This window comes from Acinetobacter sp. CIP 101966, assembly GCF_000369725.1.
Taxonomy (GTDB): domain Bacteria; phylum Pseudomonadota; class Gammaproteobacteria; order Pseudomonadales; family Moraxellaceae; genus Acinetobacter; species Acinetobacter lwoffii_Q.
The window spans coordinates 235,643-466,328 of sequence record NZ_KB850160.1; the positions used below are offsets into that span (position 1 = coordinate 235,643).

The window sequence follows — 230,686 nt, forward strand, 5'->3', positions numbered from 1 at the left end:
TGTGACTCAAGAAATTGCATACGGTCTTCAGAAGCTTCTGCTGAAAATGCCTGTGCTGAAGCAATACCACATAATGTCGCTAAAACTAATTTTTTCATTTCTTAATCCCTAAAGAAATTTTTAATCCTGAATGAAAGGAGACCTTTCTATACTGACGTGTTGTAAATATTTGAAGTGAGGAAGGCAGCGATTTGACCTGCCTTCCGAAGTAGGGTTTATTCTGCTTTTTGCGGATCGTATAAACGGTCTTTAATAAACAGGGCAGGAATCAAACCGCATAGGAAATATGCTGCACCCATTACCAACAGACCTGTACCGATCGAACCATGCATCGCAAGATAACCAATCGTAATTGGCGCGAAGATTGCACCGATACGACCAATATTGAATGCACCGCCCACCGCTGTACCACGAACACCAGTCGGGAAACTTTCGGTTAGATAGGTTGCATTGATGGCATATGGAATACCGTACAGGAAGCCGAAGATTAGCATCAGTACGCCAATGTTATCGGCATTATGCATATACACCACGACAGGGATAAATAGCGCTGTTCCCATGGTGCCGAAAGCAAACACAATACGGCGACCAATTTTATCAGCAACATAACCTGCAATGATTTTGGCGAATATCATGGTCAAGAAAGTACCAATCATATAGATCGCCATTTCCTTGAATTTGATCCCTAATTCCGCTTCCAGATAACTTGGCAGCCAGTTGCTCACCCCAAAGTAACCGAATAAGAGAAAACCTGAGCTGAATGACCATAAGATAAACATTCTGCCGTGTGTTTTATCTTTTAAAATAGTGATATATGGATTGCCTTTTTTTGCATTATTATCGACGATCTGGCCAGTTCTTTTCATTTCCCGAACACGTTTCCACGATTCTGGTTCAGGCACCATAAAGTGCATGAGGATACCGAGTGCTAAAGGTGCAATGGTAATCCAGTACAGCATACGCCAGCCGAACTCAGGAATAATCCAGCCTGAAAGCATGGTAATCACCAGAGAACCCAGAGTAAAACCGGTCATCAATGTTGCCAGCACTGTGGTACGGTATTTGGTTGGCACATATTCAGACATCAAGGTATTACAGGCAATATATAAACAGCCTAAACCCAAGCAAGAAAGAGTACGTAAAATTGCAAATTCAGTATAAGACTGAGCAAAACCTGAGTAGGCTGACAAGATCGAGAAGGCGATGGTGGCCAGTACAATGACGCGGACACGTCCAAATTTGTCGCATGCCCATCCACCAATAAAACCTCCTATCCCCATTCCTAAAAGAGAATAACTTCCCAAGGCACCGGCCTGTACAGAAGTTAGTCCCCATTCAGCTTTCAGACTGGTCAGACTGAAAGCCAGAATCCCGATATCTGCACCGTCACAGAGCAAAATCAGAAAAGCAAAGACAAAAGCCGTCATCCATAGACGTTTTGGCGCCTGTTTAATGGTATCCGTGGAGGAGACATCGGTTTTATTGTCTCCTGTTACGATGGTATCGCTTGTCATTTTTATATCCTCTATATATTAAAAGTAGCATTTCCTCTGCTACCGCTAAATCCATTTTTCTTCCTCACGGAAACATTTTCCTGATCTAACAGACTTGCTCTGCATACAACAGCCGCTGCATTTATTATCAGGCTACATTCGATTTTTCACGCTTTACGCTAAATCAAAATCATCTCATTGCTGGAAAATTTGATTTCGTAAATTAATTTTAAGTTCTGCCTTATGGTGATTATTCATTTAAATGAATAATCAGATTACATTTAAAATACTTAATTCCGTATTGCGAAATCAATTAATCATAAAATAACCAGATGAACAAGAGTTTTTACTCTATTTTTAGTAAAAAATAACTTTTTTGAATTCTGGAGTTAAAAATCCTTGATTTATAGCTTGAGAAACCTTAGTTTTATATAAAATGAAATTTCGCTATACAAAATAAATGGAGTTTTTTAATGGAACAGGTCGTTCAAATAGAACAAATCTCAACTCATGTAGCGATGGTTAAAATTCATCGACCAGAAGCGAAAAATGCCCTGAATACAGAAGTTCGCCAGAAACTCGCGGCGGCTTTTTTGCAACTGAATGCCGATGAAAATATCCGTGTCATTATTCTTACCGGTGGTGAAACAGATTTCGCAGCAGGAGCTGATTTAAAAGAACTGGCCAATGCTGAAACCATTCAAATGATGCAACGTCGCACTGAACGTTACTGGCAGGCGATTGCACAGTGTTCAAAACCGGTGATTGCAGCTGTAAACGGTTATGCACTTGGCGGTGGCTGTGAACTGGCCATGCATGCAGACATTATTATTGCCGGGAAAAGTGCCCAGTTTGGTCAGCCTGAAGTGAAAGTGGGGGTTATGCCGGGTGCTGGTGGTACGCAACGTTTATTCCGTGCAGTGGGTAAATTCCATGCCATGCGCATGATCATGACCGGTTGTTTGGTACCTGCACCGGAAGCCTATCAAATTGGTCTGGTGTCCCAGGTGACTGAAGACAGTGCAACCCTTGCAACTGCCATCAAGATGGCAGAAGGGCTGGCAAAAATGCCACCAATTGCTTTGGAGCAAATCAAGGAAGTGGCTTTATTGGCCGAAGATGTGCCGCTCAATGCCGGACTTACCCTGGAGCGTAAATCTTTCCAGATGCTGTTTTCTTCAGAAGATCAAAAAGAAGGTATGCAGGCCTTTATCGAAAAACGTAAACCGAATTATCAGGGACGATAAGCATGAGTATTCAGATTCAGAAAATCGGCATTATTGGTGTAGGCACGATGGGTGCAGGTATTGCCCAGATCGCGATTCAGTCTGGTCATGATGTGATACTGTTTGATGCCAAAGAAGGGGCAGCTGAACAGGCACAGGACAAACTGGCCAAAACATTAAATACCTTGGCAGATAAAGGTAAATTCAGCCATGAAAAAGCCGCTGAAGATATTGCTCATCTGTCGACTGCGCAGCAGCTAGAAGACCTGAAAGATTGTGACTTGATTGTTGAAGCGATTATTGAAAATCTGGACATCAAGCAAAAACTGATGCAGCAGCTTGAAGGAATTATAAAACCAGAAGCGATTCTGGCATCCAATACCTCTTCATTGTCGATCAGTGCAATTGCTGCCAATTGCAGTCAGCCAGAGCGTGTTGCCGGTTATCACTTCTTTAATCCGGTCCCACTCATGAAAGTAGTCGAAGTGATTGAAGGCTTTAATACCCGCGCTGATATTATTGAAGCATTAACCCAGCTCTCTACAAAAATGGGTCATCGTCCGGTCAAAGCTAAAGATACTCCAGGATTTATCATTAACCATGCCGGCCGTGCCTTTGGTAGCGAAGCCTATGCAATTTTGAATGAAAATGTCACACCATTTTATGATATTGACAGGATCTACCGTGACGGAATCGGTTTCAAAATGGGGCCGTTTGAATTAGGTGATCTGACCGGTATGGATGTCTCGCACCCGGTGAGTGAATCGATTTATCATCAGTATTATGAAGAAGCACGTTACCGTCCAAGCGTGATTACCCGTCAGCGTTTTATTGCCAAGCAGTTAGGTCGTAAAACTGGTAAAGGTTTCTATGATTACACTTCAGGTAGCAAAGAAGGTGATGTTACTCCAGCATTGGTTGATAAGCTAAGTCAATATCCATCAGTCTGGCTAGGCACCGAATATGACGAAGACCGTCAGGCACTTGAGCAATATCTGCAACAGTTCAACATTCAGATTGAGCAAACTGAGATACCTTCAGCAGAGGCTTTAATCCTGATTGCCACTTATGGTGAGGATGCAACATCAGCTGCGATCCGTTATCAGCTGGCACCTCAGCAAGTGGTGTGTATCGATCTGCTATATGGTCTGCATAAACACCGTACCTTGATGCCAACTTTTGTCACCCAACCTGAGCTGGTAAAAGCAGCCCAATCGATTTTCAATCTGGATGGTGTGACCGCCAGCGTAATTCAGGAAAGCGTCGGCTTTGTGGCTCAACGTGCTTTGGCAATGATTGTGAATCTCGGCTGTGATATTGCCCAGCAAGGCGTTGCAACGGTAGAAGATATCAATATCGCGGTGAAATTAGGCCTTGGTTATCCGTATGGACCAATTGAATGGGGGGATGTGCTGGGAGCTGAAAAAATTCTAAAAATTCTGGATCGTATGACTGCGATTACCCGTGACCAGCGTTACCGTTCAAGTCCTTGGTTGCGTCGCCGTGTTCAGCTTGGTCTACCACTTGTTCATACAACACATTAATTAGAAAGTTAAAGGAATAACACTCATGTTAAATGCATATATTTATGATGGTTTACGTTCACCAATCGGTCGCCATGCAGGAAGTCTGGCAAGCGTACGTCCAGATGATCTGGCAGCTACAGTCATTAAAAACCTGCTGAAAAAAACCGGTATCCCGGCAGCAGATGTAGAAGATGTAATCTTTGGTAGCACCAATCAGGCCGGTGAAGACAGCCGTAATGTGGCACGTTTTGCAGCGTTGTTAGCGGGTATGCCGGTAACAGTTCCAGGTCAGACGGTAAACCGTTTATGTGCATCAGGTCTCGGTGCTGTGATTGATTCGGCACGTGCCATTACTGCAGGTGAAGGCGAGTTGTACATTGCCGGTGGCGTAGAAAGCATGACCCGCGCACCTTTTGTGATGGGCAAAGCAGAAAGCGCGTATTCACGTGATGCCAAAATTTATGACACCACAATTGGTACCCGTTTCCCGAACCGTAAATTTACGGATCAGTTTGGCGCGCACAGTATGCCTGAAACAGGTGATAATGTGGCTGAAGAGTTCGGTATTAGCCGTGAACAGGCTGACACCTTTGCCGCTGCATCACAGGCAAAATATCAGGCAGCGAAAGAGGCAGGTTTCTTTGAAGGTGAAATTACCCCGATTGAAGTTTCTCAAGGACGCAAATTACCACCTAAACAAATTACTGAGGATGAGCATCCACGTGCATCTTCAACATTTGAAGCTTTATCCAAGTTAAAACCGCTATTTGAAGGTGGTGTAGTAACAGCGGGTAATGCATCAGGAATCAATGACGGCGCTGCAGCACTGATTATCGGCAGTGAAAAAGTTCAGGAACAGTATGGCTTAAAACCTTTGGCTCGTATCCTGTCTTCTGCAGCCGCTGGCATTGAGCCACGCATCATGGGTGCAGGCCCAATTGAAGCGATTAAAAAGGCAGTACAACGTGCTGGTTTGACGCTAGACGATATGGATATCATCGAGATTAATGAAGCCTTTGCCAGTCAGGTATTATCTTGCCTGAAAGGTCTGGATGTCGCTTTGGATGATCCGCGTGTCAATCCAAATGGTGGTGCGATTGCCATTGGTCATCCACTGGGCTGTTCGGGTGCGCGTTTGGCTTTAACCGTTGCACGTCAGTTACAGCGTACCGGTAAAAAATATGCCGTGATTAGTCTGTGTATCGGTCTGGGTCAAGGCTTGGCGATGGTGATTGAAAACCCTGAAGCTGCATAACAGTTTAGTCATAGTCTTAATGCCATGTATCTATGATATGCATGGCATTCTTTATTGGGATTTTTCTTTCAAAATAAAAATCCCTGCACATGCAGGGATTGATTACATCACTGTAATGATTTACTTACGGGCAGTGACTAATAAAGTCGCTGAACCAAAAGCATAAACTTTACCTTCTTTATCGATAATTCGGCCTTCTGAGGTCAGTACATTACGCCCGATCCGGATGACTTCACCAATAGCTGTATAGGTTTCGCCGCTTTTCATCGCTTTCAGCATTTTTACATTCAGGTCAATGGTCGAGAAACTGACACCTGCATCTACTGTCGTATGCACGGCAGCGCCAGTGGCACTATCTAGAACCGTTGCACAAAAGCCGCCATGAATACCACCCTGTAAATTATAATGGCGCTGATCAGGACGCACCTCATATTCCACATAGTTTTCGCGCACCAAGGTCAGACGCATGGGAATAATTTCACTCATGGCTGAGCTGGGGATTTCCCCATTTTTAATTGCGGTAAGATATTCAAGTCCGTTTAATTGTGATGTGGGCATATCCACTCCTTGTAACGATTTATTTCGCTTTATGAAATAATATTCTGTTTTCCTGAAATTATGATATAACAGATAGTGATCAAAATGCTATATTTTTCCAGGATGGAACGATGACAATAAAAAATCTCGTCACAGATGCTGAATGGCAGGCACGTTGTGAACTCGCAGCGCTTTATCGCATTATCGCGCATTACCGGATGACGGACCTGATCGATACTCACATCAGTTTAAGAGTTCCCGATCAACCTGACTGTTTTCTGATTAATCAGTATGGTGTCGCTTTTGAAAAAATGTGTGCTTCAACGCTGGTGAAGATTAATCATGAAGGGCAGGTTGTAGAAAGCTATGAACAGGACAAGCCGGTGAATATGGCGGGCTTCGTCATCCACTCTGCAATTCATGAAGCACATGCTCATCTGAACTGTGTCATTCATACGCATACCGCAGATGGCATAGCAGTTTCTGCACAGAAACACGGACTTCTTCCTATTTCCCAGCATGCGTTGAAATTTTATCAGCAGGTGGCCTATCACGAATATGAGGGCGTTGCATTGTCAACAGATGAACAGGAACGCCTGATTCAGGACCTGGGCAGCCATCGCGCCATGATTTTGCGCAATCACGGACTTTTAACGGCTGGCGAAACGATTGCACGGGCCTTTCATGAAATCTATTTTCTGGAGCGTGCCTGTCAGGCACAGGTGAAGGCCTTAAGCGGTGGTGCTGAATTGCATTATCCAGCAGAAGAAGTCCGAATTAAAACTGCCAAGCAGTTCGCCAGTCCTTTAGTTGAACCGATTTTACAGCGTGCCTGGCAGGCTGCATTATCCCTGATTGAACATCAATATACGGAGTATGCATCATGATTGTGATTTCCAGTACTGTGCCGAATATTGAGGCGATTCTGGTCAAGTCTTTTCAGAAATATGCGCCTGCTGGCAGTTTCTGTACAGTGGACAGCCCGGAAGCTGAACAGGCGACCACAGCAGCTTCGTGGTTTCCAGATCTGGAAAAACTTCGGCAACTTCCAGAACTTGGTCTAATTCATTCGATTGCTGCAGGGGTCGAACATTTAAATTTAAACGAGATTAGAGCTGACCAGTCAGTCTGCCGGGTACTGGATCCACATCATCAAAAAGGCATGCTTGATTACCTGCTCTGGGGCGTGCTGTATTTCCAGCGTTATTTTGACTGCATGATCCAGCAGCAAAAGCAGCAGCTATGGAAACAGTATCGTCAAAGTTATAGCCATCATATCCAGATCGGAATTATGGGACTGGGGCATATGGGTGGATACGTATCAGAACGTTTCGCAGACATGGGCTATCAAGTCTCTGGTTGGTCGAATTCCCCAAAAGACATTAATCAAGTTAAAAGCTATGTAGGCCAAGAACAGCTTTCCGAATTCCTGGCTCAAAGTCAGATTCTGATTAACCTGCTGCCACTCACTGAAGAAAATACCGGCATTCTTTCTGCTGAATTATTTCAGCGGTTGCCTGAGCAGGCGGCATTAATTCATGTCGGGAGGGGTCAGCATTTAATTGAGCAAGATTTATTAAATGCATTAGATTCCAGCCAGTTACGTGGTGCAATTGTCGATGTATTTGAACAGGAGCCATTAGCTGCTGAACATCCATTCTGGCAGCATGAAAAGATCGTTGTTACACCACATGTTGCCTCACATGCACCCATGTCTGTGGTGGTGGAACAGATTCTAGAAAATGACCGACGTTTAAATCTCGGGCTGGATTTATGCCATCAGGTAGATGTTAATAAAGGCTATTAATTGTAGGGATACCGGCAAAAAAATAAGGAAATTAATGATGTGGGAAACGATTCAAACTCAGGTTCAGCAAGGCGTCGCAACCTTAAGCTTTAACCGCGCGGATTCACTCAACAGTTTTAACCAGCAAATGCATGAGGAAGTGCAACAGGTGCTGAAAAACTGGAATACAGATCCGAATATTCGGGTAATTGTGATTCGCGGTAATGGCCGGGCATTTTCAGCGGGACAGGATTTAAAAGAACGTGCTGGACAGCTCGGCAATGTGCCTTTGCCACCGCAAGGCTCGCTGGCCAAATACTATAATCCCTTGATTAATCTGATCCGCCAGAGTCCCAAACCGGTAATCGCAGCAGTGAATGGTGTGGCTGCTGGTGCAGGTGCCAATATCGCGCTGGCCTGTGATCTGGTCATTGCCAAGGAAAGTGCCCGATTTATTCAGGCCTTTTCTAAAATTGGCTTGATTCCTGATGCCGGTGGCACCTGGATGTTGCCACGTTTAATCGGTTATGCACGTGCCATGGCACTTACTTTTCTGGGGGAACCGGTGTATGCCAAAGAGGCCGCTGAAATGGGCATGATCTGGAAAATGCTTCCAGATACAGAATTTGATGCTTATATCGACGACATTGCACACCGATTATCTCAACAGCCGACTTATGCGCTGGCTTTAACCAAACAGGCCTTGCAACGCAGTGCTGAAAATAACATAGACCAGCAACTGGAGCTGGAACAAAACCTGCAATATCGGGCTCTGAGCAGTCAGGACTATAAAGAAGGTGTCCAGGCTTTTGTCGAAAAACGCCCTGCACAATTTACCGGATGCTAAGGAGAGCATTTATGAAAATTCAGACCCGTATTACCGAGCTTTTAGGCATTCGCTATCCAATTATTCAGGGCGGCATGATGTGGGTCGGTACCGCAGAAATGGCCAGTGCCGTATCTAATGCAGGTGGCTTGGGAACATTAACGGCATTGACTCAACCGACGCCTGAAGCCTTGGTCAAGGAAATTGCACGCTGCCGAGAAATGACCGATCAGCCTTTTGCGGTCAATCTGACTTTATTGCCCGCTGTGAATCCGCCGCCATATGCAGAATACCGACAGGCGATCATTGAAAGCGGTATCAAAATCGTAGAAACAGCAGGCAACAAGCCACATGAACATATTGAGGCGTTTAAGCAACACGGCATTATTGTCATTCATAAATGTACTTCCGTCCGTCATGCGCTTTCAGCACAAAGAATCGGTGCGGATATCATTTCGATTGATGGTTTTGAATGTGCGGGCCATCCGGGTGAAGACGATATTCCTGGCCTGATTTTAATTCCTGCCGCTGCGGATCAGCTTACTGTGCCGATTGTGGCCAGTGGCGGTTTTGCTGATGGCCGTGGTCTGGTCGCAGCTTTGGCTTTAGGTGCTGAAGGCATCAATATGGGTACACGCTTTTGTGCGACTCAGGAAGCGCCGATCCATTCAAACATCAAACAGTTCTATGTCGATAATGATGAAAGGGCGACACATCTGCTGTATCGACAGTTCAGGAATACTGCCCGTGTTGCCAAAAATGCGGTATCTGATCTTGTGGTGAAAATGAGTGAAGATCCAAACCTGCAATTTGAACAGATTCGTCCCTATGTCAGCGGTTTAAAAGGCAAGCTCGCTTTAGAAAATGGCGATATTGATGCTGGTGTACTGACTGCAGGTCAAGTGATGGGATTGATTCATGACATTCCGACTTGTCAGGCGCTGATCGAAAATATCATGCAGGAGGCAGAGCAGATTGTTCAGCAACGTTTAGCTCAATTTTTTCCACGTTAATCAACTTTAGTGAAGTCGCTGAATAGAAAAGCCATTCCACCATGAATGGCTTTTTTCATCCTGTATATTTTTTCTCTGTACACGACAAAAATAGATAACTCATTGAAATAATGTCATAATAATTGTTTTCTAACGACGAATACTATGACACATCTCAATGAGTTATATCTTATCTTAAACAAATATCTAAAATGGAACAAGTCACATTTAAAGTGCTTTGCGCTCATCATGCTTGTGATTATTTTAAAGCAAACATGTAATCTTTCTTCTGCATCTAAAGCCTTGCCCATCAAGTGCTTACCACAATCATTTTATCGACGTATGCAGCGCTTCTTTGCAGGTCAGTATTTTGATTATCGTCAAATTTCTCAGTTGATTTTCAATATGTTTTCATTCGACCAAGTGCAACTGACTTTAGATAGAACCAATTGGAAATGGGGAAAACGAAATATTAATATCCTGATGCTCGCAATCGTTTATCGTGGAATAGCGATACCTATCCTTTGGACATTGCTTAATAAACGTGGAAATTCAGATACGAAAGAGCGTATTGCTTTGATTCAACGCTTTATAGCCATTTTTGGTAAAGACCGTATTGTGAATGTGTTCGCAGACAGAGAGTTTATCGGTGAGCAGTGGTTTACATGGTTAATTGAACAAGACATCAACTTCTGCATTCGTGTTAAAAAAACTTCATTGTCACCAATCATTTAGGAAAGAATCATAAAATTAGTGATTTATTTCGCCATCTTAAAGTTGGTCAAATTGAATGTCGTAAACGACGGATTTTGGTTGGTCGGGTGAAACTATATATAAGTGCACTACAGTTAGAAAATGGAGAGCTTTTACTCGTCGTTTCTCCTCAGTTTAATGCCAATGCTATTCAGGATTATGCATTACGCTGGGAAATTGAAACCTTATTCAGTTGTCTCAAAGGACGCGGGTTTAATCTTGAAAATACGCGCTTGACAGACCCTAGACGAGTGAAAAAATTGATTGCGGTGTTAGCTATAAGCTTCTGTTGGTGTTACTTAACGGGTGAATGGCAACATGATCAAAAAAAAGCGATAAAAATAAAGAAGCATGGACGACTCTCAATGAGTTTATTTCGCTATGGTTTAGACTATGTTCAAATGGCGATTCAGCGTTTAATTGGTTTTGGGAAAAAAGAAGAGTTTAAGGAAATTTTGGCAATTTTAAGAAGGCAGAACCCTGATAGGATAAGGGTTCTGTGAAATTTGTCGTGTACAGAGATATTTTTTATTTTTAAATGGGAAATTTCATCGAATGACTAGATTTTATTCTTTAAATTATATTATAGTGGATTTAAAACATAATTTCGTATTATGAAATTAATTGTCATAAATATACAAATTAGAACTCATACAAGGGAATTACGATGAGAAATTATATTGCGCCATTAAAAGACATGAAGTTTGTCCTGAAAGACCTGTTAAACGTTGAACAGAAATATCAGGGCTATGCAAAATTCGCAGACAAGGTTTCTATGGATATTATGGAGCAATATCTGGAAGTCGCTGCGGACTTTTGCCAAAACGAACTTCTACCGATTAATGCGACAGGCGACCAGCAGGGTTGCCGTTTGCAGGATGGCGTCGTAACCACCCCGGATGGGTTTAAAGCAGCTTATGACAAATATGTAGAACTCGGCTTTACCTCATTAACTGGTGACGAAGCATATGGCGGTCAGGGCTTCCCGACCTTATACCGTATTGCCATTTCTGAAATTATTACCGCAACGAACTGGTCTTGGGGCATGTACCCAGGCCTGTCCCATGGTGCCATGCGTACTTTAGAGCACCACGGTAGCGATGAACAGAAACAGAAATTCCTGGTACCTTTAATTGCAGGCCGCTGGACTGGAACCATGTGCTTGACTGAATCTCATGCCGGCTCTGATCTTGGCCTGATTCGTACCAAAGCTGTGCCAAATGAAGACGGTAGCTATAGCATCAGCGGTGAGAAAATCTTTATCTCAGCCGGTGAACATGACCTGGCTGAAAATATCGTGCATATCGTACTGGCACGTTTGCCAGATGCACCTGCGGGAACCAAAGGTATTTCGCTGTTTATTGTGCCGAAATACAATCTGGATGAAGCAGGTAATGTGGCTTCCCGTAATGGTGTGGTGTGTAGCGCCATTGAACACAAGATGGGCATTCACGGCAATGCGACCTGTGTGCTGAATTTTGATAATGCCAAAGGTTTCCTGATTGGGCCTGAAAATCGCGGTCTGAACTGCATGTTTACCTTTATGAACTCGGCACGTATCGGTACAGCTATTCAAGGCTTGGCAGCAGCAGAATCTTCTTATCAGGGGGCATTGGCTTATGCCAAAGACCGTCTGGCGATGCGTTCTCTTGAAGGTGCAAAAGTGCCAGGCCAGCCTGCAGATCCGATTATCGTGCATCCGGCAGTACGTAACATGCTGCTGACTCAAAAGGTGTTTGCAGAAGGTTCACGTGCACTTGCATATTATCTGGCGACCTATGCCGATATCGCTGAAGCCACTGACAGCCCGGAAGAAAAGAAAGCAGCTGAAGACCGTCTAGCATTATTAACCCCTATTGCCAAAGCATTAATGACCGAAACCGGCATAGAAGCGGCTAAACATGGTATGCAGATTTTAGGTGGTCACGGTTATATTGCTGAACATGGCATGGAACAGATTGCCCGTGATGCACGTATTGCCAGCCTCTATGAAGGAACTACTGAAATTCAGTCCATTGACTTGCTGGCGCGTAAAGTGCTGGGCTCAAAATTGGGTTTGCTGACCGCATTAACCGATGAAATTCAGGGCTTTGTAAAAGAGCATCAGCAACATATCCAGTTCAGCCAGCAAGTTGCACAAGTCAGCCAGTTGACTGAACAATGGCTGAAATTAACCAGAACCATTCAGGAGCAGGCTCAACAGTCTGCCAATGAAATTGGGGCAGCATCAGTTGACTACCTATATTTCTCTGGTTATGTCGTGTCCGCTTATTTGTGGCTGAAGATGGCAATTACTGCGCAGCAGAAAATTGAAGAAGGCAATACTGATCCGTTCTATGCAGCCAAGATCAAAACTGCACAATTCTTCTTTGCGCGTATTTTGCCAAGAACTTCAACCCACTTTGCCAATATTCAGGCGGGCGGTGAAAGCCTGTTTTTACTTGAACCTGAAGAGTTCAAATTCGATTAAACCTTTTGACCCACGATACTCGTGTCGTGGGTCTTTTTTAATAATTTTTGCATCCTCACCCAATTCAAATATTGAGATTTATTCTCGGATATTGAATAAACCATAAAACAACAAGATCAGGAGTCTATATGGATTTAGACATGATTACTCGACAGTGTCCTTATGCTGATCTGCAGCTTAATTTTCATGAAGTCGGACAGCGTTCTGCATTTCCGACTATTATTTTGATTCATGGCACCGGTGGAAATACCGACAAGCATTTCAGCTATATTTTTCCGATGCTGGGTATTCATCAGCGGGTTTTATCCATTGATTTGCATACCCCCGATAAAGCCGATCTGGCGGTGACTGATTTTAGCCAACAGGTTGAAGCATTGATTCAGCATGCAGTTGCAAAAGATGAAATCATTACAGTGGTAGGCTATTCACTCGGTGCAGTGATTGCTGCACAAGTAGCAGCCAGTTTAAAACAGCGCGTAGCGCGTTTGATCCTGTTAGCCGGTTGGGCCAAAACTAGCTCGGTGCAACAACTGCGTACCGTTATCTGGCAACAGTTATTTACTGAACAATCTGCGGCCTTGCCTCATTTTGTCAATTATTGCCTGTATAGCGATGATTATCTGTCTGCACGAAGCGAACAGCAGGTGCTGGATCTGGCACGCTTTGTTAAACCATCCCAAGATGCAGCCAAACAGCGTGAACTGAATTATCGCATTGATATTACATCAGCTTTATCTGACATCTGTGCAGAGACTCTAGTCGTTGCCTGTCGTGAAGACCGCATGGTGCCTGTAGCGCAAGCTAAACTGCTGTTTGCTTCAATTTCGAACAGTCGCTATATCGAAATTTCTTCAGGACATGCGCTCTATGTCGAAGCGCCAGCCGAAGTGGTGCAACTGGTAAACCAGTTTAGCCAGCATCCAGAACAATATCCGGTGAATCAAAAAATCCAGCCTTATATGCCTTAAAGGAGATAAATAATGCAAGCTAAAGGACAGTGCAGCAAGATTCTAATTGTAGGCAGCGGTTTTGGTGGTTTGGGAATGGCAATCCGCCTTAAACAGCAGGGCATCCACGATTTTAAAATCATTGAACGTGCAGCAGAAGTGGGCGGTACTTGGCGTGACAATACCTATCCCGGAGTCGCCTGTGATGTACCTTCCCATTTATATTCTTTCTCGTTTATTAAAAATCCCAACTGGTCGCGTGTCTTTCCACAAAGGGTAGAAATTCAGCGCTATTTAATTCAATGCTGTGATCAGGAAAATATCCGGCCCCATATTAATTTTCATACCCAACTGGAAAAGGCCAGCTGGAATGCACGAGAACGCATCTGGGAAATTCACACCTCTATAGGTCTGTATCAGGCTGAGATTTTAATTACCGCAACCGGGCATCTGGCAGATGAGCATCTCCCGAAAATTCCGGGGCTGGAAGAATTTGAAGGCCAAGTGATGCATTCCGCGCGCTGGAACCACGAGCTGAATCTGGAAAATCAACATGTCGTTGTGGTGGGTTCTGGTGCTTCTGCCATCCAGCTTGTGCCGGAAATTTCCAAAACAGCCAAAAGCCTGACCGTCTTGCAACGTAGTGCGCCATATATTTTGCCCCGACCAGACCGAGCTTATTCTGAGTCAGAAAAACAGCTTTTCCGCAAAGATCCGGACAGTATGTCGGCCCTCAGACATTCCTTGTTCTGGGGCAATGAATACAATTTTGCCCAACGCCGTAATCTGAAAAGCCAGATTGAGCGGGTCAAGAAAAACTGCCTGCAATTCTTAAAACATCAGATTTCAGATCCTGAATTACAGCGCAAACTTACGCCGAATTATGAACCTGGTTGTAAGCGCTTATTGCTTTCTAATGATTATTATCCGACTTTTCTAAAACCAAATGTCACACTTGAAGACTCAGCATTGGCAGAAGTTATGAAAGACGGTGTATTAAGCCAGGCTGGAAATAAATTTTCTGCAGATATCAGCGTATTTGCGACAGGATTTGAAGCGGCACGTCCACCCTATGCCGCAAAGGTGGTGGGTAAACAGGGTTTAAGCCTGGAGCAGCAATGGTCCAGCGGTATGCAGGGTTATCAGTCAACGACCGTACACAACTTTCCAAACCTGTTCATCCTGAATGGGCCAAATACAGGCAGTGGACATAATTCAGCACTTTATTTTCTGGAAACCCAGTTTGATCTGGTGCTGGATGCCTTGCAGTTTTTTGAGCAGGAACAGATTCAGGTCTTTGAAGCAGATCAAGAAGCTGAAAATAGCTATATGCAGGAGCTACAGCAGCTTTCGCAAGGTAGTGTCTGGTTATCGGAAAGCTGTAAAAGCTGGTATCTGGACCCGGTCAGTCGCAAGCTGACTTTGGTCTGGCCGGATTATGCTCACTCATTTAGAGATAAAAATCAGCATTTTATTCGTAGCAGTTATCACTATCAGTATATTGAATCGAGACAGCAGAAAGTGGTTTAAAAATATTTAATTAAAATCAAAATCTTATGGTTTAAATAATACAAAATAAATGTAAATCCAGGACAGGAGTATAGTCATGAGCATTCAGCCATGGATGGAAGAATATAAAAAGTGGAACATTAATCCGGAGTTTACCCGGCCAGATCCTGAGAAAACCCTGAGCACGACAATTGCTGAGAATTTGGTAAAATTTCAGGATAAAACAGCATTTTTTTATCTGGATCGCAAATTCAGCTATCACGATATCGATGTGTATAGCCAGAAACTGGCTAGCTATTTACAGAGTCTTGGGCTGACTGCTGGCAGCCGTATTGCGGTGATGTTACCGAATATTATTCAATATCCAATCGCGACCTTTGCCATTATTCGGGCCGGTTATGTGCTGGTCAATGTCAACCCCATGTACACCCAGCGCGAGCTCTATCATCAGCTACAGGATTCAGGTGCAGAAGCCTTGATTATCCTTGGACAGACTTTGGAGCAATTAACAGCATTAGAGGAATGTCCTCAACTCAAATATGTTATTTCGACGCATTCGCCAGATTTTATTCAAGAGCAGCAAAGTGCTATTTATAGTCAGGCAACACAATATCCGGATAAACAGTTCTTTGACTTTAGGCAGGCAATAAATCAGGTAGAAATTATTGATTTCAAAACACCTGTACAGCATCAGGAAGATACGGTCATTCTGCAATACACGGGAGGTACCACAGGTGTTTCTAAAGGTGCAGAACTGAGCCATCGCAATATTTTATTTAATATCGCCCAGAACAGTACCGTATTTATCAGCCATTTTGGTGACCGCTATGCCACTGAAAATGAATATGTATTCTGTGCCTTGCCGCTGTATCACATTTATGGATTTACCATCTGCCTGTTCAGTTATGGTTTAAGCCGTGGTTTCGCCAATGTTCTGATTCCAAATCCGAGAGATCTGGATGCTTTGGTAGATCAATACCAGAAACATCCACCGACCGTTTTTCCGGGTGTGAATACCATGTTTAATGCCTTGGCGCATCATTCACATTTTCGTGAACTGGATCATTCAAGCCTGAAAACCACAACCGGCGGAGGAGCATCTATTCTGAAAAATACGGCAGAGTTATGGCATGAGGTTACAGGCTGCCAGATTTATGAAGGCTACGGACTTTCTGAAACCTCACCAACTGCAACTTTTAACCCTCCTTTAAGCCGGCGATTTAGTGGCACGATTGGCTTGCCATTGGCAGGGACTGAAATTCTGATTCTGAATGATGAAGGAGAACCTGTAGAGCTTAATCAGGCTGGAGAAATCGCCATACGTGGTCCACAGGTGATGAAAGGATACTGGCAGCAACCGGAAGCAACAGCACAGGTATTTACCAAAGATGGTTACTTCCTGACAGGTGATATCGGTTGTATGGACGAACAAGGCTATATCACCATTCTGGACCGCAAAAAAGACATGATTCTGGTGTCCGGATTTAATGTTTATCCCAATGAGCTGGAAGGCGTACTGTCCAAACATCCTAATATACTGGAATGTGCAGTGATTGGTATTGATGATGAAAAATCTGGACAGGTACCCAAGGCATTTATTGTGAAACAGGATGAAACTCTGACCCAAGATGAAGTCATGACTTATCTGAAGCAGCAACTGACCAGTTATAAACTGCCGAAATTCATTGAATTTGTGTCCGAACTACCAAAGTCTGCAGTAGGCAAAATTCTGCGTCGTGAACTGCCTCGTAATGTTCAGCCCAGCGCTAAGGCCTGTTAAGGAATGATCTAATCCATTATCTTTAAAGTAAAAAAGGAATCGAAAGATTCCTTTTTTACTGCTTGCAGGCTTATCGCTGCTGGATGATTTTTTTGCTTTTTAGTTCTTCTATTTCAGCAGAACTTAAATATTGACTCAAAATGGCATCGGTATCTTCACCCAGACAAGGTGGGGCCTTTTTATATTCTACCGGTGTCTTGGAAAGTTTAATCGGAGAACCGATTGAAGTGTAATCTTCACGTAAGGTATGCGGCATCTGAATCACCATATCACGTGCCAATACCTGTTCTTCTTGCAAAGTCTGTTTCAGGTCATTGATCATTCCTACCGGTACTTTAACCGCATGAATCAGATCCACCCAGGTTTTTGCCGGTCGAGTATAGAAATGAGCCTGTAGAACTGTGGTCAGTTCTTCACGATGTGTAACACGCCCAGAATTTTTCAAGAAGCGAGGATCTTCTGCCTCCTTAGTCAAACCAACGGCCTGACACAAAGCTTGAAATTGCAGATCGTTGCCACAGGCAATAATAAATTCACCTTCTTGGGCTTTAAACACCTGATAGGGCACAATATTGGCATGTGCATTTCCGAAGCGACCGGGGACTTTGCCTGAGGTGAGATAATTCATGGCCAGAACAGAGAGGGAAGCAACCTGGGTATCCAGCAGCGCCATATCAATATACTGACCTTCACCGGTTTTCTCACGGGACAACAAAGCCGCCTGAATGGCAATTGCGGCATATAAGCCGGTGGTCAAATCGGCAAAGGCCAGACCCGCTTTTTGTGGGCCACCACCGGGCAGGTCATCACGTTCGCCAGTGACACTCATCATGCCACCCATTCCCTGAACGATAAAATCATAGCCCGGCTCTTGCGCACGCGGACCGTTCTGGCCAAAACCGGTAATGGAACAATATACCAGTCGCGGATTTAGCTGGCTCAGACTTTCATAATCCAGCCCATATCGTTTCAACGAACCGGCTTTATAGTTTTCAATGACTACATCACTCTGTTCAGCAAGTTTTTTGATAATACTTTGACCTTCAGGTGTAGATAAATCGATTGCAACCGAATGCTTGCCACGGTTGGCTGACAGGTAATAAGCCGATTCATGGGTATCTTGCTGGTGATTGTTTTTAAGCCAAGGTGGTCCCCAGATACGGGTATCATCCCCATGATCCGGTTTTTCAATCTTGATCACTTCTGCACCCAGATCAGCCAGAATCTGGCTACACCAGGGCCCAGCCAAAATCCGGCTTAAATCCAGTACACGAAATCCTGTTAAGGCACCCATTATTACGCTCCCTGTTCGATCATATTCAAATGACATATCGTTCTTATCCCTCTTTTTAAAGCTATATGAAAATGAAAGAACAATCAACTTTATGATAATAAATTTCGTATAACAAAATAAAACATCTGAAATGATGAATATTCATCTTATTTTCTTTAGCCTGATGCAAATATAAGTATGAACGAAGAACAAGAGGTCACTGATAAAAAGGAAAAAGCGATCTCCCAGACAGGATTAAAAAAGGAGTCAATCAAGTGAATTAAAAACGGATTAGCCTTAAAGCATATTCATTAGCGGAATAGCTTTAAATATAAAAGATCATGAAAACCTAAGGATAGGAAAACAGAGATTTAAATATGACGGATTTAGCGAGAGAATTAGAAAAGATTAAACCTACGACCAAACGAACGCAGCAAATTGCTTTTATTTTCGCCTTTCTGGCTTTACTGGTAGATGGCGCGGACATGTTGCTGCTGTCTTTCAGTTTAAATAGCCTGAAAGCAGAGTTTGGTCTCAGTAATCTGCAGGCCGGTACACTAGGCAGTTTTACCTTAGCAGGTATGGCGATTGGTGGCTTTATGGGTGGCTGGGCCTGTGACCGTCTGGGCCGTGTACGTACCGTAGTCATTTCGATTCTGGTATTTTCCATATTGACCGCAGCCTTAGGCTTTGCACAGAACTTTGAACAATTTGCTGTTTTACGCTTTCTTTCTGCCTTTGGCATAGGCTCTTTATATATTGCAGCCAATACGCTCATGGCTGAATATGTTCCAACTGAATATCGCACCACGGTTTTAGGTACCTTACAGGCAGGATGGACCGTCGGTTATATTGTGGCCACTGTACTGGCAGGCTGGATCATTCCAGAATATGGCTGGCGAACCCTGTTTTTTTATTGCCATTATTCCCTCGGTTATGGCGATTTTTATCCAGAAACTGGTTCCTGAGCCAGAATCCTGGCAGCGTGCACGTTTGCAGCGTCTATATGCCCCAGCTGAAATCACAGCACAGCAACCCGCCAAAAAAAGCACAGTCAAAGAGATTTTCGCGGATCCTGCGAATCGTAGAATGTTTATTTTGTGGATCTTTACGGCCGGTTTTCTGCAATTTGGCTACTATGGCGTAAACAACTGGATGCCGGCATATCTGGAATCTGAATTGCACATGAATTTTAAATCCATGGCAGGCTATATGATTGGTACCTATGTAGCCATGATTTTCGGAAAAATTCTGGCGGGCTTTGCCGCAGACCGTCTGGGTAGACGCGCTGTCTTTTCGTTTGGAGCAATTGGAACGGCGATTTTCCTGCCCGTGATTGTGCTATTCAATACGCCAGATAACATTGCCTATCTGCTGATATTCTTTGGATTCCTATACGGCATTCCATATGCGATTAATGCCACTTATATGACAGAAAGCTTCGCCACCTCGATTCGTGGTACTGCGGTAGGCGGTGCTTATAATGCAGGTCGTATCGGCGCCATGTTTGCCCCTGCAATTATTGGCGCGGCAGCCAGCGGTGGTTCAATTGGCTTAGGCTTCCTGATTATGGGGGGTGCCTATTTCTTGTGTGGCGCAGTGTCCGGGATATTCATTAAAGACCGTCAATACGATCCACAAAAGGCATAATTTCAATTTATAAAAAAGAGCCTGAATTCAGGCTCTTTTTTATATTCTTCAATTAAAGCTATATTTCTATTTGTTTATTCCTGATCCGTTTCTTTATGCAGATGAATACTTTTTAAACCATCATTTACTTTATTGAGCAGATGAATTAGGGTAACCACATCATCAAAAGCCAGCTTATTTAAGGCCTGACCATAAAAATCAAAGAAATCAGCTTGCAAGTTGTCCCATGTGTCCAAGCTGGGATGTAGCCAAAGCAGTGGATCTAATTCATCAGCATCAGGTGAATTTCACCATGGCCTCGACCCCATTCCTGAATGACCTGTCCAATACCCTGGCGGAACAGCATGACAAGGTTGATTCACTAAAAATTTTCCTGTGTGCTGATGCACCCATTCCGGGGCCATTGGTACAAAAAGCCCGGGAAATTCTGGGCATTAAAGTCATATCCGCTTGGGGTATGACCGAATGTGGTGCAGTGACGCTGACCCGACCTGAAGATGAGGATGAACACTCTTTCAATACTGATGGCATCGCTTTGCCAGGTGTGGAAATCAAGATCGTGGATAAAAAAGGTCAGACCAAAGCCGTGAATGAATCCGGGCGTTTGATGATCCGCACCTGTTCAAATTTTGGCGGTTATTTAAAACGTCCACATTACGAGCAGGGCTATATCCGGATTTGTGGACGTAAAAAGGATGTAATTATCCGTGGCGGAGAAAATATTCCGGTCGCGGAAATTGAATCACTACTTTATAAGCATCCGAATATTGCAACAGTAGCTTTGGTCGCTTATGCAGATGAGCGAATGGGCGAGCGTGCTTGTGCAATCATCAAGCTGAAAGATCCGTCACAGCCGTTAAGTTTTAATGAACTGGTAGATTTTCTAAAAACTCATAATCTGGCCATGCAATATCTTCCGGAACGTTTGGAAATCTGGGAGGATATTCCGATGACGCCATCGGGAAAAATCCAGAAATTTAAACTCAGAGAATTACTGGCTCAGCATATTGCCTCAACGACAGTTGAAGCGAACTAAATCTGGGAATAAATAGATAAATTAAACCCTGAATAATATTGCCTTATTCAGGGTTTTTCTTTTTCAAAGAAAATGATCTAAAGGTTTAATGCAAACTTTAGAATCACGTCTATTTTAATAATTTTAATAAGACTTCAGCCGTTGCAGCAGAAGAGGCCGGGTTTTGTCCAGTAATGAGCAGACCATCTTGTTGCACGTATACCTGCCAGTCCTCAGCTTTGGAATATTTCCCACCTTTTTCTTTCAGCATGTCTTCAACTAAAAACGGAACGATGTCTGTCAAACCCACGCCGTCTTCTTCAGTGTTACTGAAACCGGTGACTGTTTTGCCTTCTACAATAGAACGGCCTTCGGAATCTTTCACATCACGCAGGACACCCGGAGCATGACAGACCAGCGCAACAGGTTTATCTGCCTGCAAGGTTTGCTCAATTAAAGAAATGGAATTCTGGTCTTTGGCCAGATCCCATAGCGGTCCATGACCACCCGGATAGAACACGGCATCAAAATCCTGATTTAAGACTTCACCCAACTTGTGTGTATTGGCAAGAGCCTGCATGGCCGATGCATCTGCTTCAAAGCGTTTGGTGGTTTCGGTTTGCGCATCCGGCTCATTACTTTTTGGATCTAGCGGTGGCTGACCACCTGCAGGAGAAGCCAAAACTACCTCTGCGCCTGCATCGACAAAGGTGTAATAAGGCGCAGCCAACTCTTCCAGCCAGAAGCCGGTTTTTTTGCCGGTATCGCCAAGCTGGTCATGTGAAGTCAGTACCATCAAGATTTTCATATTATTTTCCTGTAGCTCGTTAAACATCGTGAATGATCGACTGTTAATTTAACAAGTCACAGAGATCAGGAGTGTTGTGATACGTTCATTTGCTGTATCGATACGTTGTTGTTTCAGTTGATTTAACTAAGGTGTATAGGCTTGCAACGTGAACAGTTTATTCAAGATCTCTCATCTGCCCATTAACAGGTCTTGCTGAAGATCAGCCTGCTTGCGCAGGAAATCCCAGACCAGTTTTATTTTTGGTTCATGTTGCAGATCGACCAGCGTCAGCATCCAGAAAGTGTGGGTAAAACTGAGCTGCTGACCCAGCACCTCTTTCAGTTCACTTTTATCATTGACCAGAAATTTCGGCAAAATGGCCAGTCCAGCACCTGCACGAACCGCAATTTCCTGCGCCAGAATACTATTACTGCGAAAACAGGCACTGACCTGCAAGGGAAGACGCTCCAGCGAATACAGTGCAGTGCTATAGACGAGATCATCAATATAATCGACAAAACGGTGCTGCTGGAGGTCTTCCAGTTTTTTAATTTCCGGATTTTGCTGTAAATAATGCTGGCTGCCATACAGTTTCAGGCAGTAGTTAGACAAACGAGTAATGATATAGGGGCCAGATTTGGGCCGGTCAATCGCGATCACAATATCGGCTTCTCGATGTGAAAGTTTGATCGCTTTCGGTACCGGAATCAGGTCAATGGTCAGCAAAGGATAATGCTGGGAAAATTCTGCCAAAAGACGGGCTAAAAATGCCGTACCAAAACCTTCTGGCGCACCAATCCGGACCCGACCTTGCAAAGGGTCGTGGCGCTTGTCAATCTGGATAAAGGACTGCTCCATCTGTTCCACACGCGGTACCAGTGCCAGACCTTCCGAGGTCAGTTCATAACCGGTGGCTTCGCGCTTAAACAGTTGAGTACCGAGGGTATTTTCCAGGGCCTGAATCCGCCGTGCCACGGTACTGTGTTCAACCCCAATCAAGCGTGCTGCATTGGTAAGCGTTTTAGCACGTGCCAAAACTAAAAAGAAACGTAAATGATCCCAATCCACTTTCATCTTCTATTTAACATCCTGTTAAATCCCTGTGCAAATTTGCACAATCATCGTGCATCATTTTCTATTGGTGGTCAAAGTGTTCTTTGTTAGTCTGCTGAAACAGCGTAAAAATTATACGTTAAATAAAAGCCAGTAAAGGCAAATACAACGACAATAACAAACCAGCACGGAGCGACCATGAACGCCATTTCTCATCCACAGCAAAGTACCGGATTCACCACCGCAAAACTTCTCATTAATGGTGAATTTGTCGAATCAAAAACCAGCCATTGGCAAGATATTGTTAATCCTGCCACTCAGGAAGTCTTGGGGCAGGTGCCATTTGCTACTACAGAAGAAGTCAATGCTGCGATTGCGGCTGCGCAAAATGCCTTTACCAGCTGGCGCCAAACCCCGATCCAGGCACGCATGCGCATCATGCTGAAGCTGCAGGATCTGATTCGTACAAACCTAAAAAGTATTGCCCAGGTCTTAACAGCAGAACAGGGGAAAACTCTGGCCGATGCCGAAGGTGATATTCAGCGCGGTCTGGAAGTGGTGGAGCATGCCTGTTCGATCGGTTCACTACAAATGGGTGAGTATATTGAAGGTGTGGCACGCGGTGTCGATACCTATACCTTGCAGCAACCCTTGGGTGTCTGTGCAGGAATTACCCCGTTTAACTTTCCGGCGATGATTCCACTGTGGATGTTCCCGATGGCGATTGTCTGCGGCAATACCTTTGTATTAAAACCCTCAGAACAGGATCCGCTATCGACCATGATGCTGGTTGAGTTAGCGATTCAAGCCGGTGTACCGGCTGGCGTACTGAATGTAGTACATGGCGGCAAAGAAGTGGTCGATTTACTGTGTACCCATCGCGACATTAAAGCGATTTCTTTTGTTGGTTCAACCGCGGTCGGTACGCATGTCTATAACCTGGCAGGCCAGCACGGCAAGCGTGTGCAGTCTATGATGGGCGCTAAAAACCATGTCGTGGTAATGCCAGATGCGAATAAAGAACAGACCTTAAATGCGTTGGTCGGTGCAGCTTTTGGCGCAGCAGGTCAACGTTGTATGGCACTTTCCGTGGCGGTAATGGTCGGTGAGACCAAGCACTGGGTCGATGAACTGGTCAATAAAACCAAAACCTTAAAGGTAAATGCCGGGCATGAACCGAATACCGATGTTGGACCAGTGATTTCAACCCGTGCCAAATCGCGTGTCATCGATTTAATTAACAGTGGTGTTGAACAGGGTGCTGAACTGCTACTCGATGGCCGTGATGTGCAGGTTCCAGGCTATGAACAGGGTAATTTTGTCGGACCAACGATTTTTAATCAGGTCACGACCGATATGCGCATTTATAAAGAAGAAGTATTTGGTCCGGTACTGGCGATCATGCATGTCGATACTTTGGAACAGGCGATTGCACTGATTAATGCCAATCCGTTTGGTAATGGCGTTGGACTGTTTACCCAAAATGGCAATACGGCACGTACCTTCCAGAACCAGATTGATATCGGTCAGGTGGGCATTAACATTCCAATTCCCGTACCTGTGCCTTTCTTCAGTTTTACCGGTTCACGCGGTTCAAAACTGGGTGATCTCGGTCCTTATGGCAAACAGGCGGTGCAGTTCTATACCCAGACCAAAACCATTACCAGCCGCTGGTTTGAAGATGACCAGGAAACCACTGGTGTCAATACCACAATCAGTCTGCGTTAAGGAGCATCAGCATGAAGATTGCATTTATCGGTTTAGGCAACATGGGCGGCTCCATGGCGCAAAACTTGCTCAAGTCCGGTCATCAGGTTTTTGGTTATGACTTAAGTGCAGTGGCTTTACAGCATTTTGCACAAGCGGGCGGTATCGTCTGCGACAGTCCACAAGCTGCCGCGAAGCAGGCGGAGATCGTGGTCAGCATGTTGCCTGCAGCCAAGCATGTGCGTGAAGTCTATTTGGGTGAACACGGTATTCTGGAGGTGCTTCAAGCGGGCAGCTTATGTATCGACAGCAGTACCATTGACCCGCAAACCATTCAGGAGATTGCCGCAGCAGCGCAGGCCAAGCAGATTCGCGTCTGTGATGCACCGGTATCCGGCGGTACTTTAGGTGCCAAAGATGGCACTTTAACCTTTATGGTCGGCGCAGATGATGCCACCTTTGAGGCCGTTAAACCTGTTCTCGGCTGTATGGGTAAAAATCTGGTACATTGTGGTGCGGTGGGAACAGGACAGGTGGCAAAAATCTGTAATAACCTGATTCTGGGGATTTCCATGACTGCGGTTGCAGAAGGGATGGCACTCGGTGCCAAACTGGGCATTGATCCACAGGCCTTGGCTGGCGTGATTAACAGTTCCACCGGACGTTGCTGGAGTTCTGAAATTTATAATCCGTGGCCCGATATTTGTGTCAATGCGCCGTCATCGCGGGGTTATACCGACGGTTTTGCCGCACAACTGATGCTCAAAGATTTGGGGCTGGCTGTCGATGCCGCGCAACAGGTGGATCAGCCGGTGGTACTCGGCAGCATGGTACAGAAACTCTATCAACAACTGTGTCAGGAAGGTGATGCCCATCTGGACTTCTCCAGCATCATGCATCAATACACCACGCCACCTGCTTAAAACTTAAAAGATTAGATGGAGCAAGGATTCGCTTCAATAATTACACCTTGTCAGTAATAACGATAAATTCAGGCTGAGGTTTAACATGTTAGATTATCAAACAACGGTTCAAGACTTTGATTTAAACACGGTTGCAAGCCAGTATCTCTCCGGTTCAATGCAGGCAGTAAATGCCTGTTATGAATGCTGTGACCGTCATGCCAATTCCGATGCCATTGCCTTGTACTGGCATGGTAAAGATGGCCGTAAAGAACAGTATAGCTTTGCCGAACTCAAAAAATATTCCAGCCAGTTTGCCAACTTTTTAAAGTCTCAAGGCATTGGTAAAGGCGACCGCGTTTCCGGATTATTACCACGTACTCCCGAGTTGATCATTACTATTTTGGCAACCTGGCGGATTGGTGCTGTCTATCAACCCTTATTTACGGCCTTTGGTCCCAAAGCCATCGAGCATCGTATTCAGCTGGCGCAAAGCAAGCTGGTGGTGACTGATCTGGCGAATCGGGACAAATTATCCGAGATCAGCAACTGTCCACCGATTGTGACGGTACATGCCGAAACTGAGGCAGAGCGCTATCCGCACGACCTCAGCTTCTGGACGGTATTAAACCGTCAGGCTGAAGCTTGTGAGCTGGAGATCCTGAATGTTGATGATCCATTTTTATTGATGTTTACCTCGGGCACCACTGGACCAGCGAAACCGCTTAAAGTCCCTTTAAAAGCGCTGATTGCTTTTGCAAGCTATATGCAAAATGCCATTGGTCTGACTCCTGAAGATGCTTTCTGGAATATTGCCGATCCCGGCTGGGCCTACGGGTTGTATTACGCGATTACTGGCCCCTTAGTACTTGGACACTCGACCTTGTTTTATGAAGGTGGGTTTAATGCGGAAAGTGTCTGCGACATTGTTAAGGAATATGGCATTACCAATCTGGCTGGTGCACCGACCGCTTACCGCATGATGATGGCAGCCGATCCTACTCAAATGGCAAAACTGCGCGGTAAATTACGTGTCGTCAGCAGTGCGGGTGAACCGTTAAATCCGGAAGTGATCCGCTGGTTTAAAGAGGTGCTGGATGTACCGATTTATGACCATTATGGCCAGACTGAAGTCGGGATGGTGGTATGTAATCATCATGCCCTGGAACATCCGGTCCGTTCAGGTTCGGCAGGCTTTGCCAGCCCGGGTTACCGAATTGCCGTTGTCGATGAACAGGGTCATGAATTAGCGGCTGACGTCCCGGGAATCTTAGCGGTTGATATCAGCCAATCGCCGATGATGTGGTTCTCTGGCTATGAAGAAAGCCGTAAATCTCCATTTGTCGGACAGTATTACTTAACTGGGGATACCGCAGAAATTCATGCAGATGGCAGTATGAGTTTTGTGGGACGTAGTGATGATGTCATTACTACCTCGGGCTATCGGGTGGGGCCGTTTGATGTGGAAAGTGCCTTGCTGGAACACGATGCCGTGATTGAAGCGGCGGTGATTGGCGTACCGGATCCCGAGCGTACCGAAGTGATTAAAGCCTTTGTGATTCTGGCGAATAATTTTGCAGCTTCGACCCATCTGGAAGAAGAACTCGGTCAATTTGTGAAAAAGCGTTTGTCTGCGCATGCCTATCCACGCCTGATTGAATTCGTGACCGAATTGCCGAAAACCCCAAGCGGTAAAATTCAACGCTTTTTACTCCGGAATCAGGAAATCAACAAACAGCAATCCAAAACTGCATAAGCTCATAAAGCCAATAGATTAAATAAGAAGATTGAAGGAAGCATCGATGCAACTAACGGAAGAGCAAAAACTAATTCAGGATATGGCCAAAAGCTTTGCCCAGGAACAGATTAAACCCTTTGCCGGCGAGTGGGATCAAAAAGGCATCTTTCCCAAAGATGCCTTGGCCCAAATGGGAGAGCTGGGTTTTTTAGGCATGCTGATTCCGGAAGAATGGGGCGGCTCGGGCACAGGCACGCTGGCTTATGTCTTGGCCTTAGAAGAAGTCGCTGCGGCCGATGGCGCAACATCCGCGATTATGAGCGTACATAACTCCGTGGGTTGTGTGCCGATTTTGAAGTTCGGCACGGAACAGCAAAAGCAGCAATTTTTAAAGCCTTTGGCTCAAGGTGAAATGATTGGTGCCTTTGCCTTAACCGAACCGCATACCGGATCGGATGCTGCCGCGATTAAAACCCGGGCGGTCAAGGATGGCGATCATTACATTCTGAATGGCGCCAAACAGTTTATTACCTCAGGGCACAATGCCGGGATGATTATTGTGTTTGCCGTGACTGATCCAGCTGCGGGCAAAAAAGGCATGAGTGCATTTTTAGTGCCGCGAGACACACCTGGCTATGAAGTCATTCGGGTGGAAGAAAAACTCGGCCTGCATGCTTCGGATACCTGTCAGATTGCCTTAACCGATGTCCGCATCCATGAAAGTTTAAGACTCGGTGCAGAAGGTGAAGGCCTGAAAATTGCCTTGGCCAATCTGGAAGGCGGACGGATCGGCATTGCAGCACAGGCGGTGGGCTTGGCGCGTGCCGCTTTAGAAGAAGCAACGGCCTATGCGCATGATCGCGTGGCTTTTGGCAAACCGATTTTTGAACAGCAGGCGATTTCTTTCAGGTTGGCCAGTATGGCGACTGAAATTGAAGCAGCACGGCAACTGGTCCATTTTGCAGCACGCAAGAAAGAAGCCGGTGAAACCTGTTTAACTGAAGCCTCCATGGCCAAGCTATTTGCTTCGGAAATGGCGGAACGTGTCTGCTCCAAAGCGCTGCAGATTTTTGGCGGCTACGGTTATCTGAAAGATTTTCCGATTGAGCGGATTTATCGCGATGCGCGGATTTGTCAGATTTATGAAGGCACCAGCGATATTCAGCGCCTGGTGATTGCACGCAGCCTCTAATTTTAAAAGGATTTATCTCATGCGGTGGCAAACAATTTTATTAGAACAACGTAACGGGGTTGGGCTGATTACTTTAAATCGTCCGCAAGCGTTAAATGCACTGAATAACCAGCTGATTGTTGAAGTCAATCAGGCACTGGATCAGCTGGAAAAAGATCCGGCAATTGGCTGTATTGTGATTGCCGGTTCGGAAAAAGCCTTTGCCGCTGGTGCCGATATTAAAGAAATGGCAGATCTGAATTTTCCGCAAATTTATCTGGATGATTTTTTCAGTCTGGCCGATCGAATTGCGCAGCGTCGTAAACCTTTAATTGCCGCAGTGAGTGGTTATGCTTTGGGTGGTGGTTGCGAACTGGCTTTAATGTGCGACTTTATTTACTGCGCTGATAATGCAAAATTTGGTCTGCCTGAAGTGACCTTAGGCGTGTTGCCCGGCATTGGTGGTACCCAGCGTTTAACCTTGGCGATTGGTAAGGCCAAAGCCATGGAAATGTGCCTGACTGCACGGCAGATGGGGGCGCAGGAAGCGGAGCAAAGTGGTTTGGTGGCTCGGGTATTTGCCAAGGAAGAATTGCTGGAGCAAACCCTGCAAGCTGCCGAAAAAATTGCTGAAAAATCGCTTACTGCCGTGATGATGATTAAAGAATCAATTAATCGGGCCTTTGAAGTGAGCCTGGCTGAAGGCCTGCGCTTTGAACGCCGGGTATTCCATTCCATTTTTGCAGGTTCCGATCAAAAGGAAGGCATGCAGGCCTTTGTGGAAAAACGCCCAGCCAAATTTACCCATCAATAAGAAATTCATAATAGGAACAAAAAGAATGAGTGATGAAAATAATTTAGCGATTCGGGTCGCAGGGGGGCTGGGCATTATCAGCCTGGACCGCACCAGCCATTTAAATGCCTTAACCCTGGCGATGATTCAGGGCATTCAGGCGCAACTCGATCAGTGGCTGCATGAACCACAGGTACAAGCGGTTCTGATCAATTCCAACAGTCCCAAGGCGTTCTGTGCCGGAGGAGATATCCGCTATCTGTATGACAGCTATCAGGCCGGCAATACCCAATATCAGGATTTTTTTGCCACTGAATATAAGATGCTGAGCACCTTGCGTAATTTTCCAAAGGCCGTGATCGTGATGATGGATGGCTATGTACTGGGCGGAGGCTTTGGATTGGCTCAAGCCTGTCATATCAAAGTTACGAGTGAAAAATCACGTTTTGCCATGCCAGAAACTGCGATTGGTTTTTTCCCCGATGTCGGTGCTACCCATTTTCTGTCCCGACTGGATGAAGTCGGTGTCTATATGGCATTGACTGGTGAGCAAATCAGTAGCAGTGATGCGCTGTATCTGGATCTGGTGGATTATCATGTGCCGAGTGAGCGTTTTGCTGAACTGGAAGCAGCATTGATTGCAGCACCGGTATTAAACCCGATTGAGATTCAAAAGATCATTAGTTCCTATATTACGCATCCGGTAGAAAGCGAGCTGCAAAAACGTGCAGATCTGATTAATCAGCATTTTGGCTATCAACACCTGGAGGAGATTGAACAGAGCCTTGCTCATGCAAGTAGTGCAACTAATCAGGAATGGGCCAATAAAATGCTGACCATTTTGCAGCAGCGTCCGGTGATGGCAAAACAGACCAGCCTGAAGTTACAGCAAGCCGGACAGAATTTGTCGCTGGAAAAATGTATGCAGCTAGAACGGGACTTGCAGGATGTCTGGTTAGAGCAGGGCGATTTTATTGAAGGGGTTCGTGCGCTGATTATTGATAAGGACAAAAATCCACAATGGCGAACCGAAAATGCAAAATTTGAACAAACACTGGAAAAGCTCTGGCCAGCATGGACTCAGCAGCGTATCGAAAATATTACTTAAAGCTGATGGTAAAAGACCCTCTATAATTTAATTATAGAGGGTCTTTGTATCTGTCCCATACTTTCATCGACATGAATTCTATTTAGGGGGACGTTTTCTTTTTCTTGCCGCCACTTGTTTATTGACCGTCGACCAAGCGATACGTTCGGCTTCTTCTTCAGAATGCCCACGCGCTTTTTCGCTTTCTTCAATATGTTTGGCCTGCCGTTTCTGCTTCTCGGTATAAGCTGATTTGTCACCTCTAGGCATCTTAATATCCTCATCAGGTTTGGCTGAAATTACTATAACAAGAGCTTATTTTTACAAGGGTAAGTATTTGTTGGAATCATTTTATAAAAACCTAATTTTTTAAAATATGAAAATCTAAAGATTAAATAGATGAAGATAACGGTCAGCTAGAACCGCTATCTTCTGTGCCAGATTAGCCGTTAATAATACTGCCGCCATTCACATGAATCACCTGACCTGAAATATAGCTGGCTTCTTCACTGGCCAGAAATAAATACGCCGGTGCTACTTCACTTGGCTGGCCCATGCGGCCCATTGGGGTACTTTTACCAAAATCTTTAAGCTGTTCTTCATCAAAACTGCTCGGAATTAATGGTGTCCAGATTGGCCCTGGCGCGACTCCATTGACGCGAATGCCCGTTTTATTTTTTAATAAATTGGTGGAAAGGCTTCGGGTAAATGTCGTGATGGCACCTTTGGTACTGGCATAGTCAATCAGCTGATCATGTCCGTGATAACTGGTAATACTTGTCGTATTGATAATGCTGTCACCTTCTTGCATATGTGGAATCACCGCCTGAGTCAGGTGGAACATCGACAAAATATTCACATTAAATGTTTTAAGTAATTGCTCGGGCGAGATATCGGTAATACTTTCTTTCGGGTATTGAACCCCGGCATTATTGACCAGAATATTAATCGTTTTAAATTCCTGAAGGGTCTGCTCCACCATTTTCTTGATTTCATCTTGATCTTGTAAATCACATTGAATCAGCAGACAACGGCGGCCTTCATCTTCCACCATTTTTTTGGTGTCCCGTGCATCCTGATCTTCATCCAAATAGCAAATGGCAATATCGGCACCTTCGCGAGCAAATAAGACCGATACAGAACGGCCAATTCCGCTATCACCACCAGTAATCAAGGCAACTTTGCCTTTTAATTTTTCACTGCCTTTATAATGCGGTTTAATAATTTCCGGTGCAGGGTCCATTTTGGTTTGCACACCCGGTTGATGGTCTTGTGTTTCAGTTGAAGCTGGGGTTTCAGGATAATGATTCATATCTTTTCCAATTCCAATGATTGTGGCCATATAAGAAAAAATATATTAGAAGCTTTTAGGCAAAATGAGGCTGGACTCAACATTTCATAACAGAATGTATTCGAGATTTATCAATTATTCGTTGAAACGGATCAGGTTGAGCAACCACAACAGAAAAAGCTGATGGAACAGCTTCTGGCTACACTTTGATAGCGGAGGTGGTCTTGAAAGGTGAAATTTGATTAGGAAAGGTGAGGTATCAACGGAGATTTAAAATCTAGACATACATAGGCCTTTTTTACTGGGGTCTGTTGACACTTACTGTTCATAATTAACCCTATAACGGTAGCCATAAAAATATACAGGCTAAGGCAACAGAACTTTGATAATTTCTCTTGAGCTTGTCATATCGAGTAGCTATTCCTCTAAATTGCTTTAATCTACAAAACATATTTTCAACTAAATGCCTGATTTTATATAAATACCAGTCCATATGGTCATTGTTCGATTGGCTATTCGTTTTCTTTGGTATATTCGCTTTAGTCCCTGTTTTCCTGATCTGTTCACGCAGTGGTTCTGAATCATAGCCTTTATCTGCACATACCACTTTTGTCTCTTTTAAATCTAATGTTGATATTAAATCAGGTGCAACTTTAACATCATGTGTGGTTCCATCGGTAATCATGAAATCAATAGGATTGCCATGTGCATCAACAATCAAATGTATTTTTGAGGAGTTTCCTCCTACACTTTTAGAAATAGATTGATTCGCTATGCCGGCAGAATGTTGATGAGCACGTACATGAGAGCCATCAATAAAAATCCACTCCATATCGGGGCATGAGGCTAGTAATTTGAATAATCTAAGTAACTTACCGCTGCTTGACCAACGATTAAAACGTTTGAAAATAGAGTTTGAATGACCAAAACAAGAAGGAATATCTCGCCACGGACAGCCTGTTCTAATTCTATAGAGAATAGCTTCAATAAAATTGCGTAAATTTGAGTTGTGGTGAATGGATAAATTACGCAGAATAACTTTCAACTTTTGCCAGTGTTGATCTGTCAGCATGGTACGAGGCATAGCGAATAGTAAAATTGGGTTTGGTGATTTGATTTTACTACTTCGCTATTTTTTTAAGCTAAAAGTGTCAACACACCCTGGGCTTGTATATAAAATAAATGGAGAGTTTTTTAACTCTCCATTTATTTATTCATTCTGATGTGTTTAAAAAATTTCTATAGAAATAAATTAAAGATTATCACTTAAATTAATTCTGGCCTGTGCTGCCTTTTCCTTTTTGGCTGAGGCTTTACCCCAGTTAAACTTTTGTGCACAGATGCCTAAGCCCACAATAAATAATGCAAGCACACTGGTATAAACCACTTCTTTAAAATAGGTTCCTTCAATAATCATGGTAATTAAAGCGCCGACAATAAAGATAATGACCAGATAAGTGAGCCATGGGAATAACCACATCTTGAATGGAATATTTTGTCCTTCAGCTTCCAGTTTTTTACGTAACTTAAGCTGAGAAATGGCAATAGCAAGATAGACATATAAAGATACGGTACCAGTCGCTAACATCAAGACATCATAAATATTCATACTTTCGGTGGCAGTCAGATAAATCGCCACGAAAGAAAACAGGCTTGAAAAGATGACACCTACCCATGGGCTGTTATTGCGGTTGGTTAAACCGAAACTCTTTGGTGCATCTCCACGTTTCGAGAGGGAATAGACCATGCGTGAACAGGTATAAAGTGCGGAGTTAAAGCAGCTACATACCGAGGTGAGCACGACAAAATTAACAATATGGCGTGCTTCTGGAATACCGAGTGCAGTAAGCGCTACGCTATACGTACCCCAGGTCGGATCTTTCAATAAAGGATTATTGTGTGGAATCAGGCAAACCGTAATCAACATTGAACCGACATAGAATAAAATGATACGCCATACAATTGAATTAGCGGCCTTACGAATTTCCTTGGCTGGATCTTTGGTTTCAGCTGCTGCTACGGTGACAATCTCTGCTCCCATATAAGCAAACATTACACCCAATAAGGCCGTGATCACCGATGAAAACCCATTGGGCATAAAGCCTTGAGCGGTTAGATGAGTTGTACCACCGAGCATAGAGGCATCGCCCCAAGGCCACAGGTGCATCACGGCCAAACTACCAAACACCAGAAACAGTACAATGGCAATAACTTTGATCAGGGCAAACCAGAACTCGAATTCACCAAAGTTTTTTACGTCACGGAGATTAATCCAGACCAGTGCTACAGTGACCAGAAGCATATAGCCCCAGATCGGGATAAATGGAAACCAGCTATTTAGGATTTTCCCGGCAACAAAGGCTTCCCAGCCCATGAGCAACGTCCAGAAAGACCAGTATAACCAGCCGATAGAAAATCCAGCCCAGCGCCCGATTCCACGATCCGCATAGGTTGAAAATGAACCACTGTCGGGATTCAGTACCGCCATTTCTCCCAGCATACGCATGATGAGTAAAACTAATATTCCACCTAGAGTATAGGCAATGAGTGCAGCCGGTCCTGCAGAATAGATGACATTACCGGAGCCGACAAAGAGTGCTCCACCAATGACACCGGCAATTGAAATCATGGTGAGATGGCGTGATTTAAGTCCGTTTTTTAAGCCGTTTGATGATTCGGAATTGGAGAAATGTTGATGTTCTGCCATATAATTTCCCTTAATATCAATAGCGTAGCGGCAATAAAATTCCTTATTTGGCTTACGCTATCTTATCCTTTGAAACTGTAACCGAATTCATCAGTGCTTGACCAATATTAAGTTAATCTTAATAAAATGAATCCTTGTAGCCCTATAGACAGGATCACACTTTGATTAAAGTACGGTTACATGCTGTTCATGTATGCGGTTAATTTCTCTTTTTTGTTGTAAAGTGACGAGAGCCATTTTTGAGCAATTCAAAGGAGCCAATTGGCTTAAGAGATAAAAAATATAAGCAGGCCATATTTACAGAAAAATAAAGCTTACCTAAAATATCAGGCTAAAAGCAGGTTTACGTTCCCTTTAAAAATAAATTAAAAGCTTTTTGATTTTAAAAATATAATTGTATTGATCCTTAAGTTTTTACTAAGTTAAAGTGCGGATCCGATGCTCGCGCAAGCACTTTAACAATATCCCGAAAGCCACCAGAATTTCCTGTTCACTCACACAGGCAAAGCCCAGTAATAATCCTTTCTGCCGGGTGGAATAATGTTTGGTATAGTATTGCGATAAGGCTCTGACCTTGATTCCCAGTTCAAGCGCTTTGGATGCAATCAAGACATCATCACTGCTGCTCGGCAATTTTAAAATCAGATGCAAACCGGCGGCGGTATTGTATTCATGCAGAAAATCTTCACCTAAATGTCGGCGAATCAGGTCAATTAAAAAAGCGTGGCGTTTACCGTACAATAAACGCATCCGTCGGATATGCGCTTCATAATGTCCTTCACGGATAAATTCAGCCAGTGTTTGCTGATCGATTAAGTGACCACCACGATAAAGTTCCGAAGCTACAATTCGCAATGAAGAAAAGAGCTGTTTTGGTACCACTAAATAGCCAATACGCAGGGCCGGATAAATCGTCTTACTGAACGTCCCCATATAAATCACCGGAGAATCCGGCTCTAAACCTTGTAAAGAAGGATAGGGCTGGCCCGAGAACCTGAACTCGCTGTCATAATCATCTTCAACAATCCAGCTATTGTGCTGGCGTGCCAGTGCAATTAACTGTTTGCGCCGTTCTAAACTTAAATGTGAGCCCAAAGGATACTGATGCGACGGCGTCACAAAAATCAGTTTAGGTGGTTTCTTGGGATGCAGATCGGGAATAATCCCTTCCTGATCCACCGGTAAGGAACGTAGATTGACGCCATTAATTCGTAAAATATTACGCGCGCCCCAATAGGCTGGATCTTCGATCCAGACCTCATCGCCTATGTCGCTTAAAGTACGCGAGACCAAATCAATCGCCTGATGGGTGCCTTCGGTAATAATGATCTGATCAGCATCGCACTGCACTGACCGGGCAATTTTCAGATATTCTGCCAGCTCCTGACGCAGTTCTAGGGAGCCACCGGCATTGCTGTAAATCAGGTTGTTAACTTGAGGTTCACGGCTCAAACGCGTTTGGATTTTGCTGAAAATATGATGCGGAAATTCGGTTACATCGGGTGCGCCCGGTACAAAGGCTCCCCATTGATAAGGCGAAGCCGCGGAATAGCCGAGCAAGTAAGAACCGCGTTGCGACAGATTATAATTTTGCTGTGCTTTTTTTTCTGCAACGGCAGGAGAATTCTGTTCTGCCTTCACCAAAAAGGATTCGGGTAATTTCTCTACTACCCAGGTACCTTGGCCGGTACGGGCATCAACATAACCCTGTGCCTGTAATTGTTCATAGGCATTTAACACCGTATTACGCGATACCTGAATCTCTTTGGCCAGATCACGTGATGCAGGCAAGCGGGTTTTGGGAGCCAATACGCTATCAATAATCGCGTTACGCAAGCAGCGGAACAGGCGCATCTGTAATGTTCCTGTGACATCTTGCTGCAATCGCTGCAGTAAATAATCTCCAAGCAAGCTACGCAATTGGCTCTCTCCTACAAATTTGAAATGGCTCTCGTGAGAGCGGTATTGCTAGGTGCAAAATAGTCTGATCAGGCAGTCATTGTAAAGTGTCTTGTATGCGTTTTGATCATGTACCTGCGGCTTGAATGCGAGCATACAGGCGGGCAGGCAATATACACAGATACCGATTAAAACTAAAGCGGAAAATCTAGACACTGATTTTGTTTGGAGCTCGCTGAACTAAGACCTGAATCAAGCAATGATTGCCATAACAGCCGAATAGAGATGTGTTGCAGCCGCCAGGACATACGACTGCATATAACAAAAGGATCATAGAATGAACATGATGATGAAAGGATTGACCTATACCGAGCAAGGTACAACGGCCTGGAACAATTATCTTAAGCAACTGGATAAAGTAGCGCCTTATCTGGGTGAGCTGAGTGAACGACTGGACATGCTGCGACGCCCAAAGCGCAGTTTGATTGTCGATGTTCCGGTCATCATGGATGATGGTACGGTTCAGCATTTTGAAGGCTATCGTGTTCAGCACAATTTAACTCGCGGTCCAGGCAAAGGCGGCGTGCGTTTTCATCCAGATGTCAATTTAGATGAGGTGATGGCTCTGTCGGCCTGGATGACGATCAAATGTGCTGCTCTAAATTTACCTTTTGGCGGTGCCAAAGGCGGTGTGCGAGTTGATCCGAGCCAGCTTTCCAAGCGCGAACTGGAACGCTTGACCCGACGTTATACGGCAGAAATAAATTTAATTATTGGGCCGCAAAAAGATATTCCTGCGCCGGATGTTGGAACTAATCCACAAATCATGGCCTGGATGATGGACACGTTTTCTATGAATGCGGGTTCTACGATTACTGGTGTGGTTACCGGAAAACCGGTGCATCTGGGTGGCTCCTTGGGCCGCAGTAAAGCCACAGGTCGTGGTGTGTTTATTAGCGGGCGTGAAGTTGCCCAGCAAATCGGTCTGGATTTAAAAGCTGCCCGGGTCTGTGTGCAGGGCTTTGGTAATGTCGGCAGTGAAGCTGCGCTGCTTTTCCAGGAAAATGGCAGCAAAGTGATCTGTGTTCAGGACCATTCTGCCACCCTGTATCAGGAACAGGGAATTGATATTAAAAAGCTGCTTGAATACTCCAATACCCACCATAAAATTCAGGGATTTTCTGCCAGCGATGAAATTTCTGCATCAGATTTCTGGAGCATTCCTGCCGAAGTCTTTATTCCGGCAGCGTTGGAAGGTGTGATTAATACTCAGGTCGCGCAAAATATTCAGGCCAAAATGATTCTGGAAGGTGCCAATGGTCCCACTTTGACTGAAGCGGATGAAATTCTGAGTGAGCGTCATATTACGGTGGTGCCAGACGTGATCTGCAATGCGGGTGGCGTGACGGTCAGCTATTTTGAATGGGTTCAGGATTTGGCCAGCTACTTCTGGACTGAGGAAGAGATTAACCAGCGTATGGATGCCAGCATGAAAAATGCGGTACAGGATGTATGGCAAAAAGCAGTTCAGGCCGGATGTTCTTTGCGTACAGCCGCTTATATTCTGGCTTGTGAACGTATTTTAATGGCACGTCAGGAACGAGGGATCTATCCGGGTTAAGCGAAGTTTTTGCAACATGGATTAATTGATTAAACCGACTGGATTTAATCCATGATGACCTATCCTAAATTTTTGCAATGGATTTTTAAATTGGCTTCTTTATTTAAAAAGGAGCCAATTTTTATTAAAAATATAAATAACTGTTTATAAATAAAATAATTTTATATTTTGACTATTTTACTCGTTTTAAATAGACCAATTGGCTCCTTCCATCTGCTGCAAAGTGGCTCTCGTCTCATACGTATAAAAGCGCAAAATGAACCATATCAGCCAGTCTTTGGCAAATTTCTATCCCAAGATCCGGATAGCAAAATTTACAACGTATGAATCAAGAATGAGGATACAAAATGGACAGTAAACACTCAGCACTGAATGCACGTAAACAGCAGGCGACACCACGTGGTGTTGGGGTCATGTGTCAATGGTACGCAGAGAAAGCAGAAAACTCGACCATCTGGGATGCAGAAGGTAATCAATATATCGACTTTGCGGGCGGGATCGCCGTACTGAATACTGGCCATCGCCACCCTAAAATTATTGCTGCGGTCACTGAACAATTAACCAAATTTACCCATACAGCTTATCAGGTTGTACCATACGAGAGTTACATTGCTCTGGCAGAACGTATCAATGCACGCGCTCCCATCCAAGGTGCTGCAAAAACCTCATTCTTTTCGACTGGTGCTGAAGCTGTCGAAAATGCAGTTAAAATTGCCCGTGCCCATACTGGCCGTCATGGCATTGTGACTTTTGGTAATGGTTTTCATGGCCGTTCATTTATGACGATGGCCATGACCGGTAAAACTGCACCTTATAAACGCGACTTTGGGGTGATGCCTGGTGGTGTTTTCCATGCCCGTTACCCGGTGGAATCCAAAGGCATTAGCGTAGATGATGCAATGCAAAGCATCGAAGACATTTTCGCAGAAGATATTGCTGCGCATGACGTAGCAGCGATTGTGCTTGAGCCTGTACAAGGCGAAGGCGGATTTAATGTGGTGCCTGCAGAATTCCTGAAACGCTTGCGTGTACTATGCGATCAAAACGGCATTTTACTGATTGCTGATGAAGTACAGTCTGGCTTTGCGCGTACAGGTAAATTGTTTGCGATGGATTATTATGAGACCAAGCCAGATCTGATTACGATGGCAAAGAGTCTAGGCGGCGGTTTCCCGATCTCAGGCGTGGTAGGTCGTGCTGAAGTCATGGATGCACCAAATCCAGGTGGATTGGGAGGCACTTATGCAGGTAACCCGGTTGCTGTTGCGGCTGCCCATGCGGTACTGGATATCATTGAAGAAGAAGGTCTTTGTGAGAGAGCGAATGATCTAGGCGCAGAACTGGTTGATGTTTTACATGAACTGAAAATGTCTTCTAGCATGGTTAAAGAGATTCGTGCACTGGGCTCAATGGTGGCGGTTGAGCTGGAAACTGCGGAACAGGCAAAAGCTGTACAAAACCATGCCATGCAAAATGGTCTGTTAATCCTGACCTGCGGTCGTTATGGTAATGTAATCCGTTTCCTATACCCGCTCACGATTCCGGCAGAACAGTTCCGTGCGGGATTGGCTATCTTGAAACAAGGGTTTGCAATGTCTGTTGCAGCCTAATGAAAGAGTAATGATCATGCTTCAAGCGCAATATAGAGATTTATTACAGCATCCTGATATCAGCTTCGATCAGCCTGCCACGGATGAATATATTGAAGTCAAAGATGCAGCAACCCAAGCCACTTTGGCATGGGTAAAATCCCATGACCGGGCATCTGTAGAACAGCTGATTGCTCGTTCTCAGCAAGCACAGAAAGTCTGGAAAGCCAAGACAGCCCTCGAACGTGCGGATGTGCTTTGGGCCTGGTTCAATCTGATGCAGGAACATAAAGAGTCTTTGGCTCAGATTCTGACCGCTGAACAGGGCAAGCCACTGGCTGAGGCGCGTGGTGAAATCGGTTATGCCGCTTCCTTTATCCGCTGGTTTGCCGAGCAGGCGCGTCGTATTGATGGTGACGTGTTGACTCCAACGCTTTCCCATCAACGTTTATTGGTCATTAAACAGGCAATTGGGGTAACAGCTGCGATCACGCCATGGAATTTCCCGGCGGCGATGATTACCCGTAAAGCCGCGCCAGCTCTGGCTGCTGGCTGCTCAATGCTGGTTAAACCGGCTGAACAAACGCCTTTAACCGCCTATGCGCTTGAGGTTTTGGCCTTGCGCGCAGGTTTACCACAAGATGTATTGCTGCATGTTAGTGGTGATGCGGTTGAAGTGGGTCAGGTCTTATGTGAAAGCGAAACCGTGAAAAAGTTAAGCTTTACCGGTTCGACTCAAGTCGGCCGCATCCTGATGCAGCAATGTGCGCCGACCATCAAAAAACTGTCCTTAGAACTTGGTGGCAATGCACCGGTTCTGGTCTTTGATGACGCTAATCTTGAACAGGCGGTACAGGGCATCATGGCGAGTAAATTCCGGAACAGTGGACAGACCTGTGTGTGTGCGAACCGGATTTATGTACAAGATGGCATTTATGATGCGCTGGTAGAAAAACTGGTGGCTGCCGTTGCCAAGCTGAAAGTGGGTGATGGCCGTGATGAAGCCTCTACTCAGGGTCCATTAATTGATGAGGCTGCAATTGAAAAAGTGCAGTCACATATTGCCGATGCATTGAGCAAAGGTGCACAGGTGAAAACCGGTGGACAGCGCTCAAATCTGGGCGGTACATTCTTCGAACCTACGCTTTTGACTGAAGTTACCCAGCAGATGCGTATAGCAAAAGAAGAAACTTTTGGACCGTTGGCGCCGTTATTCCGCTTCAAGACTGAAGAAGAAGCGATTCAGATGGCAAACGATACGGAATTCGGTCTGGCCACGTATGTATTTACCCAAAGTACAGCACGTCAGTGGCGTGTAGGCGAAGCCTTAGAATACGGTATGGTGGGAATCAATACCGGAGCTATCTCTAATGAGGTTGCGCCATTTGGTGGAGTCAAGCAATCGGGATTAGGCCGTGAAGGATCTAAATTCGGTATGGATGAATATCTTGAAATGAAATATTTATGTGTTGATATTTCTTCATAATGACGTTTCGCAAGTAAACATATTCATTAAAAACTGATGAGACAATGTCAGCCTCCAGTGAATCTCGTGTTTAATTTAAACCGGGATTCCTGTAATGAAGCAAGGATTTAACAGACAGATTGGAGCAGGGCATATTTTCAGTTGTTAAGCCATTCTTCTTCTCTAAAATTCCCCTAAATATCAATTAAAGCATCAGATTTCTATCAGGATTTAACCCTAATTTCTAACTTTAAGCCAAAAGCATCCAGTAATTTTTGCATAGACTTGAGTGTTGGATTGCCTTCCGGTTGTTCCATTTTCTGTAGAGTCTGGGGAGCAATCTTGGTAATTTTAGCCATATCGTTGAGCGTGAGGTGCAACTCGGTACGAATGAAACGAGCAACCTGATGAAAAGGCCAGTCAGGATTATTACTGACGGTTTCAAGTACAGACAATCTCTTTTGCATCTGTTGAATCGGGGTCAGGGGCTTGAAACGTTTATCCATGATTCAGCTCCTCCAATTGTTGGCAAATATTATCAATTCGATACTGACTATTTTCCAGAATTTCAGGTGCCAATTGCAGATGCTGCATGTGCTCGAGTAATCCCTGATAAAGTGGTAATTGCTCGATTAACACCGCTTTGATTTCTTTTGGATCAATCATCGTGCTTTCGGCGATCTGTTCAATGACTGAATGCCAAATTGGCATACCACCATGATCATCTCGCTTCCAACGCGTAGTCCGGGCAATACCATCTGGATGGAGCCACATCGGCGCAAAGTCAAATAATGGGGTTAGTTGAATGATTCCTTTATTGAAACGTTGAATCGCTGTATTACGGGTATGATTATCCTTATTACCTAAAGCGACATTGGCAAGATCACGCTTCAAATATTCAAAGATTTCCTGTTTTGGTTCAGTACAGCATTGCATCAACAGGCTACAGATCTGGTTATGGTTCATTCTTACCCCAAAACCGGCTTTTCCTCCCAGAGAAGCAATACTTTCCTGGGCAATTCTTTCAACCTTCCCATCGCTGACTTTACGGTCAAATCGGGGAATAAATAAAGTCTTACCATGCAGCTCCAGTTCCTGATGAACACGAAGTCCCAGGTATTGGGCAATTTTCATATATAAGGCTTCGTGCATCAAAATTTTATCTAGATTCTGATCACTGCCACGACTGAATTTCACCAGCCAATGCTGTTTGACCTGATGATCTGTCAGCGTGTGATCCAGATAGAACAGGTCATCATGACCTTGAGTCAGCAGTAATTTTGGCCACTCGCCCTGAATACCAGAAGAGCCGGCAATAAAAAGTCCATAAGAGGCTAAGGATTCAATAAAGTTTTCTTGACGTTCTACGACTTGGTCTAGGCTAAAGCCATGATTCTGCTGAACAGGAAACTGCCCCTGTAGCCATTCATAAGCCTCTTTAATCCGTAAATTACCAATCGGATTACCTGCACCCGCTTTTAGAAGCGCCCAGTCTGCTTGTTCCTGAGTGTTTTCAGAAAAATTAAGCTGACGGAGTAATTCTTTACGGCCATAACCTTGAGGTAACAAATCCATCAGGAAGGCTGGCCAGGTAGATTGCAAGGTATTTTGCACATTTACTGGTAAATGATAGGCTAGCGCATGCCCATCGCTTAGGTCCATATAAGAAATAGCATATTCAAATAGATATGATGTGCGCGTGGCTGCTTGCCATCCAGTTTGTTGTTGACCGACAATCTCAACAATAGCGCAATCCAGCCATTCATCTTCCTGATAAATCTGCAGTGTGCAATATTGATCCATAATTTTATTAAAATAGTAAAGTAAAGTGATTTTATTTATTATATACCTATTTTAATAAAAAACTAATTTTATCTTCTTAAAGTTCTTTATCGTTCTAAAAGGCCTTATCTTCACCAGAATACAAGGCTTATGAGGATATATAACAAGATGTATCCTGTTAGAAATCACGATATAACCCAATTGATTTTTAAATATCAGAGCATCTCTAACCCTTACTACCTATAATCGCTTTTTCACTTGAATGAACTTTTAAGCAGCAAATAAAGGACTAAATCCCCGTTTGCGTAGTAATTTTCGGTACATACTCGAGCTTCGATCTGCCGGAAAATGCGCTTCTAAAGATAAGTCCAAAGGTAAATATTCAGGTTTCTGATTTTCTACAATTAAACGATCTTCCTCGAAAATTTTTAGATTAAATGCGTAGGCATCTTCAACCGGTAAATCTTTATCATAATTGCGGCAAATAGGCGCAAAAAGTCGTGTTGAACGCGCAGTCATGGGTGAAGCCGCATTCATGATGACCTGCTTGGCATGATTTGGAAAATGAATCGTAAGTGTTGCAGTAAAGGGTAGGCTCACTTCAAAATGACGTAACCATTTAAAATCTTCCTGGCCACGCTGCTCTGTTCCGATCGGATAACGTCCCACACTACTGATATAATCTGCATTAAAACCAACATCCGTTTCTGTCGTACTGTAATCAGGAACTTCTACATCCTCCGGATCACCAAAAGTATCGGGATGCACCCAGGCAAAATGTGCCACATCAATAAAACCTTCGAGCTGTCTTCCTGCAAAACATTGAATGTCTATCTGAGGGCAGACCAGTTGCTGATACTCAGCATCATCCCAAAAAGGCATGTTAGGAATATGAGGTTCTGCATCTTTTGTAGCGCTTAATGAACACCAGATCAGACCATACTTTTCTACCGCAGCATAAGTTTTCAAATGGAAACGTTCCGATATTTTATGCTGAGGATGTGCAGGAATACGGTTGCATTTACCTTCATTGCCAAAGCGTAAACCGTGATAACGACACACCACGCCTTGGCCGTCATTTTTTCCCAAGCTTAAAGGTACACCGCGATGCGGACATGCATCTTTCGCCACCACCAGTTCATCGTTCATTTTATAAATCACCAGCGGCATATCAAGCAGCATGCTACTTGTTGGCTGATCTGTAATATCACGCGCAAGTGCAATCGGATACCAGTACTGAGCCAAAAGATGCCAGTCATGTTCCTCGAATGTCATATGGACTGGTAAGTCGGGACTAAAAGCGGCGATATTTGTATTCATAATGGGTTCTGTGTCATGACCTTTAGCTGGACTATAAAACAGCAATGTGTTCTATGAAATTTCAATTAACAGGACATAGGATTGCGTAAATCAGAACACTGACCAGCGATTAAAAACAAAATAAGCATCTTTCCAGGTTTTTTATGTTCAACCACGCAAATATTGAGATGGGATATTTCTAAGCTTAAATCTCGCTGAAAATATTTTTTAAAAAGCGTGCTCTCAATTTCAATGCTCTAGTTTGGCGCATAAATTGCTTATCACGCGTATAGACCATTGATCATTTACTCAGAATCCACAAGGAATTGATGTGACGACTAGCTACTTACGCGGACAAGAACTTATCGAGAGCATTCGCAGTGCACCTTATTCGCGTGACCTGATTGGTTATCATGGCGAACTACCAAAAGTGCAATGGCCAAACGGCGCGCGTGTCGCGGTACAGTTTGTGCTGAATTATGAAGAAGGTGGTGAAAACCACATTGAACATGGTGATACAGGATCAGAACAGTTTTTATCTGAAATTATTGGTGCTGCCAGCTTTCCAGACAAACATATGTCGATGGATTCGATGTACGAATATGGTTCACGTGCTGGCTTCTGGCGGATTCATCAGGAGTTCCAGAAACGTGGTTTGCCGATGACTATCTTTGGGGTCGGCATGGCATTGGTACGTAATCCTTATGTGGTAGAGGCGATTAAAGCAGCCGATTATGATGTCGTTTCACATGGTCAGCGCTGGCTACATTATCAGGACATGCCGATTGAAATGGAACGCCAATATATGGATCAGGCGGTCAGCGTTCTGGAAAGCCTGTTTGGTGAAGCACCGATCGGCTGGTATACCGGTCGGGACAGTCCGAATACCCGTCAACTTCTGGCTGATTTTCCTCAAATCAAATATGACGCTGATTACTATGGGGATGACTTGCCATTTTGGAGCACCTTGACCAATCAGGCAGGGGAAACACGTTCGCATTTGATTATTCCTTATAGCCTGGATAGCAATGACATGAAATTCAGTTCACCTGGCGGTTTTAATAGCGGGGAACAGTTTTATCAATATATCAAGGATGCTTTTGATGTGCTCTATACCGAAGGTGAAACTGCGCCAAAAATGCTGTCGATTGGCATGCACTGCCGTATTTTAGGACGGCCGGGACGTTTTAAAGCACTACAAAAGTTCCTAGATTATATTCAGAATCATGACAAGGTCTGGATTTGCCGCCGTGGGGATATTGCCGAGCACTGGTATAACCATCATGCGCCATAATCATAAAATATATTGGAAAAGATCAGTTTAGATGCTCTTTTTTGAGTCATGTACTTTATAAAAATAACAAACACATCAGCTTTGGCACTGTTATTGCAAAACCAGTTTTAAATAACCAAGCAATATAAACAGGCGATTGAATAGTGCAACTTGTTGAATTTAATCAAGCATCAGCAGAAGATGCGATGATCTTTTTAAAGCACTGTGTGCAAATACCCAGCTGGTCGACCGAGCTTGCCGCAAAACGTCCTTATGCATCGCTTGAGGATGTTTTGAGTGCAGCGAACCAACAGGCGGCGACCTGGAGTTGGGATGAAATTAAAACTGCGCTGGATAATCATCCCCGTATAGGTGAAAAACAGGCACAGGCTGAATTAAGTGAAATAGAAAAAGACTTTTCCCATCGTGAGCAATCCGGCATTACAGCAGATGACGATACCCAGCTCGCGCTGCTTAAAGGCAATCTTGCCTATGAAAAAAAATATGGGTTTATCTTTCTGATCAAAGCTGCTGGATTGAGCAGTGAAGACGTCCTTCAAGCCCTGAACTATCGTTTGCTAAATGATCCAGAGATTGAGAAACGTATTGTCCATCATCAACTGGCAGAAATTGCCTTGTCACGACTGGCTCAGGAGCTTCATGCATGATTAGCACGCATATTTTAGATACACATCTGGGAAAACCTGCGACAGACGTGGTGGTACGACTTTTTGCTGAAGACGGTCGCTTGCTTGCTGAGACAAAAACCAATACAGACGGCCGCGTCAGTGATTTTGGCATAGTCGATTTAAAAACAGGTATCTATAGTCTTGAGTTTTTTACATCTGCTTATTTTGAAGGTTTGGGTTTAGAAACTTTTTTTCCTAAAGCAGTTATTCATTTTTATGTGAAAGATGCATTCCAGCATTTTCATATTCCTTTACTGATCAGCCCATTCGCGTACTCCACATATCGCGGAAGCTGATTTTATATTTAGACTTTGAGGGTGAGAAAAATGACAGAACAAAGTAAAACAATATCACCTGAACATGAATATTTAGGTGCGGGGAAAAGTGTAGCTTATGGTTTGCAACATGTACTGACCATGTATGGCGGAATTATCGCACCGCCTTTAATCGTGGGAACGGCAGCCGGCCTAGAAGCCTATCAAATTGGATTATTGATTGCAGCGGCGCTATTTGTGGGTGGTTTAGCCACAATTTTGCAAACCGTTGGGGTGAAATATATCGGTGCCAAATTACCTTTGGTACAAGGAGTTTCTTTCGCTGGCGTTGCGACGATGGTGGCGATTGTGACTACAGGCGGTGGTTTGCCAGCAGTCTACGGTGCAGTCATTGTCGCCTCATTAATCGGTTTTCTCCTCGCACCTTATTTTTCCAAAATTATCCGTTTCTTTCCACCTGTGGTGACCGGTTGCGTCATTACTATCATTGGTTTGTCTTTATTACCTGTAGCAGTCCGCTGGATGATGGGCGGCAATCCCAAGGCACCAGAATGGGGAAGTGTCGAGAATATTGGTCTGGCACTCATGACTTTAGCTTTAGTGATTTGCCTGAATTTAAGCCGACACGCTGCTATTCGTCGCTTGTCTATTTTACTGGCAATTGTTTTAGGTTCAGTACTGGCTTATTTATTTGGTTTTGGTGATTTCTCTAAAGTTGCGACTGGGACATGGATTCAGGTACCTAGCTTCTTCGCCTTTGGACTGCCCACGTTTGAGCTCACTGCCATCATTTCCATGCTCATCGTTACGCTAGTGATCATGACCGAAACCACAGCAGATATCATTGCAGTGGGTGAGATTGTAGGTACCAAAGTGGATGCGGATCGTATCTCGAATGGCTTGCGTGCCGATATGTTATCGAGTGCGATGGCACCGGTTTTTGGTTCATTTATGCAAAGTGCTTTTGCGCAAAATGTCGGCTTGGTGGCGATTACCGGAATTAAAAGCCGATTTGTGGTCGCTGCGGGTGGCATGATTTTAGTAGTGCTGGGTTTACTGCCCATTATGGGACGTTTGATTGCTGCCATTCCTGTACCGGTATTAGGTGGTGCAGGTCTGGTACTTTTTGGAACAGTCGCTGCAAGCGGGATTCGTACCTTGGCTAAAATTGATTATAACGAGCAAAAAAATCTCATCATTGTTGCGACCGCTATTGCTGCCGGTATGATTCCAATTATTGATCATTCCTTTTATGCCAATTTTCCAAAATGGGTACAAACCTTGTTTCATTCAGGCATCAGCTCAACCTGCTTAATGGCCATTTTACTCAACCTGTTGTTCAATCATCTGAACTTATTTAAAAATAAAAGTACAGCAACTACAGAAATTGTGGCAAAGCTTCCACATTAGAAAATTTAAACCAGAATGAAAACAGTCCAGGAAAATGGGCTGTTTTTTTTATCAAAAATTAAAAATGTTGGCTTTGTTTTTGCTTAATTCAGAATGTGATTTTTTCATTCCACTGGGGACCCTTATTTATGAAATTCACTCAACTTACTGCTGCAACATTACTTGTATTGGGTGCGGCATCCGCACAGGCAAAACCGATCTGGCAAGACTTCAGTGTCACCGGACTTTATGGAGAAAACTATGAGGTGGTCGATGAGAAACAGGCGACTGCGACCTTTGAATATACGGCAAAAATAAAATATGCAGATGTCTTCTTCTTCATTGACCGTATGCGCGGCGCAGATGACTTTAAATCCAGTTATTTTGAATTTTCACCACGTTTAAGCTTGGGAGAAGTATCAGGCCAGAAACTTGCCTTTGGCCCGGTTAAAGATGTACTGGTCTCAACGACCTGGGAAGGTGGAGAAGGTTTTGATAACTTCCTCTACGGCGTAGGTTTCGATCTGGAAATTCCCTATTTCCGCTATGCTAGCATTAATCTTTATCGCGTGAATAATGAGAATATTGATGATGATTACCAGTTGACACTGACCTACGGCGTGCCAATTAAACTGGGAACTGAAGAATTTCTGGTGGATGGCTTCTTAGACTGGTCTACAGAAGAAGATACTCATGACAGCGAGATGAACTGGACCACCCAATGGAAATGGAATGTCGGTAAACACATTTCTCCAGACACCAATTTATATCTGGGGATTGAACATTCTATCTGGAACAACAAATTCGGTATCCCAAATGCCGATGAAAATAATGTCAGTGCTTTAGTGAAATATCACTTCTAGGCAAAGTGATGAAGAAATAAGTTAAAAGCCCTGATAAAAGGTAATGCCAGTCAGTTAAGAAATTGACTGGCATTTTCTTGGGTATTTCTGCGGTTTTCCTTTCACAACTCGTGGGCAACTTCTAACCCTTCTCTCAGGCAAAACATACCTCCTCGATTTCTCCAGTAAACTTTCTAGATGTTTAGGTAAATTCCCTGCGGAGTCTAAAGAATCAAATCTTAATATATTCAGGATGCTGATAGAGGCAATATGAAAGCTGATTCTCAAAGGACTGACTTTTGCACGTTGAGCCATATGTTTCATTTGTCTTCTTAGAATATTATAGGCAATGAAGACCCCCCATAATTCTTGATAAATTAAATCAGGTTGCTTGCTCCTCAAATGCTTACCTTCCTGTAAATCACTTTTGATTTCTCGGTAACACATTTCTATTTCCCAGCGCTGGGCATAAAGCTTCGCCAAGCCTATCAGTGGATATGCCTTTGAATCCATTAATGAAGTGATATAACGTCTAATTTTCCCTGCCTGCTCAACTTCAATCAAACGCGCTTCCCAATATTCTCCTAATGATGGATTTAGCTTCCTGGCTCTAGCTGAAAGAGGCATTTTGATTTGAAAGTCATGCGGGGAATTACGTTTAATGATCTCATAGCGTAAATTATCTTTTGCTCTCATTAACCAATGACTGGCTTCTACTCGTGTTTGCCAGTCAATCAAGAAATCAGCAGAGAAATAGGCTCGATCAAACAAGGTAATACTATGCGATGGAGGACATAATCGATTTGCCAGTGTAAGTTCACCCTGATCCATGCTACCTATTTGGGCATCAATGATTTCATGGGTGCTGGTATTTACCAGGCAGGTTGCTCTCACTTGTGGATAAGGGGCTGCAGCGGTTTTACCCTTAGATGAGCCAAAGTGTTCAAAATTCTCGTCTGTATAAGGCATAGACCAAACCACCCCGTCAACAGCACATACACTAAGGCCATGAAAGTTTGAGTATTGCTGTTGGGATTCTTCAAACCAGGCTTGGCTGAGTAGAGAAAACAAGGTATTCAAGGGCTCTCGTCCTAAACGTTGTCGTGCTTGCACTGCTGCACTGGGGACACAATATTCTGTTGTACCAAACACAAGTTTTAGTTGCTCTACGACATACCCGATCGGTTGATCTCGAAATAGGGCAAGCCCAATTACCAGCCATACCACATGTTCGGCAGGTAATTTTCTTCTCCTGATAGAAGCCTTACCTGTTTGATGTAGGCTTTCTTTAATCCAGTTTAAATCAATGAGTTCACTGAAATGGCTGAGTGAAGGCAAAGAATGTTGAAGGGTGCAATCTAAATTTTCAGATAAAGTCATAAAAAAAATGAGCGTATTGGCATACACTCATTTTTACTACATTTTTCTAATGTCTGCTTAACTGACTGGCATTACTGATAAAAGGGCTTTTTTTAATGCGTTTAAAATACGGGTGGTGTTTCAAAAAGTATGCTAGTTAATTCTGTCAATAGAGAAATTGAAAATAAGTAAATTAAATTCACTATATTTTTAATACTTTATGAGATTTCAATTGTGGTTAAAATATAATCAGCATACTTTTTGAAACACCACCAAATACGATCTGGATGTTTTCAGGAAAAGGATGAACATCACAATTTGATCCGCTACCTATACGATCCACTACGACAAACTCGCTGGGTGCTTCAAGGGTCAATAATGGATGATGCCAGGTTCCGGCACGATAATTTATCCCTTGAGAACCATCACTGATAAATACCTGAATCTGACTAATATCGGGCTGTGTATAATCAAGTTCAGGCGCTACAACGATTAAAAATTGCTGGCCGTGCATCGGAATAAAAGCCTGTGATCCTAGAGGATGCCTTTCCAGCATTGAGATTTGAAAAGGAATTGCCGTAGCTTGCATATTTCTAAAAATACTCAGTCCGACCTTGGTGTCACTTTCTACTTCAGCCAGGGCATGATAACGCTCAGTCTGCTGCTCATTGATATGAAAATAATGATTACCCTGACAGGCAATGACTTCTCCAAAAGGCAGAAAACTTTCAGTGCTTAAAGGCTGTATTTTTATACTTTGCATAGACATATCATTGATCACTCAAGCCAATTTTCCCCAGAGACGAATCCGGCTGATGCCACCGTCCGGAATCATGTTGACACGAATATGGGAAATTTTTTCGTGTTGTAAAATTTCATTGATGTAATGATGAATATGATCCATTTGCATAGGTTGGGCTGCTAACAAAAAAGGCCAGAACATGCTTTGTGGAATGAGTTGCTCATCGGTTGCATCCTCAACATAGATGGCTTGAATAGAAACCTCTGCAGGGAAATTTCCCTTAAAATGGGCGGTATCAATTTCAATTTTCTCGATTCGGGCACTGGCGCCTAAAGCCAAAATGCACCAGTCAAATCCTGGAGCACGACGCCGTTTGGTTTCCCAGCCATCGCCCATGTTAATGCCACGTCCCGGATTAATCAGATTGCGTGGATGTCCAAAATGCGCATCGCTATAGGCAACGACACGGCCACCATGTTCTAGTGCCAAAACATCTAGCATTTGATCACTATCTTGCAGATTGATTTTTACCTGACCATAGACCTTAAAACGTGCAATCCCACCGTCAGGATAAATATTCAAACGGACATGGGTAAATATCTGCTTTGCTGAAATCTGAACAATATGATGCTGGCTGGGGCCCAAGACATTATTTTCTATAATGCTGATCCATTCTGCCTGATCAAGATTTCCATCTGGCGCATAACATGCTTGCACAGCAGCAGAGGCCGGATAATTACCGCTAAAAAAAGTCGTATCAATATCCAGTGCCTGTATTTGACCTGCAACAGCAAGTTTAATGATGGCCCAATCATAGCCCGTGTGGCGCTTGCGACGGGTTTCCCAGCCATCCATCCATTTGCCATGCTCATCAAACTTGTCTTCGATAAAGACCGGTGCCTCAAATTGCAACATGCGTTTTGCTTCAGCAAAAAACTCATCTGAACATTCAAGAATTTCTGCGCCAATTCGGGCATCTGCAAGGTTAGTTAACTGCTGTACTGGAGCAGGCAGATCAAAAATTGGAGCTAATAAGGTCGCCATCTTAAATTTCCATCATTGGTATACGTCACATGAATATGCACTTTTATAAATACAAATTTAGGTCTTCTGCCTTTATAAAAACAGGACATTGAAGGAATTTAAAAGCACAGCGTGTGCCAACTCTTGCTATTTTTTTAGTGCATTTTTTTCAGGATGGCACGTTTTTAGCATTTTAGCTGGCAATGAAGATGAAATAGCCAGGAGGAATAGATGGAGATTGCAATTATTGGGGCAGGCATGGGCGGATTAACCACAGGAATTGCACTAAAAAAGTTCGGACATCGGGTCACCATCTATGAGCAGGCAGAACAGATTTTACCTGTCGGTGCTGCAATTTCCTTGTGGTCAAACGGGGTGAAGTGTTTGAACTATCTGGGCTTAACTGAACAGGTAGCAAAGTTAGGTGGCCAGATGAATGACTTAGCCTATATCGATGGTTTGAATGGCGAGGTCATGACGCAGTTTAGTTTGGCGCCGTTAATTGAAGAAGTCGGTCAACGTCCATATCCGGTATCGCGTGCTGAATTACAAAATATGTTAATGGATGCGTTTGGCCGGCAGGATATTCAGCTCGGTAAAAGAATGGTGTCTATTGAGGATAAGGGGCAACACGTTGAAATCGGTTTTCAGGATGGCAGCACTGTTTCTGCAGCATTATTGATTGGCGCAGATGGTACCCATTCCATGACGCGTCAGTATGTATTGGGCAAACAGGTTGAACGCCGTTATGCTGGCTATGTGAACTGGAACGGACTGGTTGAGATCTCTGAAGATTTAGCGCCCGCACAGCAGTGGACCACTTTTGTCGGTGAAGGCAAACGCGCTTCACTGATGCCTGTGGCAGAGCATCGCTTTTATTTCTTCTTTGATGTGCCATTGTCCGCAGGTCTGGAAAATCAGCGTTCGGAATATAAGCCCCTATTAAAACAGTATTTCTCTGGCTGGTGCCCACAGGTTCAGCGCTTAATTGACAGTATTGATGAGCAGAAAACCAATCGTGTCGAGATCCATGATATTGAGCCTTTTACCCAGTTTTATAAGGGCCGTGTGGTAATTTTAGGGGATGCAGCACATAGCACTACACCCGATATCGGACAGGGAGGTTGCCAGGCAATGGAAGATGCGGTCTATCTGGCACGTGCCTTACAAATTAATACGCTAGGTCTGGAAGATGCCCTGAAACGCTATCAGAATAAACGCAATGAACGCGCCAATGAATTGCTGCTACGTGCACGTAAGCGTTGTGATGTCACGCATATGAAAGATGAGCAAATTACCAAAGACTGGTATGCAGACCTACGGAAAGAGCAAGGCCCACATATTATGAAAGGCATTATTAGCAATATTGTGGGTAATCCATTGGATTAAAAACAGTTAATTTCATCATTAATATTAAATAAAAGCCGCGATTTTAGTTATCGCGGTTTTTGTTATTTAGGTATGAAAATACTACAGTTGCTGCACCTTGCTTTTTAAGGCTTCCATTTGTTCAATCATATGTTTAATCATCAACTGGGAAACGCGTGAAATCTGGCGTTTAGGCGCCACACAGAGGGCAATGGTCAGCGGATGCAGCCCTTTTTCAGAGATAGGTTTAAAGACCACTTCATCTCGCTCGACATACGGTAAAACATCGAGATAACTAAAAATTCCAATCCCGGTATTTGCCTTAATGAGAGTATTCATCAGACGGATATCATTCGATTCCGTTTTACGTACAGGTATAAATTGATGATGTTTATACAATGCCTGTACATAATCATGAATAATCAGGGGTTCGGCCGGAATAAAATGGTTGTCATTCAAGGTATCTGAAAAATAAATCTTTTCTGCTTGAGCAAGAGGGTGTGATTTACCCATCACAAAACCTAAAGGTAGTTCCAGAAAATGGAGGACTTCAATATGTTGATGGGATTTCGGATTCAGGATCAGGCCAAAATCCAGATCTGCCTCAATCACTTTTTTGGCTACGATTTCACTGTCTGCGACCCGGATATTAAAATTAATCCAGGGATAATTTTCATACATATATTGCACGGACTGCATGACAAAACCATCATTTAAGGCAGAAATTAAACCAAATTCGATGGTCCCACGCGTAAGCCCCTGAATTTCATCAAAGCGAATCCGGGTTTGCTGGAATTCTTTTTGCCATTTTATAACATCGGCATAGAGTAATTCGCCCGCCAGTGTCAGTTTTAAACCATTGGGCAAGCGCTCAAATAACATAATTCCCAGTTCTTCTTCAGCCAGAGCAATTTGCCGATGTACTGCAGACACGGAAATGAATAATTGATCTGCGGCCTTGCGTAAACTTCCCGTTTTCGCCACCGCGATAAAATATTCTGAAAATCGGGAAAAAGGCGTATTCATCAATTTAGTCAAGCAAGTACCACCGTTTATTTATATCAATATTTGAGATAAACGTGTTTATGCGAGTTTTATGCCAAAGAAGGTAGCTTTAATCGGCAAGTACATTTGTACATGGTTGATGTGTTCTAATTTTAAGAATGAATAGTACGAATCATTCTAATAGACAGAATAACAATAAATTCAGTAATTTCAATTAGAAGCGAAGCCAAAATTGCACAGTTCTGCACTGTTCAAGGCCTGTAAAAAGAGACCATCCATAGTAAGAATATAGGTTTGATATGAACGCAATTCCAGTCATCAATTTATTCAACAAACCCTGCTATAGCCAGTTTGATGATCAGGACTGGGACATTCTGGCTCGTCACTGGTATCCGGTGGCACGGATTCAGGACGTTTCTACCCAACCGCAACAAGTGACCCTGCTTGATGTCAAACTGGCATTGTACAAAACAGAAAGTGGCGATATTCATCTGGTCCGTGATATTTGTCCACACCGGGGTGTACCCTTAACCAAAGGCTGGGTTTCGGGTGAAAACCTGGTCTGTCCTTATCATGGTCTACACTACAATGGCCAGGGTAAATGTATCAAAATTCCTGCACAACCCGAGCTGACCAACATTTCTGAGCGTTTTTCTCTGACTAAATTTCCAGTGGTGGAAAAATATGGCTTGATCTGGACCAGTATTTTTGGCCGTGACGAAGCAAAAGCCAATTTCCCTGTTTTAGATACCTGGGAGATGCCAGATCATCAGGCAATTTTACCGCCGTTTGTGGATATTGCCGGCTCAAGTGGCCGTCAACTGGAAGGCTTTATTGATGTTGCACATTTTGCCTGGGTTCATCAGGGTTCTTTCGCAGATCCTGAAAATCAGGTTGTACCCAAATACACGACAGCACGTACAGATTACGGCCTGCATACCGAATATGTTAGCAGTGTCAGCAACTATCCACATGGTATGCAAGATCTGGCACCGGAAGGCTTTTTGTGGAAACGTGTATTTGATGTCTATCCACCGTTTTCTGCGGTGCTAACCGTACATTTCCCAGAACAGGGACAATTAAAAATTCTCAATGCCTGTTGTCCGGTCTCGCACAATAAAACCCGTTTATTTGTACCACTGACACGCAACTTCGATACCACAGGAGATTTACAGGCGGTATATGACTTCAATGCACAAATTTTTGCCGAAGATCAGGACATGGTAGAAAGCCAAAAACCTGAAGAATTACCGCTCGATATTTCTATGGAAGCGCATTTTGAAGCAGATCGCTCTTCAACGACCTATCGTCGAATCTTAGCCGAGTGGGGATTAAGTAAACGTTATGTGGTCTAATATATTTTAAAATTAAAAAATATAGATTAAATTTTAAATAAAAACCCTATATTTTAATAAGTTGACAAAAATAACTAATGATGCGAAAAGGTTTTTTTAGTTAACAGATGTTCACACATGCCTAGAATTGTTTCTGTACCACTTAGTTTAGAACAGCGAGAACGACTCATTTTTCTGGTCAAGCATGCAAAACATTGGCGTGAAAGGCAACGTGCCCAAACTATTCTCTGGCTTTCCGAAGGTAAAAGTGTTGCGGAAGTTGCCACTCTACAAGAACGTATCCCAGAAACCATAAGGCTACAACGCCGACGTTGGGAATTGTATGAGTTTGAATCGATTAAAGAAGGTCATCGCTCAGGTCGACCCAATACATTGATCTCAGACTATCAGGCGAAAATCCTAGATTGGGTCAATACAAGTCCACTCAATGCAGAACAAATCCGAGTCAAACTACATGAAGAATACGAAGTGTCCGTGTCTGTTGAAACCATTCGTAAGTTTTTACGGGATTCAGGTATGGTCTTCAAGCGTACCCGTCATAGCTTGAAAAAAAAGAGATCCGATTGCATTTGAACAAGCAACACAGCAGATTGAAGAATTACGAGAGCAAGCGGCACGTGGTGAAATTATATTAGGTTATGTTGATGAAACAGGATTTTCATCTACACCTGATAACCGCTATGCGTGGACAAAGATAGGTGATGTTCATGCGGTTGATGCAATAAGATTAAAACGAGTTAATGTCATGGGGTGTTTGCTTTCAACGGGGAAACTGGTGACTAGTTGTTTACAAGAGTCAGTGACAAGCACTTGGTTTTATGCCTATTTAACTGGAATAGCTCAACAAGTAAAACAGACGTATAACCTTCCATTGGTTCTTATTGTTGATAATGCCTCGATTCATAGAAGTAAAAAGATGGCTGATTACAGAGAGCTACTTAAAACTAACTTTTCGACGAATCTGTATTTTATTCCAGCTTATAGCCCTGAGTTAAATCGAATCGAGATGGTATGGAAGCAGATGAAATATTATTGGCGAGATTTTCAAGTCATGACAGCTGACAAAATAGAGCAATGGGTGGAGAAAGTATCAAACCAATTCGGAAAAGAATACATGTTTACTTTTTAATGACAACTTATAGTAGTTTTTATTTATATTATTTTTAAATAATTAAAATATTATTTATACTCCCTTATTCTTTGATTAAAACTGATTAATATTGTTAAAATTTAGAAATTAAAATAAATCAATCTAGGCAAGCTGCGATTAGCGAGTTACAACTTCGTTCAATGAGGAGAGAAAAGAATAAGATCTGTAGAACATCACCCTTTTGGTATATTACAAGCTAAATCGAATTATCAAAAAAAATTAATTTTTTAATATTAATAACTTATATTAAAAAATTCTATTCCCTCAATAAACCTTAATACATGGTTCTATCATCTACATTTATCTTTGCTCATGAAAAATATGAAGCTCCAATTAAAAAAGGAATGCACAAATTTAAAGCGTTTTATTTTATTGCACTACTAATAAGCAATAATAAAAATAAATCATTTTATTAAATTAAATTTTATATCAACTACAAGCTTAGTATTTATTGCTTTAATACCATTACTTTTTAATTAAATCATAAAAACAAAAATATCTTATTTTAAAACCCTATTTCTATTATTTTTATAAAAACTGGAATGCTTATTGCTAATTATATCTTGAACAGACTGAGCACATTTGCGTGAAGTCATTTTAAAGCATGTGTTGCATGACACAGAACAACCAAGAGCAGAATAGAATGAAAGAAAAAAATAGCTTGAAAACCGGATTGAAAAAATTGGTAGGGGTATTAATGGCAAGTGGTGTAATGGGCATGGCCGCTGTCGCCAATGTTCAGGCCCAAGATAAAGCCGCATTTGTTTATATTGGCCCAACCAGCGACCATGGCTGGACCTATTCTCACGATCAGGGCCGGATTAAGGCTGAAAAAACCCTCGCAGGAAAATATAAAACCTCTTATATCGAAAATGTCCCTGAAACAGCAGATGCCGAACGTGTGATCCGTAACCTGGCACAACAAGGCAATAAAGTCATTTTTGCAACCTCGTTCGGTTATATGAATGCGATGGAAAAAGTATCCAAGCAATTTCCAAATACAGTATTTATGCATGCAACCGGTTATAAGCAGGGGAAAAATTTAGGAGTGTATGATGTCCGTACCTATGAAGGCGCTTATATGCTGGGTGTGGTCGCAGGGCAAAAAACCAAAAATAATGTTTTGGGTGTAGTTGCGTCTTTTCCGATTCCTGAAGTCATCCGTAATATCAATGCCTATACCCTCGGTGCACAAAGTGTAAATCCAAAAATTAAAACCAAAGTCATTTGGGTGAATTCATGGTTTAACCCGGGCAAAGAACGTGATGCAGCCTTGGCATTGATTGCTCAAGGTGCAGATGTGCTGATGCAAAATACCGATTCTCCGGCAGTGGTACAGGCGGCTGAACAAAAAGGTGTCTTTGCTTTTGGCTGGGACTCTGACATGAGCAAATTTGGCCCTAAAGCGCATCTTGCCGCATCGGTTTTACATTGGGAAAAAATCTACACTCCAGTAATGACGCAAGTCAGCAATAAAACCTGGAAACCCAGTGCAATGTGGTATGGCGTGAAACAAAAAGCAGTCGATATTGAAAGCTTTGGTCCTTCCGTGTCGGCAGCCTCTAAAGCAAAAGCGCTCAGCGTACGTGATGGCATTTTAAAAGGCACACTGCATCCATTTACCGGCCCGATTCATAAACAGGATGGTACATTGGTCTTGGCAAAAGGCAAGCGCCTAGATGATGCGGCACTAAGTAAAATGAATTACTACGTGAAGGGCGTAGAGGGTTCATTACCGAAATAAAGCTTTGCCATTTTGCAATTAAAAATCTTTAAACACTTTGATGTACTTTTCTGCATCCATTTGCATGCCTGACAACCATCGATGGATGCTGAATTGCTACGGCATGGAATAGGGCACTGATGATGACCTCTCAACACGATAGATCTGCTCATGCGCAAGAGTTGAATGCACGTTCTTCTTCAGGTGTACCGCGTTTACAGCTCATCAATATCTGTAAAAGTTACAATTCATTGAAAGCGAATGACCAGATACATTTAACCGTTCAACCCGGACAGATTCACGCCATCTTGGGTGAAAATGGCGCCGGAAAAAGTACCCTGATGAAAATCATTTATGGGGCAACCCAGGCCAATCAGGGACAAATGCTCTGGAACGGTAAAGAAGTCAAAATTGACAATCCGTCGATGGCGAGAAAACTGGGTATTGGCATGGTCTATCAGCATTTCTCTTTATTTGAAACCTTGACCGTGGTGGAAAATATTTTGCTGGGACTGGATGAAAAGATTCATTTAAAAGTCCTGAGCCAAAAAATTATTGAAGTTTCAGAACAATATGGTTTACCCATTGATCCACGCCGCGAAGTACATTCTTTATCGGTAGGTGAGCGGCAACGTGTCGAAATTATTCGCTGCCTTTTGCAAAATCCCGCTTTAATCATTTTAGATGAACCGACTTCAGTATTGACACCACAAGCGGTACGGCAACTGTTTAAAACTTTACGGTTATTGGCCTCCCAAGGCGTTTCAATTTTATATATCAGTCATAAATTACACGAGATCAAAGAACTCTGTGATGAAGCGACCATCTTACGCAATGGCCGTGTCACCGGAAATGTTAATCCCAAAGACAACAGTACCAGTGATTTAGCACGCTTAATGATTGGCCGTGATTTACCGACCTATGTACGCCCTGAATATACAGGTGAAAAACAGATATTATTCCAGGTTGAGAATCTCAATTACCAGTCCGACGACCCATTTGGTGTGTCGCTGAAAAATATCAATTTAAATATTTTTGCCGGTGAAATTGTAGGAATTGCCGGGATTTCTGGCAATGGGCAAGCAGAATTACTGTCTTTATTGTCGGGTGAAAATAGCCTGAAACATGGCCGGATGGTTCTGGATCAAATCGATATTTCCCGATTCAGTTCTGGACAACGGCGTGATTTGGGCCTGGGCTTTGTCCCTGAAGAACGTCTGGGCCGAGGAGCAGTCCCGAACATGACACTGTCCCAGAATGCCTTGCTGACCGCATTTCGGCAGAACCTGACGCAATGGGGATTAATCAAGTTTGCACAATGTAAGCTTTTTGCCGAGCACTGTATTGAAAAATTCGGGGTGAAAGCCAGTGGCCCAGAGGCAGAAGCACGTTCCTTGTCCGGTGGAAATCTACAAAAATTTATTGTCGGCCGGGAAATTTTGCAAAACCCGAAATTCCTGATTGTGGCTCAACCGACCTGGGGCGTTGATGTGGGCGCGTCCATGTTTATCCGGCAAACCCTGATCGATCTCTCTCGACAAGGTGTTGCCATTTTGGTGATTTCAGAAGAATTAGAAGAGCTGTTTGAAATCAGTGATCGTCTCTGTGTCTTGGCCAATGGTGAACTATCTCCAGCGATACCTACTCATGAAACCAATACTGAAAATGTTGGAATCTTGATGTCAGGCATTCCAGGCCATGACACTGCCATCATAGTAGAGGAGCAGCAAGCTCATGCTTAATATAACAAAAAAACAAATATACAGGTTGAGAGGAGAGCGACATGCATTTACTGGAACCGCGTGAACATCCCTCTCAAATCATGAAGTGGCTTTCACCGCTCATTGCGCTGCTAGCCATGCTGATTGTCGGTAGTATTCTGTTTTTAATGTTGGGGATTAATCCCGCGCAAGCCATGTACATCTTCTTTATTGAACCGCTGACATCGTCTTATGGTTGGAGTGAACTGGCAGTCAAAGCCGGACCTCTGATTCTGATTGCCTTGGGGCTGACGGTCGGATTTCGAGCCAAATTATTCAATATCGGTGCTGAAGGTCAGCTCACCATGGGCGCGATTTTTGGCGGTGGTATTGCGATTTTATTTCATGATCACATCGGCTGGTGGATTCTCCCGTTAATGATCGTTATGGGCGCACTTGGTGGGGCACTCTGGGGTGCAATTCCTGCCTTACTGAAAACCCATTTTAATGCTGAAGAAACCCTGACCACCCTGATGATGAATTATGTCGCAGTATGTGTGTTGCTATACCTGGTCAATGGTCCCTGGCGTGATCCGGAAGGGATGAACTTCCCTCAATCGGTGGTTTTTAGTGAGAGTGCGACGCTGCCATTTATTGTAGAAGGCACACGCATTAATACCTCTATTTTTGTCACTTTTTTTGCAGTCCTTCTGTTCTGGGTTTTTATGCGTAAAAGTCTGACGGCCTATAAACTGGAAGTCAGCGGTCAGGCACCTTTAGCTGCCAAATACGCAGGTTTTTCTTCCTCCAAAGCTATCTGGATGAGTCTGGTGATTTCCGGAATGATGGCAGGTATTGCCGGAATCTGTGAAGTGGCTGGACCTATTGGTCAGCTGAATCCGAACCTGTCCCCAGGTTATGGCTATGCAGCGATTATCGTGGCCTATCTAGGGCGTTTAAACCCAATCGGTATTGTGCTGTCAGGCTGTTTTATGGCGCTGATTTATCTGGGCGGTGAAATGGCACAAATGCAGCTACAGCTTCCGGTCGCGATTACCGGTATTTTCCAGGGGCTGCTGTTGTTTTTCCTGCTGGCTTCCGATGCATTAATTGAAAACCGTTACCGGTTTAGCAAAAAAATGGCGTCACCGGTCCCTCAGCCCACAGCAACTACCCTTTAACCCAATGTTGTCTACAGCAAAAGGAAGCATGATATGGCTTTAGAAATAACTGCAATTCTTGCAGGTACTGTTGCAGCAGCAACACCACTGATTTTCGCAGGTCTGGGGGAATTGGTCACACAGCGGACAGGTGTGATTAATCTTGGAGTAGAAGGGATGATGCTGGTCGGTGCAATTGCAGGTTTTGCTTTTGCTGCGCAATATGATGCCAGTGTATTAAGTGCCTTATTGATGGGTGGTCTGGCAGGCATGCTGATGGCCCTGATTTTTGCCTTTTTTACCTTGTCTTTAAGTACCAATCAATCCGCGTGCGGTTTGGCTTTAACCATTTTTGGACTCGGTATCTCTGCATTTTTGGGACAGAACTACGTCAGTATGGCTTTACCGGGTCTGGCTAATTTTAATATTCCACTATTAGCGGATATTCCAGTATTGGGTCCGATTTTGTTCCAGCAAAACTATGTGGTGTATTTGTCGATTTTGGCATTTTTTGCCGTTTGGCTGGTGCTGGCCAAAACCCGTTTGGGCTTATTGCTTAAAGCAGTTGGAGAATCACCGGAAAGTGCGCACGCCATGGGTTATCACGTGTTGGCGATTCGTTATGGCGCAGTACTATTTGGCGGTTTGATGGCAGGAGTTGGCGGAGCATTTCTATCAACCGTCTATACCCCGATGTGGATTGAAAATATGGTCGCAGGCCGCGGCTGGATTGCCATTGCACTGGTAGTATTTGCGGTGTGGAAACCAACACGTTTAATGCTCGGCGCTTACCTGTTTGGGGGCGTAACCATTTTGCAATTTCACGCCCAGGCGCTTGGAATCAAGGTTCCGAACGAGCTGCTTGCCGCATTGCCCTATATAGCCACCATTGTGGTACTGGTCATGATTTCACGGAATAAAAAAGTACTCAAAATGAATTTGCCATCTTCTTTAGGCAAAACCTTCGTGCCATAACCGCAGCCATTCATCATAAATAGAATAGATTTGAGTATAAATCATGAAAATTTTAACAGCTTCCTATGTCCTTACCATGAATGCGCAGAATGAATGTATTAAAAATGGCGCGATACTGATTGAGGGCGACCAAATAAAAGCAGTGGGTACATTGGCACAGTTAACTCAATGCTATCCAGAGGTGCTCATTGAAGATTACCCACAAAAGATCCTGATGCCGGGCTTGATCAATACCCATTGTCATTCCGGTTTATTGCATGGTACGGCTGAAGGATTACCGGTTTGGGATTGGTTACAGCAGTATATTGACCCGATGCACCGGGTGTTGACACCAGAGGATGCGAAAATCGCCTCCTATTTATGTTATGCCGAGGCACTATTGTCGGGAACGACCACCATCGTTGATATGTGGCGTTATATGGACGGAAGTGCTGAAGCTGCGCAAGCATTGGGAATTCGTGCCGTTCTCGTACCCTATGTCGCAGAGCATCCGGATCACAATTATTTTGAAACCTTAAAAAGTAATGAGGCTTTAATCAACCGTTGGCATCAGCAGGCGAATGGACGTATTCAGGTTTGGGTAGGTTTAGAGCACCTGTTTTATGCTGAAGCTTCAGCATTAAGCCGTATTGAGAAACTTTGTCAGGATTATCAAACCGGTTTTCATACTCATAGCAATGAAAGCCAATTTGATGTACAGGAAAACCTGCGCCGTTCAGGTATTCGCCCAATTGAGAGTCTGCAAAAACTGGGCTTGCTAGATCTGCCTAAAACTTTGTTGGCACATTGCGTCTGGACAGATGCAAATGAAATTCAGATTTTAAGGCGACATGCGGTAGGGGTTGCGCACAATCCTATTTCCAACATGAAGTTGGCTTCCGGTGCAGCGCCTGTCGTTGAAATGCTACGTCAAGGCGTTGCGGTGGGTTTGGGTACTGACGGAGAAAAAGAAAACAATAACCTGGATCTATTTGAAGAAATGAAAACGGCATCATTGCTGGCCAAATTTTCTTCGCTGGATGCGGCCGCCCTGGATGCCTGGTCAGTCTGTCAAATGGCTACGATTACAGGAGCTAAAGCCTTGGGTATGCAAGATGAAATTGGTTCATTGGAAGTCGGCAAACAGGCCGACCTGATTGCGGTGAAACTGGATACACCGCGGATGATGCCGTTGATTGATCATAGAAAATTATTTAATTTGCATACCAATTTAGTCCATGCAGTTCAAGGCCAAGATGTCGTGATGACGATGGTGGCGGGACAGACTGTGGTTAAAAATGGCCGTTTGATCAATGCCGATTTACACGCTCTAATTGATCAAGTGAATCAGGCGGCGCCACGCTTGTTTGAACGTCGTGATCAGTGGTTTGCAAAGCAGGGGCAAACGGTGAATGAATTACAGCGGGAAGAATTTTAAGATTTACGTGGGGGTTGAGGTTATTCATTGATAGTGGGGTGACCTCAGACGCCTTTCTAACGAATGATTTAAATGAAATTAAACAGAGTGAATAGACTGATATTTTCTAATCTTTAGATGAGTTTCATTCACTTCTAAATTGCATCTAATAAGCTATAAAACCATTCTTTGAATTTACCCCTTTGCATCTCTATATTGGGGTGATAGGAGCTGTAGCGGTCAGCCTGTTCTGTGTGTATAGCCTGTTTCAACAAAAACAAGATATTGGATCTACCACTGAACTGGCTTTTTTGATGACTTATATCATTGGCGCTATTTGTGTGTGGAATATCCCACTGGCTGCAGGGATGGCGGTTCTACTCACGATTATCCTGATGGGCAAACAGACATTGCATCAATTTGCCGGAAAAACGATCCAAAGCTATGAGTTAAGAGATGGCTTACTTTTATTGGCTTTGATATTGATTGCGTTGCCGGTCATGCCCAATAAGCCCTTGTGGGGCGCCGTACTGAATCCCTATATCATCCTTAAACTACTCATTTTAATCTTGATTGTGCAGTCCATGGCACATGTGGCAAAACGAATCCTATCCAATGATAAGGCTCTCATTTTATCTGCCTTAGCCTCGGGATTTGTCTCCAGTACGGCCACGATTGCCAGTTTGGGCATGCAAGTCCGATCCGGGCGGGCCAGTGCAAAATTAAATGCAGGCGCCGGATTGATCTCCTGTATTGCCACCTTATTACAGCTCTTGCTGATTGTTCTGGGAGTGAGCGTAGAGTGGTTCAAGTTCCTGCTGATTCCGAGTTTGGTGGGGGATCGGAATTTTATGTATTGCAGCCGGATTCTTGATTTATCGAACTCCCCAAGCGGACAACAGTACGACCATCAATGAAATACAAGAAATTGATAGCCGAATGTTCAGTATCAAAGAAGCGGTGATTATTGCGGTCAGTTTGACCTTAATCCAGGCTGGGATTTACGGCGCGAATCTTTTACTGGGAGATAGCGGCTTAATCTTAGGTACTTTTTTAGCCTCTTTATTTGAAGTGCATGCTGCTGTAGCAGGTGTAGTGATACAGGGAAATCCTCATAACCTGACTTTAATTTATGCTGTCATGATTGGACTTGCGGCACATGCGGTGTCTAAAAGTATCAATTCTTTTGTGACTGGGGGATGGAAGTTTTTTCTGTATTTTGCGCCTAGCCAAATTCTACATATGTTAGGACTTATCTTTATTCTTCTGAGTTTGAAATAAAAGGGAGCTGGTTTGCATATATTATAAAATGATCCAGTCATTTTAAGCCATTTTTAAGTTTCAGATTCTAGGCTAAAGCATCTTAAAGTCTTTGAGCCACGGATCATGCTGAAGCTGTTTTCCCATTCGTCTTTTTTTAGTCAGCGACCTAAAAAGTCGATTAGTCTTTCAGGCTTCAATATGTTGCTCGCTATTTGGCTAGGACTGATCTTAAACTTTGCTTTCTATCAGAAAATTCATGAATTTACGCCTTATGCCAATCTGAAAGCAGGTCTGTTACTGGCCGCCACGGCATTGATCATCATTGCCTTTTACAACTTGGTATTACAGTGGCTGAACTGGAAATGGAACGCCAAAATACTGGCCAGTGTCCTGATCATTCTGGGTGGTTTTAGTGCTTATTTTGTCAATAGTCTGGGGGTCGTTATTACGCCTGACCAGATCCAGAATATGCTGCAAACTGATGCCCGTGAAGTCCGTGATCTTTGGTCAATGCGACTGATCATCTGGACACTGGGATTTGTAATATTTCCACTCGGCATCGTCTGGATGCTTCAAATTCAGCCTACATCGACTGGGCATCAGCTGGTGCATAAAAGCCTGAGCAGTGTAGTCTCACTCGGACTGATTCTAGGTTTATTGTTCTGCTTCTATGTCGACTATGCAGCCATCTTCAGAGAGCACCGTGATCTGAAGGGAATGCTTTCTCCACAAAATAGCATCGCGTCCACCTTATCCTATTATAAAAAGAAAGCACCTAAAGCGAATTTACCTTTGGTGGCTTTTGGCGAAGATGCTCATCTGTTACAGCAGGCCCAAATGCAGGAGCATCCTAAATTAATGGTGCTAGTTGTTGGAGAAACTGCACGTGCCGAGAGTTTTGCTTTAAATGGCTATGCGCGCAATACCAATCCTGAACTGAGCAAGTTAGCGGTGATTAATTTTAGTCAAGTCAGTTCCTGTGGCACAGCAACTGCCGTTTCAGTCCCGTGTATGTTTTCGGGCATGTCACGTGAAACCTATGATGAACAGCTCGCCAGCCACCGAGAAGGTTTGCTGGATATTGCCCAGCGCGCCGGATATCAGGTGACCTGGATTGATAATAACTCAGGCTGTAAAGGTGCCTGTGACCGGGTACAAAAGTATCAGATTCCGGCACAACTGAAACAGAAGTGGTGTGATGCTGGTGGTGAATGTTTTGATGAAATTCTGGTAGATAGCCTGAAAGATTATCTGGCGCATCTGGATAAAAATAACCCGAAACCGCAGTTAATTGTACTGCATCAGATGGGCAGTCATGGGCCGGCATATTTCAAGCGTTCCAAAGCGCCGTATCAGCCATTTCAGCCGACCTGTAATAGCAATGCCATTCAGGGCTGTAGTACAGAAGAATTAAAAAATAGCTATGATAATTCGATTGTATATACAGACCATGTCCTTGCTCAAATCATTGAAACTTTAAAGCAGCAGACTCAATATCAGACCGGTTTCTGGTACCTGTCTGATCATGGAGAATCCACCGGAGAGCATGGTTTATACCTGCATGGTGCTCCTTATAGCATGGCGCCCACTCAGCAAACCCATGTCCCGATGCTGATGTGGTTCTCCGATGCCTGGAAGCAGCAGAATATCCAGCAGATCAGCTGTCTCAAAGGACAGACCAACCAAGCCCGTAGTCAGGATCATCTTTTCCCCAGCTTATTAAGCTTGCTGGATATAAAAACGCAAGTGATTGAAGCTAAAAATGATATGCTTGCACAATGCTCACCATTATTAAAGAACAGAGCTTGAAATGCATAAAATACTAATTATTGAAGACGACTTTATGATTGCCGAGTCGACTGAAACATTGCTCAAGCTGCATCAGTTTGATGTGCATTGGGTCAATAATGGGATTGAGGGTTTAAAACAGTTACAGCAGCAGGTCTACGATATTGTCCTGCTCGATTTAGGCTTGCCGATGATGGATGGCATGCTGGTGCTAAAAAATATCCGGCAGAAGTTTCCGAATTTACCGGTGCTGATTATCTCCGCCCGGGATCAGTTACAAAACCGGGTAGATGGGCTGAATCAGGGAGCAGATGACTATTTAATCAAGCCTTATGAATTTGACGAGTTGCTGGCCCGTATTCATGCCTTAATACGCCGTAGTGGTTTAAAAAATACCGGGATAGATACGAATAAGAAATTATCACACGGGAGTTTGGAACTAGATCTAGAGCAGCATATCGCTCTGTTTAATGGACAGGCTATAGAATTATCCAACCGGGAATGGTCCATCTTAATGGCCATGTTAAATCATCCGAATAAAATTTTTTCTAAAAATGATTTAGAAGACAAGCTTTATGACTTTGACAGTGATGTCAGCAGTAATACGGTGGAAGTCTATATCCATCATCTGCGGGCAAAATTAGGAAAAGACTTCATCCGTACCATACGTGGGCTAGGATATCGTTTAGGATGAGCGCCATGCAGAAACGTTATTCCTTGCAAAAACGTCTGGTTATTTATATTTCACTGTTTAGCGTGGTATTGGGCTGTGTGCTGATCTTTGCAGCATACCGAATTGCGCTCGAAGAAATTAATGAAGTACTGGATAAACAGATGCAAAGTCTGGCAGAGCGCATTGCAGAAAATCATCCACAACCTTTACAAAGCCAAATTGATCTAGCCAAACAATACAGTGAAGAAGATTTATTTGTAGATATCTGGTCCTATACAGATACAGCTACTTCTTTGCATCCGCAGGATGTTCTGGTGGCGCCGGTCAAGAAAGCAGGTTTCTACAAGCATCAAACGCCGTATGGAACCTGGTTAACTTATATTATTCCTGGTAAGCAATTACAGATTCAGGTGAGCCAGCAGCAAAATGTCCGGCAGGAACTGGCTCTGGAGCTGGCAGCCAATATGTTTCTTCCTTATGTGCTTTTTTTACCTTTTGCATTATTCGGTTTAGGCTGGATGATCCGGAAAAATTTTCAGCCCCTTAATGATTTTAAAACTGAATTGGCCAGCCGCAAGGCACAAGACTTAAAGCCAATTGCAATGAAAGATTATCCCTTAGAGCTGGAACCGACCATTCAGGAAATGAATTATTTGTTTGGTCGCATTTCTCTGGCCCAACAGGAACAACGTCAATTTGTAGCAGATTCTGCCCATGAATTACGCACGCCACTGACGGCTTTGAATTTACAGGTACAAATTTTGCTACAGCAGTTTCCGCAGAGCGAGTCTATCCATAATTTGAGCCAAGGCATTTTGCGTATGCAGCATCTGGTCAACCAGTTATTAAGTCTGGCCAAACAGGATGTGACCGAAGGTTTAAGCGAACCTGTTCAATTGCTATCACTGAATCAAATGACAGTCACCTGTATCGAAGAGCTGATTCAACTGGCGCTACAGAAAGACATTGATTTGGGCGTAGAACAGCAACAGGAACTGCAGATTCAGGGCCAGGCTTCAGCTTTGCACTCGATTATTTATAATTTAATTGATAATGCAATTAAATACAGTCCGAAGGATGGCGTGATTAATGTATCTATTTTCCAGCAAGGCCGGCAGGCGGTTTTACAAATTGAAGACAGTGGGGCAGGGATAGATCCTGCTCAATTCAATCAGATCCGGCAACGCTTCTACCGGATACATAACCATGCAGAAATTGGCAGCGGTTTGGGTTTATCCATTGTAGATAAAGCCACCGAGCGCTTGGGTGGAACACTAGAATTTTCTCGAAGTACCAATCTGAGTGGCCTTTGTGTACAGGTCAAGCTTCCTTTAATCGAAGCCTAAGCGAATAAGCTTCTGGTTTTTTTGGAGTTAAGGTTGCCTGATACTAGAGAGTATAGGAGTGGTCTTTTCTATGGGTAGTTTATGGCTAAACAGCGTATAGCCAATGACATTCATGCACCAGATAATCCAGCCAGTCCATAAATTATGACTCAGGAAATGTGCTCCGCGCATCATTTGTGCCCAGCCCATGGTCAACCCTAAAATTACTGCAGCGATCAGAAGAAAATAAGCACGCTTGCGGTTAGAAATGCGATAAACAAAATAACCAGCCATCAACGCAAAACCACTAGATGCATGCCCTCCAGGAAAACAGTGGCCCGCAGTAGCACTAAAATCCCACAAAATCCCGTTATGGGTAGGTATGGTCATATCCCAGGGACAGGCATGGGCCGACTGAGATTTTAAAATTCCGATCGAGGCCGTGGTCAGCACTACCATGCTAAAAAAATAGCCAAATTCCCAGCGCCGTATATGCCAGTTTTGCCATTTCAGTGATGCCAGCCAGCCCAGCAATAATGTGATATACACCAGAATCAGCAGGTCTTTCACATAGCGATGATTGAGTTCTGCCAGTGCCCATTGTTGTCGAAGGGGAAATTGACCCTGATCATCGATAAATGGATAGATGAGCTGTAAGTCCAGCACTCCTCCAATGTCAAAGAAGTTGAGAAGAATCAAAAAACTGAAGATTAAAAGTAAAGTTTGGGTCAGTAAAAACCGGGAACGGTCAGTGATCATTTTTAAGTTGTCCATTTCAGGCAGTAGCAAGAGCAGAGGTCAAATCAAATGACCAGCCAAAATGATGCCCCAGGTCAGAGCAATTAAACTGAGTGCTACAAACTGAGCCGCACTGCCCATATCCTTGGCATTTTTAGACAGTTCATGCCGTTCCATGGAAATACGGTCTACCACTGCCTCTATCGCTGAGTTAATCAGTTCAATGATCAACGCCAGTAGGCATACGGCGACCATCAGCGCTTGCTCAGCTGGACTAACCGGCATCCAAAAACTTAGAGGAATCAAAATAAGGTTGATCAGCAGAATTTGCCGGAAGGCAGCCTCATTTTGAAAGGCGGTTTTAAAACCAGCCAGGGAATAACGGGTCGCATTAAAAATACGCTGCGTTCCTGAGGTGCCTTTATAAGGTGAGCGGTAGGAAGACATAGAACAGTTTCAGTTAACAAGAGATAGGATTAACTTAAATTTTCAATCTTAAAATGTTCTTAAAAAACCGGCCGTTCTCTGGATTTTTTATACACACAGCTTTTACATTCTTTTGCACAAAATTAAGAATTTTTTAAGTTTGGACTTCTATCTTGAGTAGCAAGTTAATTTCGTGGTGTGAGCCAAATGATCAAGTTCAGTTTTGATCCTTATTTATCTAGTCAGATTCACTTTCTAAATACATATTTCAAGCAGCCTGAATATAAAAAACAAATCCATCACAATAAATTTTTAGTACAAGTACCTCCGGCGTATCCGGTAATTTCAGCACAGGATCAATCGCTACATTTGACGGTCAAAACTGTAGAACAAAGCGAGACACCTGAACGCCGTAGCCTGGAACATTTTATTCAGGAAAAATATCAGCAAGTCCATCAGGCCACTGTATCGAGCTTCTCTTCGACCCTGTTTGCCGGTTATCACGGTGCCGAGATGCAGGTGGTGAATGCAGCATTTAAATCAATTTAATGCCTTTCTGGAACAGTATCTCGATGAACCAATTGAAAATATTCTTGGCAAGCTCAGCCAGACCACGGTCAGCCGAGACAAAGTAGTAGAAATTGGCAATCTGGCAGCACTAGATATGGACAAAGCCAAACTGATGGTGGCCTTTCTGGTTTTTCATCTCTCGCAGCAACACATCGAATGGGCAGTATGTACCGGAACAACTGCAGTACGTTATGTGTTGCAACAGATGGGATTACGTTTTCATGTGCTTGAAAAGGCTGATCCGCAAGTCCTAGGAGATGCACAGCACCTGTGGGGCAGCTATTACCAGCAGAAACCTTATGTGCTGGCGATTGATGTGGCAGAGGCCTTACAAGTCGCTCGTCAACTTTATCAATTTAGTCATTAAAGCATTTTGCTTGATTACCGAGGCACAGAATTTAAATGATGACTGCTTTATTTGAACGTATCAGCCTACAAGCACACCAGTATCCGCAGCGAGAAGCTGTGGTTACCGCACAGGCAACACTGAGCTATGCGGAACTACAACGGCGGATAGAATTATTGAGTGCCAGTTTCATGCAGCTTAATCTGCGACGTCTGACCTTATGGGGCGTGAACAGCATCGACTGGATTGTGGTCGATCTTGCCGCACAAAAAGCCGGCATGACCGTGATTCCGGTGCCTCTGTTTTTTACTGCAGCGCAGGTACGGCATCTGCTTTCCGACAGCCGAACCGAGCTGCTCTGTATTCTGGATGAATCTTTCTCTGCACCAGAATGGCTGTTAAATCTAGCTAAAGACATGAGTAGAGATGAGATTTCCATTTAATTCAATTTTCTTCTAAAAATTTCAAAATTCACTTTTATGGACAAGGAAGATATGAACTTATGGTTAAGTGTATCTTATTTAACATAATATACATTATACGAAATGCATTTGTAACTCCAAAATAGAAATGTCCGGTTTCTCCAAAGTAAAAATGTCCGCTTTTAGAATATGCACTTTTGCAATTTCCTTAGCGGACGGTTTGATATGTTGGTGTCTATGTCGGATAAAGAACTTAAACGATTGTCGGTCTTGCAGGAAATCTGCGATCAACGCATAACTCAATCCCAGGCTGCTCAGCTACTTCATATTTCAGAACGTCAGATCAGACGCTTACTGCAGAAATACAAAGCCCAAGGTCCAGCTGCATTAGCCCATGCCGGTCGTGGCCAAATCAGCAATTCTAAACTTCCTGAAGAACTCAGACTCAAGTGCCTCAATATTGTTTCTGACCAACTCCATGGTTTCGGACCCACTTTAGCGCATGAAAAGCTCACCACTGTACATGGATTCGATCTTTCAGTAGAAACCCTGCGTTCTTGGATGATTGCAGCTGACTTATGGATGCCTCGATCCAAGCGCCTGAAACGCCCGTATCAGCCTCGTTACAACCGGGATTGCTTTGGTGAACTGATCCAAATTGATGGCTCACACCATGACTGGTTTGAAGGACGCGCTGCTAAATGCTGTCTGCTGATGTTTATCGATGATGCTACAGGAAAATTGCAGCATTTACGCTTCTGTGAGTCAGAATCAACCTTTGACTATATGATTTCAACACGCTTATATGTCGAACAGCACGGTAAGCCTTTAGCGTTTTACAGCGACAAACATTCAGTCTTTAGAGTGAATCAAAGCAGCAAGAAAGACACCAAGATTACCCAGTTTGGACGTGTACTCAGCACCCTGAATATCGATATCATCTTCGCTAATTCACCGCAGGCCAAAGGCCGTGTGGAACGGGCCAACAGAACTCTTCAGGACCGTCTGATCAAGGAGATGCGCCTGAAAGGCATCTGTTCGATTGAGCAAGCTAATGTCTGGCTACCCTGCTTCATTGAGCAGTTCAATCAGAAGTTCGCCAAGATGGCTTTTAATCCTAAGAATCTACATCGGCCTATCACTGAAACAGCCGAAGAGTTAGATGATATTTTTACTTGGCGTGAACCCCGCAGAGTCACGAATAGCCTGACGATTACTTATGATAAATGCGTATATCTCCTGGAAAACACCGAAGAAAATCAAAGGTTGATCGGTAAGTATCTTGAGTTCCTTGAATACCCGGATGGTACTGTAGCCATCATGCATAATAGCCGAAAGATCAATTACAGCCTCTTCGATAAATTAAGTCAGCTGAATCAGCGAGAGATTGTTGAGAATAAACGGTTGGGTGCTGTTCTGAATCATATCCAACAACAGCATGAAGAACTGGAACAGCAAAACAAACGTAATCGTTCTCAAAAGATGCCAAGCAGACGTGCACAGAAAACAGCAATTCAAGAACGAAATCTAAATCCTGTGCTTGACTTGGAAATGTCCATATAGGACATTTCTATTTGGTTATTAGGTAGGACATTTCTACTTTGGAATAACAGACTTTGTTAGAACCCATTTAAAGTGTCTATATTCTCACCAATAAAAATGTCTAGTTTATGATGGTTTTTATCACCATGGACTGGATATAAAATATAGATGCTGATCACTATGTCTGACAAAGAAATTCAACGTCTTGCAGTTCTGCAAGACGTTCGAGATCAAAGTATTACACAAGTCCGTGCTGCTGAAATTCTGAATCTTTCAATCCATCAAATACTCGGTTATTACATATCTGATGCATGCCAGATGTGGCCAAGCGGGTCATCGTCGCCATGACGATCTGTTAAAATCAGAATGCCTTGCCATTATTTCTGAACATCTGCTTAGCTTTGGCCCTACATTATCAGCTTAATTCAAAAAGGCTTTCATGTGCTGGATCACTTCTTCTGGTTTTTCACCATGTAGCCAATGTCCTGTATTTTCAATGCATTCAATTTTCGCCTGAGAAAATTGTTCATTGATTGCCGCAAAATGTTCAGGTTTTGAGATATAAAAAGAATTACCGCCACGAAGAAATAAAGCTGGCTGATTAATTTTTTCGACCTTTTCCCAAGCCATAATATCTGAATAATGATTAAATAAAGCCTGAACATTAAAGAGCCATTGCCCTTTATTAAAGGATTTTAATAGAAACTGAATTACCATTTCTTCATGAATGTATTCACGCATAATTTTTGCTGCCTCAAGTCGTGAAGCAACATTTGCTTGTTGCACCGCAAATAAAGCTTTAAAAATCTCATTATGATGACTCTCATGATATTGGATTGGTGTAATATCTAGCACGACCAACTTTTCAATTTGTACACGGGCTAATTCCGCTATTTTCATAGCAATTTTCCCACCCATGGAATGCCCTACTACTATGAACTTTTGAATATTTAAACTCGATAAAGTTTCTAGGACATCTTCAGCCATAAGTTTATAGCTTAGGTCTGAGCTATGACCAGAAAGCCCATGATTACGTACATCAATTTGAAGCACGGTTCTTTGCTCAGAAAAATATCGAGCTAGTATCCCTAAATTACTTAAACTACCGAATAAACCATGAATAAAAATCATTGGAGATAGTACTGACGTTTCGTGGTGTTGGAGTTGATAATTTAGGATCATTTGAGAATTCCGTGATTTCTTTCTTTATTTAAGTGTTTATAATGGATTTATATTGGGAATTAATCAATTGCGAAATTTTTAAATATAAATTTTACTTAGGCTATTTTATGGGGATATATTTTACTTAGGCTAAATAATTCATAATCGATTTGTAAGTATTTAAAATTACGATTTTAGATCTGGATGGATATCTGGCTATAAATATGAAAGAAGATGGTTGAGTTGTGGGGCAGACTAAATAAAATTAATGAAAACCTTAAAACTGGGATTTAATAACACATAAACCACTTTTAATTCGGAGTTTTTTCTTAAAACTAACTCGCTGTTATTATCCAAATAGACTGAGGTAATTTAAACAATCTTCCTTAATATTCACTGCTCATAATTTGTTAAAGATCGACCATTCATAAGTAGCTTATTAATCGACTTGATTCTGTTTAAAAATAATCTGTCTTAAGACCAAATGAGTTACAGGCAGTAAACATCAGTATTATCAATTCCCCCTTTTCCCTTTCTTGAGAAAGTTGTTAAACTTATGTTTTGCTTAGGCTATTTTAGTATTTTAATATGCTTAAATTAGTAGCTTATATAAGCGTGCAATCACGCTATCCTACTTAAATTGTTCTGTTCAAGAAATACACCGCATAAATAAGACATTTTTTAGAAATTACAAAACCACGATTATTCATTTATTCTTATCAATAGATTGAATACAGTGGATATATCCCCGAGGTATGAGATATGAGGTATTCACATTAAAATAAATTTAAATTAACTTAACAAACTCTTTATCAAATGATATTCGGGAGATGGTCTTTCAGGTTTTAATATCTATAAAATTTGATTGTGAAATAGACTTAGATACTTTATTTTTATTCCACTGCGAAAAACTTTCAAGATAAAAAAGTAGTTTATAACTTATTCTACTTCCCTATTTTTACAAAATACGCTCGCCGTCATTCCAGATTTAGTCAAACTTTGATCCTGCCGCTCAAGAAAATTTCTGGCAATCATAGACATCGTAGGTGCCATATTCAGACTGCTGTTTTCTTCGGACACCTTTTGAATATCCTGATAGGCTTTCAGTCGCTTGCAGAAAACCTGGCGTTGAGTTTGGGCATCTGCCTTTTGATCATCTTCATCTAAAATATGTTTGGTTTCATTCACGATTTTAGTCTGTGCTGAAATAAACTCATCATAGGCACTTTGTGAAAGCGGCTGTGCGAAGACTACGCTACTCAGTCCTAATAATAATCCAGCACAAATGAAAGATGATTTTTTTAGCATTTAAATTTCTTCTTTCCAGACATCTTCATAATCATCGGCATCGATCATGAAACGAAAACCTGTTTCCAGAGCCAGATACGGTAAAACTTCTGGTGCAATGTCCTGTAATTCACGTACTGTCATGGTTTCAAAAGTTTCTTCACTTGAAGGTTCTCCACCATAAATATACCAGCTAATATTTTCAGCCGTTTCAGGCTTTTTACGGATGCCGACAATCGGATCTTGTTTCAAGGTATGTACGGCCACCGCAACAACATCATCACCCGTGACTTCAACATAAGCCGAGCCTACTTCTTCACAAAGTAGTTTTTGCTCTGCGATCAGTTCTTGTAAAGGTGATAGGTTTTGCGTGTTTTTCGACATTCGGTCTTACTCATCAATTTTCATTAGCACGCTATTTTAACTTAATTTTAATGAAGCTGATTGGGATTTCATCGAGATCTAAAAAATATCTGCCCTTAAACCGTGTTAAGTGCAGATATGGATCTCAGCTTATTGGAAGACTTTAAAGCGCTCTTCATCTGCCAGATAATCTTTGGCACGTGGCTCGCCTTCTATCGAACCAAAGACCAACTGTGCACGCAACTTCCAGTTCGATGGAATGTCCCATTCCGCATGTACCTGTTCATCCACGATCGGATTGTAATGCTGCAATGATGCGCCCAGACCTTCTGTATGCAATGCTGTCCAGGTTGCAAATTGTGCGATCGCAGTCGAATGCTCTGCCCAGATTGGGAAGTTATCAGCATAAGATGGGAATTGTTCCTGTAAGCCTTCTACGACTGTGTGATCTTCAAAAAATAAAACGGTACCTAGCCCTGCCGCAAAACTTGCCATTTTTACTGTGGTTTTTGCAGCACTTTCTTCATCTTTAGCATAGCTTTTTAATTTTTCTGCTACAAAGCCCCAGAACTTTTCATGTTCTGAATTGAATAAAATGACGGCGCGTGAAGACTGAGAATTGAAAGAAGATGGGCTTTGCTTAATTGCAGTCTGAATCAAATCAGTTAAATGTTCAGGAGATTGTTCAACATTCTTGGCAATGGCATAAATAGTACGGCGTTTAGTAATTAAATCTAAAAACTGATTCGACATTTTTGAAAATCCTGGGATATATCTTCGGGAAAATTTGAACCTTCAGTTATTTTTGTGAAGGATAGCTAATCAATAAAGCTTTTGCTTTAACGTGAGATAAAGCCTATATACCTTAAAAAATAATAGACTGAATTACTAGGCTATTTAATTGATATTTTTATATATTTTTTGAACAATCGTTAAAACCACTGCCCTATGATAGAGCCTGACGCTAAACGATGGTTCAACATGTGCTATTATTGATCAAAATTTTAAGAATAAAGAAGTTCAATGACCACATTTAATATTGCTTAGGCTATTCTAAGCGATAGCGCATCATGAAATAAATCTCATAGTGCAGATAAAATTAATCCTCCAAAATTGGAGGATTAATTTTATAAATAAAAGCTAAAAAACCAGTTTAAAACTTCGCGTTCAACACCTGAGCAGATACTTTAGTCTTCCACAGCTCACGTAAAATCGGTAAATAGAATTTCTCACCGAGCTCAACCAGCTCTGCATCAATCAGAGCATGCATCTCATGCATAAACAAATAATCCAGTTCAACTGTGGTTAGTTTAGTCTGCTGTTTTTGATAGTCTTTGCGTTTCTGTTGGGCTTGTTTAACCAGACGATCCGCAAATGCTTTATGTTTAAACTGGGTAATTGCTTTTAAACGCAGTTCGATAATACCCCATCCTGTTAAAAACATCTGGAAGGTCTCAAAATCTTCGCTGGTCGATTCCCAAGACATTTCTTCCAGATTTTCATTATCCGGAAGCACAGGTAAAAGAAGTTCCATCACACTTGGGAAAATCTTTTTAAAATTCAGAATAAATTTAACAGGATGCTCACCTGGATAATCCTTGAATTGCACCTTTCTTTGAACATCTGTTAAATAAATATCAAGCATAAAACAATCATCAGTGGTTAATCTCATCTAGCACTATTGTACGCAACTCTGCCTGAGATAAAAACCACTGCTGACTATTCCATGATAAAACAGGCGTAAAGATTGAAAATAAAAGTGCTCCGGCCCTTATTTAGCATTCGGTGAGACCATCTGTTCAGGACGCACCACTTCATCAAACTGTTCAGCGGTGACTAAACCCAGTTCAACAGCCACCTGTTTTAAGGTTTTTCCTTCCTTATAAGCTGTTTTGGCAACCTTGGCTGCATTCTCATAACCAATGACCGGATTCAATGCCGTGACCAGCATTAAAGAATCATGCAGGAAATGTTCAATTTTCTCATGATTCGGCTCAATGCCTACGGCGCAATGATCATTAAAACTGTTACACGCATCGCCTAAAAGCTGGATGGATTGCAACAGATTATAGGCAATGACCGGCATAAATACATTCAGTTCAAAGTTACCTGATGCACCTGCCACGTTAATGGTGGTGTCATTTCCGAGAACTTGCGCGACCACCATCGTCATCGCTTCACTTTGCGTCGGGTTCACCTTACCCGGCATGATGCTAGAACCCGGTTCATTTTCAGGAATACGCAATTCACCAAAACCACAACGTGGCCCGCTGGCTAGCCAGCGAATATCATTGGCAATCTTATTCAGGCTAACCGCTAAAGTCTTTAATGCACCAGAAGCAAATACCGCAGCATCACGGCCTGCCAAAGCCTCAAACTTGTTTGGCGCAGTTACAAATGGCAAGCCAGTTAATTGTCCCAGGGTTTTAGCAGACTGAACGGCATAATCAGGATGGGCATTCAGACCGGTACCAACCGCTGTACCGCCTAATGGTAATTCATATAGTCCGACCAATGCCTGTTCTAGACGAAGAAGCCCATGATCTAGCTGAGAGACATAACCGCTGAATTCCTGCCCCAAAGTTAAAGGCGTAGCATCTTGTAGATGGGTCCGGCCAATTTTTACAATATCGGCAAAATCCTGAGATTTGGCATATAAGGTATCGCGTAAGCGTGTGACTGCCGGAATTAACAGTTCATTGATTTGCAAGCTCGCAGCCACATGAATCGCAGTTGGAAATGAATCATTGGTAGATTGGGCACGGTTGACATGATCATTTGGATGGACAGGTTTTTGTGCCCCTAAATGATTGCCCAGTTTCTGGTTGGCAATATTGGCAATCACCTCATTACAGTTCATATTGCTTTGTGTACCTGAACCGGTTTGCCAGACCACCAGTGGAAATTGACTGTCCCATTTCCCGCTGATGACTTCATCTGCAGCATCCACAATGTAGCGTGACAGTTCTTGAGGAATCTGGTTCAGCTCGGCATTGGTCAAGGCCGCAGCTTTTTTGACGAGCCCCATGGCACGAATCATGGGCCGTGGTAAACGCTCATTTCCTATCTTGAAATTTTGCAAGCTACGCTGAGTCTGAGCGCCCCATAAAGCCTCGCTCGGTACAGCTACTTCTCCCATCGTGTCATGTTCAATACGTGTTTGCATGTTCAACCTCAATTCTTCTTGCCTGTTACTGATCTTAAGAATTTCAATATCAATGATTTAATCTATTGATTTAAAGTAATCGATTACAGCAACCATGTAAATGATAATTATTATCAAATATAAACTAAATACTCTTAATTACTGCCCTCTGAGCATATTCTGATAAAACAACCATTCATCCTCAAGCATCTTTCTGAGTGATCGCTGAGGTTGCCAATGCAGGATATTTCGCGCTTTTTCGATGTTCGCCCCCAATTGATCCATTTCCGCATGTGGATATGGCAAAGCATCCATGGTTTTGATTGCAGACTGAGTCACTTCAGCCAGTTGATCTAGCAAATCCTGTATGGAAATCAATTCACCGGCAATATTAAAAGCTTCACATTTTAATTCCTGCTGTTGTGACAGCCATTGCAAAGACTTGATCACGGCATCACAACAGTCTGCGACATGCAGAAAACTGCGTTCTACTGTGCCATCCTCAGTATGGGCCTGACGGCGTAATTCTAGATATTCACGTTGCTGTGCAGCGACCTGCATCGCCAAAGGCAAAATATTTTTCGGTAAAGGTGGTACTGCTTCCCCCAGCACACCGTGTTCAAAGGCGCCGGCGATATTGGACAGACGCAGGATCGCAATCCGCCATTCATTGTCAGTTTTGGCAGTATCTCGGATAATTTCCTCAACCATCTGTTGCGATTTGATATAGGGATTCGGATAAGTGAAGTTAAAAGGCAGATCTTCGCTTAAATCTGTGCCAGATTGTCCATATACCGCCAGACTGGATAAATGTACCAGATGACGCACTCCGGTACGTTGCATGGCACGCATGAGACTCATAATACAGCTGACATTATCATTATAATATTCAAGTGGTTTTAATACTGATTCTTCCAGTGATTTAAAACTTGCGGTATGTACCACAGCCTGAATCGAATGCTGCTCAAAGACTTTGTTCAATGCTGGGGTATTGCGAATATCAATTTTGATAAAAGGTACATACATACCAGAAATCAATTCGAGGCGCTCCAGAGTCTGTAAGTTAGCATTGGCCAAATTATCGACCACAATGACCTCTAGTCCTTGTGCTAACAGACTTAAAGCAATATGTGAGCCTAAAAAGCCTAATCCACCCGTCACTAAAATCATTTATACTACCTACTTTCTGATGAAGCCAAGATCAATCTGTTGCTATTGATCAAGCCTGTAGTGAATTTCGATGAGCACCTTAATTCTTGTTACCTCCGCACCGACTTCCATTTATGCCTGGCATGCCCTGGGTTTGGCTCAGGCCTTGCAAGATAAACAGGAAGCATTCCGTGTATTCTTCTATCAGGACGGCGTATCGGTCGCAAATGCACTGCAATGGGTACCCGACGATCAACGTCATCTTACACATGCATGGCAAGCGCTACAGATTCGCCTCCCGGTCTGTGTAAGTGCAGCATTGGCACGTGGAATTACAGATCTGGACAATGCTCGACGTCACAATATTCAGCAGCATAATCTGGCAGATGCCTTTGAATTGGTCGGTTTAGGTGAACTTGCCGATGCTGTTCAGTCCTCACAACGTCTCATTCAATTCTAGATGTTTCATTTTTTAGAATGTGTTGCTTTTCCAAGGAATCTTGTGTGAAATCTGTACTTGTTATATTAACTCAAGCCAATCTGACCAGTCTGCAGGTGCATGAAAGCCTGTCGGCTACTATGGTCCTGGCAACCTTTGGCGCAGAAGTTAAAGTCCTGCTACAAGGTGCTGCCCTCAGTCTGCTGCGTTCAGAATTGCAATTTGACCAGGTGCATCATGCATTCAAACTGGCATCAAATATGGTCGACAGTTTCGAGTTTTATGATCTCACTCCGATTCTGATTGAGAAAAAAAACCAGCATTCCTCATTTGTGGCACAGAGCGAACAAGAAATCGAATTTATTGAGCTTAATTCTGAATTTATTCAAAGCTTTGATCATGTGATGTATTGGTAAGGAACAAGGATATAAAAATGTCAAATCACACACTTTATCTGATCCAATCCAGCTATTCGGCAACAGCGCAGATCCTAGAGCAATTGGCTCAAACTTATACAATGGGTGATCAGGTCGTGCTGATGGGTGAAGCGGTTTTGCTGCTAGAGCATTCATTTCTTCAAAGCTTGCAGAAAATTCACATGCTGGAAAATGATGCGGAGTTATTAGTACAGCCTTTGCCTGATCAGATAAAGCTTTTGAATTATGCGGATTTTGCAGATCTTTGCCTTGAGTTTAATCGCTGCATTTCAATGAAATAATGAATGAGTTAGATATGAATTTAGAATTGGATCAAGATGGCCATCTGGTTGACTATACCATCTGGAATGAAGACGTTGCTCAAGTGTTGGCCGATAGTCTGGAACTGAGCTTAACTCCTTGGCATTTTGAAATTCTGCAAGCGGTACGTCAGTTCTATCAACAATTTGGTCATTCACCAGCAACACGTCCACTGATTAAATTCTTAATGAAAACTGTCAGTGCCGATATCAATAATGCCATGCTTCAGGAAAAGTTTAATACTGGTCTGGTGGCCCGTCACTTAAGCCGTTTGGCTGGTGTACCCAAGCCTGCGAATTGTTTATAAAGATGCTTAGCTTTCTAAAGTATGTACTTAAAGGCCCAAATCATTTTTGGGCTTTTTTATGAGAGCAATTTTCAGACTGAGAATAACGAAAGATGCAGCTAGATCTAATTCATCAAATTCGGGTTTGTTCTAATACTCGCAATGCCCGATGCAATTCATGATCCATTTCAGGCAGAACCTTAATCAGAAAATCAATTTGTGCTTTCGCTTCGGCCTTGCTCACCAGTTGGGCCTCTACCAGTTTTTGCTGCTGAGTGATCAACAAACTGACTTGTTGAGGATTTGGTCGTTGTCCCTCACTTAAAGCGTTAATGATCTGAGTAAAGTCCAGATATAACTGTTCTTGTTGTTTTGATAATTCGCTTTGCTTTACAACCGTATCGTTCTGTTTCTTCTTCGTAGTTTGACTATTCTCAGGAGAGTTAACAGATATATAGCTTGCCGATTTTTCAACTGGCAGGACCGGATCAGAATGGGTCTGATCAGTAAAATTCGTCCGATAGATTTCTTGTCGTACCTGATAACCAATACCCACTAAAGTCCCAAACAAGAGCAATCCGATCATTACATAGAACAGAATTGTTTTATCATTCATTTTTATGTCCTCAGCTCAACAAAGACAACCTTTATCAAAAAGCTGTCTTTTTCGCTCATCGACGATTGACTACGGCGTTGACCAGTCTGCTGGTGCATAACCAATCCGAACGCGTTGTGGATGATTTCCTACCGGTACACTCAGCACTTTATTGCCTGTGGCAAAATCAATCACTGTGACTACATCTGTTTCACTTTCTGAAATTACACAGCTACGACCATCCGGGCTTCGCGTTGCCCAATAAGGTTTATCTGCAGAAATCAGTTTCCCGGCTGTCAGTGTTTTGCGATCTACAATCGTAGCGTAGTTATCCATGGTACCGGCGACACAGAGCTTTTCACCATCAGCACTGATTGATAGGCCATGATGACGCGAATCATTCACCCATTTTGTCCGGTCTTTCGGAATACTGTCACTGCCAGGCAGCTGTCCGATCCGGCTAATCTTGTTCTGATTCAGATCGTACTCAATCAGCCCATTAAAAAATGAAACCTGGGCATACAGTTTGGTTTCATCTTTACTAAATACCATTGGTCGTACTGAGTTGGACAAATCTTTTCGACCAAATGCATCCAATGCAGGCCTGAAATCGATTTTTCTTACCACCTGATGCGTATTGGCATCTGCGATAGTGATAAAACGCTTACCTTTAGTAAAGTCTTGCCACTGTGCATCCATCGAGGTTTCAACATTGCCGATGGCAGAGTTCAGGATCTTGTTGCCGCCATCGAAGTAAATGTTTTCATGCGGTTTATCGCCAGTGCTGAAACGGCCTAACTCTTTACCGGTATGGATATCCAATACATGCACCACATTTCCTGAAGATGCAGATACGGCGACTCGTTGCCCATCTGGTGATACCGCCATATGGTCAGCACGGAAGCCTTCTACAGGCGTCCGCCAGTTAATCTTGCCGGTTTTGATATCGATACCACATCAGCGAAACTTGGGCGCGATGCAACGACTGACTGACCGTCTGGTGTCGAGTACATATTATCCACCAGCTGGTCATTGCCTTCACCAGCTGTAGTCTGAATATAAGTATAAGCAATCAGTTTGATTGGATTCAGGTGAATTTCCTTAAGGCGCTCTTTACGGTCAGGAATCATGTTAATGACGCCTATTTTGCCAAAATCACCCGATGGACGAATCACGGTTACTGTGCCATCCCAGTTATTTCCGACAAAGAAAACCTGCTGTGAATTGGCAGGTGCAGCTGAAGACGAAGTAGCGGCCTGTACACTCGGCAACGCAGAAAGCATCGCCATTGCAGATAATGTCAGACAGAACCGTGGCCATTTTTTATTTTGAATTTTCATCCATTATGCTCCGCATCATAATTTATATTTTTGTTTTCATTCCTTGTTGTGTACACAGTCAGGCTGTGTTTTAACTTATCTAATATACAAACGTATAAAATGATTTACTGTTATTTCCGACCAAAAAATATGCAGCTATTTTAAATCTATTACTTCAGGTTCTATGAATTAGGTGATCACCTTACTTCGATCTTATGTATCCAGCACATCGACGAACTGTGCATTGAGCACTTTGGCAAGATCAGCCGGCTTTAATCCGATATCCAAACCTCTTTTACCGCCACTCACATAGATCTTATCCAACTGTTCTGCGCTGGCATCGATCACCGTTTTTAATCGTTTCTTTTGCCCAATGGGACTTATTCCGCCAACCAGATAACCGGTCAAGCGTTCTGCATGTTTAGGATCTGCCATCTGAAGTTTTTTGCATCCTACGGCCTGCGCTACTTTTTTCAGATTGAGTTGATGATGTACCGGCAATATGGCAACAAAATACTGTTTATCATCCGTAACCAATAAAGTTTTAAAGACTTCTTCCACCGAAAGCCCTAATTTTTCAGCAGCTTCTAGCCCGAAACTTTTGGCATTGGCATCATGTTCATATTCGTGAATGCTGTATTCGATTTTATTGGCTTTTAATAGTTTGCATGCAGGTGTCATAGAAGGTCTGGTTTGAGATGAATCGCATGATTATATAAAGATTAGCTCAAGAAGTTAATTTAGATGCGGTGAGTTTAGAGAAATTTTGCTTTAAGCCCGTATTCCGCTTCAATAAGGACCTATTGGGTTGAATCGTTACGCTCTTCAATACTTTTAAACTTTTCTGCAAAGATGATGATGCGCAAAATTGCATCAAATGTATGCGTTTTTGCCACTATCCAAGCGTTAAGCGCTTAATAGCTTCACTATGTAGAAGACTTGAAGATGAACACATTCGTCACTTCATGCGTCTATAAATACGAGGCATATAGTCCAAGGGTTTTATCTTAAACCTGCTGAGATTCAACCCTTATCTCAGGCAGAGAAAATACATTCTTATACAGTGTCTGTCATGAATACTTGAATTGAAAATGATGTAACTCATTCCAATCTATTAGAAGAATAGGCTCAGAAAAATCCAAGTAAAATAAGAAAAAATATCATTAACATATTGTCTTATCTTATATTTTTAAATTTTAATCACGTTTTAACAAACGGTCGATAACTTATATATAAAGAGGATAATCGGCACAACTCTAAAGGCAGAATATAAAGAGTTTTCTATGCTCTAGAAGTCGAACATTGTAGTAAAATCAGCCAGACAACTCTTGTTCAAAACTAAAAATATCACTAAAAGGAAGAATTTAGCGTTAACATGAAGATACAGTTACATAAAGGATATTAACTGTTTTTGCCAATTGGGTTTAGAATGAAAATAATCTGAATACCCAGCGAATTGTAATTTTTTAACATTGCTAAATCTCTGCAAAGTTTTCATTATAGCGCCACTGTTTGCTATATGCTTTCTACGTTAATTCAAAGAAATTATAAATAGTAATGTAGAAAATCATGCAATAATAAGCAGAGTTTGCAGACATCTTGCAAACAAACCCCGATACTTTTTAATTGGAGCATGCTGGATGAGTTCGACCATTTTGGTTATTCATGGACCGAATTTAAACTTGCTTGGGAAGCGCGAACCGGAAGTTTATGGTCACCTTAGTCTTGACGATATTAACCAGCAGCTGATTGCTCAGGCTCAACAAGCTACCTTACAACTCGATACTTTCCAGAGCAACTGGGAAGGTGCCATTGTTGACCGAATTCATCAAGCCCAGCAAGACGGCATTCAATATATCATTATTAATCCAGCAGCATTGACCCATACCTCTGTTGCTGTTCGCGATGCCCTCCTTGGCGTTGCCATTCCTTTCATTGAAGTCCATCTGTCTAATGTGCATGCACGTGAGGCATTCCGACATCATTCATACTTGTCCGATAAAGCCATCGGCGTGATCTGTGGTCTAGGTACAAAAGGCTATGCTGCTGCCCTCGACTATATCATTGAAAAAATACAACCTTCTACACAATCTTAATTAGGAATACTGTCTCATGGATATCCGTAAAATCAAGAAACTCATCGACTTGATGATTGAATCTGACTTACAGGCGATCGAAGTTAAAGAAGGCGATCAATCGATTGCATTAACTCGTCGTAATCCAGTGGTTGCAGCAGCTGTTCCTGCGATGCCTGCACCAGCAGCCGAAGCGCCAGCAGCAAAATCTCCTCGCGGTGCTGTTGAAACTTCACCAATGGTCGGCGTGTTCTATGCAGCACCAAGCCCAGGTGAGCCGACCTTTGTTAAAGTTGGCCAGACCGTTTCTGCAGGCGATACGCTCGGTATTATCGAAGCAATGAAAATCATGAACCCGATTGAAGCAACTCAAAGCGGTGTGATTGAAGAAATTCTGGTGAAAAATGGTGAAGTGATTCAATTCGGTCAACCACTTTTCCGCTACCGCGCTTAATCACCCCGGGGATTTATAATGTTGCAAAAAGTTTTAATTGCAAACCGTGGTGAAATTGCGTTACGCATCACCCGGGCTTGCAGAACTTTAGGGATCAAAACTGTAGGTGTCTATTCTGACGCAGATAAGGACCTGATGCATTTACGTTTCTGTGATGAAGCAGTGTGTATTGGCCCTGGTGCAAGCAGTGACAGCTACCTGAATATTCCTGCGATTATTACAGCTGCTGAAATTACCGGTGCAGATGCAATCCATCCTGGTTATGGATTCCTCGCTGAAAATGCAGAATTTGCCGAAATCGTAGAAAATTCTGGTTTTATCTTTATTGGTCCACGTCCGGAACATATTCGTTTAATGGGGAACAAGGTTTCTGCCATTATTGCCATGAAAAAAGCTGGTGTACCAACAGTACCAGGCTGCGACCATGCTGTAACGATTCACAATGCGATGGCTGAAGCGAAAGAGATCGGTTTTCCACTGATTGTAAAAGCTGCTTCTGGCGGTGGTGGTCGTGGTATGCGTATCGTAGAAAATGTCGATACCCTGCTGGAATCTGTTCAGGCTGCACAGCGTGATGCAGAAATGTGGTTCGGTGATGATACGGTCTATATGGAACGTTTCCTGCAAAAGCCACGTCACGTCGAAGTGCAAGTACTTGCTGATGGTAATGGTCATGCGATTCATCTGTATGATCGTGACTGTTCACTACAGCGTCGCCATCAAAAAGTACTGGAAGAAGCACCAGCACCGAACTTACCAGAGCAAGCACGTGCTGATATTCTAGAAGCCTGTGTCAATGCCTGTAAATTGATGCAATATCGTGGTGCAGGTACATTCGAATTCCTGTTTGAAGATGATGAGTTCTTCTTCATTGAAATGAATACGCGTGTTCAGGTTGAGCATCCGGTAACTGAAATGGTCACGGGTATCGATATTATCGAACAGCAATTGCGTATTGCTGGCGGCTTAGGTCTGGATATTCAGCAAGAAGATGTCAAGGTTTTAGGACATGCGATTGAATGCCGTATTAACGCAGAAGATCCATCAACCTTCTTGCCTTCACCCGGCAAGATTGAGAGCTTCTATGCACCAGGCGGCGCAGGTATCCGCTTAGACTCGCACATCTACCCAGGCTATAGCATTCCGCCGTATTATGACTCGATGATTGCCAAACTGATTTCGCATGGTAAGGATCGTGAGACGTCTATTTCTCGAATGAGAAATGCTTTGGAAGAAATGATTTTGACTGGCGTTAAAACCAATATTCCTTTGCATAAAGATTTAATCCTTCAGGATAAAAACTTCTGCAAACAGGCAATGGATATTCATTACCTAGAGAAGCATTTGTTAAAGCAGCTTGAAGGTGCTGAAGACAAAGCTTAAATCAAAGCTCATAAAAAAAACCGCTGTCATTCAGCGGTTTTTTTATTGTTTGCAATTTAAGGCAATACGCGTCTGAGCACAGCAAAACATTGTTCGGCTTTTTCATTGGCGCAGAAGTTAATGGTATAAGGGTTTTGCCATTTCACAAAATATTGCGAAATTTCACCAGACTGATCCACCTGATTGCCTGAACAGTCTTTTTCATTATTGTCATATTTTACTTGCAGAATCAGCGCTGGAATCTGCTGCGAAGGATCCTGTGCCGGCTGATAGTCATATAGCCCCGACGTCCACTCATCGCCACTTTTAATCACCACATTATTATTGCCTTTAAAATTATAATATTCGATACATTTTTTATTATTCGGGATTTCCATTCCCCACAATCCGACAATTTCCGGACGGGTTTTCACAGTAAATGTATTTGGGATTTCAGCAGCTTTAGCAGGAGCATTCGCTGGTTTTTTATTTTCTGTCGCCATTAGCCAAGGTGAGCTCATGAGTAAGATAAGGCTAAGACATATTTTTTTCATATTTACCGGCATCTTGTTAACAATTGATTCTAAATTATCATATTTTTTGGGATCGTGTCCCGCTCTAACGCAATTTCAATACAGAGTCAGAAATTATTTATCACATTGTTTAAAAACATGGATTTCCTTTCTGACTTTTTTTGTATATATTTCGTATATAAGAATCTTAATAGTTCGCATTAATAACAGATTAATCAAACAATAAAATTATATTTTGGGTCAAACTTAGTTGCTGAACAAAGTGATCATTCACACTTAAAAATTTGAATAGGATTTTAAATTTGCAATTAGCTCGAATAACAGAACAACAATTAAATCATGAAACCTATGCTTATTTTGTCATTGTTTTCGCTGTTTTAGTCTGTTGTTTTATTGGGATCGCAACCAGACCAATTGAGTATCTGGCCTTATTGTGGCCGGCCAATGCTGCCTTGTTAGCCCTGTTCTTACGCTTTCCACATTTAAATAATATGGGAGGTTGGCTTGGGTGCATTCAGCGCTTTTATGTTTGCAGATCTGATCACCGGGAACAGCCTATTACAAAGCCTGTTTCTTACCTTGTCTAATCTGATCAGCACTATTGTCTCGATATTTTTTATTCGATATTTCAAGATTAATTACAAATACTATAATACTGGTTATACATTCGTTCATTTATTTGGCATCTTCGCTTTTGCAGGCTGTCTGGCCAGTGCGGCTTTTGCAGTTCTCACCTTGCCAAATCTACCCAATTCATTCATGACCAAAGAGAATTTATGGATTGATTTTGGTCTGTGGTGGACCGGTGAAATGGTGAATTATATTGTGTTTCTCCCTTTAATCTTGGCATTCCCAAGAATAAAAGACATGCAGTATCTATTTAAAAACCGTCGTCAAAAACGTAATTACTTCAGCTATTTTTTACCTGCATCTTCAGTCGTGGCCTGTGTCATCATTACCAATATTTTTGCAGGCCCCGGCGCAATGCTCTACCCTCTGGCTGCACTGATCTGGGCTGCGTTGACCTATCGCCTGTTTAGCATGACACTGATTAATGCGTTTGTGACTATTTTAACCTATTACAGCCTGACGCGGTTTTATGCCACAACGCATGACACCTTGGCAGATTCTACGATTTATATTTCGCTCCGGATCGGGCTGTTTATGCTGGCCTTATCGCCGCTTATTCTTTGTATTATTAGTCAAAACCGCAATGAGCTGTTTAAACGGGTTCTCTATCTGGCCAATCATGACAGTCTGACCCGCACCATGAACCGTCATTTTTTCTTTCAGAAAGGTGAATATTTACTGCAATATGCCAACAGAATGGAATTTTCGGTCATCATGCTGGATATTGATCATTTCAAACGTCTGAACGATGATTTTGGCCATCATGTCGGTGACAAGGTGCTGCAACATTTTGCGGAAATCATTCGCTGCAATTTACGTGCTGAAGATCTGTTTGCACGAATTGGTGGGGAAGAATTTGTGCTGTTACTCTGGAATACCGAACCATCAGAAGCACGTCTTATTGCAGAACGGATTCGTGATCTGGTGGAAAAAACCCCGATTTATCAATCAGATGGCTCGCCCCTGTATATTACCGTGAGTGTGGGCATCACTCATCAAAATGAACCGCAGGCCCAAGACCTGCAAAACCTGATCAATATTGCAGATCAAGCCTTGTATCAGGCCAAACATCGTGGGCGAAATCAGGTGGTGCTTGCATCTTGAGCCTAAATGATCTACAACCTTGAAGCAGCAACACTAGGGAATGGCAATGAAATTTGAAGAATATCTGCAATATGACGGTTTAGGACTGGCTGATCTGGTTGCCAATAAACAAGTACATTCAAGTGAACTTTTATCTGCTGCACTAGAGCGTAGCTCAATTGCCAATCCCGAGCTAAATGCAATTATTATTCCGATGCATGAGCATGCATTGAAACGGAGCCAGCAAAATCTGTCCGGACCTTTTGCCGGTGTGCCTTTTCTGGTTAAAGACCTGTTTCAGGAATATGCCGGTTATCCAACTTCTTATGGTTGTCAGGGCTTAAAACGGATTGGTTATATCGCCGAGACCAATGCCGAGATTGTCAATCGCTGGGAAAAAGCCGGGATTGTGACTTTTGGACGTACCAATACTCCTGAATTTGGGATTAAAGGTATTACTGAACCAGATGCTTGGGGCAGCTGTAAAAATCCGTGGAATTTACAGCATAATAGCGGCGGCTCGTCCGGTGGTTCCGCTTCTGCCGTGGCTGCCGGAATTGTACCAATTGCGGGTGCTGGTGATGGTGGCGGCTCGATACGTATCCCCGCTTCCTATTGCGGCCTGTTTGGCCTGAAACCGAGTCGTGGCCGCACGCCTTGGGGACCACAAATGAGTGAAGCCATGCATGGCGCCGCGATTCAGCATGTACTGACCAAAACGGTACGGGATAGTGCTGCAATGCTGGATGCCACCCATGGTGAAGATCATAGTTCACTGTTTAAGATTCAGCGTCCACAGCATCATTATCTGGATGTGATTCAGCAACCGCCAAAAAAACTGAAAATTGCGTTTAGCACTTATTCTACGATTGGCACACCTGTTTCCCAGGATGCCATTAAAGCCATTGAAAAAACAGCCAAATTGCTAGAATCTTTGGGCCATGAGGTGGTCGAAGACCGCCCAGCCATTGATGGAATGCAACTGGCCAAGGATTTTATTACCACCTGGTTTAGCCAATTTTCATTTATGCTGGATGAAATCCAGAAAGGCTATCCGTCTAAAACAAATGATTTTGAATTGGACTCTTTAGCACTGGCGGCTTTTGGGGCCAAAACCAGCGCGATTGATTATATCCAGAACCTGAATAACTGGGGCCAGTATGTGACCCAGATGAATCATTTCTTTGATAATTATGACCTCTATCTAACGCCTGCAACGGCGACAGTGGCGCCGAAAAATGGTGAGGTCAAAACACCAAACTGGCAGAAACCGATTCTTAAAGGTTTATTGAAACTGAATAAAGCGCATTTAGTGGCGCAAGGGAAACTAGTAAACCAGATTGTGAAAGAAAATCTAAAATGGGTGCCTTTTACCCAGTTGGCCAATATTACCGGACTCCCAGCGATGTCTGTACCACTGTACTGGAATGAACAAAACCTGCCGCTCGGTTCACAGTTTATTGCGCCGTTTGCCCGTGAGGATCTGCTATTACAACTGGCAGCCCAATTGGAACAGGCACAACCGTGGTTTGGGCAATACGCCAAAATCCGTATTTAATACTGAGATGATATTTTCAAGCCTGTTTTTGCAGTTCGACTTTATTTGGCAATCCGAAAATCAGTAACAAGCCAAGCAAAGTCGATACTGCAGCAGCGATAAAAATAGATGTGCCGCCGACTTGATCCCAATAATGCCCAGCCAGAATACTGCCACTCGCCACGCCAACGCCCCACATCGTGCTATATAGCGCTTGTCCACGTCCTTGCTGCCCTGCAGAAAAATTCTGGAAAATCACTCGCATCGCAATCATATGAAATAAACCAAAACTTAAAGCGTGAATCGTTTGAGCAAAAAACTGTGCCATGAATGAAGCAGGAAAGACCCCGACGATGAACCATCTTAATCCGGTCATCAATAAGCATAACGTGACCAGATGGCGCCATGACCAGCGTGTCAGAAAGAACGTCGCATAGGCAAACATGATGATTTCCGCAATGACCCCGACTGACCAGAGCAGCCCAATCTGGCTGGTGCTAAATCCCGCCTGACTGAGATAATTGCTATAAAAACTATAAAACGGCGCGTGTGAAAATAGCAGAATCAATTCGATCAGGAAAAAACTATACACCACTGGGCGTTTGAATATTGGCCATAGGGGCTCGAGCTGTTTCTGGGCGGTAGGTGCCGTCGTGGGCTCTTTAATGGTAAATGACCAGAGAAAAGCCAGAAATGAAATACACAGCAACAAGACTGGCAACATGCCGATGCTAATAACTTCAAAGACGGCGCCCAAGCCGAATACACCGATAATAAAGCCGACAGATCCCCATTTTCGTACTTTGCCATACAGTTCTGCTCTTTTTTCTCCGAGCCAGAACAAAGTCACGCCTTCAAACTGTGCCAGAATGGCATTCTGAAAGAAACTGAAAATCAGCATCAGTAAAGCTACGGACTGAAAGCTATTGGGAATAATAAAAATCATGAACCAGATACAGGCTTCCATCCAGGTGGCAATACGCACCAGCAACATACGTTTACCGGATTTGTCTGCAATCCAACCCCAGATCAACGGCGCAAAGAATCGGGTAACAATCGCAATAGAAGATAAAATGCCGATTTCCTGATAATTGAAGCCTTGATCTTCAAGATACAGACTCCAAAAAGGCATGAATGCTCCAACAATCGCATAGTAAAAAAAGTAAAATCCACTGAGTCTATGCTGGATTGCTAGAACTGGCATTGATTTATATATCCTAATATTTTCAAAATGTTAAACTCAATAAATTTCTATAGCACTGTATTCGACGACTCTTGATTTTGCTACGAGCATCTTGCATTAGTCTAAAAATAAATTTTCATAAGTTTATGGATAAATTTTGCTAAAGTAAAAAACTCTGTGTGGAGTTAAATTAAAGTAAGAACATAAATCGGCTTCTATATTGAGCACACGATAAAGAGTGGAAACATTTTAGAAAGGAGTATGGAGGGACTTAAAATCTAGAGATCAATAATCATACAGACATTCTCATTATTTTATGGCTAAAGTATGTCCAAAGAATTTTCAGATCATAGGCTAAAAATTAAAACTAACTCTAGCTTTATAGCAAGGAGAAAATCAATGCCTAACTTTATAAGACCTCTATGCTCGGGTCTAGCCTTCATCCCTCTAATGGCAATAAGTATTTGTAATGCTACATATGCTAACGCCTCCCCTATAGCATCTAACTCTCCAAAAGATGATATTCATCCCAATATAGATCGTCATTTAAGTGAAAGTCTTTATCCTGATGAAGCAAACATAACTGAAAAAATCGCAGATATAATTGAGATATCTATTCGGAAAGAGTATTCCACAGGTATCGCGCTACGTGATGCCCATCCCAAAGCACACGGTTGCGTACGCGCAGAATTCAAAGTAGATGACGCTCTTCCCAAAAACTTGGCTCAAGGTGTTTTTCTTCCGGGAAAAACATATCAAGCCTGGATTCGTTTCTCTAATGGGTCTAAAAATGCCCAACAAGCAGATATTAAAAAAGATGCCCGTGGCATGGCGATAAAACTTTTGGGAGTACCGGGAGAAAAGCTTTTAGATGATGAAACCTCTACTCAAGATTTCATTATGATCAATCATCCTGTCTTTTTTGTGAATGATCCAGTCCGATATATGTCATTTATGCAAGATATAAATAGCGATAGATTTTTCAATAAGCTCCATATTCCTTTTGCATTAGGAGCTAAAGGAACCTGGATTGCCTTAAATACGAGAAATAAAATTTCTAATCCTTTGCAAACTAGATATTGGTCTATGGTGCCCTATCAATTAGGAATAGGCACTGATCGTCAAGCTATAAAGTATTCAGCTCAAGCATGTTCGACAGTGACAGATCCTCTTCCACATGCTCCGCATCATAATTTTCTAAGAGAAAAATTGCGCAAACATTTGCAAAAAAGTGAAGCATGTATGGAGTTTCTGATACAGCCTAGAACATCAAACACCATGTCAGTCGAAGATTCCATGACTGAATGGCAAGAAAGTGAGGCGCCTTTTTACAAGGTCGCAACTATCCGCATTCCTCAGCAAGTTTTTGATACACCTGAACAAAACAAGTTTTGTGAAAATCTCTCTTTTACACCATGGCATACACTACCGGAGCACAAACCTCTGGGAGTAATAAACCGAATGCGAAAAGTGATTTATGATCGTATTAGTGAGGTTAGACATGATATGAATTCTACTCACAGATCAGAACCACATTAAAATATAAGTGCTTATATGAAGTTATTAGCTAAACTAAAATAACCTGTTGTACTGCTCATTCGCCTTAACTTAAAAGCTTTAGTTTACAAACTCTGTGCAGAGTTAATTTAGAAACATAAATAAAGCTGCTACATTAAAAATGACATTATAAAAAGGAAAATGGTTTCAGCGATGAAAATTAAATCTCCTATTATTAAATTAATCATGAGCTGTTTATGTTCAGGTTCAACATATGCAATAGCCTCTCCTCCACTTCCCGATAACAGCAAAATCCAAGCATCTCATATTTCGGAAAAAATACCGGGTACAATATTATCTATACAAGAACAAAATACTGATCTGTTTACGAATGCCTCACAACGTTTCTTAATTAATTATCGCAGTCGTGGCACAAAATCCGAGCCTATCGTCACTTCAGGCTATATCTTGTTACCTAAAGGCAAATTCCCTAAAGATGGCTGGCCTGTTCTGGCTTGGGCGCATGGTACAACTGGCGTTGCTGATACATGTGCACCCTCTGGGGATTATGTGGGCGGGAGTCCATGTCTATCAGCAAATCGCTGCTAAAGCATTGAAGGCCTGGCTCGCTCGCGGCTATGCAGTCGTTGCACCTGATTATCAAGGTTTAGGCACTCCGGGCGGTCATCCTTATATGAATGCGCGAAGTCAGTTGCATACTGTCGTTGATGCTGTACGAGCGATCCACCATTTAAAGCCTTATAGCTTTAGTAAAAATTGGTATGTTATGGGTCATAGTCAAGGAGGTGCAGCATCTATTAAAGTTGCAGCATCCGGTCAAAAAGATGCGCCTGAATTTAATCTTCGTGGGGCAATTGCACTGGCACCAGGCAGTTATCAATATGAAGGAATCGCTGAATATGTTGCCAGCAATTCGCAAATCACGACTAATGTCGCCGCATTTTTTCCAATTGTGCTTTTAGGAGCAGAGGCTGCAGATCCGCTGCTTGCTCCAGCAAATTTAGTGAGCCCAGAAATGGGAGAAATTCTTAATCATGCACGCAGTCGCTGTTTGTCAGAATTACAATCTGACCTAAAACAAGCACCTAAGACTGTCTTTAATTCAAATGTAAATCTGGCACCTTTGACCAATTATTTAAAAGAACAGTCTATTGAGAATATGAAACCGACTGTGCCAGTTCTGCTGGTACAAGGTGAGAAAGATCAACTGGTCGATTATCGTGGTACTTATGCTTACTACCAGCAGGTATGTACAAAGCAAAAATCTATCGTATTCCATCTCGTCAAAAATGGAGATCATCGTGATTCCTTAAGACAGAGTGAATTTCTGATTGGAAACTTTATCAATTCAGTTGGACAAGGAAAAGCTTTGAGCACCTGCCCTACAAAATAACTTGGTGAGCTTTTGCATTTAATCATTAAAAACGCAAATATTTTAATCTTCATATTTATAGAATAGTCCTTTAAAGGAATACTATTCTATAAAGAGGATAAACTGATATTAATCCGTATTCTTACTTTCTGTTAAAACTATACTTACGATTTCGAATTGTTTTGAGCCCATCATTTTTATACTTTAATTCTTTAGCAAACAATAATTAGAATGAAAGAGGTTATTTATGTGCTCGAACTATGAATTCCCCTCAAAAAAACGTCTTTCCTTATTAGATATTCATGAAGATCAACTCGAACTGGAAATAAAAAGGCATGTTTATCCTTTAGCGCCTGCTCCAATCATTATGCGCGGTGCTGACGAGTTTGAGCTGGATATCGCACGTTTCGGACTGATTCCAGTCTGGGCGAAAGAACTAAAATATAGCCGGCATACCTATAATGCACGGACTGAAACAGTCGCATCCAAACCGAGTTTTCGACATGCCTGGAAAAACAACCAGTTTGCTTTAGTACCGGTCGATACCTTCTATGAACCTAAATATATAGACGGTAAACCGCACTGGTTTGGTATTTCACGTGAAGATGGCAATCCTTTTACCGTAGCGGCAATTTATGATGACGCACACATTGATGGTGAGAAAATCAGATCATTTTCGATGCTAACCATAAATTCAGATCAACACCCCTTTATGAAACAGTTTCATGACCCGAATGACGAAAAACGCTCAATCATTGTGATTCCGGAAGAATCACGACATGACTGGTTGCACTGCGATCATGAACAAGCCCATGAATTTTTCTTTGAAATGAAAGATGAATTTATTGCAAAGCCTAGAGATCAAGGTTTATCGGGAAATTAAAAAGCCCTAAACCAAGTTAGGGCTTCGTCCATATGAAAAGCTATTTTTGCTCTCTCAATGGATTTTCTGGTTCTGCATTGGGTTTTTTCTCTGGTTTGACATGCTTATAAGATGCCTGATTCCCTTTATCATCATTTGATTCTTTATGCGGATTTGATTCTTGCTCTGTGTTATTTGTCATATGCATCTCCTTCATACTTCATATCTGTATTAAGAAATAAATATGACATCTGCTGCTAAACATCAATGTTATTTATGTTGCACATTCAGTTTTTTTAAAAGACAAACTTTCCTTCAAGTGCTCTTTTACATTTCACAATTCCTGAAGTCCATCTGAGCAAATAAGCTGTTCAGCCTGATCGTAGATGGTACAGCAAAGAATATGAATTCGCGTGCGAGCCGATATCGAATACATGAAATTTTCTAACCTGATCCACTGCCGGAAAAGTCTTTTCATCTCAGCAAAACCTTTAGGATGATTGGCCTTAATTATTCCATACCAACCATCTAATGCTGTTTCAGCCTATGACCACTTTTGAATTGCTTCAAGAATTCGAGCATGGGTGATCACACGCATAAATTTTATGGTATTCCAGTTCTAAGCAGCTAAGAATTTATCAAAACGTAATCCTATTGAAATGATTCTTTTATAAAGTATTCCTTGTGAGAAATTATGTTTAGATCCAAAAATTTCATCAGTAAAGAAAAACCCCGCCAACTGATGATTGAACGGGGATTGATCTTCATTAAGATGTCTGATGATTTGGCACATTATTCAATATTTTTCAAGCAATCACGACACTGTTTGACCTCATCATGGTCACACGTGTAGTTAATTTCAGTCGCACCATGAAGACCAAATAAACAAAATATAAATTGCATCATGTTTTTCTCCTAAGTGTAAAAAGCTCAATCTAGGATCAAGCTCTATTGCTTTAAATATAGAATGATTCAATATAAAATGATTGGATCAGCGATCTAGAACAACTTCAGTACTCAGCTCTGTTTAGCCTTTAAGTAAAATTGAAGCTTTTGGGGCTAAGTTCGTACAGGCTCTTCAGCTTGAGTCGTCTGATCCTTTTTACAATGATCACTTTTACAATGCTTGCTGCTCATCATCTGACACATTTTCTCTTTGCAAGATTTAAAACAACAGCCGACCATCACGCCCATGCCAAATGCGCATATACATCTCATCATAGCTTTGTCCTGTCTTTTCGTGAAAAGAGATATATAAATAACATCTATTCATGTATCTCTCCTGAGGGAATTTTCAGGCTTTATGTTGTGTATGAAAACTTATGTGAAAGAGAATGAGCAAAAAATACAATCAGCAAAGAAAAAACCAGATTTAAGACGGAAAAGAAAAAGCCTGTTTAACTCTCCTAAATTAAACAGGCCTTATAATGTGCTGATTTTTAATTATTTTCATTAAGTTCTTAGAATGACGCCAAGATATCACTAGCCATGCAGCCAATCTGTGTAGGATATATAGATGCAATGTTTCAAAATATGAAAAAACCATTACTTTTGTTAATTAAATGACTGTAATTTATCCAAAAATCTTTTTAATGAACAAATAAGACGATTAAACAACCAAAACCTAAGAAGAATTGCTAAACCTATAAATGAGAATAGGTTAATTCAGATTTGTAGGAGAAAATTCCTTATTTCAGTCAATATCGGATGTTATGAATGTTCAATGTCTCATAAAGTTTATAGATCCCTGCTTTCTTTTTAGTCATTTCTCTCTATAATTTTTCATATGAGCAATAACAATATTTTGGCAGCATGAAAAATCGCATACTAATTACTTTATTGATGATTCTGGCAATAAGCGGCTGCCAAAAACAGCAAGCAGAGAATTCAGCCGAGGCTGCTGCAAATATTAAAGCGCAGTTTGAACAGTCAGATAATCAACTGAGTGCTTATCTGGACAAACTCGACTCTTCAACAATTAGTCTGGAAGAAAGAACACGCATCCTGTGTGAACAATATCCTAAAGAATATAAAAATAACTACATGCCTGCTCTGCTAAAACTTGCACCCAAGGAATATACAGAAAAAGAGTTGCTCACAGACCTAGACAATGCCTTGAATTTCTACAAGCTAAAAGCCAATATTCAGTGTTAATAAATACTTAGTCTAATCGTGCAATGAAATATAAAAAACCGCCTGATTCAGGCGGTTTTTTTATGAAGAGCGTAAGTCTTAAACAGAATTAACACTGCGGTTTTCACTGATCTTGTTGCTGTTGGTTACTGTTTTGCTGTGGCTGTTGTTGCTGTTGGCCTTGCTGGTTTTGTTGCTGATTGCGCTGCGGCTGCTGTTGTTGCTGCTGCTGGTTATTTTGTTGCTGATTTGGGTTTTGCTGGTTGTTTTGTTGACGCTGCTGATCTTGATTGCGTTGTTGATTTTGCTGTTGCTGTTGTTGCTGCTGTTTCTGTTGGTCTTGCTGTTGATTATTAGCCATGGTGGTATTCCTTACTATTTGCTTTAAATTAAAAGCCGATAGGTTTCGACTTAATATCCACTCTACGCATTTTTTAGATTTCGCCAACCTTTAACCTGTTACAGATTAATTCAATGTAAAAAATAGTAAGATAAGTACTTGAAGTGGAGATTAATGCGCAACATAAATTACCTGATATAATGCAACAGAAACATAATGAAAGATTATATAGGTCAAAAATTTATTATCCAATAAAAGGAATAACTTAAGTCCTATTTCATATATATGAAATTTTGGTGGTGTATCAAAAAGTATGCTAAAAAAAAGCAGGTTGAATTTTGATAAAATAGAGAAATGCAAATAACTCTAGAAATCAAATGTCCAACCTGCCTCAGTGACAGTATAAAGAAAAATGGCATCAAAGTAGATGGGAAACAAAACTACCAATGCAAAGACTGCAAACGTCAGTTTATTGGTGACCATGCTCTGAGCTATCTAGGATGTAATTCTGGCATTACTCGTAAAATATTACAGTTAATGGTCAGAGGCAGCGGTATACGAGATATCGCTGAAGTTGAGCGCATTAGTATCGGTAAAGTCTTACGGACTTTAACTGAATCGGCCTATCAAATTCAGCCTAAACAAAGTCATTATGAATCTCTCGAAGTAGATGAATTCTGGACTTTTGTTGGAAATAAAAATAATAAACAATGGCTTATTTACGCCTACCATCGAGAAACAGGTGAGATTGTTGCTTATGTTTGGGGTAAGAGAGATTTAGCTACAGTCCAAAGGTTGAAGACAAAGCTTAAACAATTAGGTATTCACTACACCCGAATTGCAAGTGATCATTGGGATAGTTTCATCACTGCTTTTAAAAACTGCAAGCAAAGTATTGGTAAGTTTTTTACTGTAGGAATTGAAGGTAATAATTGCAAAATAAGGCATCGAATAAGGCGTGGTTTTAGAAGAAGTTGTAATTTCTCCAAAAAGCTTGAAAACCATTTTAAAGCCTTCGACTTAACCTTCTTTTACATCAATAATGGCTTCATTTAATGTCAGCATACTTTTTAAAACACCACCGAAATTTTTAATAAAATTTAAAAATCGTTATCAAATAGAACCAATTAATACCTATATTATTGATATCTATTAATATATAAAAATCAATCTAAATCTTCTATATTTTTAAAAGATTAAACAAAATATTAAAAATCCAATTTTTTTGAATATTCTTAATTGTAAGGAAATACGATACTTAACATGACCTCACCAATAACACTTAAGCTGTTTCGAATTTATCTTGACTTTAAGTTAAATATTTTTAGCTATTAATCTGGTATTAACTTAGGTCAAATCATTGTTTGTAATTATATTTATTAATCTATTTATAATGAATAAGCCTCTTTAAAAGAGGCTTATTCTATTCAGTTTTTATTAGATATTGACTACTTTGACGATAATCGTTTGAGTATCTTCCTGCTCTTCGGCCAGATACAAACGTTTAAGCTCTTTGCTTTTCACTTTGAACTGCAAATTCTGATAAGAAATCGTGCTTGGTATCTGATCAAAATATTGACCATCAGCGTCAATTTCTTCCTGAAATAATGGTGTACCCAATTGATAGTCAAGACTTTTTAAGACTACATATTTTACTGTGGTTTTCATTCCAACACCCTACTTTCACTAAGCACTTTATTTTTATTTTTACCACTGTTCCGCCTGAGAAGAAACCTCTATTTTTGAAAATAGCCCAAACTTTAACCACTCAGATTTTGCGATCAGGTCAACATGAAATTACACTGATCTATGAAAAAAATTTTAACTTTCATAAAAATATAAATATAAATATAAATATACTTGGAGTTGATCGACAGAAAAAAATCTGTCTAGATTGATCTAAAATCACTCCCACAAAGAAAATATAGAGACTATGATAAAAACCTGTTGCGGCTTACTCGAAGAGAAAAACATAAAAATTGCCTTTATCGAAAGCGCAAGTTCTGGATATCTCAGTAGCCAGTTCTCCATTTGTAAAGGAGAAGGTGCCGAAATTCTGATTGGTGGTTTGATCTGCTACGATGTAAGTGTCAAGACTTCAGTATTGGGCATTTCCAAGAATCTGATCAATAGTCATACTGCGGAATCTATGCCGGTAACGGTTGCTCTGGCGGAAGCAGGTAAAAAAATGTTCCGTGATGCTGACTGGATTATTGCCTGTACAGGATTGCTTAAACCAGGTGGTAGCGCGACACCAGAGAAACCGGAAGGGACTTTTTTTGTGGCCATTAATGATGGCACGCAAATCCATCAGTTCCAGTATTATCTCAAAGGCTCGCCACTTGAACGCCTTAATAAACTGTCAGCTGTGGTTGCACATGACATGATCAATCTATTGAATAACAGCTAAGCTTTCAAAGTTACTATGTAGCCTGAATAAGCTTCATTATTTCTACCGTATTTTAAGATAGATTGGCATGATCAAATGCCAATCTATTTTTTGAGGGTGGAATGACCATGAATATTAAAACCGCACTGCTTCTGCTCCCTCTGAGCTTGCCCAGTCTGGCTTTCGCTACTGTAGGCGGCCCACAAAATATTGAAGTTCTAGGCTATGAAGTCAAAGAACAGAAGCTTTATATCATGCGTCATTATCTTGATGGTCGTGGACGCTTGCCTCAACTGTATTATTATAATTTTAAATCCCAAAAACCAAATCAACTGGTTCAGGTCAATTCCTTATATATCAATCCTAAAACCAAGCGCATCGATTATGATCAAGACAGTCGCAAGTTTGATCAGGACATTGCCAAAATCAAAAAACGTTTAGTTCCATTAAATCCAATTCAAAAATCAAAGCCACAGCTTAAGGTGTTAAAGACAACGAAAGGTAGCGCGCCTGCCTGGCATGATCCTCAGGAAAAAGTGCCAAAATGGACCTATCAATATCAAGTAAAATCCAGCTTACAAAAAAGTCCGGTTCAGCAAGCAGTCAGTTATCAGCAAGGCTTGAAAATTAGCCAGGCCTATAAAGTTCCGAAACAGAATAAAACCCTGGTAATAGTAAAGTATCTGGGTATTCCTTTTGAAACAGGTTATAGCATTGAAGATCCGGCACTGTTAAGTCGATAACAGAATTCACTAAAAAAAATAAGGTCTCAATTGAGACCTTATTTTTTATTTTTACTACAGAAACAGATTAAGCTGCGGTAGAACGTTCAGCGATTGGCACTACTTTACGCAGTTCAGGACCGGTATAGTCCGCGCTTGGACGGATAATACGGTTGTCTGCACGCTGTTCCATCACATGCGCTGCCCAGCCTGTCACACGCGACATGACAAAGATCGGGGTAAACAGCTTAGTTGGAATGCCCATGAAATGATAGGCAGATGCATGGAAGAAATCCGCATTACAGAATAATTTCTTCTCACGCCACATGACTTCTTCACAGCGTACAGAGACTGGATACAGTACCGTATCACCGACATCTTTGGCCAAACGCTCAGACCAGACTTTGATAATGCCATTACGCGGATCATTGTCCTTATAGATCGCATGACCGAAGCCCATGATTTTTTCTTTACGTTCCAGCATGCCCAGCATTTCACGCTCAGCTTCTTCTGGTGATTTCCAGTTTTCAATCATGTCCATCGCAGCTTCGTTAGCACCACCATGTAAAGGGCCACGCAAGGAACCGATTGCACCGGTAATACAGGAATGCATATCTGACAGCGTTGATGCACACACACGAGCGGTAAAAGTTGAAGCGTTAAATTCATGCTCTGCATACAGAATCAAGGAAACATTCATCACCTGTTCATGTAATTCGTTTGGCTTTTCACCATGTAGTAAATGCAGGAACTGTGCACCGATTGAATCATCGTCAGTATTTTCTTCAATACGCACGCCGTCATGGCTATAACGATACCAGTAACAAATGATTGTCGGCAAAGTTGCCAAAATACGGTCTGCGATATCCTGTTGATGTTCAAACGACAGCTCAGTTTCAAGATTGCCCAGCATAGAAACGCCTGTACGCATCACATCCATTGGATGCGAGTCGGCAGGAATACGCTCAAGGACCTCTTTTAATGCCTGAGGTAAAGTGCGCAAGGATTTCAGTTTGGCTTTATAGGCTGCCAATTGCTCTGATGTCGGCAATTCTCCGAAGAAAATCAGGTAAGCGACTTCTTCAAACTGGCAATGTTCAGCCAGATCCTGTACGTCATAACCGCGATAGGTCAGGCCTGCGCCACTTTTGCCTACTGTTGAAAGTGAGGTTTTACCTGCCACTTGTCCGCGCAATCCTGCGCCAGTGAGTACTTTTCCTTCAGCCATTTTTTTAATTCTCCTGTTTAAACAGTTTATCTAATGTGTCTTCGAAGCTGTGATAATCTAAAAATTCGTAGAGTTCTTTTCGTTGTTGCATGATATCCAGCACATTTACCTGAGTACCATGTTCGCGCACCGAACGCATCACTTCAAGTGCAGCTTTTTGCATTGCACGTGTCGCTGACAATGGATACAGCACCATGCCAATACCCTGCTCACCCAGTTCATCTACCGTATAATAGGGTGTATCACCAAATTCGGTAATATTTGCCAAGACTGGAACACCGACCGCATCACACACTGTACGGTACATGGTGATATCGGTCATCGCTTCAGCAAAGATCGCATCTGCGCCCGCTTCAACACAGGCAGAAGCACGGTCAATCACGGCTTGCAGGCCTTCTTTTTGCAGCGCATCGGTACGCGCCATTACCACAAAGTTTGAATCGGTTTTCGCATCTACAGCCGCTTTGATACGATCGACCATTTCCTGCTGCGATACGATTTCTTTATTTGGACGATGACCACAGCGCTTCTGTGCAACCTGATCTTCAATATGAACCGCAGCGGCTCCTGCAGCAGTCATCTGTTTGATCGTGCGGGCAATATTTAATGCACCGCCCCAACCGGTATCGATATCGACCAGTAAAGGTGTATCCACACGCTCAGTGATCCGGCGTACATCTTCAAGAACATTATCTAGGCTGGTCATGCCCAGATCAGGCAAACCATAAGAATAATTCGCGACACCCGCACCTGATAAATAAATGGCTTTATAACCGACCTGTTTGGCCATCATGGCAGCATAGGCATTTACCGTGCCCATAATTTGCAATGGTTTCTCGACTTCAAGCGCTTGTCTAAATCTTAAACCTGCAGACATTTGTTCTGTCATCTTCCTTTTCCACAGTCTTGGCTATAATTATTGAAATTCGAGTATACTCATTTGGCTTGCTCATTCCATAACCTGATAGAACAAATACTCTAAAACTTTAGTCAAATTTTTAAGTTTTGCTTTACCTAATTAGCAAATAGCGCACTTATCTGGCGCAATTATGAAATATGTGCATATATTTGCTATGATGGCGTTTCAATCTCTATTGACATGTTGATGTACTATCTCCTATGCAAGACCTCGCCCTAGAACCGCTCGCCAAAGATCTGCCACAGACCAAACGTGGTCATGAGCGTTGTATTGCGCTGCTGATCAGTGCAACCGAGCTATTTCTGGAACGGGGTTATGATGTTGTGTCTCTGGATGATATCGTCCAGCATGCCGGTGGCTCTAAAGCCTCTATTTATAAGTACTTTGGCAATAAAGAGGGCTTGTTTAAAGCCATCTGCGATTATCGTCGTATCAAGTTTTTTGAAGATATCAGTATTCCGATCGAACTGATGGCACTGGATTTTCGTAGTTATTTAGTACACACGTTGCTTAATTTTTATCACCAGATCATGCAACCTGAAAATTCGGCCTTTATGCGTCTGGTGCTGGAACAAAGTCAGCGCAATCCGGAACTTGCTCAACATATTCATGAGCGAGGCCCGGTGCATGTGCAAAGTGCCATTGCCACGGCTTTAGAACAGGCAGATGCGCAAGGTTTATTGCATTGCAAAAATCCACAATATTCGGCGCAGCTGTATTTTGGTATTTTGCGCAATCTGGAATGGCGTATTCTGATGGGAATTCCGGTACAGGAAGATGATCAGGAAATCGACAAATACATCAGTTATTGTGTGGATCGCTTTTTAGACGGTCATCAAAAAGTCTAGTTTTTTTGCATTTTTCATTGCTTATAGTATATTAGCCGATTCCGTATTTTTTCTTAAACTAACCAACAACTGATTGTTGATCGAGTTTTTCGGCAATTATTGTGGAGTAACGAATGGCTCTCCGTCACTTTCTCACCTTACGCGATTTATCAACTTTAGAACTTAACCAGATTTTGCAACGCGCAATTGAGCTTAAGCGCAAACAGCATAACAATGAAGTGTTCCAACCATTTGTTGGTAAAGTGATGGGCATGATTTTTGAGAAATCGAGTACCCGTACGCGTGTTTCGTTTGAAGCTGGCATGAGCCAATTTGGTGGTAGCGCGATTTTCCTGTCTTCACGCGATACCCAGTTAGGTCGTGGTGAACCGATTGAAGATTCTGCACGTGTGATTTCAAGCATGCTGGATATCGTGATGATCCGCACTTTCGGCCATGATATCGTGGAGCGTTTTGCATCTTATTCAAAAGTTCCAGTGATTAATGCTTTAACAGATGACCACCATCCTTGCCAGCTACTTGCTGACATGCAGACTTATGTAGAGCAACGTGGCTCAATTGAAGGTAAAACTGTTGCCTGGATTGGTGATGGCAACAATATGTGTAACTCTTATATTGAAGCTGCACATATGTGGGGCTTTAATCTGAAAATTGCAGCGCCAAAAGGCTATGAGCCACAAGAAAAATTCCTGTCTGAATTCGCGCATTGTGTGGAACTGGTTCCTTCTGCTGAAGATGCAGCGGTGAATGCTGACCTGATCGTGACTGATGTTTGGGCAAGCATGGGGCAGGAAGAAGAGCAGAAGATCCGTGAAAAAGCCTTTGCAGATTATCAGGTGAATGAACGCCTGATGGATCTTGCACATCCGGATTGCTTGTTTATGCACTGCTTGCCTGCGCATCGTGGCGAAGAGATTTCAGAAAATCTGCTTGACCATAAAAATGCTGTAGTTTGGGATGAAGCAGAAAATCGTTTGCACGCGCAAAAAGCCTTGGTTGAATTCCTGATTAATGAAAATCTGAAAAAAGACTAGGGTGTGTTGACACTTTTAGTTTAAAAAAATAGCGAAGTAGTAAAATCAAATCGCCAAACCCAATTTTACTATTCGCTATGCCTCGTACCATGCTGACAGATCAACACTGGCAAAAGTTGAAAGTTATTCTGCGTAATTTATCCATTCACCACAACTCAAATTTACGCAATTTTATTGAAGCTATTCTCTATAGAATTAGAACAGGCTGTCCGTGGCGAGATATTCCTTGTTGTTTTGGTCATTCAAACTCTATTTTCAAACGTTTTAATCGTTGGTCAAGCAGCGGTAAGTTACTTAGATTATTCAAATTACTAGCCTCATGCCCCGATATGGAGTGGATTTTTATTGATGGCTCTCATGTACGTGCTCATCAACATTCTGCCGGTATAGCGAATCAATCTATTTCTAAAAGTGTAGGAGCAAACTCCTCAAAAATACATTTGATTGTTGATGCAGATGGCAATCCTATTGATTTCATGATTACCGATGGAACCACACATGATGTTAAAGTTGCACCTGATTTAATATCAACATTAGATTTAAAAGAGACAAAAGTGGTATGTGCAGATAAAGGCTATGATTCAGAACCACTGCGTGAACAGATCAGGAAAACAGGGACTAAAGCGAATATACCAAAGAAAACAAATAGCCAATCGAACAATGACCATATGGACTGGTGTTTATATAAAATCAGGCATTTAGTTGAAAATATGTTTTGTAGATTAAAGCAATTTAGAGGAATAGCTACTCGATATGACAAGCTCAAAAGAAATTATCAAAGTTCTGTTGCTTTAGCCTGTATATTTTTATGGCTACCTTTATAGGGTTAATTATGAACAGTAAATGTCAACAGACCCTAATTTTTTAAGATGAATCTTCACAAATTAAGCACCAATCTCTGGTGCTTTTTTTGTCTCAGCTCTTATAATCGTTGTTGAAATGGAATAAAAAGTGATTTTATACAATGCAAAAAAAATATTGGATTTTGGCACTCTTGGCAGGTTTTAGCAGTGCTGTCTTACCGGTGCATGCTTCTGAATTTGACCAATATCTTCAAGAAAAAAATATTATTGACAGCAAATTTAAAATTCAGAAAAAAGCTGAACTGAATGAATTACTCGCAGTGCTCAGTGCAGAAGATTCCAGAACTTTACCGTTGCAGATTGATCAAAATACGATTATTGAACAATTACAGTTAAGTGCCAATAAAACCACACTGAAAGGCATGATCATCACGCCCGATTTTAGCCAGTTTGAAAAAGACCTAGGGCGCAAAGAAGTGATGAAAGTCATTCGCAATAATCTGCTCAATAATTGTGAAATTTTCTTTGAACATCGCTATCAAATTGCGAACCCATACAAGGTTGAACTCAGCCTGAACTCGCAGACACAAACCTATAAAACTGATATTTCCCAGAAAGATTGTAAATTAAAATAATCTAACTAAATAAGACATCAAGTTTGATTTGAAATTAAAAAATCCAAAAACAAAAAAAGGTAGCTGTGGCTGCCTTTTTTAATAAGGTTTACTGTTATATCTTGCTAACGCACCAAGCCTTGCGGCTGCAAAATAATAATCAACGCGCCCAGTATTACCACCATGCCACCAAGTAGATCCCAACGCGATAGAGTCACTTGATCAACGAAGCGCAACCACATTAGCGCTGAAAAAATATAGATACCACCATAAGCGGCATAGATCCGTCCTGAAGCAGCTGGATGCAAGGTTAACAGCCAGACAAAAGCCGCCAAAGCCAGAGCTGTCGGAATCCATAACCAGTGGCTTCTCCCCTGATTTAAAATCAGATAGGGAAAATAACAACCTAAAATTTCCATCAATGCCGTGACTAAAAACAGTAAAAATGTCGTGAACAGCTTGGTAACTTGAATATCCATAATTTATCTTTTAAATGATATGAATTTGATAATTTAAAATATGAGTGCATAAAAAAACCCGTGCAGGCACGGGTTTAATCTTTTTCGTTCATTAGGCCGGTTCAGCAGTCTGGTCTTCAAAAACTTCAAGTTTTAAGCCAACCGCTTTACCATTTTCTTTTTTCACCGATACTGCAACATTGCCGCCATTTTCAGCCAGTTCACCAAACAGGATCATCTCAGCCAGCGGTTTTTTCAGGTGTTCCTGAATCAAACGTTGCATTGGACGTGCGCCCATTAAACGGTCATAGCCATGTTCTGACATCCATTCACGTGCACTTTGATCCACTTCCAGCATGACTTTTTTGTCATCCAGTTGTGCTTGAAGTTCAGTCAGGAATTTATCCACGACATTTTCAATAATGCTGCTTGGCAATGCCTTGAACTGAATCACGCCGTCGAGGCGGTTACGGAATTCTGGTGAGAAGGCTTTCTTCATCGCTTCCTGATTATCGTTACTATTATCCTGTTCCATAAAACCAATGCTGACACGAGAAATACTTTCCGCACCAATATTGGTGGTGAGTACCAAGACCACGTTACGGAAATCAGATTTACGCCCGTTGTTATCAGTCAATGAACCATGATCCATAATCTGCAATAACAGGTTAAACACATCTGGATGCGCTTTTTCGATCTCATCGAGCAACAGTACACAATGCGGATTTTTATGAATCGCATCGGTCAATAACCCACCCTGATCAAAACCGACATAGCCCGGAGGTGCACCGATTAAACGAGACACCGCATGGCGTTCCATATATTCCGACATATCAAAGCGAACCAGTTCTACACCCATCTGTTTCGCCAGCTGCTTGGTCACTTCGGTTTTACCGACACCCGTTGGGCCTGCAAAGACAAAACTACCTACAGGCTTGTCTGGAGATTTCAAACCGGCACGTGACAGTTTAATCGCAGATGCCAAGGCCTCAATCGCTTCATCCTGACCAAAGACCACACGTTTCAGATCGCGCTCAAGATTTTCCAGCACGCTCTTATCATCTTTAGAAACAGTTTTTGGTGGAATACGCGCAATTTTAGAAACGATATCTTCAATATTTTCTACGGTGATCAAACTGTCGTCTTGTTCAGCTTTGAGACGGCGCTGAGCACCGGCCTCATCAATGACATCAATCGCCTTATCTGGCAAGAAACGGTCGTTGATAAATTTTGCAGAAAGTTCTACCGCAGACACCAAAGCTTGATCGTCATATTCCACATGATGAAAATCTTCAAACTTCGATTTCAGACCACGTAGGATATCAATAGTTTCAGAAATAGATGGCTCGTTCACATCAATTTTCTGGAAACGACGTGACAAAGCATGATCTTTCTCAAAGACCTGGCGGTATTCCTGGAAAGTGGTTGAGCCAATGCAACGTAAAGAACCATTTGCCAACGCCGGTTTGATCAGATTCGATGCATCCATGGTACTGCCCATACTCGAGCCTGCACCAATAATCATGTGAATTTCATCAATAAACAGCACTGCTTCAGGTTTCTTTTTCAGCGCATTTAAAAGCTGTTTCAAGCGTTTTTCAAAATCACCGCGGTATTTGGTTCCTGCTACCAAAGCACCAATGTCCAGACTGAAAATTTCAGCATTTTCCAGTGGTTTTGGCGCTTTACCATTGACGATTAACCAAGCAAGACCTTCAGCAATTGAGGTTTTACCAACTCCCGGATCACCGACAAGGAGTGGATTGTTTTTACGACGGCGGCAAAGGATTTGCGCGGCACGCTCGATTTCTTTTTCACGACCAATCAGTGGATCGGTCTTGCCTTTTTGTGCTTCAACATTCAGGTTAGTGGTATAAAGTTCAAGTGGACCTGAACTTGCTGAAGATGCTGATTCGCCATCTAGGTCTTCGATTTCTTCTTCAGACTGTACATCTTCTTTACGGGTACCATGAGACAGGTACTGAGTCAGGGTCAGACGGTTAATTTGATGACGTTTCAGCAGATAGACTGCAAATGAGTCACGCTCAGAATACATGGCAACCAGAATATCAGCACCTTCTACAGTACGATCGCCACCGCTTGATTGCACGTGAAAAATCGCGCGTTGCAAGATCCGGTCGAAGCTTTCTGTCGGGTGTGGTGCCTGATCACTATTTTCACCAAGTTTAGGGGTATGTTGTTCTACGTACTCTTCTAATTCCTTACGCAACACGATGATGTCGGCACCACATGCTTTCAGGGCATTCACGGCGGAATCGTTGTCAAGCAAGGCTAACAATAAATGTTCTACGGTCAGGAACTCATGTCTCTTTTGACGAGCCATGCTGACAGCCAAACGTAGTGATACTTCTAATTGACGACTGAGCATGTAACCCCCTTAATCTTTAGGCTCTATTTGGCAAAGTAACGGATGACCTTGTGATCGAGCATAATTATTGACTTGGTTCGCTTTGGTCTCCGCAATGTCTCGAGGATAGACCCCAGCTACACCCTTTCCTTCATAATGTACAGTTAGCATTACTTGTGTAGCTTGGTCAAGATTCATTGCAAAGTATTGTTGTAAAATTTCAATTACAAACTCCATCGGCGTATAGTCGTCATTTAATAAAACAACGGCATACAACGGTGGACGTTTCAGTTCTGGCGGTGCAGTCTGTACAGCTAGGTCAGAATGACCGTCTTCAGAGGGTTCATTTGCTAAACGTGGGCTGATATGCCAATCAACGATTCCAGACTCATTAAAAGAATTTTTAATATCACTTAAACACATTTGACGTTTATTGCTTGGCATAAGATTTATATTTCACACTTAATTTGCATTTGCTTCGGTTTTCGGAATTTCTGACAAGGTGGCAGACTGATTTTCGACTGCTTTGCCCTGTTCCCAACTAAAACGACGAATCACAGGCTTGACACCGGTGAGACGCACTTCAATAAATTCTGGTTTAAAGCCTTTCGGCATGGTCCAGCGGCCAGTGAGTCGCTCATAATTTTCAAAATTAAAGTTTTTATCTTCCAGTGGCACCACCAGAATTTCAGTCCCTTTAATCAGGCGCAATTCCACACTACCTGAGGCACGACTTTTGCCTGGACTGACCTGAACCAGATCAATCTGATATTCAAAGGCATTTTCCGGCAAAGGTTTAATCGACAGGTTTTGAACCGCCAATGCCAAACCACCACGCTGACGCAAGATCTCGCGATAAATGGTTCCCACACTTTCGGCCTGCACCTGTTCATCACGTGCCTTGGTCATGGCCAGATACAGATCATTGGCATTACTGACCGCCAGATCACGCTCCTGAACCGCAGTATTCAGCGTCTTGTTCAGTGTTTCCAGACTGGCTTTCTGAGTCTGTACCACATCGACCAGTTGCTCTGCATCCGCATCATAACCCGCCGCAGTCAAACCCTGACGATGTCCTACGGTATATCCGAGTACGCCACTGCTTAAGATCAATACAGCCGCACCAATGGCTAAGGGCGTATTGCCTTTCATGAATGGTTTCTTAGTACCGGGTTCCTGAGGAAGCGTCGTATTTGACTCGTTATTCGGCATTTTGATCTCTTGTTTGCTTTAATCAAGACACACATTTAAATGCAAATCTAAATGTGTGTGAAGTTCTAATACGTTTTTTATGGTAATAAACCAATATTATTTAAGCCAGCGTCTTCAGCAAAACCAAACATCAGGTTCATGTTTTGCACAGCCTGACCTGCTGCGCCTTTTACCAGATTGTCTTGTACAACCAGGATCACCAGTTTCGTTGGCTGTGGCTTATACAAGGCAATACGCAACTGATTCGCTCCACGCACTGAACGCGTTTCTGGTGAACTGCCTGCCGGCATGACATCGACAAATGCTTCATTGGCATAGAACTGCTCATATAGCGCTTGTAAATCTGCCGCTTGCCCTGCTTTAGTTAAATCGATATAGATGGTCGACAACATACCACGAATCATCGGCACCAAATGCGGTACAAATAAAATATGATCAAACACATTTTTTTGACCTGAAATATTTTCCAGTGCTTCGACAATTTCAGGGTGATGACGATGACCTGCTACACCATAGGCCTTAAAGTTATCGGCATTTTCAGCATAAATCATGCCCAGACTGGCTTTACGTCCTGCACCTGATACACCAGATTTGGCATCAATAATAATGCTTTCAGGTTTCACCAATGCTTCAACCGCTTTTAAAACTGGCGCCAAACCTAACTGAACTGTGGTTGGATAACACCCCGGATTCCCGATCACATTGGCTTTTTTAATCTCTTCACGATTCAATTCAGATAAACCGTATACAGAATCTTTTAACAGTTCTGGACATGCATGTTGCATGCTATACCATTTTTCAAACTGTTCAAGATCTTGTAAACGAAAATCAGCAGCTAGGTCGATCACTTTTGTATTTGCAGCAACCAGCTCTTCGGCATGTTTCATTGCGACACCATGCGGCGTTGCAAAGAACACCACATCGCATGATTTTAATAAATCCAGACTTAAATCGGAAAATTTAAGATCGGTATGCCCGCGCAAGCTCGGGAACATGTCATCTACACGACGGCCTGCTTCAGTACGTGATGTCAGTGCTGTTACATTTACATCTGGATGTCGTAGCAAAAGACGCAAAAGTTCAACGCCTGTATAACCCGTACCACCCACAATACCCACTGAAATCACGATGATTACCTCAAATAAATGTTTCCTTTATACAGCCTAGTATGACAGGAAGTTGAGGTTTTCTAAACCATTTCACTGGGGTTTGCTGGTTTTTTAATTGATCAGTAGGATAAGTCCGATTTTGATCATGAAACTTTTAATTTGCTTAGGCTATTTCAATAGAGTTATATGGACTTATTAATTATGGTTTTAGGCACCCCACCAATATGGCAACGGCGTATTTTTCAGCGTTATACGATGCTGCTGGAAATGCTGATCATGCTTAGCAACTTCTGCCCAAAAGCGTGGACTATGATCAAAATGCTTTGTGTGTACCAGTTCATGGACAGCGACATAATGCGTGACCTCTTCAGGAAATAATACTAGCGCACTATTCAGCATAATGTCATGTTTGGCCGAACAACTGCCCCACCGGGTTTTAGGTTGTCGAATACTGCAGTTTTTAAAAGGCAAATGACATTGCTGTGAGACAAGATTTAAATATGAAGGAAGCTGTTCTTTTGCGTAGGCAATCACGAAAGTTTTTAAATATTCTTCAGGATGTCGGTCACTGATGCAAAGCTGTAAATTTTTATGATCAAAAATGAAGTTGCTCTTCTGGCTTTGATAAGAAATTTGTACAGGTTCTTTTAGATTAAATAACCGCAGCTCAATCGGTAACGTCCGGTCAATATTTTCGATTTTTTCTTGCTGGGATTGCCAGGTTTTAATCAGCCAGCTTTCAGATTGTTCAATAAAATGCCGTATCTGTTTTTTGCTGCAAAAAACCGGGGCTGTGAGGCGAATCTGGGTCGCATCGACACGCAAACGTAACCGGGTTGAACGGACATTTCGGGTGATTTGGATTTCGGGTAGATCGGATAAGGTCATTATAGTTTTTTTAATCTCCCTAACCCCCTCTTTTTCAAAGAGGGGCTTTTAAAAGTCTCCCTTCTTGCACTTGTTTTAAAGCAGTGCTTCAAAACTTCGCTCAGGGAGATTTAGAGGGATTTTTTCTAGAAAGTTTAATTAAACCGCTGTACGCTCTTCAATTCCGTTATCAGTCGCGACAATGGCGATATCTGCTTTGTTGATCGCAAAGATACCGTTACATACCACGCCCGGAATATCGTTTAAGGTTTTTTCCAGTTCAAGTGCATTTAGAATATTCAGGTTGTACACATCTAAAATCACATTACCGTTGTCAGTGACCACACCTTCACGGTACGCAGGATCGCCACCTAAAGATACGATTTTACGCGCGACTGCAGAACGCGCCATTGGAATCACTTCTACAGGAAGCGGGAACTCACGCCCTAATTGTCCAACCCATTTAGAATCATCCACGATACACACAAATTTTTTCGCAATAGAGGCAACAATCTTTTCACGTGTCAGCGCTGCACCGCCACCTTTGATCATATGCATATGACGATCAATTTCATCTGCACCATCAACATAAGCATCCAGACCACTGACAGAGTTCATATCTACCACTTCAATGCCGAGTTTTTTCAAGCGTTGTGCAGTTGCTTCTGAACTGGCTACCGCAGCTTCCAATTGCAGCTCAGGCAATAAGTCAATTAAAAAGTTTACAGTACTGCCTGTACCTACGCCTAAAATGCCCCCTTTTGGCAAGTGTTTTAAAGCGGCTTTGGCTGCTGCTTGTTTTTTCTCATCTTGGGTTGCATATAGACTCATGGCTTCACTCAACTATTTTGGACTTTTGCAGCTTTTTTAAACCGCAAAGCCGTGTGGTTTGTTACAATAAGCCCCTATTTTAAACTGTTAGATGGAAAATTAACATGCTGTCTCGTTTGGTTCGACAAATTTTACAAGCAACGGTCTACGATGTTGCAATCGAAACTCCACTCGAAGCAGCGCCACGAATTAGCGAACGACTCAATAATAATATCCGCTTTAAACGTGAAGATTTACAACCGGTTTTTTCATTCAAGCTACGCGGTGCCTATAACCGTATTAGTCAATTACCGAAATCACAAATGGAACGTGGCGTTATTACTGCTTCAGCGGGTAACCATGCACAGGGCGTGGCACTCTCAGGGAAAAAGCTGGGTATTCGCGCGATTATTGTGATGCCTAAAACCACACCTGATATCAAGGTACAGGCGGTTAAGCGTCTTGGTGGCGAAGTGGTTTTGCATGGTGATTCATTTGATGTCGCCAACAAGTATGCGATTCAACGTGCCCAGGAAGATGGCATGACCTTCATTCCGCCTTATGATGATGAACTGGTGATTGCTGGCCAAGGTACGATTGCTAATGAAATCCTGCGTCAATGGCGCGATGTGGATTACGTGTTTGTCGCAGTTGGCGGTGGTGGCCTGATCGCAGGTGTTGCAGCGTATTTAGGTGATGTCGCACCCCACGTTAAAGTCATTCCAGTGGAATACGACGAATCTGCCTGTTTAAAAGCTGCTTTAGAAGCAAATGAACGTGTGATTCTCCCATCTGTGGGCTTGTTTGCTGATGGTACAGCGGTAGCCCAAATTGGTGAAAAACCATTTGATGTGATTCGTCTGCAAAAATCGGACAATTCTGGCCCAATCGTGGAACCGAATGTGGTGCTGGTGAATACGGATGAAGTCTGTGCAGCGATTAAAGACACTTATGACGAATGCCGTAGCATTGTAGAACCATCTGGTGCAATGGCTCTGGCAGGTATTAAAAAATACGTGGCTGAACATGGCATCGAAGGGAAGAACATGGTGTCGATTGTCTGCGGCGCCAACATGAACTTCGACCGTTTACGTTATATCGCTGAACGTACCGAACTGGGTGAACGCAAAGAAGCGATTTTTGCCGTGACCATTCCGGAACAGAAAGGTTCATTCCTGAGTTTCTGCCGTGCATTACAAGGCCGTAATATTACTGAATTTAACTACCGTGCCAGCGATGCTTCTGCTGCGCAAGTCTTTGTCGGCATCAGTCTGAAAAATGGCGAGAAAGAACGTCAGGAAATTTATGAAACCTTAAAGTTCCAGTATGACGTTGACGATCTGTCTGATGACGAAGTGGCCAAACTGCATATCCGTTACCTGATCGGTGGTCATGCCGATATTGAAAATGAGCGCCTGTTCCGCGTGGAATTCCCGGAGCGTCCTGGCGCTTTACTGATGTTCCTGGAACGTCTTGGCCCAACCCATAATATCACCCTGTTCCACTACCGGAACCACGGCGCTGCTGAAGGACGTGTTCTGGTGGGTCTTGAAGCAACCGATGCACAACAGAATCCGGATGGCTTGATCGAAACTCTCGAAACCATTACCTATCCATATCAGGAAATTACCAATAATCTGGGTTATCAACGTTTCTTGAAGTAATTCTTTCAAACATAAACCGCCTTTCGAGGCGGTTTTTTTATGTCCGGCTGAATGAAAATGTATGAAGTATTTATGTAAGGCCAGATAGCTGAAAACTATAAAAATCTTTAAGATACATACTTAGACATGAACTGATTTGAAATAAAAAGATTTAAGGAAATATGCATGGCATTATTTGCAGTCATTGGGCTGGGCAGCTTCGGTGCAACAGTGGCGACTCAACTGATCAGCCTGAAACATGATGTGATTGGAATCGATCTCGATAAAAAATATGTGGAAAATATTTCCGATCAGCTCACCCATGCGGTCATTGCCGATGCAACCGATGAGCATGTCCTGGATGAACTGGATATCCAGCGCTGTGAAGCGGTCGTAGTCGCAATTGGTGAAGATATTGAAGCCAGCATTCTGTGTGTACTGCATCTGAAAAATATGGGTGTAAAGAAAATTTGGGCCAAAGCCAAATCCAAAGCCCACCATATGATTTTGACCCATCTGAACGTCGAAAAAATTATTCACCCAGAAGAAGATATGGGCGTCCGTGTGGCACAATCACTCAGCTACCCGATGGTTAGCCGTTATATGTCACTTGAAGATGATCACTATATTGTCAAGATCGAGATTCATGCAGATCATCATGGTACACCGTTGAATCAGTTGATGAAGCATATACCTGAAATTACCACCTTATTACATAAACGCGGATCTACGCTGCAATACCACGTAGATGCCAATCAGATTCTTCAAGAAGGCGACATTTTACTGGTTGAAGGATTGCTGGAACCTTTGCGCCGTCTTGCTAAATATTTTAAACATTTATGAAAAGTTCTGATTTAAAGCAACACAGGACGATTAACCTCAGTCCTCCGAGCTTACTGGCTTTGGGTTTTCTCGGATTAATTCTGATCGGCTCACTGCTATTGATGCTGCCTATTGCACATCATGGAGAAATCAGCTGGCTGGAGGCGATTTTTACAGCAACTTCTGCTGTGACCATTACCGGGCTATCGGTGGTGAATGTCGGTGAAGCCTATACCGTATTTGGTCAAATCGTGATTATGTTTTTGTTGCAATGCGGCGGCTTGGGTTTTATGACCTTTGCCATTCTGGCAGTGATGAGTCTGGCACCGCAACTGGGGCTAAAACAACAAGTCATGGCACAGGAGTCCATTGGACAAACTAGTCTGAAAAAAGTCAGTTTTACCATTAAAGCCGTGTTTTTATATTCTCTATTCTTTGAAGCGATCGGCACGCTGATTCTGACCTTGTCCTGGCTTAAAGAATATCAATTCACTGATGCATTATTTTATGCAGCCTTTTATAGTGTCTCCGCTTTTAATAATGGTGGATTTTCACTATTTCCAAATAGCTTGATGAGTTTTTCAGGGCAATATCTGATTACCTTTACCATCAGTATGTTGTATATCATTGGCGGTATCGGTTTTCTGGTGCTGATGGACGTCAAAGAACATAAGCGCTGGCGTAAGTTGAGTACCAACAGCAAGCTAATCCTCTCAACGATTCTGGGTCTGAACCTAAGTGCTTTTATCGTACTTTGGCTACTAGAGGCTTCCAATCCACACACCTTGGGTCTCATGAGTTTGGGCGATCAGGCCGTGAATGCCTGGTTCCATGCCACCGTTCCCCGCTCTTCAGGTTTTAATAGCTTGCCAATGGAACAAATGAGCGATGCATCCAGTCTCGTTACCATGCTGCTCATGTTTATCGGGGGCGGCTCCTTAAGTACGGCGGGCGGCATTAAGGTCGGTACGTTTATTATTGTGGTCATCAGCGTAATCAGTTTTTTAAGACGCGAAGATGAGATCCGGCTGTTTAATCACTCTATTCCTGAAAAAACTACGTTTAAAGCATTGGCCGTCGTGTGTATTACTGCAGCATTGATCATGATGGGTTTTATGAGCTTATTAATCCTGGAACCTGAGCAGGATTTTCTGGATCTGTTGTTTGAAGCCGTGTCTGCGGCCTGTACCGTCGGTTTGTCCCGAGGGGTAACAGAGGAACTACAACCTGCCAGTTTGATTATTCTAATGCTGTTAATGTTCGCAGGGCGTCTAGGGCCACTGACGCTTGCTTATTTTATTGCGACTCCGAAAAAGAGTCGTCTCAAACATCCGCCTTCAGAAATCCAGATTGGCTAATCTATCTATAAAAAAACCATGCAGCGGCATGGTTTTTTATTTTCATTCCAAGATGTTTAAAGTTGGAATCCTAGAACCAGTTCATCAAGGAAACACCTAAACCGACATACGTGGCACGATGGTTATAATCAATCAGGCTTTCTCCGTAACCATCAAAAAGCTGGAATTGGCCACGCAAACGCCCACTGATCGGGAATGACCAGTCGAACTGTACCGCTCCACGGTTTTCATCTCCACCTTTTAAGGTATGTCGTAGCATCAATGAAAAATCATGCTCCTTATAACGATAAAATGCGGTCATGTCTCCACGGCCAATATAGTTCTTGATCTCTGGATTGTTATCGTCTTCTCGCTTCTCTTCAAAGCGATACCAAGGACGAACCATCAAGGCAAAATTGTCTTTTTCAAAACCAAGATTCAGCATCACCCGATTCCAGCTACGTGATAACGGATCAGAACGACCATTGGACTGATGATTGATGGTCAATCCCAACATACGCCAATTCAGACCCAAAAGATCATAATTGGTACGGAAAATCAAACTGGCTTCGGGTTCATAGTTGGTCTCACGAAACGGACGTGATTCTTCCGAGTTATACACCTGCCAACGCGAAGACTGAGTATAACCAAGCCAGAGATCGCCATTATCTCCCAAGATATTTTCAACCGCCTTGGTCTTTAAAGACAGTTGAAACTTAGCTTCAGTTGAGGTGAGATTCTGTTTCTCTGTCTCTATATTGTTGGGATTTTCACTCTCGGGTAATTCATTCTTGTTTGATGTCCAGAAACCTGGCATCAAATACACCGGCTGATAAGAACGAATGTTCCAGGTGCCTAATTTACTTTCCGGAGAGAGTTCCCAGCGGCTATCCAGCAAAGACAGATTCGGCGTCAGCTTTGATCCTTCAGAAGCGTAAATATTGGAAACAGTCTGACCAATTTTCGCTTTTAAATTGTCGGGTTCAGGCGCAATTTCTGCTGCTGCACGACGTTCAGAAACGATTGCAGGCTTATCAGTAACCGGAATTTTAAATAAAGTATCATAACAGGCCAGACGCTCTGCACTAATTTCCAGTGCAGCACAGGCTTCAGCCGTTGCCGGCGTGGGACTGTTGACTACTGTTTCTTCCGCATTCACTTGCGTCCCAACTGCACAGCCCAGCAACACGCTCAGCTGTAGAGTTGAGCGCTTAAACGAATTAAGCGCCATCCCTTATCCTCTTTTTTTTATTTATAGAACTTGTTGAATTACAAAACCAAGCTGCTCCAGCATTTCACGTTTTGCCACTGGTGCCACAACGGCTTTCGTCGCCTGCTGCTCGACCAGATAGGTCTGTGCAACACGCTGCAAATCATCCAGTGTGACATTCAATAAACGTTCACGTAATTTTTTACGGAACGCTGGCGTACGTTGATGCAAGTAGGAATAACATGCAGTAATGGCTTCGCCTGCCGGTGAGCCTGGTTTATCCATACTGGCAATCAGCCCCAGAATGGCTTCTTCCAGTTGATGCGGCTGTTGTGGTGCATTGAGTAACCACTGAATACTCGCATCAAAATCCTGGAAGGTTTCTGCCAGACGTGGGTCACGGTAGCTGTAGAAACGGAACGAACAGGCATTGCCGTCATAGCTCGCACCACCACCATAGGCACCGCCTTTTTCACGAATGGCGCTGTGCAGGAAGCCATTACGCAAATAACCCGCTAGTACCATCAAGGCAGCAGCATCAGGGTGTGAGACTTCAACTGCCGGATAAGCAGCCGCACAGAATTGGACATTGGCTTGAATCAACCAGGCTTCGTGCTGATCATGGGTTACTTTTTCGACTTGAGTCAATGCAACCGGTGCTGGATCAACAGCAAGTTTGTCCCAGACATTCTGAATTTCTTCGATCAGATGCTCAGACTGCGGCTCTTCACAGACTAACAGGAATTGCTTTGGTGCTTGCAACAAGACCCGATGAATCCGTTTTAATTCATCAATCAGCAGATCATATTCAGCCGGATCTTTTTCGATCTTAGACACCAGCTCGATCAGCCAGTTCAATGCACCCAAACCGGTATTGTGATAATCACGCAAAGCCAATGCACTATGCTGACGTGAAGCCGTTTGCATTGCATAGCTATGTCCAGAACCAGAAATACGTGACTGCCAGCGCGTTTTACGCTGTTGTAACAGTTCAACAATACGGTCTTTCTCATCAAAACGAAGCTGTTCAAAACCGATCTTTAACAGACGAATTGCATCCAGATGATTCACCAAAGATTTGGTGGTCAACGTCAACCAGGCAGTAATTTTGTTTTTGTCATCGACTTTAGAACGCAAAGATGCGCCCATGCCCAGACCGCCACTTACCGCTGTTTGCAGTTGCTGGAACTCAAGATAATCATACTCACCCGCACCAACTTCACCCATCAGGATCGACAGCAGGTTAAAGTAAGGCGACTGCACCACTTCATCCGGAATATTGACCAGAACCTGTTGATAATAAATCCCATTGGTGCCGGCATGATACAGGTTCAACGGCGTATCAACACGGTTACAGATAATCTCACGCAACTGGCCTTGAACAATTTGCAATTCCGCAGGGACATCTTCCAGACCGACTTTCGGCAATAAGTTCAAGTCATCCGGCGTGTCCTGACGAACATTCAATGCTTCAGTCTGGGCAATAATTTCAGCTTTTTGTTCTTCAGTCAGATTCTTTCCAATTTCGGCTAGACGCGCTTTTTCATCAGCCGCTTCTTTGGCAGATTTGGTCGCATCGGGAACCAGTGTCAGTTGGACACGATGTGGGTTATCCAGCAGATGCTCTTTGATCAGATTGGAAAGCCACATCGGATCTTGCAGCTCTTCCTTAACTGCGGCAATCGCAGAATCCACATCCCAAACTTCAACCGGATCACGGTGATGAATCGCGCTGCCCAGACCGCTCAGAATCAGGCTCAAACCATACGGCGTACCATCACCATTGATTTCACGCTGATGCAATTCAATTTGATGCAGGATCGCATCGACCATGTTCTGATCAACCGGTTTAGAGGCAACATCTTCTAGAACCTTAAACACACCATTTTTAAATTCTTCTGCATGTTCAGGATTTGAACCCTGCACCGCACAGTAGAAAGTCATTTCAAAATTAGAATCATCCACGCCCATGAATGGACCTGTTGCATCTGCATAACCACACGTTTCCAGATAATGACGCAGTGGTGATGCTGAATCTTCAAGCAGAATCCCTTCAACTAAACGCATGCCCAAACGCAGTTTAATGTCACTAGCTTCCGGCAATAACCATGACAGCACATGATAGGTCTTGTCCTGTAGATCTTCGGCATCGACCGCATAGCTGTCGGTAACCGTCAATGGTGCAGTCAAACGGGTTTCAGGTGTTGGATACAGCGTCTGACCTTTTTCAAATTTGGATAATGCCAGATGTTCAAACTGCTCTTGCAATTCAAATGCTGTTTTATTGCCAAAGGTCATGAAGACTGCATTACTTGGATGGTAATGTGACTTATAGAAATCTACTAACTCTTGGTAAGTCAGGTCAGGAATATCTTTAGGATCACCACCAGAATTATAATGATAGGTGGTATGCGGATATAAATGATGCGCCAGCGTGTGATACAGCTGGTCTGAAGGCGAACTCATCGCACCTTTCATTTCATTAAAAACTACGCCTTTATAGACAGGCTCGCCATTTTCCAGCTCAATGCGAATGCCTTCCTGGGCAAAATCCAATGGATTCAGGTTCGCAGCAAATGCTGCATCCATATACACTTCGAGCAGGTTCTGGAAATCTTTACTATTTTGGGTCGCAAATGGATACGCAGTCCAGTCAGCCGCAGTAAAGGCATTCATGAAAGTATTCAATGAACGGCGAATCATCAGGAAGAATGGATCACGCACCGGGAATTTTTCTGAACCACACAGCGCAGTATGTTCCAGAATATGGGCTTCGCCTTTAGAATCCATCGGCTGGGTACGAAACGCCACCAGAAAGACATTTTCGTCGTGATTGGTCGCCAGATGATAATGCGTGGCGCCAGTCACTTTATGTTTATATTCAGACACGAAAATGTCTAAAGCTTCAACATGTTGTTGACGTACCAACTGAAACGCAGGATGTACAGTTTGAGAAATGGTTTCAGTGACATCTACAGTCATGCGATCTCCTAATGCTTTAATTAAAATAACTAAGCGCATTATAGCTTTAGTTGTTTGAATTATTCACGTTGAAAACCGAGGATTTTGATCGAATTAAGTAAACTTGATCATTTGAAAATTAAATCATCAAATTTACTTCCTGCATCTAGATGAGTATTTACAAGCTTAAGAAATCAGATATTTAAAATAGTTATAGCTTGGATTATTTTCTACAAATACATAATTCTGCTTTTGATAAAAACTGGCGGCCAGTCGGGTATCTGTTTGTAAGCATAAAGCCGAATAATGCGGACGTGCCAATTGCTCTAGGTAAGCCAAAAGCTGTTTGCCTACGCCATGCTGACGATATTTCGGATGCACATAAAAACGGCGTACACGACCAATGCGGTCTTCAATGCCGTTATCTCCCCATTGCTGGTTTAAGCCACCACAGCCAACCAGTTTCTTGCCATCATGCGCCACCACCAAATATTCATTGGCGTGGCTAAAGCAGTTTTTCCCGGTGCGATATTCTTCTATTAACTTATCTACCAAATTATAGCCTTCTTTACGTGCCAGAGTTGCCAGTGTTTCGATCTGATCCGGGAGTTGTTCGGCTGTTACAATTTTAATATTCATATACGCACACTATTTGAAATTGTTGTGAAGAATCACTGTTGCCAAGCGACTTAAAGTATCATGCCAGGAGCGATATCTCTTTATAAATAAAATGTGATCCTTAAATCAATGCTGCAGCACACCAGTGCACAAAAATAAGTCAGTTTTTAGACCAAAGATAGCTGCTGAACAAAATACAGCATTTTTGAAAAATATTTGAAAATGATTCAGCAAACTACAGCAATCCCAAGCAATCGTGTAAACTTAGGACTTTCATTTTTAATGTGATATTTGAACATGGCAACTGTTGATCTTTTTGCGATTGGTAATGCGCTGATTGACCAAGAATTTAAAGTTTCTGATGACTTTTTAACTGCACATCACTTGCAAAAAGGCACCATGCAACTTGCAGATGGTGAGACTCAGGCCACTCTTTATCAAAATCTTCAAGCGACTCAAGTGTATAAGGGTCAGGCTTCAGGCGGTTCAGCAGCCAACACTACCGTGGCATTTTCTGCGCTCGGTGGTTCTGCATTTTATGGCTGTCGTGTCGGAAATGACGAACTGGGGCACATCTACCTGAAGGGTTTGAATGATGCAGGTATTAAGACCACCACCCAATCGATCAGTGAAGGCGTAACAGGGACATGTATGGTTCTGGTCAGCCCTGATTCTGAACGTACCATGCATACCTATCTGGGTATTACGGCCGAACTGACTGATCAACAAATTGATTTCAGCGCACTAAATAGCGCGAAATGGCTATATCTCGAAGGTTATTTATCAACTTCTGACACAGCACGTCATGCGGTACAACAAGCACGTGATATTGCCCGTGCCAATGGCGTTAAAATTGCCCTAACTTTATCTGATCCTGCCATGGTGCAATACGCGCGTGCCGGTTTGGATGAAATGATTGCAGATGGTGTAGACTTGCTGTTATGTAACCAGCAAGAAGCGCTGATGTATACAGAAACAGATAATCTTGAGGCAGCCCTGCTTAAATTAAAAACAATCAGTCAGCACGTTGTCATTACATTGTCAGCTGAAGGCGCACTGATTTCGGATTATCAAAATACATTTACTGTTCCTGGCCGTAAAGTGCCTGCAGTAGATGCCAACGGTGCCGGTGATGCTTTTGCCGGGGCTTTCCTGTACGGATTGAATGCTAATTTGGGTCTTCAAGCTGCGGCTGAACTGGCGATTCTCATTTCGAGCCAGGTGGTTTCACAATTTGGTCCACGCCTGGCAGTTGAAGACTATGCGGCATTATTACAAGACTTTCAAAAGGAATGTGCTTAATGTTTAAAATTTGCATGACCGAAGACGTTCCAGAACGCGAAGCACGCTCTTTTGAGCTTCCCGATGGAGATAATATCTTTATCACACAGCGTGACGGTGCCTTCTATGCCTATCAAAACCTGTGTCCGCATTTGCAGGTCGAACTGGAATTTCTGGAAAACCAGTTTCTGGATCGCGATCAGGAATTTATTGAATGCTCCACGCATGGCGCCTTGTTTCTGGTAGAAAGCGGTGAATGCATTTCTGGGCCTTGCCAAGGTCAAGCACTTGAAAAAGTAGAGATTACCGTGCATTCTGATGGTGGAATTTACCTCTCAGAATAAGACTAAAACGGACTTCACCATGCCTGCATTTTTTCTAGACTATAACCTGATGCCTTTTCATCTGAGTTTATTGGCGATTATTCTGTTCGGTGTGGTGAAAACCATTGGTTTCTATTTTGGACTCAGACCCAGCAAGTTTCTGCAAAAAATTTCACCTTATGACTTTCAGCAGATGGATCTACTAAACGTCAAATTCTCCAAAACCTTGATTGTGTTTTTCTTCCTGATGAATTTTAGTTTTGCCGGCTATGTTTTACAGTTCCTGATCTATTCTCAGGAATTTAAATTTCTGCCTGCTTATTACCTGATTATTCCGGCTTTAATCATTGCGACTTTTTTTACTATTTTTATGATTCACTGTCTGGATCAGGTCATTCCACCTAAATATAAAAAGAACAATGTCAATTTACTTGGCCGTTTGGCGACAATTTCCAGTGGCAATGCCCGACCCGGTTTTTCTGCTCAAGCGCGGGTGCGAGATGAGTATGGGCAACTGCATTATGTACAGGTAGAACCTGAGTTTGGTGAACTCGGTTTTCAGTCGCAGATTATCCTGATTCGCATGAGAAAATCTCATTATGTTGCCAAGAAAATTTGTAAATCTAATCAGCTGTTCAGCATGAATCTAGATTAAATTCTAAATCATTTGATAGTTATTAAAAAATCCCGACAGATATCGGGATTTTTTAATGTCTATATTTATTTTTTAAGAAGTCCTGAAACCATATTCAATACATTTTGAATATCATTATTGGCTTCCTGCTTGCTGGTTTGCTCACCTTGTGGAGTAAGCGAATCAATAATCTGCGGCAAGACCTGTGAAATCGCACTATACACATCCTGCTTCGGTGCATGGGTTTGTTGTGCAACTGCTTCAACTTCCTGATCATCAAACAGGTTTTGCACCTGCTGCGGATCGACATTGGCATTTTCACCGGGGCCGGTCGACACCCAATCATCGACCTGGCTATTGAGCCCCTGTCCTTTTAGCTTGTCTAATGCACCCTGTAAACCGCCCTGTTTTTGAATCCAGGCCAGCACTAAAGGCAGTACTGCAATCAATAAGGTTTTACCAGTAGAACCACCCAATCCTGAACGAGGCTGAGCAGTACCTTGAGTACCACTACCACCGAACTGACTTATTACTGAACCTAAAATTGCCCCCAGACCATTTTGTCGAGTCTGCTGGCCGGTTTGATTTTGCTGGTTTTGAGTATTTTGATTTTGCTGAGAATTTGACTGGTTTAAATGCCCTAGCACAGACCCCAGGATATCTGCCAAGCCACCTTGTTGTGAGGACTTTTGCTGCGACTGCCCACCACCCAATGCCTGCTTTGCTAATATTTCCACAATACTACTCAGGTTTGTCATGTCCTATATCCTATGTGCATCTTAATTACAGAATACGGCCTGCCCTCATATTGTCTAGGCAAGATTGTGTTAATATTTGCAATCTTGGTTAAGCAGGTTTTCGGTTTACCAGCGAAATTTATCCCAGTTTTCCGGATTAGCCCAAAATTTGGAGTTAAACCAGTCTGGCACGTGCTTATAGGTTAAAATATTAAACTGCCACAGCGCAAAATCGGCCTCATGTGTGGTCTTGTCAATCAGCTGGGTAAATCCTAAAGCTCTCAATAACTTTTCATTTTGCAGCCGGCTGATCACCACTAGCCGTTTGGCAAACAAATCACGTAATTTCACCAGAATTTGACTCATGATCTGTTCAGACAAATGTTCTGTTTCTGCAGTATCCAGCATCACCACAGCCAAGTCATAACGTTGCTGAAAAGGCAGATTTAAAAAGTCAGATACGCTAAAATAGGACCATTGAATAGCTGGCTGAAACTGGACTTGGCTCAAGTCCTGCCCAATACAAATAGCAGTATGAATTGGCTGTTCCTGTGCGAAATCGTCTAGCATTGAAGTAATGACATTCTGCTCAGCCATAACTGCATCCTTATGATTTAAGTGAGTAATTTTTATGGAACTTCAGGGCATTTGTCATAAAATGCACGTCGGCCTCAAGGACCTTAGTGTAACTGATCAACAGATACAGCGGGCAAATGTTGAATATAAATTAATTTTAGATCGTGCAGAAATTGATCTTCCGTTTAATTTAGGCCAAGAAATCGAGATTGAATGGACCGGTAATATTTACTGCGTGTCTTGTGGCAACAAAACTTCCAAATCATTTTCGCAAGGTCACTGTTTTAAATGTTTTAAAACCAATGCTTCATGTGATATGTGCATCATGAAGCCAGAGACGTGCCATTATCATTTGGGCACTTGCCGCGAAGATGAATTTGCACAGAATGTCTGCTTCCAACCACATATTGTCTATCTGGCCAATTCCAGTGCATTAAAGGTCGGCATTACCCGTACCAGCCAAATGCCGACTCGCTGGCTTGATCAGGGTGCCTCCCAAGCCCTGCCGATTATGAAAGTGGGCTCACGTCGTCTTTCCGGAAAGCTTGAGGTCATGTTTGGTACGCAGGTTGCTGATAAAACTGACTGGCGCAAGCTACTGAAAGGTGAAGCAGAACCATTGAACCTGATTGAAGTGCGTGAACAACTGCTGGAAGAATTTGCGCCTAAAATTCAAAGCATTCGCGAAGAATTTAATCAGAATCTAGAATTTAATGAAAATATTGAAGTATTGGAAGATGAATTCGCACGAGAGTTTATTTATCCGGTAGAACAATATCCGGAAAAGATTAAATCGCATAATCTGGATAAAACTCCTGTGATTCGTGGCAAATTACAAGGCATCAAGGGCCAGTATTTAATTCTGGATACTGGCGTGATTAATATGCGCAAATATACCGGTTATCAACTGATTATTCGTGCTTAAACCATTATTTGCCTAGAAAACAAAAAACCAGCCCGCAGGCTGGTTTTTTTATACAACAATTTTATTTGATTTTTGCCTGAGATTTCAGGTAACGCGTATAGTCATCAAATTCCTGCTGACCACGAAGTTGCTGATATAACTTCACCAACTCACTACGCTGTTCTGCACTTAATACATCCACCGGATTTTTCTTCACTTCTGATACCGCAACCACAACCAGTTCATTCGGCATTTTCGCTGTGGTCACTGACCAATGGCCTGCTTTTGGTGTCGGCAGACTAAAGGCCGCACGCTGTACATCACGTTTTAGTAAACCTTCAGCACGTGTGTAAACGCCAGCATCTTCAAAGATCAAATCACCTTTCGCCACTGCTGCAGCCGGTTTGGTTTTGAACTCATCCAAAGCTTTCTGAATTTTTGCTTTTGCCAAAGCAGCTGCCTTGTCTTCAATCAACTGAGCCTTAACACGGGGTTTTGCTTCTGCCAATGTTTGTTCGCCGGCTGCATGATAATTACGCACCTTTATCCAGGCTACATCACCATTGGCTAACTGAATGCTTGATGAAGCATTACGATCACCATTTTTAACATCGTCATTAAACAATTTGACTTTGAGGTTAGCATCGCTCAGCACAGGATCACGGGTCGAAAGTGTTACACCTTGGGCTTTCTGGACTTGTACACCTTTAACTTCCTGTGTAACGACATCCAGAGAATCACTTCCTACCACCATATCATTTAGCGTATTGACCGTATCAGAGAATGCATTGGATTTTTTAGCAGCCAAGGCTTCTTCAGACAAACGTGCTTTTTGTGATTCAAAAGAAGGAACTGCAACATCTGGCGTTTGCACAGAAATGATGTGGTAACCATAATCTGTTTTCACTGGTGCAGACACCTGACCCGATTTTAAAGAACTAACCGTCTGATCAAATGCAGTACCAAATACACCTTCTTCATAAACGGCAAGCGCGCCACCTTTAGACTTAGATTCAGGGTCTTCAGAATATTGTGCTGCTGCCTGAGCAAAAGTAGTACCGGCTTTAATTTTGGCTGCAATATCGGTCGCCAGTTTTTTTGCTTCAGCATCACTACGACTGTCCGCCGTAATTAAAATATGCTTCACATCTGGTTTAACTGTCTGTTTTTGTGTTGCAACAAAGGCGGTATAGGCTTCCTGAAGCTCAGCCTCTGTAACCGCTAAACTCTCCACCTGAATATCGCTTGGCTTTAACACCACATAGTCGACATCTACACTGGTCGGCTGTTTAAATAGCGTTTTGTGTTTTTCATAATAAGCAGCAATATCTGCATCCGTCACTTTGACATCTTTTTTATAGCTGTCCAGATTAATGCTGGAAATATGAATATGACGTTGTTCAGTTTGTAAATCGGCAATCTGCTGCATTTCGACTGGGCTTACCAGTGGATAATCCAGGAAAGTCGATGACAGCATCTTCAGCGCATGATCTTTACGTAAACTTTCAATCAAAGCGCGATTGGTCATGCCAATTGATTTTAGATAATTTTCATATAAAGCATTCGAGAACTTGCCATCTTGCTGGAAAGTAGGCTGCTGAGCAATCATCTGTTCAATTTGCTGGTCACTCAGACTGATCCCTAATTCTTCAGCCTGTTGCAGCAATAAAGTACGTGCAACCAGAGTATCCATGGCTTTCTGGTCAATGAAGCTTTGATTCAGTAAAGTTTCATCCCCATTGGCATAACTGAGATATTGTTCTTTAAATGATTTGGTCAGTGACTCTAATTCTTTTTGAGATATTTCAGTCCCGTTCACTGATTTTGCCGCATCAGAGTTTCCGCTGCTAAAATATCCTTCAATACCTACAAGTGCTAACGGGGTCAAAAACAGAACGAGCAAGACTTTGCCCAACCAACCCTTAATAACTTTACGAAAAGCTTCCATAAGTATTCCAATATTTTATTTGCAAAGGATTTTAACCGAAAATACCCATTGAATGAATGTGTTAATCATCACAATTAAATTTATCAATAAAAAACGCGCCAAAGAAGGCGCGTTTCGTCGCTGGGTAAGCTTAAGCTACAGCGTCTTTTAAGCCTTTACCTGCTTTGAAGCTAGGTACTTTGCTTGCTTTGATCTCAAGAGTAGCACCAGTTTGTGGGTTACGGCCAGTACGTGCAGCGCGTTCTTTCACACCGAAAGTACCAAAACCCACTAAAGTTACTGTATCACCCGATTTTAAAGCTTCAGTAACAGAAGCAATTGTAGCATCTAAAGCTTTACCTGCGTCAGCCTTAGATAATCCCCCTTTTTCTGCAATTGCATCAATTAATTCTGATTTATTCATGAAGATTACGTCCTCTTAATATCGTTTATTTAAGGTTCAAGAATTGGTTTAACATGCCATAACGCCTTTATAGCAATGCTTTAGGTATAAACGCAATACTTAAGAACCTCTTTTTTTTCAAAAAATATGCGAAAAAAACATTGAATAATAAATAAAGTCATTTTATTTAAGTTTTTTCGGCAATTCTTCTTTCATTTTTTCTTGTTCCGCAGTCAACTGATCAACCTTGGCATGCAACTGGAGAATTAAACGTTCCAAATACTGTACATCCTTCAGTGTGACTAATCCTATACGATTCAATGAGTGATGAACAGAGTTGTCGATTAATTTTTCCACTTTGTCTTTGGTGTCTGTGACCGACTCTTTGGCTTTTTCTGAAACCTTCTCTACAGTTTGATCGGCAATATCTGCAGTTTTAGATTCAAGTTCTTCCCCGACCTTGACCAGCGAGTCAAACAGTTTATTGCCTTCCTCTTCTGCACGTGAAAATGCCCCAAGTCCAGCCAACCAGATCTGTTTGGTGTATTTACGAAAATCAAGAACCGATTTGCGCTCCGAGGCAGATTTAGACTTGGGTTTCAGCATTTTCTCATTCGAAGCTTCAGCTGAGTCTTGTGCTGTTTTTGACTTGTCCATGTGCACGGCTCCTGTTTGTTTTCTGCGCAATTATTATAAATTATTCTACAAAACCACTGCATAATAGCAAATTTAGTACTTGATAGATTTGATAAACTGTTCTACAAAGCAATTTATTTCAAGTCTAATTTGATTTAACCCTGAAATCTCTTCACAAGCAGGAAGCTTTTTCACTTTATATTTCAGGTAAGGATTGGTTGTATATGAGCGAATCGCAACAAAGTCAAAATCAACCGCATTTGTTGCTTACGATGACGTTAATTGTTTTAGAGACAATATTTACTTTCATTCTCAAGCATGATCGTGTCGTTGCATTACAGGCCAAAAAGTTTGTAGATAAAAACATCTCGATTAAAATCAATAGCTATATTCCATATTTCGACTTTTATGTGCAATTCACCCCCAATGGACTATTATTTGACCACAAAGCACCGGGCCGCATTGTCGACCTGGATGTGCGCACTACACTTCCCGATCTGATTAAAATTTTCATTTTTGGCAATCGTCGTAGCATTCGCAGCATGCGCATTGATGGCAATCAGGTTTTAAAAGATGAGTTTCGTGATCTGTTAACCGTATTCAGCTTGCCAAAAGTACTAGCCGACTGGAAACACTGGCTGTCTGATGCGCCGACGGATGAAGCGGAAATTATTGCTTCTAAAAAGCGTATTGCACCGCTTTTAAAGAAAATTGAAGAACAGCGCTCCAAGATCAATACCCTGCAAGTGGAAGTCAAACAGTATAAAAACCGCCTGAAACGGATCGAACGCCGTCAAAAGCGTATTAATATCATTTTTGGCCTGAGCAGCGTACTTTTGATTATGTTATTAGTGTATAATTGGCTGAGCATGTAAATCTTTCATTCTCCAAAAATTAAATCCCACTAAGGTCTACTAAAAATAACTTGACTAATTTAGTCGGGATTCATAAAATCTACACATCTAGTCTAACCATGTGTATCGAATCATGCGCCTAACCACTCGCGGTCGCTACGCTGTGACTGCTCTACTTGATCTAGCTTTGCAGCCTTCTGAAAAAACGATAACGCTCGCTGAAATTGCAGCACGTCAAACTATTTCTGTTGCTTATCTTGAGCAGTTATTTGCGAAGCTCAAGCGTCATGGTTTAGTTTCTAGTGTTCGTGGCGCAAATGGTGGTTACCATTTAGCACGTAATGCAGATGAAATTACTGTGTTAGCAATTATTGAAGCTGTAAACGAAACAGTTGATGCGACTCGCTGTGACCATAAAGGCAATTGCCAGAATGGCGCGATGTGCTTGACTCATGATTTATGGCAGGAACTCTCCCATCACATCGCCGATTATTTAGAAAAAATCTCGCTTGCTGATCTGGTTGCACGTGACAACGTCCAGACTGTGTCATTACGCCAAAAATCAGCACCTTTAGATTCAGCCCTTTTATCGGTTACAGGTATTTGACATGAAACGTCCGATTTATCTTGATTATGCAGCTACAACTCCTGTAGATCCTCAGGTTGCTGAACGTATGATGGAATGCTTAACATTCGATGGTACCTTTGGTAATGCGGCATCTCGTTCACACGCGTATGGTTGGCAAGCAGAAGAAAAAGTTGAATATGCACGTGAACAAGTTGCGAATTTAATTAAAGCTGATCCACGTGAAATCGTATGGACTTCAGGTGCAACCGAGTCAGACAACCTTGCGCTTAAAGGTGTGGCTCATTTCTATGCATCTAAAGGTAAACATATCGTTACCTCTAAAATCGAACATAAGGCAGTTTTAGATACCTGTCGTGAGCTTGAGTCTGAAGGTTTTGAAATTACCTATATTGAGCCTCAACCTCAAACCGGTTTAATTACGCCTGAAATGGTACAGGCAGCGATCCGTCCAGACACAATTCTTGTTTCCCTGATGATGGTAAACAATGAAATCGGTACTGTGACTGATGTTGCAGCGATTGGTGAAATCACTCGCGCCAACAAGATTTTCTTCCATGTCGATGCAGCTCAGGCAGCGGGTAAAGTTGAAATTGATCTTTCAACTTTAAAAGTAGATTTGATGAGCTTCTCTGCGCATAAGATCTATGGCCCTAAAGGTATTGGCGCACTGTTTGTACGTCGTAGCCCGCGTGTACGCCTTAAAGCTGAAATGCATGGTGGCGGCCATGAACGTGGTATGCGTTCAGGTACCCTTGCGACTCACCAGATTGTAGGTATGGGTGAAGCGTTTGAACTTGCAGGCAAAAACTTGGAAGCTGAACAGACTCGTTTACGTGTACTTCGCGACAAGCTGTGGAATGGTTTACAAGGTCTTGAACAAGTGTTCCTGAACGGCCATCCAACACAAAACGTAGCGAACTACCTGAATATTAGCTTCAACTTCGTTGAAGGCGAATCATTGATGATGGCATTGAAAGATGCTGCGGTATCTTCAGGTTCGGCATGTACATCTGCAACACTTGAACCATCTTATGTACTTCGTGCATTGGGTCTTTCAGACGAACTTGCACACAGTTCGATCCGCTTCAGCTTCGGTAAATACACCACTGAAGAAGATATCGATCACGTATTGACTATCACTAAAGCTGCTGTTGAGAAGTTACGTGAACTTTCTCCGCTTTGGGATATGTATAAGGAAGGTATTGACCTTTCTAAAGTTGAGTGGGCTGAGCACTAATTTTCATTCTGAGATAGTGACAAATCCGTTGCTATCTCATTGAGAAAAGTTTTTTTACCCCCATATTTAATACTGAGGCTGACCCCGAGGTTTGGAGAAGCAACATGGCTTATAGCGAAAAAGTAATTGATCATTACGAAAACCCTCGTAATGTTGGCGTTTTAGATAAAAATGCTGAAAACGTTGGTACTGGTATGGTTGGTGCGCCAGCATGTGGTGACGTGATGCGTTTACAGATTCAGGTAAACGATGAAGGCGTGATTGAAGAAGCACGTTTCAAAACTTATGGTTGTGGTTCTGCCATTGCATCAAGTTCACTTGTGACCGAATGGCTCAAAGGTAAAACTTTGGATCAAGCTCAAGCGATCAAGAACATTGATATTGCAACTGAACTTGCACTTCCACCAGTAAAAGTACACTGCTCTGTTCTTGCTGAAGATGCAATCAAAGCAGCTGTAGAAGACTACCGTAGCAAGAAAGTTAAAGCTTAATTGTTCCACGTTTTGAAATTTTAACGGAGTTTTCATGATCCATTTAACTGAAAATGCTGCAACTCATATCAGCAATTATTTAAAAAATCGCGGTAAGGGTGAAGGCATTCGCGTTGGTGTGAAAACTTCAGGCTGTTCTGGTCTGGCCTATGTGCTCGAGTTCGTCGATGAAGTCGATACACATGACCAAGCCTTTGAGCAGTTTGGGGTTAAAGTATTCGTTGACCCGAAAAGCCTGGTTTATCTTGAAGGTATGGAGATGGACTATGTTAAAAACGGCTTGAACGAAGGCTTCGAATTTAACAACCCCAACAAAAAAGGCGAATGCGGTTGTGGTGAATCCTTCACTGTATAAACCCGGCAGTTATTCTCTTTTTGACATTAAAACAGTGTGTTTCACACTGTTTTAATTGCATTTATACAGTTACTTTTGCACATTAATCGCGGATCCCATCTCCCATGAATCATTTTGAGTTGTTCAACCTTCCTGTAGCACTCGATATTGATTTAGCGGCTTTAAAGACTGAATTTTTAAAGTTGCAGCAACAATATCACCCAGATAAAGCTGAAGACAAAGATCAGGCTCTGATTAAATCAAGTGATATCAATCAGGCATTTAAAACCTTGTCAGCGGTCGATAGCCGTGCAGCGTATTTACTGTCTCTCAAGAAACAGGATTATCACTTAGATCAGTCGATCAGTGATTTTGAATTCTTGCAGGACGCTCTGGAAATTCGTGAACAACTTGACGATGCAACTTCTGCTGAAGATTTAACTTCACTGAAAGTCGAAGTCCAGCAATGGATTGAGGGCTTGGTTCGCGAGTTCAAAATTGATTATGCGGATGAAGACTGGGCCGAAGCACGCGATACAGTGCGCAAACTACGCTTCTTCGTTAAAGTCATGGCCGATATCGACAAAGCGGAAGACCGCTTCCTGGACGATGACAGCTTTGATCTTGATGATGATTTCTAATTTTTAGTATTTAATATTTAACGTGCAAAGGATGTAACACTATGGCTCTCTTGCAAATTGCAGAACCAGGTCAATCAAGTGCACCACATGAACACCGCATTGCGATTGGTATCGATTTAGGCACCACCCACTCTTTGGTTGCCACGGTTCTTTCAGGTAAAGCCAAAGTACTTAATGACGAACAAGGTCGTGTGCTACTTCCTTCTATCGTGCATTATGCAGAACAACAGACTCAATACGGCAATGAAGCTGCGCCTTTCATTACTACTGACCCTAAAAACACCATCGTTTCTGTAAAACGTTTTATGGGTCGCTCGAAAGCTGACATCAAATTCCAGCATCCTTATGCGTTGGTTGGTGAAGCGAATGAAATGCCGGCTTTTGAAACCGCACAAGGCCGTAAGACGCCGGTTGAGATTTCTGCAGAAATTTTAAAGCAGTTGAAAGACCGCGCTGAAGCCAGTCTGCAAAATCCGGTCAATGGTGCCGTTATTACTGTTCCGGCCTACTTTGATGAAGCACAGCGTCAGGCAACCCGTGATGCTGCTCAACTTGCTGGCTTGAATGTTTTACGTTTGTTGAATGAGCCAACCGCTGCTGCTGTTGCTTATGGTCTCGATCAGGAAAGCAATCTAAGTACAGATCGCAACTATGTGATCTACGACTTGGGTGGTGGTACCTTTGACGTTTCGATTCTGCGTTTTAGTCAAGGTGTGTTTGAAGTTCTGGCAACCGGTGGCCACACTGCCCTCGGTGGTGATGACCTAGATCGTTTGATCCTGAAATGGGCCAAGAAACAACTGAATATTGACACCTTGAATGATGCAGAATATGCACATTTTGTGGTTGCAGCACGTAAAGCCAAAGAAGCTTTGTCTGATGCAGATTCAGTTCAACTCAAATTGCTTGATCAGGTATTGACGCTTGACCGTCCGACATTTGAAGAGATCATTAAAGTTGCTTTGGATAAGACCATCAGCGTATGTAAGCGTGTGATGCGTGATGCCAAGCTTGAACTGGATGACATTCAAAATGTCGTTTTGGTCGGTGGCTCAACCCGTTCTTATGCAGTACAAAAAGCCGTGCGTGAAGTATTCAATCAAGAACCACTATGCACTATTAATCCGGATGAAGTGGTTGCGATTGGCGCATCAATTACTGCGAACCAATTGATTGGCAACTCAACTGATGGCTCATTACTATTAGACGTGACGCCTCTGTCTCTTGGTCTTGAAACCATGGGCGGACTGGTTGAACGATTAATTTCGCGTAATACTGCGATTCCAGTCGCTCGTCGTCAGGAATTTACGACTTATCAAGATGGCCAGACTGCCATGTTGATTCATGTGGTTCAAGGTGAACGTGATCTGGTTGAGCATTGCCGTAGTTTAGGGCGTTTTGTCCTGCATGGCATTCCACCAATGACTGCCGGTCAGGCACGTATTGAAGTGACGTTCCAGGTCGATGCAGATGGCTTGCTGACTGTATCTGCCAAAGAAACCACCTCTGGCGTGACGGCTCAAATCGATATCAAACCATCTTATGGTTTATCGGGTGAAGATACTGAACGTCTGTTGCTAGACGGTTATAAGTTCGCTGAAGAAGATAAGAATCTTCGTCATTTGAATGAAACCAAAGTGGAAGCACAGCGTGAGCTGGAAGCACTGGTTCAGGCACTCCAAGCGGATGCCGGTCTGTTGACTGAAGATCAACTTGCAGCACTGCAAACTGCGCAAGCACAACTTGAAACTCAGCTTCAGGGTTCAGATATCAAAGCGATTGAATCTGCCGTTGAACAGCTTAAAATACATAGTGATGCTTTTGCAGCAGCACGTATGAATCAACATATTGATGCAGCTCTTAAGGGCACTAAACTCGACGACTGGTCAAACTCAAACTAATTTAAGGTAACGACTATGCCACGTATTAAAGTTCTTCCACATGCGCAGATTTGCCCCGAAGGTGCTGAGTTTGAAGTCGAACAAAATGCCAATCTTTGCGAAAGCCTGCTAAAAAATGGCATTAAAATCGAACATGCTTGCGATATGTCAGCAGCGTGTACCACCTGCCATGTAGTGGTACGCAAAGGTTTTGACAGCCTGGAAGAAATGGATGATGTTGAAGCTGACTTACTCGATCGTGCCTGGGGTTTAGAACCTGATTCACGTCTTTCTTGTCAGGTTAAACTGGACGATGAAGATCTGGAAATTGAAATTCCAAAATACACCATTAACCATGCGTCAGAAAATCACTAAGATTTTCGTTGCAGGCTAAAATAAAAAACCACGCTCATGCGTGGTTTTTTCTCTTTATAAGAAACAATTAAAGTAAATTTACATGAACTTTAAATGTGTTCAATTACTTCATCCTCAAGCTTCAATTTGACAATACCTTGTGAATTGGTCATTTTCTGCTGAGTTTCAATGCGTTTAATCATTTTTTCTAGTACATGAATCAGCTCAGGATATTCAAAGTTTTGCACTTCATCCAGATTCAGCAATAAATGAAAGCCCTTATATTCATAATCGAACCAGCGCTGATACTCGACTTTCTGAGACGCATATTTTTCCATGACCTGCCAGGTTCTTACATGTGCTTTAATGCCTTTCAAGAATATCGGCTTTTTCGGTGCACAAAGATAATCATCTTTGATCAGATTATGAGTATCTTCCGAAATCAGGATTTCATCGACTTCCGCTGCACTTTGCAAACGCGCTGCCAGATTGGCATCACGTCCTACAATGGTATAAGCCATACGATGCGTAGCCCCATAATTCCCTACGTGGCAATAACCGGTTGAAATCCCCATGCGGATATGCAGTGGCGGATAACCCATTTTAATCCAGCGTTCCCGCAGCAATTTCATTTGCTGACGCATCGCCAATGCCATTTCCATACAGTTCTTAGCATCCTGTTCCACACCTTCGGAGTTCGGATCACCAAAGAAAATCAGGATGGCATCACCCATGAATTTATCGACAGTCGCTTCATAATTTTTAGCGATTTCGGTCATATGCCGAAGATAGTCATTCAACAGGAATGCTAAATCATCTGGAATCAGAGTTTCAGATAGCTCTGTAAAGCCTTGAATATCAGAGAAAAAGATCGTCAACTTTTTACGTTTATATTCAATTTTGGCTTCAGATTCACCTTTCATAATGGATTGCCATAACTGCACGGGCGCATAGCGACTCAGCTGATTGGCAAATTCCATATAACGGTTCATCTGTTCGAAATAATGGTCTTTTTTCTGGGTCATGTATTGCACACGACCACTTTGATAAAAACTTCCGACACCAAAATAGGTAATCAGACAGATAAAGCCTAAAACGGTCAACTCACTGCTGGTCGGTTCGAAATAATTATTAAACCCAAAGACCAGAATATTGGCCAGATAAAAAAGCGTAATCCCGATCAGGCTGGCTAGAGATGCCATCATAAATGAAATTTTATTGCTGATCGCGGTATAGAGCACTGCGACCAGACCCAGCAAGGACAAGACCAAGTCCAGATGCACGGCCGCCAAAACCACCGAAATGACAATGACATCAATCAGGAAAAGAATATTACGCCGGATGTGATAATCATGACGATAGATCAGCCAGCGAGATAGTTTCGGTGTAATTAGCAAAACCAGAAACAAAAAAAATGGAACAAAAAGCTGATACTGGGTATCTGGTTCAGTGTAATGAAAGACGACCAGAACCACAGACAGCATGATGTATCCCATCATGCGATGGAAATACTCAAACTGATGGGGTTCTTTTTGAATCCAGTCGTCTAATTGCACTCACTCCCTCCCTGAAGTCCGCAACTGTTCATGGTTCTCGGAATGCCTTGGCTGATTAGTCCATGCGCCAGTCAAATGGCATGTCGCCCTGACCACGTAAAGCCAGCATTAAGGTTTGACGCATATGTGCCAATACTTCACTGCTATAAGGAACAGCAGGTGTACCCCAAACAGGCTTCGGCCATGCAACGTCGTTCTGATAACGAACTACATGATGAAAATGCAATTGCGGCACCATATTACCCAGCGCTGCTACATTCATTTTATCTGCACGGAAAACACGTGCCAGCTGGCTTGATAACCAGCTTGACTCTCTTAAAAACTGCTCTTGGTCAGCTTGACTCAATTCATATAATTCAGAGACACCCGGCACACGTGGAATCAGAATGAGCCAGGGAAATTGCATATCATTCATCAAACGACATGTTGACAAAGGAAAGTCGCCTACAAAAAACGTATCTTGAGCAAGTTGTGGATGCAAACTAAACATATCTTTATAAATGATGCAAAATTAGAATGATGGCTAATACTAACATATCCAACTGAAGCTGAATATTGAAAGCAATGTGTTTAAAGACAAATTCTCATGATTTGTTGCGAAGCACATCACAACAATTACTGTAAACAATTCATTAAAAAAATCAAGCCTGTTGTTCCTGCAAACTTCATTGGAAAATGAAATCCAAACTGAATTTTCAGGCTGATTTAATCGAATAAAATCAGTGCAATTCTTTAAGCAGACTGTCCAGTAAATCCTGTATAAACTGAATCCGCTTTTGATAGTCTTCCAGCATGACCATGACTTTTAGACGTTGACCGCCATCCATCCGGAAATAGGTCGGATGTTTCTGCATCATCTGGATAATCGTCATGGCTTGAACCGGAGTATCCGGTGCAAATTCAATATGCCCACCCTGACTGCTGATATCAATTTTAGTAATACCAAGCTGCTCGGCTTTCAATCGAATCTGATGTACAGCAAAGAGCTGTTTGACCGGTTGCGGCGGTATACCAAAACGATCGATCAATTCCATCCGGATATTGTCCAGTTTTTCCTGGGTATCAGTATTACTGATGCGTTTATAGAACAACAGACGTTGATGCACATCACCCAGATATTCATCTGGAATCAACGCTGGCATATGCAGGGTAATTTCGGCAGTCAATGACAATGGTGCATCGAAGTTTGGCGTTTTGCCTTTTTGAATGGCTTTGGTGGCTTTTTCCAGCATTTCCATATACAGGCTATAACCAATAGCCTGCATCGAACCACTCTGCTGCTCACCTAGTAACTCACCTGCGCCGCGAATTTCCAGATCTTCGGTTGCCAGCATAAAACCGGCACCCAAGGTCGAAGCACGCTGAATGGCATCCAGACGTTTTTCTGCATCACCTTTTAAGGCTTTTAAAGACGGCACCATTAAGTAGGCATAAGCCTGATGGTGTGAGCGTCCTACACGTCCGCGTAGCTGATGTAATTGTGCCAGGCCCAGCTTGTCAGCACGTTCAATCAGAATGGTATTGGCATTCGGAACATCAATCCCGGTTTCAATAATGGTCGAACATACCAGAACATTGTATTCCTTGTGATAGAACTGCTGCATCACCTGCTCCAGTTCACGTTCACGCATCTGCCCGTGGGCCACAATCACCCGCGCTTCCGGCACCAGTTTACGGATATGCTCGGCGGCACGATCGATTGTATCAACTTCATTATGCAGAAAATAAACCTGACCACCGCGCAGCAATTCACGCAGAATCGCTTCTTTAATGGTGTCATCGGTATGTTCCTGCACAAAGGTTTTCACCGCAAGACGGCGTGCCGGCGGTGTGGCGATAATCGACAGATCACGCATGCCACTAAAGGCCATATTCAGTGTCCGTGGAATTGGAGTTGCAGTCAGTGTCAGCATGTCGACATCGGCACGCATCGCCTTGATTCGTTCCTTGTCGCGCACCCCGAAACGATGCTCTTCATCGACAATCATCAAGCCAAGATTCTTAAACTGAACATTTTCCTGCAAAATCTTATGTGTACCAATCACAATATCGACTTTACCTTCAATCAGGTCGTCAATGGTCTTGGTATGTGCTTTGGAAGAGCCGAAACGTGACAGCACTTCAATCCGGACTGGCCAGTCGGCGAAGCGGTCTTTGAATGAATCATAATGCTGCTGTGCCAGCAAAGTGGTCGGTACCAGAATCGCCACCTGCCGGTTATTCTGTACTGCAACAAATGCGGCACGCATTGCGACTTCTGTTTTACCAAACCCGACATCACCACACACCAGACGATCCATCGGCTTGGCCTGCTGCATGTCATGCAACGTCGCTTCAATCGCATTGGCCTGATCCAGTGTTTCTTCATAGGCAAAGCCACTGGCAAATTGCATATACAGGCTTTGATCGATTTCAAAACTGATCCCGGGCTTGGAAGAACGCCGTGCCTGAATATGCAGCAATTCGGCCGCGACATCGTGAATCTGTTCCAGCGCTTTACGTTTGGCTTTATTCCATGCGTCCGTACCCAGTTTATGCAAAGGTGCCAGATCCGGATCACCACCACTGTACCGGCTGATTAAGTGTAGATTGGTCACCGGCACATAGACTTTGGCGGCATCCGCATAATCCAGCTGCAAAAATTCGTGATCCTGATCATCAATACTTAGGGTGACCAGACCGGCATAACGTCCGACCCCATAATCGATATGTACCACAGGCGCGCCCATGGTCAGCTCAGTTAGACTTCGGATCAGAAACTCTTCGGAAACTTCCTGTTGACGTTTGCGACGGCGCTGTACCACGCGATGTTCATACAGCTGATTTTCAGAAATTACGCTGACACGATCGGTCAATACCAGACCACGCTCTAAAGGCGCATTGGTAATGGCAATTGCATACAGAGATTGAATAAAACTATCAAAATTTTCAACCGTGGGGATATCACCCAGACTTGGCCTTAAGGCATCTTTAAGACTTTCCCGGCGTCCAGCACTTTCAGCCACTAGCAATACCGGATGATTAGCCTGATCAATATATTTTTTGATTTCATGAAACGGTTTTTCACGTTTCGGATCTACGGGCAGACGCGGTGGCAACTGGGTATCAAGATTCAATACCCCAGCTTTTTGATCAAAAGATGTTTGTGCGGCAATGATGCGTGCAAACTGGTTCAGCTGCTCCAGCACCTGATTGGTCTGAAAAAACAGGCTTTCAGGCGGCATGATCGGTTGGTCGACATTGTGGCGACGATCTTCATAACGGCGCACCACATCTTGCCAAAACTGGCTGAGACTTTCGTCCAGAGCCTTATCTGTAATGACAATGCCATTCTTCGGTAGGTACGAAATCAGTGAACTTTGGCCTTGCATGGCTTCCGCGCTGAAAAACAAGGGCAAATAAAACTCGATTCCCGGCGAGACTATGCCATCCATCACATCCTGATAGATCGGGTTTTTTTTTGGATTCGCGGTCGGGAAAAATTCGGCATAGCGGTCACGGAAAGTGGCACGACCTTCCTTGAGCGGAAATTCCTGTGCCGGCAATACGGTAAACTGCTGCAAACTTTGCGTGGTGCGCTGAGTTTCGGCATCGAAAAATTTCAGGCTTTCAATTTCATCATCAAACAGGTCAATCCGAATCGGTGCTTCCTGTCCCGATGCGTAGATATCCATGATACTGCCGCGTACCGCGAATTCACCTGGATCATAGACGGTATCGACCAGATGATAACCGGCCTGAATCAACTTTTTCTTTTGTTGTTCCAGATCAAATTTCTGACCGACATGAATATCGAAATGCTCACCCAGAATCCATGAGGTCGGCGCCACACGTTGTGCCAAAGTTGAGGCGGACAGCAACAGTACGCCAGTTTTTGGCATATTGGATAAGATTGCCAGACGTTCCGAGACAATATCCTGATGGGGGGAGAGACGGTCATAAGGCAAGATTTCCCAATCTGGAAAAATCGTGGGTTTAACCCCATAAAATTCCAGTTCACTTTCCAGTTGACCCAAATGCTGATTATTACGTGCAATCACGATAAATAAACGCGATTGCTGCTGCACGATTTCTTTGAGCAACAATGCCGTCGAGGAACCTTGCAGATTGCCTAACCAGCGTTTCTCGCCTGCTTTGAGTTGTGGTAAATTGAGTTGGGAAATTTCTTGTTGGAACATGGATATAGCTTTAAAGTCTAAATAACCTGAGGCTTATACTAGCACGATGATCTCAGGATATTTTGTTATTTTTATGCAGTCTTGCCACATCCATACGCTTCGATTTCAAGCCACTTTTAACACTTATTTTTTCTCTCGCAGAAAGTTACGATAATAATCATTTAACTTCTTGAGGATCATTTTAAATTGCAGCAGGTTCTCTTCGGTATTTCCCAAAGTCACATTAAAACGCTGATGGGCAATTTCCAGATCAATCTTTTCATTGATCAGCATCGCGGTGTCGTATAAAGCTTTTAAATCATCAAACTGTTTTAGACGGCGATTGGACAAATATTCTAAGCGTGTGGTCAGTTCCTGATTTAAATCAATGCCATCCACGATATAACCTGTGCCTTCGACATGCTGGATATTCTGCTCGTCTAAATATAGCTGTGCAGCAGTCGGTTTATTAGTTTTAAATAATGCACTGATTTTATCAAACATCGCCATTTACCCAGCCAAATAAAGTTCAGACCCTAGTCTAGATGAAAATGCCTCAAATCCACATATCGAACTTGAGGCAAATTGTCAAAATCACAACGATCAGTTGATTTGAGCTGTTTCAAGACAATTTATGCTATCAAGAAACCTGTTCGAGCTGACTCTCTGCTACAGGTATTTCAGACACCAGATTTTCAAATGCAAAAATCTCTTCTAATTGCGCTTCACTCAATAAGCCTAACTCTAATACCACCTGTGGCACGGTTTTATTTTCCCACATACATTGTTTGCCGATTTCATCACACTTGGCATGTCCCAGAATCGGTTCAAGCAAGGTCACAATCCCGACACTGCGCATGACGGAACTTAAGCAAATCTGTTCATTGGCCTGAATACCAGCAATACATTTCTGATTCAGGGTTTGCATGCCTTGGGTCAATAATTGAATTGATTCATTCATCGCCACGGCAATCACAGGTTCCATGACATTCAATTGTAACTGCCCGGCTTCCGCAGCCATAGTAATGGTTAAGTCATTACCAATCACCCGGAATGCAATCTGATTCACAACTTCTGGAATTACCGGATTGATTTTTGCCGGCATGATCGAAGAACCTGCCTGTAACTCAGGTAAGCGAATTTCAGCTAACCCTGTACGCGGCCCCGAGCTGAGCAAGCGCAAGTCATTACAGATTTTGGACAATTTCACTGCCAGACGTTTTAAACTGCTCGACAAGATAATAAAGACGCCACAATCGCTGGTCGCCTCGACATAATCTGCTGCACCTTTTAAAGGTAAACCTGTCAGGTGCGCCAAGATTTCCACCACCCGCTTGGCATAGCCCGGCGGTGTATTCACCCCGGTCCCAATGGCGGTGGCGCCTAAATTGACTTCCAGCAATAACTGTCGCATCTGTCCAATCAGCTTCAGGTCTTCTTTTAATAAGGTGGCAAATGCCCGGAATTCCTGTTCCATGGTCATCGGCACGGCATCTTGTAACTGGGTACGTCCCATCTTGATGACATATTCAAATTCGGCAGCTTTATGATCGATACAGTCAATCAATGCTTTAAGCACGCTCAATAACTCATCCAGACTGCTATAGGTCGCCAGACGCAAAGCCGTTGGATAGACATCATTGGTCGATTGCGAGGTATTGACGTGATCATTCGGATGCAGAATGTGATAATCACCTTTCTGATGGCCCGACATTTCTAGGGCAATATTGGCAATCACCTCATTGGTATTCATATTGATGGAGGTTCCGGCACCGCCCTGATAAGGATCGAGTGGAAATGCCGTTTGCCACGCTTCCGGATGCTGAATCAATTCATCACAAGCTTTCTGAATGGCAGTACTGGTCTGCTCGGACAATTTTTGAAAGTGCAGATTGGCTTGTGCCGAAGCTTTTTTCACTTGGGCCAAAGCACGAATAAAGTGCGTTTGTTGCCCCACCGCCAATCCAGAAATCTTAAAATTTTCGATGGCACGTAAGGTATGAATCCCATAATAGCTATGCAACGGGATTTGTTTTTCCCCCAATAAATCACGTTCAATGCGGGTCGGTTCGATTTGAAGCATATTGTCCACTAAAAAATACTCTTGGCGATGCACCGTATTTGGTGTGACATTAATATGAGCAAACAAATACAGGCCTAATAGGAAGACTTTAACCTAGATTTGCTACGATTTATTACCAATACGCTAAAGCTGTGAGTTTTGTAAGATTGTGTAAGCAATTGGCTAAGATTCAAATATTTTCATTATTTATTCAAAATTTCCACTTTTCCCCTGAATTCGACGTCGTATTGCCTTTTATCCGCTCAAGTTATTCCTAATTCAATTTCAGTGAATTACTACTCTATTTACAATAGGTATACATAAAAGCTGTGTAATTGTTACAGAGTGTAATTTTTAAACCATGCTTGAATCACCTCCTTGCAATCTCAGTACAAAAAATCATCTTGGACGATGATTTCCATATTTACAGGATGACCTGCCCATGACTTCTTTAAACCCCACCCTGATTACTTTCATGTTTTATATTATCGCCATGATTGCAATCGGTTTATATGCTTATCGTGCCACCTCCAATTTTGACGAATATATTCTAGGTGGACGGAGTCTGGGCAGTGTCGTCACTGCACTTTCGGCGGGCGCATCGGATATGAGTGGCTGGCTGTTGATGGGTCTTCCAGGAGCCATTTACTTGTCTGGTCTGTCAGAAGTCTGGATTGCGATCGGTTTGATTATCGGTGCATGGCTGAACTGGTTACTCGTGGCAGGTCGACTGCGCGCCCATACTGAATATCAGAACAATGCTCTAACCTTGCCGGATTATTTCACTAGCCGTTTTTCCGATCGTAAACGTATTTTACGGGTCTTGTCTGCCTTGGTGATTCTGGTGTTCTTTGCAATTTATTGTGCCTCAGGCATGGTCGCAGGTGCACGACTGTTTGAAAGCCTGTTTGGCTGGGATTACACCACAGCGCTTGTGATTGGTGCGATGGCGACGATTCTTTATGTTTGTATTGGTGGCTTTTTGGCGATCAGCTGGACAGATACATTCCAAGCCGGTTTGATGATTTTTGCCTTATTGCTGACTCCGATCATTACCTTCTTGGCTCTGGGCGACAACAGCCAGCAAGTGAGTGTCATCCTTGAATCGGCTCGCCCACATGCTTCAAGCATGCTTGAAGGTTTAAGCACCGTTGCGATTATTTCCAGTCTGGCTTGGGGCTTGGGTTATTTTGGTCAGCCGCATATTCTGGTGCGTTTTATGGCAGCAGATTCGGTCAAAACCATTCCTGCTGCACGCCGTATTGGCATGACCTGGATGATTCTATGCCTAGGCGGTGCAGTGGCTGCCGGTTATATCGGTATTGCCTACTTCAGTGTCAATCCCGCATTGGCTTCGGTGGTGAATCAAAACCCTGAAACGGTATTTATGGAGTTGACCAAAATCCTGTTTAATCCATGGATTGCCGGAATCATTCTGGCTGCTATCTTGGCGGCAATTATGAGCACCTTGAGCTGTCAGCTTCTGGTCTGCTCAACCACCCTGACCGAAGATTTATATAAGAGTTTCCTGCGTAAAAATGCTTCACAAAAAGAACTGATCTGGGTCGGTCGCGGCATGGTCTTGGTGATTGCCCTAATTGCCATTTCACTGGCGATTAATCCGAACAGTAAGGTTTTGGGTCTGGTGGCTTATGCCTGGGCGGGCTTTGGTGCTGCATTTGGCCCGCTGATTATCTTGTCGCTATTCTGGAAACGAATGACCCTCAACGGCGCAATTGTGGGTATGGTGGTTGGTGCCATGACTGTAATTGTCTGGAAAAATTATATGGGTGATACCGGTCTGTATGAGATCATTCCAGGCTTTATTCTGGCCACCCTCAGCATTATCATCGTCAGCCTGCTGGATAAAGCACCGAGTGCTGATGTGGTCAAACGCTTTGAAATGGCTAAAGCCGAGTATCAAAAAGAAATGGCAGAAATGAAAAAATAATCACCTTTTTTCTTGCACATAAAAGGGACTTAATCGTCCCTTTTATGTTTCTTAGATTCACAAATGAAGTTCTTGAAAATTACTTGGCTTTTCCCGGCATTTTCAGATGGATCTGCTGACTTTCTTTAATCACTTCCATCACCGGATAACTGCGCGTTTCTTTAATTCCGGGCAATTGCCACAAGATCTGACCAGAGATTTTCCGGAACTCATCCATATTGGCACAGCGGATTTTTACCACGAAATCAAACCCGCCACTGATCATATGACACTCGATAATTTCAGGAATCTGCCGCACAGCATGGGAAAATTCATCTAAAACATTCGGCGTGGTTTTATCCAATAAAATTTCAACAAAGACCACAAAACCATTATTCAACATGACTGGATTGAGGCGCGCTTCATAGCCCACAATAAAACCTTCCCGGGTCAGCTTTTGTACACGCGCCAAGGCTGCTGTAGGCGACAAATTGACCAGTTCAGCCAGTTTGATATTGGATAGCTTGGCATCGGATTGCAATAAACCCAGTATACGAATATCTATACGGTCAAGGTTCAAATAAGGACTTGGCATTAGAATTATTCTCTAAAAAAAGCGAAAACTATAGTGAGATATTCGTCAAATATTCTGTGATTATAGATTAAAACTCATTCACCTCAAAGAACTGATTGACGCAGTACAGGAAGTCACTATGCCAACCACTCTCCGCCCAGATTCAATTTTAGATTCAGCCCAGCACTCAAATTATATTGCTGAATTTAAACACAAAAACCAATACGAAGAACGTATTAATACGGTATGGCGTCGTGCAGAAACTGAATGCGTCGAAGAGTTATTGGCCCATAGTGAAATTTCTTCCGAGATGAGTGACAAGATTCAGGCGCTTGCCTTTGATCTCGCACATTCCTTACGTGAACGCAAAAGTTCCACTGGGAAAGCCGGTATTGTCCAAGGCTTATTGCAGGAATTTTCTTTATCTTCTCAGGAAGGCATTGCCCTGATGTGTCTGGCAGAAGCCTTACTGCGGATTCCGGACAAAGCCACACGTGACTTGCTGATCCGTGACAAAATCAATCAAGGTAACTGGAAAGAACATTTGGGCCAGAGCCAATTGATGTTTGTGAATGCAGCAGCCTGGGGACTGATGCTGACCGGCAAGCTGATGGAAACCCCACAGCAAAAAAGCCTGTCTAGCTTATTGACCGGTCTTTTGGCACGCAGTGGCCGCGGGATTATCCGTAAGGCTGTCGATGTTGCCATGCGCATGATGGGCGAGCAGTTTGTCACGGGTGAAACCATTGATGAAGCCCTGAAAAATGCCGAACCGTTGGAAGAAAAAGGCTTTCGCTATTCCTATGACATGCTGGGTGAAGCAGCACTGACCGATCCGGATGCTGAACGTTATTATCAGGATTATCAGCAAGCCATTCATGCCATTGGTCAATCTTCGCAGGATAAGGATGTTTATGACGGGCCTGGCATTTCTATCAAACTCTCTGCGCTGCACCCCCGTTATCAGCGTTCGCAAATGGATCGCGTGCATGATGAGCTCTATGCAAAAGTACTGAAACTCGCGGTCTTGGCCAAGCAATACAATATTGGTTTAAATATCGATGCTGAAGAAAGTGATCGCCTTGAGATTTCACTTGAACTGTTAGAACGCCTGTGTTTTGAACCACAATTACAGGACTGGAAAGGCATTGGCTTTGTGATTCAGGCCTATCAGAAACGCTGCTTCTATGTAGTGGATTACATCATTGATCTGGCGAAGCGCAGCCAGAAACGCTTGATGATTCGTCTGGTCAAAGGCGCATATTGGGACAGCGAAATCAAGAAAGCCCAAATTGATGGAATGTCAGATTATCCGGTATTTACTCGTAAGGTGCATACGGATCTGTCTTATATTGCTTGTGCGCGTAAGCTGTTGGCTGAACCGGATTATATCTACCCACAATTTGCCACTCACAATGCACAAACGGTAGCGACGATCTATCAGCTGGCACAACCTGAGCAGTATTATGCCGGCCAATATGAGTTCCAATGTCTGCATGGCATGGGCGAACCACTGTATGAAAATGTCGTGGGCGATCCATCGAAAAATAAACTCGGTGTACCATGCCGGATCTATGCGCCAGTCGGCAATCATGAAACCTTGCTGGCTTATCTGGTGCGCCGCTTACTGGAAAATGGTGCCAATACCTCCTTCGTCAATCGTATTGCTGACAAAACCTTGAAAATTGAAGATTTGATTGAAAATCCACAGCAAACCATTTTAAAGGCGTCAAAACAGGAAAGCGTATTGGGTGCCAAGCATCCGCATATTCCCTATCCGCAAGATCTTTATGCCGATGAACGATTGAACTCTTCAGGACTCGATTTGGCCAATGATGCTGAACTCAGTATTTTAAATGAAGTCGCATCCAGTCTGGCAAATACGCAATTTCAGTCAGCTGCTATGGGAACGGCATTTAGCAGCGTGGATACGCCCCATGCAGTTCCAGTGATCAATCCAGCACACCATCAGGATGTGGTCGGCACAGTCTATGAAGCAACTTCTGAACAGGCTGAAATTGCACTCACTCAAGCAGTTAATGCACAAAGTTTCTGGGCCAATCTGCCAAAAAATGAGCGTGCTGCCTGCCTGAATAAAGCCGCAGAACTGATGGAACAGCGTTTGCTTCCGCTCATGGTTCTTCTTTCTCGCGAAGCAGGTAAAACCTATGCCAATGCGATTGCCGAAGTACGTGAGGCGGTAGATTTCTTGCGTTACTATGCAGCTCAAGTTTTGGATCTCAGTGACAATGTACAGATCCAGCCTTTAGGTACTGTACTATGTATCAGTCCATGGAACTTCCCGCTGGCGATTTTTACCGGTCAGATTTCAGCAGCGCTGGTCGCTGGCAATACCGTGATTGCCAAACCGGCTGAACAAACACCGCTCATTGCAGCACAAGCCGTACAGATTTTATGGGAAGCCGGCATTCCGCAGGATGTGTTACAGCTATTGCCGGGCCGTGGTGAAACCATTGGTGCACAGCTCAGTGCAGATCCACGTATTCAGGGCATCATGTTTACCGGTTCCACCGAGGTCGCCCAAATTCTACAAAAAACCGTGGCAGAACGAATAAACCAGTTTGGAGAAAGCGTCACCCTGATTGCTGAAACTGGTGGTCAAAATGCCATGATTGTGGATTCATCTGCATTGACTGAACAGGTGGTGTTGGATGTTGTGAGCTCTGCCTATGACAGTGCCGGTCAGCGCTGTTCTGCCCTGCGTGTCCTCTGTGTTCAGGAAGATAATCTGGAGGCCGTACGCAGCATGCTCAAAGGTGCGATGCAACAGTTGCGCGTTGGCAATCCGGTCTTGCTGAAAACCGATATTGGTCCAGTGATTGATGCAGAAGCCCAGCAAAATATCCAAAAGCATATCGAGCAGATGCGCAGCAAAGGTCATACAGTTCATCAGTTGATGTTTAATCAGGACCAGACTGAATTAACTCCAGGAACATTCATTGCACCAACCCTGATTGAACTTCCAAATCTGGATGATCTGGAACGTGAAGTGTTTGGCCCGGTACTGCATCTGATCAGCTATAAATATGGCGAACTGGAACAGTTGTTAGATCAGATCAACAGCAAGGGTTATGGCCTGACCATGGGCTTGCACACGCGTATTGATGAAACCATGCAAACCGTGATTGCACGAGCGGAAGTCGGCAACCTGTATATCAACCGCAATATCGTTGGTGCGGTCGTGGGCGTCCAGCCTTTTGGTGGTGAAGGTCTGTCCGGCACCGGCCCGAAAGCGGGTGGCCCGTTGTATATCTATCGTTTAATGCATCAAGTATCCGAGAAAAAACTGGCTCAGCCTTATGCAGCTCAAGCTGAGCCAGCACTTGTTGAACATAAACTTGTTCAGGAGTTTAAAGCCTGGGTAGCTAAAACTTTCCCAACTTTATCTTTAAAAGCGCCTATGCAAATTGCGACTGGTCAAAGCTTTAGCCTGCAAGGCCCAACTGGCGAGGAAAATCAATACATGATCTTGCCACGTGAAAGCGTTCTCTCGTTAGCACATAGGGATCAAGACCAGATTCAGCAAATTCTGGCGATTTTATCGGTTGGCAGTCGTCCTGCGGTACTGGCAAACAATACTTTTATTCTGAAATATTTACCAACCATGCCAGCCGCGGTTAGCAAGCAATTTAAAGTGGTCCGGGATATTGAAACAGGTGTATTTGAGGCCGTCCTGCATCATGGTGACACTACTGAACTGATTGACTTGCAGAAACGCATTGCAACACGCCAAGGTCCAATTATTGGTATCACCCATTTAAGTTCGGGCAACTATGATATTCCGGTCGAGCGATTTGTGATTGAACGCGCGATCAGTATCAATACGGCGGCGGCAGGCGGCAATGCCAGCTTGATGACGATGGATAATCTCTAAATCAGTCCAATCATCTCAGCATTTTTAGCTTAAATCTTTCCTCTTTATGGCCAAACCTCTCTCCTCAGAAGGTTTGGTCTTTTTTATGCAGCTTTTAAAGCGGCTTGACTACAATAGGCTTAGGCAGATCGGCAATTTTTTGCTACCATTTGCGCTTTAAAATATTTGCGATTTCTTACTGCATATGACTTCATCTTATCAGCAACAACTTGAAGCCAAAATTGAACGCATCAGCGCTCAGTTTGCCGAATATCAACCACCTGCTTTAGAAGTATTCCAGTCTCCTGAAAAATATTTCCGCATGCGTGCTGAATTCCGGATCTGGCATACTGAAGATGATCTGTTTTATGCCATGTTCGAACGTGACGAGAACAACAATAAAAAAGTCATTCGTATTGATGAATTTCCAATTGCAGACCGCAGCATTAATGACTTGATGCCACAATTACTTGAAGCATTCAAGGCAGATGCCAATCTGGGTCATCGTCTATTTGAAGTCCATTTTCTGGCGACTTTAAGTGGCCAAGTCCTAGTTTCCCTGATTTATCACCGCAAGCTGGATGAAAGCTGGGAACCTGCAGCAAAAGCACTGGCGGAAAAACTGAATATTAAACTGATTGGCCGAAGCCGTGGCCAGAAATTCGTCCTGACTGATGAATATGTGGTGGAAGAACTGTCTGTTTTTGATCGTCACTATAAATATAAGCAGATCGAAAGCAGCTTCACCCAGCCCAATGCACAAGTTTGTCAAAAAATGCTGGAATGGGCATGTGATGCAGCGGAACAATCAGATAAAGATTTGCTGGAACTCTACTGTGGCAATGGGAACTTTACCCTGCCGCTTTCGACCAAATTCCGCCGTGTTTTGGCCACTGAATTAGCCAAATCTTCAGTTTATGCAGCTGAGTGGAATATTGAGCAGAACCAGATTGAAAATATTCAGGTTGCGCGTCTGTCTGCCGAAGAATTCACTCAAGCCTATAATGGCGAACGTGTTTTCCGTCGTTTGCAGGAAGCACAAATTGACATTTCGACTTATGATTTTGATACGGTATTTGTCGATCCACCGCGTGCTGGTATTGATGATGAAACGCTGAAACTGTTACAGCGTTTCCAGCGTATTATTTACATTTCTTGTAATCCAAATACCTTATATGACAATCTGAAACAGTTGTCTCAAACGCATAGAATCAGCAAGTTCGCCATGTTTGACCAGTTCCCGTATACACATCATGTTGAAACGGGTGTATTGTTGGAAAAAGTATAAAGAATTTGTTTCAATTTATTATATTGTTACAAAAATGGAGCTTTTTGAAGCTCCATTTTTTATACTATAAATCATGTATTTAATAATAAATATTGACTTGTACAGCAAGAAATATCGTTAGACCTTTAGGCTTCAATCGGAAATTTTCTAGCCTGACTGCTGCTTTTATCACATAGGTCCTATTGCTTTATTTATTTAATTGGCTATATTTCACTCTATGTTAGGTTGTTGTATGAAGGCTCTATGAGTTTTTGGCAAAAGTTGTTTTCTCATGAACAACACAATGAACACAAGAATCAAATTGCTTGTGTTGAAAATGATTGCTCTTGCAAGACAAATGAACAGCTTCTTGAAGCACTTTCTAAAGCTACTGATGAAGAAATCATCATCGGAATTAAAAAGGTTCTTGTATCTCGCGGCTATAGCCGCAAAGAACTGAATGAACTTCAGCACTTGCCATTGCAGTAATCGGCCAAGGTTACAGCCGTATAAAGAAAGCACTTGCGTAGTCAGGTGCTTTTTTTATGCTTGAAAGTTTAGTTTAAGGGTTTGGTCTTCTCTATTTCAGCATAGTTTATTAACTTCAACTTTAAAAGCTTCAGGGATCAGGCAGAAAATGTTGAATGACTTCCTTGATCCATGCTTGTGATTTTGCAGAAATTTTAGTACTTGCTTAGGCTATTTAAAACCTTTATCAGAAGAATATGTTCTAAATTCTGCTCTCTTCTAGCTCCTTTAAAACTTGGCTTAATAACTCTTCAATTCTGATCTGAAACTCAGGCAAGGCATCGATTAATTTAGCAAAACACAGTACACTTCCTATTAAACGACAATGCTTTTTTAAATGGCTTAATTCTGATATGCAACAGACTAAACGGTTTCCCATAGGCGCACATCTTATGGTTAAACATTTCGGTTATACCCATCATGGGATTTACGCCGGACGTGGTCGTGTCATTCATTATTCCGGCTTTGCGCATTTATTCAAGAAACGCCCGATTGAAATAACTTCTATTGAAAAATTCAGTCATGGCAAACCAATTCATATGCAACATTATGACTCGGCAAAATATAAAGGTCGTAAAGTGGTGCGCCGCATGCGGTCCAGAATGCATGAAAACAACTATCATCTGATTATTAATAATTGCGAACATTTGTGTACCTGGGCGATTACCGGTGTGGAAAGTAGCCCGCAAGTAATTTATATGATGAATCGCCTGACCACGATTGGTTATATCAGCTCGATGATGAGTTTTATGAACAGCATGTTCCTGACCCTGACCACGACCAGTTTCGCATTGGCGCTGTACATCAAGAAAAAACTCAGAGATAAAGCCAATCTGCGTTTGCAACAATACCGTGAATTGCAAGATCAGGCTAAAACCAAAGTGTCAGACCTGACCAATCTTAAACATCGTTAATTTAAAGCTCAGCCTGCCGATGATTTTTTGTGAGCAAGAAATTTTAAGTTCGTGTTTTACATTTTGATGATGTTGATAAGGAATCAAGTCAAATAGCCTTTTCTGGCTTGAATTGCCTCAGGTAGTGCTTTACCTAAAGAACTTAGGGTTTCCCGCTCGACCAGTCGCACAATTGAATCTAGCGGCAGATCGTTGTCCTGCAAGCCAAAGGGCTCTTCCAGTTCCGCACTGAGTTCATCCAGCCCGAGTAGCATATAGGCAATCAATCCAACCAGAATTGGTGTCCACAGGCCTAAATTTGCCTGCAAACTGAAAGGCAGGATAAAGCAAAAAGAATAAACCGCACGATGTAACAATACCGAATAAGAAAATGGTAATGGCGTGGACAAAATCCGGTCACAACCAGCCTGAATATCTCCCAAAGCCACAGTGTGCTGATTCAGGTTATTATAAATAATATCGCTGATCTTGCCCTGCTTATATTGCTGCACCAGCTCTTTTTGCATCTGTTCCAGCACCCATTGGGATGGATTGATTTGCATGGGCAATTGCTCAAATGACTTGGGTTCAAAACCGGCAGTGGCTTCATAAGCCTGAATACTGGGCGTTTGCTGTCTCAGCCGATCACGTAATAGATGGGTAAACAGCATCATGCGATATAGCAAAACTTCACGGATTTGATCATCTAGCACATGGCTGTCACGGCATAAATGACGCGTGGTTGCAATCAACGCACCCCAAAGCTTGCGCCCTTCCCACCAGCGATCATAGCAGGCCGTATTTCTAAAACTCAGAAAGATCGAAAGAATGACACCAAAAATGGTAAAGCCAATTGCCGGGACAGCAGGAAGGCTCACGAAATGCGCCTGACTCAAATACACTAGTAAAGCGGAAATAAAAACCACCAAAACCAATGCGGGCAGCACCTTGGGCAGAATCGTTCCCTGCCAGGCAAACAGTAAGCCCAAACTATTATTCTTATCACGCACAATCATGCAATTTTCCCTGCTGTATTGAAAAAGCCCAACCAGAGTTGGGCTTTTTACATTCTGACTTAAACCAGCTTATTTGCCTGGTTTAAAGCTGTCCTTAAGATCCAGAATACGGTTGAATACCGGTTTTTCGCTGGAATGATCATATTGATCAGCCACAAAATAGCCTTCACGCTCAAACTGGAAACGGTCTTCCGGTTGTGCTTGTGCCAAAGCAGGCTCAATCACGGCCTGAACTACCTTCAATGATTCAGGGTTCAGGTTTGCCAAGAAGTCATCGCCCACCTCAGGATCAGATTCAGTAAACAGACGGTCGTAAATACGCACTTCCGCAGGAACGCCTTTTGTCGCAGATACCCAGTGAATCACGCCTTTCACCTTACGACCTTCAGGATTTTTACCTAAAGTTTCAGGATCAATCGAACATTTCAGCTCAACCACTTCACCATTTTCATCTTTAATGACTTCGTCACATTTGATGACATAGGCATGACGTAAACGAACTTCACCTCCTGGAATCAGACGTTTAAAGCCTTTTGGTGGCTCTTCTTCAAAGTCTTTACGGTCAATATACAGCTCAGTCGTCAATGGAATAACGCGCTCGCCCATATCGACATTCGGATGACGTGAATGGGTCAGGTCCATATCGGCTGGCAAGTTGGTTAAAGTCACTTTTAATGGATTTAACACAGCCATACCACGAGCGGCAGTATTTTCCAGAGACTGGCGAATACAGTATTCCAGCATAGCTACATCGACAATACTTCCATCAACTTTCGATACACCGACACGTTGACAGAAATCACGTAGACCTTCAGGTGTGAAACCACGACGACGCATACCGACTACAGTTGGCATACGTGGGTCATCCCAGCCCTGAACATAGCTACCTTCCACCAGTTTACGTAATTTACGTTTCGAGGTGATGGTATAGTCCACATTCAAACGGCTCGATTCATACTGACGTGGCACGGATGGTGATTTAACTTTTGCCACTACCCAATCATAGAACGGACGATGATCCTGGAATTCCAGGGTACAGAGTGAATGCGTAATGCCTTCAATCGCATCAGACAATGGATGCGCATAGTCATACATTGGATAAATTTTCCATTTATCGCCAGTCTGATGGTGTTCAGAATGCAGGATACGATACAGAATCGGATCACGCATATGCACGTTCGGTGAAGTCATATCAATCTTGGCACGTAATACAGCCTGACCTTCTGCATATTCACCGCTGCGCATTTTCTCAAAACGCTCCAGGTTTTCTGCAACCGTTGCATCGCGTTGTGGCGAGTTCTTGCCTGGCTCAACGAAATTACCGCGGTTTAAACGGATCTCTTCAGGGCTTTGCAAATCCACATAGGCATCGCCCTGCTCAATCAGCTGAACTGCCCAGGTATAAAGTTGATCGAAATAGCTTGATGCATAACGCGGCTCGCCTTCCCATTGGAAACCCAGCCATTTCACATCATTGGCAATACCATCCACATATTCCTGCTCTTCGGCATCCGGGTTGGTATCGTCAAAACGCAGGTTACACACACCTTTAAATTCTTCAGCAATTCCGAAGTTCAAGCAAATTGCTTTCACATGGCCAATATGTAAATAGCCATTCGGCTCAGGCGGAAAACGCGTCACCACCTGTTGAGTACGACCAGCGGCTAAATCATCGGTAATGACCTGACGTACAAAGTCCAAGCCCGGTTGTTGTTCTTGCTGCTGCACTGAATCGACTGCATTGTTCTTTTGGGTCGGGTTCTCGGGCAGAGATGTCACAACATCATTTGGCTTCATGATCAATCATTCACTTCTAAAGTTAAAAAGGGATTAACGAATATTTAATCGCACAGGTTGTACGCATATTCATTATCAAAGTTCCTTAGTTTAACTAGAGGTGAATAATCTCTCAACCGCTAACTATGGTATTTGATTTCAATTCACCCATTTTAAAAAATGAAAATACGGCGAGTTGCCTGAAACTAAAATATCAGTGCTTGTACAAGCAGTAAAATCATTAATTTACGCCAATTCAAAATAGGGTACCTGATAGGGCAATATCTGAAATGCCTTGATAAATCAACGTATAAATAAGGTATTATTTTTATGCTTTTAACAAAGAAAATAATGTTTTTACTTGCCTTGTCGAATGTAGTTTGCTTATGCTTCACTCATTCAGAAAAAACCATGGCACTCGTCCATGATCAGGAGATTACACAATGAGTTTTCCTCAAGTCGAATTAAACACCAATAAAGGTCGTATTGTTCTAGAACTCAATGCTGAAAAAGCACCTAAAACCGTAGCTAACTTTTTAGAATACGTACGTGACGGTTTTTATGACGGCGTAATTTTCCACCGTGTTATTGATGGTTTCATGATCCAAGGCGGCGGCATGGATGAAAACTTCAAAGAAAAAGCAACACGTGATGCAATCGAAAACGAAGCAGACAACGGCTTGACCAATGACGAAGGTACGATTGCAATGGCGCGTACTCAGGCACCGCACTCTGCTTCTGCTCAGTTCTTCATTAACGTGAAAAACAACTCATTCCTTAACCACTCTGGCAAAACTGCTCAAGGTTGGGGTTATGCCGTATTTGGTAAAGTCGTTGAAGGTATGGACGTTGTGAACGAAATCAAAAACGTACGTACTGGCAACCGTGGCTACCACGCTGACGTTCCTCTAGAAAACGTAGTAATCGAATCTGCAAAAATCATTTCTGAATAAAAAACGTCCTCTCCGTTCTTTTATGAGTTTTAAAGCAACACTTTAAAACAGTGTAATGGAAAATCCCTCATATGAATGAGGGATCTAGAGAGGAATAAAAGGAAAAGATTCGTGACCTATCTGTTTATCTCAGATTTACATTTGTCACCTGATCACCCTCGACTTGTTCGGGGGTTTTTAGATTTATTAACTGAATATCAAAATCAAAATACCCAATTGTATATTCTGGGTGACTGGTTCAATGCCTGGATTGGTGATGACTATACCTCTCCATGGCTGGACGAAATTGTCACTGCATTAAAACAGTTTACTCAGGCTGGGAATCAAGTCTATTTTCAGGCCGGCAACCGGGATTTTGTCTTAGGAAGTAAATTTTTAGCTCGATTTGGCGGGCAGCTTCTTCCCGAAATCGATCAGCTAATCATTGCCGGAACACATTTTCGCCTGGAACATGGCGATGCCCTATGTACCGATGACGTCTCCTATCAGCGTTTTAAAAAGATTATTCGTCATCCCTGGCTACTTGGCTTCTTAAGAAAAACCCCTCTCTCATTTCGAACCAGACTAGCCAACCGCTTTCGTCAACAAAGCCATCAGGCACAACAGTTTAAAAGCTATGAAGTGATGGACGTCAACCCACATGCAGTTGAGCTGGCATTACAGGATGTAGATGTACTAATCCATGGTCATACGCATCGCGCAGCCATTCATCAGTTAGCCCAGAAAAGAAGAATTGTACTAGGCGACTGGAAAGAAGACAGTGCAGAGATTCTGGAAATTCAGGAAGATCAAAGTTTTGATACCCTGAAACTAAAAAAGTGGCGATATTAATCAGCCACTTTTTACGATATTGATCTGCTTAACACAGACGATAAAGCTGGTTTACCCCAGTATAGAAACTTTTACCATCGAGATTGAACTGAAATTCCTCACCCGTTGGCAATTGAATCATTTTACCGACCTCAACCCAGATAAAACCGTCCATTGTATTTTGCTTGCGCTTTAATGGAACCAGTTTCACGTTAATTTCATTGCCATCAGCGGCAGTGGCAATATGCCATTCATTGATTTTGATCAAAATATTTACTCACACGATATGAGCTTTTTGTGACTATATGGAGAGAGATTAATAACAACCTAGTTTACATAATAGTTCTATGGTTAGTAGATCTTATTTGAGTTCAAATACTTGAACTAAAAAGTACATCACAATCAGCTTAAAATAATAATAGAAGCAAGAACAGTACTTGCTTGAAGTGCAGCCAGTGTAAGCTATTTATCCAGCAAAAGCAAAATTACATTGTAATGACAATAGAATGGGATTTTTAAGAACTTTTTTCATGCTTTGTTAATTATTAGGCTTTTGATTTTTATGATCTAAAATTCATTTTAACGTTACTTCATTTCCGTTGATAAACAAAACCTGTCTTTAAATACCTTAAAATCAATATTAGAGACATGAAACTCAGCCCGAGGTACAGCAAGTTCCACTCTCCCGTCTTTTGATAATTTAGGATCAAGAGAATAGCATTTAAGGCTACAAACAGTACGTGAATCATAAAAAAGGCTTGTTGCACTCGTCTAGTTTTTTGCTGACGTTGGTTCTCTAAGATGTTCTGCTGTTCTTGTAAAAATTGTTCTGCATCTTGAAGGTTCATTATGATTTTCTTATGGCTGAATGAATAGCTCATCTAAAGAATTTCCGGTTAAAAATAAACTAAAAATCTAAGCAAGCTATTCATTCAGAATCTCTTGTTGATTAATAACCGCTAGTCGGATTAATCACATTGATATCCTTTTTATATTTCCCCAATAGATCACGCAAGGAATTCATCAAAATACTGGTATCTACGCCCACTGCTACAAACTCAGTGCCAAGTTCGATATATTTTTGCGTCACTTCATGCTGGGTTGACAGAATTCCTGCAGCTTTGCCTGCAGAACGAATCCGCTGGATTGCATCAATTACAGCTTTTTGTACTTCAGGATGATTCGGATCACCTTGATAACCCATAGTGGCAGATAGATCAACGGCGCCAATAAACACGCCATCAATCCCGTCGATCTGAAGAATAGCATCCAGATTTTCAAGTCCTGTGACCGATTCAATCTGGATTAATAAACAGATTTCTTCATGTGCCGTCTGATAATAATTTGGAATGCTGTTCCAGCGGGTGGCACGTGCCAGTGCAGCACCAACGCCACGAATTCCTTCAGGCGGATAACGGACTGCCCTGACCATGAGTTCGGCCTGTTCCACGGTTTCTACCATCGGAATCAACAGCGTTTGTGCACCGATATCAAGGAGTTGCTTGATCAGTTGTACGCTACCAATGGGTGGTCGTACTACTGCTTGCGAGGGATAAGCAGCAATACTTTGCAGTTGCGACAAAGTCGTTCTCAAATCACTGGGTGCATGCTCACCATCAATCAGCAGCCAGTCATAACCTGCATTTGCCGCAATCTCGGTTCCATAGGCATCTGCCAATCCATAAGCCGATTTGCTGCTGGGTTTTCAGTTTGTGTTTAAAGTAATTGGTCACTTGCATCCGCTAACCTATTTGCATGTTGCTGGCGATGCCTCTTATTAAACGCTTCTCGCTTAAAAGTGCCAATAGACAAAAACTGGATTTTAATCTGATTTAACTCTAAGTTTTGCTTGAATCCAGCTCAAGATCATCTCAAAACAGGCTTTTGTCAACGGCATTTTAAAATTGACCCCTTTTACCTTAAAAATGGCGAAGTAAAATTGACCCCTTTGATCTCGTATTAAGTTTCAACCTGCGGCTGAATCCCAATTCTTTTTTTATCCTTCAAACGATAACTCTCACCCGATATCTGTACCACATGACAGTGATGTAATAGCCGATCTAACATCGCAGCGGTCAACGTAACATCATCCGCAAATGACTTAGACCATTGGCTAAAGGGTAAGTTACTCGTCAATATCGTACTGCCTTTTTCATAACGCTTGGCAATCACGTTAAAGAACAGATTCGCTTCTTCACGTCCAAACGGTAAATAACCAATTTCATCGATAATCAGTAATTTTGGGGCGAGTATCACCCGTTGCATATAGGTTTTCAATTTACCTTGCTGATAGGCTGTACTGAGTTGCAGCATGAGATCGGCGGCGGTAATAAACTTGGTTTTGACATTGTTCATGATGGCCTTATAGCCTAATGCCATAGATAAGTGCGTTTTCCCTACACCGCTAGCCCCGAGAAACACCACATTTTCTGCTCTAGCAATAAAGCTCAGGTTGAACAACTCGACCACCTGTGATTTGGGAGCACCCAGTGCATAATTAAAATCGTAACCTTCCAGCGTTTTCACTTGAGGCAGGCCTGAGAGTTTCATCAGGACCTGCTGGCTGCGCTGTTGCCTGGCAGCATATTCATGCGTCAAGATCGCTTCAACAAAGTCGGCATAACTTCCATCTTGACCTAATGTTTGTTGTGCATGATGTGACCATTGTGATGCGATGGCAGGCAGATTGAGCTTTTGGCAAAGTTGCTCTATACGGTCGTATTGCAGATTCATCAGGAAACTCCCAGCAACTGGTCATATACCGATAAAGGATGCTGCAAACTCTCGTAGGGCATGACATGCTGTGCTGCTGCAACAGGTACAGTGCTAGAACCTGTATCTGATAGCGGTAATGGCGTAAATTTTTGCTGCTCCTGTTGCAGTCGAACAGCCGGTTTTTCTTGCGTGGTGGCATGAATCCGCTGATTGGCGGTTTCATGCAGCCACCGGCCAATGTGGGCATTGGCGACATCAACATCTAACAGTAAACCCGAAGTCTTCAGGCTTGCTTTCAATGGCACAATAAAGCTTGATTTGAGGTATCCATTAAAGCGTTCAACTTTGCCTTTGGTCTGTGCACGGTAGGGCTTACATACGCGAGGACGAAAGCTGTATTTCTTGGCGCAGTCGAGCAGTTTGGGATTCCATTTATGCTGCCCCTCCTGATAGGCATCCCGTTCAATCATGATCGTTTTAGCGTTATCAAACAGGATTTCTTGAGGTACTCCTACAAAAAACTGAAATGCATTTTCTAGACCATCGATCCATGCATCCGTACGTTCATGATCATAAAATTTCACGAAAGTCGCTCTGGAATACCCTAATGTTGCGACAAAGGCTTTTAAAGTCGTGTTGTTGCGTCGAATTGTGGTGAAATCCACCTGCATTTGTTGGCCAGGTTGGGTTTCAAAACGAATGATCGGTTCCGGTTTGGCAACTGGTTTTAATGTTGCAAGATATTCCCTCAATATCCTGATCTTTCCTGGATATCCCAACCTTAAAATTTCCTGGTAGAGCACGACAGCAGGAATCCATTCAGGATGAGCTGCATTTACACGTTGGAGTAAATAGGGTTTATATGGGTCAAGGATACTTATTCTAGGCTGTATACGCTGATACTGAGGTGTGGTGTTTTGCCGTAAATATTTACGTACGGTATTTCTGGACACCCCCAGTTCACGAGTAATGGCTTTAATAGATTTACCTTGTTGATGAAGTATTTGGATTGTCACTGCTTGCTCCAAAGTTAACATGTTGAGCAGTCCAAAATGACCGCTATATTAACCAAGGGGGTCAGTTTTTAAATGCCATTAGGGGGTCATTTTTACACTGCCGCTAACATTTGCCTGATGCTTTTTTATTGTAATAATCAGGGGATGTGAAAAATGTCTCTGTACACGACAAAAATAGATAACTCATTGAAATAATGTCATAATAATTGTTTTCTAACGACGAATACTATGACACATCTCAATGAGTTATATCTTATCTTAAACAAATATCTAAAATGGAACAAGTCACATTTAAAGTGCTTTGCGCTCATCATGCTTGTGATTATTTTAAAGCAAACATGTAATCTTTCTTCTGCATCTAAAGCCTTGCCCATCAAGTGCTTACCACAATCATTTTATCGACGTATGCAGCGCTTCTTTGCAGGTCAGTATTTTGATTATCGTCAAATTTCTCAGTTGATTTTCAATATGTTTTCATTCGACCAAGTGCAACTGACTTTAGATAGAACCAATTGGAAATGGGGAAAACGAAATATTAATATCCTGATGCTCGCAATCGTTTATCGTGGAATAGCGATACCTATCCTTTGGACATTGCTTAATAAACGTGGAAATTCAGATACGAAAGAGCGTATTGCTTTGATTCAACGCTTTATAGCCATTTTTGGTAAAGACCGTATTGTGAATGTGTTCGCAGACAGAGAGTTTATCGGTGAGCAGTGGTTTACATGGTTAATTGAACAAGACATCAACTTCTGCATTCGTGTTAAAAAAACTTCATTGTCACCAATCATTTAGGAAAGAATCATAAAATTAGTGATTTATTTCGCCATCTTAAAGTTGGTCAAATTGAATGTCGTAAACGACGGATTTTGGTTGGTCGGGTGAAACTATATATAAGTGCACTACAGTTAGAAAATGGAGAGCTTTTACTCGTCGTTTCTCCTCAGTTTAATGCCAATGCTATTCAGGATTATGCATTACGCTGGGAAATTGAAACCTTATTCAGTTGTCTCAAAGGACGCGGGTTTAATCTTGAAAATACGCGCTTGACAGACCCTAGACGAGTGAAAAAATTGATTGCGGTGTTAGCTATAAGCTTCTGTTGGTGTTACTTAACGGGTGAATGGCAACATGATCAAAAAAAAGCGATAAAAATAAAGAAGCATGGACGACTCTCAATGAGTTTATTTCGCTATGGTTTAGACTATGTTCAAATGGCGATTCAGCGTTTAATTGGTTTTGGGAAAAAAGAAGAGTTTAAGGAAATTTTGGCAATTTTAAGAAGGCAGAACCCTGATAGGATAAGGGTTCTGTGAAATTTGTCGTGTACAGAGGAAAAATGTATATATTTAAAACTTCTACTCGCTGTTTATTTAAAAAGATTGGAGTCCATTGATGGATTTACTCAAGATCACACAGACCCGCTATACCACTAAAGCCTATGATCCTAGCAAGAAAATCCCAGCAGAACAGTTTGAACGCTTGTTAGAAATTTTGCGTCTGGCACCCTCTTCGATCAATATTCAGCCTTGGCATTTTTTTATTGCCGATCATGATGCCGCCAAACAGCGCATTGCCAAAGCCTTGGTTGGTACTTATGCCTACAATGCACCCAAAGTTCTGGATTCTTCACATACCATTTTATTCTGCACCAAAGCCGACATTAATGAGTTGCATCTAGAAAACTTATTGAACCGCGATGATCTCAGTGGCCGTTTTAAAGATGAATCAGCCAAAGAAGGTCAGAAAAATACCCGTGCAGGTTATATTCATTATTATCGTAATGAAAAAGGTGATATTCAGCGTTGGGCTGAAAACCAGACCTTCATTGCACTCGGTCAAATGCTCTTGGCTGCCGGAATTGAAGGGGTTGATGCCACACCAATTGGCGGCTTTGACGGAGAGATGATTAGTGAAGAATTACAACTTGCAGAACAGGGTTTGATCCCTTCTGTATTGCTGACTTTAGGCTATCGCAGTGAAAATGATTTCAATGCCAAACTCCCTAAATCACGTCTTGCCGCTGAAGATATTTTCACCAAACTGTAAGGAATTTATGCTATAAAAGGGGTCAAGCGCCCCTTTCCATGTCAATTCGGGCCTATTTTTTGCTTTATTTAATTTACATCTAATAGAATAACAATAGAGGTCATCTATGTCGCTCCTTACATCCAAATCCCTGAAATTTGAATGCCATCATTGCGATAAAATTTATCTCCAGCACTATAAAGAGCAACAGCATCGTTATCCGCACTGTCCAGACTGCCAACAGTCCGGTTTATTGCTTGGACTGGCCGAAGCAGGTGACCTGCTCCGACATCCGATTGAATTTGCATCCTCTTATGTCAAGCAGACATTGCATAAGCTAGGCAAATCACACTAGTCAAGCCTAGCAGTAATCCTAAAGTACTTGCAGGTTTGAGCCGTTCTTTAAAGAATACCAGACCTGCTATCACACCAAATACCACCACCAGAATATTCATGCCAGCAAAGACGATCGCAGGTGAATCCTTAAGCAGCATATGGGCTTTGACATAGAAAGCAATATTGGCAAAATTCAGGAAACCCAATAACAGACCAGCGCCGATATTCTGCATCGAGCCCAAGCTTTTATATTTGATTAACAGATAGCCCATCGAAATGATCAGGGCACAAACAAACATTAGATTCAGCGCCACCGCGAATTGGAGGCCCAGACTGGTTGTATATTTCAACAATACATCAATCAGTGCATAACCGACCCAGACCAAGCCCAGATACAACATTCCCTGACTGCTCTGTCCTGTACTTTGTCGATGTGAAAACAGGATGCACAGCACTGCTCCAATACCTAAAGCGATCCCAAGTATTTTCAGCTGATTAAACTGTTCCTGAAAAATGAAATAGGCTGCAGCCAGTGACAAAACTACAGAAAGTCGCTGGGCAATTTCGGTTTTTAAAATTCCAGCCGTTTGCAAAGCCTTGGCCAAAAACAGAAATACGCTCGGAAGCAAAATACCCAGAGCCAGAATAAGCAACCAAGGCGTCTGAGACATTGAAATATGCTGAATATCAGGCTTAAACCAGAAAAAACACAAGAGACTAGCTGTCATATAGTTCCAGCTAATCATGTGTATCGGACTCAAGCCCTTATTTTTGGCGACTTTTAATAATATTGAGACCGCAACGCTGCATAGCGCTGCTGCGAAAATCAGTTCCATATGCTGCTCTTATTCTTGATATTTATGAGTCTACAAAAAAGCCCACATTTGCAGTGGGCTTTTTTTATAAATGATTCACTGGGAATTATTTATAGTGTGACACCATTTTCTCTAAAGAGATTGGGCGAATCTTGTCTGCATTGCCTGCAGTACCAAAAGCTTCGTAACGATCGATACAGATTTGCTTCATTGCATCTACAGTTGCGCTGAAGAATTTACGTGGATCGAATTCGCTTGGTTTTTCTGCCATCATACGACGCATTGCACCGGTAGATGCTAAACGCAAGTCAGTATCGATGTTAATCTTGCGCACGCCGTGTTTGATCGCTTCAACCAGCTGTTCAACCGGAACACCGTAAGTTTCCTTGATGTCGCCGCCATACTGGTTAATCACTGCCAACCATTCTTGTGGCACAGAGCTTGAACCGTGCATGACAAGATGTGTGTTTGGAAGTGCTGCGTGAATTTCTTTAATGCGGTCAATCGCAAGAATATCACCTGTAGGTGGACGCGTGAACTTGTACGCACCGTGTGAAGTACCTACTGCAATTGCAAGCGCATCAACATTGGTATCAGCAACGAAGCTACGCGCTTCTTCAACTGAAGTCAGGAGTTGAGAATGATCCAGTACGCCTTCTGCGCCTACGCCATCTTCTTCACCCGCCATACCTGTTTCAAGGCTACCCAAACAACCGATTTCACCTTCAACAGATACGCCACACGCATGTGCCATTTGAACTGTACGGCGAGTCACATCAACGTTATATTCATATGAAGTTGGTGTTTTACCGTCTTCACCCAGTGAACCGTCCATCATTACTGATGAAAAGCCTAACTGGATTGAACGTTGACAAATGTCAGGGCTGGTACCGTGGTCTTGATGCATTACCACTGGAATATGTGGCCATTCTTCAATTGCAGCCAAAATTAGGTGACGCAAGAACGGAGCGCCTGCATATTTACGCGCACCCGCAGATGCTTGTACGATAACAGGTGAATTGGTTGCATCTGCTGCAAGCATAATTGCACGCATTTGTTCTAAGTTGTTTACGTTAAATGCTGGTACGCCGTAAGCATGTTCGCCGGCGTGATCCAAGAGCTGGCGCAATGAAATAAGAGCCATAATATCCTCCCAGTGAATGCCACATATTCTACATGTTCAAAGGTTTCAATTCAGCAACAAATAACACTATTTAAAAAAAATCCCTGCATTTGCAGGGATTTTGTGTCACATCAACCGGATTAAGGTGCTACAGGCTCTGAAGTCGCAGCAACTGACTCGTCTGCAGTTGCTTCATCGGCTGGTGCATTGGCAACTTCAGCCGGGATATCGGTATTTTTTTCGTCTAGAATTGGCTGATCAATGGCATCAATGGCAGCTTGCTGTTCTGGAGTCACCGCCTGATCCGCCACTGCTGCCGAGCTTTCTGCTTCAGCTTCTGGTGTGCTTTCCTGTTTTGCACATGCAGTCAGTGCCAGAGAAGCTGCTAATAATACTGCGATAGTTAACTGTTTCTTCATCACGTATTCTCGTCATTTGGTGATTTAATTACTGCATCTTATGACAGATTTATTGCATTTTAATGACGAAGCCATGAAGGGTAAGTTTTCACTGTCAAAAAAATGACATAAAAAAAGCTGGCACTGGGCCAGCTTTTTAGCTTAGGACATGCAATTAAGCACGTTCTAATAGTACCGCAACTGCAGGAAGAGTTTTACCTTCAACGAATTCAAGGAATGCACCGCCACCCGTCGAGATATAACCAATTTTGTCAGCCACTTCATATTTATCAATCGCAGCAAGTGTGTCCCCACCACCCGCGATCGAGAAACCTTCCGATTCAGCAATTGCTAAAGATAAAGTTTTAGTCCCTTCACCGAATTGATCGACTTCAAATACGCCAACCGGGCCATTCCAAAGAATGGTTTTAGAGGTTTTCAGAATTTCTGCAAATGCTTTCGCAGTTTCCGGACCTACATCCAGAATCATGTCGTTGTCAGCAACATCGGCAACGTTTTTCACCGTTGCTTTCGCAGCAGCCAATGAACCCAGGAAATCCTCAAAGTTGATTTCAGAGGCATCTGCAACCACAACGTCAGTAGGAAGTGGCACTGATACTTTTGCAGCAATGGCTTTTGCTGTATCGATCAGGTCTTTTTCACACAGTGATTTACCAACGTTATAGCCTGCTGCAGCAAGGAAAGTATTGGCAATACCACCACCCACGATCAATTGATCACAGATATCAGAAAGTGAGGTTAAAACATCCAGCTTGGTAGAGACTTTAGAACCCGCAACAATCGCCACCATTGGCTTTTCTGGCGTTTGCAGTGCACGGCCAAGTGCATCCAGTTCAGCTGCCAGTAAAGGACCTGCTGCTGCAACTTTCGCTAAACGCGCTACGCCTTCAGTAGATGCTTCTGCACGGTGCGCTGTACCAAAGGCATCCATTACAAATACGTCGCAAAGTGCTGCATATTTTGCTGCAAGTTCAGGATTGTTTTTCTTCTCGCCGACGTTAAAACGGCAGTTTTCAAGCAGAACCACCTGACCTGGCTGAACATCAACGCCATCTAAATAGTCAGTGAACAGTTTCACTTCTTGGCCCAAAGCTTCAGTCAAGTAAGCCGCTACAGGAGCAAGTGACTGTTCAGCCTTAGGCTCACCTTCAACCGGACGACCCAGATGAGAATACACCATGACTGCAGCGCCTTTTTCTAATGCTGCTTTAATCGTTGGCAATGCTGCACGAAGACGCGCATCGCTGGTGATCACACCATTTTTAACAGGAACGTTTAAATCTTCACGGATCAGAACACGTTTACCTGCTAAATCGAGGTCAGTCATACGCTGAAAGTTCATGTAGAGCTCACTTTATAGATATTAAAACCAGGCGATTTTAAATGATTATGCAGAAAAAGGTTAGCATCTTTTGCAGAAAACATTATGAATGCCAAAGTTTTGTTATGATAGAAAAAAGCCTCTTTTAGATTCAGTCCCTATGTCGATACATCCTGATCCAAATCTTAACCGTTTGAACGTGTTAGGTGAGCCTTTGTCCAGCTGTTGCTTCGATCCGATTACCGGTTATTTCCGCAATGGCTTTTGCCATACTGCGACCACTGATCTGGGCCAGCACACGGTTTGCGCGCAAATGACTTCAGAATTTCTGAATTTTTCTCAAAAAGTCGGTAATGACCTGATTACGCCTTTGCCTGAACTGGATTTCCCCGGCCTGCAACCTGGCGATTTCTGGTGTATCTGCGTAACGCGCTGGGTCGAAGCCTATGAAGCAGGTCAAGCACCTCCAATCAAGCTGCAAGCCTGTCACAAAGCTGTTCTGGCTTATGTGCCGTTAAATATTCTTGAGGAATATGCTGTCTAATGAATTCTGTACAGATTATTTTGGCATCATCCAGTCAAACCCGCAAAGCGCTGATGGATCGTCTGCATATTGATTATATTTCCATGGTACCGGATATTGATGAATCTCCTCGCGGGGAAAATCACGCAGATGATCTGGCACAACGACTAGCTTTCGAGAAAGCCAGATATATTGCCGAACAGAATCCTGAAGCGATTGTGATCGGCTCGGATCAGGTGGCATGGCGTGAAGGTGCACCGGATATTTTTATCGGTAAACCGTTAACGACTGAAAAAGCCATTCGCCAGCTCCAAGCTAACTCGGACAAGATTGTCTATTTCAGTACGGCGCTCAGTGTACAGCAACAATCGACGGGTTTTGAACAAAGTCTGGTCGAACACTATAAAGTCAAGTTTCGTAAACTTTCTCAGGCCGAAATCGAGCGCTATGTCGAGATTGAACAGCCACTGCATTGTGCTGGCAGTTTCAAATGTGAAAGCTTAGGAATTAGCCTGTTTGAAGAAATGACCGGGCAAGACCAGACCACACTGATGGGTATGCCGATGATCAAGCTATGCAATATTCTTCGTGAATTAAAAATTTTAGTTCCTTAATCTCTCTCTTTAAATTCAGGCTGTAATCTATGTCTCAACCTTTAGACGTTTTAGGCGGCATCACCGCTGAACAATTCCTTAGCGAATACTGGCAAAAGAAACCATTACTGGTGCGTAATGCGATGCCTGAAATCGCCAGTTTGCTTGAACCCAATGATGTGATGGAACTTGCGCTTGAAGAACATGTCACTGCCCGTCTCATCAAGCAGAAAGATCGTGATCCGAATCAATGGAGCGTGAAATCTTCACCTTTGCTCAAAGCAGATTTTCAGAAAATGCCAAAACTCTGGACACTTTTGGTTCAGGCTGTAGATCACTATTCATTTGACCTGTCGGCACTTTGGAAAAAATTCCCATTTATTCCACAATGGCGTCGCGATGACATCATGGTGTCTTATGCACCGCAAGGCGGTTCAGTCGGCAAGCATTTCGATTTCTATGATGTGTTTCTGGTACAAGGCTATGGCCATCGTCGCTGGCAGCTTGGGCAAATGTGTGATACCGAAACTCCATTTGTTCCGGGTCAACCGCTTAAATTATTGCCTGAAATAGAAGTGGACTTTGATGAAGTGCTGGCACCTGGCGACTTGCTCTATGTGCCGCCTGGTCTGGCTCATTACGGCGTGGCTGAAGATGACTGCCTGACTTATTCATTCGGTTTCCGCATGCCAAATATCAGTGACATGATGGATCGTGTCGGGGATAAATTCTCTGAAAATGAAACGCTGCGTAACCCATTGCTGGATATCATCCGTGATCAAGTCGGTGCTATCGGTGAAGTGAGCAGCAATGAGCTGGAATATCTGAAAGAACACATCATGCAGCAACTGCATAATTCCAATGTTCTCGAAGATGCCATCATGAGCTTGATGTCCGAACCTAAATATCCTGAAAACCTGCCTGAAGCAGAAGAAATCGGTACAGGTGATCTGGAAGAAGCACTCGATCAGGGCTATAGCCTGATGCTCGAACCTGCGTCACGCCTGCTTTATACTGAAACGGACGGCGACGTTCTGTTCTGGGCAAATGGTGAGGGTGTGTGCATCTCTGAGACATTTACCGCAAAACTCAAACAGCTTGCAGATGGTGAAGCGCTGTTATTCAGTGAAGACTTCGCTGATGAAGAAATTCTGGAAGATGTTGCAGCATTATTGAATGAAGCCGTGTTGATGTTGGTTCCACCTGCTGACGACGAGTAAGCGTTTAACGACTCGTTAAGCGATAATAAAAAGAGGATCACATGATCCTCTTTTTATTTTCTACTAAAATTCTAGTTACTTAAGGCTGATACAGCTCTAATACAACACGAATCAGCGTATCTCCTTGTTCAGATTCAATCTGGAACAATCCTCCCATGCGCTCAACCCGCATTTTCATGCTGCGCATTCCAATACTCAGGCCATTTTTTTGCACCATGTCAGCATCGAAACCGATGCCATTATCCTGAATGCTTAAAGTAAGCTGATGTGGCTGGGAATATTCCAGACTGACTTTTACCTGACTGGCCTGACTATGCTTAATGATATTGGTCAGACTTTCTTCGACTACTCGGATCAAGGTCAAACACTGTAATGCCGTCGGTTCACGCTGCCAGACTTTTGGAAATGACCATTCAACTACAATCCCCATTTCTTCCATCAGCTGGGTAAAACGATAACGTACCGGTGCGATCCAGAGTACCGGCGTTTGTGGGACTTTATTTTCAATAGATGAACCACTGTCAATGATTTGTCTGAGATCATCTCTGAGCAGTTTCAGCATGGAAAGAAACTGCTGTTTAGAAACTGTTTCGCTACTTTGATCCACCAGAATCATGGAACGGACAATAGACCCTCCCAACCCGTCATGCAGTTCATGTGACAGATTAATCCGTTCTTGCAGACGAACATTCGTCAGCTCCAGTTGATGTTTATCGCTCAGGCTTTTATTCAGGTCGGCACTGACCTGCTGAACTTTACGTTCTAACTGGGTATTAAATTTTTCGATTTTCCTGACATTACGATTCAAGCGTGTGCCCATAATCAGCACGACAAACAGGGTAATAATCGGTGAGGTATAGGGGGATAAAGGTGAAAATTCATTGACCTGGGTTTGGTTCAACATGATCAGGTCGATGACTACACACAGCAAAATCCCCCAGAGACACAGCGTCAGGAAAAGATATTCTCCATTTCGGGTTTTGATGGCCTGATAGCTGACATATACAGTACAACTAATAAAGAGCAATACATAGATGATAAACACTCCGCCCAGTACCTGCTCCAGATAATCCAAGGAACTGATCATAACCAGTAAGCTGGACAGAACGCTGACCAGAATAAATCCTCGCTCCAACTGCTTAAATTTCTGTTTTACAAAGCGGATCAGATACAGACAAAAACAATGGATATAGGCAATAAAAAAAAGCATATTGGCTTTAGCTGCCGAAATCGTGGAGTGAAATGGAAAATTTTCTGTAGTCAAGACATTGGAAATAAACAGAATCCACAACAGTGAACTGAGTGCCAGCCAGCCAAAAGTGGTTTCTGAACGCCGGAATAACCAGATAATGAAACAGATCAGCCCAATCGTGGCAGAGAAAATCATATTGATCTGGAATACGGTACGGCGATCCCAGATTTTTTCCAAATACTGCTGGCTATTCACCAACACATTATTAAACTGAATATTGCCCAGGCCCGCGCTTTGGAAACTGTAGCCATTTACATAAATCAGGATTTCATTACTGTCTTTACGCAAACCGCTAATCGGGAAAACCCAGTAACGCGGCATATTCCAGCTTTTCGACAAGGGCTCTTGCAAGTTCCGGTCAGACCAAAGCAAGTCACCATTCAGGAACACGGCACCTGCCGAATTAATATAATCAATAGAAAAGGCAACCGGTTCTGCAAGACGAATATTGTCCTGACATGACCAACGCCAGACAATCTTGTACCAGGCACCCCCATGATAATTCTTCCAGTTATTCTGCCAGTTATCCGGCAAACGTACGCTTTGCCAGCCCGATGTCGGCATCTCGGTAGGACCCTGAGCCTGAACCTTCTGAATATATTCGATCTTCACCTGACAAAGATCATTAATCTGAAAATGGTTTTGTGCCTGACTGATACTACAGAACAAGCAAAGCCAGCTGCACAGGACAAAAACACCGATCCATTTCAGTCGCTGCCGTTTGCTGCTTCTGGAACAGGCAGATGACATTACAGAATTCCCAGATGCCGTGCGGTACTGACCGCCTTGGTACGTTTACTGACCGAGAGTTTGCGGTAAATATGCTTGATATGACTTTCGACGGTATAGCGTGATACACAGAGCTGCTCGGCAATTTCACGATTACTCAGACCTTGCGCAACCAAGGACAGGATTTCCTGCTCCCGCTGTGTGAGCGTTTCCTGATCCGCAGCTGGCCTGTTCTGTTCTACTGTTCCTGAAATGGTGGGAATAGAAATCTGTTTTAAAATTTCACGGGCAACAAAGGGATCAATCGGTGCACCGCCACGCAAAATACTGCGAATAGCCAAGGCGACTTCAACATCATCCCGTTCTTTCAGCACATAACCGGTCGCACCGGCCTGAATTGCCCTAAACAGGCTATCTTGGGTACTCCAGGCAGACACCACCAGAATCAACGCTTGTGCGTCCTGTTCGCGGATTTTTTCAATAATTGAAATCCCACTTCCATCTGGTAAACCCAAATCTACTAAGGCCAGTGCAATCGGCTGTTGCTGCAAAACGGCATATGCTTCTTTCACCGTATTGGCAAATAACAGAACGTCATCCTGATAACCTAGATTGCTTAATATGATTTTTAAACGGCGCTGGATGACATATTCATCTTCAACGATTAATACTGGTACTGGCAAGACTGCCTCCGATGCTGTCATAAGCACGCCCCTTATATTTATTTTTATATATCCCCTTTAAGATTAAAATATAAACAAAATCACACTAAAAATCATGATTTATTTATTTTTTATTATCTGAAGTTTTAAGCAGCGAGAAACGCTTACGCCCGTTTTCCATATCATAGACATAAAAAATGCCATCTGTTTAGCAGATGGCAGTTCAAGATAGAAAATCTTTTGAAGTTATACGAGCTGTCTACTTTAAGCAGTACCGTATTGCTGTTTTAAATATTTCACAATCTCAGCCGATTCAAACATTTTGGTATCTGTATTTGGATCGACCAGATAGGGAAGCTGAATATTATTTCCCATCATTTCAAACAAATGTTCACGCTTACCGCCTGGTAGTGGTTCATATTTTCCCGGTTTTAAACGCAATTTGGCCGGTCCATAATCTTGCCAGCGCTCTTTAGCGACATTATGAAAAACAAACGGCACTTCCAGTTCACTCAAAACGGCGCGTACAATTCGGGTATAAGGACTGGCCTCAAAGCCCCATAATTCTAATAACAGTTCAGGTGTTGGCCGATCCTTAATCTTGGGAATCACCATTCCGCCGCGTAAACCATTGAGGACGGTTCCCGCAATTGCAGCCACTGGAATTTTAGGATAGTGAGCATATTTCTTGGGAGTTTTGCCGGTTTTGCCATAATGCTTGAACAGATGATCGATAATATCCTGAGACTCATAGAGTCGATCACCGGTATTTTCATCAACTAAAAAAGGAAATTGCAGTTTTCCACCCAATTGCTGCACCTCAGGACGGAAATGAGTACCCCCTCGTGGACATGGATAAACTTCATAATCCAGATTTAGCAAGGTCATGACTTCACGCACCCGACGACAAAATGGTGAACCCTCGTATTCATAGAGCTTCAAGGCTTTTTCAGGCTGATTTGGAAACGGTGTACCCACCATCCCACGTCCACCTTCAGCGATTGAAGAGGCCAAAGCTTGTACAACTTTAATTTGATGACTCAACATAGTATTTTCCTATTTTTGTTTTATATGAATGAAAGACAGAATCTAGGCATCCTGTCTTTCAGGGTACAGATAAGTTTTGTTGTTATTCTTTCATGCAGAAATGCAGATTCCGGCCGATTAAGCCACTAATGCTGTTTTAGACACCACAATACCATTATTGTCTGCATAGACATACTCGCCTGCATTAAACGTGACACCACCAAAACAGAGAGAGATATCAACTTCACCCACACCCTTGCGGTTGCTCTTTTGCGGAATAGCCGCCAATGCATGCACACCAAGATCAAGTTCAGCAATCGCATCGACATCACGAACGCAACCATAAATAATTACGCCATTCCAGTGATTTTTTACCGCTGATTCTGCAATCAGGTCACCCATCAAGGCACAGCGCATGGATGCACCGCCATCTACGACCAGGACCTTGCCTGTTCCATCTGTGGCCAACAACTCTTTCACCCGCGAGTTATCTTCAAAACATTTTACTGTCACAATCTGACCGCCAAAGGTTTTGCGCGCCCCATAACTCTTAAAAAATTTACCGTCCAGGCAAGGTGTCACCACCTGAAGCTCTAATTCTGGATGATCATCTAACAAGTCACAGGTAACAAATGCTGCTGTAGACACGGTGTTTTCCCCTCATTTCATTTTTTGTATGCGTAAATTATCATAAATTTCAAATTTTACCGTCTGAGTTAGCGCGGCCTCGACCATAGTATGAGCCACCTGCTCGGCTGTCACTGGCTTATACGCAAAACTATCCGGAATAAAACGCGATACTTTGTGGTAAACCTGCTGCGCGATATCTTCCAAAAAACGCTGCTCTGGACGTTCACCAATGAGCAATGAAGGTCGAATCAAACTGATTCTGTCCAAGGACAATGTTTGTATATATTCTTCCAGTTCACCTTTGACCCGATTATAGTAAAAATGCGATTGGGAATCGGCACCCATTGCGCTTAGCAAAAGATAATGGGCTGAGGTTTGCTGTAACAGCTCTGCAAAGTGAGCATTTATGGTATAGTCAATACTATAAAATGCCTGTTTGGATCCGGCTTTTTTCATGGTGCTGCCCAGGCAGCTAAAACCATGGCTATGCTTGCTGACATCCTGATCATTCAACATCAGGAAATCTTCCAGTACCAGTTGTTGAACTTTATCCAAAGCATCCAGATCATTTTGATGTTTTCTGACCACTGCAGTAATCTGCTGGCAAGTCGGCTCATCTTGCAAACGTTTTATCAGTTGTTTTCCCACCAAGCCAGTGGCACCTATCACGATGGGATGAGTCAGTGATTTAGTCATTTTTTATACGATCTCCTGGGTGGAATACTAATCTAACGTTTTCTTTAGAATTTTTCTGCATCTAAAATGTTGTCAAAGCATGTCAAGACTTGACTTCGGTGCTTAGTTTAATCAAAATATGGCACTTGTTTACGGGCTGGTGATAATTCCTCTGATGTTGGTTTTCAGTTGAGTTTCAGCCCGCCCAGACCAATCTATTTCAAGGAGTGCACGAGTGGCAAACTCTGCTCAAGCTAAAAAACGTGCTCGTCAAAACGTTAAAGCACGCAAACACAACGCAAGCTTGCGTTCTATGGTTCGTACCTATCTTAAACGTACATTAGCTGCTATCAGCACTAATGACTATGCAGTTGCTACTGAAGCGTACAAATCGCTTGTTCCAGTAATCGACCGTATGGCTGACAAAGGCATCATCCATAAAAACAAAGCAGCTCGTCATAAGAGCCGCTTGAACGCGCAAGTTAAAGCACTAGCTTCTAACTAATCGCAAATGAAAAAAGCCCTTTTTAGGGCTTTTTTTGTGTCTGGAATTTGAAGAAACTAAAAAATATAATGACTCATTCAGAAAAATAATTTGTTTAGACAGCACTCATCCAGTCAATGCGATACTGTGAGATAAAAACCTGAATCTCCCTCTCTTTTAGATTATTGATCTTTATCCATAGAGGATGGCGAAGTGGTTTTATCCTGTTTCGTATTGTCAGTGTCCCGCTTTTGACATGCGGTTAAACCCAAAATCGCGATCAGGCTAAAAATTGTGATAACTTTCATAATTTTCCTCAAGATGAATATTTCTATATTTATTAAGCATAGATAATTTTTATACTTACATTATTGAATTTTCACCCTATAAATGTAAAAGGTGCAGTTTAAAATTTATTTTTATCGTTTTAGCCTGAACTTTATTGAATGATCAATATGAAACGCCCCACCATCTTTATAATTTCTAACTCCCCAATAAAAAACTCAATTGCTGTGAACAATTGAGTTTTGAATAGATCAATTTAATTTAACCTGAGTTCGATGAAATCCACTTAACCTTTTAGCATATTTTGGAAAGTTGGCTTATTGGGGTTCAAACAATAAGCCACTACAGCAGCCATGATATTCACCATGAAGTTATTTACCGAACGATGACGTGAATGTTCAAGTTGATGTAAATTTTTTAATTGATCATTCACTGTTTCGATCAATCCTCTTCTGCAAAGTAATTGTTTTTCTTCTTCAGTTTGGATGGGTTTATTTTTCATATTCCGACGTGATGGGGTCAATATTTTCAGTCCTCTTGCTGCTAAAGCTTCGGCTTTTGCTTTGCTCAAATAGCCTTTGTCTCCGAGTAGGATCCCTTTTAATTCTTGAGTTAAAGATTCTAATATAGCAACATCATGAACATTTCCCGATGTCAGCTTGAGATTAATAATTTCACCTAAATTATTGATAACGAGATGTAATTTAAAACCATAAAACCAACCCGTACTACTTTTTCCACGACCGGCCAAGCCTTTAAATACACGATGCCTTTTAATCCGAAGATTATGGCAAACTACCAATTTAGTGGAGTCAATGATACTGATTCCCGTATCTTTTCCTTTCACCTGATGGAAGAAACTACTCAGAGCTTGCAAACAACGGGGCATGATTTCAATAAATCGGTTGTAGCTAAGCAGTTTAGGAAAAGCAGATTTCCAGAATGGAACGATCATTTGGCAATAAAAATATTTGAAGAATCTAAAACCGGATTGATGAAATAAAATGACAATGGTCATTGCTTCAGACAAGCTTAAAGCTGACTTTTTCAACCTGGTTTTTTGATTAGAAATTAAAGCTTTCTCTAAAGATTCATTAAATTTTTTGCAGAAATCATCCAAAATACAAAATAATTCGGTAATATGATCCATTGAGAAGCCTTGTTTTATAACATTTTGTCTTGAGAACCAATATGTTACAAAAACAGGGCTTTTTTTCTACTCTTTTTTTATATCGAACTCAGGTTAATTTAAGAAAGTTGGGAACGTTTAAAATCAGCAATATCCAGTTCATGTACCTGACCGCGCCAGATCCATTTCAGTTTGGACTCCAAAAACACATCACCTTCAAACCAGACAAACAGACCTTCCATCATTTTTGGCCAGTCTTCCCGACTGACGTCTTGACGCCCTGACATCACTGCAATCATCGCTGCGAGAATAGTATCGTGGCTGACAGCCAAACTCAGCCCATATTTATTTTGTGGATGGGTGTTGTAAATCAGTTCCAGTACATCCACCACGCCATGAATCGGCTGTTTCATCCCAGGCAAGGCATTATTGACAAAACTGTTAATAAAACCGAGTGCACCCTGCTTGGCAAAATAAGGCCCAGCTTTTTGAATATCCAGCACAAAGCTGCCAGGCTCCATCAGAAGTCCCTGTTCAATAATTTCAATACGATGGGTATTCTGCTCAGGGGTAACCGCATCTGCCCCTTCAATCATCAATGCAGCGGTATCAATACACCGCTGGATCGGACTTGAAATACAGTGATGAATCACACGATCAGTTTGATCAGCCAGATAAGCACCCCATTCCTGCGCCAGATCCCGCCCCTGATTGGTCAGTTGCAGATCATAGCCTGCCAAACCTTGACCCGGAACCTCTTCACGAATCGAATGCCGTGTAAATAAGGTGACAGGCGTATGTACATCGGGCAATAAATCAATTGCACTCAACATACTCGGTGGAAGCAGTTTCAGGGACACGTTACAGCCAACTCTGGATTTGGTAATAGGTTAAGCACCACTATAACACGCTCAGAATTTTGCTCAATGCTCGGCCTGCATGTCAGAAACCGCCTGCAATGCAATAATTTTCATATCATTATTCTTATAAGCAATGAATCCGCCATTCAGCAAAGTATCCCGATGATTATAAATAAATGGGCGACCTTCTAAATCGACCAAGCCACCCCCAATCCGTTCGAGCATACATTGACCAGCGCTGGTATCCCATTCCGAGGTCGGATGAAAACGTGGATAGATATCCACCTGATCTTCCAGCATCATGCAAAATTTATAAGCGCTGCCCGCTTTAAATTCAGTGTAGTCCGTGAGCTTGGCCAAACTTTGTAAATATTCGAGATATTTCGGTTTCTGCTGGCTACTTTGGCTCAACCCTACAGCAATCATTTTAGATGTCGAAGACATTGCATAAGCAAACCATGTTCTAGTTTGAATATCATATTTATAAGGCAAGCCCTGCTCAGGACAGAAATAAATCAGTTGCTGCTCTGGAACCGCCAATATGGCAAAAGTGGTCAAACTGCCTCTGACCAGACTCAAATTAATGGTAAATTCGGGGCGCTGGTGCAAAAACTCTTTAGTGCCATCTAACGGATCCAGTAACCAGAATTCTGACCATGAGCGGCGTTCATGTTCCTGTCCTTCTTCAGACAGTAAAGGCAAGCTGGAAATCTCTGCCAAAGCTTGGGTCAGATAAGTATTAACCCGAAAATCTGCCTGAGTCACCGGAGAATTATCATTTTTTTTGATGACATCAAAAGCTGCACCAGAACAATAACGCTGATATTCTTCTCGCAAAATTTCACAGGCTTGTGTCAAAATGGGCACAAACTGCAAAATCATTGGATCTTGTGGTGCTGCTGTTGCTTTAAACATAGAAAACCTAAATATGTCAAAATGCTCTGAAAAACCTACCATAATTTTCGATATGGATGGCACTTTACTTGATCTTGCCTACGATGATTTCATCTGGAACGAGTTATTGCCTGTGCGTTATGCTGCCACACATGGCTGTAGCCTGGAACACAGCCAGGCGACACTCTATGCATTCTATCAGGAACATAATCATACCTTAAACTGGTACTCTTCACGCTTCTGGACGGCTAAAGTCGAAGTCGATGTTCTGGCGATGCAAATTGAACATAAAGATAAAGTGGCCTTACGCCCGCATTGTCTCGAATTGCTCGATTATCTTAAAAATAATGGCTATCCCATCTGGCTGGCCACCAATGCTGACTGTGCGGGTCTAGCATTTAAACTGGATCATTTGAATTTAAGAGATTATTTCGATGTGATTGTCAGTTCAGAAACGATCGGACATGCCAAAGAATTTATCGAGTTCTGGCAAGGCCTGAATGCGTTGCATCCATTTGACCCTGCACATGCTTATTTTATTGATGATACTGAAAAAGTCCTGAATGGGGCTCAAGCCTATGGCATTCAGAACCTGTTCAGCATCCAGCAGCCCTCTTCAGCCAAAGTAGCACGTCAGACTTGTAATTACCCGATGCTGCACCAATTAACAGATTTAATCACTCATTTAAATCAGGCTGAGGTAGAAAAAAAATATGCGTAAATCGTCTTTACCCGAAGATGCGGTAGGCATGCGTATAGACAAATGGCTGTGGGCAGCACGGTTTTTTAAAACCCGCTCGATTGCCAAACATGCGATTGAAGGTGGCAAAGTCCATCACAATGGTGAACGTGTCAAGGTATCGCGCGAAGTCCGTGTTGGTATGGAACTGACGATTCAGCAAGGCATCGACAAAAAAACCGTGCTGGTTAAGGAACTTTCTGATGTTCGTGGACCTGCACCCGTGGCACAAAAACTGTATGAAGAAACCGAAGTCAGTATTGCACGCCGGGAATTGATTACATCACAAAGAAAGTTGCATAATCTAGCTCGTCCCGACCATCGTCCAAGCAAGAAGGATCGTCGTGATATCAGTAGATTTAAAAATGAAAATAGTCAGAATTTCGATCAGTCATGGTCCTATAATGACGATTAAATTTAAGCGTCAGAATATGTCGTACATGCGCTGACTTTTATAGAACACTAGGGAAAATTCTGTCACTATACACCTGTGGAACAAAGCTCTAATTTAAGACATCCACTTGAGTACTAACTTAGTGACATCGTATTGAGGTTGTAAGATGGATGAGAATAAAAACAAGGCGCTCAACGCTGCCTTAAGCCAGATTGAAAAACAGTTTGGTAAAAATACAGTTATGCGTCTTGGTGACAATACCGTTCAGGCAGTTGAAGCTGTGTCTACAGGCTCTTTAACGCTGGATATTGCACTCGGTATTGGTGGTTTACCTAAAGGTCGTATCGTCGAGATCTATGGTCCTGAATCTTCAGGTAAAACCACAATGACCCTGCAAGCAATTGCAGAGTGTCAGAAAGCAGGCGGTACGTGTGCATTCATCGATGCGGAACATGCACTTGATCCTCAATATGCGCGCAAACTGGGCGTAGATATTGACAACCTGCTGGTATCGCAACCGGATCACGGTGAACAGGCACTTGAAATCGCAGACATGCTGGTACGCTCTGGCGCGATCGACATGATCGTTGTCGACTCTGTTGCTGCATTGACTCCGCGCGCTGAAATTGAAGGCGAAATGGGTGACTCGCATATGGGTCTGCAAGCCCGTTTAATGAGCCAGGCACTGCGTAAAATTACTGGTAATGCCAAGCGTTCCAACTGTATGGTGATCTTCATTAACCAGATTCGTATGAAGATTGGTGTCATGTTTGGTAGCCCTGAAACCACAACTGGTGGTAACGCACTGAAATTCTATGCCTCTGTTCGCTTGGACATCCGTCGTATCGGCCAAGTGAAAGAAGGTGACGAGATTGTTGGTTCTGAAACCAAAGTCAAAGTCGTGAAAAACAAAATGGCGCCTCCGTTTAAAGAAGCTTTATTCCAGATTCTTTATGGCAAAGGTGTTAACCATCTAGGTGAATTGATCGACCTTGCTGTACAGCAAGAAATCGTGCAGAAAGCTGGTGCGTGGTATTCTTATCAAGGCGACAAAATTGGCCAGGGTAAGAACAACACCATCCGTTATCTGGAAGAGCATAAAGAAATGGCTCAGACGATTGAAAAACTGATTCGTGACCAGCTTCTGACTAAAGCAGTGGTTGTTGAAGAAGACGATAGCAAGGAAGAACCTGACTTTTTAGATGCATGATCTTATTAGATGCATCATCTTTAAACGTCAATACACAGCGCCCTCCGGGGCGTTTTGTTATTATATAGGGAATCTAAAATCCGAGAGAATCATGTCAGACGCGAAATTCAGCAAACTGCTCGATTATGAAACTTTAAAACAGCAATTTGGTGATACTGAAGATCAAGCTCAACCTGCAAAAAGTGCGATCCAAGACGCTCCTGAATTTGATCCTGAAGAACGTTTGTTTTCCTCTACCCCAACTCAGGATGAGAAGAAACCGGGACTGACAGGCTCACGCTTACGTTCTTATGCCTTTGCCGTACTGACGCGCAAGGAATATTCCAAAGCCGAACTGATAGAGAAACTAGCCCTCTATGCAGAGCATCGTGATGAAGTTATTAACCTGGTTGAAGAACTGTCCCGTGAGAACTATCAAAGTGATCAGCGTGTGGCGGAAACCATGTTGTCGAGTCAAAAGCGTAAAGGCAAAGGTCCCAATCAAATTAAAATGAAACTCAAGAGCAAAAAGATTGATACTGCTCTGATTTCAGAAGAACTCAAAGAAACCGACTGGGTTCAACAAGCCTATGAACTAAAAGTCAAAAAATATGGCACCGAAGTTCCTAAAGACCCCAAGCTCAAAGCCAAACAGATCCGTTTTTTAATGTATCGTGGTTTTGAAATGGATGCGATTATCAAGGCCATTAACCGTAAAGCAGAAGACTAAGTCTTATATTCTTTGAAAGTCTTAATGAATTAAAAGGATTGGATATTTAATCTAATATTAGTTGGAAAATAAAATAAAGCACGGCAAAAGATAATGATGATTTAATCATTAAAACAATAAGATAATGCTGTTTGACGATATTGAAAAAAAATGATATTTGAGAATAGAAAACTGCGAATTCGCATTGTTATTATAATAAGAATATGGTGGCAACCCTACCAGCAAAGCTCCGGCACATCATAGTTCTATTACCGTTGCTACCTTCCGGTCCTGGCGGGGTTCATAGAGTACAATTGCGAAGTAACCAGCAGGGCTACCATTACAAAAACAGAGTATAGAGATTTTTAATCAAGTTGCAAGCCTTGTTCCGCAAAATAATCCCTTAAGCTATCCGTTTGATTATTTTAAAAACAATATTGATATTTCTGCTGATTTTTAAGGGATCTTCACAATCAATCCATCAACACTCAGATTCACATGATCTTTGTAAAACCTTGTTGCATTTTCTAAAAATGCCGTTTTTAATGTGTGCAATGTATATGAATGATCTACTTTGAAAAGATGAGCAGCGGATCCGCATCTCACAAAGAATTATGGAAATTTTATGATGTTTAAAAAGACCGTATTGTGTGCAGTGACAGCACTCTTTACCACGCCTCTATTTGCCAATATTCCGATTGAATCGCGCGGCTTGAGCCAAGCTACGAATCAAACCGCAGTAAATACCCCAGCGGCAATTGCGGCTGGTGCAACTCCAGCAGTTCAAACCAATACCAGCTGGCAAATCATGCAAAAGAACCAGCAGCTCGAAAATGACTTGCGGATTTTGCGCGGTAAAATGGAAGAACAGGAAAATGAGATTGAACGGCTCAAAAATGAACTGACCAATCGTTATGCCGATCTCGATCAGCGTCTCGAACTATTGCAGCAAAAAATTGAACCTGCTGAAGACAATCCAACGGAGGAAAACCCACAGGATACTGCACCCAGCCTAAACACAAATAAGGTCAATACAGCAAGCAGCGGAAAGCAACCTGCTGAGCTAGAAAAGGCAGCTTATACCGTGGCTTTAGATGCTTATAAAAATGGCGGTGCAGCCAAAGCCATTGCACCGATGCAAAACTTTATTAAAAACAATCCGAATAGCGTTTATATCAGCAATGCCTATTTCTGGTTAGCGGAATTCAATCTGGCGATTGACCCGCCAAAATTTACTGAAGCGAAACGTAATTATCTGATTGTCGTTGACCGTTACCCAAATTCTGCAAAAGCCTCCACTGCCCTGTATCAGCTTTATAACATCAGCAAAGATGTTGAAAAGAATACTACGCTTGCATCGCAATACAAAACAAAGCTATTGAAGAATTATCCGAAAGCTGAGGAAATTAAATTTCTTAAGTAAAATAGAAATTCCCAAAATAAAAAAGACACCTTCAGGTGTCTTTTTTATTACCTCAAACATTTAGCGCACAATGCCGCGCTTCGACTGTTCAAGAGAGTCAATTAGACGTTGTACTTCAGCCACTTCCGGCAAAATTCCTGTACGGATCTGCTCGATTGCTTCCTGAGTCGTTAAACCTGATTTATAAATCAGTTTAAAGGCATCACGTAAACCGCTGATTACGGTCTTCGACCAGCCTTTACGACGCATGCCTTCAATATTCATGGCAAATGCATGCGCAGGATTACCTGAAACCATCACATAAGCCGGCACATCTTTCAAAATCAGTGATGCACCACCAATCATGCTATAAGAATCAATCTTACAGAACTGATGAATGCCCGAGTTTCCGCCAATGACGACGTAGTCCCCGACATGGACATGTCCAGCCACACCGACGTTATTGGCAAAGATATTATAATCTCCAACCATACAGTCATGTGCAATATGAGTATTGACCATGAGCAGGTTATGACTACCGATCTTGGTCAGGCTCTGGTCCTGAACCGTACCACGATGCAGACTGCAATGCTCACGAATCTTGTTGTGATCGCCAATCTCAAGCCAGGTTTCTTCACCAGCATACTTAAGATCCTGACACACCTCGCCTACACTGGCGAACTGGAAAATTTCATTATATTCACCTATACGCGTATAGCCACCCACCACCACGTGTGAATGAAGTTTGCTACCCGCACCAATAGTGACATTTGGCCCGATAATACAATATGGGCCAATTTCTACATCAGCAGCAATGACTGCTGACGGGTCAATAATGGCAGTTGGATGAATAAGGGGATTATTGCTCATGCCTGCTCGACTTTTTGATGCGAAACCATAATTTCCGCGGTTGTTGCGACGACGCCATCTACAGTGGCAATACAATTATATTTGTAAATGCCCCGCTTTTGCATCACTAATTCAGATTTTAAAACCAATTGGTCACCTGCAACCACCTGTTTTTTAAATCTAACTTTTTCCGCACCGGCAAACAGGAACAAAGAACCTTCACTTGGTACTTCGTTATTCATCACAAAACCCAGAATTCCAGAGATTTGTGCCAGTGCCTCAACAATCAGTACACCTGGCATAATTGGATAATTCGGAAAATGGCCTTGTAAAAACTCTTCATTAATTGAGACGTTTTTATAACCAACAATGCCATTATCGGTAATTTCGACGACGCGATCAACCAATAAAAATGGATAGCGATGGGGCAAATATTCACGAATCTTTTGAATATTCATTGGCAATTCAGGCTTCGTGAATGTAGGCAAATTCGACTCTGTCATCATAATTATTTACGCAACTTAAATGTTGATTCAATGGACTCAATCTGAGATTGCATATGATCTAGTCGTTTGATCACCTGGGTCAATGGCACATCTGCTAATTGTCTGAGGCGAACCACGGTACGTTTCCATTTCTGATTTTCAAACAGACCAATCCCGGATGAATATTTTCCAGCTTCAGAAATATTATTTGTCACCATTGACATTCCGGTCAACGTCACATTATCAGCAATATTCAAGTGTCCAGAAATCGCAGAGGCACCACCAATGATACAGTTTTTGCCAATTGAAACACTTCCTGCAACGGCAGTTTTTGCAGCAATCGCGGTATGTGCACCAATTTTAACGTTATGTGCGATTTGCACAAGATTATCAATGATCACACCCTGTTGCAAAATCGTATCATCCAGTGCACCACGGTCTACGCTACAATTTGACCCAATACGCACATCATCCTCAATGCATACAGAACCTAATTGCGCAATACGGTGCCATTTACCCTGATAAGGTGCAAAACCAAACCCTTCGCTACCAATCACGCTATTGGCATGAATGCGCACCCGATTACCAATTTTTGCTGCGCCGGTGAGGGTCACATGTGAGTCAATAAAACAGTCCTGACCGATCTCGACATCATCATCGATCTGCACATGCGCCTGAACAATCGTATTCGCACCCACGACACAATGCTCACCAATCACCACGTAATGACCAATATAAGCATCGTCCGCAATCACTGCCGACGGGTGAATTTGAGCAGTACTCTCAATGCCACGCTGGCGATGTTTTTTCTCAAAGACATGCGTCAGAATCGCAAAAGCCAGATAGGGATTTGCCACAACAATAAAGTTTTGATGTGAAGTTATCTGTTGTTTTAGTTCAGCCGTGACAATTAAAGCACCTGCCTGACTTTGATTGGCCTGCTCTACATATTTATCGGCATTCACAAATGCCAGATCGTGTGAAGTTGCCTGTTCAAGACTGGCCAAAGCGCTCAAACGTAAATCTGTCTGACCTATGCACTCGCCCTGAACCAGGCGAGCGAGATCAGCTAACTGAAGCTGTTGATGATTCATTGATTATTTAATTGCATTAACCTTTTGAATCATTTTATCAGTTAAATCATATTTAGCATCATAAGCAAGCGCTGAATTTTTATTTAAAACCACATCCAGGTTGTTTTCTCTACGCAATTGTTCAGCAATTTGCTTTACCCGTGCATCAAATACAATTCGGATCTGCTGAATCGAGCTTTGGACATTCGTCTGTACAGATTGCTGTAACTGATTCAATTCTTGCAACTTAGCCTGATATTGCACAGACATTTTCTGTTTTTCAGTCTCACTGAGCTTGGTATTGGATTGAGCACGTTGCTGCAAAGTTTCCAGCTCTTTGCTGAGTTGCTCAATCTTAGTGGTTTGTGGCTGAATTTTTTGCTGGAATATCGTGTTTTGTTGTTTCAGATAAGTACTACCTTCAACCACACGCTCCAAGTCAATTACCCCCATACTGGCCGCTTGAGTTAAAGGTGCAACACTTGCCAAAGCCAGGCTCATTGCCATAATCATTTTTTTCATATTCTTACTCATTCAAAAAAATTTGCTCACAAAACCTGCAGGCTTTATGAGCAAAATTTAGTTTCTAGGTCAAAACGATTTTAGAAAGTACGTCCAATTTCAAACTGGATATTTTGAGTATCATCCCCATCTTTATCATTCAATGGGTATGCATAGCTAAGTGATAATGGCCCAATCATGGTAATCCAGGTGAAACCTGCGCCTACGCTATAACGCATATTGCCTGCATCAAAACCAAAGTTATCTTTACAGTATTGCTTCGCATTTACATCAGTATTTTGTGGATTGAGATATAAATTTCCGCGAGGCACATCACACTGAGTATCAAAAACTTGTGCTCCCTCTGCAAAAAGTACCGGGCGAACCTGACGTGCCCAATCTCCTTTAAATGGCACAGGAAGCACTAATTCTGTACCAAACTGGACTAAGGCATTACCACCCACTTCTTCTGGACCAAAGTCTTGTTCTCGTGATTCATTATAAGTTACACCTGGATATTTAGGGCCTAAGGTACTGTTTTCATAACCACGGACTGAACCATAACCACCAGCGTAGAAATTCTTATAGAATGGTAGGTCATTACCATAGCCCAACTTACCATATCCACGCAGAACAAAATCTTTACCTAATGGGAAGAAAGCTTGCGCATCATAAGTGACTTTTTGATATTCCACATCACTACCCGGCAAGGCAATTTCTGCATTAACACGGTGTGACATGCCCGTTGTCGGGAACATTGGACGGTTTAAGGTATTATAAGACCAACCCAGATTCAGGTTATAAGTCAAGAAATCACCTTTAAATTCATTTCCATAAGTAATTTGTGGCACTGCGCAGTCATAACCAATTACTGTAGTACCATCTTGTCCATAAATAGGTACAGTTAATTGTGAGTTACCAGCGCTGTCTTTTGGACAGTAGGCACCATCTCTAGTACTTTTACCACCATTAGCTAATAAATAATCCCGTACATAAGTCGATACATATGGACCAGTAGTTACTTCAGTCTGATCGACGTTTAGACCCAAGCTGACACTCTGGTTTTCATCAATTGGATAACCAAAGTTAATCCCACCACCAAAACTATCCGTTACATAGTTGTTGACGTTATAGTCATCATCCAGCTTGGTTTTACGGTAGTACATATTATAGCCGCGACGTACACCATCAATAGTGAAGTACGGATCCATCACGCTCAAGTTATAGTAATCTTGCGTTTCAGAACGCGACAAATCGATTGAGACACTATTACCTGTACCCAGGAAGTTGGTCTGACTTAAACCTGCCTGGAAAGTTACACCACCGCTTTGCGAGAAACCAACTGCAAGAGTACTGGTCCCTGAATGCTGCTCTTCAACAGCAACATTCAAGTCCACCTGATCTGGTGCACCCGGAATACGTGCAGGTTTGATATCGACAGTTTTAAAGAAACCGGTACGTTCCAGACGAACCTTAGACAGGTCAATTTTTTCATTACTGGCAAGCGCACCTTCCATTTGGCGCATTTCACGACGTAGTACTTCATCTGCAGTTTTAGTATTACCAGTGAAATTAATACGTCGTACTGTGACTTGCTGACCTGGATTAATATAGTAATTTAGATCAACCAGTTTGGTTTCGTTGTTAATTTGAGGAACGATGTTGACTTCTGCATAGTAGTAGCCTGCATTACCATACTTACGCTGTAATAATTGCTTAACCGCATTAACTTTTTCCTGCGAATAAATTTCGCCTTCTTTGAAGATTTGTAAAGCCTGCAATTCTTCAGTCTTATAAAGCGCATCACCTAAGTATTTGGTTTGACCAAATTTAAATTGCTCGCCTTCATCCACAGAAACTTCGATAAAAACATTTTTTTTATCTTCACTCAAGTTCAGACTGGAATTGGTAATATTAAAGTTGATGTAACCGCGATTCAGATACATGGCACGCAAAGCTTCAAGACTTGCCGCCATCTTTTCACGTGCATAACGGTCATTACGCGAAATGACTGAACTCCAGCCACTTTCTTTTACTGCAAAGGCCTGCTTGATATCAGATTCTTTAAATACGGTATTCCCGATAATATTGATATCAAAAACTTTGGCCGCTTTACCTTCAATAAAATCAATTAGCAATTCAACACGGTTATTTGGTCGAGGCGTCGTGGTGACCGTAATATCGGCATCATAACGACCTTGCTGCATGTATTGCTGTTCAAGTTCAGTTTCAATAGTTTGCAGCGCTGATTTTTTCAGCACTTCACCTTCAGCCAGACCCATTTTTTTCAGGCCTTCCTCAAGTGCTTCCTTAGGAATCAACTTATTGCCTTTCAATTCGATTTTTGAAATGACCGGGCGTTCAACAACTTGGAAAACCAAAGTATTACCTTGCTGCACGGCTTTAATGTCATCAAATAGGCCTGATGCATACATGCTACGAATTGCATTGGCAATGATTGGATCATTGACCCGATCACCACTGTTAATTGGCACTAGGCCATACACATTGTCAGGAGTTAAACGTACTAATCCATCAAATTTTATATCTTGTACAATGAATTCATCTGCTGCATATACTTGTTGTGCTACTGCCATTGCACTAACGAGTGCCAGAGGCATAAATAAATGTGTGTGCTGCATGCCAGTCTTTTCCGCTGTTAATTTATTCCATTTACGTTGTTATAAACGCATAAAATCATTAAATAATGCCAGAAGCATCATACTGCCGAGCAGTACCATACCAATTTTTAACCCAACCAATTGTATTTGTTCGGAAACAGGTTTACCACGAATTAATTCAACAAAATAGTAAACCAGATGTCCGCCATCAAGCATTGGAATAGGCAGTAGATTTAATATTCCTAAACTTACACTCATTAGCGCCATAAAGGAAATAAAAGTTTCCCAGCCCATTTCTGCGCTTTGTCCTGCCACTTTGGCAATGGTAATTGGACCTGATAAATTATCCAGACCAATCAGACCGCGTACCATTTTGACAATCGAGTTCAGAATCATCGAAGATAAATGTGCTGTTTTATCAAATGCCATTACCAACGCTTCACCTGGCGTGTAATGAATGGTCTGTTTATATTCTGCAGGAATGGTCATTTTACCCGGATCACTGTGTACACCCAGCATACCGGTCACATTGCCCATATTGTCACGTTTGCCTTGCGGCATGACTTCTAGCTGAACCACCTTATTTTCGCGTAAAACATCCATTTTGAGTAATTTTTCTGGAGATGCCTGTACCACCTGCACCACATCAAACCAGTCTTTCATCTGAACGCCGTCAATAGCCAGAATCTTGTCACCTTCTTTCAAACCTTGACGGATGGCTGCACCATCTTCAGTCAGTTTGCTAATTACAGCCGGAATTTCTGGCCGATAAGGCAAGAAACCCAAACTTTCAAGTGGCGATTGACTTTGATCTTTTAAATAGTTTTGAATCGGCAACTGGAACAGTTTGTTTTCACCAGCACGATCTGCCTGAATAGAAACCACGCCAGTTTCACCAACACGATCCACCAAGGCATAACTGAGTTTTTCCCAAGTTTCTACCTGAGTACCATCCACAGCTATAATTTTGTCGCCCGGCTGCATTTGTACTGTTGCAGCAGGTGTATTTGGTAAAACTTTGCCTACCCGGGTATTGAGCTGTTCTTGAGCTGGTAAAAATAACACCCAAAATAGAAGAACTGCAAAAATCAGGTTGATGAATGGACCCGCTGCCACGATGGCAATCCGCTTCCACGGATGCTGACGATTGAAAGCTTTGGGTAAGTCCTCTTCAGCGACATTACCTTCACGCTCATCCAGCATCTTGACATAGCCACCCAAAGGTAAGGCAGACAACTGATACTGAATTCCGGATTTTTTCGAGGTCCATTTTAATAATGTTGGCCCAAATCCAATCGAATAGACCAATACTTTAACGCCCAGTTTACGCGCCACAATATAGTGACCGAACTCGTGAATCGCAATTAAGGGACCGAGTAAGAGAATTGCAGCGGCAATCATAAACAAGGCATTCATATCTTAACTTCCTTTATTCACAACGTATTGCTGTGATAAACCTCGTGCCATTTGATCTGCTTGCAAGATAGCCTCCAGATCATGTGCAGGTTGATTGTCCATCTGATTCAGGACGTGCTCAGCTACCTGAGGAATTTGGGTAAATCTGATCTGTTGATTTAAAAATGCAGCAACTGCAATTTCATTGGCCGCATTTAAAATCGTAGGTGCAATTCCGCCACTCTGCATGGCCTGACGGGCCAATTTTAATGCAGGGAAACGGAGCATGTCCGGTTCTTGAAAATTAAGTTGTGAATGCATAAACAGATCCAGTGGTGCCACATGCGTACTGATACGCTCAGGCCATGCCAATGCATGTGCAATAGGCGTGCCCATATCCGGATTACCCATTTGTGCCAAAGTCGAACCATCAACGTATTGAACCATGGAGTGAATAATACTCTGTGGATGCACAACAACTGTAACAAATTGTTCTTGAACTGCAAACAAATGACAGGCTTCGATCAATTCTAAACCTTTATTCATTAAGGTAGCAGAATCGACTGAAATTTTTTGACCCATGGACCAGTTAGGATGCTTGCAAGCTTGGGCAGGTGTGACCTCTTCAAGTTGCTGCATGCTGTGGTTCAGAAATGGGCCACCTGAAGCGGTCAGTAGAATCTGGGACACACCCAGTTTGGGCTTGCCATGACGCTCTGCTTCAAAATAATGCTGTGGCAGACATTGGAAAATCGCATTGTGTTCGGAATCCACGGGAAGCAGTAATGCCCCATGATCGCGCGCTGCCTGCATCATGATGTCACCTGACATCACCAAAGCTTCTTTATTGGCCAGCAGTACGCGCTTACCCGCTTTCACTGCAGCCAGTGTCGGCAACAAGCCTGCTGCACCAACGATTGCCGCCATGACGATATCAACATCCGCGTGTTCAGCCACAGCAATTAAACCGGCTTCATCTTGCAGAATTTCAATATCAGATAAATGATGTTGCTGAAGTAGTTTTGAAAGTTCATCTACTTTTTCAGCCGGTACCACCGCCACTTTAGGACGGTATTGCTGGCAAATTTCGACCAGCTCATCAATACGACTTTGCGCGGTCACAGCAAAAACCGAGTATGCTTCAGGATGTCGCTGCAAGATTTTTAAAGTACTTTGACCAATGGAACCTGTAGCACCCAGTATACAAACTGCTTGTGACATTTATAAATCTACACCAATAAGTTTTAAAACAGCCATACCTGCTGCAAAGATTGGAGCTGCAGCAAGCAAAGAATCAATACGATCCAGTACTCCGCCATGTCCTGGCAAAATTCGACCTGAATCCTTAATACCGGCACGACGTTTGATCATGGATTCAAACAGGTCACCCAGTACCGAACTAAATACTGTAACGACAGATAGAATCAGAAATAAAATCAGTTCTGGCCAAGTCATATCCAGATAAAGCAAGGCAACTGCCGTCACGATCAGCATTGAAGTAACGATACCGCCATACAGCCCTTCTACGGATTTATTAGGACTAACATTCGGCGCCAGCTTTTTCTTGCCAAATTTACGACCCACAAAATATGCACCACTATCTGCGCCCCATACCAGTAAAAACAGGTACATCAGCCACCACGGTGAACTTTGCCAGACAGAGAAAATTGCAGTAACCGCAGCAGAGATCAGAACTACGCCGATTCCGTGCAGGCTGGCGTTGTACCAGCCATCATATTCAGGATAGGTTTTAACCCAGTAAATACTGAGCAACCAGGTAATTATAGAAGCTACCCATAACAATAAGGCAACTTCGGCAAAATACAATGCCAAAGCTGAAAGTGCCGCAGTGAGCACTCCATATCCCCAAGCAACAGGTTTGATGACATGTTTAAATTTTCGCGGCATGAGTTTGAACCACTCATAGCCGGCCACCCCAGCAGCAAGAACCATCAATACAAACATTGGATAATGTGATTCGGTAGCAAACATACAGCTCAGTACAACTGCTACCAACACCAATGCGGTTATAATCCGCTCAAACATGTATTAATTCTCAAGTTTTTCCTGATGAATCTGTTCTGATGTTTTACCAAAACGACGTTCACGCCCACCAAATACGGCAAGTGCATCATCAAGTTCTTCAACGGTAAATTCTGGCCATAGCGTCTCAGTGAAATAAAGCTCTGCATAGGCTGCCTGCCATAACAGGAAATTCGAAAGACGGAAATCTCCACCCGTACGAATCAGCAGATCAACTGCAGGTAAATCACCGAGGCTGACATATTGACCAAATACATCAGTATTAATTGCATCAAGATCTAATTTATTTGTTAAAACATCGCTAGCAATTCGCTGTGCAGCTTGTGCCATATCCCACATACCACCATAACTGATTGCAATAGTGAGTGTCATACTATTGAAATTAGCAGTCCTTTGTTCGGCATGCAACATAAGTCCCTGTAATTCTGGGGACAAACGGCTGCGATCACCGATAAAGCGTAAGGCAATATTGAATTTTTCCATGCGGGGCAATTGTTCATGAATGGTATCAACCAGCAATTTCATGAGCAATTCAACTTCAAACTGTGGACGATTCCAGTTTTCACTTGAAAAGGCAAATACAGTTAAAGCCTGGATATTTCTTTTTTTACAGTGTTCAACAATCGGATCCAGAACCGTTTTTCCTTCACGGTGTCCATCACCTTTTTGCATCTGATTTTTTTTGGCAAAACGATTGTTGCCATCCATGATGATGGCAACATGTTTCGGAAGACGGGGATTTTCTTCAGCAACGGTCATCGATGAATTAGACCTTCATCAATTCAGCTTCTTTCGCAGCCAAGCGCTTGTCAACTTCAGCAACAAATTTGTCGGTAATTTTCTGGATTTCGTCAGCAGCACGACGCTCTTCATCTTCAGAAATTTCTTTTTCTTTCAACAAAGCCTTGATATCGCCCAATACATCACGGCGAATGTTACGGATCGCCACTTTGGCATTTTCTGCTTCATTACGCGCAACTTTCTGCATGTCACGACGCGTTTCTTCAGTCAACGCAGCCATTGGTACACGAATCGCATCTGCTGTAATTGGGTTCAGACCCAAATCAGATTCACGAATCGCTTTATCAATTGCAGAAACCATTGAACGTTCGAAAGGCTGGATTAACAAAGTACGTGAATCTTCAACACCTACGTTTGCCACCTGGTTCAATGGAACGTCTGAACCATAGTAAGAAACCATCACGTTATTTAAAATTGATGGATGCGCACGACCGGTACGAACTTTTGCAAAACCATGCTCTAGAGATTCTAGAGTTTTGTTCATACGGTCTTCGCTGTCTTTTTTAAGATCGTTAATCATATGATCTTCCTTACTTAATTCTTGAAAAGAGGTTATTACTAAATTAGCGTGTAGTATAAAGTGCTTTGGTGCTCACGTCATTAATTGGTAACGTGAGTCCCTTCTTTTTCACCCATCACAACGGAAAGCAATGCGCCAGATTTATTCATATCGAATACTTGTAGCGGCACATTGTGATCACGACATAAACAGATTGCAGTTAAGTCCATCACACCCAGCTTTTCGTCCAGAACTTGGTCAAAAGTCAATGTGTCATATTTAACCGCATCATCATATTTGCTTGGATCTTTATTATATACGCCATCAACTTTGGTCGCTTTCAAGATCAAGTCTGATTCGATTTCAATACCACGTAAACAGGCAGCTGTATCTGTCGTAAAGAACGGATTACCTGTACCTGCCACGAATACACACACTTCACCCTGAGTCAGGTGACGGATTGCATCACGGCTTGAGTAAGACTCAACCACGGCACCAATTGGCAATGCAGACATTAAACGGGTTTTAATATTACGGCGCACCAAAGCGTCGCGAAGTGCCAAACCGTTCATGACTGTTGCCAGCATACCCATCTGGTCGCCAGTTACACGACCAACTAGACCATCTTTTTGTAGCTGGCTACCGCGATACAGGTTACCACCACCCACAACAATACCTACTTGTACGCCTAAACCCACGAGGTGCGCAATAGAAAGTGACATCTGATCGAGCACTTGTGCATCGATCCCCATGTCTTTATTGCCTGCCAGCGCTTCACCAGAAAGCTTTAACAGGATGCGACCAAAGCGTGGCTTTTTAGAATCCAACATCATCAAACTCCAAAGTATTCAATTTAAATTTTTTTAATTCAAAATCTTAAGCAGACTTGATTGAAATGAGTTTTGCATACAGATCGTATTCATCTGCATCAGTAATTTCGACTTCAAGTAAATCCCCCGCCTTGATGACGCTTTTATCGATATCTTCAACAAAAACATTACCATCAATTTCAGGTGCATCTGCATAAGAACGCGCAACCGCTACCGGGAATTCATCTTCCAGGTCATCTACCAGCACAGTCATGGTCTGACCGATACGTTTTTGGAGTTTGGCTGCCGAGATTTCTTGCTGAACCTGCATGAAACGCTCATAACGCTCTTGTTTAATTTCTTCAGGAACGTGATCTGGCAAATCATTTGCTGTCGCACCTTCAACTGGCGAATAGGTAAAACATCCCACACGATCCAGCTGGGCTTCTTTCAGCCAGTCCAGTAACATCTGGAAGTCTTCTTCAGTTTCACCCGGGAAGCCCACCACAAATGTTGAACGCAACACCAGATCAGGACATTTCTCGCGCCAGATTTTCAAACGCTCCAGTGTATTTTCACTGTGCGCAGGTCGTTTCATCAGTTTGAGAATTTTTGGACTCGCGTGCTGGAATGGAATATCCAGATAAGGCAGGATTTTGCCTTGTGCCATCAGGTCAATTACTGCATCTACATGCGGATATGGGTAAACATAGTGCAAACGTACCCAGATTCCCAACTGACCCAATGCTTCACACATGTCATAGAATTTGGTTTTAACCGGCTGACCATTCCAGAAATCCAGCTTGTATTTCGTGTCCAGGCCATAAGCAGAAGTATCCTGGGAGATCACGAGTACTTCTTTTACACCGGCACGTTTCAGCGCTGCAGCTTCTTCAAGCACAGAACCAACTGGACGTGAAACCAGATCGCCACGCATGCTTGGAATAATACAGAAGGTACAACGATGGTTGCAGCCTTCAGATATTTTCAGATAAGCATAGTGTTTTGGCGTCAGGCGGATGCCTTGCTCTGGAACCAGATCAATAAATGGATTGTGTTTTGGCGGCTCAGGTACGTATTGATGAACCGCATCCATAACTTCTTTATATGCCGCTGCACCTGTCACTTTCAGGACATTGGGATGCATTTGGCGAATCTTGTCTTCGTCTTTACCTAGACAACCTGTTACGATCACGCGACCATTCGCGCTCATCGCCTCACCAATCGCATCGAGCGATTCTTGCACTGCGGATTCAATGAAACCACAGGTATTTACTACAACTAAATCAGCACCGTCATAATCCGAAGCGACGTCATAACCTTCAGTCTTTAACTGGGTTAAAATACGTTCAGAATCTACCAATGCCTTAGGACAACCTAAAGATACAAAACCGACTTTGGGGGACTTCATGAATTTTCGCTCTACTAGAATGCGCGTATTGTATGTCTTTTCGCATCATAAAAATAGTTGAAAACCTGACTCTTTGCATCATGCACTAAAATATTGCCATAAAATATTCAACATACCCACTCATGCACCAAAATGAATCATTTTAGATTTACAGCCTCAATTTAATCCGCTATATCTAAGATGAATTGTGTTGCTCTGTCACATTTCTGCATTTCATCGCAATAAATAATCTCTCGTCATAAAAGTTGGCGTGCATCTTGCATCAAATCAGAACTTAAAATTGATTAAATTGCTTTATGAAGATGCCATTGCGCCATTTTAATACAGGAACAAACCCGCGAATGGATCAAATTATTCCGATCGACTATCGTGCTTTAGTGGACAATATGACCACGTGTATCTTATTGATAGACCGCGATCTTAATATTTATTATCTGAATTCTGCCTGTGAAGCCTTATTTGATGTGAGCTTATTCCGCGCGAGCGGCACATCCGTGCTCAATATTTTGCAAAACCCGACAGATGAGTTTAATACCGAAGAAGCCCTGAATAATACTTTAACTACGGGACAGCCTTATACACGCCGCGAAGCCACTATTCTGGTCAACTTTAAAGACATTCATGTTGACTACACTGTTTCTCAGCTAAATCTGGGCAAACCTTATCATCCGCTACTGCTCATCGAACTCAATCCTCGCGATCGCATGTTAAAAATCTCTCGTGAAGAAAATCTGCTGCAACAGCATCAGGTAGCGCGTCAGCTGATTCGCGGTGTTGCGCATGAAATCAAGAATCCCTTGGGTGGCATTCGCGGGGCGACTCAACTCCTGGCACGCAGTTTGAATGATCCACAATACAAAGAATTTACCGACATTATTATTAGCGAAGTGGATCGACTCAGAAATCTGGCCGATACCATGCTCGGTTCACGCCAGCTTCCGAGCTATGAACTGGTCAATGTGCATGAACCTCTGGAACGGGTGCGTTCACTGATTGCCAATCAGACCAAAAAGAAAATCAAGATTACCCGGGATTACGACCTGTCCTTACCGGAAGTTCTGGCAGACCGCGACCAATTGATTCAGGTCATTTTGAATATTTGCGCCAATGCCGTACAGGCCATGACCGAGAACAAGGAGTTCTTTGTCGAACATCAACCGGAACTGATTTTAAGAACCCGGATTCAGCGTCTCTTTACCATTAACGGGGTGATTCACCGCTCTGTAGTAAGGATTGATATTGAAGACAACGGTCCAGGTGTGCCGGAAGAGATTATCGAATCGGTGTTTTATCCGCTGGTCACCAGTCGCGCAAAAGGTACCGGACTGGGCCTCAGTATTGCTCAAAATATTATTCATCAGCACAACGGCATGATCGAGTGTCAGTCCGTGGCTGGAAAAACCGTCTTTAGCTTATATTTACCTTGGGAGTCGAATCATGTCGCGAAATAAAATATGGGTGATTGATGACGATCGCGCCATGCGCTGGGTACTGGAAAAGACCTTTAAAGAGGAAGGTCTGGATGTGACCAGTTTTGAAGAAGCACAATCTGCACTAGACCAACTGAGTCTGGAAGCACCCGATGTGATTTTGACCGATATCCGCATGCCGGGTATTGATGGACTTACCTTCCTGGGCAAGGTTAAACACAGTTATCCTGACCTACCTGTCATTATTATGACGGCGCATTCAGACTTAGAATCGGCTGTTTCTAGCTATCAAACTGGTGCTTTTGAATATCTGCCTAAGCCTTTTGATATTGATGAAGCACTGGCGCTGGTAAATCGTGCAATTTTACATATCACCAAGCTACAGCAACAAGAATCAGCAAAAGCGGCTCCACCAATTCAATCTACCGAAATTATTGGTGAATCGCCTGCCATGCAGGAAGTGTTTCGTGCCATTGGCCGTTTATCACAATCGCATATTACCGTGTTGATTAATGGTGAGTCTGGTACAGGTAAAGAACTGGTAGCGCATGCCCTGCATCGTCATTCACCACGCAGCTCAAAACCTTTTATTGCCCTCAATATGGCGGCGATTCCAAAAGACCTGATCGAAACTGAACTTTTCGGCCATGAGAAAGGTGCATTTACCGGTGCTAATACCCAGCGCCAAGGTCGTTTTGAACAGGCAAATGGCGGTACGCTGTTTTTAGATGAAATTGGCGATATGCCATTTGAGACCCAGACCCGTTTATTGCGTGTCCTAGCCGATGGAGAGTTCTACCGAGTTGGCGGTCATATTCCGGTTAAGGTCGATGTGCGTATCGTGGCTGCAACACATCAGGATTTGGAAAAACTGGTCCATGATGGTCGTTTCCGTGAAGACTTATATCACCGCCTGAATGTAATTCGTATTCATATTCCAAAACTGGCACATCGCAGTGAAGATATTCCGATGCTGGCGCAGCATTTTCTGGCACGTGCCGGTAAAGAACTTGGGGTCAACCCAAAGATATTACGTCCTGAAACCCAAGAATATATGCAGAAATTGCCATGGCAAGGTAATGTGCGTCAACTTGAAAATACCTGTCGCTGGCTGACTGTCATGATCACAGGTCGTGAAGTCTATCCTGAAGACTTGCCACCTGAGCTGAAACAGATTCCAATTCATCAGCAGGATCCGGGTGCGCCAATTCCAACGCTAAACCAGATCGCACCGCATCACTGGGATGAATTGCTGGGTCAATGGGCGATGCAGAAACTCAAAAATGGTGAAATGAAACTTCTGGATGTTGCGACGCCAATGTTTGAACGCACCTTGATCAATGCAGCCTTGCAACAAACCCGTGGCCGTAAACGTCATGCCGCAGAGCTTCTAGGTTGGGGTCGCAATACTTTAACGCGCAAGCTTAAAGAATTGGGCATGGATACTACGGATGATGAAATCGAAGAAGAAATAGAAAGTTAATCTTTCCATATAAAAAAGCGCCGATTGGCGCTTTTTTATTGATGATGATCTATGCAGTAAAACCCACATAGCGGAAATACCCATCTATGCCCAGATCAGACTTATAGATCAGATAATTTGAATAAGTCGCTTGGGTGATTTCATCCAGCATATTCACCTGATCATCATTGGCATGCAAATCATCTACAGAACGCGGCATGCTGTGCTCGAATTCATCGGTCATATATTCAAAGCCTATATCCATGGCAATAAACAGGGTATGTTCACAAGGTTGCACATATTGCTCTTCTGCCCAATCAATCACGTTGTGCTGACAATGCGGACAGGCAATATTATCGGTGGCCTGAATCGAGAGTTGAATAAGTTGATAAGCCATATAAAAATCAATCTGTTTACTATCCGTATATTTTAGCAAATTTTATGGACTGACTTTATTCAATTAAAAGTCTCGACGATAAAAAAAGGAATCTTCAGATTCCCTTTTTGTATTGATAGATCTCAATGATTAATTACTTATGAGCAGCCTTATAACGTGATAGTGCGGTGACGGCTACTGCCGATACGACCACTGCTGGTAAACTTGCCACAAGAATACCTGTGGTGCCCAAACCTAATGCCAGAATTTTTCCAGTTAATAATGGTCCAGTCATCGCCCCTAAACGCCCTAAAGAGATCGCACTGCCCACGCCTGTCACTTTGCCTGCGCCTGAGTAAAAAATCGGTGAGATCCCATATAGAATAAATTGACCACCCGTAGAGAAAATGCCACCCATGACTCCCGCCAAAATTAATAACGGAATAGAAGTTGTGGTGAATAACAATACCAAGGCAACAAACAAGCCACTATAAATGATGGTCGCCATTTGCCAAAGCTTTAAACGATCCAGTAAATAACCTAGGCTCAGGGTTCCAATGACAGCGCCCACCTGGAACACCAACATCACCAAAAATGCCTGCTGTTTCTGCAAACCTTGTTCCATAAGTAAATTTGGCAACCAGCTAATCAAAATATAATTGATCATCAAGGTAAAAAAGAAGCCAACCCAAAGAGGCACTGTATTTTTATACTGTCGCTGCTTGAACAACACCTCAGCCATTCCCGGCACAGCTTCGCCAGAAACCGGTACTTCCGCATTCACTTTAGGCTTATCTTTAAGAATAAACGCCATTAATGGAATCAGTGCTAAAGGTGTTAATCCCCCAATCAGGAATAAGGTTTGCCATTGAATCTCTGGAAGCAGCATGGCCAGACCGGCAACAAAGATCGCCCCTACCGGTAAACCACAATACATCAGACTATTTAGCTTGCCACGGTTGGCTTCGGTTGCTTCATCACCGACGACTGAAATCATGGTTGGCATTGCCGCACCTAAACCCAGACCAGTAAAGAAACGCGCTGCATATAAAACTTCGATGCTGGGCGCAATTGCAGTCAGCGACATGAACAGACCAAAAATAGTCACAGAAAGCATCAGGACTTTCTTTTGTCCTAGATAATCTGCAATACGTCCGCCAAAGAATGCACCAAACAGCATTCCAAAGACACCCAGACTAAATACATAGCCCATTTGGATTTGATCTAAACTAAAGCTTGCCGCAATTCCTTTCGCTGCAATCCCGGGAGCTTGAAAGTCAAAACCTTCAAAAAATGCGACCCAAAAACATAAGAATATGGTTAATATTTTTTGGGCTTTTCCGCTATATGGCTGCGCCATGACTGATCTCCATCAATAATTCACAAACCGTTTGATAGTGTGACGATCCGTTGCATTATTCTTAACCTAATCTTGATAGAGAAATAGCACGACAATAGTCGGGTTTAAGCACATCAACATGTGTAAATACCCTCCAAATTAGACCTAAAAGATTGTATTTATAGACTTAACACATCTTAATAATATTTATTATATATATTTATCAAATACTTAATTTAATTGTAGTTATTTTTAATTCAACGATAGTCAAAACTTATACAAAACTACAAGCCGATAAAAAGCCCGCTTAATGCGGGCTTTTTTAGCGCAAAATCTTAAGCAGATTTCTTTGCTTGTGCATTCTTACGAATTGTAATCATCACCAGTTGAACTGCTGCAGGGGTTACACCTGGAATACGACTGGCTTGCGCCAATGTTTCAGGACGAACATCTTTCAGTTTCAGGGTAATTTCACGGGACAGACCTGACACGATGTCATAATCGAAATCCGCAGGAATACGGGTTTCTTCAAGACGTTTCATTTGTGCGACGTCTTCATGCTGACGATTAATATAACCCGCATATTTCACTGCAATTTCAATTTGCTCACCGACAAATGGTGATACTTCAGAATTGGTTAACTCTGCAATTTGAGCAAATGAAATGTTTGGACGTTTCAACAAATCAATCGCCGAACATTCTTTAGACAGGTCTGCACCGGTCATCTCAACGAATTTCTTACCCATTGGGTTATTTGGTGCGGCCCACAAGTGTTGCAAACGGCCTGTTTCTTTTTCCACTGCTTCCATTTTCTCACAGTACACTGCCCAACGCGCGTCATCCACCAGACCCATTTCACGACCAATGGCTGTTAAACGCTGATCTGCGTTATCTTCACGCAGCATCAAACGGTATTCGGCACGTGAGGTGAACATACGGTATGGTTCTTTGGTACCTAATGTGATCAGGTCATCAACCAGAACACCCATGTATGCTTCATCACGTTTTGGCGTCCATTGCTCCTGATCCCAAGCACGGCGTGCAGCGTTCAAGCCTGCAAGCAAACCTTGCGCACCCGCTTCTTCATAACCGGTTGTGCCGTTGATTTGACCGGCGAAATACAAGTTATTAATTGCTTTGGTTTCAAGGGTAAATTTCAACGCTTGTGGGTTGAAATAATCGTATTCAATGGCATAGCCCGGACGAAGAATGTGCGCATTTTCCATACCACGGATCGAGCGAACCAGTTCAAACTGAACGTCGAACGGTAAAGAAGTCGAAATACCATTTGGATAAAGCTCATGTGTATCCAAGCCTTCGGGCTCCAAGAAGACTTGGTGAGAATCTTTATCGGCAAAACGGTGAATCTTATCTTCAATCGATGGGCAATAACGTGGTCCAACACCTTCGATCACACCCGTGTACATCGGTGAACGGTCTAAACCGCCACGAATGATTTCATGCGTGCGTTCATTGGTATGCGTGATATAGCAATTTACCTGCTCAGGATGCATAGACACATCCCCCATGAATGACATGGTCGGAGATGGGAAATCACCCGGCTGTGGTGTCATCACAGAGAAATCCACTGAACGCGCGTCAATACGTGGTGGTGTACCTGTTTTTAAACGACCTACTGGCAAGTTTAATTCACGCAAACGATGTGCAAGTGAAATAGATGGCGGATCACCAGCACGACCACCGCTAGATTTCTCCAGACCAACGTGGATGACACCACCTAAGAATGTACCTGCTGTCAGCACCACAGTTTTCGCATCAAAACGGATACCCATTTGGGTAACCACACCTTTAACGGTATCGCCTTCAACAATCAGGTCATCTGCGGCTTGCTGAAAAATATCAAGGTTTGCTTGGTTTTCTAATGTTTCGCGAATAGCCGCTTTATAACGTACACGGTCCGCCTGCGCACGTGTTGCACGTACTGCAGCACCTTTACGCGAGTTCAAAATACGGAATTGAATACCGCCTTTATCGGCAGCCAGTGCCATCGCACCGCCCAAAGCATCAATTTCACGCACCAAATGCGATTTACCAATACCACCGATGGCCGGGTTACAGCTCATCTGCCCTAAAGTCTCAATGTTATGAGTTAAGAGTAAAGTCTGTCGACCCATACGCGCTGCAGCCAGAGCCGCTTCCGTACCGGCGTGACCGCCACCGATAACAATAACATCGTATACTTTAGGATAATGCATAGTGGTAATTGAGAGATAAAAAAGGATAGCTGAGCATTATAGCAAATTTCACTCTAAAGTAGACAAATTCAGTAGAATTTATCCTCAGATAAATCGCACTTAACTCGCACAACATTAAAGCACTGTAATTTAACTTTGCAGAGGGACTATATAAATTAAACATATAAGCTGAGAAATTTACTCGATTTGCATTGTTTAATCTCGCGCATTTTTTAATCTATATGTTGGTTACATTACAAACAAAGGTATAAAAGATGAATAAGAATATTTTCCTCTCAACCGTTCTATGTGGTTTATGTTTTGCGCCGTTTGCTGCATCAGCGAATGATAAGGTCGAAACCATTTATAATGCACAAAAGTACCAACAGGTTTGTAAAGGCAAATCCCAAGGTGCACAAGTCAGTTTTGCCCATCGCGGCATTATCTGGAATGGTACCTGTGAACAGCAGTTTTTCGCTTCATCCAAAAACGCTTCAATCAAAGGCGATGAAGCCGAACTCATGAGTACTTGTAGCGGCAACAGTGGTGCAACCACTGCCACCATTAATGGTACCGAAGTCAAAGGTAAATGCGCATTAGGCTTTATGCCACCACGCCCTCAGGGACAATCTCAGATGCAAAGCCAACCAATGCAGCCGCAAATGCAAAGTCAGCCTATGCAGCCACCGATGCAAAATCAACCAATGCAGCATCAGATGAACCAGCCAGCACAGCCTGACTCACCAATGCAAGGCCAGCCAGGTATGTAGCCGATATATATCTAAATAGTTTAGATTTCAAGTAAAAGCTTTGACGGGCAAAGTGACTGCATTTTGCCCGTTTTTTATTGCTTATTTATTCATCTAGGCTAAACTCGAAATATATCTATAAATGTATAATAAAAAGGCAAATTCATGGATTCGGGGTTTTTTAGCGTTTTTTTGCCAATTACATTGGCAATCATGATGATGGGGCTGGGGCTAGAACTCACCATCAAAGATTTCCTGCGCTTAAGTCGCTATCCTAAAGTCATTTTTATTACTTTATTTGCGCAGTTAGTGCTGTTACCCAGTATTGCTTTTTTTATTTGTCTGATTTTGGACTTGCCCGCTTTGCTTGCTGTAGGTCTGATGTTGCTAGCCGCCTCACCTGGTGGCCCAACCGCAAACCTGTTTAGCTACATATATAAAGGTGATGTAGCACTGAATATTACTCTAACCGCCATTAATACCATCATCTCTATTTTTACTCTGCCCTTTATTATCAATCTGTCCTTACACTACTTTATGAGTCATGACTCAAACGTGACTTTTCCAGTTGAAAAGATTGTGCAGGTCTTTTTAATTACCTTGATTCCCGTGATCATGGGTATGCTGCTTCGAGCCAAATTTCCAAACCTGTCGATTACAGTCAGCAGGCCCATGCGCTTACTCTCTATCGGTTTTCTAACCATCCTATTCATATTCGCCATTTTCAGAGAACGTTCGAATTTGGTCGAATACTTTGCCAATATTGGTACAGCAACTGCGATTTTATGTTTTTCCAGCCTGTTTATTGGCTATTGCATCCCTCTACTCATGGGCATTCCAGAGAAAATGGCACGTGCTTGTACCTTTGAAATCGGCATTCATAACACAGCCATTGCCCTAACCATTGCGATATCGGTCTTAAATAATGTCACGATGGCTATTCCTGCAGGCATTTATACAATTTTCATGTACAGTTTCGCCACTATTTTCGGTGTGCTGATTAGTCGCCAGCAAGTGGTGTATAGCAATAAAAGTCGTTTATCAGATTTGTAATTTATTTGGCTGATTCTGCTATAAGGCTGTATGCTTTTCTAAAGAAAATCAGAAGTATTAAAACAATTTTCGACAAGGAGCATACAGATGGATTCTGGCCTTATAACGATATTACTGCCGCTGGCACTTGCAATCATCATGATGGGACTGGGCCTTGAACTGACGCCTCGGGACTTTAGCCGTGTCACTCGTCACCCCAAAGCCGTATTTATAGCATTGTTCTGCCAACTGGTTATTCTGGTTGGCATTGCCTTTTTACTCTGCAAGCTATTCGCTTTAACCCCATTACTCTCAGTCGGGTTGATGCTCTTGGCGGCTTCGCCCGGGGGTGCAACAGCCAACCTGTTTAGCTATCTGTTTAAAGGTGACTTAGCCCTCAATATCACTTTGACTGCTATCAACTCAGTCATCGCAGCGATTACCTTACCTTTAATTATTAATTTTTCGATCATGCATTTTATGCAGGATAGCCAGCAAGTTGGCCTGCAATTCGGCAAGATTCTGCAAGTCTTTGCGATCATCCTGATTCCGGTGGGAATTGGCATGTTGATTCGGCGCTATGCACCAGGCGTGACAGCAAAACTGAATCGGCCGCTGCGGATTTTTTCGATTGGCTTTTTGGTGCTGATTATTATTGCCACACTCATCAAAGAGCGCAGCAATATCGGTGAATACTTGACCCAGGTGGGTCTGGCGACTGCCTTGTTCTGCATCCTGAGCCTGAGTATTGGTTATCTGATTCCGCGACTACTGAATATTAATAGCGCTCAAGCCCGTGCCAGTGCATTTGAAATTGGCATTCATAACAGCACCCTCGCCATGACCATTGCCCTGACCGTGATTGGCAGTGCTGCTGTGGCGATGCCAGCCGCGGTTTATTCTATCTTTATGTATATCTTTGCTGCAATTTTTGGCAGTCTGTTGAACCGGCTTGCACCACTCCCGGCGCAAACACCTTTAACGAATCTGGACTAGATAAGCTCTGGAACTGTTCAAAGGATGCCTCAGGCATCCTTTTTATTTTGGGAATGGATCAAGAAGATAGCAGCGTTGAGTCTGAACTTCCGTTACAATAGCTTTTTGAAAAATGTATAAAGGTTATTTCTGTGAAGTGGTTACAAATTCATATTACGGTTGAACAGGCTCAGGTTGATTTTACTGAGACATTACTCAGCTCGCTAGGCGCAGTGAGTGTGACTTTGGATGATGCTGAAAACCAGGATTTGCTGGAACCACTTCCAGGTGAAACACCACTCTGGAATAAAGTGATTGTGACCGGTATTTATGCGCAGGAAGAAGGCGAAGAAATTGATGTTACCGCACTAGAAACCTTTATTCGTGCACAAATGCCAGATGCTCCGATCCGTCATGAACTGATTGAAGATCAGGCTTGGGAACGCACCTGGATGGATGCCTATGAGCCAATTCAGATTGCTGATAAATACTGGATCGTACCCGAATGGATGGAAGCACCTGATGCCGATGCGGTAAACATCAAGCTTGATCCAGGGCTGGCTTTCGGAACAGGCAACCACGCTTCAACTTTCCTGTGCTTACAATGGCTCGGCAAAATTAATGTGAAAGATAAAATTGTCATCGATTATGGCTGTGGCTCAGGCATTCTCGCGGTAGCTGCACTCTTATTAGGTGCGAAAAAAGCATATGCCACGGATATCGATCCACAAGCTGTACTGGCGACTCAGCAAAACGCTGAACTGAATGGCGTACTGGACAAGCTTTATGTCGGACTGCCAGAAGAATTTAGAGATGAACTCGGCAATACCAAAGCTGACGTATTTGTTGCCAATATTCTGGCAGCACCACTAATGATGCTGGCTCCTGAGTTCGCAACTTTAATTAAATCTGAGGGACAGTTCGCACTTGCGGGTGTTATTGAAGAGCAAGTTGCTGATGTTACTAGCATTTACTCAAATTATTTTGATATATTAGAGGTAGAAAAACGAGATGAGCACTGGTGCCGTATCTCGGGTAAACGCCATAAGAACGAATGAGCCTATAAATAATCCATGAGTGACAAAAGAACCCATTGCCCTACCTGTTCCACCACCTATAAGGTCACAGTTGCTCAACTCACCGTTGCGCAGGGTATGGTTTGCTGTCCCAAATGTACTACTTCGTTTAATGCCTTATCGCATTTGGTGACCGAAACCCGGAATTCGGTCACCGCCCCAATGTCTCAGGCTCAGTCGAACTCCAGCGAATTCAGCAAAACTGATGCTCAAAATAGACCAGGTGTTTATCACACGGATCAGCAGCATCGTCATAGCCTGCTACAGATTTTTGATCAAAAAGTTGAACATTCCAATATTGACCTGGAAACCTATTTAAATAACCTGAATTATTTCAGTACCGAGCCAATTTCAGTATTACCGAGCATGAATTGGGAAGATCAGGCAGAAAAACAGACTAAACGCGGGCCAATGTACTATATAGGCTGGAGTTTACTCAATCTGTCACTGTTCAGCCTGCTGATGTTTCAATTCTTCTGGTTCAATCCGCAATACATCAAAAACAGTCACGTTATGAGCCTGGCCTTTAACACTGCCTGTGAAGTGTTTAATTGTTCCAATCTGGAAAAATACTACACACTGATTCAGGCCAATAAAGTCAAAATCAAGGCAACCGGTAATAATGAAGCTGAGTTTAGCGGTGAGCTGATCAATTTTCATGACCGTAGCCTGGCCTTACCGATTTTAAGAATCAATCTGGAACATCGCGGTGAAGTGATTGCAACTTATAACCTGTCCTCCGAAGAGTACCTGATTGAAAGTCTGGTCAATATTCAGCGCATCCCAAAAAACAGCCCGTTTAAATTCAAATTTAAGCTTCCAGTCGATCGTAAAAGCTTTGATCGCTATACTTTGGAAATAATTCGCCCCTAATCTGCTGAGAAAGCATTAAAAAATTAAAAAAAGTTAAAAAAAATGCAGTTTTCTTGCTCACTTTTGCTTAGACAATGGTATGATACGCGCCACGAAAGCTATGTGCTGCAACTCCTCGCGACTTTTTCACAACAAATACAGTCTTGCCTAATGCGCTATAAAATTTATTGCGTATCGTGCAGATTTTTTTGTTTTGATTTTGGTCAGTAACAAAACTTTAACTATTGTTACGCTTATTTTTCGACCAAATCGCAGAGATGTGTCAAGCTACAGGCTCAATGTAATGACTAAGTTTTAGAACTTCCGTTTTAGGATCTAAAATGGAGTTCATTTCAATTTCTAGACCACTTTTATATATCACTTTACCCAAGTGATATCTGTTTTTCGGATTAATTCGCATGAATAGCAAATCTCCTATTTTTACTGCACAATCTGATGTTGCTTTACGTATCCACGTAGATCGCGCAGTTCGCCACTATTTTGCACAACTGCAGGGCGAGCAACCATCTCAGGTATACGACATGGTGCTAGCAGAAATGGAGAAACCTCTTCTATCTGTAGTTCTAGAATATACACGTGGTAACCAAACACGTGCTGCCGAGATTCTCGGACTCAACCGTGGTACTTTACGTAAAAAGTTAAAAGCTCACGGTTTAATGAGTGAATAAATGATAAAATGCTTGCGGCTTCCGCAGGCATTTTTTTTAACCTGTAAATTGCTGATTTTGTTTTATTCTGTTCCTTGAAAACTGTGACGAAGATCATGACTATTAAACGCGCTTTAATCTCTGTGTCTGACAAGACTGGTATTGTTGAATTTGCACAAGAACTTGCTGCTCTAGGGGTAGAAATTTTATCTACAGGTGGTACCTACAAATTGTTGAAAGACAATAATGTGGCTGTAGTTGAAGTTTCGGAGCATACAGGTTTTCCAGAGATGATGGACGGCCGTGTAAAAACACTACATCCAAAAATTCATGGGGGTATCCTGGCTCGTCGTGGTCTAGACGAAGCTGTGATGGCTGAACACAACATTGATGCTATTGATTTAGTCGTTGTAAACCTTTATCCATTTGCTGCAACGGTAGCCAAACCAAACTGTTCACTTGCTGATGCTATCGAAAACATCGACATCGGTGGTCCTACCATGGTTCGTGCTGCAGCAAAAAACCATGCATCTGTAGGTATCATCGTAAATGCTTCTGACTATGCAACTGTCGTTGCCGAGCTTAAAGCTGAGGGTGCTTTATCTCATGCAACTCGTTTTGACCTAGCAGTAAAAGCATTTGAACATACTGCTCAATATGACGGCATGATCGCATCTTACTTAGGCGCTCGCGTAGGTAAAGAAGAAGGTCAGGCAGACAAATTTGCACGTACTTTCAATACTCAATTGAACAAAGTTCAAGACCTTCGTTACGGTGAAAACCCGCATCAAGCTGCTGCATTCTATGTAGAAGACACAGCGACTGAAGCTTCTGTTTCAACAGCGAAACAGCTTCAAGGTAAAGAACTCTCTTATAACAACATCGCAGATACTGATGCAGCACTTGAATGTGTGAAATCATTTGCGAAGCCTGCTTGTGTGATCGTTAAACACGCTAACCCATGTGGCGTTGCAGTATCTTTAGACGGTATTCAAGCAGCTTATGATCTTGCGTATGCAACAGATCCTGAATCTGCTTTCGGTGGTATCATTGCATTCAACCGTGAATTAGACGTTGCAACTGCACAAGCGATTGTAGATCGTCAATTCGTTGAAGTGATCATTGCACCGAGCGTTGCTGAAGGCGTTCTTGAAGTAACAGGCGCGAAGAAAAACGTACGCGTACTTGTATGTGGCGAACTTCCAGCAATCGATGCGCGTCAATCGCAACTTGACTACAAACGCGTAAACGGTGGTTTGTTAGTTCAAGATCAAGACTTGGGCATGATCACTAAAGATGATCTTAAAGTAGTCACCAAACGTGCGCCGACTGAACAAGAAATCGATGACATGATCTTCGCTTGGAAAGTAGCGAAATACGTAAAATCTAACGCGATTGTGTATGCTAAAAACCGTCAAACCATTGGTGTCGGCGCTGGCCAAATGAGCCGTGTAAACTCAGCTCGTATTGCTGCAATCAAAGCTGAACATGCTGGCTTAGTAGTTGAAGGTGCGGTAATGGCATCTGACGCATTCTTCCCATTCCGTGATGGTATTGATAACGCTGCGAAAGCGGGTATCAAATGCATTATCCAACCGGGTGGTTCTATGCGTGATGAAGAAACGATTGCTGCGGCTGACGAAGCTGGTATTGCAATGGTGTTTACTGGTATGCGTCACTTCCGTCACTAATTAATTTTAAATCCTCCCTAGCCCTCCTTAATAAAGGAGGGTTTTCTATATCATAGTAGAGCGAAGGGAGTCCCCCTTTTATCAAAGGGGGATTTAGGGGGATTCTATTTCAGAAGGATTTTTTTTAATGAATATTTTAGTTTTGGGTAATGGTGGTCGTGAACATGCACTTGCATGGAAAATCGCGCAAGATGATAAAGTCGCAAAAGTATTTGTAGCACCGGGTAATGCAGGTACTGCAACAGAAAATAAATGCGAAAATGTTGCCTTAAATATTTTAGACAATGCTGCGATTATCGACTTTGCAAAAAGCAATGCGGTTGATTTAGTGGTTGTTGGTCCTGAAGCACCACTTGTAAATGGTGTTGTAGATGCATGCCGTGAAGCTGGCGTTAAAATTTGGGGTCCAACTCAATTTGCTGCGCAGCTTGAAGGCTCTAAAGCATTCGCTAAACACTTCCTTAAACGCCATAACATTCCAACGGCTTTCTATGACGTATTTACTGAAGTAGATGCTGCGAAAGCATTTGTTGAGAAAAATGGTGCGCCAATCGTGATCAAGGCTGATGGTCTTGCTGCAGGTAAAGGCGTAATCGTTGCCATGACCAATCAAGAAGCATTTGCAGCAATTGATGACATGCTTGCAGGTAACAAGTTTGGCGATGCAGGTTCTCGCGTTGTGATCGAAGAATTCCTTGCGGGTGAAGAAGCATCTTTCATTTGTATGATTGATGGCGACAACATCTTGCCAATGGCAACATCGCAAGACCATAAGCGTATTTTTGAAGGCGACCAAGGTCCGAACACCGGCGGTATGGGTGCTTACTCTCCTGCACCTGTTGTGACTGCTGATGTGTTTGAAAAAACCATGAATGAAGTGATGCGTCCTACCGTTGAAGGTATGAAAAAAGACGGTCACGTTTACACTGGTTTCTTATACGCTGGCTTGATGATTGACGACAAAGGTCAACCAAAAGTAATCGAGTTTAACTGTCGTTTTGGTGACCCTGAAACTCAACCGATCATGATGCGTTTAAAATCATCTTTGGTGGATCTCGTTGAAGCTGGTATTGCAGGTAACTTACCTGCTGAAGCTGAATGGGATGAGCGCAAGACTGTTGGTATCGTTTTAGCGTCAAAAGGCTACCCAGAAACTTCAAGCAATGGTGATGTGATTTCAGGCTTAGACACTGAAATGACTGATGCGAAAGTGTTCCATGCAGGTACTAAAGCCAATGAAAATGGCGATATCGTCACTGCTGGTGGTCGTGTACTTTGCGTGACTGCACTGGGTAATACCATTGGTGAAGCACAAGCAAAAGCTTTAGAACTTTGCCAAAAAGTAACGTTCGACGGCGTTCAATATCGTAAAGACATTGGTTACCGTGCGATTGTGCGTGAAAATGCTTAATTTTATTTAAGTATAAAAAACCCCGATTCTTTCGGGGTTTTTTTATTTGCTTATACAATCCACAGAACTATTCATACGCCTATAAATAATTTACTCTTTTGCACATCACTAAAATAAGAAGTTGAATATATGTATATTTGGAAATATTGCTGGGAATGTAAGCACGATACTCCACAAAATAGATTGAATTTAACAATCCACCCAAGAGTTATCGAAGGTTTTTCAAAAAATATAACGACTGATCAAGCAACCTCACTATGGACTTACAGCATTGATGCCTACCAGTTCACCCAATGTCAAAAATGTAATGCGCCATCATTACATTTAGACTCATTTCATGTAAAAGATATTGATGAGAACACTAGCCAAAAATGGGCTTCAATAAAATCTGATTTAGAGAACTTAGGGAAATGCGAATCTTATTAGATATCAAGTACGAGTTTTCCCAGATTCAACAAATCATTATTGCATGAAAAAAAATGGTCTTTCGATCTACCTAAAGATGATCTGTTGCTCTTCTTTGAAGTCATTTCAGCCTACGAAAAAGGATTATTTATTTTAGCTCTTTCAGGAATTCGAACTCTAATAGATAGATACTTAGTAAAAAAAGTAGGCGATATAGGAGGATTTGAAAGAAAGCTCAAAAAAATGTTAGAGGACAAACATATTAGTAAGACACAATATGAAATATTAAATACGATTATTGAGGGTGGAAATGCTTCTAACCATAGAGGCTTTAGACCTGAAGAGGAAATGGTAAAAACATTTTTAGACGTAGTCGAGGATATAATATCTTTGGACTATAAAACGAAACAGTTTAATGAGTTTAAAGAGCAAATCCCTAAACGAAACTAAAAAATCGTAACCAAATTAAGATACCTAATGACTATTCACCTTCAAACCCCTCGCCTGATCCTGCGCCAATGGCAAGACTCCGACACTGCGCCATTTATCCAAATGTGTGCAGATGACGAGGTCATGCGCTACTTCCCTAAAAAACTCGATGCGACTGAAGCAACTGCATTTATTGAACGTATTCGTACTGCCATAGAAACACGTGGATGGGGACTCTTTGCCGTAGAACTCAAAGCTACAGGCGAATTCATCGGTTTTATCGGCTTACACGTGCATCCATTTGAACTTGAAATTGCCGATGCCCCTGAAATTGGCTGGCGCTTGCTACCGCAATACTGGAATCAAGGCTATGCCACTGAAGGAGCCAAAGCGGTACTGAAATATGCCTTTAGAACTCTACGACTTGAAAAAGTCATTTCTTTTACTGCATGCGTCAACACGCCATCAGAACGTGTCATGCAAAACATTGGCTTAGAAAAAGTGGGAGAGTTTGATCATCCGCTTGTACCTGCCGATCATATCTTGTGTAGACACGTACTCTACAAAAAACAGCGTTCGGATTATCTGCATATTCCCTTCTGTTAAAACAAGCTTGTAATATCATGACCAGAGGAAACCAAGATCAGATACTGACTCGCTTAAGTTAATATAAAGGAAAGATTTATCTCGTTAATGATAGGATTTTCTTAATTTCCCAAAAATCACATATTTTTTATATTTATCTATATGCATTTTTCATATTTCTATCTTAAAAAATCTTATAAAGATCACTATTTAGACACATCTATTAAAACTATATTTTCAATATAAATAATATATTGTTTTAATTAATATTTTCTTTAAAAGATCTTTTTTTATATTCGACTAAAGAGATAAGCAAGGCTTTTTTATCCAGTATATCGAATATAGATTTATTGCTATGATATCCGCAACTTCAGAGCACATAAACCTTGGCATGTACTTATAAAATATCTATTTTCTCTCTCCAAAATAGATCAAGTACATCAGATTTGGGCTGCCTCTGACTTGATCAAGTTCACCAGAACTGTTGCTGCACGCTTGCATCTTCCGATCTCAAGCCCTCCTCAGCAATGATCAAGCCACCTACTTAGATCGTAATAAAACTCTTATTTAACACGATTTAAAAATGCTTATACTTTAGGCAAGAATAGAATTAGGACAATTTCATGAAAAAGTTACTTGGCGTTATCTTAAGTGCCTCTGTATTGACTTTAACTGGGTGTGGTAAACAAGAAGCGCCTGCCACTGATGCAGCGCAAAGCAAAGATGCTAATGGTCTTCAAACTGTAACTATGGCTTCGACCGGTTCAGATGCAGACGTATGGCGTTATATCGCGACCCTGCCTGAAACCAAAGCAGCCGGTATCAAACTTGATGTGAAAAATTTTACTGACTATGTGTCAATGAACACGGCAGTAGCCAACAAAGAAATTGATGTGAATGCATTCCAGTCTTATGCCTATATGGTGGCTTACAACGATGCCAACACAGCCAAAATTGTACCTCTATCTACCACTTATTTAGAGCCAATGGGTATTTACTCAAGCAAAGTGAAATCTTTAAACGAGTTTAAAACTGGTGCAACCATTGCTATTCCTAACGACGGCGCAAACGAATCACGTGCATTATTACTTTTACAATCAGCAGGCCTAGTTAAATTAAAAGCTGGTTTTGACAATGTCAAAGGTACAACTTCTGATGTGACCGAAAATGCAAAACAAATCGTGATTAAGCCAATTCAAATGGCGACTGCAGTACGTGTAAAAGATGAAGTTGATGCGATTGTGCTGGGCAATACCCTGGCAATGGAAGGTGGTTTAAACGTATTGAAAGATGCGATTTACTATGAGCCAATCGATCAAAGCACAAAAATGAATGTCAACGTATTAGCTGTTGCAGCAGACCGTCAAAACGATCCAGTCCTGCAAAAAGTGGGTGCGTTGTATCATACGCCAGCAGTAAAAGCATATGTTGATGAACATTTTGGTGGTACGAAAGTTGCGGTAAACAAACCTGTGACGTATTTAACTGAATCAAAATAGTACTATAATAGACTTTTAGAACAGGCAAGGACGATTTCTTGCCTGTTTTTTTATCCGTGATGCAGTTTTTGACACTATGATTGAATTTAAAGATATTTCAAAACAGTATGAGCTTAAGGGTCAAACCTTGCATGCCTTGAATCAGATTAATCTTCAGATTCCAACCGGCAGTATTTTTGGCATCATCGGTTATAGTGGTGCCGGTAAAAGCACCCTCATCCGTCTGATCAACCTGCTTGAGCGCCCAAGCTCAGGCCGGATTATCATTAACGGAACAGATTTTACCGCACTGGATGCCAAAGCATTGCGTCAAGAACGTGCCAGCATCGGCATGATTTTCCAGCATTTCAATTTAATGCAAACCAAAACCGTGGCAGCCAATATCGAAATGCCCATGAAACTCCTAGGCTGGAGCAAGGCAGAACGGGAAAAGCGCCTCGAAGAATTATTAGACTTTATTGACCTAAAACATAAACGTCATGCTTTTCCAGATGAATTGTCTGGCGGTCAAAAGCAGCGTGTTGGTATTGCCCGTGCCCTTGCCAATCATCCAAAAATTTTACTCTGTGATGAAGCGACTTCTGCACTTGATCCACAAACCACCAAATCTGTTCTACAGCTACTTAAAAAAATTAATGAAGAACAAGGCATCACCATTGTTATGGTTACCCATGAAATGGATGTAATTGAAACCGTGTGTGATTATGTCGCCGTGATGGAAAAAGGTGATGTGATTGAAACCGGCAGTACCTTACAAATATTCAGTCAGCCCCAGCACCCGACGACCAAGAATTTTATTCAGACCGTATTACAGCAGCATTTACCAGTCAATATTCTGAATAATCTGGAAAACCAGAACCACAACAGTATTTATTGCCTGAAATTCCTTGGTAGCTCGGCACAGGAAACCGTGATTCAAGCGGTGATTAAACAGTTTGATATCAGTTTAAATATTCTGTTTGCCAATATGACCGAAATTAATGGCACGGTGATTGGCCAGATGTTTATTCAGCTACTGGGTGATGCACAAGAAATTCAAGCAGCAATAAAATTCCTTGAACAACACGGCGTACAAGTCGATCAGGCGGGAGTACAGGCATGAGAGATTTAATTGTACAGTGGCTGACAACGATCACGGCGCCGTTCTGGAAAAGCTCCCTGTCGATAGATCAGTTTGTGACAGCATTGCAAGAAACCTTTCATATGGTGTTCTTCGCGATGCTGTTTGGCTGTATCTGGGGCTTCATTCAGGCGATTACTCTGCTGGTGACACGTCCGAATGGAATTCTGCCGAATCGTGTGATTTATCACGGTCTCAATCCTATTGTGAATGCGCTGCGTTCGCTGCCGTTTATTATCCTGCTAATTGCAGTCATTCCACTGACCAAGTTAATCGTTGGTACATCGATTGGTACATGGGCAGCAATTGTTCCATTGACCATTTATGTCGGCCCATACATTGGTCGCCTGATTGAAACATCTTTGCTTGAAGTGAATGAAGGTATTATCGAATCTGCCCAAGCCATGGGCGCGACGCCAATGCAGATTATATTTAAGTTTATTCTGCCGGAAGCGCGTAGTTCCCTGATTCTTAACCTGACCACCGCCACCATCAGTTTGATTGGTGCCACGGCAATGGCGGGTGCAGTCGGTGCGGGTGGTATTGGTGACTTAGCGATTTCTTATGGTTATCAGCGTTTTGATACCTCTGTTGTCATCATGACGGTGATCGTATTACTGATTCTGGTGCAGATTGTACAAAGCCTCGGTGACTGGTTATCCCGACTTCGTTAAGCTAGTTTTTATGTATGAATAAATCCCTCTTTTTGAGGGTTTTATTGTTTTTAATACTTACAAACCCTTTCTCATTATTTCAAAGTAAAGTCCGGCAACTATTTGATACGTGCCACGGCGACAGGAAGTCGCCCGTTGGTCTGTGGCACATGGAAGTGCCATCAGATCAACAAAGGGGTTTTGTTACTTTTGCCCCGTCAAAAGTAAAAGAAAATATCTTCTAACAACTAACTAAATAATCAGCTTAAAAAATCAAATTCAAACTTGACCTAAAAGTTAGCCATTTCCCCTCATTTTCAAACTGAAACAATAAATCCCATGTTAAACTATTCAATGGTTTTAGCAGGGACTCATCTATGCACTTTGTTCATCTTGGTATTCATACAGAATTTTCGATTACTGAATCCATCGTACGGATACCTGACCTGGTCAAAGCTGCCGAAAAAGAACAGATGCCTGCCCTTGCGCTCACGGATCTTTCTAACCTGCATGCTGCCGTCAAGTTCTATGGCAAATGTTTGGGCAAAGGAATCAAGCCGATTCTGGGTTCCGAAATTCGCCTGAATGATGCCGAACATCGCATGACCTTATTGGCCATGACCAATACCGGCTGGCGCAACCTGACTGAACTGGTATCTGAAGGCTTTATCAGTGGTCAGCAACTGGATATCCCCTGCGTTCAAAAACAATGGATTTTAAATCAGTCTGAGGACATGATTGCCCTGCTCGGCATGCATTCCGATGTCGGCAAAATGCTGATGAGTTCAAATCCGCAAAAAGCGGAACCGCTGCTAGAAGAATGGGTCGAAAAATTTGGCAATCGTGTTTATCTTGCCCTGACCCGCACCAATCGTCCGGATGAAGACAACTTCATTCTGGAAGCCGTGAAGCTGGCAAAAAAATACAATATCGGTGTGGTTGCACATAATGATGTGCACTTCATGACCCGTGACGATTATGAAGCGCATGAAGCGCGGGTATGTATTGCCGATGGTTACGTGCTCGGTGATAATCGCCGCCCTAAAACCTATTCACCTGAACAATATTTCAAATCTGCTGAAGAAATGACGGCGCTGTTCTCGGATATTCCCTCTGCGATTGAGAACACCTACCACATTGCCAAACGCTGTAATGTCACATTGCGACTGGGTCAATACTTTCTGCCGGATTATCCGATTCCTGAAGGTCATACCATTGATACTTTCTTTGCACACTTGTCCAAAGAAGGTCTGGAAGAACGTCTGAATTTCCTGTATCCGCCTGAACAACGTGATGAAGACTGGCCAGAGATTCGCAAGCCTTATGATGAGCGAATCGAATACGAGATTAATATCATTAACTCGATGGGATTTCCCGGCTACTTCCTGATCGTGATGGACTTCATTCAGTGGTCGAAAAGTAACGGCGTCCCGGTAGGTCCGGGCCGTGGTTCGGGTGCAGGCTCACTGGTCGCCTATAGCTTAAAAATTACCGATCTTGACCCGCTGCGTTATGAACTGCTGTTCGAACGTTTCCTGAACCCGGAACGTGTTTCGATGCCCGACTTCGACGTCGATTTCTGTATCGCAGGCCGTGACCGCGTGATTGACTATGTAGCACGTACCTATGGCCGTGATGCGGTCTCCCAGATTGCAACATTCGGCACTATGGCGGCCAAAGGTGCGATTCGTGATGTTGCGCGCGTTTTGGGTAAATCTTATGGCTTGGCGGATCGTATCTCGAAAATGATTCCGACCAAGCCTTTAGGTCTAAGCCTGCTTGAGTCACTAGAAGCTGAACCCCAGCTTAAAGATATCGTCACCAATCCATCCAATCCAGACCATGACGATGCAGCCGAAATCTGGGAAATGGCACTGAAACTGGAAGGTATTACCCGAAACACCGGTAAACACGCCGGTGGTGTGGTGATCTCGCCAACCAAAATTACCGATTTCTCTGCGGTCATGTGTGATGCCGATGGTACCGGACGCGTGGCACAGTTCGATAAAGACGATGTCGAATCTGCAGGTCTGGTGAAGTTTGACTTCTTGGGTTTGCGTAACCTGACGGTGATTGAAGATGCGGTTAAAAATATTAATAAACGCATCAAAGCGGATAAACCTTTAGATATTGCCTATATCCCGCTTGAGGATAAAGACGCATATCTGGTCTTTGCCAATGCTAACACCACCGCGGTATTCCAGTTTGAATCCGTGGGCATGAAAAAGATGCTGAAAGAGGCACGCCCGAGCAAGTTTGAAGAAATTATTGCTTTCGTGTCGCTGTACCGTCCAGGCCCGATGGATCTGATTCCTGACTTTATTCACCGGATGCATGGTGGTGATTTTGAATATTTGCATCCATTACTTGAAGGCGTACTAGAACCCACCTACGGGATTATGGTGTATCAGGAACAGGTCATGCAGGCTGCACAATACTGTGCTGGCTATACCCTCGGTGGCGCGGACTTGTTACGTCGGGCCATGGGTAAGAAAAAACCGGAAGAGATGGTCAAACAGCGCCAGATCTTTATTGAAGGTGCATCGAAAAAAGACATTGATGAAGCTACCGCCAACCATATCTTCGACTATATGGAAAAGTTCGCCGGCTATGGTTTTAACAAATCGCATGCGGCTGCCTATGCTTTGGTTGCTTACCAAACTGCATGGCTAAAAGCGCATTATCCGGCGGAATTCCTGTCTGCGGTATTGACCTCGGAGATGCAGAACACCGACAACGTGGTATTTCTGATTGATGACTGTCGCAAGAATAATCTGGAAGTTTTGCCGCCGTCAGTGAATATGTCGCTGTATCAATTCCATGCCACTGATGAGCAAACTATTGTCTATGGTCTGGGGGCAATCAAAGGCGTCGGTGAAGCGGCGATGCAATCGGTGATTGACTCACGTGCGCAAGAAGGTCCATTCCGTGACTTATTTGATTTCTGTCATCGTATTGACCTGAAAAAAATCAATAAGCGCACCCTGGAAGCACTGATTCGCTCAGGTGCACTGGATTGCTTAGGCATTGATCGTGCCGACCTGATGGCGCAACTGCCTGAAGCGGTTCAAGCTGCGGAACAGGCACGTTCCAACCGTGAAACCGGCATCATGGACTTGTTTGGCGAAGTGGAAGAAGTTCAGCGCAAGCCATCTAAACCCGTCAAACCTTGGGCGGATGAAGTTCGCCTGAAAGGTGAGAAAGACACACTTGGTCTGTATCTGACCGGCCACCCGATTGATGTGTATCGCAATGAGCTGAAAGCCTTTGTGCCTAGTCAGATCAATGAGCTAACGCCGACCCGCCGTGGTGTAACCACCGTGTTTGCAGGACTGGTGGTAGATATTGCCAACTTCCCGAACCGGATGATGATGACCCTAGATGATGGTACGGCACGGATTGAGATTTCAGCCAATCACGAACGCTTCAACCGCTTTAAAGAGATTATCCAGCTCGATAAAGTGGTGGTGATTGAAGGCGAAATCTATGAGCGTGAAGGCTTTGACCGTCCGATGGGACGCCTCACCAAGGCATTTAGCCTGAATGAAATTCGCCAGAAACGTGCCAATAGCATCAAGATCACCCTCACAGCCGAGCATTTCAGTAAGAGCTTGAGCCGTGACCTGCAGCAAATTCTGACTCCTTATTGCAATGTCGATATGTCCGCACATATTCCGGTGATTCTATATCTGGACTATCCGTATGCCACGACTGAACTGCATCTGGGTCTCAACTGGAAAGTCGCCCCACTGGATGAGCTCCTAGCCAAATTGCGTGATTATTTTGGTAAAGAAGCCTTGCATATTGAATACCAGGTCAAGTCCAAAGCTGCCAAAGCCGTGTTCTATGAACAGGCCAAGCCGGTGGATATTCCTCCGCCGCCTGCAGGCATGAGCATGGATGATGCACTGGAAATGTATCAGGCTGAATCCCAACCGCAATATTCATAAATCCTGATCTTTAAAACACCTTAAAATTGGAATCCTCATGAGTCAAATTGACAATGCTGCTGTTTCAGCACATCTCTCCCATGTGCGTATTGTCATGGTCAATACCACTTTACCTGCCAATATCGGCAGTGCCTTACGTGCCATGAAAACCATGGGCCTGTCCAAACTGGTTCTGGTGGCACCGAAAACCTATCCGCATCCGGATATTGATGCGCTGGCTGCGGGTGCAACTGACCTGATCGAGCAGATCGAGATTGTAGAAAGCCTGGAAGATGCCATTAAAGACTGTCAGATTGTATTCGGTACCAGCGCACGCAGCCGTACCATTCCCTGGCCGCTGTTAGATGTGCGTCCTGCCGCAGAAAAAGCCATGACCGCTGTTGTTCAAGAGCAGCAGGAAGTTGCGATTTTATTTGGCCGTGAAGACCGTGGTCTGACCAATGAAGAACTGGCGATGGCCAACTATCACCTGACTATTCCTGTGAATACTGATTATGGCGTACTGAATGTAGCTCAGGCGATTCAGGTGATCTGCTATGAGATGCGCATGGCGACGATGAGTCAAATTGAACAGCCACGTGATGCTAAAGCGACCATGCAAGTCATTGATGGCATTGAAATGGAATGGGATGAACCCTTGGTCAACCATGCCCAGATGGAACAATTCTATCCGCATTTGGAAAAAATGCTGGCAGAAATTGAATTTATGGATCCAAAAAATCCAAGATTATTGCCTTTACGCTTGCGTCGCCTCTTTGGACGTATACAATTAGATCGTATGGAATATCACTTACTTCGTGGTATTTTCAGCCGTGTTCAGGCATTGAACAACGGTACCTGGAAAAAATCTTCACACACATCATCACAGGACGAGGATCAAATCTAATGCTAAAACAGCTCAAAGAAGATATACAAGCTGTCTTTGCGCGCGATCCTGCAGCACGCAATACCTTAGAAGTCTTAACCACTTACCCTGGCATTCATGCGCTGATCATGCATCGCATGGCACATGAGCTATGGAATAAAGACTGTAAAGGAACTGCGCGTGCGTTGTCTTCGTTTAGCCGCTTTGCCACCGGCATTGAAATTCATCCCGGCGCAAAAATTGGCCGCCGTTTCTTTATCGATCACGGTATGGGTGTGGTCATTGGCGAAACTGCTGAAATTGGCGATGACGTGACGCTTTATCACGGCGTGACTTTGGGCGGAACGACCTGGAATAAGGGTAAACGTCATCCGACCCTAGAAGATGGCGTGGTGGTCGGTGCTGGTGCCAAGATTCTAGGGCCATTTACCGTGGGTAAAAATGCCAAAGTCGGTTCTAATGCGGTCGTCACCAAAGCGGTTCCTGAGAACGCCACAGCGGTGGGCAACCCGGCACGTTTTATCACTAAAGACAAACCCAAAGATGATGCTGAAGCCCGTCGTCGTGACTATGCCGAAAGTATCGGTTTCCAGCCCTATGCCGCGACTGAAGACCAGTCTGATCCGATTTTAGAAGGTATGCGGATTCTGCTGGATCGCATTCAGCAAAATGAAAAACGCATGAACAACTTGTGCAATCGTCTTTCTTTGTTAGATCCGACCTTTAACAAGCAGCAACAGGATGGCCAGCCTTTGAGCAAAAAAGAGTTGGAGATTCTGGAAGAAGCGCGCCGTGAATGTGAAGCGCAAACCAGCCAATCCAAAGCCTGAATATCACACTTCACTCTGTAACACGGGTTTACTTGCATGATCGTTATACTTTTCATAGACTGACGATCATGCAATTTTTGAATAGATGTTTTAAAAATAACAGAATGGATGACTATTATGACCTTTAAGCCCTTGGCACTTGCTTGCTTAGCATTCACAATTACTGCGTGTTCCACCACTCCTCAGAAATCTGCTGAGAAACCTGTGGACCAAGTGGTTTTTGTAGAGCCTGAACTGAGCCCACCATTTTATGCTTTAAATCCATTCAATTATAATGAACCGCCTGAATTTGAAGTGCATTTGAAAAAAGCTGCAGCGCAGCCTGTAACCAAGATGGTGGTGACGGATCCTAATGATCCATCCAAGCAACTGACCCTGGATGTGAATAAACTGATTATTCCAGTGGTAGATAGCAATACACGTGCAATGCGTTATGCAGCACTTGCCAATTCAAATGAAATCGATATCACCGAAATTGACGATTTCCTGCAAATGGTCGAAGGTAAGGCACGTCATTATCCACCACGTTTCAGCGATCGTCAGGAACGCCGTGGTTTTGAAGCCAAATTGCGTGAAGTCACCCGACAACTGGATACTTTAGCGGCCCGTCCAAATGCCTCTTTTGATGTGTTGATGCGTGCTTTTAAAGCCAGCGTGATGGCACGTAACCTGGATCTGGGTTCAGTTTATACCACCAATTCCCTGACCTATGCCCAGCGTATTCTCAAAATTAATCCAGAAGATCCTGAGGTCAACTTCTGGTTTGGTTTTGGTCTGTCTGAAGGCGGTGGTCAACGTGAAGCCATCGCTTATCTGGACAAAGCCATGAAAGCTGGCGTTCAGGAGGCTTATCTTTCTGCAGCCAATAACTATATTGCATTGGAACAGAAGAAAAATGCCACTCAAACCTTGGCGAACTATAAGGTGAAATATCCGCAAGAAGCTGAAGTGGCTGACCGCCTGATTCAGGAAATTGAGAAAAATGGCCGCTGGAATGTTTGGCAAATTCTGCAAAGCTCAACACCTGCTCCGGCTACAGACCCAGCAACAGCACCGGTGACCCCATAATCAAGATTCGCTTCAATTTGATTACAAATAGACTGCTACGGCGGTCTATTTTTATGGGAAAAAATTAGTAAAATACAAAACATTATCCCGCTTTATAACTTGAATTCAGTGAAAAGTTTTATGCACGAAAAAATAAATAAAAGATTAATGCTGTGCACTTTACTCATCACCAGCATACTCAGCGGCTGTCAGGTGGTCAGTGTTAAGGAACAGGCGATTAATGTCACGCTGAACAATGAGCGTGACAGTATCTTGACCCGCGACAAGCTTAGCGAAGCCAGTCTGAATGTGTTGTCCATGACAGGTCTTGAAGCTCAGATCTGTATTGATCAGCCCGAAGAATGTGTGGAAGATCTGAAAAGTATTCCCCAGATTTTAGATGAACAATTGCTTTCTACAGCAAGTGAATTATATCTAGCCAACTCCTTACAAAATGCCAAGTCTGCTGAATGTAACACCGGAATTTTAAACAAAACCCGATCACCGGAAAAACAGCAACAACACAAGCAGAACATCCAGAAATGTCTGGATCAGCAGCTCACTATGCTGGATAAAAGCATTCGTTATAGCTATGCCTATCTATTTAAAACCGAGCGTGCGCCGCAAGAGCGTATTTTTGATAACCGCCAGGTCCAGATTCGTGACTTTTATAACCTGGCAATTGCTCATCTGATTCAACGCTATGCTGAACGTTATGAAGCCAAACAGTCCGGCCAGCGCATTCAGGTCGGTGACAGTGTATACACCATTGATCTGGAAAATTTTCCGCAGCTGAAAAACCAGACCATTGAACAGCTGATGTCTACCTATAACATGAACTTTTCCGGCCTACGTTCCATCACCCGCCGTGATGGTTTTGGTTCAGAATTTTTAGTGGTTTTACCTGAAGCACAGCAAACCGAGCAGGATAAAAAATATATTGTCGATCCGCTCAAGCACAACTATCCAAATGGTAAAAATCCTAACATTCATTCAGCACGCTATCTGGCGACCACCATTACTGCTGTACCAAAATCCGCGAATTCGACTGAACAGATTTTATCTACTTCGGAGTTTCACCTGAAACTGTATGACCCTTATAAACATGAAAAGATCAAAGTAGCTTCGAAAGAATATGCGCTAGCCGCCAACTTTTCCGCACCTTACGGTTTATGGCTGGCCGAGAACAATCTGGGGCGTTTAGCCTATCTGACGCTGATTAATCGCGAAGACAGTCTGAGCATGCCGCACCTGTACATGCTGGAACCTTATAATCCGGACAAGAAAGTGCTGGTATTGATTCATGGCCTGGCCAGTAGTCCTGAAGCCTGGATTCGTCTGACCAACGACATTATGGGTGATCCGGTATTAAGAGAAAATTTCCAGGTCTGGCAGGTATTTTATTCTACTAATATGCCGATTCTGGAAAGCCGTTTTCAAATTAATGCACTGGTTCAGCAAGGCTTTGCCCAGGTCGCGAACAATGCACCAGCCAAAAAAGATGCGGTACTGGTCGGACATAGCATGGGAGGTGTGATTGCCCGTTTAATGGTCAGTCAGGCCGATATTACCCAAGATGCATTCAAGCTGGTACAAAATACCCGCATTGCACAATTTAAGGATAACCCGCTCTTTAAAGCACGCCTGCAAATGCGGCCTATTCCAAATTTCACTCGGGCCATTTTCTTAGCGACACCACATCGTGGGACAGAATATGCCGACCGCTGGCATACCAAACTGGCCCGTAAAATTATCCGTATACCGGGTGCATTTTTGGGTGCCTTTGCCGATACCCTGCAAGGCCAGATCGGGTTAAACGAGTTTGTCAAAGAACTGGGGCATGACCTGATTCAAAATGGCCCAAGCGATCTGAGTGAAAATTCAAAATTCACGGCGTTGACCCAGGATATTCAGCCTTCTAAAGATATCAAATTTCACTCGATTATCGGCAATACCGTAGATACGCAAGACACCAAGCTCATGAGCGATGATATCGTTTCATATGAGAGTGCTTACCTAAATGGTGCTGTATCTAGCAAAGTCATTAAGGGTGGCCACTCGATTCAGGAAACGCCTGAAGCCGTACTGGAATTACGCCGGATTCTCAGATTACATCTGACCGATCTTGGTCTTTATGATCCGGAATAAACTATCGTCTTGATTGAGACTTGCCACCGCATGTTCGCATCCGGTGGTTTATTTTTTAAAATTGCAAATAATGCTGAATAAGAAGCCATAGCGACAGATCTGAGCGCTGACTTAAAGATTCATCTGGAATTTCATTTCTTTCTAAAAATTAAATTTGATAGACTTGCTGCAATACAGCTTTAAAGCTGAATTGAATCAGCAGATTCATTTCACATTTTCGATCTCCTGTGCTCAACCATGTTGGATTGGCCTGATTGAAAATGTGCTTTAAATTTTCCTGCATAGCCTATTGAGCAGTATTTGCATTTATCTCTTGTTGAAAGGATTTATTTTTAATGACCAGTTCAGAAATTATGGCTGATCTTTCTACCTTAACGCCCATGATGCAGCAATACATGTCGGTGAAAATGCAGCATCCGCATTCTTTGATGTTTTATCGTATGGGTGATTTTTATGAACTGTTCTTTGAAGATGCACACAAGGCAGCCAAGATTTTAGGCATTACCCTGACCCATCGTGGTAAAGCCAATGGTCAGCCAATTCCTATGGCGGGCGTGCCTTATCATGCAGCCGAGGGCTATCTGGCACGTCTGGTCAAAAAAGGCGAAACCGTGGTGATCTGCGAGCAGATCGGCGAGGTTACTGGCAAAGGACCGGTTGAGCGTGGTGTAGTTCGAATTATTACGCCGGGCACACTGACCGATGATGCCATGCTCGGTGCACATCAGAGCTCGAATCTGGTGGCTTTATGTATTCAGCAGAATCAGATCGGCATTGCACTTCTTGATCTCAGCGCCGGCCTATTTAAAGTCCAGCAGCAGGATTATGATCTTAACCAGCTCATGATTGAACTGGCGCGTTTGATGCCAAGCGAAATTCTGCTGGATGAAAGTATCACTGATCCGACATTGACCGAACAACTCAAACAGCAACTGGATATCTCGGTCACCAAACGTCCCGATGTCGACTTCAACCTGAACAATGCGCAAAAAACCTTATGCGACCAGTTTGCTGTCAGCACGCTTTCAGGTTTCGGCATTGATCATTTACCTTTGGCTAAAGCAGCGGCTGCGGCACTGATTCACTATGCAAAAGAAACCCAGAAAACTGCGTTACCGCATATCCGCACGATTCAGCTAGAACAAAGTTCAGATTTTATTGCTTTGGATCCGGTGACACGCCGTAATCTTGAACTGATTGAGCCTTTATTTGAACATGGGACATCCTTATTTCAACTGATCAATGACTGTCAGACTGCTATGGGTGGACGCTTGCTCAGTCGCACCCTGATGCAACCTTTACGCGATACCGCGCTGCTGGATGAGCGCCTGGATGCCATTCAAGCCTTGCTGCAAGGTTTCCACGAAGCACCTGTACGTCTGGTGCTTAAAGAGATTAGCGATATTGAACGCGTGCTGAGCCGTATTGCGCTTGGCAGTGCCCGCCCACGTGATCTGGTACAACTGCGTCAGGCCTGTGCGCAAATTCCATTTTTACGTCATGCCCTGCAACCGATTGTGAGTCAGCAACAGTCCACGCTCTTGGTGCAGCTCAATGAAGAACTCGGCGACTTCCATGGTTTGCATCAACGCCTGATGTCAGCCATTGTAGAAAATCCACCCGTCCTGCTGCGTGATGGTAATGTCATTGCAGAAGGTTTTGACAGTGAACTGGATGAACTGCGTCAGATTCGTGATCATGCCAGCCAGTTCCTGATTGATCTGGAAATCAAAGAGCGTGAACAAAGCGGCATTCCGGGACTGAAAATCGGCTATAACCGTGTTAGTGGCTATTATATTGAGTTAACCCGAGCACAAGCCGAACAGGCACCCGAGCATTATATCCGCAGGCAAACCCTGAAAAATGCCGAACGCTACATCACGCCTGAACTGAAAGCATTTGAAGACAAAGTCTTATCTAGCGAATCGCGTGCCTTGGCCCGTGAAAAAATGCTGTTTGAAATGCTGCTGGATGAACTGCGTCAGGATATCGGCAGTTTACAGATGATGAGCAGCGCCATTGCCCAGATTGATCTGATTGCTAATTTTGCCCATCAGGCGCGTTTACGCAACTGGTCGCGTCCAAAATTTAGCCCTGAAATCGGTGTAAGTATCACTGCTGGACGACATCCAGTGGTAGAAGCCCTCAGTAAATCGGCCTTTACTCCGAACGATACGCGACTGGATTTTTCCCATCGCATGGCCATCATTACCGGCCCCAACATGGGTGGTAAATCCACCTTTATGCGCCAGACTGCATTGATCGTGTTGCTGGCTTATTGTGGTGCCTATGTTCCAGCGCAAGCTGCAACTTTAGGTCCGGTTGACCGTGTCTTTACCCGTATTGGTTCTGCCGATGATTTATCGACCGGCAAATCAACCTTTATGGTGGAAATGACCGAAACCTCGCAAATCCTGCATCATGCCACCAGCCAGTCTTTGGTACTCATGGATGAAGTTGGCCGTGGAACCAGTACCTATGATGGCTTGTCTTTGGCTTGGGCCTGTGTGCTGGATCTGACCAAACGCATTCAATGTTTATGTCTATTTGCTACCCATTATTTCGAACTGACTGAACTGGATAAGGAAAGTGGCATTAATAACTACCATGTCACGGCCAAAGAGCTGAATGGTAATCTGATTTTATTGCATAAGGTGCAACATGGCCCGGCCAGTCAAAGTCATGGCTTGCAAGTCGCGAAATTGGCAGGCATTCCGGCTGCGGTGATTAAAGAAGCGCAAAACCGCTTAAAGATTCTGGAAAAACAGCATCAGGCCAAGCCACTGAGCCCGCAGCATGATCTGTTTGCAATGCCTGAAGTTATGGAGCCTATAGAACGTATCATCGAAATTGAAAAAGAATCGCCTGCACTGGACTTACTCGAAGATATTGATGTAGATAGTTTAACTCCGCGTGAAGCCTTGCAGCAGTTATATGCGCTCAAAGACCTGATCAAACAGCCAAGTTAATTCTCGGTCCTAGACCTCATCTGGCATAGGGTCGATGTCCTGAACATACCGATGAATGCTGTAATTCATCGGTATGCGACCTTTTTTCAAATTTAACAGCCCTATATATAACAAATATCAATAAAAGGAATTGTTAGTTCCCCCTGTTTTTGCCTAAAATACAGCATTCGTAATTAGAACCATATTTTTTAGGTAGCTGTCGCCATGACCTTCGTTGTCACTGAAAATTGTATTAAATGTAAATATCAAGACTGTGTTGAAGTTTGCCCTGTAGACTGTTTCTATGAAGGTCCTAACTTCCTTGTGATTAACCCGGACGAATGTATCGACTGTGCGTTATGCGAACCTGAATGCCCGGCAAATGCAATTTTCTCTGAAGACGAATTACCAGAAGGTCAGGAAGTCTTTATTGAACTGAATGCTGACCTGTCACAAAAATGGCCAAATATCACACAAATTGGTGACCAGCCAGCAGACCGTGAAGAATGGAATGGCAAAGCAGACAAATTACAATACCTTGAAAAGTAATTAGTTTAAACTTTAAAAGATCAGCAAATGCTGATCTTTTTTATACTCAACGCACACATTTCATTGCAATATTCTCCAAATTTCTCCCTATATTTAGTCTAAAATAGCGCTATTTTGTAAATATCTGATTTCTATAAATGAAGAACTTGTTAAAGGGATTATTGAGTCTTTGTATAATTCCTCTTGTTTTTGTGGGCTGTACCACGACCACAAAACAACCTGGACAGGCCACCACACCTGCTGGAAAACGGATTTACATTCCACAAGAACGTGTTCAATACGATCGTAAAGCCCACCCAAAAACTGTGCCTTATGTGTATACCCACTGGGTATCGGCACTGGATAATTTGTCACGCGTGCGTGAATATGAGGTTTTTCTGGAACGTCATGGGGTTGGCAATATCATTCCGAGTTTCGAATTGATGCGTACTGCACGTGATTGGGCCAAGTGTGGCCGTTCCCAATACATGATTCCAAGCCGTGAATTATGGGCCAATCAGATCCCAACTTTAAAAGTCTTTAAATATCTGGTTGCAGCCAATGTACTGACTGATTTTGAAGTCACATCAGTCTATCGTGACCTGCCTTTGAACCAGTGTGCCGGTGGTGCCAATTCTTCACGCCATCTTTACAACTCTGCGATCGATTTCCGGATTGGGCCTGAATATCCTCAGGCACAAGATTATAGCTATATTGAAAATACCAAGTTCAAATTGTGTCAGTTCTGGGTCCAGCATGGTCAAAGCCTAAATATGGGACTCGGCATGTATGCTTCTGGCCAAATCCACATCGATACCCAAGGTTATCGTACTTGGGGACCGAGTTTAGGCCGTAATTCTTCGATGTGTAATTACTAAGTCATGACAACCGCTCTACAAAGTTCATCCAGGACTTTTTAGAGCCTAAAAAATCAGCACCTATAGAACAATAAATTGCGCTCTGCCGCGAAAAGTTTAAAATGCACGCATCGCAATCGAGGTGCTAAGACTATGCAACAAATGTGGACAGACATTGATCACTACATTGATTCACATTTAATTCCTGAAGACCCCATTCTGAATCAAACTCTTGAGAATACCGCAGCGCACGGTTTTCCTGATCATCTGGCTGTAGCACCAAATCAAGGCATGTTGTTGCAGATGCTAATCCAGATGAACCAGTGTAAACGTGTACTGGAACTCGGCACATTTGCAGCATATAGCACCATGTGGCTGGCACGTGCCTTGCCTGATGATGGCTATATCCTGACGATTGAAGGACGTGATACCCATGCGGCAATGGGTCAGGAAAATATTGATCGCGCGCAGCTTAAACAGACCGTCGAACTGAAATGCGGCCGTGCAGCAGATGTGCTTAAAGCCCTGCCTGAAGATACGGAAGCTTTCGATTTCATCTTTATTGATGCAGACAAACAGAGTTATCCGGAATATCTGGAACTCAGTTTAAACCTGTCGCACTCAGGTACACTTATTTTTCTGGACAATGTGATTCGTGCTGGCGAAATCATTAACCCGGACAATAATAAACCAAGTATTGAAGGCATTCGTGACATGTTTAAAGCGCTTCAAAATCATCCACGTATCTTGTCATGCACTGCTTTACAAACGGTTGGCAGCAAAGGACATGATGGTTTTGCACTCGCGATTGTGAAATAAAACAAGAAGAACAAAAATCACCCAATGACATATTTACCATAAATAACATTAACTTATAAATATTAACCACAGAGTTATCCACAATATATGAGGATAACTCTGGTCATTTTTAAATCAAGCTGTAACAATTTACGATTAGACTTCGCGCTTGGCTATTATATGCAATTCTCACTTCGCAACCAGTAAAGGCACTTTTGAATTCCGGAAAATCGTGGTCGCAATACTGCCCAAAAAGAACTGGTGAATTTTACTGTGACTAAATGCACCCAACACGATCAGCTGAATTCCGAGTTCCTGCTGATAGGTCAAAATATTTTCTGCGACATCGCCATAGCGGTATTGTGGCACCACATCTAAACCAGCCTGATTTAAATATTGCAAAGGCTCATTCAGAATCTCAGCATGATCACCGATATATAACAAATGGCATTGCAATAAGCGCAGCAGATCACTTTCCGCAATCCGTTTCATCATCTTGATACAGGTCGGTGAATATTCATAGGCGAAAATAAATCGTGTCGGCGGCTTAAACTGTTCTCCGACCGTCATCACGGTACAATTGGCCCCACGAATAAAATTTTCCACATTGGTACCGATCGGTTTGTTTTTTTCAGCCGAGCGTTCACCAAGCAATCCAATCACCGCGATATCATCAGGCTGCAGGATCTGGAAGCTTTGCTCCAGAAAATCACCCTTTTCCTGAATATGTGTGGTTTGAATACCGTGTTCTGCCAGAATCCGCTCGGAAATGTGTTGCAGCAGGTTATTGCTATAATCCAGCGCAATTTCACTTTGTTTTTGTTCAAGCTCAGCCAGTTCTTTCAGTAACATGGCATTACTTTCAAAGCCAATCACTCCGCTGATTTCCCCCAGATGATAACTGGCCGGGTAATAATCCAAAACCTGTAACAGGACCAGTTCACGGCCAGTCTGTTTGGCAATCCATGCCGCCGCGTCAGCCAGCGCGTTTATACATGGTGATGAGTCGATGCAGGCGATGACACGTTTCATGTTTAGCCTCTCTTCTATTTATGATAAAAATTTCTTAGTTATTTTTAACTTAGCATAAGCATTCAAAAATGTGCAGCGAAATCTGTAAGGCTTGACTTGAAATATGTTAACTTTTATGTGAACAAATATAGATCAATATATCGAACCATCTGCTGAGTCAGGCTGTTGCATCAAGCACTTGACTTCCAAAAGCTTATTCACGATAGCGAATGAATTGGGCCGGATTACCGGCGACAATCGCACGCTTCTCGACATCCTTGGTCACCATACTGTTCATTCCCACCACGGCCTGATCTGCGATTTTAATTCCGTCCTTGATACCGACATGCGCACCGAGCCACACATCCCGACCAATCTCGATGCCTTGCGAACGTACTGGCTGCTGATAAATCGGCTGCTCCAAATCCATGCCATGATCAAAGGCATAAAGATGACAATAAGCGGCGATACGCACCTGATCATGCAGTTTAATCCCCACCCGACCGCCATCCAGAATACAGTGATGATTAATCGCCACTTCATTACCAATGTCCAGAGGGCCATGCAAGGTGCAATCTGCGGCAATAAAGGTATTATCACCAATAATGATTTTGCGTCCCGGCTCCGCGAAAATATGTGCAAGAGGTGAAATAAAACAGTTTTCACCAATCTCGACGGTTTCCATCTCCATCAGATAAGCCTGATAGTCCTTTTGCCACGCTTCTGCCCAACCGCGATTTTTAGGCTTTAAGGACCAGTACAGCCAAGGCATATAATTCAGGCGATGTTTATGCTGCTCACGATATTTCAGTAATGGATCTACGTCAGTCATCTGTCGCTTCTTCTATGATTTTGAGCTGTTCCCGGCCACGGGTCACATCTTGAATTTTTAGGGCAAAAGGTTGAATTTGATGTAAC

Annotated in this window: 211 protein-coding genes, 1 other RNA gene and 10 pseudogenes (2 of these 222 cut by a window edge); 124 read left to right on the forward strand and 98 right to left on the reverse strand. The window is 42.8% G+C overall.

Annotation, left to right across the window (positions count from 1 at the left end; genetic code table 11):
- Together F891_RS07115 and F891_RS07120 are read right to left on the reverse strand one after the other, a co-directional pair.
- Positions 1–98: the start of a DcaP family trimeric outer membrane transporter gene (locus F891_RS07115; protein WP_004730976.1), read on the reverse strand. The gene continues 1,168 nt to the left of window position 1, outside the view; the window shows 98 of its 1,266 coding nt (coding positions 1–98); it begins with the start codon at positions 96–98; its stop codon lies beyond the left edge, outside the window.
- 117 nt (positions 99–215) lie between these two features.
- Positions 216–1,514, reverse strand: coding sequence for an MFS transporter (locus F891_RS07120; RefSeq protein ID WP_004730974.1), 1,299 nt, complete (start codon positions 1,512–1,514; stop codon positions 216–218).
- Between the two features lie 452 nt (positions 1,515–1,966).
- Here F891_RS07120 and F891_RS07125 point away from each other — a divergent pair, with 452 nt between their 5' ends.
- From F891_RS07125 to F891_RS07135, 3 genes are read left to right on the forward strand one after another with little or no spacing between them, the layout of a single operon-like run.
- Positions 1,967–2,740, forward strand: a complete 774-nt coding sequence (locus F891_RS07125) for an enoyl-CoA hydratase (RefSeq protein ID WP_004730972.1) — start codon at positions 1,967–1,969, stop codon at positions 2,738–2,740.
- A 2-nt stretch (positions 2,741–2,742) separates the two neighbouring features.
- The gene (locus tag F891_RS07130) at positions 2,743–4,263 is read left to right on the forward strand and encodes a 3-hydroxyacyl-CoA dehydrogenase (RefSeq protein WP_004730970.1); all 1,521 of its coding nucleotides are present in this window, start codon (positions 2,743–2,745) and stop codon (positions 4,261–4,263) included.
- A 25-nt stretch (positions 4,264–4,288) separates the two neighbouring features.
- Positions 4,289–5,500, forward strand: a complete 1,212-nt coding sequence (locus F891_RS07135; protein WP_004730968.1) for a 3-oxoadipyl-CoA thiolase — start codon at positions 4,289–4,291, stop codon at positions 5,498–5,500.
- A gap of 120 nt (positions 5,501–5,620) precedes the next feature.
- Here F891_RS07135 and F891_RS07140 read toward each other — a convergent pair whose 3' ends face one another.
- Positions 5,621–6,058 carry a PaaI family thioesterase gene (locus tag F891_RS07140; RefSeq protein ID WP_004730966.1) on the reverse strand — a complete coding sequence of 146 codons (438 nt, stop codon included), beginning with the start codon at positions 6,056–6,058 and terminating at the stop codon, positions 5,621–5,623.
- Between the two features lie 110 nt (positions 6,059–6,168).
- Between F891_RS07140 and F891_RS07145 the strand changes: the two genes are divergently transcribed.
- The 9 genes from F891_RS07145 (at position 6,169) to F891_RS07190 (ending at position 17,100) form a co-directional block, all read left to right on the forward strand.
- Positions 6,169–6,924 carry a class II aldolase/adducin family protein gene (locus tag F891_RS07145; protein WP_004730963.1) on the forward strand — a complete coding sequence of 252 codons (756 nt, stop codon included), beginning with the start codon at positions 6,169–6,171 and terminating at the stop codon, positions 6,922–6,924.
- Complete coding sequence (locus F891_RS07150) at positions 6,921–7,844, forward strand: 2-hydroxyacid dehydrogenase (RefSeq protein WP_004730961.1); 924 nt, start codon at positions 6,921–6,923, stop codon at positions 7,842–7,844. The genes F891_RS07145 and F891_RS07150 overlap by 4 nt, the downstream gene beginning before the upstream one ends.
- Positions 7,845–7,881: 37 nt before the next feature.
- The gene (locus F891_RS07155) at positions 7,882–8,670 is read left to right on the forward strand and encodes an enoyl-CoA hydratase-related protein (RefSeq protein ID WP_004730960.1); all 789 of its coding nucleotides are present in this window, start codon (positions 7,882–7,884) and stop codon (positions 8,668–8,670) included.
- 11 nt (positions 8,671–8,681) lie between these two features.
- Positions 8,682–9,662, forward strand: a complete 981-nt coding sequence (locus F891_RS07160; RefSeq protein WP_004730958.1) for an NAD(P)H-dependent flavin oxidoreductase — start codon at positions 8,682–8,684, stop codon at positions 9,660–9,662.
- Positions 9,663–9,806: 144 nt separating this feature from the next.
- A protein-coding gene (locus tag F891_RS17345; RefSeq protein WP_085940413.1) for an IS4-like element ISAba1 family transposase occupies positions 9,807–10,897 on the forward strand; the annotation gives its coding sequence in 2 pieces (ribosomal slippage) (positions 9,807–10,347 and positions 10,347–10,897; 1,092 coding nt in all).
- A 164-nt stretch (positions 10,898–11,061) separates the two neighbouring features.
- A complete protein-coding gene (locus F891_RS07175; RefSeq protein ID WP_005262936.1) occupies positions 11,062–12,864 on the forward strand; it encodes an acyl-CoA dehydrogenase C-terminal domain-containing protein in 1,803 nt (600 codons plus the stop codon).
- Between the two features lie 128 nt (positions 12,865–12,992).
- Positions 12,993–13,832, forward strand: coding sequence for an alpha/beta fold hydrolase (locus tag F891_RS07180; RefSeq protein ID WP_004730953.1), 840 nt, complete (start codon positions 12,993–12,995; stop codon positions 13,830–13,832).
- Between the two features lie 12 nt (positions 13,833–13,844).
- Positions 13,845–15,341, forward strand: coding sequence for a flavin-containing monooxygenase (locus F891_RS07185; RefSeq protein ID WP_005262938.1), 1,497 nt, complete (start codon positions 13,845–13,847; stop codon positions 15,339–15,341).
- Between the two features lie 76 nt (positions 15,342–15,417).
- Positions 15,418–17,100 carry an AMP-binding protein gene (locus F891_RS07190; RefSeq protein WP_004730948.1) on the forward strand — a complete coding sequence of 561 codons (1,683 nt, stop codon included), beginning with the start codon at positions 15,418–15,420 and terminating at the stop codon, positions 17,098–17,100.
- A gap of 70 nt (positions 17,101–17,170) precedes the next feature.
- On the opposite strand, the gene F891_RS07195 is transcribed toward F891_RS07190, so the two are convergent.
- Positions 17,171–18,394, reverse strand: a complete 1,224-nt coding sequence (locus F891_RS07195; RefSeq protein ID WP_004730946.1) for a CaiB/BaiF CoA transferase family protein — start codon at positions 18,392–18,394, stop codon at positions 17,171–17,173.
- A gap of 356 nt (positions 18,395–18,750) precedes the next feature.
- On the opposite strand from F891_RS07195, the pseudogene F891_RS07200 reads away from it, so the two are divergent.
- Positions 18,751–20,023, forward strand: a pseudogene (locus F891_RS07200) (MFS transporter).
- A 74-nt stretch (positions 20,024–20,097) separates the two neighbouring features.
- Here F891_RS07200 and F891_RS17830 read toward each other — a convergent pair.
- A pseudogene (locus F891_RS17830) lies at positions 20,098–20,259 on the reverse strand (MarR family transcriptional regulator); the annotation flags it as partial.
- Between the two features lie 2 nt (positions 20,260–20,261).
- On the opposite strand from F891_RS17830, the pseudogene F891_RS07205 reads away from it, so the two are divergent.
- Positions 20,262–21,059: pseudogene (locus tag F891_RS07205) on the forward strand (AMP-binding protein); the annotation flags it as partial.
- Positions 21,060–21,168: 109 nt separating this feature from the next.
- On the opposite strand, the gene F891_RS07210 reads toward F891_RS07205, so the two are convergent.
- Both F891_RS07210 and F891_RS07215 read right to left on the reverse strand, forming a co-directional pair.
- Positions 21,169–21,846, reverse strand: coding sequence for a type 1 glutamine amidotransferase domain-containing protein (locus F891_RS07210; protein ID WP_004730940.1), 678 nt, complete (start codon positions 21,844–21,846; stop codon positions 21,169–21,171).
- A gap of 171 nt (positions 21,847–22,017) precedes the next feature.
- The gene (locus F891_RS07215) at positions 22,018–22,902 is read right to left on the reverse strand and encodes a LysR family transcriptional regulator (protein WP_004280289.1); all 885 of its coding nucleotides are present in this window, start codon (positions 22,900–22,902) and stop codon (positions 22,018–22,020) included.
- 177 nt (positions 22,903–23,079) lie between these two features.
- On the opposite strand from F891_RS07215, the gene F891_RS07220 reads away from it, so the two are divergent.
- The 6 genes from F891_RS07220 to F891_RS07245 all read left to right on the forward strand — a co-directional run bounded on the left by F891_RS07220 (position 23,080) and on the right by F891_RS07245 (position 30,300).
- Entirely contained in the window at positions 23,080–24,609 is a 1,530-nt protein-coding gene (locus tag F891_RS07220; RefSeq protein WP_004280287.1) for a CoA-acylating methylmalonate-semialdehyde dehydrogenase, read from the forward strand.
- 11 nt (positions 24,610–24,620) lie between these two features.
- Positions 24,621–25,511 (forward strand): 3-hydroxyisobutyrate dehydrogenase, encoded by an 891-nt coding sequence (gene mmsB, locus F891_RS07225; protein ID WP_005262947.1) that lies wholly within the window; start codon positions 24,621–24,623, stop codon positions 25,509–25,511.
- Between the two features lie 85 nt (positions 25,512–25,596).
- On the forward strand, positions 25,597–27,246 hold the full coding sequence (locus F891_RS07230; protein WP_005262948.1) for an AMP-binding protein: 1,650 nt from the start codon (positions 25,597–25,599) through the stop codon (positions 27,244–27,246).
- A 46-nt stretch (positions 27,247–27,292) separates the two neighbouring features.
- Entirely contained in the window at positions 27,293–28,420 is a 1,128-nt protein-coding gene (locus F891_RS07235) for an acyl-CoA dehydrogenase family protein (protein ID WP_005262949.1), read from the forward strand.
- Positions 28,421–28,439: 19 nt separating this feature from the next.
- Positions 28,440–29,213 carry an enoyl-CoA hydratase gene (locus F891_RS07240; protein WP_005262950.1) on the forward strand — a complete coding sequence of 258 codons (774 nt, stop codon included), beginning with the start codon at positions 28,440–28,442 and terminating at the stop codon, positions 29,211–29,213.
- Positions 29,214–29,238: 25 nt separating this feature from the next.
- Positions 29,239–30,300, forward strand: coding sequence for an enoyl-CoA hydratase/isomerase family protein (locus F891_RS07245; protein WP_005262951.1), 1,062 nt, complete (start codon positions 29,239–29,241; stop codon positions 30,298–30,300).
- Between the two features lie 78 nt (positions 30,301–30,378).
- On the opposite strand, the gene F891_RS18060 is transcribed toward F891_RS07245, so the two are convergent.
- The 5 genes from F891_RS18060 to F891_RS07270 form a co-directional block, all read right to left on the reverse strand.
- Positions 30,379–30,549 (reverse strand): hypothetical protein, encoded by a 171-nt coding sequence (locus tag F891_RS18060; RefSeq protein ID WP_005262953.1) that lies wholly within the window; start codon positions 30,547–30,549, stop codon positions 30,379–30,381.
- A 172-nt stretch (positions 30,550–30,721) separates the two neighbouring features.
- Positions 30,722–31,591: an SDR family oxidoreductase gene (locus F891_RS07255; RefSeq protein WP_005262956.1), complete on the reverse strand. Its 870-nt coding sequence runs from the start codon at positions 31,589–31,591 to the stop codon at positions 30,722–30,724.
- Between the two features lie 316 nt (positions 31,592–31,907).
- Positions 31,908–32,654, reverse strand: a complete 747-nt coding sequence (locus tag F891_RS07260; protein WP_005262957.1) for an IS5-like element ISAba31 family transposase — start codon at positions 32,652–32,654, stop codon at positions 31,908–31,910.
- 168 nt (positions 32,655–32,822) lie between these two features.
- Positions 32,823–34,277, reverse strand: coding sequence for an amino acid permease (locus F891_RS07265; RefSeq protein WP_004280273.1), 1,455 nt, complete (start codon positions 34,275–34,277; stop codon positions 32,823–32,825).
- Positions 34,278–34,694: 417 nt separating this feature from the next.
- A complete protein-coding gene (locus F891_RS07270) occupies positions 34,695–36,197 on the reverse strand; it encodes a MocR-like pyridoxine biosynthesis transcription factor PdxR (RefSeq protein WP_005262958.1) in 1,503 nt (500 codons plus the stop codon).
- Between the two features lie 328 nt (positions 36,198–36,525).
- Here F891_RS07270 and F891_RS07275 point away from each other — a divergent pair, with 328 nt between their 5' ends.
- The 3 genes from F891_RS07275 (at position 36,526) to F891_RS07285 (ending at position 40,872) form a co-directional block, all read left to right on the forward strand.
- Positions 36,526–37,797 (forward strand): Glu/Leu/Phe/Val family dehydrogenase, encoded by a 1,272-nt coding sequence (locus F891_RS07275; RefSeq protein ID WP_034439540.1) that lies wholly within the window; start codon positions 36,526–36,528, stop codon positions 37,795–37,797.
- A gap of 347 nt (positions 37,798–38,144) precedes the next feature.
- A complete protein-coding gene (gene gabT, locus F891_RS07280) occupies positions 38,145–39,407 on the forward strand; it encodes a 4-aminobutyrate--2-oxoglutarate transaminase (protein ID WP_005262962.1) in 1,263 nt (420 codons plus the stop codon).
- Between the two features lie 16 nt (positions 39,408–39,423).
- Positions 39,424–40,872, forward strand: coding sequence for an NAD-dependent succinate-semialdehyde dehydrogenase (locus tag F891_RS07285; protein WP_005262964.1), 1,449 nt, complete (start codon positions 39,424–39,426; stop codon positions 40,870–40,872).
- 203 nt (positions 40,873–41,075) lie between these two features.
- Here the strand turns inward: F891_RS07285 and F891_RS07290 are convergent, their stop codons facing one another.
- The 3 genes from F891_RS07290 to F891_RS07300 all read right to left on the reverse strand — a co-directional run bounded on the left by F891_RS07290 (position 41,076) and on the right by F891_RS07300 (position 43,953).
- Entirely contained in the window at positions 41,076–41,357 is a 282-nt protein-coding gene (locus F891_RS07290; protein WP_004280265.1) for a helix-turn-helix domain-containing protein, read from the reverse strand.
- Positions 41,350–42,654 (reverse strand): type II toxin-antitoxin system HipA family toxin, encoded by a 1,305-nt coding sequence (locus F891_RS07295; protein WP_005262965.1) that lies wholly within the window; start codon positions 42,652–42,654, stop codon positions 41,350–41,352. Before F891_RS07295 ends, F891_RS07290 begins: the two co-directional genes overlap by 8 nt.
- A 249-nt stretch (positions 42,655–42,903) precedes the next feature.
- Positions 42,904–43,953: a Rieske 2Fe-2S domain-containing protein gene (locus tag F891_RS07300; RefSeq protein WP_005262966.1), complete on the reverse strand. Its 1,050-nt coding sequence runs from the start codon at positions 43,951–43,953 to the stop codon at positions 42,904–42,906.
- Positions 43,954–44,263: 310 nt separating this feature from the next.
- On the opposite strand from F891_RS07300, the gene puuE reads away from it, so the two are divergent.
- The 5 genes from puuE to F891_RS07325 all read left to right on the forward strand — a co-directional run bounded on the left by puuE (position 44,264) and on the right by F891_RS07325 (position 48,421).
- Positions 44,264–45,226: an allantoinase PuuE gene (gene puuE, locus F891_RS07305; protein WP_005262967.1), complete on the forward strand. Its 963-nt coding sequence runs from the start codon at positions 44,264–44,266 to the stop codon at positions 45,224–45,226.
- 143 nt (positions 45,227–45,369) lie between these two features.
- Entirely contained in the window at positions 45,370–45,873 is a 504-nt protein-coding gene (gene uraD / locus F891_RS07310) for a 2-oxo-4-hydroxy-4-carboxy-5-ureidoimidazoline decarboxylase (protein WP_005262968.1), read from the forward strand.
- A complete protein-coding gene (gene uraH, locus F891_RS07315; protein WP_004280258.1) occupies positions 45,870–46,190 on the forward strand; it encodes a hydroxyisourate hydrolase in 321 nt (106 codons plus the stop codon). The genes uraD and uraH overlap by 4 nt, the downstream gene beginning before the upstream one ends.
- A 30-nt stretch (positions 46,191–46,220) precedes the next feature.
- Positions 46,221–47,579: a nucleobase:cation symporter-2 family protein gene (locus F891_RS07320; protein WP_005262969.1), complete on the forward strand. Its 1,359-nt coding sequence runs from the start codon at positions 46,221–46,223 to the stop codon at positions 47,577–47,579.
- Between the two features lie 128 nt (positions 47,580–47,707).
- Positions 47,708–48,421: an outer membrane protein OmpK gene (locus F891_RS07325; protein ID WP_005262971.1), complete on the forward strand. Its 714-nt coding sequence runs from the start codon at positions 47,708–47,710 to the stop codon at positions 48,419–48,421.
- 54 nt (positions 48,422–48,475) lie between these two features.
- Here F891_RS07325 and F891_RS07330 read toward each other — a convergent pair whose 3' ends face one another.
- The 3 genes from F891_RS07330 to alc form a co-directional block, all read right to left on the reverse strand.
- The gene (locus F891_RS07330) at positions 48,476–49,780 is read right to left on the reverse strand and encodes an IS4 family transposase (protein ID WP_005104965.1); all 1,305 of its coding nucleotides are present in this window, start codon (positions 49,778–49,780) and stop codon (positions 48,476–48,478) included.
- 217 nt (positions 49,781–49,997) lie between these two features.
- Positions 49,998–50,528 carry an ureidoglycolate lyase gene (locus tag F891_RS07335; protein WP_005262974.1) on the reverse strand — a complete coding sequence of 177 codons (531 nt, stop codon included), beginning with the start codon at positions 50,526–50,528 and terminating at the stop codon, positions 49,998–50,000.
- Positions 50,529–50,540: 12 nt separating this feature from the next.
- Complete coding sequence (gene alc / locus F891_RS07340) at positions 50,541–51,545, reverse strand: allantoicase (RefSeq protein WP_004280253.1); 1,005 nt, start codon at positions 51,543–51,545, stop codon at positions 50,541–50,543.
- Between the two features lie 210 nt (positions 51,546–51,755).
- On the opposite strand from alc, the gene hpxO reads away from it, so the two are divergent.
- Positions 51,756–52,913 carry an FAD-dependent urate hydroxylase HpxO gene (gene hpxO, locus F891_RS07345; protein WP_005262976.1) on the forward strand — a complete coding sequence of 386 codons (1,158 nt, stop codon included), beginning with the start codon at positions 51,756–51,758 and terminating at the stop codon, positions 52,911–52,913.
- 81 nt (positions 52,914–52,994) lie between these two features.
- Here hpxO and F891_RS07350 read toward each other — a convergent pair whose 3' ends face one another.
- Entirely contained in the window at positions 52,995–53,918 is a 924-nt protein-coding gene (locus F891_RS07350) for a LysR family transcriptional regulator (RefSeq protein WP_005262978.1), read from the reverse strand.
- Between the two features lie 278 nt (positions 53,919–54,196).
- Between F891_RS07350 and F891_RS07355 the strand changes: the two genes are divergently transcribed.
- The 12 genes and pseudogenes from F891_RS07355 to F891_RS07415 all read left to right on the forward strand — a co-directional run bounded on the left by F891_RS07355 (position 54,197) and on the right by F891_RS07415 (position 68,426).
- Positions 54,197–55,252: an aromatic ring-hydroxylating oxygenase subunit alpha gene (locus tag F891_RS07355; RefSeq protein ID WP_005262980.1), complete on the forward strand. Its 1,056-nt coding sequence runs from the start codon at positions 54,197–54,199 to the stop codon at positions 55,250–55,252.
- A 117-nt stretch (positions 55,253–55,369) separates the two neighbouring features.
- The gene (locus tag F891_RS07360; protein WP_004647755.1) at positions 55,370–55,825 is read left to right on the forward strand and encodes a helix-turn-helix domain-containing protein; all 456 of its coding nucleotides are present in this window, start codon (positions 55,370–55,372) and stop codon (positions 55,823–55,825) included.
- Between the two features lie 16 nt (positions 55,826–55,841).
- Positions 55,842–56,381, forward strand: coding sequence for an IS630 family transposase (locus tag F891_RS07365; RefSeq protein WP_225554437.1), 540 nt, complete (start codon positions 55,842–55,844; stop codon positions 56,379–56,381).
- Positions 56,382–57,045: 664 nt separating this feature from the next.
- Positions 57,046–58,146: a BMP family ABC transporter substrate-binding protein gene (locus tag F891_RS07370; protein ID WP_005100402.1), complete on the forward strand. Its 1,101-nt coding sequence runs from the start codon at positions 57,046–57,048 to the stop codon at positions 58,144–58,146.
- Between the two features lie 119 nt (positions 58,147–58,265).
- Positions 58,266–59,867, forward strand: a complete 1,602-nt coding sequence (locus F891_RS07375) for an ABC transporter ATP-binding protein (protein ID WP_004729773.1) — start codon at positions 58,266–58,268, stop codon at positions 59,865–59,867.
- A 41-nt stretch (positions 59,868–59,908) separates the two neighbouring features.
- Entirely contained in the window at positions 59,909–61,006 is a 1,098-nt protein-coding gene (locus F891_RS07380; protein ID WP_004280247.1) for an ABC transporter permease, read from the forward strand.
- A gap of 33 nt (positions 61,007–61,039) precedes the next feature.
- Entirely contained in the window at positions 61,040–61,960 is a 921-nt protein-coding gene (locus F891_RS07385) for an ABC transporter permease (protein WP_004280246.1), read from the forward strand.
- 43 nt (positions 61,961–62,003) lie between these two features.
- Positions 62,004–63,377, forward strand: coding sequence for an amidohydrolase family protein (locus F891_RS07390; protein WP_005262984.1), 1,374 nt, complete (start codon positions 62,004–62,006; stop codon positions 63,375–63,377).
- Between the two features lie 188 nt (positions 63,378–63,565).
- Positions 63,566–64,637: pseudogene (locus F891_RS07395) on the forward strand (DUF4010 domain-containing protein); the annotation flags it as partial.
- Between the two features lie 105 nt (positions 64,638–64,742).
- Positions 64,743–66,428 carry a phosphoethanolamine transferase gene (locus F891_RS07405; protein ID WP_005262987.1) on the forward strand — a complete coding sequence of 562 codons (1,686 nt, stop codon included), beginning with the start codon at positions 64,743–64,745 and terminating at the stop codon, positions 66,426–66,428.
- 1 nt (position 66,429) lies between these two features.
- Entirely contained in the window at positions 66,430–67,101 is a 672-nt protein-coding gene (locus F891_RS07410) for a response regulator transcription factor (protein ID WP_005100414.1), read from the forward strand.
- A gap of 5 nt (positions 67,102–67,106) precedes the next feature.
- Positions 67,107–68,426, forward strand: a complete 1,320-nt coding sequence (locus F891_RS07415) for a sensor histidine kinase (protein WP_005100417.1) — start codon at positions 67,107–67,109, stop codon at positions 68,424–68,426.
- A 27-nt stretch (positions 68,427–68,453) separates the two neighbouring features.
- On the opposite strand, the gene F891_RS07420 is transcribed toward F891_RS07415, so the two are convergent.
- Entirely contained in the window at positions 68,454–69,164 is a 711-nt protein-coding gene (locus F891_RS07420; protein WP_005100420.1) for a phosphatase PAP2 family protein, read from the reverse strand.
- Positions 69,165–69,203: 39 nt separating this feature from the next.
- Positions 69,204–69,590: a diacylglycerol kinase gene (locus F891_RS07425; protein WP_004729795.1), complete on the reverse strand. Its 387-nt coding sequence runs from the start codon at positions 69,588–69,590 to the stop codon at positions 69,204–69,206.
- A 186-nt stretch (positions 69,591–69,776) separates the two neighbouring features.
- Here F891_RS07425 and F891_RS18405 point away from each other — a divergent pair, with 186 nt between their 5' ends.
- The 5 genes and pseudogenes from F891_RS18405 to F891_RS17355 form a co-directional block, all read left to right on the forward strand.
- Entirely contained in the window at positions 69,777–70,118 is a 342-nt protein-coding gene (locus F891_RS18405; RefSeq protein ID WP_004729797.1) for a thermostable hemolysin, read from the forward strand.
- The gene (locus F891_RS18410) at positions 70,096–70,506 is read left to right on the forward strand and encodes a thermostable hemolysin (RefSeq protein WP_004729798.1); all 411 of its coding nucleotides are present in this window, start codon (positions 70,096–70,098) and stop codon (positions 70,504–70,506) included. The genes F891_RS18405 and F891_RS18410 overlap by 23 nt, the downstream gene beginning before the upstream one ends.
- A gap of 35 nt (positions 70,507–70,541) precedes the next feature.
- The gene (locus F891_RS07440; RefSeq protein WP_004729800.1) at positions 70,542–70,928 is read left to right on the forward strand and encodes an AMP-binding protein; all 387 of its coding nucleotides are present in this window, start codon (positions 70,542–70,544) and stop codon (positions 70,926–70,928) included.
- A 216-nt stretch (positions 70,929–71,144) separates the two neighbouring features.
- Entirely contained in the window at positions 71,145–72,470 is a 1,326-nt protein-coding gene (locus tag F891_RS07445; protein ID WP_081401694.1) for an ISNCY family transposase, read from the forward strand.
- Positions 72,471–72,617: 147 nt separating this feature from the next.
- Positions 72,618–72,867, forward strand: a pseudogene (locus tag F891_RS17355) (ISNCY family transposase); the annotation flags it as partial.
- 2 nt (positions 72,868–72,869) lie between these two features.
- On the opposite strand, the gene F891_RS07450 reads toward F891_RS17355, so the two are convergent.
- The 7 genes from F891_RS07450 to F891_RS07480 all read right to left on the reverse strand — a co-directional run bounded on the left by F891_RS07450 (position 72,870) and on the right by F891_RS07480 (position 79,575).
- Positions 72,870–73,631 carry an alpha/beta fold hydrolase gene (locus F891_RS07450; RefSeq protein ID WP_005262992.1) on the reverse strand — a complete coding sequence of 254 codons (762 nt, stop codon included), beginning with the start codon at positions 73,629–73,631 and terminating at the stop codon, positions 72,870–72,872.
- 918 nt (positions 73,632–74,549) lie between these two features.
- A complete protein-coding gene (locus F891_RS07455; RefSeq protein WP_005262993.1) occupies positions 74,550–74,918 on the reverse strand; it encodes a hypothetical protein in 369 nt (122 codons plus the stop codon).
- Complete coding sequence (locus tag F891_RS07460) at positions 74,919–75,281, reverse strand: immunity protein Imm33 domain-containing protein (protein ID WP_004646887.1); 363 nt, start codon at positions 75,279–75,281, stop codon at positions 74,919–74,921. It lies immediately after the preceding gene.
- Between the two features lie 129 nt (positions 75,282–75,410).
- A complete protein-coding gene (locus tag F891_RS07465; protein WP_005262996.1) occupies positions 75,411–76,013 on the reverse strand; it encodes a nitroreductase family protein in 603 nt (200 codons plus the stop codon).
- Between the two features lie 400 nt (positions 76,014–76,413).
- Positions 76,414–76,905 (reverse strand): hypothetical protein, encoded by a 492-nt coding sequence (locus tag F891_RS07470; RefSeq protein WP_005262997.1) that lies wholly within the window; start codon positions 76,903–76,905, stop codon positions 76,414–76,416.
- 126 nt (positions 76,906–77,031) lie between these two features.
- On the reverse strand, positions 77,032–78,426 hold the full coding sequence (fumC, locus tag F891_RS07475; RefSeq protein ID WP_004280213.1) for a class II fumarate hydratase: 1,395 nt from the start codon (positions 78,424–78,426) through the stop codon (positions 77,032–77,034).
- A gap of 138 nt (positions 78,427–78,564) precedes the next feature.
- Complete coding sequence (locus tag F891_RS07480; RefSeq protein ID WP_005262998.1) at positions 78,565–79,575, reverse strand: NAD-dependent epimerase/dehydratase family protein; 1,011 nt, start codon at positions 79,573–79,575, stop codon at positions 78,565–78,567.
- A 70-nt stretch (positions 79,576–79,645) separates the two neighbouring features.
- Between F891_RS07480 and tusD the strand changes: the two genes are divergently transcribed.
- Genes tusD through F891_RS07500 form a run of 4 tightly spaced genes read left to right on the forward strand, consistent with a single transcriptional unit; the run spans position 79,646 to position 81,037 of the window.
- Positions 79,646–80,014, forward strand: a complete 369-nt coding sequence (tusD, locus tag F891_RS07485) for a sulfurtransferase complex subunit TusD (RefSeq protein ID WP_004280211.1) — start codon at positions 79,646–79,648, stop codon at positions 80,012–80,014.
- 44 nt (positions 80,015–80,058) lie between these two features.
- Complete coding sequence (locus F891_RS07490; RefSeq protein ID WP_005263011.1) at positions 80,059–80,409, forward strand: hypothetical protein; 351 nt, start codon at positions 80,059–80,061, stop codon at positions 80,407–80,409.
- Between the two features lie 17 nt (positions 80,410–80,426).
- Positions 80,427–80,711: a DsrH/TusB family sulfur metabolism protein gene (locus F891_RS07495; protein ID WP_005263013.1), complete on the forward strand. Its 285-nt coding sequence runs from the start codon at positions 80,427–80,429 to the stop codon at positions 80,709–80,711.
- Positions 80,712–80,725: 14 nt separating this feature from the next.
- A complete protein-coding gene (locus tag F891_RS07500; protein WP_005263018.1) occupies positions 80,726–81,037 on the forward strand; it encodes a TusE/DsrC/DsvC family sulfur relay protein in 312 nt (103 codons plus the stop codon).
- A 112-nt stretch (positions 81,038–81,149) separates the two neighbouring features.
- Here the strand turns inward: F891_RS07500 and F891_RS07505 are convergent, their stop codons facing one another.
- From F891_RS07505 to ybaK, 3 genes and pseudogenes are all read right to left on the reverse strand, one after another.
- The gene (locus F891_RS07505) at positions 81,150–81,632 is read right to left on the reverse strand and encodes a hypothetical protein (protein WP_005263019.1); all 483 of its coding nucleotides are present in this window, start codon (positions 81,630–81,632) and stop codon (positions 81,150–81,152) included.
- Positions 81,633–81,701: 69 nt separating this feature from the next.
- Positions 81,702–82,951 (reverse strand): annotated as a pseudogene (locus tag F891_RS07510) (YncE family protein).
- Positions 82,952–83,143: 192 nt separating this feature from the next.
- Entirely contained in the window at positions 83,144–83,611 is a 468-nt protein-coding gene (gene ybaK, locus F891_RS07515; protein ID WP_005263023.1) for a Cys-tRNA(Pro) deacylase, read from the reverse strand.
- A gap of 959 nt (positions 83,612–84,570) precedes the next feature.
- On the opposite strand from ybaK, the gene aroQ reads away from it, so the two are divergent.
- Genes aroQ through accC form a run of 3 tightly spaced genes read left to right on the forward strand, consistent with a single transcriptional unit; the run spans position 84,571 to position 86,842 of the window.
- Positions 84,571–85,026 (forward strand): type II 3-dehydroquinate dehydratase, encoded by a 456-nt coding sequence (aroQ, locus tag F891_RS07520; protein WP_005263024.1) that lies wholly within the window; start codon positions 84,571–84,573, stop codon positions 85,024–85,026.
- Between the two features lie 16 nt (positions 85,027–85,042).
- On the forward strand, positions 85,043–85,459 hold the full coding sequence (gene accB, locus F891_RS07525) for an acetyl-CoA carboxylase biotin carboxyl carrier protein (protein ID WP_005107117.1): 417 nt from the start codon (positions 85,043–85,045) through the stop codon (positions 85,457–85,459).
- A gap of 18 nt (positions 85,460–85,477) precedes the next feature.
- Positions 85,478–86,842 carry an acetyl-CoA carboxylase biotin carboxylase subunit gene (gene accC, locus F891_RS07530; protein ID WP_004280198.1) on the forward strand — a complete coding sequence of 455 codons (1,365 nt, stop codon included), beginning with the start codon at positions 85,478–85,480 and terminating at the stop codon, positions 86,840–86,842.
- A gap of 56 nt (positions 86,843–86,898) precedes the next feature.
- On the opposite strand, the gene F891_RS07535 is transcribed toward accC, so the two are convergent.
- On the reverse strand, positions 86,899–87,342 hold the full coding sequence (locus F891_RS07535) for a hypothetical protein (RefSeq protein WP_005100815.1): 444 nt from the start codon (positions 87,340–87,342) through the stop codon (positions 86,899–86,901).
- A gap of 314 nt (positions 87,343–87,656) precedes the next feature.
- Here F891_RS07535 and F891_RS07540 point away from each other — a divergent pair.
- A pseudogene (locus F891_RS07540) lies at positions 87,657–89,088 on the forward strand (diguanylate cyclase).
- A 46-nt stretch (positions 89,089–89,134) separates the two neighbouring features.
- Positions 89,135–90,625, forward strand: coding sequence for an amidase (locus tag F891_RS07545; RefSeq protein ID WP_005100818.1), 1,491 nt, complete (start codon positions 89,135–89,137; stop codon positions 90,623–90,625).
- A 16-nt stretch (positions 90,626–90,641) separates the two neighbouring features.
- On the opposite strand, the gene F891_RS07550 is transcribed toward F891_RS07545, so the two are convergent.
- A complete protein-coding gene (locus F891_RS07550; RefSeq protein ID WP_034439381.1) occupies positions 90,642–91,808 on the reverse strand; it encodes an MFS transporter in 1,167 nt (388 codons plus the stop codon).
- 378 nt (positions 91,809–92,186) lie between these two features.
- Between F891_RS07550 and F891_RS07555 the strand changes: the two genes are divergently transcribed.
- The 3 genes and pseudogenes from F891_RS07555 (at position 92,187) to F891_RS07565 (ending at position 95,560) form a co-directional block, all read left to right on the forward strand.
- On the forward strand, positions 92,187–93,326 hold the full coding sequence (locus tag F891_RS07555) for a catalase family protein (RefSeq protein WP_004280191.1): 1,140 nt from the start codon (positions 92,187–92,189) through the stop codon (positions 93,324–93,326).
- A gap of 159 nt (positions 93,327–93,485) precedes the next feature.
- Positions 93,486–94,698, forward strand: a pseudogene (locus F891_RS07560) (alpha/beta hydrolase family protein).
- 226 nt (positions 94,699–94,924) lie between these two features.
- The gene (locus F891_RS07565; RefSeq protein WP_005263028.1) at positions 94,925–95,560 is read left to right on the forward strand and encodes an SOS response-associated peptidase; all 636 of its coding nucleotides are present in this window, start codon (positions 94,925–94,927) and stop codon (positions 95,558–95,560) included.
- Between the two features lie 40 nt (positions 95,561–95,600).
- On the opposite strand, the gene F891_RS18070 is transcribed toward F891_RS07565, so the two are convergent.
- Together F891_RS18070 and F891_RS18540 are read right to left on the reverse strand one after the other, a co-directional pair.
- Positions 95,601–95,741 (reverse strand): hypothetical protein, encoded by a 141-nt coding sequence (locus F891_RS18070; RefSeq protein WP_005263029.1) that lies wholly within the window; start codon positions 95,739–95,741, stop codon positions 95,601–95,603.
- Between the two features lie 211 nt (positions 95,742–95,952).
- Positions 95,953–96,137: pseudogene (locus F891_RS18540) on the reverse strand (type II toxin-antitoxin system HigB family toxin); the annotation flags it as partial.
- Positions 96,138–97,351: 1,214 nt separating this feature from the next.
- Here F891_RS18540 and F891_RS07570 point away from each other — a divergent pair.
- Positions 97,352–97,693 (forward strand): hypothetical protein, encoded by a 342-nt coding sequence (locus F891_RS07570; protein ID WP_005263030.1) that lies wholly within the window; start codon positions 97,352–97,354, stop codon positions 97,691–97,693.
- 103 nt (positions 97,694–97,796) lie between these two features.
- Here F891_RS07570 and F891_RS07575 read toward each other — a convergent pair whose 3' ends face one another.
- Positions 97,797–98,033: a hypothetical protein gene (locus F891_RS07575; RefSeq protein WP_005263031.1), complete on the reverse strand. Its 237-nt coding sequence runs from the start codon at positions 98,031–98,033 to the stop codon at positions 97,797–97,799.
- Between the two features lie 333 nt (positions 98,034–98,366).
- Here F891_RS07575 and F891_RS07580 point away from each other — a divergent pair, with 333 nt between their 5' ends.
- Positions 98,367–99,068 carry an IS1 family transposase gene (locus tag F891_RS07580; RefSeq protein ID WP_004282344.1) on the forward strand — a complete coding sequence of 234 codons (702 nt, stop codon included), beginning with the start codon at positions 98,367–98,369 and terminating at the stop codon, positions 99,066–99,068.
- Between the two features lie 381 nt (positions 99,069–99,449).
- On the opposite strand, the gene F891_RS07585 is transcribed toward F891_RS07580, so the two are convergent.
- Positions 99,450–99,680, reverse strand: a complete 231-nt coding sequence (locus F891_RS07585; RefSeq protein WP_004646792.1) for a hypothetical protein — start codon at positions 99,678–99,680, stop codon at positions 99,450–99,452.
- 265 nt (positions 99,681–99,945) lie between these two features.
- Here F891_RS07585 and F891_RS07590 point away from each other — a divergent pair, with 265 nt between their 5' ends.
- Both F891_RS07590 and F891_RS07595 read left to right on the forward strand, forming a co-directional pair.
- Positions 99,946–100,422 carry a CinA family protein gene (locus tag F891_RS07590; protein WP_004280184.1) on the forward strand — a complete coding sequence of 159 codons (477 nt, stop codon included), beginning with the start codon at positions 99,946–99,948 and terminating at the stop codon, positions 100,420–100,422.
- 101 nt (positions 100,423–100,523) lie between these two features.
- Entirely contained in the window at positions 100,524–101,144 is a 621-nt protein-coding gene (locus F891_RS07595) for a hypothetical protein (protein ID WP_005100825.1), read from the forward strand.
- A 67-nt stretch (positions 101,145–101,211) separates the two neighbouring features.
- On the opposite strand, the gene prpC is transcribed toward F891_RS07595, so the two are convergent.
- Positions 101,212–102,351 carry a bifunctional 2-methylcitrate synthase/citrate synthase gene (gene prpC, locus F891_RS07600; protein WP_005100827.1) on the reverse strand — a complete coding sequence of 380 codons (1,140 nt, stop codon included), beginning with the start codon at positions 102,349–102,351 and terminating at the stop codon, positions 101,212–101,214.
- 4 nt (positions 102,352–102,355) lie between these two features.
- Positions 102,356–103,240: a methylisocitrate lyase gene (prpB, locus tag F891_RS07605; RefSeq protein WP_005100829.1), complete on the reverse strand. Its 885-nt coding sequence runs from the start codon at positions 103,238–103,240 to the stop codon at positions 102,356–102,358.
- Between the two features lie 230 nt (positions 103,241–103,470).
- Between prpB and F891_RS07610 the strand changes: the two genes are divergently transcribed.
- The 4 genes from F891_RS07610 to F891_RS07625 all read left to right on the forward strand — a co-directional run bounded on the left by F891_RS07610 (position 103,471) and on the right by F891_RS07625 (position 106,590).
- Positions 103,471–104,118 (forward strand): TetR/AcrR family transcriptional regulator, encoded by a 648-nt coding sequence (locus F891_RS07610; RefSeq protein WP_005263032.1) that lies wholly within the window; start codon positions 103,471–103,473, stop codon positions 104,116–104,118.
- A 113-nt stretch (positions 104,119–104,231) separates the two neighbouring features.
- Positions 104,232–105,152, forward strand: coding sequence for an ornithine carbamoyltransferase (gene argF, locus F891_RS07615; RefSeq protein WP_004280178.1), 921 nt, complete (start codon positions 104,232–104,234; stop codon positions 105,150–105,152).
- 77 nt (positions 105,153–105,229) lie between these two features.
- Positions 105,230–105,976, forward strand: a complete 747-nt coding sequence (locus tag F891_RS07620) for an IS5-like element ISAba31 family transposase (RefSeq protein ID WP_005263033.1) — start codon at positions 105,230–105,232, stop codon at positions 105,974–105,976.
- A gap of 140 nt (positions 105,977–106,116) precedes the next feature.
- Positions 106,117–106,590 (forward strand): hypothetical protein, encoded by a 474-nt coding sequence (locus F891_RS07625; protein ID WP_004280177.1) that lies wholly within the window; start codon positions 106,117–106,119, stop codon positions 106,588–106,590.
- Positions 106,591–106,694: 104 nt separating this feature from the next.
- On the opposite strand, the gene F891_RS07630 is transcribed toward F891_RS07625, so the two are convergent.
- The 7 genes from F891_RS07630 to rpiA form a co-directional block, all read right to left on the reverse strand.
- Positions 106,695–107,048, reverse strand: a complete 354-nt coding sequence (locus tag F891_RS07630) for a YnfA family protein (RefSeq protein ID WP_004646786.1) — start codon at positions 107,046–107,048, stop codon at positions 106,695–106,697.
- 91 nt (positions 107,049–107,139) lie between these two features.
- Positions 107,140–109,416, reverse strand: a complete 2,277-nt coding sequence (clpA, locus tag F891_RS07635) for an ATP-dependent Clp protease ATP-binding subunit ClpA (RefSeq protein ID WP_005100836.1) — start codon at positions 109,414–109,416, stop codon at positions 107,140–107,142.
- A 9-nt stretch (positions 109,417–109,425) separates the two neighbouring features.
- A complete protein-coding gene (gene clpS, locus F891_RS07640) occupies positions 109,426–109,839 on the reverse strand; it encodes an ATP-dependent Clp protease adapter ClpS (RefSeq protein WP_005263035.1) in 414 nt (137 codons plus the stop codon).
- A gap of 18 nt (positions 109,840–109,857) precedes the next feature.
- Positions 109,858–110,607, reverse strand: a complete 750-nt coding sequence (locus tag F891_RS07645; RefSeq protein WP_005263036.1) for a DUF6776 family protein — start codon at positions 110,605–110,607, stop codon at positions 109,858–109,860.
- A gap of 77 nt (positions 110,608–110,684) precedes the next feature.
- Positions 110,685–111,740: an N-acetyl-gamma-glutamyl-phosphate reductase gene (gene argC, locus F891_RS07650; RefSeq protein ID WP_171066355.1), complete on the reverse strand. Its 1,056-nt coding sequence runs from the start codon at positions 111,738–111,740 to the stop codon at positions 110,685–110,687.
- A gap of 183 nt (positions 111,741–111,923) precedes the next feature.
- A complete protein-coding gene (locus F891_RS07655) occupies positions 111,924–112,604 on the reverse strand; it encodes a M48 family metallopeptidase (RefSeq protein WP_004646782.1) in 681 nt (226 codons plus the stop codon).
- A gap of 138 nt (positions 112,605–112,742) precedes the next feature.
- Positions 112,743–113,414, reverse strand: coding sequence for a ribose-5-phosphate isomerase RpiA (rpiA, locus tag F891_RS07660; RefSeq protein WP_004279784.1), 672 nt, complete (start codon positions 113,412–113,414; stop codon positions 112,743–112,745).
- A 104-nt stretch (positions 113,415–113,518) separates the two neighbouring features.
- Between rpiA and ilvA the strand changes: the two genes are divergently transcribed.
- The 3 genes from ilvA (at position 113,519) to F891_RS07675 (ending at position 117,216) form a co-directional block, all read left to right on the forward strand.
- A complete protein-coding gene (gene ilvA / locus F891_RS07665; protein ID WP_004646781.1) occupies positions 113,519–115,057 on the forward strand; it encodes a threonine ammonia-lyase, biosynthetic in 1,539 nt (512 codons plus the stop codon).
- Between the two features lie 165 nt (positions 115,058–115,222).
- A complete protein-coding gene (locus F891_RS07670) occupies positions 115,223–115,879 on the forward strand; it encodes a potassium channel family protein (protein WP_004646780.1) in 657 nt (218 codons plus the stop codon).
- Positions 115,876–117,216 (forward strand): TrkH family potassium uptake protein, encoded by a 1,341-nt coding sequence (locus F891_RS07675; RefSeq protein ID WP_004646778.1) that lies wholly within the window; start codon positions 115,876–115,878, stop codon positions 117,214–117,216. The genes F891_RS07670 and F891_RS07675 overlap by 4 nt, the downstream gene beginning before the upstream one ends.
- A 70-nt stretch (positions 117,217–117,286) precedes the next feature.
- On the opposite strand, the gene F891_RS07680 is transcribed toward F891_RS07675, so the two are convergent.
- The 3 genes from F891_RS07680 to F891_RS07690 form a co-directional block, all read right to left on the reverse strand.
- Entirely contained in the window at positions 117,287–118,426 is a 1,140-nt protein-coding gene (locus F891_RS07680; RefSeq protein WP_004646777.1) for a phospholipase A, read from the reverse strand.
- Between the two features lie 21 nt (positions 118,427–118,447).
- A complete protein-coding gene (locus F891_RS07685) occupies positions 118,448–121,387 on the reverse strand; it encodes an insulinase family protein (RefSeq protein WP_004646776.1) in 2,940 nt (979 codons plus the stop codon).
- 165 nt (positions 121,388–121,552) lie between these two features.
- Complete coding sequence (locus tag F891_RS07690; protein ID WP_004646775.1) at positions 121,553–122,005, reverse strand: GNAT family N-acetyltransferase; 453 nt, start codon at positions 122,003–122,005, stop codon at positions 121,553–121,555.
- A gap of 276 nt (positions 122,006–122,281) precedes the next feature.
- On the opposite strand from F891_RS07690, the gene F891_RS07695 reads away from it, so the two are divergent.
- The 3 genes from F891_RS07695 to F891_RS07705 are packed head-to-tail and all read left to right on the forward strand — an operon-like array spanning position 122,282 to position 124,243.
- On the forward strand, positions 122,282–123,286 hold the full coding sequence (locus F891_RS07695; protein WP_004646774.1) for an adenosine kinase: 1,005 nt from the start codon (positions 122,282–122,284) through the stop codon (positions 123,284–123,286).
- Positions 123,287–123,300: 14 nt separating this feature from the next.
- Entirely contained in the window at positions 123,301–123,609 is a 309-nt protein-coding gene (locus F891_RS07700) for a Rieske (2Fe-2S) protein (RefSeq protein ID WP_004279797.1), read from the forward strand.
- A 19-nt stretch (positions 123,610–123,628) separates the two neighbouring features.
- Positions 123,629–124,243: an OB-fold-containig protein gene (locus F891_RS07705; protein WP_004279798.1), complete on the forward strand. Its 615-nt coding sequence runs from the start codon at positions 123,629–123,631 to the stop codon at positions 124,241–124,243.
- 65 nt (positions 124,244–124,308) lie between these two features.
- On the opposite strand, the gene F891_RS07710 is transcribed toward F891_RS07705, so the two are convergent.
- Positions 124,309–124,980, reverse strand: a complete 672-nt coding sequence (locus tag F891_RS07710) for a YidB family protein (RefSeq protein ID WP_004646772.1) — start codon at positions 124,978–124,980, stop codon at positions 124,309–124,311.
- Positions 124,981–125,085: 105 nt separating this feature from the next.
- Positions 125,086–125,556 (reverse strand): DUF6231 family protein, encoded by a 471-nt coding sequence (locus F891_RS07715; protein WP_004279801.1) that lies wholly within the window; start codon positions 125,554–125,556, stop codon positions 125,086–125,088.
- 34 nt (positions 125,557–125,590) lie between these two features.
- Between F891_RS07715 and F891_RS07720 the strand changes: the two genes are divergently transcribed.
- Positions 125,591–126,460: a DUF2797 domain-containing protein gene (locus tag F891_RS07720; protein WP_004646770.1), complete on the forward strand. Its 870-nt coding sequence runs from the start codon at positions 125,591–125,593 to the stop codon at positions 126,458–126,460.
- Between the two features lie 61 nt (positions 126,461–126,521).
- Here F891_RS07720 and F891_RS07725 read toward each other — a convergent pair whose 3' ends face one another.
- From F891_RS07725 to F891_RS07735, 3 genes are all read right to left on the reverse strand, one after another.
- Positions 126,522–128,387: a SurA N-terminal domain-containing protein gene (locus F891_RS07725; RefSeq protein ID WP_004646769.1), complete on the reverse strand. Its 1,866-nt coding sequence runs from the start codon at positions 128,385–128,387 to the stop codon at positions 126,522–126,524.
- Between the two features lie 130 nt (positions 128,388–128,517).
- Positions 128,518–128,790, reverse strand: a complete 273-nt coding sequence (locus tag F891_RS07730; RefSeq protein ID WP_004279807.1) for an HU family DNA-binding protein — start codon at positions 128,788–128,790, stop codon at positions 128,518–128,520.
- A 162-nt stretch (positions 128,791–128,952) separates the two neighbouring features.
- Positions 128,953–129,426, reverse strand: a complete 474-nt coding sequence (locus F891_RS07735) for a phasin family protein (protein WP_004646766.1) — start codon at positions 129,424–129,426, stop codon at positions 128,953–128,955.
- A gap of 203 nt (positions 129,427–129,629) precedes the next feature.
- On the opposite strand from F891_RS07735, the gene F891_RS07740 reads away from it, so the two are divergent.
- The 8 genes from F891_RS07740 (at position 129,630) to fdx (ending at position 135,806) form a co-directional block, all read left to right on the forward strand.
- Positions 129,630–130,280: a hypothetical protein gene (locus F891_RS07740; protein WP_004646765.1), complete on the forward strand. Its 651-nt coding sequence runs from the start codon at positions 129,630–129,632 to the stop codon at positions 130,278–130,280.
- Between the two features lie 112 nt (positions 130,281–130,392).
- Positions 130,393–130,866, forward strand: a complete 474-nt coding sequence (locus F891_RS07745; RefSeq protein ID WP_004279811.1) for an Rrf2 family transcriptional regulator — start codon at positions 130,393–130,395, stop codon at positions 130,864–130,866.
- 1 nt (position 130,867) lies between these two features.
- Positions 130,868–132,085, forward strand: coding sequence for an IscS subfamily cysteine desulfurase (locus tag F891_RS07750; protein ID WP_004279813.1), 1,218 nt, complete (start codon positions 130,868–130,870; stop codon positions 132,083–132,085).
- Between the two features lie 104 nt (positions 132,086–132,189).
- Positions 132,190–132,576 carry a Fe-S cluster assembly scaffold IscU gene (gene iscU / locus F891_RS07755; RefSeq protein ID WP_004279815.1) on the forward strand — a complete coding sequence of 129 codons (387 nt, stop codon included), beginning with the start codon at positions 132,190–132,192 and terminating at the stop codon, positions 132,574–132,576.
- Positions 132,577–132,610: 34 nt separating this feature from the next.
- The gene (gene iscA, locus F891_RS07760) at positions 132,611–132,931 is read left to right on the forward strand and encodes an iron-sulfur cluster assembly protein IscA (protein ID WP_004279817.1); all 321 of its coding nucleotides are present in this window, start codon (positions 132,611–132,613) and stop codon (positions 132,929–132,931) included.
- Positions 132,932–133,035: 104 nt separating this feature from the next.
- Positions 133,036–133,551, forward strand: coding sequence for a Fe-S protein assembly co-chaperone HscB (gene hscB, locus F891_RS07765; protein WP_004646764.1), 516 nt, complete (start codon positions 133,036–133,038; stop codon positions 133,549–133,551).
- Positions 133,552–133,592: 41 nt separating this feature from the next.
- Entirely contained in the window at positions 133,593–135,452 is a 1,860-nt protein-coding gene (gene hscA, locus F891_RS07770) for a Fe-S protein assembly chaperone HscA (RefSeq protein WP_004646762.1), read from the forward strand.
- Positions 135,453–135,467: 15 nt separating this feature from the next.
- The gene (fdx, locus tag F891_RS07775) at positions 135,468–135,806 is read left to right on the forward strand and encodes an ISC system 2Fe-2S type ferredoxin (RefSeq protein ID WP_004279821.1); all 339 of its coding nucleotides are present in this window, start codon (positions 135,468–135,470) and stop codon (positions 135,804–135,806) included.
- A gap of 89 nt (positions 135,807–135,895) precedes the next feature.
- On the opposite strand, the gene F891_RS07780 is transcribed toward fdx, so the two are convergent.
- From F891_RS07780 to aspA, 5 genes are all read right to left on the reverse strand, one after another.
- On the reverse strand, positions 135,896–137,341 hold the full coding sequence (locus F891_RS07780) for an adenylate/guanylate cyclase domain-containing protein (protein ID WP_004729820.1): 1,446 nt from the start codon (positions 137,339–137,341) through the stop codon (positions 135,896–135,898).
- 55 nt (positions 137,342–137,396) lie between these two features.
- Positions 137,397–137,831 (reverse strand): HIT domain-containing protein, encoded by a 435-nt coding sequence (locus F891_RS07785; protein WP_004646760.1) that lies wholly within the window; start codon positions 137,829–137,831, stop codon positions 137,397–137,399.
- 229 nt (positions 137,832–138,060) lie between these two features.
- Positions 138,061–141,519: a transcription-repair coupling factor gene (gene mfd / locus F891_RS07790; RefSeq protein ID WP_004646759.1), complete on the reverse strand. Its 3,459-nt coding sequence runs from the start codon at positions 141,517–141,519 to the stop codon at positions 138,061–138,063.
- Positions 141,520–141,642: 123 nt separating this feature from the next.
- Positions 141,643–142,008, reverse strand: coding sequence for a hypothetical protein (locus F891_RS07795; protein WP_004646758.1), 366 nt, complete (start codon positions 142,006–142,008; stop codon positions 141,643–141,645).
- Between the two features lie 130 nt (positions 142,009–142,138).
- Positions 142,139–143,581 carry an aspartate ammonia-lyase gene (gene aspA / locus F891_RS07800; RefSeq protein ID WP_034439543.1) on the reverse strand — a complete coding sequence of 481 codons (1,443 nt, stop codon included), beginning with the start codon at positions 143,579–143,581 and terminating at the stop codon, positions 142,139–142,141.
- A gap of 421 nt (positions 143,582–144,002) precedes the next feature.
- Between aspA and putP the strand changes: the two genes are divergently transcribed.
- Positions 144,003–145,511, forward strand: a complete 1,509-nt coding sequence (putP, locus tag F891_RS07805; RefSeq protein WP_004646756.1) for a sodium/proline symporter PutP — start codon at positions 144,003–144,005, stop codon at positions 145,509–145,511.
- Positions 145,512–145,590: 79 nt separating this feature from the next.
- On the opposite strand, the gene F891_RS07810 is transcribed toward putP, so the two are convergent.
- The gene (locus F891_RS07810) at positions 145,591–146,085 is read right to left on the reverse strand and encodes an Lrp/AsnC ligand binding domain-containing protein (protein ID WP_004279833.1); all 495 of its coding nucleotides are present in this window, start codon (positions 146,083–146,085) and stop codon (positions 145,591–145,593) included.
- A gap of 118 nt (positions 146,086–146,203) precedes the next feature.
- Here F891_RS07810 and putA point away from each other — a divergent pair, with 118 nt between their 5' ends.
- The 4 genes from putA to F891_RS07830 all read left to right on the forward strand — a co-directional run bounded on the left by putA (position 146,204) and on the right by F891_RS07830 (position 152,647).
- Positions 146,204–149,959 (forward strand): trifunctional transcriptional regulator/proline dehydrogenase/L-glutamate gamma-semialdehyde dehydrogenase, encoded by a 3,756-nt coding sequence (putA, locus tag F891_RS07815; protein WP_004646755.1) that lies wholly within the window; start codon positions 146,204–146,206, stop codon positions 149,957–149,959.
- A 184-nt stretch (positions 149,960–150,143) separates the two neighbouring features.
- On the forward strand, positions 150,144–151,226 hold the full coding sequence (gene trmA, locus F891_RS07820) for a tRNA (uridine(54)-C5)-methyltransferase TrmA (RefSeq protein WP_005263041.1): 1,083 nt from the start codon (positions 150,144–150,146) through the stop codon (positions 151,224–151,226).
- A 243-nt stretch (positions 151,227–151,469) separates the two neighbouring features.
- Complete coding sequence (locus tag F891_RS07825) at positions 151,470–151,694, forward strand: hypothetical protein (protein ID WP_004279838.1); 225 nt, start codon at positions 151,470–151,472, stop codon at positions 151,692–151,694.
- 392 nt (positions 151,695–152,086) lie between these two features.
- On the forward strand, positions 152,087–152,647 hold the full coding sequence (locus F891_RS07830) for a lecithin retinol acyltransferase family protein (protein ID WP_026055785.1): 561 nt from the start codon (positions 152,087–152,089) through the stop codon (positions 152,645–152,647).
- Between the two features lie 83 nt (positions 152,648–152,730).
- On the opposite strand, the gene F891_RS07835 is transcribed toward F891_RS07830, so the two are convergent.
- Positions 152,731–153,642: a bestrophin family protein gene (locus F891_RS07835; protein ID WP_004646751.1), complete on the reverse strand. Its 912-nt coding sequence runs from the start codon at positions 153,640–153,642 to the stop codon at positions 152,731–152,733.
- A gap of 69 nt (positions 153,643–153,711) precedes the next feature.
- Positions 153,712–155,439: a glutamine--tRNA ligase/YqeY domain fusion protein gene (locus F891_RS07840; protein ID WP_004279842.1), complete on the reverse strand. Its 1,728-nt coding sequence runs from the start codon at positions 155,437–155,439 to the stop codon at positions 153,712–153,714.
- 422 nt (positions 155,440–155,861) lie between these two features.
- Here F891_RS07840 and F891_RS07845 point away from each other — a divergent pair, with 422 nt between their 5' ends.
- The gene (locus tag F891_RS07845; protein WP_004279844.1) at positions 155,862–156,371 is read left to right on the forward strand and encodes a peptidylprolyl isomerase; all 510 of its coding nucleotides are present in this window, start codon (positions 155,862–155,864) and stop codon (positions 156,369–156,371) included.
- Between the two features lie 111 nt (positions 156,372–156,482).
- Positions 156,483–157,202, forward strand: a complete 720-nt coding sequence (locus F891_RS07850; protein WP_004646748.1) for a UDP-2,3-diacylglucosamine diphosphatase — start codon at positions 156,483–156,485, stop codon at positions 157,200–157,202.
- A 28-nt stretch (positions 157,203–157,230) separates the two neighbouring features.
- On the opposite strand, the gene F891_RS07855 is transcribed toward F891_RS07850, so the two are convergent.
- From F891_RS07855 to istA, 4 genes and pseudogenes are all read right to left on the reverse strand, one after another.
- Positions 157,231–157,449 carry a hypothetical protein gene (locus tag F891_RS07855; protein WP_004279847.1) on the reverse strand — a complete coding sequence of 73 codons (219 nt, stop codon included), beginning with the start codon at positions 157,447–157,449 and terminating at the stop codon, positions 157,231–157,233.
- A gap of 681 nt (positions 157,450–158,130) precedes the next feature.
- Positions 158,131–158,920: pseudogene (hpaI, locus tag F891_RS07865) on the reverse strand (4-hydroxy-2-oxoheptanedioate aldolase).
- A 220-nt stretch (positions 158,921–159,140) separates the two neighbouring features.
- Positions 159,141–159,914, reverse strand: a complete 774-nt coding sequence (istB, locus tag F891_RS07870) for an IS21-like element ISAba8 family helper ATPase IstB (RefSeq protein WP_005105266.1) — start codon at positions 159,912–159,914, stop codon at positions 159,141–159,143.
- A complete protein-coding gene (gene istA, locus F891_RS07875; RefSeq protein WP_005263048.1) occupies positions 159,914–160,933 on the reverse strand; it encodes an IS21-like element ISAba8 family transposase in 1,020 nt (339 codons plus the stop codon). Before istA ends, istB begins: the two co-directional genes overlap by 1 nt.
- A gap of 207 nt (positions 160,934–161,140) precedes the next feature.
- Between istA and F891_RS17370 the strand changes: the two genes are divergently transcribed.
- The 3 genes from F891_RS17370 to F891_RS18280 all read left to right on the forward strand — a co-directional run bounded on the left by F891_RS17370 (position 161,141) and on the right by F891_RS18280 (position 163,298).
- Positions 161,141–162,231, forward strand: a protein-coding gene (locus tag F891_RS17370) for an IS4-like element ISAba1 family transposase (RefSeq protein WP_085940413.1) whose coding sequence is annotated in 2 segments (ribosomal slippage) — positions 161,141–161,681 and positions 161,681–162,231 — 1,092 coding nt in all. Because the reading frame shifts where the segments join, the coding sequence is not laid out codon by codon here.
- A 79-nt stretch (positions 162,232–162,310) separates the two neighbouring features.
- Positions 162,311–162,964 (forward strand): oxygen-insensitive NAD(P)H nitroreductase, encoded by a 654-nt coding sequence (nfsB, locus tag F891_RS07890; RefSeq protein ID WP_004646745.1) that lies wholly within the window; start codon positions 162,311–162,313, stop codon positions 162,962–162,964.
- A 106-nt stretch (positions 162,965–163,070) separates the two neighbouring features.
- Positions 163,071–163,298 carry a hypothetical protein gene (locus tag F891_RS18280; protein ID WP_004646744.1) on the forward strand — a complete coding sequence of 76 codons (228 nt, stop codon included), beginning with the start codon at positions 163,071–163,073 and terminating at the stop codon, positions 163,296–163,298.
- Here the strand turns inward: F891_RS18280 and F891_RS07895 are convergent.
- The 4 genes from F891_RS07895 to F891_RS07910 form a co-directional block, all read right to left on the reverse strand.
- Entirely contained in the window at positions 163,261–164,115 is an 855-nt protein-coding gene (locus F891_RS07895) for an EamA family transporter (protein ID WP_004646742.1), read from the reverse strand. The genes F891_RS18280 and F891_RS07895 overlap by 38 nt on opposite strands.
- A gap of 85 nt (positions 164,116–164,200) precedes the next feature.
- Positions 164,201–165,238, reverse strand: a complete 1,038-nt coding sequence (fba, locus tag F891_RS07900; RefSeq protein WP_004279853.1) for a class II fructose-bisphosphate aldolase — start codon at positions 165,236–165,238, stop codon at positions 164,201–164,203.
- A 119-nt stretch (positions 165,239–165,357) separates the two neighbouring features.
- A complete protein-coding gene (locus F891_RS07905; RefSeq protein ID WP_004646741.1) occupies positions 165,358–165,636 on the reverse strand; it encodes a hypothetical protein in 279 nt (92 codons plus the stop codon).
- Positions 165,637–165,790: 154 nt separating this feature from the next.
- Positions 165,791–166,978 (reverse strand): phosphoglycerate kinase, encoded by a 1,188-nt coding sequence (locus tag F891_RS07910; protein WP_004646740.1) that lies wholly within the window; start codon positions 166,976–166,978, stop codon positions 165,791–165,793.
- A 139-nt stretch (positions 166,979–167,117) separates the two neighbouring features.
- On the opposite strand from F891_RS07910, the gene F891_RS07915 reads away from it, so the two are divergent.
- Genes F891_RS07915 through F891_RS07925 form a run of 3 tightly spaced genes read left to right on the forward strand, consistent with a single transcriptional unit; the run spans position 167,118 to position 169,293 of the window.
- Positions 167,118–167,501, forward strand: coding sequence for a DUF2237 family protein (locus tag F891_RS07915; protein WP_004279857.1), 384 nt, complete (start codon positions 167,118–167,120; stop codon positions 167,499–167,501).
- Positions 167,501–168,094: a Maf family protein gene (locus tag F891_RS07920; RefSeq protein ID WP_004646739.1), complete on the forward strand. Its 594-nt coding sequence runs from the start codon at positions 167,501–167,503 to the stop codon at positions 168,092–168,094. Before F891_RS07915 ends, F891_RS07920 begins: the two co-directional genes overlap by 1 nt.
- Positions 168,095–168,123: 29 nt before the next feature.
- Complete coding sequence (locus tag F891_RS07925; protein WP_004646738.1) at positions 168,124–169,293, forward strand: ribosomal protein uL16 3-hydroxylase; 1,170 nt, start codon at positions 168,124–168,126, stop codon at positions 169,291–169,293.
- Positions 169,294–169,372: 79 nt separating this feature from the next.
- Here the strand turns inward: F891_RS07925 and F891_RS07930 are convergent, their stop codons facing one another.
- The 5 genes from F891_RS07930 to F891_RS07950 form a co-directional block, all read right to left on the reverse strand.
- Positions 169,373–171,295: a sensor histidine kinase gene (locus F891_RS07930; protein ID WP_004646735.1), complete on the reverse strand. Its 1,923-nt coding sequence runs from the start codon at positions 171,293–171,295 to the stop codon at positions 169,373–169,375.
- Positions 171,295–171,978, reverse strand: coding sequence for a response regulator (locus tag F891_RS07935; RefSeq protein WP_004646734.1), 684 nt, complete (start codon positions 171,976–171,978; stop codon positions 171,295–171,297). The genes F891_RS07930 and F891_RS07935 overlap by 1 nt, the downstream gene beginning before the upstream one ends.
- A 222-nt stretch (positions 171,979–172,200) precedes the next feature.
- Complete coding sequence (locus F891_RS07940; protein ID WP_005263051.1) at positions 172,201–172,983, reverse strand: glutathione S-transferase N-terminal domain-containing protein; 783 nt, start codon at positions 172,981–172,983, stop codon at positions 172,201–172,203.
- Between the two features lie 117 nt (positions 172,984–173,100).
- Positions 173,101–173,610, reverse strand: coding sequence for a ribonuclease E activity regulator RraA (gene rraA, locus F891_RS07945; RefSeq protein ID WP_004279866.1), 510 nt, complete (start codon positions 173,608–173,610; stop codon positions 173,101–173,103).
- Positions 173,611–173,622: 12 nt separating this feature from the next.
- Complete coding sequence (locus tag F891_RS07950) at positions 173,623–174,288, reverse strand: NAD(P)H-binding protein (RefSeq protein ID WP_004646732.1); 666 nt, start codon at positions 174,286–174,288, stop codon at positions 173,623–173,625.
- A 214-nt stretch (positions 174,289–174,502) separates the two neighbouring features.
- Here F891_RS07950 and rpsT point away from each other — a divergent pair, with 214 nt between their 5' ends.
- Complete coding sequence (rpsT, locus tag F891_RS07955) at positions 174,503–174,772, forward strand: 30S ribosomal protein S20 (RefSeq protein WP_004279868.1); 270 nt, start codon at positions 174,503–174,505, stop codon at positions 174,770–174,772.
- 161 nt (positions 174,773–174,933) lie between these two features.
- Here rpsT and F891_RS18415 read toward each other — a convergent pair whose 3' ends face one another.
- From F891_RS18415 to F891_RS07970, 4 genes are all read right to left on the reverse strand, one after another.
- Positions 174,934–175,059 carry a hypothetical protein gene (locus F891_RS18415; RefSeq protein ID WP_004646731.1) on the reverse strand — a complete coding sequence of 42 codons (126 nt, stop codon included), beginning with the start codon at positions 175,057–175,059 and terminating at the stop codon, positions 174,934–174,936.
- A 263-nt stretch (positions 175,060–175,322) separates the two neighbouring features.
- Positions 175,323–176,186, reverse strand: coding sequence for an IS982 family transposase (locus tag F891_RS07960; RefSeq protein ID WP_004679438.1), 864 nt, complete (start codon positions 176,184–176,186; stop codon positions 175,323–175,325).
- Positions 176,187–176,284: 98 nt separating this feature from the next.
- Complete coding sequence (locus F891_RS07965) at positions 176,285–177,025, reverse strand: histidine phosphatase family protein (protein WP_005263055.1); 741 nt, start codon at positions 177,023–177,025, stop codon at positions 176,285–176,287.
- 63 nt (positions 177,026–177,088) lie between these two features.
- Positions 177,089–177,940: a 3'(2'),5'-bisphosphate nucleotidase CysQ family protein gene (locus tag F891_RS07970; RefSeq protein ID WP_004646729.1), complete on the reverse strand. Its 852-nt coding sequence runs from the start codon at positions 177,938–177,940 to the stop codon at positions 177,089–177,091.
- 13 nt (positions 177,941–177,953) lie between these two features.
- Here F891_RS07970 and F891_RS07975 point away from each other — a divergent pair, with 13 nt between their 5' ends.
- The 4 genes from F891_RS07975 to F891_RS07990 all read left to right on the forward strand — a co-directional run bounded on the left by F891_RS07975 (position 177,954) and on the right by F891_RS07990 (position 180,971).
- Positions 177,954–178,640, forward strand: a complete 687-nt coding sequence (locus F891_RS07975) for an HAD-IA family hydrolase (RefSeq protein ID WP_016806963.1) — start codon at positions 177,954–177,956, stop codon at positions 178,638–178,640.
- Positions 178,633–179,073, forward strand: coding sequence for an RNA-binding S4 domain-containing protein (locus F891_RS07980; RefSeq protein ID WP_004646726.1), 441 nt, complete (start codon positions 178,633–178,635; stop codon positions 179,071–179,073). Before F891_RS07975 ends, F891_RS07980 begins: the two co-directional genes overlap by 8 nt.
- Before the next feature lie 145 nt (positions 179,074–179,218).
- Entirely contained in the window at positions 179,219–180,262 is a 1,044-nt protein-coding gene (gene recA, locus F891_RS07985; RefSeq protein WP_004279873.1) for a recombinase RecA, read from the forward strand.
- A 91-nt stretch (positions 180,263–180,353) separates the two neighbouring features.
- A complete protein-coding gene (locus tag F891_RS07990) occupies positions 180,354–180,971 on the forward strand; it encodes a regulatory protein RecX (protein WP_004646725.1) in 618 nt (205 codons plus the stop codon).
- A 213-nt stretch (positions 180,972–181,184) separates the two neighbouring features.
- Here the strand turns inward: F891_RS07990 and ffs are convergent.
- An RNA gene (gene ffs, locus F891_RS17380) (signal recognition particle sRNA small type) lies at positions 181,185–181,281 on the reverse strand.
- Positions 181,282–181,575: 294 nt separating this feature from the next.
- On the opposite strand from ffs, the gene F891_RS07995 reads away from it, so the two are divergent.
- On the forward strand, positions 181,576–182,373 hold the full coding sequence (locus F891_RS07995; protein ID WP_004646724.1) for a tol-pal system YbgF family protein: 798 nt from the start codon (positions 181,576–181,578) through the stop codon (positions 182,371–182,373).
- 60 nt (positions 182,374–182,433) lie between these two features.
- Here F891_RS07995 and lpxA read toward each other — a convergent pair whose 3' ends face one another.
- From lpxA to rimO, 12 genes are all read right to left on the reverse strand, one after another.
- Positions 182,434–183,222, reverse strand: a complete 789-nt coding sequence (lpxA, locus tag F891_RS08000; protein WP_004279876.1) for an acyl-ACP--UDP-N-acetylglucosamine O-acyltransferase — start codon at positions 183,220–183,222, stop codon at positions 182,434–182,436.
- Positions 183,219–183,704, reverse strand: a complete 486-nt coding sequence (gene fabZ, locus F891_RS08005) for a 3-hydroxyacyl-ACP dehydratase FabZ (protein WP_026055766.1) — start codon at positions 183,702–183,704, stop codon at positions 183,219–183,221. The genes lpxA and fabZ overlap by 4 nt, the downstream gene beginning before the upstream one ends.
- 5 nt (positions 183,705–183,709) lie before the next feature.
- Entirely contained in the window at positions 183,710–184,780 is a 1,071-nt protein-coding gene (lpxD, locus tag F891_RS08010; RefSeq protein WP_004646721.1) for a UDP-3-O-(3-hydroxymyristoyl)glucosamine N-acyltransferase, read from the reverse strand.
- Between the two features lie 3 nt (positions 184,781–184,783).
- The gene (locus tag F891_RS08015; protein ID WP_004646720.1) at positions 184,784–185,281 is read right to left on the reverse strand and encodes an OmpH/Skp family outer membrane protein; all 498 of its coding nucleotides are present in this window, start codon (positions 185,279–185,281) and stop codon (positions 184,784–184,786) included.
- Positions 185,282–185,361: 80 nt separating this feature from the next.
- Positions 185,362–187,902 (reverse strand): outer membrane protein assembly factor BamA, encoded by a 2,541-nt coding sequence (gene bamA / locus F891_RS08020; protein WP_005263059.1) that lies wholly within the window; start codon positions 187,900–187,902, stop codon positions 185,362–185,364.
- Between the two features lie 39 nt (positions 187,903–187,941).
- Positions 187,942–189,297 carry an RIP metalloprotease RseP gene (gene rseP, locus F891_RS08025; RefSeq protein ID WP_005263062.1) on the reverse strand — a complete coding sequence of 452 codons (1,356 nt, stop codon included), beginning with the start codon at positions 189,295–189,297 and terminating at the stop codon, positions 187,942–187,944.
- A gap of 3 nt (positions 189,298–189,300) precedes the next feature.
- Positions 189,301–190,497, reverse strand: a complete 1,197-nt coding sequence (gene ispC, locus F891_RS08030; RefSeq protein WP_004279882.1) for a 1-deoxy-D-xylulose-5-phosphate reductoisomerase — start codon at positions 190,495–190,497, stop codon at positions 189,301–189,303.
- Positions 190,498–191,322, reverse strand: coding sequence for a phosphatidate cytidylyltransferase (locus F891_RS08035; RefSeq protein WP_004279883.1), 825 nt, complete (start codon positions 191,320–191,322; stop codon positions 190,498–190,500).
- A gap of 3 nt (positions 191,323–191,325) precedes the next feature.
- Positions 191,326–192,078 carry a polyprenyl diphosphate synthase gene (gene uppS, locus F891_RS08040; protein ID WP_005263065.1) on the reverse strand — a complete coding sequence of 251 codons (753 nt, stop codon included), beginning with the start codon at positions 192,076–192,078 and terminating at the stop codon, positions 191,326–191,328.
- 7 nt (positions 192,079–192,085) lie between these two features.
- Positions 192,086–192,640: a ribosome recycling factor gene (frr, locus tag F891_RS08045; RefSeq protein WP_004279885.1), complete on the reverse strand. Its 555-nt coding sequence runs from the start codon at positions 192,638–192,640 to the stop codon at positions 192,086–192,088.
- A gap of 80 nt (positions 192,641–192,720) precedes the next feature.
- On the reverse strand, positions 192,721–193,449 hold the full coding sequence (gene pyrH / locus F891_RS08050) for a UMP kinase (protein WP_004279886.1): 729 nt from the start codon (positions 193,447–193,449) through the stop codon (positions 192,721–192,723).
- 46 nt (positions 193,450–193,495) lie between these two features.
- The gene (gene rimO, locus F891_RS08055) at positions 193,496–194,839 is read right to left on the reverse strand and encodes a 30S ribosomal protein S12 methylthiotransferase RimO (RefSeq protein WP_005263068.1); all 1,344 of its coding nucleotides are present in this window, start codon (positions 194,837–194,839) and stop codon (positions 193,496–193,498) included.
- A 341-nt stretch (positions 194,840–195,180) separates the two neighbouring features.
- Here rimO and glnL point away from each other — a divergent pair, with 341 nt between their 5' ends.
- Positions 195,181–196,290, forward strand: a complete 1,110-nt coding sequence (glnL, locus tag F891_RS08060) for a nitrogen regulation protein NR(II) (protein WP_005107202.1) — start codon at positions 195,181–195,183, stop codon at positions 196,288–196,290.
- Positions 196,277–197,752 carry a nitrogen regulation protein NR(I) gene (gene glnG, locus F891_RS08065; protein ID WP_004279889.1) on the forward strand — a complete coding sequence of 492 codons (1,476 nt, stop codon included), beginning with the start codon at positions 196,277–196,279 and terminating at the stop codon, positions 197,750–197,752. The genes glnL and glnG overlap by 14 nt, the downstream gene beginning before the upstream one ends.
- 49 nt (positions 197,753–197,801) lie before the next feature.
- On the opposite strand, the gene F891_RS08070 is transcribed toward glnG, so the two are convergent.
- From F891_RS08070 to mnmG, 3 genes are all read right to left on the reverse strand, one after another.
- Positions 197,802–198,128 carry a hypothetical protein gene (locus F891_RS08070; protein ID WP_005246639.1) on the reverse strand — a complete coding sequence of 109 codons (327 nt, stop codon included), beginning with the start codon at positions 198,126–198,128 and terminating at the stop codon, positions 197,802–197,804.
- Between the two features lie 133 nt (positions 198,129–198,261).
- A complete protein-coding gene (gene mhpT, locus F891_RS08075) occupies positions 198,262–199,467 on the reverse strand; it encodes a 3-(3-hydroxy-phenyl)propionate transporter MhpT (RefSeq protein ID WP_005263070.1) in 1,206 nt (401 codons plus the stop codon).
- A 314-nt stretch (positions 199,468–199,781) separates the two neighbouring features.
- Positions 199,782–201,662: a tRNA uridine-5-carboxymethylaminomethyl(34) synthesis enzyme MnmG gene (gene mnmG, locus F891_RS08080; protein WP_004279892.1), complete on the reverse strand. Its 1,881-nt coding sequence runs from the start codon at positions 201,660–201,662 to the stop codon at positions 199,782–199,784.
- A gap of 254 nt (positions 201,663–201,916) precedes the next feature.
- Here mnmG and F891_RS08085 point away from each other — a divergent pair, with 254 nt between their 5' ends.
- From F891_RS08085 to F891_RS08190, 22 genes are all read left to right on the forward strand, one after another.
- Entirely contained in the window at positions 201,917–202,411 is a 495-nt protein-coding gene (locus tag F891_RS08085; protein ID WP_005263072.1) for a hypothetical protein, read from the forward strand.
- 144 nt (positions 202,412–202,555) lie between these two features.
- Positions 202,556–203,443, forward strand: coding sequence for a bile acid:sodium symporter family protein (locus F891_RS08090; RefSeq protein WP_005263073.1), 888 nt, complete (start codon positions 202,556–202,558; stop codon positions 203,441–203,443).
- Between the two features lie 87 nt (positions 203,444–203,530).
- Positions 203,531–204,418 carry a bile acid:sodium symporter family protein gene (locus F891_RS08095; protein ID WP_004646703.1) on the forward strand — a complete coding sequence of 296 codons (888 nt, stop codon included), beginning with the start codon at positions 203,531–203,533 and terminating at the stop codon, positions 204,416–204,418.
- Positions 204,419–204,549: 131 nt separating this feature from the next.
- The gene (gene prmA, locus F891_RS08100) at positions 204,550–205,455 is read left to right on the forward strand and encodes a 50S ribosomal protein L11 methyltransferase (RefSeq protein WP_004279896.1); all 906 of its coding nucleotides are present in this window, start codon (positions 204,550–204,552) and stop codon (positions 205,453–205,455) included.
- Positions 205,456–205,470: 15 nt separating this feature from the next.
- On the forward strand, positions 205,471–206,346 hold the full coding sequence (locus F891_RS08105; RefSeq protein ID WP_005263075.1) for a DUF3426 domain-containing protein: 876 nt from the start codon (positions 205,471–205,473) through the stop codon (positions 206,344–206,346).
- 398 nt (positions 206,347–206,744) lie between these two features.
- A complete protein-coding gene (gene fis, locus F891_RS08110; protein ID WP_001086304.1) occupies positions 206,745–207,014 on the forward strand; it encodes a DNA-binding transcriptional regulator Fis in 270 nt (89 codons plus the stop codon).
- A 95-nt stretch (positions 207,015–207,109) separates the two neighbouring features.
- Positions 207,110–208,684 carry a bifunctional phosphoribosylaminoimidazolecarboxamide formyltransferase/IMP cyclohydrolase gene (gene purH / locus F891_RS08115; protein ID WP_004646700.1) on the forward strand — a complete coding sequence of 525 codons (1,575 nt, stop codon included), beginning with the start codon at positions 207,110–207,112 and terminating at the stop codon, positions 208,682–208,684.
- A gap of 127 nt (positions 208,685–208,811) precedes the next feature.
- Positions 208,812–210,095: a phosphoribosylamine--glycine ligase gene (gene purD, locus F891_RS08120; RefSeq protein WP_005263077.1), complete on the forward strand. Its 1,284-nt coding sequence runs from the start codon at positions 208,812–208,814 to the stop codon at positions 210,093–210,095.
- 465 nt (positions 210,096–210,560) lie between these two features.
- The gene (locus F891_RS18285; protein ID WP_005263082.1) at positions 210,561–210,950 is read left to right on the forward strand and encodes a DUF4145 domain-containing protein; all 390 of its coding nucleotides are present in this window, start codon (positions 210,561–210,563) and stop codon (positions 210,948–210,950) included.
- A gap of 27 nt (positions 210,951–210,977) precedes the next feature.
- On the forward strand, positions 210,978–211,535 hold the full coding sequence (locus F891_RS08130; protein WP_005263084.1) for a GNAT family N-acetyltransferase: 558 nt from the start codon (positions 210,978–210,980) through the stop codon (positions 211,533–211,535).
- Positions 211,536–212,137: 602 nt separating this feature from the next.
- Positions 212,138–213,013 (forward strand): MetQ/NlpA family ABC transporter substrate-binding protein, encoded by an 876-nt coding sequence (locus tag F891_RS08135; protein WP_005263086.1) that lies wholly within the window; start codon positions 212,138–212,140, stop codon positions 213,011–213,013.
- A 76-nt stretch (positions 213,014–213,089) separates the two neighbouring features.
- Positions 213,090–214,115, forward strand: a complete 1,026-nt coding sequence (locus tag F891_RS08140; protein ID WP_005100878.1) for a methionine ABC transporter ATP-binding protein — start codon at positions 213,090–213,092, stop codon at positions 214,113–214,115.
- Complete coding sequence (locus tag F891_RS08145) at positions 214,112–214,807, forward strand: methionine ABC transporter permease (RefSeq protein WP_004279923.1); 696 nt, start codon at positions 214,112–214,114, stop codon at positions 214,805–214,807. The genes F891_RS08140 and F891_RS08145 overlap by 4 nt, the downstream gene beginning before the upstream one ends.
- A 356-nt stretch (positions 214,808–215,163) precedes the next feature.
- The gene (gene dnaE, locus F891_RS08150) at positions 215,164–218,736 is read left to right on the forward strand and encodes a DNA polymerase III subunit alpha (RefSeq protein ID WP_005263087.1); all 3,573 of its coding nucleotides are present in this window, start codon (positions 215,164–215,166) and stop codon (positions 218,734–218,736) included.
- A gap of 37 nt (positions 218,737–218,773) precedes the next feature.
- Positions 218,774–219,622 carry an RNA methyltransferase gene (locus F891_RS08155; protein ID WP_005263088.1) on the forward strand — a complete coding sequence of 283 codons (849 nt, stop codon included), beginning with the start codon at positions 218,774–218,776 and terminating at the stop codon, positions 219,620–219,622.
- Complete coding sequence (gene cysE / locus F891_RS08160; RefSeq protein WP_228127940.1) at positions 219,598–220,431, forward strand: serine O-acetyltransferase; 834 nt, start codon at positions 219,598–219,600, stop codon at positions 220,429–220,431. Before F891_RS08155 ends, cysE begins: the two co-directional genes overlap by 25 nt.
- 117 nt (positions 220,432–220,548) lie before the next feature.
- Complete coding sequence (locus tag F891_RS08165; RefSeq protein WP_005263089.1) at positions 220,549–221,499, forward strand: ABUW_2363 family tetratricopeptide repeat lipoprotein; 951 nt, start codon at positions 220,549–220,551, stop codon at positions 221,497–221,499.
- 120 nt (positions 221,500–221,619) lie between these two features.
- Complete coding sequence (locus F891_RS08170) at positions 221,620–223,626, forward strand: esterase/lipase family protein (protein ID WP_034436086.1); 2,007 nt, start codon at positions 221,620–221,622, stop codon at positions 223,624–223,626.
- Positions 223,627–223,961: 335 nt separating this feature from the next.
- A complete protein-coding gene (gene mutS, locus F891_RS08175; RefSeq protein WP_005251491.1) occupies positions 223,962–226,595 on the forward strand; it encodes a DNA mismatch repair protein MutS in 2,634 nt (877 codons plus the stop codon).
- Between the two features lie 204 nt (positions 226,596–226,799).
- Positions 226,800–227,123 carry a ferredoxin FdxA gene (gene fdxA, locus F891_RS08180; protein WP_004279936.1) on the forward strand — a complete coding sequence of 108 codons (324 nt, stop codon included), beginning with the start codon at positions 226,800–226,802 and terminating at the stop codon, positions 227,121–227,123.
- A gap of 137 nt (positions 227,124–227,260) precedes the next feature.
- Positions 227,261–227,980: a D-Ala-D-Ala carboxypeptidase family metallohydrolase gene (locus F891_RS08185; RefSeq protein WP_004279938.1), complete on the forward strand. Its 720-nt coding sequence runs from the start codon at positions 227,261–227,263 to the stop codon at positions 227,978–227,980.
- A 132-nt stretch (positions 227,981–228,112) separates the two neighbouring features.
- Positions 228,113–228,778, forward strand: a complete 666-nt coding sequence (locus tag F891_RS08190; RefSeq protein ID WP_004729865.1) for an O-methyltransferase — start codon at positions 228,113–228,115, stop codon at positions 228,776–228,778.
- 168 nt (positions 228,779–228,946) lie between these two features.
- Here the strand turns inward: F891_RS08190 and F891_RS08195 are convergent, their stop codons facing one another.
- The 3 genes from F891_RS08195 to F891_RS08205 form a co-directional block, all read right to left on the reverse strand.
- Positions 228,947–229,789, reverse strand: coding sequence for a universal stress protein (locus F891_RS08195; protein WP_004279943.1), 843 nt, complete (start codon positions 229,787–229,789; stop codon positions 228,947–228,949).
- A gap of 193 nt (positions 229,790–229,982) precedes the next feature.
- Positions 229,983–230,600 (reverse strand): acyltransferase, encoded by a 618-nt coding sequence (locus tag F891_RS08200; RefSeq protein WP_005263090.1) that lies wholly within the window; start codon positions 230,598–230,600, stop codon positions 229,983–229,985.
- Positions 230,593–230,686, reverse strand: the end of a protein-coding gene (locus tag F891_RS08205; protein WP_005263092.1) for an IMPACT family protein. 506 nt of this gene lie beyond the right edge of the window; only the last 94 of its 600 coding nucleotides appear in the window; its start codon lies beyond the right edge, outside the window; its stop codon occupies positions 230,593–230,595. The genes F891_RS08200 and F891_RS08205 overlap by 8 nt, the downstream gene beginning before the upstream one ends.

Bases quoted from the DNA above. Each gene is read 5' to 3' on its own strand.
- F891_RS07120 (WP_004730974.1), bottom strand. From the start codon at position 1,514: ATGACAAGCGATACCATCGTAACAGGAGACAATAAAACCGATGTCTCC.
- F891_RS07125 (WP_004730972.1), top strand. From the start codon at position 1,967: ATGGAACAGGTCGTTCAAATAGAACAAATCTCAACTCATGTAGCGATG.
- F891_RS07130 (WP_004730970.1), top strand. From the start codon at position 2,743: ATGAGTATTCAGATTCAGAAAATCGGCATTATTGGTGTAGGCACGATG.
- F891_RS07135 (WP_004730968.1), top strand. From the start codon at position 4,289: ATGTTAAATGCATATATTTATGATGGTTTACGTTCACCAATCGGTCGC.
- F891_RS07140 (WP_004730966.1), bottom strand. From the start codon at position 6,058: ATGCCCACATCACAATTAAACGGACTTGAATATCTTACCGCAATTAAA.
- F891_RS07145 (WP_004730963.1), top strand. From the start codon at position 6,169: ATGACAATAAAAAATCTCGTCACAGATGCTGAATGGCAGGCACGTTGT.
- F891_RS07150 (WP_004730961.1), top strand. From the start codon at position 6,921: ATGATTGTGATTTCCAGTACTGTGCCGAATATTGAGGCGATTCTGGTC.
- F891_RS07155 (WP_004730960.1), top strand. From the start codon at position 7,882: ATGTGGGAAACGATTCAAACTCAGGTTCAGCAAGGCGTCGCAACCTTA.
- F891_RS07160 (WP_004730958.1), top strand. From the start codon at position 8,682: ATGAAAATTCAGACCCGTATTACCGAGCTTTTAGGCATTCGCTATCCA.
- F891_RS07175 (WP_005262936.1), top strand. From the start codon at position 11,062: ATGAGAAATTATATTGCGCCATTAAAAGACATGAAGTTTGTCCTGAAA.
- F891_RS07180 (WP_004730953.1), top strand. From the start codon at position 12,993: ATGGATTTAGACATGATTACTCGACAGTGTCCTTATGCTGATCTGCAG.
- F891_RS07185 (WP_005262938.1), top strand. From the start codon at position 13,845: ATGCAAGCTAAAGGACAGTGCAGCAAGATTCTAATTGTAGGCAGCGGT.
- F891_RS07190 (WP_004730948.1), top strand. From the start codon at position 15,418: ATGAGCATTCAGCCATGGATGGAAGAATATAAAAAGTGGAACATTAAT.
- F891_RS07195 (WP_004730946.1), bottom strand. From the start codon at position 18,394: ATGGGTGCCTTAACAGGATTTCGTGTACTGGATTTAAGCCGGATTTTG.
- F891_RS07210 (WP_004730940.1), bottom strand. From the start codon at position 21,846: ATGAAAATCTTGATGGTACTGACTTCACATGACCAGCTTGGCGATACC.
- F891_RS07215 (WP_004280289.1), bottom strand. From the start codon at position 22,902: ATGAAAGTGGATTGGGATCATTTACGTTTCTTTTTAGTTTTGGCACGT.
- F891_RS07220 (WP_004280287.1), top strand. From the start codon at position 23,080: ATGAACGCCATTTCTCATCCACAGCAAAGTACCGGATTCACCACCGCA.
- mmsB (WP_005262947.1), top strand. From the start codon at position 24,621: ATGAAGATTGCATTTATCGGTTTAGGCAACATGGGCGGCTCCATGGCG.
- F891_RS07230 (WP_005262948.1), top strand. From the start codon at position 25,597: ATGTTAGATTATCAAACAACGGTTCAAGACTTTGATTTAAACACGGTT.
- F891_RS07235 (WP_005262949.1), top strand. From the start codon at position 27,293: ATGCAACTAACGGAAGAGCAAAAACTAATTCAGGATATGGCCAAAAGC.
- F891_RS07240 (WP_005262950.1), top strand. From the start codon at position 28,440: ATGCGGTGGCAAACAATTTTATTAGAACAACGTAACGGGGTTGGGCTG.
- F891_RS07245 (WP_005262951.1), top strand. From the start codon at position 29,239: ATGAGTGATGAAAATAATTTAGCGATTCGGGTCGCAGGGGGGCTGGGC.
- F891_RS18060 (WP_005262953.1), bottom strand. From the start codon at position 30,549: ATGCCTAGAGGTGACAAATCAGCTTATACCGAGAAGCAGAAACGGCAG.
- F891_RS07255 (WP_005262956.1), bottom strand. From the start codon at position 31,591: ATGAATCATTATCCTGAAACCCCAGCTTCAACTGAAACACAAGACCAT.
- F891_RS07260 (WP_005262957.1), bottom strand. From the start codon at position 32,654: ATGCCTCGTACCATGCTGACAGATCAACACTGGCAAAAGTTGAAAGTT.
- F891_RS07265 (WP_004280273.1), bottom strand. From the start codon at position 34,277: ATGGCAGAACATCAACATTTCTCCAATTCCGAATCATCAAACGGCTTA.
- F891_RS07275 (WP_034439540.1), top strand. From the start codon at position 36,526: ATGAAAGGATTGACCTATACCGAGCAAGGTACAACGGCCTGGAACAAT.
- gabT (WP_005262962.1), top strand. From the start codon at position 38,145: ATGGACAGTAAACACTCAGCACTGAATGCACGTAAACAGCAGGCGACA.
- F891_RS07285 (WP_005262964.1), top strand. From the start codon at position 39,424: ATGCTTCAAGCGCAATATAGAGATTTATTACAGCATCCTGATATCAGC.
- F891_RS07290 (WP_004280265.1), bottom strand. From the start codon at position 41,357: ATGGATAAACGTTTCAAGCCCCTGACCCCGATTCAACAGATGCAAAAG.
- F891_RS07295 (WP_005262965.1), bottom strand. From the start codon at position 42,654: ATGGATCAATATTGCACACTGCAGATTTATCAGGAAGATGAATGGCTG.
- F891_RS07300 (WP_005262966.1), bottom strand. From the start codon at position 43,953: ATGAATACAAATATCGCCGCTTTTAGTCCCGACTTACCAGTCCATATG.
- uraH (WP_004280258.1), top strand. From the start codon at position 45,870: ATGATTAGCACGCATATTTTAGATACACATCTGGGAAAACCTGCGACA.
- F891_RS07320 (WP_005262969.1), top strand. From the start codon at position 46,221: ATGACAGAACAAAGTAAAACAATATCACCTGAACATGAATATTTAGGT.
- F891_RS07325 (WP_005262971.1), top strand. From the start codon at position 47,708: ATGAAATTCACTCAACTTACTGCTGCAACATTACTTGTATTGGGTGCG.
- F891_RS07330 (WP_005104965.1), bottom strand. From the start codon at position 49,780: ATGACTTTATCTGAAAATTTAGATTGCACCCTTCAACATTCTTTGCCT.
- F891_RS07335 (WP_005262974.1), bottom strand. From the start codon at position 50,528: ATGTCTATGCAAAGTATAAAAATACAGCCTTTAAGCACTGAAAGTTTT.
- alc (WP_004280253.1), bottom strand. From the start codon at position 51,545: ATGGCGACCTTATTAGCTCCAATTTTTGATCTGCCTGCTCCAGTACAG.
- hpxO (WP_005262976.1), top strand. From the start codon at position 51,756: ATGGAGATTGCAATTATTGGGGCAGGCATGGGCGGATTAACCACAGGA.
- F891_RS07350 (WP_005262978.1), bottom strand. From the start codon at position 53,918: ATGAATACGCCTTTTTCCCGATTTTCAGAATATTTTATCGCGGTGGCG.
- F891_RS07355 (WP_005262980.1), top strand. From the start codon at position 54,197: ATGAACGCAATTCCAGTCATCAATTTATTCAACAAACCCTGCTATAGC.
- F891_RS07360 (WP_004647755.1), top strand. From the start codon at position 55,370: ATGCCTAGAATTGTTTCTGTACCACTTAGTTTAGAACAGCGAGAACGA.
- F891_RS07370 (WP_005100402.1), top strand. From the start codon at position 57,046: ATGAAAGAAAAAAATAGCTTGAAAACCGGATTGAAAAAATTGGTAGGG.
- F891_RS07375 (WP_004729773.1), top strand. From the start codon at position 58,266: ATGATGACCTCTCAACACGATAGATCTGCTCATGCGCAAGAGTTGAAT.
- F891_RS07380 (WP_004280247.1), top strand. From the start codon at position 59,909: ATGCATTTACTGGAACCGCGTGAACATCCCTCTCAAATCATGAAGTGG.
- F891_RS07385 (WP_004280246.1), top strand. From the start codon at position 61,040: ATGGCTTTAGAAATAACTGCAATTCTTGCAGGTACTGTTGCAGCAGCA.
- F891_RS07390 (WP_005262984.1), top strand. From the start codon at position 62,004: ATGAAAATTTTAACAGCTTCCTATGTCCTTACCATGAATGCGCAGAAT.
- F891_RS07405 (WP_005262987.1), top strand. From the start codon at position 64,743: ATGCTGAAGCTGTTTTCCCATTCGTCTTTTTTTAGTCAGCGACCTAAA.
- F891_RS07410 (WP_005100414.1), top strand. From the start codon at position 66,430: ATGCATAAAATACTAATTATTGAAGACGACTTTATGATTGCCGAGTCG.
- F891_RS07415 (WP_005100417.1), top strand. From the start codon at position 67,107: ATGCAGAAACGTTATTCCTTGCAAAAACGTCTGGTTATTTATATTTCA.
- F891_RS07420 (WP_005100420.1), bottom strand. From the start codon at position 69,164: ATGATCACTGACCGTTCCCGGTTTTTACTGACCCAAACTTTACTTTTA.
- F891_RS07425 (WP_004729795.1), bottom strand. From the start codon at position 69,590: ATGTCTTCCTACCGCTCACCTTATAAAGGCACCTCAGGAACGCAGCGT.
- F891_RS18405 (WP_004729797.1), top strand. From the start codon at position 69,777: ATGATCAAGTTCAGTTTTGATCCTTATTTATCTAGTCAGATTCACTTT.
- F891_RS18410 (WP_004729798.1), top strand. From the start codon at position 70,096: ATGCAGCATTTAAATCAATTTAATGCCTTTCTGGAACAGTATCTCGAT.
- F891_RS07440 (WP_004729800.1), top strand. From the start codon at position 70,542: ATGATGACTGCTTTATTTGAACGTATCAGCCTACAAGCACACCAGTAT.
- F891_RS07445 (WP_081401694.1), top strand. From the start codon at position 71,145: ATGTCGGATAAAGAACTTAAACGATTGTCGGTCTTGCAGGAAATCTGC.
- F891_RS07450 (WP_005262992.1), bottom strand. From the start codon at position 73,631: ATGATCCTAAATTATCAACTCCAACACCACGAAACGTCAGTACTATCT.
- F891_RS07455 (WP_005262993.1), bottom strand. From the start codon at position 74,918: ATGCTAAAAAAATCATCTTTCATTTGTGCTGGATTATTATTAGGACTG.
- F891_RS07460 (WP_004646887.1), bottom strand. From the start codon at position 75,281: ATGTCGAAAAACACGCAAAACCTATCACCTTTACAAGAACTGATCGCA.
- F891_RS07465 (WP_005262996.1), bottom strand. From the start codon at position 76,013: ATGTCGAATCAGTTTTTAGATTTAATTACTAAACGCCGTACTATTTAT.
- F891_RS07470 (WP_005262997.1), bottom strand. From the start codon at position 76,905: ATGCTTGATATTTATTTAACAGATGTTCAAAGAAAGGTGCAATTCAAG.
- fumC (WP_004280213.1), bottom strand. From the start codon at position 78,426: ATGCAAACACGTATTGAACATGACACGATGGGAGAAGTAGCTGTACCG.
- F891_RS07480 (WP_005262998.1), bottom strand. From the start codon at position 79,575: ATGATTTTAGTGACGGGTGGATTAGGCTTTTTAGGCTCACATATTGCT.
- tusD (WP_004280211.1), top strand. From the start codon at position 79,646: ATGAGCACCTTAATTCTTGTTACCTCCGCACCGACTTCCATTTATGCC.
- F891_RS07495 (WP_005263013.1), top strand. From the start codon at position 80,427: ATGTCAAATCACACACTTTATCTGATCCAATCCAGCTATTCGGCAACA.
- F891_RS07500 (WP_005263018.1), top strand. From the start codon at position 80,726: ATGAATTTAGAATTGGATCAAGATGGCCATCTGGTTGACTATACCATC.
- F891_RS07505 (WP_005263019.1), bottom strand. From the start codon at position 81,632: ATGAATGATAAAACAATTCTGTTCTATGTAATGATCGGATTGCTCTTG.
- ybaK (WP_005263023.1), bottom strand. From the start codon at position 83,611: ATGACACCTGCATGCAAACTATTAAAAGCCAATAAAATCGAATACAGC.
- aroQ (WP_005263024.1), top strand. From the start codon at position 84,571: ATGAGTTCGACCATTTTGGTTATTCATGGACCGAATTTAAACTTGCTT.
- accB (WP_005107117.1), top strand. From the start codon at position 85,043: ATGGATATCCGTAAAATCAAGAAACTCATCGACTTGATGATTGAATCT.
- accC (WP_004280198.1), top strand. From the start codon at position 85,478: ATGTTGCAAAAAGTTTTAATTGCAAACCGTGGTGAAATTGCGTTACGC.
- F891_RS07535 (WP_005100815.1), bottom strand. From the start codon at position 87,342: ATGAGCTCACCTTGGCTAATGGCGACAGAAAATAAAAAACCAGCGAAT.
- F891_RS07545 (WP_005100818.1), top strand. From the start codon at position 89,135: ATGAAATTTGAAGAATATCTGCAATATGACGGTTTAGGACTGGCTGAT.
- F891_RS07550 (WP_034439381.1), bottom strand. From the start codon at position 91,808: ATGCCAGTTCTAGCAATCCAGCATAGACTCAGTGGATTTTACTTTTTT.
- F891_RS07555 (WP_004280191.1), top strand. From the start codon at position 92,187: ATGCCTAACTTTATAAGACCTCTATGCTCGGGTCTAGCCTTCATCCCT.
- F891_RS07565 (WP_005263028.1), top strand. From the start codon at position 94,925: ATGTGCTCGAACTATGAATTCCCCTCAAAAAAACGTCTTTCCTTATTA.
- F891_RS18070 (WP_005263029.1), bottom strand. From the start codon at position 95,741: ATGACAAATAACACAGAGCAAGAATCAAATCCGCATAAAGAATCAAAT.
- F891_RS07570 (WP_005263030.1), top strand. From the start codon at position 97,352: ATGAAAAATCGCATACTAATTACTTTATTGATGATTCTGGCAATAAGC.
- F891_RS07575 (WP_005263031.1), bottom strand. From the start codon at position 98,033: ATGGCTAATAATCAACAGCAAGACCAACAGAAACAGCAGCAACAACAG.
- F891_RS07580 (WP_004282344.1), top strand. From the start codon at position 98,367: ATGCAAATAACTCTAGAAATCAAATGTCCAACCTGCCTCAGTGACAGT.
- F891_RS07585 (WP_004646792.1), bottom strand. From the start codon at position 99,680: ATGAAAACCACAGTAAAATATGTAGTCTTAAAAAGTCTTGACTATCAA.
- F891_RS07590 (WP_004280184.1), top strand. From the start codon at position 99,946: ATGATAAAAACCTGTTGCGGCTTACTCGAAGAGAAAAACATAAAAATT.
- F891_RS07595 (WP_005100825.1), top strand. From the start codon at position 100,524: ATGACCATGAATATTAAAACCGCACTGCTTCTGCTCCCTCTGAGCTTG.
- prpC (WP_005100827.1), bottom strand. From the start codon at position 102,351: ATGGCTGAAGGAAAAGTACTCACTGGCGCAGGATTGCGCGGACAAGTG.
- prpB (WP_005100829.1), bottom strand. From the start codon at position 103,240: ATGACAGAACAAATGTCTGCAGGTTTAAGATTTAGACAAGCGCTTGAA.
- F891_RS07610 (WP_005263032.1), top strand. From the start codon at position 103,471: ATGCAAGACCTCGCCCTAGAACCGCTCGCCAAAGATCTGCCACAGACC.
- argF (WP_004280178.1), top strand. From the start codon at position 104,232: ATGGCTCTCCGTCACTTTCTCACCTTACGCGATTTATCAACTTTAGAA.
- F891_RS07620 (WP_005263033.1), top strand. From the start codon at position 105,230: ATGCCTCGTACCATGCTGACAGATCAACACTGGCAAAAGTTGAAAGTT.
- F891_RS07625 (WP_004280177.1), top strand. From the start codon at position 106,117: ATGCAAAAAAAATATTGGATTTTGGCACTCTTGGCAGGTTTTAGCAGT.
- F891_RS07630 (WP_004646786.1), bottom strand. From the start codon at position 107,048: ATGGATATTCAAGTTACCAAGCTGTTCACGACATTTTTACTGTTTTTA.
- clpA (WP_005100836.1), bottom strand. From the start codon at position 109,416: ATGCTCAGTCGTCAATTAGAAGTATCACTACGTTTGGCTGTCAGCATG.
- clpS (WP_005263035.1), bottom strand. From the start codon at position 109,839: ATGCCAAGCAATAAACGTCAAATGTGTTTAAGTGATATTAAAAATTCT.
- F891_RS07645 (WP_005263036.1), bottom strand. From the start codon at position 110,607: ATGCCGAATAACGAGTCAAATACGACGCTTCCTCAGGAACCCGGTACT.
- F891_RS07655 (WP_004646782.1), bottom strand. From the start codon at position 112,604: ATGACCTTATCCGATCTACCCGAAATCCAAATCACCCGAAATGTCCGT.
- rpiA (WP_004279784.1), bottom strand. From the start codon at position 113,414: ATGAGTCTATATGCAACCCAAGATGAGAAAAAACAAGCAGCAGCCAAA.
- ilvA (WP_004646781.1), top strand. From the start codon at position 113,519: ATGCTGTCTCGTTTGGTTCGACAAATTTTACAAGCAACGGTCTACGAT.
- F891_RS07670 (WP_004646780.1), top strand. From the start codon at position 115,223: ATGGCATTATTTGCAGTCATTGGGCTGGGCAGCTTCGGTGCAACAGTG.
- F891_RS07675 (WP_004646778.1), top strand. From the start codon at position 115,876: ATGAAAAGTTCTGATTTAAAGCAACACAGGACGATTAACCTCAGTCCT.
- F891_RS07680 (WP_004646777.1), bottom strand. From the start codon at position 118,426: ATGGCGCTTAATTCGTTTAAGCGCTCAACTCTACAGCTGAGCGTGTTG.
- F891_RS07685 (WP_004646776.1), bottom strand. From the start codon at position 121,387: ATGACTGTAGATGTCACTGAAACCATTTCTCAAACTGTACATCCTGCG.
- F891_RS07690 (WP_004646775.1), bottom strand. From the start codon at position 122,005: ATGAATATTAAAATTGTAACAGCCGAACAACTCCCGGATCAGATCGAA.
- F891_RS07695 (WP_004646774.1), top strand. From the start codon at position 122,282: ATGGCAACTGTTGATCTTTTTGCGATTGGTAATGCGCTGATTGACCAA.
- F891_RS07700 (WP_004279797.1), top strand. From the start codon at position 123,301: ATGACCGAAGACGTTCCAGAACGCGAAGCACGCTCTTTTGAGCTTCCC.
- F891_RS07705 (WP_004279798.1), top strand. From the start codon at position 123,629: ATGCCTGCATTTTTTCTAGACTATAACCTGATGCCTTTTCATCTGAGT.
- F891_RS07710 (WP_004646772.1), bottom strand. From the start codon at position 124,980: ATGACAAACCTGAGTAGTATTGTGGAAATATTAGCAAAGCAGGCATTG.
- F891_RS07715 (WP_004279801.1), bottom strand. From the start codon at position 125,556: ATGGCTGAGCAGAATGTCATTACTTCAATGCTAGACGATTTCGCACAG.
- F891_RS07720 (WP_004646770.1), top strand. From the start codon at position 125,591: ATGGAACTTCAGGGCATTTGTCATAAAATGCACGTCGGCCTCAAGGAC.
- F891_RS07725 (WP_004646769.1), bottom strand. From the start codon at position 128,387: ATGGAAGCTTTTCGTAAAGTTATTAAGGGTTGGTTGGGCAAAGTCTTG.
- F891_RS07730 (WP_004279807.1), bottom strand. From the start codon at position 128,790: ATGAATAAATCAGAATTAATTGATGCAATTGCAGAAAAAGGGGGATTA.
- F891_RS07735 (WP_004646766.1), bottom strand. From the start codon at position 129,426: ATGGACAAGTCAAAAACAGCACAAGACTCAGCTGAAGCTTCGAATGAG.
- F891_RS07740 (WP_004646765.1), top strand. From the start codon at position 129,630: ATGAGCGAATCGCAACAAAGTCAAAATCAACCGCATTTGTTGCTTACG.
- F891_RS07745 (WP_004279811.1), top strand. From the start codon at position 130,393: ATGCGCCTAACCACTCGCGGTCGCTACGCTGTGACTGCTCTACTTGAT.
- F891_RS07750 (WP_004279813.1), top strand. From the start codon at position 130,868: ATGAAACGTCCGATTTATCTTGATTATGCAGCTACAACTCCTGTAGAT.
- iscU (WP_004279815.1), top strand. From the start codon at position 132,190: ATGGCTTATAGCGAAAAAGTAATTGATCATTACGAAAACCCTCGTAAT.
- iscA (WP_004279817.1), top strand. From the start codon at position 132,611: ATGATCCATTTAACTGAAAATGCTGCAACTCATATCAGCAATTATTTA.
- hscB (WP_004646764.1), top strand. From the start codon at position 133,036: ATGAATCATTTTGAGTTGTTCAACCTTCCTGTAGCACTCGATATTGAT.
- hscA (WP_004646762.1), top strand. From the start codon at position 133,593: ATGGCTCTCTTGCAAATTGCAGAACCAGGTCAATCAAGTGCACCACAT.
- fdx (WP_004279821.1), top strand. From the start codon at position 135,468: ATGCCACGTATTAAAGTTCTTCCACATGCGCAGATTTGCCCCGAAGGT.
- F891_RS07785 (WP_004646760.1), bottom strand. From the start codon at position 137,831: ATGTTTAGTTTGCATCCACAACTTGCTCAAGATACGTTTTTTGTAGGC.
- mfd (WP_004646759.1), bottom strand. From the start codon at position 141,519: ATGTTCCAACAAGAAATTTCCCAACTCAATTTACCACAACTCAAAGCA.
- F891_RS07795 (WP_004646758.1), bottom strand. From the start codon at position 142,008: ATGGCGATGTTTGATAAAATCAGTGCATTATTTAAAACTAATAAACCG.
- aspA (WP_034439543.1), bottom strand. From the start codon at position 143,581: ATGCTTCAAATCGAACCGACCCGCATTGAACGTGATTTATTGGGGGAA.
- putP (WP_004646756.1), top strand. From the start codon at position 144,003: ATGACTTCTTTAAACCCCACCCTGATTACTTTCATGTTTTATATTATC.
- F891_RS07810 (WP_004279833.1), bottom strand. From the start codon at position 146,085: ATGCCAAGTCCTTATTTGAACCTTGACCGTATAGATATTCGTATACTG.
- putA (WP_004646755.1), top strand. From the start codon at position 146,204: ATGCCAACCACTCTCCGCCCAGATTCAATTTTAGATTCAGCCCAGCAC.
- trmA (WP_005263041.1), top strand. From the start codon at position 150,144: ATGACTTCATCTTATCAGCAACAACTTGAAGCCAAAATTGAACGCATC.
- F891_RS07825 (WP_004279838.1), top strand. From the start codon at position 151,470: ATGAGTTTTTGGCAAAAGTTGTTTTCTCATGAACAACACAATGAACAC.
- F891_RS07830 (WP_026055785.1), top strand. From the start codon at position 152,087: ATGCAACAGACTAAACGGTTTCCCATAGGCGCACATCTTATGGTTAAA.
- F891_RS07835 (WP_004646751.1), bottom strand. From the start codon at position 153,642: ATGATTGTGCGTGATAAGAATAATAGTTTGGGCTTACTGTTTGCCTGG.
- F891_RS07840 (WP_004279842.1), bottom strand. From the start codon at position 155,439: ATGAAGCCAAATGATGTTGTGACATCTCTGCCCGAGAACCCGACCCAA.
- F891_RS07845 (WP_004279844.1), top strand. From the start codon at position 155,862: ATGAGTTTTCCTCAAGTCGAATTAAACACCAATAAAGGTCGTATTGTT.
- istB (WP_005105266.1), bottom strand. From the start codon at position 159,914: ATGAATCTGCAATACGACCGTATAGAGCAACTTTGCCAAAAGCTCAAT.
- istA (WP_005263048.1), bottom strand. From the start codon at position 160,933: ATGTTAACTTTGGAGCAAGCAGTGACAATCCAAATACTTCATCAACAA.
- nfsB (WP_004646745.1), top strand. From the start codon at position 162,311: ATGGATTTACTCAAGATCACACAGACCCGCTATACCACTAAAGCCTAT.
- F891_RS18280 (WP_004646744.1), top strand. From the start codon at position 163,071: ATGTCGCTCCTTACATCCAAATCCCTGAAATTTGAATGCCATCATTGC.
- F891_RS07895 (WP_004646742.1), bottom strand. From the start codon at position 164,115: ATGGAACTGATTTTCGCAGCAGCGCTATGCAGCGTTGCGGTCTCAATA.
- fba (WP_004279853.1), bottom strand. From the start codon at position 165,238: ATGGCTCTTATTTCATTGCGCCAGCTCTTGGATCACGCCGGCGAACAT.
- F891_RS07905 (WP_004646741.1), bottom strand. From the start codon at position 165,636: ATGAAGAAACAGTTAACTATCGCAGTATTATTAGCAGCTTCTCTGGCA.
- F891_RS07910 (WP_004646740.1), bottom strand. From the start codon at position 166,978: ATGAACTTTCAGCGTATGACTGACCTCGATTTAGCAGGTAAACGTGTT.
- F891_RS07915 (WP_004279857.1), top strand. From the start codon at position 167,118: ATGTCGATACATCCTGATCCAAATCTTAACCGTTTGAACGTGTTAGGT.
- F891_RS07920 (WP_004646739.1), top strand. From the start codon at position 167,501: ATGAATTCTGTACAGATTATTTTGGCATCATCCAGTCAAACCCGCAAA.
- F891_RS07925 (WP_004646738.1), top strand. From the start codon at position 168,124: ATGTCTCAACCTTTAGACGTTTTAGGCGGCATCACCGCTGAACAATTC.
- F891_RS07930 (WP_004646735.1), bottom strand. From the start codon at position 171,295: ATGTCATCTGCCTGTTCCAGAAGCAGCAAACGGCAGCGACTGAAATGG.
- F891_RS07935 (WP_004646734.1), bottom strand. From the start codon at position 171,978: ATGACAGCATCGGAGGCAGTCTTGCCAGTACCAGTATTAATCGTTGAA.
- F891_RS07940 (WP_005263051.1), bottom strand. From the start codon at position 172,983: ATGTTGAGTCATCAAATTAAAGTTGTACAAGCTTTGGCCTCTTCAATC.
- F891_RS07950 (WP_004646732.1), bottom strand. From the start codon at position 174,288: ATGACTAAATCACTGACTCATCCCATCGTGATAGGTGCCACTGGCTTG.
- F891_RS18415 (WP_004646731.1), bottom strand. From the start codon at position 175,059: ATGAAAGTTATCACAATTTTTAGCCTGATCGCGATTTTGGGTTTAACC.
- F891_RS07960 (WP_004679438.1), bottom strand. From the start codon at position 176,186: ATGGATCATATTACCGAATTATTTTGTATTTTGGATGATTTCTGCAAA.
- F891_RS07970 (WP_004646729.1), bottom strand. From the start codon at position 177,940: ATGTTTAAAGCAACAGCAGCACCACAAGATCCAATGATTTTGCAGTTT.
- F891_RS07975 (WP_016806963.1), top strand. From the start codon at position 177,954: ATGTCAAAATGCTCTGAAAAACCTACCATAATTTTCGATATGGATGGC.
- F891_RS07980 (WP_004646726.1), top strand. From the start codon at position 178,633: ATGCGTAAATCGTCTTTACCCGAAGATGCGGTAGGCATGCGTATAGAC.
- recA (WP_004279873.1), top strand. From the start codon at position 179,219: ATGGATGAGAATAAAAACAAGGCGCTCAACGCTGCCTTAAGCCAGATT.
- F891_RS07990 (WP_004646725.1), top strand. From the start codon at position 180,354: ATGTCAGACGCGAAATTCAGCAAACTGCTCGATTATGAAACTTTAAAA.
- F891_RS07995 (WP_004646724.1), top strand. From the start codon at position 181,576: ATGATGTTTAAAAAGACCGTATTGTGTGCAGTGACAGCACTCTTTACC.
- lpxA (WP_004279876.1), bottom strand. From the start codon at position 183,222: ATGAGCAATAATCCCCTTATTCATCCAACTGCCATTATTGACCCGTCA.
- fabZ (WP_026055766.1), bottom strand. From the start codon at position 183,704: ATGACAGAGTCGAATTTGCCTACATTCACGAAGCCTGAATTGCCAATG.
- lpxD (WP_004646721.1), bottom strand. From the start codon at position 184,780: ATGAATCATCAACAGCTTCAGTTAGCTGATCTCGCTCGCCTGGTTCAG.
- F891_RS08015 (WP_004646720.1), bottom strand. From the start codon at position 185,281: ATGAAAAAAATGATTATGGCAATGAGCCTGGCTTTGGCAAGTGTTGCA.
- bamA (WP_005263059.1), bottom strand. From the start codon at position 187,902: ATGCAGCACACACATTTATTTATGCCTCTGGCACTCGTTAGTGCAATG.
- rseP (WP_005263062.1), bottom strand. From the start codon at position 189,297: ATGAATGCCTTGTTTATGATTGCCGCTGCAATTCTCTTACTCGGTCCC.
- ispC (WP_004279882.1), bottom strand. From the start codon at position 190,497: ATGTCACAAGCAGTTTGTATACTGGGTGCTACAGGTTCCATTGGTCAA.
- F891_RS08035 (WP_004279883.1), bottom strand. From the start codon at position 191,322: ATGTTTGAGCGGATTATAACCGCATTGGTGTTGGTAGCAGTTGTACTG.
- uppS (WP_005263065.1), bottom strand. From the start codon at position 192,078: ATGACCGTTGCTGAAGAAAATCCCCGTCTTCCGAAACATGTTGCCATC.
- frr (WP_004279885.1), bottom strand. From the start codon at position 192,640: ATGATTAACGATCTTAAAAAAGACAGCGAAGACCGTATGAACAAAACT.
- pyrH (WP_004279886.1), bottom strand. From the start codon at position 193,449: ATGTTGGATTCTAAAAAGCCACGCTTTGGTCGCATCCTGTTAAAGCTT.
- rimO (WP_005263068.1), bottom strand. From the start codon at position 194,839: ATGAAGTCCCCCAAAGTCGGTTTTGTATCTTTAGGTTGTCCTAAGGCA.
- glnL (WP_005107202.1), top strand. From the start codon at position 195,181: ATGGATCAAATTATTCCGATCGACTATCGTGCTTTAGTGGACAATATG.
- glnG (WP_004279889.1), top strand. From the start codon at position 196,277: ATGTCGCGAAATAAAATATGGGTGATTGATGACGATCGCGCCATGCGC.
- F891_RS08070 (WP_005246639.1), bottom strand. From the start codon at position 198,128: ATGGCTTATCAACTTATTCAACTCTCGATTCAGGCCACCGATAATATT.
- mhpT (WP_005263070.1), bottom strand. From the start codon at position 199,467: ATGGCGCAGCCATATAGCGGAAAAGCCCAAAAAATATTAACCATATTC.
- mnmG (WP_004279892.1), bottom strand. From the start codon at position 201,662: ATGCATTATCCTAAAGTATACGATGTTATTGTTATCGGTGGCGGTCAC.
- F891_RS08085 (WP_005263072.1), top strand. From the start codon at position 201,917: ATGAATAAGAATATTTTCCTCTCAACCGTTCTATGTGGTTTATGTTTT.
- F891_RS08090 (WP_005263073.1), top strand. From the start codon at position 202,556: ATGGATTCGGGGTTTTTTAGCGTTTTTTTGCCAATTACATTGGCAATC.
- F891_RS08095 (WP_004646703.1), top strand. From the start codon at position 203,531: ATGGATTCTGGCCTTATAACGATATTACTGCCGCTGGCACTTGCAATC.
- F891_RS08105 (WP_005263075.1), top strand. From the start codon at position 205,471: ATGAGTGACAAAAGAACCCATTGCCCTACCTGTTCCACCACCTATAAG.
- fis (WP_001086304.1), top strand. From the start codon at position 206,745: ATGAATAGCAAATCTCCTATTTTTACTGCACAATCTGATGTTGCTTTA.
- purH (WP_004646700.1), top strand. From the start codon at position 207,110: ATGACTATTAAACGCGCTTTAATCTCTGTGTCTGACAAGACTGGTATT.
- purD (WP_005263077.1), top strand. From the start codon at position 208,812: ATGAATATTTTAGTTTTGGGTAATGGTGGTCGTGAACATGCACTTGCA.
- F891_RS08130 (WP_005263084.1), top strand. From the start codon at position 210,978: ATGACTATTCACCTTCAAACCCCTCGCCTGATCCTGCGCCAATGGCAA.
- F891_RS08135 (WP_005263086.1), top strand. From the start codon at position 212,138: ATGAAAAAGTTACTTGGCGTTATCTTAAGTGCCTCTGTATTGACTTTA.
- F891_RS08140 (WP_005100878.1), top strand. From the start codon at position 213,090: ATGATTGAATTTAAAGATATTTCAAAACAGTATGAGCTTAAGGGTCAA.
- F891_RS08145 (WP_004279923.1), top strand. From the start codon at position 214,112: ATGAGAGATTTAATTGTACAGTGGCTGACAACGATCACGGCGCCGTTC.
- dnaE (WP_005263087.1), top strand. From the start codon at position 215,164: ATGCACTTTGTTCATCTTGGTATTCATACAGAATTTTCGATTACTGAA.
- F891_RS08155 (WP_005263088.1), top strand. From the start codon at position 218,774: ATGAGTCAAATTGACAATGCTGCTGTTTCAGCACATCTCTCCCATGTG.
- F891_RS08165 (WP_005263089.1), top strand. From the start codon at position 220,549: ATGACCTTTAAGCCCTTGGCACTTGCTTGCTTAGCATTCACAATTACT.
- F891_RS08170 (WP_034436086.1), top strand. From the start codon at position 221,620: ATGCACGAAAAAATAAATAAAAGATTAATGCTGTGCACTTTACTCATC.
- mutS (WP_005251491.1), top strand. From the start codon at position 223,962: ATGACCAGTTCAGAAATTATGGCTGATCTTTCTACCTTAACGCCCATG.
- fdxA (WP_004279936.1), top strand. From the start codon at position 226,800: ATGACCTTCGTTGTCACTGAAAATTGTATTAAATGTAAATATCAAGAC.
- F891_RS08185 (WP_004279938.1), top strand. From the start codon at position 227,261: ATGAAGAACTTGTTAAAGGGATTATTGAGTCTTTGTATAATTCCTCTT.
- F891_RS08190 (WP_004729865.1), top strand. From the start codon at position 228,113: ATGCAACAAATGTGGACAGACATTGATCACTACATTGATTCACATTTA.
- F891_RS08195 (WP_004279943.1), bottom strand. From the start codon at position 229,789: ATGAAACGTGTCATCGCCTGCATCGACTCATCACCATGTATAAACGCG.
- F891_RS08200 (WP_005263090.1), bottom strand. From the start codon at position 230,600: ATGACTGACGTAGATCCATTACTGAAATATCGTGAGCAGCATAAACAT.